Origin of the sequence: Actinoallomurus sp. NBC_01490 (assembly GCF_036227085.1) — a bacterium.
In the GTDB taxonomy this organism is placed as follows: domain Bacteria; phylum Actinomycetota; class Actinomycetes; order Streptosporangiales; family Streptosporangiaceae; genus Actinoallomurus; species Actinoallomurus oryzae.
Genome location: NZ_CP109433.1, coordinates 5,731,534 through 5,962,219 on the forward strand (window position 1 = coordinate 5,731,534; position 230,686 = coordinate 5,962,219).

A 230,686-nucleotide genomic window follows, 5' to 3' on the forward strand; every position below is an offset into this window, starting at 1 on the left:
AGCGGGAGCCGTCGGGCGAGGTCCACACGGCCCCGTCGCCGTTGGTGCCGCCGACGGCGACCCGCAGGTTTGGCGAGGTCGCGACGGACGTCACGGTCTGGTCCGGCCGTACCACGCCCGGGATCGCCGCCACGTCGACCGGAAGCTCCTGGCCCAGCGTGTCGCGTACGGCGAGGACGGCGTCGGTGTCCTGCCCGGCGTTCTCGCGGGCGGCGACGATCGTCGCGCCGGCGGTCACCGCCACGCCCTCGATCGTGCGGCCGGAGGAGACCGGCACGTCACCGCCGTTCTGCCAGGTGCCACCGTCGGGGCTGCGGGCGATCAGGACCTTCTTGTCCCCGCCGATCACGGCGGCCAGGCCCCGGTCGGAGGACGCGAGCCGCTGCAGGCCGCCGTACCCGGGCAGGTGGATCTCGCCGGCCTTCCGCCAGCTGCTCCCGTCCGCCGACGTGAGCACGACACCGTACTGCTCGGACTTGCTGTGGGCGTTCCGTCCCGCGATGAACCCCGCGGGCGTGGCCGCGACGGCGATGCCCGGGCCCGCGGTGCCCTTCGGATGCGGTATGTCGACGGAGGCCCACGTGCGGCCGCCGTCGGACGAGCGCCACACGCCGTCCTTGACGATCTGGCCCTTGCCGTTGGTGGCCCAGCCGTACGCGAGGACGACGTTGCCGTGCGCGGCGACGTCGATCAGCGAGAGCGGACCGCCCGGCAGCGACATCTTCAGCTGGTCGTTGCCCAGCCGCTCCCACTGCCGGCCGTCGGAGGAGAGCCACACGACCGGGACCGCGTCGCTGTAGTCGCCCTTCTGTGACGTGTCGCCGACGGCGACGAAGCCGCTCGCGGTGCGGGCGACCCGGGCGATCTTGTCCCGGCCGAAGACCGCGCCGGTCGAGTCGGGCTGGCGGATCCAGGTCTGGCCGTCGCGGCTCGTCCAGACCGCGGTCCCGGCGTGCGAGCCGCCGAGGGCGACCCACGCGCCGGCCGAACCGGCGATCACCCGCGGCGTGTCGCCGTACCCGGGCTCGGCGCCGTCGGGCGTACGGACGTCGGCGAGGCGGAAGGACCGCCCGCCGTCGCTGGAGACCAGGAACTCTCCGCGGTAGTCGGCGGTCTCGGTCTCGCCGCCGACGGCGACGACGATGGAGCCGGCCGACGCCACGCCGAGCAGTTCCTGGTCGTGGCCGTCGGCCTTGGCGGCGGGGTCCGGCGCGAACGTCGCCCCGGCGAGCTGCGCCGCGGGCCCGGTCGTCGTGTGGTGCAGCGGCCCGCGTCCGGTCAGGAACACCACGCCGCCGGCGATGAGCGCGACGACGACGAGGCCGGCCACCGTGAACAGGATCGGCTTCAGGCGGACGGTCCGGCGGCCGCGCTGCGGCGTGTCCCGGCGCCACGGCTCGTCGTACATCGTCGGCGGGGCGCCCGGCTGCCACTGCTGCGTCGGGTCGTAGGCCGGACCGCCGTGCCCGCCGGCGGGCATCCGGGAGCCGGGCGGGCGCGGCGTCGAGCGGCTGGTCGCCGACGGAGGCAGGTCGAAGATCGTGGCGGGTGGTTCCTGAGTCGGTGGGAGGCCCCGGTCCGGTGCCGGGGGAGGCTCGTACGCGGGCGCCCGGTCGCCGGGAGCGGTCTCCGGGACCGGGACGTCGTTCACCGTGTGCTGGGTCGGCGGAGGTTCGTGGGCCGGGTCCCAGCGGGGCTGCGGCGGGATCCGCCACGGGTCGGCGTCGCCGGCGAACGCCGTCTCGCCCGTGGCCTCCTCGCCCTGCCCGCCTCCGGCGGGCGGCGGCACGGGCGGCGCGGCCCACGGCGGGAGAGCGGCGGGCGGCGAGGCGTTGCCGCGGCCCCAGCCGGCGGGCGGCGGAGGAGGAGGGAACGCCCAGGGATCCTCCGGCGGCGGGTCCGCGTTCGGATCGTCGTCAGGCTCGTGGCCGGTCACGCTCACCCTCCCCGCTCCTCGCCGTGAATGGCGACCCCCTCGACCTTCGTTAATAAAAAGTCGTGGCGGCATCTTATCGGGACAAACAGGTCAAGTGTGTTCTCTGATGGCGGGTGTGACCTATCCGCCGTTTTTCTTCCGGGCGAAACGGTTCCGCGGCCATTCCAGGGCCTCGGTGAATCGGTTCGGTCCGCAGCCGAGGCCGTCGGCCCGGCCGGTCCCGCGGCCCCGCCCCGGACCATGTTCGCGATGGAGTATGGCGCCGAGCACTCAGCCTCCACGTGCTGCGGCGTGAGCGGATCTCCGCGAACTTCGCCCGGGTGACGCTCGGGCGCGGCGACATCGACCGCTTCGTACCGATGGGTTACGACCAGTGGTTCCGGCTGTTCCTGCCGGTGGCCGGCGGGTCGCTCACCGGAGCGCCCAAGAAGCTCGACACACTCTCCTGTCTGCGTTTCCTGACCGTTTCGAAGAACGTCCGTCCCGTGCTGCGCGACTACAGCGTGCGCGCCCATCGGCCGGACGGGCCCGAGGGACCGGAACTCGACGTCGACGTCGTCCTGCACGCCATCGTCGAGATCCCGGACGACGCCGACCGCCAGGAACGCACCGGCCCACCCGGCGTGAAGGTGGCCTGGTTCCCGCGCGCCGGCACCGGCCTGGCGCGCGGCACTGACCGCCCATCGGCGCACGCCGGCCTCGCGACACTAGGACGTTTCACCGGGGCGTACGAGGCCGGCCTCGTAGGCGAACACCACGACCTGGACCCGGTCGCGGAGAGCGAGCTTGGCCAGGATCCGGCCCACGTGCATCTTGACGGTCGCCTCCGCGACCACGAGCCGTTCGGCGATCTCGGCGTTGGAACGGCCGCGGGCCACCTCCATCAGTACCTCGCGTTCCCGCTCGGTCAGGTGGCGCAGCCGGTCGCGGGGCGCGGAGGGCGGGGCGTCCGGGCCGGGCAGGTGGGCGGCGAACCTGTCGATCAGGCGGCGCGTCACGCTCGGCGCCACGACCGCGTCACCCGCGGCGACCGCGCGGATGCCGCCGAGCAGGTCGGCCGGCGGCACGTCCTTGAGCAGGAACCCGCTGGCTCCGTTGCGCAGCGCGGCGTACACGTACTCGTCCAGGTCGAAGGTGGTCAGGACGAGGACGCGTGCGGGCGATCCGGAAGCGACGATCCGGCGGGTGGCCTCGACGCCGTCCATCACGGGCATCCGGACGTCCATCACGATGACGTCGGGCTCCAGCGCCCGGGTCATGGTGACGGCCTGGGCCCCGTCACCGGCCTCACCGGCCACCTCGATGTCCGGCTGGAGTTCCAGGACGGTGCGGAACGCGAGCCGTAGCAGTGGCTGGTCGTCCACCAGAAGCAGCCGGGTCTTCACGCGGCATCACCGAACCGCAGGGAGGCGCGCACCCGCCAGCCGGCGTCCGGCAGCGGGCCGGCCTCCACGTTGCCGCCGTAGGAGGCGGCCCGCTCGGCCATTCCGGCCAGCCCGTGCCCGTCGGCCTGCCGCCGTGCCCGGCCCGGACGGCGCGGACCGTCGTCGGTGACCTCCAGGTCGGCGCCGGCGGACGTGTAGCGCAGCCGGACGTGTGCGCCGGCTCCCGGGCCACCGTGCTTGATGGTGTTGGTCAGCGCCTCCTGCACGATCCGGTAGACCGCGAGGCCCGCGCCCGGTCCCCACTTGCCGGGTTCGCCCTCGCGCGTGAGGACCACCGGCAGGCCCGCGGCGCGCACCTGGTCCAGCAGCTGGTCGATGTCGTCGAAACCGGGCTGCGGGACGAGCGTCGGCCCGGACGGCTCGGGCACCGGGACGGAGGGCGCCGCCTCCGGTCCCTCCCGCATCAGGCCGAGCAGGTGACGCATCTCGCCCAGCGCCTCCCGCCCGGTCGCCGCGACCTTCTCCATCTTGTCCGCCGCGCCCCGCGGCGCCGTCATGGTGGTGAGCGCCGCGGCGTCCGCGAGCGCCACGATGACGGCCAGGTTGTGGGCGACGATATCGTGCATCTCCCGCGCGATGCGGGTGCGCTCGGCGGCGGCGGCGAGCCGGGCCTGCTGGTCACGTTCGCGTTCGAGGCGGCGGGCGCGTTCCTCCAGCGCCGCCAGGTACGCCCGGTGTGTGCGGAGGTTCATCCCGAGCAGCACGGCGGTGGCGGCGACGGCGTTGGCCTGGATCACGGTGGCTCCCGACTGGTGGCCCAGCAGCCAGGTGACCGCGAGGTCGATCTCCACGGCGGCCAGGACCGGCCACAGGGCGCGCCGAGGGCGGTACCGCGCGACCGCGTACAGGACGGCCGGCAGCGCGAGCACCGAGCCGGGCAGGTCGACCGTGGCGTTGGCCACGACCCAGGTGAGGAAGACGGTCCAGTAGACCACCAGCGGTGCGCGGCGGCGCCAGACCAGCGGGAGGAATATCAGGACGAAGATCGGCCAGCCGGCGACGCCGGGGGCGCGTGCGGCCGTCGCCGGCACCCCCATCAGGGCCAACAGCAGCGCCAGGCCGGCGTCGGCTCCCCACGGGTGGCGCCGGACGACCGAGCGGACGGACTCCATGGCGACCACGGTAGGTTCAGGCGTCCCGGCGGAGGAGTACGGCGGCGGCACCCGCGAGCACCACGACGACCCACAGTGCCAGCACCACGGCACCGGCGCCCGGGGACAACGTCTTGAACGGGTTGCCGTCGTCCAGCGCGTACATGGCCTGGCTCGACGTGGTGGGCAGGTAGGGGAGCACGGCGTCCCGCGCCGCACGGGGCAGGGCGACCGGCATCAGCGCCGGCAGGACCAGGAGGGCCGCCACCAGCGTGGTGATCGCGGCGGCGGTGTGCCGCAGCACCGCTCCGATGCCCAGGCCGAGCAGGCCCACCGCCACCGGGGCCGCCGCCGCTCCGAGGGCGGCGCGCAGCACGCCGGGGTCGCCGAGCGACGCGCCGTCGGCGCCGAGGAACGCCTGGCTGACGAACAGCGCGGCCAGGCAGGCCACCAGCATGACCGGAGCCGTGACCATGATCAGGACCGCCGCCTTGGCCAGCAGGACGGGCAGCCGCCGGGGCACGGCGGCGAGCGTTGACCGGATCAGGCCCGAGCCGTATTCGCCGGTCATCTGCAGAACACCGAAGACCCCGATGACGAGTACGAACAGGTCGATGCCGAGGAACGCGCCGCCGGCCGCGTCGGCCGTGCTCAGCGATGTCCCGTGCGCGACGGTGTCGCGGTGCTGGGACCAGCCGGTCGCCGCGGCGAGGCCGACGACCAGCATCACCGTGGCACCCAGGACGATCCAGGTGGAACGCAGCGCACGCAACTTCGTCCACTCGGCGTGGATGACGCGGGGCAGAGTGACCTTCACGACCCGTTCCTCTCCTCTTCGCGGTACTCCACCGCGTCGCGGGTGAGCTCCATGTACGCCTGCTCCAGCGAGGCGCGTTGCGGGACGAGCTCGTGTACGGCGAGCCCCTGAGCGAGGGCGAGGTCACCGATCGTCTCGGCGGCCAGCCCGCTGACCCGCAGCAGCCCCGGCTCCGGCGCCGTGACGCTCGCCCGATGGCGGATGAGCAGATCGCGCAGCTCGGTGGCGCGCGGGGACCGCACCAGGACGTTGCCGACCCCGAGCCGGGCGATCAGCTCATCGACCGTGGTGTCGGCGAGCAGCCGGCCGCGGCCGATGACCACCAGGTGTTCGGCCGTGACCGCCATCTCGCTCATCAGGTGGCTGGAGACCAGCACGGTCCGCCCGTCGGCGGCCAGGCTCTTGAGCAGGGTGCGGATCCACAGCACGCCGTCCGGGTCGAGCCCGTTGACCGGCTCGTCCAGCACGATCACGGCGGGATCCCCGAGGAGCGCGGCCGCGATCCCGAGCCGCTGGCTCATGCCCAGCGAGAAGCCGCCCGCCCGCCGGCGGCCCACCTCCTCCAGGCCCACCAGGGCGAGCACCTCATCCACCCGTGACGGTGCCATGCCGTGGGTCTGCGCCAGCGCCAGCAGGTGAACGCGCGCGGTACGTCCCCGGTGTATCGACTTCGCGTCCAGCAGCGCGCCCACCTCCCGCAGCGGGGCGGCATGGTCACGGTAGGGCCGGCCGCCCACCGTCACGCTTCCGCGGGTCGGGCGGTCCAGCCCGACGATCATGCGCATGGTGGTGGACTTACCGGCGCCGTTCGGCCCGAGAAAGCCGGTGACCTGCCCCGGCCGTACGGTGAACGACAGCTCGTCAACGGCGATCTTGCCGCCATAACGCTTGGTCAGCGCCTGTGCCTCGATCATGAGATCGACGCTAGGCGCGCGCGGGTCGCCCGACGACCGCCTGAAGTCGGTGAACGGGCGGTCGTCGCGTACGCCTCAGGTCGGGCCCGGGTCCGGCCCGATGATGAACCCGCGGCGCGGCCGGCTCCGCGCCGGGGCCTCCCGGACGTGGGCGGCGAGGAGCGGCCGGTACCGCATGCCCAGCCCCTCGTAGAGGCGTACGGCGGTCCGGTTCCACTCGTCCACCATCAGGGCCGCCGTGCCGTGCCGGGCCACGGCCTCGGCGGTGACGAACGCGCAGACCGTACGGCCGAGCCCCAGGCCACGGGCGTCGGGGTGCACCGCGACCCCGGCGATCAGACCGACGGACGGCGCGGGCCAGACGATGGCGGCCAGCGCCACGAGCCGTCCCGCGTCGTCCCGGACTCCCGCCCAGCGTTCGTCCTCACCGATCCCCGGGCGGGCGTCGGAGTCCGGGAAGGCCGCGTCGAGGAGCGCGGTGGCCTCGGGCAGTTCCCGCGCGCCGAGCCACCGGGCGGCGCCGGTCGCGGCGGGCGCCTCGGTGGTCTCCATCCAGCCGAACCCCTTGGTCGCGGCCAGCGCGGGCACCCCGGCGACGAGCGCGCGGATGAGGCCGGGGTCCCCGAGCGGCCGGTAGCTCGGCCCGACCTCGGCCAGGACGCCTTCGACCAGGGGGACGGCGGCGCCGGCCGGCCCGTGGACCGCGATCCGGTCCCGGCGGGAGATGGCGTGACCGGCGACGGCGACCGCGTCCCCGTCGTCACTGGCCCAGGCGCGTCCGCGCCCGTCGAGGCCCTGGGCCGCCCAGAGACACAGCGTGTCACCCGCGCACAGCGCCGCCAGTTCGTCATTGTCGTGAATCGCCCGCATCGGACGGCAGTCTGCCAGGACGCCCCGCCGTCTCGAGCGGGGGGTCAGGCGGCCTCGGAGGAGATGAGGCGGATGACGTCGTCGCGCAGGGCGGCGAGCTCGACGCCGGAGTCCACGAGCACCCGCGCGGCCAGGCCCTCGCCCTCGCGGATGAGGCCGAGCAGCAGGTGGCCCGTGCCGATGTGGTTGTGGCCGAGCCGCAGGGATTCGCGCAGCGAGAGCTCGAGAACCTTCTTGGCCCGCCTGCCGAACGGGATGTGGCCCTGCCTGGGCGGCTTGTGGCTGCGCACGTCGAGCGCGCCCGGGCCGAAGGCCGCCTCGGTGGCCCGGCGCACCTCGTCCAGGTCGATCCCCAGCGTCGCCAGGGCGTCCGGGTCCAGGTCGTCGCCTCCGACGACGCCGGCGATCCGCCGGCGGAGCTCGGCCGGGTCGGCTCCCCGGTCGCGCAGCGCCTGGGCGCCCGGTCCGGCGCCGGCCTCCAGCATCCCCAGCAGAAGGTGCTCGGTGTCGATGAGGGGGGCACGCAGCCGGCGGGCCTCCTCCTGGGCCCGCACCACGACCGCGCGGGCCTCCTTGGTGAACCTCTCGAACATCCCTACCGCTCCTTACCGAGAATCCGCCGGCCGCCGCCGTGTTTCTTGTGCACCGCCTGCCGGCTGACACCGAGGCAGACCGCGATCTCCTGCCAGGACCATCCCTGGTCGCGCGCGTTGCCGACCTGCAGCGCCTCGAGCCGCTCGGCGAGCTCGCGCAACGCGCGGACCGCCCGCAGCCCGACCGCCGGGTCACGGCTGCTCGCCTCCTGGGCGAGCTGTACTCCATCGCTCATGACGTCAACATAGGTTGACAGCCGCGCATCTGTCAACCGAAGTTGACACTCCGATCGTGAATGAGACCCGTCTCATCGGAGCGCGATCTTTTCCGGCGCACGGCGCTTGGCCATACTCGATCACGGGCCCACGTCGGACCCCGGTGACGACGAAGGATGAGGGATGACGGTTCTCACCAGCGCGCTCGACCCGGCCGGTGACGCGTACGCGGAGCGGCGGGCGGCGATGCTGGCCAAGGTCGCCGAGCTCGAGGCCGAGCACGCCAAGGCCGTGGCCGGGGGCGGGCCGAAGTACGTCGACCGGCACCGCGCCCGCGGCAAGCTCCTCGCCCGCGAGCGCATCGAGCTCCTGATCGACCCCGACTCGCCCTTCCTGGAGCTGTCTCCGCTCGCCGCCTGGGGGAGTGACTTCAAGGTGGGCGCGAGCCTGGTCAGCGGCATCGGCGTGGTCGAGGGCGTCGAGTGCGTGATCGTCGCGAGCGACCCGACCGTACGCGGCGGGTCCAGCAACCCCTGGACCGTGGCCAAGACGTTCCGCGCCGCCGACATCGCGCTGGAGAACCGCCTCCCGCTGATCAACCTGGTCGAGTCCGGCGGCGCCGACCTGCCCACGCAGAAGGAGATCTTCATCCCCGGCGGCCGGATCTTCCGCGACCTCACCCGGCTGTCCGCCGCCGGGATCCCGACGATCGCCCTGGTCTTCGGCAACTCGACCGCCGGTGGGGCGTACCTGCCCGGGATGAGCGACCACGTGGTCATGGTCAAGGACCGCGCCAAGGTCTTCCTCGGCGGCCCGCCGCTGGTGAAGATGGCCACCGGCGAGGAGTCCGGCGACGAGGAGCTCGGCGGCGCCGAGATGCACGCCCGCACGAGCGGCCTGGCCGACCACATGGCGGCCGACGAGTACGACGCGCTGCGGATCGGCCGCCGGATCGTGGCCCGGCTCAACTGGCGCAAGCGCGGCCGCGCGCCGCTGCCCGTACGACCACCGCGGTACGACGAGGAGGAGCTGCTCGGCATCGTCCCGGAGGACCTGAAGATCCCCTTCGACCCGCGGGAGGTGATCGCCCGGATCGCCGACGATTCGGACTTCGACGAGTTCAAGCCCCTGTACGGCACCAGCCTCGTCACCGGCTGGGCGGCCTTGCACGGCTATCCGATCGGCGTGCTCGCCAACGCGCGCGGCGTGCTGTTCGGGCCGGAGTCGCAGAAGGCCGCGCAGTTCATCCAGCTCGCGAACCAGACCGGCACCCCGCTGCTGTTCCTGCAGAACACCACCGGCTACATGGTCGGCCGCGAGTACGAGCAGAGCGGCATCATCAAGCACGGCGCCACGATGATCAACGCGGTGTCCAACAGCCGGGTGCCGCACCTGACCGTCGTCATGGGCGCCTCGTACGGCGCGGGCAACTACGGCATGTGCGGCCGGGCGTACGCCCCGCGCTTCCTGTTCACCTGGCCGAGCGCGAAGTCGGCGGTCATGGGCCCGGCACAGCTCGCCGGCGTGCTGTCCATCGTCGGCCGCCAGGCCGCGCAGGCGCGCGGCCAGGCCTTCGACGAGGAGGCCGACGCTCAGATGCGCGCGATGGTCGAGGCGCAGATCGAGTCGGAGTCGCTGCCGTTCTTCCTGTCCGGGCGGCTGTACGACGACGGCGTGATCGACCCGCGCGACACCCGTACCGTCCTCGGGATGTGCCTTTCCGCGATCAACAGCGCCGCCGAGCCTGCCGCGCAGGCGGGCGGCTTCGGCGTCTTCAGGATTTGAGCGAATGATCTCCAGACTGCTCGTGGCCAACCGGGGCGAGATCGCCCGCCGGATCTTCCGCACCTGCCGTGACCTCGGCATCGAGACCGTCGCGGTGTTCTCCGACCCGGACGCCGCACTGCCGCACGCGACCGAGGCCGACCGCGCCGTGCGCCTGCCCGGCGCGTCGCCGGCCGAGACGTACCTGGACCAGAAGGCGATCCTCGACGCGGCCCGCGCCGCCGGCGCGGACGCCGTCCACCCGGGGTACGGCTTCCTGTCCGAGAACGCGGCGTTCGCCGAGTCGGTCCTCGCCGCCGGCCTGAGCTGGGTCGGCCCGCCGCCGAAGGCGATCGCGGCGATGGGCCTCAAGACCGAGGCCAAGCGGCTGATGCGCGACGCGGGCGTGCCCGTGCTGCCCGACCTCGACCCGGAGCGGATCACCGGCTTCCCGGTGCTCGTCAAGGCGTCGGCGGGCGGCGGCGGACGCGGCATGCGGATCGTACGTGAGGCCGCGGAGATGGCCGGGGCGCTGGAGTCGGCGCGCCGCGAGGCGGAGTCGGCGTTCGGCGACCCCGCGGTCTTCTGCGAGCCGCTGCTGACCGGCGCCCGCCACATCGAGGTCCAGGTGCTCGCCGACTCCCACGGCACGGTCTGGACGCTGGGGGAGCGGGAGTGCTCGATCCAGCGCCGCCACCAGAAGGTGATCGAGGAGGCGCCCTCACCCGCGGTCGACACCGGGCTGCGGCAGGGCCTGTGCGAGGCCGCCGCCGCGGCCGCCCGCGCCATCGGCTACGAGGGCGCCGGCACCGTGGAGTTCATGCTGGCCCCGGACGGCGGTTTCTTCTTCCTGGAGGTCAACACGCGCCTGCAGGTCGAGCATCCGGTCACCGAGTGCGTGTACGGCGTCGACCTGGTGGCCCTGCAGATCGAGGTGGCCGAGGGCGCCGCGCTGAAGGACCCGCCGCGCCCCTCCGGCCACGCGATCGAGGCCCGGCTCTACGCCGAGGACCCCGCGGAGGGGTACCGGCCGCACAGCGGCGCGCTGCACACCTTCGCCGTCCCCGGTGTGGACGCGGAGTTCCGCGTGCCCGGCTCGTACGGGCTGCGGCTGGACGCCGGCGTGGTGTCCGGCAGCGTGATCTCCACCCACTACGACCCGATGCTCGCCAAGGTGATCGCGTACGCGCCCACCCGCGGGGCGGCCGCCCGCCGCCTGGCCACGGCCCTGGCCGGGACGCGCGTCCACGGCCCGGTGACCAACCGCGACCAGCTCGTCGCCACGCTCCGGCACGAGGCGTTCCTCGCCGGCGCCACCGACACCGGCTTCCTCGACCGGCACGACACCACGGGCCGCCGCGCCGACGCCGGCGCCGTACGGCTGTCCGCGCTGGCCGCCGCGCTCGCCCAGGCCGCCGCCAACCGCGCGGAGGCCACCGTGCTGGACGGCCTGCCGAGCGGCTGGCGCAACGTGCCCTCGCAGCCGCAGCGCGTCGCCTTCGACGACTCCGGGACCGTCCACGAGGTCGCCTACCGCCTCACGCGTACGGGCCTGGTCGCCGAGGGACACGAGGACGTCTCGCTCGTCTCGGCCTCGCCGGACGCGGTCGTGCTGACGGCCGGCGGCGTACGCCTGCGGTTCACGGTCGCCCGGCACGGGCACGGGGTGTACGTCGACTCGGTGCTCGGCGCGGTGACGTTCACGCGGGTCGAGCGTCTGCCCGACCCCGCCGAGCAGGTGGCGCCCGGCACCCTGCTCGCGCCGATGCCCGGCTCGGTGATCCGGGTCGCGGTGAGCGAGGGCGACACGGTCGAGCGCGGCCGGCCGATGCTGTGGCTGGAGGCGATGAAGATGGAACACCAGATCCTCGCCCCGGCGAGCGGCGTGGTGACCGCGCTGCACGCCGAGGTGGGAGCCCAGGTCGAGACCGGCACGGTCCTCGCCGTCGTCACGGAGGAGTAGCCATGGATCCCCTCGTCCGGTACGCCGAGGACGGCGGCACGGCGACCGTCACCCTCGACTCCCCGCGCAACCGCAACGCGCTGTCGCGGCGGCTGGTCGCCGAGCTGCGTGAGGCGCTGACGACCGCGCTCGGCGACGACGGTGTCCGCGTCATCGTGCTGACCGGCACCGGCACGGTGTTCTGCGCGGGCGCCGACCTGAAGGAGCAGTCGGCCGGAGAGCCGCCGCCGGACGTGCCCGGCCTCGTCGGGCTCATCTGGGACAGCCCCAAGCCGGTCGTGGCCCGCCTCAACGGCCCGGCGCGGGCGGGCGGGCTCGGCCTGGTGACCGCCTGCGACCTCGCCGTCGCCCCGGACACCGCGACGTTCGCCTTCACCGAGGTGCGCCTGGGCGTCGTGCCCGCCATGATCGCGGTGACCTGCCTGCGGCGCATGGACCCGCGTGCGGCGGCCGAGTACTTCCTCACCGGAGAGGTCTTCGACGCGCGCCGCGCCCAGGAGATCGGCCTGATCAACCGGGCCGTCCCGGCCGACGAGCTGGACGCCGCGGTGGCCCACTACACCGGCATGCTGCTGCGCGGCGCCCCGGAGGCCCTGGCCATCGCCAAGCGGCTGCCGCGCGAGGTTCCGGCCCTGACGGTCGAGGAGGGCTTCGCCCGGATGGCGGAGCTGTCCGCCGAGCGCTTCGGCTCCGAGGAGGCCAAAGAGGGCATCGCCGCCTTCCTGGAGAAGCGCGATCCCCGGTGGCTGCCCTGACCTGCTGCTACGGTGCGCGTTGTGACCTGTACCGTCCCGCCGGTCGCGGCCGAGCCGCGGCCCCGCGCTGATCGTCGACCACGCCCCGGCGCCCGGTGGACGGCGTGACGCTGACCCCGGAGGCGCCGGAGGCGCCGGTGCTGAGCCGGCGGCTGCTCACCGCCGAGATCTGGGTGGTCTTCGCCCTCTCGCTCGGGGCCAGCGGCGTCAGCGCGCTGCTGCAGCTCATCGCCTCCCTCACGGCGCCGAAGCCGCTGGGCCGGCAGAAGGCGCTGCTGGTCGGCTCCCTCGCGCCCGGCCGTCCCTGGATCGACCTCGCCTTCCAGCTGTTCAACATCGCCATCGCGGTGGCGCCCGTGGCCCTCGTGGCGTACCTGCTGGTGCGCTCGGGGGAGTCCCTCGCCACCCTCGGCGTCGACCGGACCCGGCCCGTGCGGGACACGGTGCGTGGTGCCGTGCTGGCCGCGGTGATCGGCGGAGGCGGGCTGGCGCTGTACCTGATCGCCTACCACTCGGGCGCGAACCTCACCGTCGTGCCCGCCCAGCTCCCGCCGGTGTGGTGGCGCATCCCCGTGCTGCTGCTGGCCGCCGCGCAGAACGGCGTGCTGGAGGAGGTGCTCGTCGCCGGTTACCTGCTGCACCGGCTCTCCCAGCTCGGCTGGCGGCCGGGCCGCGCCCTGACGGTCAGCGCGCTGCTGCGCGGCTCGTACCACCTCTACCAGGGCTTCGGCGGCTTCGCCGGCAACGTCGTCATGGGTGTGATCTTCGGCCGGCTCTACCAGCGCTGGGGCCGCGCCACGCCGCTGATCGTCGCGCACACGCTCATCGACGGTGTGACGTTCGTCGGCTACACCCTCCTGCACGGACACGTGTCGTGGCTGCCGTGACCGCCGGCGCCGGCGGGGAGGATGGCGACATCTGCTGAAAAGGGCACTCGGCGAACCGGTAGCGTCTGACGCATGAGACTCGGTGTCCTCGATGTGGGCTCCAACACCGTGCATCTGCTGGTCGTGGACGCACACCAGGGCGCGGCGCCGCTGCCGGCCTTCTCGCACAAGAACGAGATCCGGCTCGCCGCGCACCTGGAGGACGGCGACCGGCTGTCCGAGGTGGGCGCCCACCGGCTGCGCGCGTTCATCGACGACGCACTCCGCGTCGCCGAGGACAAGGGCGTCGAGGAGGTCGTCGCCTTCGCGACCTCGGCGATCCGTGAGGCGGTCAACGGCGAGGAGGTCCTCGGCGACATCCGCGACCACAGCGGCATCGACATCCCGGTGCTGTCCGGGGAGGACGAGGCGCGCCTGACGTTCCTGGCCGCGCGGCGCTGGTTCGGCTGGTCGTCGGGGCGGCTGCTCGTCCTGGACATCGGCGGCGGATCGCTGGAGATCGCCTCCGGCGCCGACGAGGAGCCCGACGCGGCCGTGTCCCTGCCGCTGGGCGCCGGCCGCCTGACCCGCGACTGGCTCACCGCCGATCCGCCGTCGCCCGAGGAGGTGCGCCGGCTTCGCAAGCACGTCCGTACGACGATCGCCCGCGAGGTCGGCGGGGTGATGCGGTACGGCGCGCCGGACCACGCCGTGGCGACCTCCAAGACGTTCCGGCAGCTCTCCCGCATCGCCGGCGCGGCCCCCGCCAACCAGGGACCGCTCGTCCGCCGCGCGCTGTCCCACAAGCAGGTCACCGAATGGGCCGAACGGCTGCCGTCGATGACCGCCGCCGAACGCGCGGAGCTCCCGGGAGTCTCGCCGGGGCGCGCGCCGCAGCTCCCGGCCGGCGCGATCGTGGCGGACGCCGCGATGGATCTCCTCGACGTCGCCGAGGCCGCCGTGTGCCCGTGGGCGCTGCGCGAAGGCGTGATCCTCCGCCGCCTGGACCAGCTGCGTCGGGACCGCGCTTAGAAACCCGGAGAACGAGGAGGCCATCGGCCTGCACGGTGGCCTTCGTCATGGTTCGTCATGGCCGCCGGTTCCGGCGTGATCAGGCGCTTTACCGGGAAAAACCGTGCCGCGTAAAGGACCGCCGCACAAGGGCGGTCAGTGTGATCGGTCAGGATGAGGGATCGGGCGCCGGAGCGGGGCCCGGGCGGCGGGCCCCGTCGGACGGCCGGTCAGTGGTGGCGGACGACGTGGTGGTGGACCACGTGGTGATGCACGACGACGTGGTGGTGGACCACGTGGTGGTGGGAGTGGCCGCAGGCCGAGAGTCCCAGGAGCGCCGGCACGAGCGCCATGCCCGCCACGGCCGCCGTACGAAGCCGCTTGACCTTCACGTTGCCCCTCCGATTTTCAGGCATTTTTCAGCGTCTATCCAGAAAGTCTGGATGAGCGTACAAGATCAGAGACGCAACGCGCGGACGCGCGGTTCCATCCGGGGAACCGCGCGTCCGGGTTCTGTGCGCAGGGCGGGCCTGAGGCGGCCTCGTCGAAGATCCTGTGCGGTCGGAGACTCCTTCAGGTGAGGGGGAGGGCGGGGACGGCGTGCTTACAGGTCCATGCAGGACAGGGCGCGCTGGAAGGCGGCCTTCTGGCCGTCGGGCCGGCCGGCCGCACCCAGCAGCTCGGCCAGGCCGAACCACGCACGGGCGGCCGGACGATGCGCGTCCAGCTTCTCCAGGTACTCCCCGGCCTGTGAGAGGGCCATCACGGCCTCCTCGTGCCGCCCCATGCGCTCGTACGCATCACCCAGCGCGATGTAGGCGTTCGCGGTCGTGATGCCGCCGGGGCTCTCCAGCAGGTCCAGCGCGCGGCGTGCCAGCTCCGCCGCCTCCACCGGGCGGCCGAGCAGGAGTTCCGCGCGCGCCTGGACGGTGTAGTTCAGGCTCAGGTCGACCGTGCTGGCGGAGCTGGCGTCGAGTTCGCGCGCGGCCTTGAGGAGCACGTCCTTGGCCTCTTCCGCGCGCTCGGGGTGGGCGTCGAGCAGGAAGATGGCATAGGCGTTGCGGATCCGGCTGAGGTTGCGCGGGTCGTCCTCCTCGCCGAGCAGCGCCATGGCCCGTTCGGCGAGCCTGAGCGCGTGGTCGTACTCCCCGCGGGACTCGGCGACGAAGCCCGCGTTCCAGTACGCCGCCATGAGCGCCTTCGGGCTCCCGATGGCCTCGGCGCGGTCGATGAGGCTCTGCGCGAACTGGTTGGCGTACGCCAGGTCTCCGCGGAGGATGTACGCGGCCAGAACGGTGGCGCCGAGCATGACCATGGAGTCGGACCACTGGCCGGTCGTGTCGGACAGGCTCCGCAACGCCGCCTCGCCGACGTCGATGGCGATGGCGAAGTCCCCACGCTCCCGGTGGCAGCGGCTCAGGGCGATGTGCAGCTCGGCCCACCGGTCGCCGTCGGAGTGCGGCGAGGTCAGCTCGGCGGTCCGGTTGAGCTCGACGATCGCCTCGTCCAGGTCGCCGGTCGCCTCCAGCGCGAGGGCGTGCCCCCAGCGTGCCTCGTGCGCGAGAGCGGGCAGGTCGGCGAGGGCCGGGTGGGTGAGAACCTCGGCGAAGCGCACACGGGCCTCTTCGGTGGCGCCGTTCTCCAGGGCGATCTTGGCGTACCGCAGCGTTTCCTGCAGCCCGTTCATCGCCTCCTCGGTGACCCCCGTCGTCAGATAGGCCGCGGAGCAGTCGAGCTTGCGGGCGAGGAGAGCCACCATGCTGGGCGCGGGTGTCCGCTTACCGCTTTCAATGAGTGACACATAGCTGTCGGAGAGTTCCGGCCACGCGAGCTGCGCCTGCGACATGTTCCTTCGCAGCCGCAGGTTACGGATCCGTTCGCCCAGCGATTCTTGACTTGGCATCCCGTTCGCCTCTACAAGAAAGTGACAGAACAACACGAAAGGATAGAAAAGAATGTCACACCTGCGTAAGGGGCTCGCCCTGATCCTGCTCGCGCTCGTCGGCTGGCTCGTCGCCTTCGGCGCCGTCGGGGCCGTCTCCGCGTCCGCCTCCACCGACACCTCCGCGACGACCAAGAGCAGCTCCTCGCTGTGCTGCTGACCTGCTGATCAGCGCAAAGGCCGGCAGACATGGAGCAGCGGTCGGTGCGATGTGGCGCCCGTTCGGAGCAGGTCCATCGGCGACCCGCGAGAGCCGAACCCTGTGTCCCGGACAGCTTCGGAACAGGCCGACGGTGGCCTAGAGTGGCCGGGCCGGCCGTCTCCCGTTGCGATGCCCGACCGCATGTGCGTGTCTGCCGGCCGATCCGGCCCGCCCTATCCCGGCCGCGGGGCGGCCGGACACGGCGCCGTGCCCGCGCGGTGCGGAATGAGCCGGAGGGCCGGGCTGTTCTCGCATGTGCGGCACGCGCCGCGTGCCGCACCGATACGAGCCGAGGAGCTGACGAGATGGCCACGACCACACTGACCGCCGCGAACTTCGACAAGACGGCGGCCGGCGAGGGCATCGTGCTGGTCGATTTCTGGGCGAGCTGGTGCGGCCCGTGCCGGATGTTCGCACCCGTCTACGAGCGGGCCGCCGACAAGCACGAGGACATCGTCTTCGGCAAGGTCGACACCGAGGCCGAGCAGGAGCTGGCCGCGCGGTTCGACATCACCTCGATCCCCACGATCATGGCGATCCGTGACGGTGTCATCGTCTTCGCCCAGCCCGGCGCGCTGCCCGAGCCGGCCCTGGAGAACCTGATCGAGCAGGTGCGCGACCTCGACATGGACGAGGTGCGCAGCCGCATCGCCAAGTCCTGACGGCCAGGCCCTTACGCCAGCATCGGGATCAGGCAGACCGCGAACACCCCGTAGAAGGCCGCCGCCCAGGTGAGCGTACGGCCGGTGAAGCGGCCCGAGTTCAGCGCGACCAGCAAGAACAGCATCGCGACGATCGTGACGACCCCGGACAGCAACAGCGGGCCGTCGAAGCGCCAGGACGTGAACAGGATGCCCAGGCCCGAGGGGACGGTCGCCTGGATCATCATGGCGCCGCTGATGTTCGCCAGGGCGAGGTGGGTCTTGCCCTGGCGGACCCAGATGATGGCGTTCATGATCTCGGGCAGCTCGGTGGCGATCGGGGACAGCAGCAGCGCGGTCACCGCCGCGGGCAGGCCGATCATCGGGCCGATCGCCTCCAGCGAGTGCACGAACAGCTGCGAGGCCACGAAGATGACGACCAGGGTGACGACGGCCTGGGTGACGACCGCCCAGGTGGCCGGGGTCGTGCGGCGCGGCTGCAGGCGCAGCGGCTCGACGTCGACCGCGTCGTCCTCGCCGGCCGGGTCGGCGCGCAGCTCACGCCAGAAGTAGACGCCGTACGCGGCGAAGAAGAGCAGCCCGAGCACGGGCTTGTACGCGAAGGCGACCAGCCCGAGCGCCACCTTCACCACGAAGATGGCCAGGAACCATTGCTGGTCGCGGGCCAGCTTCCGCGTGTCGCCGACGTCCCCACCACCGGCGTGCTCGCCCGGGGCGCGGTCCGGCGCTCCGGACGTCACCTTGCGGCGGCGCGTCAGCAGCATGAAGCCGGTCACGCCGTACGCCGCCGTGGCGAGGGCCAGCGGACCGCCCATGGCCGCCCCGACCCCGATGTCCTTCTGTGCGGATCCGGAGCCGAAGACGACCGCCACGAACGTGACGACGCTCTCGGGCAGGGCGGTGCCGAAGGCGGCCAGCACCGTGCCGACCGCGAGCGGTCCGATCTTCAGGCGCAGTCCGAGCCACTCGACCGCGTTGACGAACCACTCACAGGAAAGGTAGATCGCGACGGCACACGCCAGCAGGATCACCACGTGCAGCATGAACTTCCCATCGATCATGTTGCCGTGAGACGAAAAAGAGACCTCGGCCCACGGCGACAGACGTCACCTATTGGCCGAAGGTCTCGTCCACCCCTGAGGGGCCCGGGCACCGGGAGCGAGCGCTCCAGTATGTCGATGGCCGGCGAGCGGGACTACTCCCCTTCGCGGCACCCAGCTTACCGTCTGCCACCGGTGGCCCGCACGTGCGCCCGTACGGGGCCGGCGACGGAAGGCTTTTATGGCGGGCGCGCGCCGACCGGATCGGTTACCCTGGGGAACATGCCAGGCGCGCATGTGACGACGACGCCGGGGACGCCCCGGCGCATCGGCCGCGCGCACTGACCTGACGCGACGACGAGGCCCCGGGAGCGATCCCGGGGCCTCGTCGCGTCCCGTGGTCGCTCTCGCCGACACGAGGAAGTTGACCATGGAGCATGAGGCGTCCCGCGACGGCGCACAGTCGGTAGCATTCGATGTCGATATCCCTGACCATCGAGGAGATTCCGTGTCTGAACTGCGCATCACCCTCGGCGGAGACGAGCGTGTGGTGGCGGCAGGCACCACTGCGGGCGAGGCGCTCGAGGCCGACGGCCGCACCGTCATCGCGGCCCGCGTGGGCGGGCAGGCCCGCGACCTGGCGTACGTCCTCGCCGACGGCGACGTCGTCGAGCCCATCGAGATCGGCTCCGACGAGGGCCTGGCGATCGTCCGCCACTCGGCGGCGCACGTCATGGCCCAGGCCGTGCAGGAGCTGTTCCCCAAGGCCCGGCTGGGCATCGGCCCGCCGGTGGAGAACGGCTTCTACTACGACTTCGACGTCGAGCAGCCGTTCCAGCCCGAAGACATCAAGCGCATCGAGAAGCGCATGCGTGAGATCGTCAAGCAGGGGCAGTCCTTCTCCCGCCGGGTCGTCACCGACGCCGGCGCTCGCGAGGAGCTCGCCGACGAGCCGTACAAGCTCGAGCTGATCGGCCTCAAGGGCGCCGCCGGAGACGAGGAGAGCGTCGAGGTCGGCGGGGGAGAGCTGACCATCTACGACAACCTGGACGCCAAGACCGGCGAGCCGCGCTGGAAGGACCTGTGCCGCGGCCCCCACGTGCCCAGCACCCGCGTGATCCCGGCGTTCAAGCTGATGCGCACCGGGGGCGCGTACTGGCGCGGCAGCGAGAAGAACGCCCAGCTCCAGCGGATCTACGGCACCGCGTGGGACTCCCGCGAGCGGCAGGACGCCTACCTGAGGCTGCTGGAGGAGGCCGAGAAGCGCGACCACCGCAGGCTCGGCGCCGAGCTCGACCTGTTCTCCTTCCCGTCGGAGATCGGCAGCGGCCTTCCGGTCTTCCACCCCAAGGGCGGCATCGTCCGCAAGGCGCTGGAGGACTACTCGCGCAAGCGGCACGAGGAGTCGGGATACTCCTTCGTCTCCACCCCGCACATCACCAAGAGCGGGCTGTTCGAGACCTCCGGGCACCTGCCCTGGTACGGCGAGGACATGTTCCCGCCCTTCGAGATGGACGAGGCCGAATACCGCCTCAAGCCGATGAACTGCCCGATGCACAACCTGGTCTTCAAGGCGCGCGGGCGGTCGTACCGGGAGCTTCCGCTGCGCCTGTTCGAGCTGGGCACCGTCTACCGGTTCGAGAAGTCCGGCGTGGCCCACGGCCTCACCCGCGTGCGCGGCTTCACCATGGACGACTCGCACATCTACTGCACCCTCGAGCAGCGGAGCGACGAGCTCAAGAGCCTGCTGAGCTTCGTGCTCGACCTGCTCCGCGAGTACGGGCTCAGCGAGTTCTACCTGGAGCTGTCGACCAGGGGTGACTCCGACAAGTTCATCGGCTCGGACGAGGACTGGGAGGAGGCCACCGGCGCCCTGCGCGACGCCGCCGAGGAGTCCGGCCTGGAGCTGGTCGACGACCCGGGCGGCGCGGCCTTCTACGGCCCGAAGATCTCCGTGCAGGCCAAGGACGCGATCGGCCGCACCTGGCAGCTGTCCACCATCCAGGTCGACTTCAACCAGCCGAAGCGCTTCGGGCTGGAGTACCAGGCCGCCGACGGCACCCGGAAGACCCCGGTGATGATCCACCGGGCGCTGTTCGGCTCGATCGAGCGGTTCTTCGGCATCCTGCTGGAGCACTACGCGGGCGCGCTGCCGCCCTGGCTGTCGCCGGTGCAGGTGGTGGGCATCCCGATCTCCGACGACCATGTGGCGCACCTGGAGCAGGTCGCCGCCCGCCTGCGCGAGCGCGGCATCCGGGTGGAGGTCGACACCTCCTCCGACCGGATGCAGAAGAAGATCCGCAACGCGCAGAAGCAGAAGATCCCGTACATGCTGCTCGCGGGCGACGACGACGTGGCCAAGGGCGCGGTGTCGTTCCGCTACCGCAGCGGCGAGCAGAACAACGGCGTCCCCGTCGCCGACGCGATCGAGGAGATCGTCAAGGCCGTCGAGGAGCGCGTGCAGATCTGAGACCGGTGAGCCTCTGGCCGCCGCGTGCGGCCAGAGGCCCGGCCACGGTCATGGGCCCTCCTTCGTCGAGGGCGTGACCACAGGGGCGTGCTCCCGGCTTCGCTCGGTCAGAGCGGAAGCAGAAAGTGGGGGTTGTCGAGGTAGAACAGGGCCAGGCCCGTGGCCACGCAGAGCGCCGAGATCAGCCAGAACCGCACCACGATGGTGGTCTCGGCCCAGCCGGAGAGCTCGAAGTGGTGCTGCAGTGGCGCCATCTTGAAAACGCGCCTGCCCGTCAGCTTGAAGGAGCCGACCTGGGTGATCACTGACAGCGTGATGATCACCGGCAGCCCCGCGAGGATGGCCAGGAGTATCTCGGTCTGTGTGCTCAGGGCGAGGCCGACGATGACGCCGCCGAGCGCGAGAGACCCGGTGTCCCCCATGAAGATCATGGCCGGTGGGGCGTTCCACCACAGGAAGCCGATCAGCGCGCCGAGCGCGGCGGCGGCGACCACGGCGAGGTCGAGAGGGTCGCGGACCGTGTAGCAGCCAAATCGGAGCGCGAGGGTGCAGCTGCCGCGGAGCTGCCTGTCGCTGATCAGGATGTACGCGCCGAGGATCATCCCGACCGCGCCGGCGGCGAGACCGTCCAGGCCGTCGGTGAGGTTCACCGCGTTGGACGTGCCGGCGATCATGGCGAGTGCCCAGAGGACGAAGAACCAGGGCCCGATGGAGGGTCCGAAGTCGCGCAGGAACGACAGGTGGGTGGTGGTGGGGGTGATGTCGTAGCGGTTGGGGAACCGCAGCGACGACAGCGCGAAGATCACGCCGACGATGAGGATGCCGATCATCTTCGCTCCGCTGCGCAGGCCCAGGCTGCGCTGCTTGAAGACCTTGATGTAGTCGTCCACGAAGCCGACCAGGCCGAGGCCCGCCATCAGGAACAGAACGAGCATCCCGGACGCGGTCGGGCGGGTCAGCGTGGCCAGGTGCGCGATCGCGTACCCGGCCAGCGCGGCGACGATCAATACGGTGCCGCCCATGGTGGGCGTGCCGCGTTTGCCGAGGTGGGCCTTTGGACCCTCTTCGCGGATCATCTGACCGTAACCGAGTCTGCGCACGATCCGGATCCACAAGGGCGTGGCCAGCAACCCGATGACCAGTGAGAGCGCAGAGGCCACAAGGATGGTTCTCACGCGTCGGTACCCCTCTCTCACCGCGGCTCGAATCGTCGACCGCGGCCCCGAACATTGATCGACGAATCGTCCCATCCGTACGGGCGCCGCCGCACATTCCGCCGCAAAAGTCATCTCCTTGCCGGGCCGTTCCGCTCTGGCCGGGTCACCCGGAAGGGGCGGGGCGGCCGGGGCGGTCCTATGCTTCTGGCATGACCGAGCCCAAGCCTGAGGAGCAGTTCGGCGTCGGGGATCCCGACCAGTTCCAGCGTCTGTGGACTCCCCACCGGATGGCGTACATCAAGGGGGAGAGCAAGCCGACCGGTTTGGGCCCGGACGACGGCTGCCCGTTCTGTGAGATCCCCAGAATGGACGACGCGGAGGGGCTGATCGTCCGGCGCGGCGAGTACGCCTACGCGGTGCTCAACCTGTACCCGTACAACTCCGGCCACCTGCTCGTGTGCCCGTTCCGCCACGTGAGCGACTACACCGAGCTGGACGACGCCGAGACCGCCGAGCTGGCCCTGCTCACCAAGCGGTCCCTGACCGCGCTGCGCAAGGCGAGCGGCGCCCACGGCTTCAACGTCGGCATGAACCTCGGCACCGTCGCGGGCGCCGGCATCGCCGCCCATCTCCACCAGCACGTCGTCCCCCGCTGGGGCGGCGACACCAACTTCATGCCGGTCATCGGCCAGACCCGCGTGCTGCCGCAGCTGCTCCGCGACACTCGCCAGATCATCGCGGACGCCTGGCCGCTGGACTGAACGAGGAGGCCGGTCATCCCCCCGATCCTGCTGTACGACGGCGACTGCGGCTTCTGCACGGCCTCCGCACGGTTCATCGAGCGGCACATTCCGACGAGGGCGCGGCTGAGCCCGTACCAGTCGGCGGACCTGGCGGCGCTCGGCACGACCGCCGAACGCGCGAGCGGCGAGGTGCTCTGGGCGGAGCGGGGCCGCGTACGCGGCGGCGCGCAGGCGATCGCCTGCCTCCTCATCGACGCGGGTGGCCTGTGGCGGCCACTCGGCCTGCTGATCCGGGTGCCGCCGTTCCGCTGGATCGCCGCGGGCGTCTATCACCTCGTCACGGTCAACCGCTTCCGCCTGCCCGGCGGCACCCCCGCGTGCAAGCTGCCGCCGTCCGAACGCCCCGGCGCCGGCGATCCGGCCGGCTGAACGATCCCGGCGTCAGGCCGTGGCCGGGGTGTTCCGCGGCGCCGAGCAGGCCGGCCATGGGTGACGAACGCGAACCGTTCTGAAGGCTGAGCATGAGCCGTGGGCGCTCAGCCGGACGTACCGAACGGCACCGGGTGCTCCAATTTTCGTCGGACATCTTGTTAACAATCTCGTTCATCATCTAGTTTGCTCGCCATGCGGGCGACGTACTCGTCTCCGCGTCCAGGAATCCGACCGTCCAGGAGTCCCTCGCGTGATCATCGACGTCCACGGCCACTACACCACCGCCCCGGCAGCGCTCGGCCGGTGGCGCGACGCTCAGACCGCGGCGCTGGTCGACCCGGCCCAGGCGCCGGACCCGGCCGGGCCTCGTATCGGCGACGACGAGATCCGCGAGTCGATCGAGACCAACCAGCTGCGCCAGATGGACGAGCGCGGCATCGACCTGACCGTCTTCTCGCCCCGGGCCTCCTTCATGGCCCACCACATCGGCGACTTCGAGACGTCGTCGGCCTGGGCGCGCGTCTGCAACGACCTGTGCCACCGCGTCGCCGCGCTCTTCCCCGAACGCTTCGCCCCCGGGGCGATGCTGCCGCAGTCACCCGGTGTGGACCCGGCCACCGTCATCCCCGAGCTGGAGCGGGCCGTGAACGATCTCGGTGCGGTCGCCGTCAACGTCAACCCCGATCCCTCGGGCGGCCACTGGACCGCCCCGCCGCTGACCGACCGGTCCTGGTACCCGGTCTGGGAGAAGCTCGTCGAGCTGGACGTTCCCGCCATGGTGCACGTCTCCACCAGTTGCAACCCGGCCTTCCACACCACCGGCTCGCACTACCTCAACGCCGACACCACCGCCTTCATGCAGCTGCTGCAGGGGAATCTGTTCGCGGACTTCCCGGATCTGCGCCTGGTCATCCCGCACGGCGGCGGCGGGGTGCCGTACCACTGGGGCCGCTTCCGCGGGCTGGCGCAGGCGCTGGGCAAGCCCGAGCCGGAGGAGGCGCTGCTGGGCAACGTCCTCTTCGACACCTGCGTGTACCACCAGCCCGGCATCGACCTCCTGCTGGAGGTGATTCCGCACGAGGCCGTCCTGTTCGCCTCCGAGATGATCGGCGCGGTCCGCGGCGTCGACCCGCGCACCGGGCACCACTTCGACGACACCCGCCGTTACGTCGAGAACGCCGGTCTGCCCGATGAGGCCCTCCGGGCCGTCGAGGAGCGCAACGCCCGGCGGGTCTACCCGCGGCTCGACGCCCTCCTCACCGCCCAGGGCCGCTGAACCGGCGCGAGCCACCGACCGCGACCGACGCCACCCGCTACCCGCCTGGAGCCGCTCATGACCGCCACCCCGGTGCCCGGGAACCTGACCACCCTCAAGCGGATGGTCGCCGACACACCCACCCGCCCTCCGCTCGGCGACATCGCTCACATCGGCCACGCTCAGCTGTTCACCCCGTGCCCCGAGGACACCGTCGCCTTCTTCACCGGCTTCCTCGGCCTGACCGTCAACGGCCGGGACGGTGACCACACCTACCTGCGCACCTGGGACGACTACGAGCACCACAGCATCGTCGTCACCCGCCGCGACGAGCCGGGCATCGGCCGTACCGCGTTGCGCGCCTCGTCCTCCGAAGCGCTGGAGCGCCGGATCCAGGCCGTCCGGGACGCGGGCCTGGCGGGGGAGTGGGTCGAGGACGAGCCCGGTGTCGGCCCACTGTGGGTCACCACCGACCCGGACGGCCACGAGCTCGCGCTCTACCACGAGACGACCTGGTACGAGGCGCCCGCCGAGCTGGCCCCCGGACTGAAGAACCAGCCGCAGGCGAAGCCCGGCCACGGCGTCGGCGTACGCCGGCTGGACCACATCAACTACCTGGCCGCGGACGTGGCGGAGTCCACCGGCTTCGTCATCGACACCCTCGGCGCCCGGCCCACCGAGCAGATCCGGCTGGACGGCGGCAGGATCGCCGCCCGCTGGCAGACCTTCACGCAGAAGTCCTACGACCTGGTCTACACCGAGGACTGGACCGGCTCCCGGGGACGCCTGCACCACCTCGCGTTCGCCACCGACACCCGCGAGGACATCCTGCGCGCCGCCGACCTCGCCCTCGACACCGGCGTGTTCATCGAGACCGGGCCGCACAAGCACGCCATCCAGCAGACCTTCTTCCTCTACGTCTACGAACCCGGCGGCAACCGCATCGAGCTGTGCAACCCGCTGACCCGGCTGGTGCTCGCGCCCGAATGGCCGCTGATCACCTGGACCGAGACGGAACGGAAGAAGGGCCAGGCCTGGGGGCTCCAGACCATCGAGTCCTTCCACACCCACGGAACGCCGCCCGTCGGCTAGTCGTACCGCCCCCGGAGCCGGCGATGTCCTCGTTCGCCGGCCTGATGCTCGTCTACGGCGTCGGGCAGTGGCTGCCGAAGATCATGGGTGACCTCGGGTACGAGACCGGCGACTCGCTGCTGTTCTCCGCCGTCCTCAACGTCGGAGGCTTCGTCGGCATGTTCGTCGCCGGCCGCCTGTCCGATGCCGTCGGCCCGCGCCGCATCGTCATCGTCTGGTTCGCGCTGACGGCCGTGTTCGTCCACCTGCTGGGCGCCGGCCTCTCGGTCGATCTGCTGTACGTGGTGGCGTTCTTCGCCGGGCTGCTGCTCTTCAGCGGGCAGACCATGGTGTACGCCACGGTGGGCACCCACCACACGGAGGCCGACCGGGCCACCGCGCTGGGCTGGGTCGCGGGCATGGGCCGCTTCGGCGCGGTCTTCGGACCCTGGCTCGGCGGTGCGCTGCGGTCCGCGGGCCACGCCCGCCTCGGCGGATCAGGCCGTGGCGGTCTCGGTCTCGGAGGCGGCGAGCAGGTCGGGCACGGTGACGAACTCGAATCCCCTCGCCCGCAGGCCGCGGATCATCGCGGGCAGGCCGCGGATGGCGACCAGCCGGTCGCGGTGGCCCGTGTCGTGCGCGAGGAGGATCGTGCCGGGCTCGGTGTTGTCGACGATGTAGTCGACGAGCCGTCCGGGCGGATGCCCCAGATACGCCTCCCGCATCTTCAGCGACCACAGCACCACGTGGTAGCCGAGCGAACCCGCGGCGCTCAGCGTCGTGCCGCCGATGTTGCCCATCGGGGGCCGCAGCAGGCGCGGCTCCTTGCCGGTGACCTCGGCGATCGTGGTGTGCGCCCGGTGCATCGCCCGGTACGCCTGCGGGTGGGTCATGCGGGTCAGGTCCTTGTGCGCCCAGGTGTGGTTGCCGACCGCGTGCCGGTCCATCCGGCCGTGGATCAACCGCGCGTTGTCGTGCACGCGGGCCCCGACGAGGAAGAACGTCGCGGGGATGCGCTCCTCGTCGAGGATGTCGTGCACCATGGGCGTCCAGTTCGGCATCGGCCCGTCGTCGAACGTCAGGGCCACCAGCCGCTGCGAGGTGTCGACCGCCCAGGAGACGTCGACGTGCGCGGGGGAGGGGCGCCAGGGGCCGTCGGTCGGCACGCCGATCGCCGAGACGGGCGTGCCGGGCATCGCGTCGGCGTCGTCCAGTAACCCGCCGGCCGCGAGCCCGCCCAGCGTCCCGGCCGCGCCCGCCGCCAGCCCCGCCATCGTCCCGGCCCTGCCCACCGCCCGCAGGATCGAGCGCCGCGATCTCCCGGCCTCCGCCGCCCCCGCATCGCCCATACCGGTGATGGTCGCAAACGGCTGGTTAACGCCGCGTCATCCGCGAGGACGAACCCGACCGCGCCCTGAGGAGGAGACGCGCCGGCCCCCGCACCCGTGCGGGGGCCGGCGACGGCGCCTCAGGAGTCGGCGATCATCTTGTCGGCGAGCTGCGACGGCAGTGGTTCGTACCGGAGGAACGTGCGGCTGAACGTGCCCGTGCCGTGCGACATCGACCGCAGGTCGATCGCGTACCGCGTGATCTCCAGCTGCGGCACCTCGGCCTTGATGAGGGAACGGCCGCCCGCGACCGTCTCGCTGCCCAGCACGCGCCCGCGCCGGGACGACAGGTCCGACATCACCGCGCCGACGTAGTCGTCGGCCACGAGGACCGCGACCTCGTCCACCGGTTCGAGCAGCAGGACCTTGGCCTTGCCGGCGGCGTCCTTGAGGGCGAGCTGGCCCGCCGTCTGGAAGGCCATGTCGGAGGAGTCCACCGAGTGCGCCTTGCCGTCGTACAGCGTGACCTTGATGTCGACCATCGGGTACCCGGCCAGGACGCCGCGGTCCATCTGGATGCGCACGCCCTTCTCGACGGACGGGATGAACTGCCGCGGCACGACGCCGCCGACGATCTTGTCGGCGAACTCAAAGCCCGCGCCCGACGGCAGCGGCTCCACCTCGATGTGGCAGATGGCGTACTGCCCGTGCCCGCCGCTCTGCTTGACGTGCCGGCCGAGGCCCTGGGCCGCGCCGCCGAACGTCTCGCGCAGCGGCACCCGCAGCGGCACCGTCTCGACCTCGACGCCGTAGCGGCTGCTCAGCCGGTCCAGCAGCACGTCGGCGTGGGCCTCGCCCATGTTCCACAGCACCAGCTGGCGGGTCTCGGAGTTGTTCTCCAGCCGCAGCGTCGGGTCCTCGGCCACGAGACGCCCCAGCGCCTGGGACAGCTTGTCCTCATCGGCCTTTGACTTGGCCTGGATCGCCGTCGGCAGCAGCGGGTCCGGCATCGACCACGGCGCCATCAGCAGCGGCCGCTCCTTGGCCGAGATCGTGTCGCCCGTCTCGGCGTGGGTGAGCTTGGCCACCGCGCAGATGTCGCCGGCCACACAGGAGGAGACCGTGCGCTGCAGCTTGCCGAGCGGCGAGGTCAGCGCGCCGACGCGTTCGTCGATGTCGTGGTCCTCATGCCCGCGGTCGGCCATGCCGTGCCCGGAGACGTGGACCGTCGCGTCAGGGGTGAGCGTGCCGCTGAACACGCGGACGAGCGAGATCCGCCCGACGTACGGGTCGGAGGCCGTCTTGACCACCTCGGCCACGAGCGGCCCGTCGGCGTCGCAGGTCAGGACGCCGGCCGGTGAGCCCTCGGTCGTGGTCACCTCCGGGATGCCGTGCTCCAGCGGCGAGGGGAACGCCTGGGTGATCACCTCCAGCAGCTCCATCATGCCGATCACCGGGCCGGGATGGTCGCCGTGCGGCACGGAGGTGGTGAGGACGGGGTAGAAGCTGCCGCGGGCGACCGCCTTCTCCAGGTCCTCCACGAGCGCCTTGACGTCGATCTCCTCACCGGACAGGTAGCGGTCCATGAGGGTCTCGTCCTCGCTCTCCTGGATGATGCCCTCGATGAGGGCGCCGCGCTGCTCCGACAGGCGGTCCAGGAACTCCGGGTCGGGCTCGCGCTCGGTGCGGCTGCCGGAGGAGTAGTCGATGCACTTCTGTGACAGCAGCGCGATCAGGCCGGCCTCGCACGGGAAGTAACACGGCAGGACGCCGTCGCCGAAGGCGTCCTGGCACTCGGTCAGCACCTCGTCGAAGTCGCCCCGCTGCTGGTCGATCTTGGTGATGACCACGGCGCGCGGCATGCCGACCGCCGCGCACTCCTCCCACAGGTTGCGCGTGACCCCGTCGATGCCGTCGACCGCCGAGACCACGAACAGCGCGGCGTCCGCGGCGCGCAGCCCGGCGCGCAGGTCGCCGACGAAGTCGGCGTAACCGGGGGTGTCCAGCAGGTTGACCTTGACGCCCGCGTGCTCGAACGACGCCAGCGAGAGATTCACCGAGCGCTGCTGGCGCATCTCCACTTCGTCGTAGTCACTGACCGTCGAGCCGTCCTCGACGCGACCGGGCCGCTGGATCGTACCGGTCGCAGCGAGCAGCGCCTCGACGAGAGTCGTCTTCCCCGCCCCGGAATGGCCGACCAACGCGATATTGCGTATCTTCTCGGGTTGGTCGACCGATGGTGCCCTGCCGGCGGCTCCTTGGGGACCAGCTTTATCCGCCACGCGCCCACCTCCATTGGGAGACCTGGGTGTGACGGGCGCCACACCCGTGGTCACCACCCTTACGGTCTTGGCCGCATATCACAAGGGGGTGACCGGCAAACGCTCGAGTCCTCCTCTGTTCAGCCCTTCCCACCTGGGCCGACGTCACGCACTACGATTGGGCCGCCGGGGGAGTTCGGGCACCATCGGGCGGGATCCGCCGGTTGCGCGCGCAGTCACGGGCGCGAACACCGCAACCGCATCACGATGACAAGGACGGGAATGCTCAACCAAATACGGCCGGCGCTCTCAAGGGTCACCTCGCCGGTCGGACACGCGCTGGCCCGCACCGGCGTGACACCCAACACGGTCACCATCATCGGCACCCTCGGTGTCGTCGTCGGCGCGCTGGCCTTCTACCCCTTCGGACAGTTCTTCTGGGGGACGGTCGTCATTACGATCTTCGTCTTCTTCGACCTGTTCGACGGGGCGGTCGCGCGGGTGACCGGGAAGACGAGCCGTTTCGGCGCCTTCCTCGACTCCAACATGGACCGCGTCTCGGACGCGGCGATCTTCACGGGGCTGATCCTGCGGTACGCCGGACGCGACCACAACGACATGCTCCTCGTCTGCCTGGCGCTGTTCTGCCTGGTCTCGGGGGTGCTCGTGTCGTACGCGCGCGCCCGCGCCGAGGGCATGGGCCTGAACGCCACGATCGGCATCGCCGAGCGCGGCGAGCGGCTGATCGTCAGCCTGGTCGCCATCGGCCTGACCGGCCTCGGCGTCCCGTACGTCCTGGCGATCGGCCTGTGGCTGCTCTCCATCGCCAGCGTGATCACGGTCGCCCAGCGCTACATCGCCGTACGGCGCCAGGTGGAGGCGGGGGAGCTCACGTGAGGGTCGCATGAGGGACGAGGTGGCCGACGCCGCCTACGGACTGGGCTGGGCAGCGGTCCGCCACATGCCGGAGCCGGTCGCGCGTGAGATCTTCATGCTCATCGCCGACCGCGCCTGGCAGCGCCAAGGCCGCGGCGTCCGCCAGCTCGAGAAGAACCTCCGGCGGGTCGTCGGCGGCGAGCCGTCGGAGGACGAGCTGCGCGAGCTGAGCCGCCGGGGCATGCGCTCGTACTTCCGCTACTGGCTGGAGTCCTTCCGCCTGCCGTCGATGAGCCGCGAGCGCATCCTCTCCGGCATGCGCATCACCGGCGTCGAGCAGATCCACAAGAACCTCGACGCCGGGCGCGGTGTGGTCGTCGCGCTGCCGCACATGGGCAACTGGGACCACGCCGGCGCGTGGATCGCCCTGTCGGGCACGCCGTTCACCACGGTCATGGAGCGCCTCAAGCCCGAGTCCCTGTACGACCGGTTCGTCGCCTACCGGGCGGGCCTCGGCATGGAGGTGCTGCCCGCCACGGGCGGCGCGGACGACGTGTTCGCCACTCTGGCCCGGCGGCTGGACGACGGCGGGCTGGTCTGCCTGGTCGCCGACCGCGACCTGACCAGGAGCGGCATCGAGGTCGGCTTCTTCGGCCGCACGGCCAGCTTTCCGGCCGGCCCGGCCGCCCTGGCCGTGCGCACCGGCGCCGCGCTCCTCCCGGTCACCCTGTGGTACGAAGGTGACGACTGGGGGGTTCGGGTCCACGACGAGATCGCCGTGCCCGGCGGCGATGACGATGTCGCGGTGATGACGCAGTCCGTCGCCGACACCTTCCAGCAGGGCATCGCCGCCCATCCGGAAGACTGGCACATGCTCCAGCGCGTCTGGGTAGAGGACCTTTGACCCCCGAGGGATGAGAGAGGCGAGCGACCGGTGAGGATCGGCATCGTCTGCCCGTACACCTGGGACGTCCCCGGCGGCGTCCAGTCGCACGTGCGCGATCTCACCGAGGCGCTGTTCGCCTCCGGGCACGAGGTCTCGGTGATCGCGCCGGCCGACGACACCGAGGTCTCCTCGGGCGCGGCTCCGCTGCCGCCGTACGTCGTGTCCGCCGGGCGTGCGGTGCCGGTGCCCTTCAACGGGTCGATCGCGCGGCTGTCGTTCGGCTTCCTGTCCGCGAGCCGGGTGCGCCGCTGGATCCGCGACGGGCGGTTCGACGTCCTTCACGTGCATGAGCCGGCCTCGCCGTCGCTGGGCCTGCTGGCCTGCTGGGCCGCCGACGGGCCGATCGTCGCGACCTTCCACGCGTCGTTCGAGCGTTCGCGCGCCCTGTCGGCGGCCGGCCCGATCCTGCAGAGCGCGCTGGAGAAGATCACCGCGCGCATCGCGGTGTCGGAGAAGGCGCGCAAGACGCTCGTCGAACACCTCGGCGGAGACGCCGTGCTCATCCCCAACGGCGTGACGACCGAACGGTACGCCATGGCGGAGCCGCTGCACGGCTGGCCCGGCGACGACGGGGCCCTCGGCTTCCTCGGCCGCATGGACGAGCACCGCAAGGGCCTGCCCGTGCTGCTGCGGGCCTTCGAGACGCTCGCCCGCGAGCGCCCCGGGCTGCGGCTGCTGGTCGCCGGTCCCGGCGACGCCGCCGAGGTACACGCCCGGGTCTCCCCGGAGCTGCGCGACCGCGTCGTCATCCTCGGCCTGGTCAGCGAGGCCGACAAGATCCGCATGCTGCACTCGGTCGACGTCTTCGTCGCGCCCAACACCGGAGGTGAGAGCTTCGGCATCGTGCTCGCCGAGGCGATGTCGGCCGGCGCGCCGATCCTGGCCAGCGACATCCCGGCGTTCAGCCGCGTGCTGCTCGGCGGGCGCGCCGGCGCGCTGTTCCCGGTCGGCGACGCGGCGGCGCTGGCCGCCACCGCCGCCGAGCTCCTGGACGACGCCCCGCGGCGCAAGCAGCTGTCCGACGAGGCCAAGGCGGCCGTGCGGGCGTACGACTGGTCGACGGTCGCCCGGGACGTCGTCCGCGTCTATGAGACCGTCGTCGGCGACGGCGTCGTCGGAACCTCCTCGGCCTGACCATGCTCGAGACCTTCCTCCACATCGCCCTGATCGCCGCGGTCCTCCTGCTGATCGGGGTGTACGTCTCGTGGCGGGCGACCCGCCTCGACCGGCTGCACGTGCGACTGGAGACCGCCCGCGCCGGACTGGACGCCGCGCTCGTACGGCGCGCGGCCGTCGCGCTGGAGCTGGCCGCCTCCCGCCAGCTCGACCCGGCCACGAGCCTGCTGCTCGCCGCCGCCGCGCACGAGGCCCGCATCGCCGACGCCGACAACCGGGAGTTCGCCGAGAGCGACCTGTCGCGGGCCCTGCGCGCCGTCGTCGGGCAGCCGGACTTCCGCCCCACTCTCGCGGCCCGCGAGGACGGCTCGGCGCTGCTCGACGACCTCGACGCCGCGGTGCGCAAGGTCACCTACGCGCGCAGCTTCTACAACAACGCCGTCACCGCCACCCGGACGGCGCGCCGGAAGCTGCTGCCCCGCGTCCTTCCGCTGCACGGCCGGGCACCGCTACCGGACTTCTTCGAGATCGACGACGCCCCTCCGGAGAGCTGAATCCGTCACTCGCGGGACCCCTGTGACCTGCGGGACGAATGGTCATACCGGCCCTGCCAAGAAGGGCTCGGGCGGTGCGTTCTTCGGCTAGCCTCGCGACCTCAGGACGTCTGATTTGTCCGGAGGTGCAGGTAGTGCGCTGTTTCCGTGCGACGTCGGCCGTGGCCGCCGTGCTCGTCCCCACGGCCCTCGTGGCCTGTTCGAAGAGTCCGGTCACGGCCGTCGCGTCGCCTCCGTCGCTGGCCTCGGCCGACCCGTCTCCGTCGTCCACGCCGGCGCCCGCCCGCGCCCACCCGTTCACCGGCGCGCCGGCCGGCGCGGACGGCCCGGTGCTCGCCGTCAAGATCGACAACACGAAGTCCGCCAAGCCGCAGCTCGGCCTGCGGTCGGCCGACATCGTCTACGTCGAGCAGGTCGAGGGCGGCCTCAGCCGGATCATGGCGGTCTTCTCCTCCAAGCTGCCGTCCCGCATCGGCCCCGTCCGCAGCGCCCGCATCTCCGACCTGCACCTGCTGCCGCAGTTCGGCCGTCCCGCGTTCGCCTACTCCGGGGTGCAGGGCAAGATGAAGCCCTACGTCGCCAAGGCGCCGCTCATCGACGTCTCCCAGGACCGCTCGAACACCGGCTACACCCGCACCGGGCCGCACGCCGCCCCGTACAACCTCTACGGCACCCCGCGGCAGTTGCTCGCCCGCGCGCCGGGCGCCTCCCGGGCCGGTGACATCGGCTTCCGGTTCGGCCCGGCCCCGGACGGCGGCAAGACGGTTTCGAGCTTCACCGCCCGCTACCCGGCCGCGGCGCTGAAGTTCACCTGGTCACCGGGCGAGAAGCGGTGGCTGGTCACCCAGGACGGCCACCCGGACCGCGCCGGCGAGGGCGGGCGCCAAGGCGGCGCGACGATCGTGGTCCAGCGGGCCCACACGACCCGCTCGCAGTTCCACGACTTCCTCGGCAACTACACGCCGCTCGTCCAGACCGTGGGCACCGGCAAGGCGACCGTGCTGCGCGACGGCAAGGCCTACGACGCGCGCTGGTCGCGGCCGTCGGAGAAGGACGGGACGACCTTCACCACCGCCTCCGGCGCGCCCATGACGTTCGCCACCGGCCAGGTCTGGGTGGTGCTCGTGAACGATGGGAAACCGACGACTCCCTGAGCCATACATGATGTCGGATGACGGCGTGATTTTTGACGACATGGCAGGGCGGTCCCGCCGGCCACCTGCCCCTACCATGGATACGACAGCTTGATCGACTCATTCGAAGAGGTAGCCGTGTCCACCGCCACTCCCGACGCCGCCCCCGACCAGACCAACGCCGTTCCCGAGACCGGCACCGCCCGCGTCAAGCGGGGCATGGCGGAGATGCTCAAGGGTGGCGTGATCATGGACGTCGTCACACCCGAGCAGGCGAAGATCGCCGAGGACGCCGGTGCCGTCGCCGTGATGGCCCTCGAGCGCGTGCCCGCCGACATCCGCGCCGAAGGCGGCGTCTCGCGCATGAGCGACCCCGACATGATCGAGGGCATCATCAACGCCGTCTCGATCCCGGTCATGGCCAAGGCGCGCATCGGCCACTTCGTCGAGGCGCAGGTCCTGCAGGCCCTCGGCGTCGACTACATCGACGAGTCCGAGGTGCTGACCCCGGCCGACTACGACAACCACATCGACAAGTGGGCCTTCACCGTGCCCTTCGTGTGCGGCGCCACCAACCTCGGCGAGGCGCTCCGCCGCATCACCGAGGGAGCGGCGATGATCCGCTCCAAGGGCGAGGCCGGCACCGGCGACGTCTCCAACGCCACCACCCACATGCGCCAGCTCCGCCAGCAGATCCGGCGGCTCGGCTCGCTGCCCGAAGACGAGCTGTTCGTCGCCGCCAAGGAGCTCCAGGCCCCGTACGAGCTCGTCAAGGAGGTCGCGCGGGCCGGCAAGCTGCCGGTGGTGCTGTTCACCGCGGGCGGCATCGCGACGCCCGCCGACGCCGCCATGATGATGCAGCTCGGCGCCGAGGGCGTGTTCGTCGGCTCCGGCATCTTCAAGTCCGGCGACCCGGCCAAGCGGGCCGAGGCGATCGTGAAGGCCACCACCTTCTATGACGACCCCGACGTGATCGCCAAGGTCTCGCGCGGGCTCGGCGAGGCGATGGTCGGCATCAACGTCTCCACCCTGGCCGAGGGCGACCGGCTCGCGGTGCGTGGCTGGTAACGGCCGCGTACCGTCCGGAACCCGAGCCCCGAGGGCAAACGAAGTGCGTTCTCCCCTCCACAGCGCGGGAAAGGCGGGTTACCCTGGGCCGCGACTTGATGCCGCCGGCAGGGTCCGCCGAGCGCGGGAGGGGACGACGCCCATGGGTTGGTCGGTCGCGTTGGCGTGTTCGCGTGTGGACGGAGTTTCCCAGGCCTTCGGGCCGGGGCTCGTCCCCGATCCCGATCGCGCCGTGGCGCTGGCCCGGCGGCTCTATCCGGAGCACACGGTCACCGAGACCGGTGACACCGTGCTCGACTTCGCGCTCTGGCCCTACGAGGACGAGCTGTTCGTCGGCGCGTACGGCGACGCGCTGGTCGTGTGCGACAGGCGGCTGTTCTGCGTCGACGACCGGGCGCGCCACCTCGCCGACGAGATCGCCCGCGCGCTGCCGGGCGGCTCGTGCGGCGTGCTGGTCCTGCACAGCGTCGTGTCCGGCTGCTGGTTCCGGTGGTACTCCGGTGACCGGGCGCGCCGTGACGTCTACGTCACCGCCGAAGACGGCGTCGTGGTCGACATCGGCGCCCGGCTGCCCGCCGAGGCCCCGTTCTGGAAGGCCATCGACGACGGCGCGTCCGACGTGCCCCTGCCGTTCGACTACGAGGAGTACGGCATGGCGCTCGCGCGCGAGCACCTGTTCGGCCGCGCCATCGCCGAGCGCGGCGACGACGGGTTTCTCCCGCTCGAGCTCCCGCTGCGCCGGTTCAAGCTCGCCTGAATCGCCCGCCGTCCCCGTGCCCCGGCACCCGGCGCGAGGGGCCGCGGGAAGGCGCTGACACGAGGCCCGGGAAGCCGTCGCGCGCCGCGGGCGTTGTCACTGGCACTAAGCTCATTGGTACAACTCGACGCGAAGGGCTGGTTCGTGGCTGCTGTCCCGACGGTCGGCGTGCTCGCACTGCAGGGTGACGTCCGCGAGCATCGCCGTGTCCTGGAGTCCTGCGGCGCCGCCACCGCGGTCGTCCGCCGTCCGGAGGAGCTGGAGCGTGTCCAGGCGCTCGTGATCCCCGGCGGCGAGTCCACCACGATGTGGCGGCTCGCCCGGACGTTCGACCTGCTCGAGCCCTTGCGTAAGCGTGTCGAGCAGGGCATGCCCGCCTACGGCTCCTGCGCCGGCATGATCATGCTGGCCGACCGCATCGTCGACGGCGCGGCCGGGCAGGAGACCATCGGTGGCATCGACATGCTCGTCCGCCGCAACGCCTTCGGCCGCCAGGTCGACTCCTTCGAGAGCGACGTCGAGATGGGCGGCCTCGACCGGCCCTTTCACGCGGTCTTCATCCGCGCGCCGTGGGTGGAGTCGATCGGCGAGGGCGCCGAGGCGCTCGGCCGTGCCGCGACCGGCGATTCCGCCGGTAGGATCGTCGCCGTCCGGCAGGGGCACCTCCTGGCGACCTCGTTCCATCCCGAGCTGACCGGCGATCCCCGGATCCACGCCTACTTCCTCGAGATGGTGAAGGAAGCCTCGTGACCTCCGGCCTCCCTCGGGGGTGGGGAGCCGCGTCCGGGGGATCCCGCCGCGCACGGCGTCCAGGCAGTGTTCTGTGACGTTCTGAGACTTTCGGAGATTGGAGGAAGGGGCTCACCTCTTCGGCGGCTCGCCGGGGTGGCCCCGCGAAACGCATGAGTGGCCACTCCAAATGGGCGACGACGAAGCACAAGAAGGCGGTGGTCGACGCCAAACGGGGCAAGCTGTTCGCCAAGCTCATCAAGAACATCGAGGTGGCGGCCCGCACCGGTGGCGGCGACCCGGACGGCAACCCCACGCTGTACGACGCCATCCAGAAGGCGCGCAAGAACTCCGTGCCCCTCGACAACATCGAGCGGGCGCGTAAGCGCGGCGCCGGCGAGGAGGCCGGCGGCGCCGAGTGGCAGACGATCATGTACGAGGGGTACGCGCCCGGCGGCGTCGCGGTGCTCATCGAGTGCCTGACCGACAACCGCAACCGCGCCGCCTCCGACGTCCGCACCGCGCTGACCCGCAACGGCGGTACGCTCGCCGACCCCAACTCGGTGTCGTACCTGTTCACCCGCAAGGGCGTCATCCTCGTGCCCAAGGACGGCACCACCGAGGACGACGTGATGATGGCGGTCCTGGACGCCGGCGCCGAGGAGGTCAACGATCTCGGTGAGTCGTTCGAGGTGATCAGCGAGGCCGGCGACCTCGTGACGGTGCGCAAGGCCCTGCAGGACGCCGGCCTCGACTACGAGTCCGCCGAGGCCAACTTCCTGCCCAGCGTCAGCGTGCCCCTCGACGAGGACAACGCCAAGAAGGTCTTCCGTCTGATCGAGGCGCTTGAGGACAGCGACGACGTGCAGAACGTCTTCGCCAACTTCGACGTCTCCGACGAGATCATGGAGAAGATCGAGGCCTGACGGCCGTTCCGGAACGCCCCCTGCCACGCGGCAGGGGGCGTTTCACGGATGCCTCCCGGCTCCGTTCGCGGCGGGGTGCCGTCCGGGCGCCGCGCGGCCGGCGGCGGGCCGGCGAAAACCCCTTGAGGCCGCGCGCGGGCCATGCCGTAGCGTCATGGCCCGTGGAGACGCACACGCTCGAACCCGGTGACCTCGACGCCGTTCACGATCTGTGGGACCGCGCCTTCGGCCCGTCGCCCGGCCGCGACGACGCGTGGGCCCTGCGGGCCATGGGGGAGGACCGCTTCCTCGGGGTGCGCGACGGTGGCCGTCTCATCGCCGTCGGGCACTACCACCCGTTCGAGCAGTGGTGGCACGGCCGCGCGGTGCCGATGGGCGGCGTCGGCGGTGTCTGCGTCGCGCCGGAGGACCGCGGCCGAGGCGTCGGCCGGCGGCTCGCCGCCGGGCTGCTGGAGCTGATGGACGGCCGTCCGCTGTCGGCTCTCTACCCGGCCACCGCGCCCGTCTACCGATCCGTCGGCTACGAGCACGCCGGCGCGCAGTACCGCCTCACCCTGCCGCCCGCGCCGCTGCGCACCCTCGCGGCCGGGCCGGTCGAGGTACGCCGGGCCGGACCCGCCGACGTGGGCGAGGTCACCGCGCTGCTGCGCCGCCTGCACGCCGGGGCACGCCACCACGGCCCGATCGACCCCGGCGAGGACCAGGTCCGCCGTTTCCTCCAGGACGAGCGCCTCTACTCCTACCTCGCCGCCGACGGCTTCCTGGCGTACGGCTGGGACGAAGGCCGCGAGCACCTCGCCGTGCGCCGCTGTGTCGCCGGGTCCGCCACGACCGCACGCGCGCTCTGGGCGGTGGTCGGCTCCGGTTCCTCCATCGCCCGTACGGTGCGGGCCAACGTGGCTCCCGACGACCCGATGCTGTGGCTGCTGCACGACCGCTCCGAGGACGAGTTGCGCCGCGTCGGCTGGATGCTGCGCGTCCTCGACGCGCCCGCGGCGATCGCCGCGCGCGGCTTTCCCGTCGCGGTGTCGGTGGACGTGCCGCTCCTCGTCGAGGACGAGCTGCGGCCCGCCAACGCCGGCGGCTGGCGGTTGACGGTGCGTGAGGGGCGAGGGCGCCTGGAGCGCGCGGCGGAGCGGCGCGACGCGACCCGGCTGCCCGCGCGTGGCCTCGCCGCGCTGTACGCGGGCGTGCCGATGGCGACGCTGCGCGGCGCGGGCATCGTCACCGGAAACGCCGGGGCCGACCCGCTCCTCGACGCGGCGTTCGCCGGGACGCCGTTCATGCTCGACTATTTCTGAACGCGACACGCCGCGTGCGAGCCGGGCGGCGGAGCACACCGGCCGAGTAGCCTCACTGCGAACACGTGTTCGGGGCGGAGAGGAGTCCATGTGCGGGTGCTGGGCGTCGATCCCGGTCTGACCAGGTGCGGAGTCGGTGTCGTCGACGGCGCCCCCGGCAAGCCGCTGCGGCTGGTCAGCGTCGGCGTGATCCGTACGAGCCCGGACGACGAGATCGGCACGCGCCTCGTCGAGCTGGAGCGCGGCATCGAGGAGCTGATCGAGGAGACCCGTCCCGACGCGGTCGCCGTCGAGCGGGTGTTCAGCCAGCACAACGTCTCCACCGTGATGGGCACCGCGCAGGCCGGGGCGATCGCCATCGCCTGCGGCGCCCGGCGCGGGCTGCCGGTCGCCCTGCACACCCCGAGTGAGGCCAAGGCGGCGGTGACCGGAAACGGCCGCGCCGACAAGCTCCAGGTCACCACTATGGTGACCAGACTGCTCCGGCTGGACACGCCGCCCAAGCCGGCCGACGCCGCCGACGCGCTCGCGCTGGCGATCTGCCACGTCTGGCGCGGCGGCGCGCAGGCCCGGCTCCAGGCGGCGCGGACCCGGGCGACCGGGCGGCACACGACATGAGGCACGGAAGGACGCGGTAGTGATCGCATTCGTCAACGGCAGGGTCGCCGCGGCGGGGCCCGACGGCGCCGTGGTGGAGGTCGGCGGGGTCGGGCTCGCGGTCCAGTGCACGCCCGCCACGCTGGCCGGCCTGCGCGTGGGCGATCGGGCGCACGTGCCCACCTCGCTCGTCGTGCGCGAGGACTCCCTCACCCTCTACGGCTTCGCCGACGACGACGAGAAGACCGTGTTCGAGCTCCTGCAGACCGCGAGCGGCGTGGGGCCGCGGCTCGCGCTCGCGATGCTCGCCGTCCACCAGCCGAACGCCCTGCGCCGCGCCGTCGCCACCGAGGACGTGAACGCGCTGACCAAGGTTCCCGGCATCGGCCGTAAGGGCGCCCAGCGCATCGTGCTCGAACTCAAGGACCGGCTCGGCGTGCCGCTGGACGACGGTGGCGGCACACCCGCGCCGAGCTTCGCCGCGGCGGCCTGGCGCGCGCAGGTGCACGCCGGCCTCACCAACCTCGGCTGGACCGCCCGTGACGCCGACACCGCCGTGGACGCGGTCGCCGCCGAGGTCGACGGCCAGGACACCTCCGACATCGCCGCCCTGCTGAAGCTGGCGATGAAGAAACTGAGCCGATGAGCGAGGAGGAGCGCTTCGTCTCGCCGGTCGCCGACGGCGAGGAGAAGGTCATCGAGGCGGCCCTGCGGCCCAAGCACCTCGACGAGTTCATCGGGCAGGCGCGTGTACGCGAGCAGCTCTCGCTCGTGCTGCACAGCGCGCTCCGCCGCGGCCGGCCGCCGGACCACGTGCTGATGTCCGGGCCGCCCGGCCTGGGCAAGACCACCCTCGCGATGATCATCGCCGCCGAGCTGGGCATGCCTCTGCGCATCTCCTCCGGGCCGGCGATCGAGCGGGCCGGCGACCTCGCGGCGGTGCTGTCCACGCTGTCCGAGGGCGAGGTGCTGTTCCTGGATGAGATCCACCGGATGGCACGGCCCGCCGAGGAGATGCTCTACGTCGCGATGGAGGACTTCCGGGTCGACGTGGTCGTCGGCAAGGGACCGGGCGCGACCGCCATCCCGCTCGACCTCGCTCCGTTCACGCTCGTCGGCGCGACCACGAGGGCCGGCCTGCTGCCGGCGCCGCTGCGCGACCGGTTCGGCTTCGTCGCGCACATGGACTTCTACGAGCCGGCCGACCTCCAGCGGATCATCGACCGCTCGGCCCGGCTGCTCGACGTGCGGATGGACGACGCGGGTGCCGCCGAGATCGCCCGGCGCTCGCGCGGCACGCCGCGCATCGCCAACCGGCTGCTGCGCCGGGTCCGTGACTTCGCCGAGGTCCGCGCCGACGGCGTGATCACCGAGCAGGTCGCCCGCGACGCGCTTTTGCTGTACGAGGTCGACGCCGAGGGGCTGGACCGGCTCGACCGTTCGGTGCTCGACGCGCTGTTGCGCAAGTTCGGCGGCGGGCCGGTGGGGTTGTCGACACTGGCGGTCGCGGTGGGGGAAGAGCCGGAAACGGTGGAAGTGGTCGCCGAACCATTTCTGGTGCGCAAGGGACTCATCGCCCGCACACCACGTGGCCGGATCGCGACTCCTTCGGCCTGGCGGCACCTGGGTATCACGCCGCCACCCACGGTTGAAGGTACCCTTTTCGAAGTGACGGAGGAGTGACGAGGAACTTCCCACCACGCCCAGTCGTCAGCTCGTTGCCGGGGTTTCGTCAAGTCCTTTACACTCCGGAGCTTGTCGCCGCCTTCAGGTGACACGCCTTTCGCACGCGAATCGTCGGCGGCGGGCTGAACACCCATATCGGAAGGATGCCCCCGTGCAGGGCAACACTGAACTCATAGCGCTCACCCAACTCGCTGCTGCCCAGAAGAGCAACCCCCTGGTCACGCTTCTGCCGATCATCCTCATCGGCGTCGTGTTCTATTTCCTGCTCTTCCGCCCGCAGCGCAAGCGACAGCAACAGCAACAGCAGATGCAGCGCCAGATACAGCCGGGCCAGCGCATCATGACGACCGCGGGCATGCTCGCCGACGTCGTCGCCATCGAGGATGATCACGTTGTGCTCGAGATCGCTCCCGGGGTCGAGGTCCGCTACGTGAAGCAGGCCGTCGCCCAGGTCGTCTCCGACGATGACGACGAGGACATCGAGGACGAGACCGAGGACGACGTCGAGGAGACCGACGAGTCCGCGGAGGCCGAGGAAGGCACCGAAGAGGAAGAGGCGCCCGAGGCCGGCGAGACCGTCCAGGACGAGGTCGAGGCCAAGACCGAGACTCTTCCCAGCGCGACCGGGAAGAAGACGGGGGACGCGTCGCTGAACGACGGCGAAGACAAGTCTGGCAAGAGGCCCTCGGCCTGACCAGAGCCTGACCGCAGACAAAGGACGAAAGACGACCGTGGCTCCGCCAAACAGAAACGTTTCGAGACCAGGGCGCGTGCTCCTCGCGCTGTTCGTGATCGCCGCTGCCCTGGTGGGCCTGATGTTCTGGCAGGGCCAAAAGACGCCCAAGCTGGCTCTCGACCTGGCCGGTGGCACCACCGTGACGCTCACGGCGGAGCCCTCGCGACCAGGCGCGAAGATCGGCGACTCCGAGATGTCCCAGGCGATCAACATCATGCGCGAGCGCGTGAACGGCCTGGGCGTCTCCGAGGCCGAGGTGACCAAGCAGGGCAACAACGTCATCATCGTCCAGGTCCCCGGTCAGGGACAGGAGCGGGTCGTCAAGCTCATCGGCACCACCGCGAAGCTGGAGTTCCGCCAGGTGATGGTGGCCGAGCCGGTCGGCGTCCCGCAGCCGACGTCCACGCCCAGCCCGACGCCCACGGGCAAGACGTCCGGCTCGCCCAAGCCGTCGTCCAAGGCGTCCGGCTCACCGTCGGCGAGCGCCAAGGCGTCCACGAGTCCCTCGCCGAAGGGCCGGGCGCTCGCCCAGGCCCTGACCGGCACGCCGAAGCCGTCGGGCACGCCGTCGGGCAAGGCCACCGGCAAGGCCACGCCCAAGCCGAGCGCCTCGCAGTCGCTCACCCCCGAGCAGCTCCAGCAGTTGCAGCAGCTTCAGCAACAGCAGCAGGCGGGGGGCGAGGACTTCACGGGCGTAGACCCGGCGGTCAAGGCGCAGTTCAGCAAGCTCACCTGTACGGGCAATGACATCGGCCAGGGCCAGACCCTGAACCCGGGCAAGCAGGCCGCGGTGTGCGCCCGGCCCGACCCCAAGACGCACAAGAGCGACTACAAGTTCATCCTGGCGCCGGCGCAGATCTCCGGTGAGCAGGTCACCAAGGCGCAGGCGCTGCCGCCGGACCCGCAGAACGGCCGGGTCCAGTGGACCGTCAGCCTCGACCTCAACGGCGCCGCCACCAAGACGTTCGCCGACTTCACGTCCAAGGCCGCGGCGCTGGGCGAGAGCAACACGCGCAACCACTTCGCGATCGTGCTCGACGGCACCGTCTACTCCTGGCCGAGCGTCAAGGAGGCCATCACCTCCGGCAACGCTTCGATCGAGGGCCAGTTCACCCAGCAGGACGCCACCGACCTGGCCAACGTGCTCAAGTACGGCGCCCTGCCGCTGAAGTTCGTCCCGAGCTCGATCGAGTCCGTGTCGGCCACGCTGGGCAAGGACCAGCTGAGCGCCGGCCTGATCGCGGGCGCGATCGGCCTCGGCCTCGTCGTGCTCTACTGCCTGCTCTACTACCGGGGCCTGGGCTTCGTCGCGATCTCCAGCCTGATCATCGCGGGCGTCCTGACCTACGAGTCGGTGGTGCTGCTCGGCAAGTTCATCGACTTCCGGATGTCGCTCGCCGGCATCGCGGGCGCGATCGTGGCGATCGGCATCACGGCCGACTCGTTCGTGGTCTTCTTCGAACGATTGCGCGACGAGGTCCGGGAGGGACGCAGCCTGCGCACGGCGGTTGAGCGCGGATGGCACCGCGCCCGGCGTACGATCATCGTGGCGGACGCGGTGTCGTTCATCGCCGCGCTGCTGCTGTACTGGTTCGCCATCGGCGGGGTCAAGGGCTTCGCGTTCACGCTGGGCCTGACCACCCTCATCGACGTGGTGGTGGTGTTCTTCTTCACCAAGCCGCTCGTCACGATGCTGGCCCGCACGAAGTTCTTCGGGCGTGGCCACCGGTGGTCCGGACTCGATCCGTCCACACTGGGAGTCAGCAAGCGGACCAAGGTCCGCCCGGCCAGCGCCAAGGAGGCCTGATGTCACGCCTGGGCAACATCGGCGGCCGGCTCCACCGAGGGGAGATCTCCCTCAACTTCGTGGGGCGGCAGAAGCTCTGGTACTCCATCTCCGGCCTCATCCTGGTCATCAGCGTCGTCTCGCTGCTGACCCTCGGCCTGAATTTCGGTGTCGAGTTCAAGGGCGGCACCGTCTTCCAGTTCCCGAGCAAGCCGGGCACCACGACGTCGGACGCGCGGTCGGCGGTCGAGGACTCCGGGGTCGTCAAGGAGGACCCCATCGTCCAGAAGACCGGCACCGGCTGGCGCGTGCAGACCGAGAGCCTCACCTCCGCCCAGGTGACGAAGGTGCAGGAGACGGTCCAGCACAAGTTCGGGCTGGCCAAGCCCGACGACGTCAGTCCGCAGTCGGTCGGCGCGAGCTGGGGTAAGGACGTCTCCCAGAAGGCCCTGCAGGGCCTGATCATCTTCCTAATCGTGATCATCATCTATCTGTCCATCGCCTTCGAGTGGCGCATGGCGGTCGCGGCGTTGATCGCGCTCGCGCACGACATCCTGATCACGATCGGCGTCTACTCGCTCGTGCAGTTCGAGGTGACGCCGTCGTCGGTGGTCGGCCTGCTGACCATCCTCGGTTACTCGCTCTACGACACCGTCGTGGTCTTCGACAAGGTCCGCGAGAACACCCGCCCGCTGCTCACGACCAGGAGCATGACCTACAGCCAGGCGGCCAACCTCGGTCTGAACCAGACCCTGGTCCGGTCGATCAACACCTCGGTGATCGCGTTGCTGCCCGTGTCCGGCCTGCTGTTCATCGGCGCCGGCGTGATGGGCGCGGGCACGCTCAAGGACCTGGCGCTCGTGCTGTTCGTCGGCATGCTGGCCGGTGCGTACTCCTCGATCTGCATCGCGACGCCGATCCTGGCCGACCTGCAGGAGCGTCAGCAAAAGTACCGGGAGCTCGCCCAGAAGGTGCGCAGCAAGGCCGGCAGCGCCAAGCGGAAGTCCCGCGCGGCGAACGCCGAGAGCGCGGCCAAGGCCGCCGACGACGGGCCGGAGAGCGAGCCGCAGGACACGGTCCCGGGCGAGGAGACGACCGACGCGACCACCCCGGTCGGCGCCGGCATCCGGCTCGTCCAGCAGGGGCCGCGGCAGCAGCCGCGCCGTACCGGCTCCAAGGGACACCCGAGCGGCAAGAAGAAGCGCTGACCCGCCGTACCGATCACGACATTCGGCGGGCGGTATCTCCCACTGTCGGAGGTACCGCCCGCCGAAGCGTGTACGGTGTCCGATGCGTCCGTCAGAGCCCGCACGGACGAAGCCGCGCGGGCTCTCCCAGAACTCCACGCGCCGGGTTCGGCAAGTGCTGCCCAAGGAGGATCGTGACCAGGCGACCCGTCGACCTGACGCAGATGATCACTGATCGCATCAGGGACGTCCCCGACTATCCCAAGCCGGGGGTGATGTTCAAGGACATCACCCCGCTGCTCGCCGACCACACCGCCTTCGCGGCCGTCGTCGACGCCATCGTCGCTCACTACGGCCGGGGCACGATCGACAAGGTGGCCGGCATCGAGGCGCGCGGCTTCATCGTCGCCGCGCCCGTGGCGTACCACTTCGGCGCCGGTTTCGTCCCGATCCGCAAGCAGGGCAAGCTGCCGTCCGCCACGTACGCCGAGAACTACGACCTGGAGTACGGCAGCGAGACGATCGAGGTGCACAAGGACGCCTTCGCGCCGGGGGAGCAGGTCCTGATCGTCGACGACGTCCTGGCGACGGGCGGCACGGCCAAGGCCACCGCCGCGCTCATCGGCCGCACCGGCGCGGAGGTCGCCGGGATCTCGGTCCTGATGGAGCTCGGCTTTCTGGGCGGCCGCGACCGGCTGTCCGACCTCGACGTGCACTCCCTGGTGACCGTCTGAGGCGGCGCTGCCAGGGCGTCAGACCGACGCCGGCGCGATCGGCGGCCCAGCGCGAACATCGAGGCGGTGACAGGGGTTCCGGTCGGTGTGAGGGTACCCCTGAGCCGTGGACGCGGCGCGGTACGGATGGGCGCTTCGGTGCTCGTGAGGACCCAGGTACCGTTGGCGTGGGAGCAGGGTCGGCGGTGATCCGGACATCCACCGCTCACCGGTGTTCGGTCCGGAATGGTGGATCGGCACCGACTGGAATTCAGCTGCCGCTAAACTGGTGTTCCGACGCAGGCATGGGGAGGCTGGGTGCGCGGTGAGGTGGTGTCTACCGACGCGGCGTCCGATGCCGCGCTGACACCACACATCAACCCCCACACGTTGCCGGCACCCGACAGCACGGCCGCTTCAGCCCCGGAGGAGGGCGATCGGACCCCCTCGAGGACTCCCTCGAGTCCGGCCGCGCCATCGGCCGCCCGGGTGCGCCGGCGGTTGGCCCGGCTCGGCGCTCAGCGTGGACCCACCATGAATCCTGTACTCGAACCTCTGATCAAGACGCTCCGGAACACACATCCCAAGGCGGACGTGCGTCTCGTCGAGCGCGCCTACGACGTCGCGGCGCACCATCACCGCGACCAGAAACGCAAGAGCGGCGACCCGTACATCACGCACCCGCTCGCCGTGGCCACGATCCTGGCCGAGCTCGGCATGAACACCGAGACGCTGTGCGCCGCCCTCCTGCACGACACGGTCGAGGACACCACCTACACCCTCGACCAGCTCCGCACCGACTTCGGCGACGTGATCGCCGTCCTGGTCGACGGGGTGACCAAGCTCGACAAGGTCAAGTACGGCGAGGCCGCCGAGGCCGAGACGGTCCGCAAGATGGTCGTCGCGATGTCGCGCGACATCCGGGTCCTCGTGATCAAGCTGGCCGACCGCCTGCACAACATGCGCACCCTGCGCTACCTGCCGCGGCACAAGCAGGAGCGCAAGGCCCGCGAGACGCTGGAGATCTTCGCGCCGCTCGCGCACCGGCTCGGCATGAACACCCTCAAGTGGGAGCTGGAGGACCTCGCCTTCCAGACGCTCTACCCCAAGCGGTTCGACGAGATCGCCCGCCTGGTGTCAGAGCGGGCCCCGCGCCGCGACGTCTACCTCCAGGACGTCATCCAGCACGTCTCCCGCGACCTGCGCGAGGCCAAGCTCAAGGCGACCGTCAAGGGCCGCCCGAAGCACTACTACTCGATCTATCAGAAGATGATCGCCCGCGAGCTGAGCTTCGAGGACATCTACGACCTCGTCGGCATCCGGGTGCTCGTCGACACGGTCCGCGACTGCTACGCCGCCCTCGGCACGATCCACGCGCGATGGAACCCCGTTCCCGGCCGGTTCAAGGACTACATCGCGATGCCGAAGTTCAACATGTACCAGTCGCTGCACACCACGGTGATCGGCCCGGAGGGCAAGCCGGTCGAGCTGCAGATCCGCACGCGGGCCATGCACAACCGCGCCGAGTACGGCATCGCGGCGCACTGGAAGTACAAGGAGGAGACCGTCGGTGACGGCGGCGCCTCCACCGGCAAGGCGGGCGACATGGCCTGGCTGCGCCAGCTCCTCGACTGGCAGAAGGAGACCACCGACCCGGCGGAGTTCCTGGAGTCGCTGCGCTTCGACCTGTCGGTCTCGGAGGTCTTCGTCTTCACGCCCAAGGGCCAGGTGCTCGCGCTGCCCCAGGGCGCGACGCCGGTCGACTTCGCGTACGCGATCCACACCGAGGTCGGCCACCGCACGATCGGCGCCCGCGTCAACGGCCGCCTCGTCCCGCTGGAGTCGACCCTCGACAACGGCGACACGGTGGAGATCTTCACCTCCAAGTCGCCGGACGCCGGGCCGAGCCGCGACTGGCTCAACTTCGTCAAGAGCGCCCGCGCCCGCAACAAGATCAAGCACTGGTTCTCCAAGGAGCGCCGAGAGAGCGCCATCGAGCAGGGCAAAGAGTCCCTGGCCCGCGCGATGCGCAAGCAGAACCTCCCGCTCCAGCGCATGCTGTCCGGCGAGGCGCTGCTGACCCTCGCGCACGACATGCACTACGCCGACGTGTCCGCGCTGTACGCGGCCATCGGAGAGAGCCACGTCTCGGCCCAGAACATCGTCCGCAAGCTCGTCGACGTCCTCGGCGGCGACACCGCGGAAGACCTGGCCGAGACCGCGATTCCGACCCGCAAGCGCCGGTCCCGCCCGGCGGGCGACCCGGGCGTGGTCGTGGCCGGCGACCCGGACGTGTGGGTGCGCCTGTCGCGGTGCTGCACGCCGGTGCCCGGCGATGAGATCGTCGGCTTCGTCACGCGGGGCAACGGCGTCTCGGTACACCGCGTCGACTGCGTCAACGTGGCGAACCTCCAGACCCAGCCCGACCGCATGGTCGACGTGAAGTGGTCGCCGGGGGAGGACTCGGTCTTCCTGGTGGCCATCCAGGTCGAGGCGCTCGACCGGCCGCGACTGCTGTCCGACGTCACGCGCGTGCTGTCGGACCAGCACGTCAACATCCTGTCCGCGTCCGTGGCGACCAACCGCGACCGGGTGGCGGTGAGCCGGTTCAGCTTCGAGATGGGCGACCCGAAGCACCTCGGGCACGTGCTCAGGGCGGTCCGCTCGGTGGACGGCGTCTACGACGTCTACCGCGTCACCAGCTGACCGGCACTCTCGCCGATCGTTCGAGGAGCCTGCGGAAAGCGCGAGGCGGACCCGGCCCGAAGGCTCCGGATCCGCCCCGTCGACGACTCGTGGGTCAGGACAGCTCGGACAGGGTGTGCTCGGCCTCGGCGAGCCAGGCGCGGCGGGCGGTCAGGGCCTCCTCGGCGTCCTTGACGTCCTTGTCACGGCCGGCGCTCCGTGCCTTCTCCAGGCGCGTCTCCAGCTGCTCGATGGAGGACCGCAGCTGCGCGACCGTCGCCTCGGCGCGGGCCCGCGCCTCCGGGTTGGTGCGCCGCCACTCCGACTCCTCGGCGGTGCGGACCGCCTCCTCGATCTTGCGGAGCCGTCCCTCGAGCCGCTCGCGCGAGTCGCGGGGAACCATGCCGATGGTCTCCCAGCGCTCCTGAATCGAGCGCAGGGCCTGCCGGGTGGCGCGAACGTCGCGTACGGGCAGCAGCCGCTCCGCCTCGGTGAGGAGCTTCTCCTTGGCCTCGGCGTGCTCACGGAACTCCGCGTCGCGCTCGGCGAACACCGCGGACCGGGCGGAGAAGAAGGTGTCCTGGGCGCCCTTGAACCGCGCCCACAGCTCCTCTTCGGCGTCGCGGGAGGCGCGGCCGGCCATCTTCCACTGGCGCATCAGCTCGCGGTACGCCGCGGCGGTGGGCCCCCAGTCGGTGGAGCCGACCATGGCCTCGGCGTCGAGGACCAGCCGTTCCTTCTCCGCGCGGGCGTGCTCGCGCTCCACCTCGAGGTTGGAGAAGTAGGCCTTGCGACGCTTGGTGAAGGCGTTGCGCGCCGAGGACAACCGCTTCCACAGCGCCGTCTCCGTGGGGCGGTCGACGCGCTCGGCGGCCTTCCACTCCTCCACGAGCTGGCGCAGGCGCTCACCGCCGTTCTTCCAGTGCGTCTCCTCGGCCGCGATCCGCTCCGCCTCGGCGACGATGCGCTCCTTGATCTCGCGGGCCTGCACGCGCGCCTGGTCCCGGGCGACCTTGATCTGCTCACGGCGCTCTCCGACCAGTGCGGACAGCGCGTCGAGCCGCCGGCTCAGGCCGTCGAGGTCGCCGACCGCGTGGGCCTCGGCCACGGCCTCGCGGAGCCGGGCGATGGTGTGCTCGGCCTGGGAGGCCGCCAGGTCGGTGGTCCGGATCCGCTGCTCGAGCAGGTCGACCTCGGTGACGAGGGCGTCGTACTTGCGGCGGAAGTAGGCCAGGGCCTCCTCGGGCGCTCCCGCCTGCCACGAACCGACGGTGCGTTCCCCGGCCGCCGTGCGGACGTAGACGGTGCCGTTCTCGTCGACCCGACCCCAGGGGTCAGTGGTCATCGCGGGCCTCCCCGGTGTGAGGCGTGGCCATCGCGGGCCGCCTCGTGGCCGGCACGACGTCCCCGCGCGTACGGCGAGGGATACCCAAGGATTCGGTGGCGCTGCACACCGCTGCCTCCTGTGTCAGAGCCCGGGGCGTCCCCTCACGCACCGGGCCCACCATGATGACGTCCATGGGAGAAGCGCTCCCGCTGGCCACCCTAGCCAATCGCATTGCTACATCTTCGCGACGGTGAGGTCTTTTATTTCGATTTTCTTCTTTGGGGCGGTGTTCCCGCTCTGGTCGGCCGGCTCGGCGCCCGCCTTCGCGACGGAGTCGACGACGTCCATTCCCTTGGTGATCTCACCGAAGACGGTGTAGTCGGCGGGCAGCGGCGAATCGCCGTAGACGATGAAGAACTGGCTTCCGTTGCTGTTCGGAGCGCTGCTGTGCGCCATCGCGATGACGCCGCGCTTGTAGGTCGCCTGCCCGGACTTGCCGGCCTTCGGGACGTTCTCATTGCCGAAGCCGTACGCGGGACCGCCCGTTCCGGTGCCGGTCGGGTCACCGCATTGCAACACCTTGATACCCTCGGTGACAAGGCGATGACATTTAGTGTTGTTGAAGAATTTCTTGCTCGCCAGATACTTGAACGAGTTGACGGTGCACGCGGCCTTGCTGCCGTCGAGCTTGGCGGTGATCGTGCCGAGGCTCGTGTCGATCGTCATCTTGTACGTGCCCTTGACCGGCTTCACCGGGGGCTTGCCGACGTCCTTGGCGCTCGTCGCCGCCTCGGCGGGCAGGGGCTGGTAGGCGCACTCCCCGGGCTTGACCGAAACGCTCGGCGCCGCGGTGGGCGTGGAGGCGGCGGAGGTCTTGTCCTTCTTCGCCGGGCCGTTCATCGCGAACGCGATGGCCCCACTGCCCCCGGCGACCACCACGACGGCGACCACCGTGCCGATGATCTTCATCCGCCGGGCCCTGGCCTGCCGGATCGCCCGGCGCTGCTGCTGGCGCTCGTAACGCAGCCGGGCCAGCTCCCTCTTGCGGTCTTTACCCGCCACCGGTGTCGCACCTCATCGATTCGCGTCGTGAACTGGGAAACGTGTTGCGCATCGTAGCGGTCCCGGCCGGTATTTTCGGCCCCGCACCGCAGAGGCGCCCAAACCGGCCGAACATCGGACGTGCTCCGCCCCTCTCACGCTATGTCGTTCGCGATGGCGCGCGTACCGCCGGTACGCTCGATCTCGCCGGTAGCAGTCAGAGAGGATGACCGTGCTCATCGCCACCTTCCCCGCGGGGTCCTTCGCGACGAACTGTTATGTCGTGGCGCCCGAGGCCGGGGAGGAGTGCGTGATCATCGATCCCGGTCAGGACGCCGAGGCGATGGTGTACGACGTGTTGCGCGAGCACCGGCTCAAGCCGGTCGCGGTGGCGCTCACGCACGGCCACATCGACCACGTGTGGTCCGTCGCCCCGGTCTGCGGCGCCCGTGACGTGCCCGCCTACATCCACCCGGACGACCGTGACATGTTGTCCGACCCGGCGAAGGGCTTTCCGCCGCAGGTCGCCGGTCAGCTCCTCGGCGGCCTGACGTTCAGCGAGCCGGACGACGTGCGCGAGCTCGGCGACGGCAACACCCTGACACTCGCGGGCCTGGACTTCGTCGTCGACCACGCGCCCGGCCATACACCGGGCTCGGTGACGTTCCGGCTCGCCGCCGAGCCCGTGATGTTCTCCGGCGACCTGCTGTTCGCCGGCTCCATCGGACGTACGGACCTGCCGGGCGGCGACTACGCCACGATCATGGACAGTCTGGCGCGGGTATGCCTGCCGCTGCCGGACGAGACCGCCGTGCTGCCCGGGCACGGCGCTCAGACCACCATCGGCCGCGAGCGGGCCACCAACCCGTTCCTCAAGGAGATCGCTCCGCTCGACGGCCCGCACAGGGGACTCTAAGCAGACAGATGAGCTCGAACTTCCAGGCCCCCAAGGGGGTCAATGAGTACGTTCCGCCGCGCTCGGCGATCTACCTCGCCGCGCGTGACGCGTTCGCCGCGGTGGCGACGCGCGCCGGCTACTCCTACCTGGAGCTGCCGGTGTTCGAGGACACGTCGCTGTTCTCACGCGGCGTGGGGGAGTCGACCGACGTCGTCTCCAAGGAGATGTACACCTTCGAGGACCGCGGTGGGCGCTCGCTCACCCTGCGTCCGGAGTTCACCGTGGGTGTGCTGCGGTCGGTGCTCCAGCACAACCTGCACCGGGGGGAGCTGCCGGTCAAGGTCTGGGCCACCGGGCCGGCGTTCCGCTACGAGCGCGCCCAGGCCGGGCGTTACCGGCAGTTCTACCAGGTCGACCTGGAGGCGATCGGCTCGGAGGACCCGGCCGTCGACGTCGAGACGATCGCGCTCGCCTGGGACTGGTACCGCGAGCTGGGCCTCACCCGGCACACCCTGCACCTCAACTCCCTCGGCTGCCGCGAGTGCCGTCCGGTGTACCGCGCGGCCCTGCAGGAGTTCCTGCGCGGGCTCGACCTCGACGAGGCCACCCGCGCCCGCATCGATCTCAACCCGCTGCGGGTGCTGGACGACAAGCGTCCCGAGGTGCGGGCCCAGGTGGAGGCCGCGCCGGTGGTCACCGACTACCTGTGCGGCGCCTGCAAGGCCCACCACGACAAGGTCCGCGAGCTGCTCGCCGACCTGGACATCCCGTGGGTCGACGACGCGCGCCTCGTCCGCGGCCTCGACTACTACACGCGCACCACGTACGAGTTCGACCACCCGCTGCTCGGCGCCCAGTCCGGCATCGGCGGCGGCGGTCGTTACGACGGGCTGTCGGAGGACATCGGCGGGCCGCCGCTGCCGGGCATCGGGTTCGGCCTGGGCCTCGACCGTACGGTGCTGGCGATGGAGGCCGAGGAGACCGCGGCGGCGTCCGCCGCGGGCGTCACCGTCTACGGCGTGCCGCTCGGCGAGGAGGCGCAGCGCAGGATCTTCGGCCTCGTCGCCGCCCTGCGCCGGGCCGGGATCGCCGCGGACATGTCCTACGACGGCAAGAAGCTCAAGGGCGCCATGCGGGGCGCCGACCGGTCCGGGGCGGCGTACGCCGTGATCCTCGGCGAGCGAGATATCGCCGCCGGGTCCGCTCAGGTGAAGGACCTGGCCAGCGGCGACCAGGTCGCCGTGCCGCTCGACGAGATCGTCACGACGTTGAAAGAGAGGCTTTCCCAGTCATGATTCGCTCGCACGAGGCGGGGTCGCTCCGCCGTGAGCACGCCGGACAGCAGGTGGTGCTCGCCGGCTGGGTCGCGCGCCGCCGCGACCACGGAGGCGTCACGTTCATCGACCTGCGCGACGCGTCCGGCGTCGCGCAGGTCGTCTTCCGCGAGGAGGACACCGCCCACGACCTGCGCGCGGAGTTCTGCGTCAAGATCACCGGCGAGGTCCGCGTACGGCCCGCCGGCAACGAGAACCCCGAGCTCCCGACCGGCGACGTCGAGGTCGTCGCGTCCGACATCGAGGTGCTGAGCGAGGCGGCGCCGCTGCCCTTCCCGATCGAGGCGGACGTCAACGTCAACGAGGAGGTGCGGCTCAAGCACCGCTACCTCGACATCCGCCGCGACACGCTCGCCCGGGCGCTGCGCGTCCGGTCCCAGGGCTCCTTCATCGTCCACGACGTCCTGCGCGAGCACGGGTTCGTCAACGTCGAGACGCCGACCTTCACCAGCTCCACCCCGGAGGGCGCGCGCGACTTCCTGGTCCCCGTACGGCTCAAGCCGGGTCACTGGTACGCCCTGCCCCAGTCGCCGCAGCTGTACAAGCAGCTGCTCATGGTGGCGGGGATGGAGCGCTACTACCAGCTCGCCCGCTGCTACCGCGACGAGGACTTCCGCGCCGACCGGCAGCCGGAGTTCACCCAGATCGACATTGAGATGTCCTTCGTCGAGCAGGAGGACGTCCTCAAGGTCGCCGAGGACCTCGTCGGGCGCCTGTGGAGCGAGGTCGCGGGCTATGAGATCCCGCGGCCGATCCCGCGCATCACCTACGCCGACGCGATGAGCCGCTACGGCTCGGACAAGCCGGACCTGCGGTTCGGCAACGAGCTGGTCGACATGACGGCGTACTTCAAGGACACGCCGTTCCGGGTCTTCCAGGCCCCGTACGTCGGCGCGGTCGTCATGCCGGGCGGCGCGTCCCAGACCCGCAAGGAGCTGGACGGCTGGCAGGACTGGGCGAAGGCGCGCGGCGCGAAGGGCCTGGCGTACGTCCTCGTCCAGGAGGACGGCACGCTCGGCGGCCCGGTCGCCAAGAACCTGTCGGAGACCGAGCGCGAGGGCCTGGTGGCCGAGGTCGGCGCCTCGCCCGGCGACGCGGTGTTCTTCGGCGCCGGCAAGCCGCACGCCACGCAGGAGCTCCTCGGTGCCGCCCGCCTGGAGATCGGCCGCCGCTGCGGGCTGATCGACGAGTCCGCGTGGGCGTTCACCTGGGTGGTCGACGCCCCGATGTTCGAGGAGACCGACGAGGGCGGCTGGACGGCCGTGCACCACCCCTTCACCTCGCCGAAGCCGGAGTGGGCCGACTCGTTCCACGACAAGCCCGGTGAGGCGCTCGCCAGTGCGTACGACATCGTCTGCAACGGCAACGAGATCGGCGGCGGCTCGATCCGTATCCACCGCGGCGAGATGCAGCAGCGGGTGTTCGAGACCCTCGGCCTGGAGCGCGAGGAGGCCGAGACGAAGTTCGGCTACCTGCTGGAGGCGTTCAAGTACGGTCCGCCGCCGCACGGCGGGATCGCCTTCGGCTGGGACCGCGTCGTCATGCTGCTCGCGGGCCGCGACACGATCCGCGACGTGATCGCCTTCCCGAAGGCGGCCTCGGGCTATGACCCGCTCACCGGCGCGCCGACGCCGATCACGCCGGAGCAGCGCAAGGAGGCGGGCGTGGACGCCCGGCCGGAGGCACCGGCGAACCCGCCGAACGAGCCCGGCCACATCGTCCGGCCCTCCGAGGAGCGCTACTGAGCGACCGCCGGGGAGCCCTCGTCCCGTGAGGGGCGAGGGCTTCGGGCAGTCTTCGACGGCCCGCCGAGGTCCCGCCGTGATGGCTCCGAGGCCGCCCCACGAGGCCCGGGCCGTACGTGGGGCGCAGGCCGTACGTGCGGCCGGGGCGGCCCCCATGAGCCTGCCCCGGGTTCCGAGCCGAGCGGGGCTCAGGCCGGGCGCTTCATGAGCCCGGTGGTCAGCGCCCGGTCGACGGTGAAGCCCAGGCGGTCGTACATCCGCAGGCCGACCGCGTTGTCGGCGTAGACGCCGAGCGTCACCACGTCGCACCCCGCGGCGAACATCCGGCGCATCGCCCATGCCGTGATCGACGGGCCCAGCCCGCGGCCGCGCGCCTCGGGGTGGACCGCGATCGCCGACACGTGGCCGACGCCGTCGGCGGCGGTCGTGTCGGCCAGGCACGCCAGCAGCCGTCCGTCCCGCCGGACGCCGGCCCAGCGGCGCACCTTCGGGTCGCCCGGCCACGCCGACGTGCCGGGGCTGACCAGCGTCAGCAGCTCGGTGACGGCGTCCTCGTCGTCGCACCAGCCGACCGCCGCCTCGGCCGGCTGCGGCGGGGGAGTGCCGTAGGCGGCGCGGAAGTTCCAGTCGCTCGGCCGGCTCAGCGGGAGCGGCGTGCCGCGCGGCACGATCACCCGGATGCCCTCGGGCAGCTCGCCGTGCACCGCGGCGACCAGCTCCGCCGTCTCGTCCGGCGGGCCCAGCGCGACCAGAGAGCGGATGCGACCCTCCACGTCGTAGCCGGTGAAGGCGACGGCGCGGCCGCCGGCGCCACGCCAGGCGGGCCCGCGGCCGGCGCCGCGCGTGCCGCGGATGAGGGGATCGTGGCCGGTGAGGTCGAGGAGCTCTGGAATCGAACAGGGGGACCAGGAGGGCATGGCCCTCAGCGTAAGGAGTGTCCCGCTCTTACGCTCCGGCACACCGGGCCTGCCGCCAGGCCGTCCGGCGCGTGCCCGCGATGTCCCCGCGGGCGGATAGTGTCGGCACCGTGGCGCGCAGGGACGATGAGCAGGCCGACAGCCTTTTCGACACACAGGCGGAGGAGGCCGAGCAGGCCAACGCGCCGCTCGCGGTCCGCATGCGGCCACGCGGCCTCGATGAGGTGGTCGGTCAGGAGCACCTGCTCGGGCCGGGCACGCCACTGCGCCAGCTGGTCGAGCGCGACGTCGCCATGTCGCTGGTCCTGTGGGGCCCGCCGGGCACCGGGAAGACGACGCTCGCCTATGTCGTCAGCCAGGCCACCGAGCGGCGGTTCGTGGAGGTCTCCGCGGTCTCCGACGGCGTCAAGCAGGTCCGGGCCGCCATCGACCAGGCCAAGCGCGAGCTCGGCATGCGCGGACGGCAGACCGTGCTGTTCGTCGACGAGGTCCACCGGTTCAACAAGGCCCAGCAGGACGCCCTGCTCCCCGCCGTGGAGAACCGCTGGGTCTCCTTCATCGGCGCCACCACCGAAAATCCCTTCTTCTCGGTGATCAGCCCGTTGCTGTCGCGTTCGCTGCTGCTGACGCTGGAACCGCTGGGCGACGACCAGCTCCGCGAGGTGATCCGCCGCGCCCTGGCCGACGCACGTGGCCTGGCCGGTGCCACGAGCATCACCGAGCCCGCCGAGGACCACCTCGTACGCCTGGCGGGCGGCGACGCACGCCGGGCGCTGACCTACCTCGAGGCCGCCTCCTACGTCGCGGGCCACGAGCCGATCGACGTCGACGTCCTGGAGAAGGCCGTCGACCGGGCCGCGGTCCGCTACGACCGCGAGGGCGACCAGCACTACGACGTCATCAGCGCGTTCATCAAGAGCATCCGCGGATCCGACGTCGACGCCGCCCTGCACTACCTGGCCCGCATGATCGAGGCGGGGGAGGACCCCCGGTTCATCGCGCGGCGCCTCATCGTGCACGCCAGCGAGGACATCGGCATGGCCGACCCGACCGCGCTGCAGACCGCGACCGCCGCCGCGCACGCGGTGGAGTTCGTCGGCCTGCCCGAGGCCCGCATCAACCTCGCGCAGGCCGTCATCCACCTGTCGCTGGCGCCCAAGTCCAACGCCGTCATCCGCGCGATCAACGAGGCGAGCGCGGACGTCCGGCGCGGTTTGGTCGGCCCGGTCCCGGCCCACCTGCGCGACGCGCACTACAAGGGCGCGAGCAAGATCGACCACGGCAAGGGCTACCAGTACGCCCACGACTTCCCCGGTGGCGTGGTCGAACAGCGCTACGCCCCGGACGCCGTCGCGGGCCGCGACTACTACCACCCGACCAAGCACGGCATGGAGTCCCGCTTCTCCGAGGTCGTCGAACGCCTCCGCGCCGTCCTGCGCGGCGGACGCCAGGGCTGACCCCGACGACGGTTCGCGCGCCGCCTCCCGGACGGGACGCGGCTACGCTACGGACGGTGGGATCGACACGGGAGTGGGCGGCCGCCGGCATCGCCCGGATCGAACGCGACGTGGCCGCGACGCCCCTGCGGAGCCTGCCGACGCCTCCGGAGTGGGGCGTCGGCCTGTCGCTGAAGGACGAGTCCGCGCAGCCGACCGGCAGCGTCAAGCACCGGCTGCTGGCGGCGGCGTACGTCCAGGCGCTGGCGGCCGGGCAGATCACCGAGGGCACCACCGTGGTCGTGGCCACCGCCGGGCCCGCCGCCGTGGCCGGCGCGCACTTCGCCCGCACGCTCGGCCTGGACTTCGTCGCGGTCGTGCCGCGCCGCACGCGCGAGGACCGGATCGCCGCGATCGAGGCCGCGGGCGGGCGCGTCCACCCGCACGATCCGCCGGCCGCGATCTACGACGAGGCGCGGCGGCTGGCCGCCGGCACCGGAGGCTTCCACCTCGATCACTTCGCGGTCGCCGCACAGGTGATCGACTGGCGCGACGGCAACATCGCCGCCGAGATCTTCGCCGATCTCGGGAGCCCGCCGCGATGGATCGTGACCGGCGCGGGCACCGGCGCGACGTCCGCGACGATCGGCCGGTTCCTGCGCCATCACGGCCACGAGACGATGCTCGCGGTCGCCGACCCGGAGAACTCCGCGTACTTCCCCGGATGGGCGAGCGGCGCGACGGACTACGCGACCGGCATGCCCTCACGGGTCGAGGGCATCGGCCGCCCGCGCATGGAGCCCGGCTTCCTGCCGTCCGCGGTGGACCTCGTGATCCCCGTGCCGGACGCCGCGAGCGCCGGCGCGCTGGCCTGGCTGCGCGAACACACCGGGATCGCCGCCGGCGCCTCGACCGGCACCTGCCTGTGGGCCGCCTGGCGGCTGATCGCCGAGATGCGCGCCGAGGGCCGCCGCGGCGAGGTCGTGGTGATCCAGGGGGACGCCGGACGGCCACCCGGCCTCGACGGCTCCGCCTACACCGCCGCCATCGAGCGGTTCCTCGCCATCGGCGAACTCGACGTTCCGGCCTGACGGACCGCCCGGACGCGCATATCGTGCCGCGGTGCCCTGGGGGCGGCGGCCGCTCCTGACCTCGGCTCGGGCATGATCGGAGCGCGACGCGCCGCTCCGGGCGCGGGCCGGTGAGAGGCCGCGCCTCCGCCGCCGGAACGGCGCTTCCGGGCACCCTGCGGGCGGACACGTCGGTTCGCGTGGCCTCCGCCGAGGTGAGGGGGACGGTATGGTCTGTCCGACCAGGTTCTCCGACGACAGAAGGAGAGGGAGCCGATGCTGAGTGGCGGACAGGTGGCCGGCCTGATCGTGGCCGTTTTCTGGGCGATTCTCGTTGCCTTCCTCGCCTTCGTCCTGCTGAGACTGGCCAGGCTGCTGAAGGAGGCGACCAAGATGGTCGCCGACATCGGCGAGCAGGCCGGGCCGCTGCTGGACGACATGACCAGCACGGTCACACGGGCAGGTGAGCAGCTGGACCGGGTCGACCTGATAACCAAGAGCGTCGGCAGCGTCACGCAGAACGCCGCGGCGGTCACGACCACGGTCACCTCGGTGGTCGGCGGTCCGCTCGTGAAAGCGGCCGCCTTCTCCTATGGTGTCCGTAAGGCCATCGGTGCGCGCAACCAGGACGGCAAGCGGTGATCCGCCGGCTGTTCTGGCTCGTCCTGGGCGGCAGCCTGGGCGCCTGGGCCGCATTCCGGCTCAAGCGTCTCATGCGTGCCCTGACACCCCAGGCGCTCGTTCACCAGGCCTCCGGAGTCGGCCAGACCGTACGCGACTTCACCGACGACGTTCGCACCGCCATGCACGCACGCGAGGACGAGTTGCGTGACGCGCTCGGACTCGACGCGCCAACCGAAACAGACAAGGACCACCACTGAGATGGAGTCGGCAGAGATCGCCCGCCGTTTCCTCCGCTTCTTCGAAGAGCGCGGGCACGAAGTGGTGCCCTCGGCCAGCCTGATCGCCGAGGACCCCACACTGCTGCTGGTCAACGCGGGCATGGTGCCCTTCAAGCCCTACTTCCTGGGGCAGCGTAAACCGCCCTACCAGCGGGCCACGAGCGTGCAGAAGTGCATCCGCACACCCGACATCGACGAGGTCGGCAAGACCACGCGGCATGCGACGTTCTTCCAGATGCTCGGCAACTTCTCCTTCGGGGACTACTTCAAGGAGCTGGCGATTCCCTACGCCTGGGAGTTGCTGACCTCCTCCGAGGCCGACGGAGGCTTCGGCTTCCCGGAGGACCGGCTCTGGGCGACCGTCTACCAGGACGACGACGAGGCCTTCCGCATCTGGCGGGACAAGGTGGGCCTGCCCGAGGAGCGGATCCAGCGGCGCGGCCTCGCGGACAACTACTGGAACATGGGCGTGCCGGGCCCCGGCGGACCCTGTTCGGAGATCTACTACGACCGCGGTCCGGAGTACGGCAAGGAGGGCGGCCCGGTCGCGGACGAGGACCGCTACCTCGAGGTCTGGAACCTCGTCTTCATGCAGTACCAGCTCAGCACGGTGCGCAGCAAGGTCGACTTCGACGTGCAGGGCCCGCTGCCGGCCAAGAACATCGACACCGGCATGGGCCTGGAGCGCATGGCGGCGATCCTCCAGGGCGTCGACAACATCTACGAGGTCGACACCATGTGGCGGATCCTCGACCTGGCCGCCGACCTGACCAAGACCAAGTACGGCCGCGACGCCCGCAACGACGTCTCGCTGCGGGTGGTCGCCGACCACATGCGCAGCGGCACGATGATGGTCGGTGACGGCGTCGTGCCCTCCAACGAGGGCCGGGGTTACGTCCTGCGCCGTATCCTGCGCCGCAGCATTCGCAACCTCCGGCTGCTCGGCGCCGGTGATGAGCGTTACCTGCACGAGCTCACCGACGCGGCGATCGAGGGGATGGGCGAGACCTTCCCGAGCCTGCGGGCCGACGCGGCGCACATCCACACGGTCATCGACGCCGAGGAACAGTCCTTCCTCGCCACCCTCCGCACCGGTACGGCGATCTTCGACGCCTCCGTCGAGGAGACCAAACGCCGCAAGGGCACGGTCGTGTCCGGGGCTCAGGCGTTCACGCTCCACGACACCTACGGCTTCCCCATCGACCTGACCCTGGAGATGGCGGCCGAGCAGGGCCTGTCCGTCGACGAGACGGAGTTCCGCCGGCTGATGGACGAGCAGCGGCAGCGCGCCAAGGCCGACGCCGCGGCCAAGAAGACCGGCAACCTCGACGTGTCGGTCCTCGGCGAGATGCTCGAACGCGCCGGCACGGTCACCTTCACCGGCTACGACGCGGTCGAGGCGGAGGCCCGCGTGGTCGGGCTGCTCGTGGGCGGCGCGAACGTCCCGTCGGCGGGGGAGGGCACCGAGGTCGAGGTCGTGCTCGACCGCACCCCGTTCTACGCCGAGGGCGGCGGCCAGCTCGCCGACCAGGGCACCATCAAGCTGTCCAGTGGCGCCGAGATCGAGGTCCTCGACGTCCAGACGCCGCTGACCGGCCTCGTCGTGCACCGTGGCCGGGTGCGCCGTGGCGAGGCCCAGGCCGGTGACACCGCGTTCGCCCAGATCGACGTGGAGCGGCGCCGGGCGATCTCCCGCTCGCACACCGCGACCCACATGGTGCACCGCGGCTTCCGCAACGCCCTCGGCGAGTCGGCCGCCCAGGCCGGCTCGGAGAACGCCCCGGGCCGGTTCCGGTTCGACTTCACCGCCGCCGGGGCCGTTCCGCCGAGCGTCCTGCGCGACGTCGAGGCCGAGGTCAACGCCACCCTCATCGACGACCTGGGCGTGCACGCCTCGGTGCACCCCATCGACGAGGCGCGCAAGATGGGCGCGCTGGCCCTCTTCGGAGAGAAGTACGGCTCCGAGGTCCGGGTCGTGGAGATCGGTGACTACTCCCGCGAGCTGTGCGGCGGCACCCACGTCGCCCGCTCGGGCCAGCTGGGCCTGATCAAGGTCCTGGGCGAGCAGTCGATCGGCGCGGGCGTGCGCCGCGTCGAGGCGCTCGTCGGCATCGACGCGTTCAAGTTCCTGGCGCGCGAGAACGTCCTGGTCGCCCAGCTCGCCGAGCAGCTCAAGACCCGCCGCGAAGACCTGCCCGAGCGCGTCTCCGGGCTCGTCACGCGGCTCCGCGAGGCCGAGAAGGAGCTGGAGCGGATCCGCTCCCGCCAGGTCCTGGAGATCGCCGGTGAGCTCGCCGGGGGCGCCCAGGACGTCGGTGGCGTCGCCTTCGTCTCCCACCGGGCTCCCGGCGGCGTCGGCGCGGACGACCTGCGCCGGCTCGCCGTGGACGTGCGTGGCCGCCTCACCGGCCGGCCGAGCGTCGTGATCGTGGCCGGTGTGCCCAAGGACCGGCCGGTCGTGGTCGTGGCGGTCAGCGACGAGGGCCGCGCCCGCGGCCTGCGCGCCGGAGCCCTGGTCGGCGTCGCCGCCAAGGCCCTCGGCGGCGGAGGCGGCGGCAAGGACGACCTCGCCCAGGGCGGAGGAGTCAACCCCGAGGCGATCGGGGAGGCTCTGGCCGCCGTCCGCCGAGCTGTGGGGAGCCAGTGAGCGAGCGGAGCGAGCGAACCGGTAAGCACGTGCGCCTGGTCCTTCGTCCGACGGAGGAGGACTCGTGACTGAGCGGAGCGAGCGAACCGGTAAGCGCGTGCGCCTGGTCCTTCGTCCGACGGAGGAGGACTCGTGACTGAGCGGAGTGGTATGCGCGTGCGCCTGGTCGCGCCTCCGGCGAGGGAGGGCTCGTGAGGAAGCGGAGCGGCCGGCACCGGGGCCGGTTCGCCGGGGCGACGGAGGAGGCCCCGTGAACGACCCGGGGCAGGAGCAGCGCGTGAGACGCGGTGTCCGCCTCGGAGTCGACGCGGGGAGCGTCCGCATCGGCGTCGCCCGGAGCGATCCGGGCGGTATCCTCGCCTCCCCCCTGGAGACCGTACGCAACGGCAAGGGCGACATCGACCGCATCGTCGCCCTCGCCGCCGAGAACGAGGCCGTCGAGGTGATCGTCGGCCTGCCGACCTCGCTGTCGGGCCGTGAGGGCCCGGCCGCGGGGGAGGCGCGGCGGTTCGCCGCCCGCATCGCCCGGCGCCTGCCTGCGGGGTCCGTACGCCTGTTCGACGAGCGGCTCACGACGGTCACCGCCGAGAGCGGCCTGCGCGAGCGCGGCGTGCACGGGCAGGCGCGCCGTAAGGTCGTCGACCAGGCCGCCGCTGCCGTGATCTTGCAGGCCGCACTTGACGCCGAACGCTTGACGGGCCGTCCACCTGGGGAGATTGTCCGGGGGGACACATGAGTGATGCGGATCTTGACTTTCTCCGGCAGCTCGCCGAACGTCAGCGCTCGGCCCGCACCGAGTCGGCCGGACGCCGTGGCGGCCATCGCGGCCGTCGCGGCCGCCGCCGTAAGAAGAGCCGCCGGGGCCGCAGGCTCGCGCCCATCGTGGCGATCCTCTTCCTCGTCGCGGTCGTGGGCGGCGGCGGATACGTCGGCTTCACGGCACTGAGCGGCTTCCTCAACCCGCCGGACTACAAGGGCGGGGGCACCGGCTCGGTCACCGTCCAGATCCAGGACGGCGACTCCGTGCGGCAGATGGGCGGCCGCCTGGAGCAGGCCGACGTCGTCAAGTCCAGCAGCGCCTTCTACAAGATCGCCAAGGACGACCCCAAGGCCACCAGCATCCAGCCGGGCTATTACCAGCTGAAGCTCCACATGTCCGCCCGGGCGGCCCTCGCGCTGCTGCTCAGCCCCGCGTCACGAACCGGACGGGTCACGTTCCCCGAGGGCAAGCGCGCCTCCGAGGTGCTGGCCACCCTGGCCAAGCGCACCCGCATCCCGCTCAAGAACTTCCAGCGCGCCGCCCAGAACACCAAGGCGCTCGGCCTCCCGTCGTACGCCCACGGGCAGATCGAGGGTTACCTCTACCCCTTCACGTACGACCCGCCGCCGAAGGCCACCGCGACTCAGGTGCTGCGCGCGATGGTCGACCAGTTCAAGAAGGCCGCCGACGACATCGACCTGGAGAGCGAGGCCAAGCGGGTCCACATGTCGCCGCACGACGTCGTGGTGGCCGCGAGCCTGGTGCAGGCCGAGAGCGGCACGACCGAGGACATGCCGAAGGTCGCCCGGGTGATCGAGAACCGCCTCCACAGCTCGGAGCCGTGGATGCACAAGCTCCAGCTCGACAGCACGGTCATGTACGGCCTGGGCAAGTACGGCATCGTCGCCAGCGGCAACGACCTGAAGTCGACCAGCCCGTACAACACTTACGCCCGTCCCGGCCTGCCGCCCGGTGCGATCTGCAACCCCGGCGAGGAGGCCATGCGGGCCGTGCTCAAACCCGCGAAGGGCCCGTGGAAGTACTTCGTGACGACCGACCCGAGCCATCACATCACCAAGTTCACCGACAGCTACTCCGAGTTCCAGCGGTTCCGCCAGGAACTCCAGCAGAATCTGAGGCACGGATGACCCGGGCCGCCGTTCTCGGCGCGCCGATCGCGCACTCGCTGTCGCCGGCGCTCCACCGGGCCGCCTATGCCGCGCTCGGCCTCGGCTGGACCTACGAGGCGATCGAGTGCCGCGAGGGCGACCTGCCCGAGGTGCTCGGCCGGCCGTGGGCGGGCCTGTCGCTGACCATGCCGCTGAAACGCGCCGTGCTGCCGCTCCTGGACGAGGTCTCCGACCTCGCCCGCGCGGTCGGCGGCGCGAACACCGTCGTGTTCGAGGCGGGCCGGCGGCGTGGCTTCAACACGGACGTGTACGGCATCGTGACCGCGCTGGCCGAGGCCGGCGTGCCCGCGCCGGGCTCGGCGGTGGTGCTCGGTGCCGGAGCGACCGCGTGCTCGGCCCTCGCGGCCCTGCGCGAGCTGGGCGTGCACAAGGCGATGCTGGTGGCCCGCGATCCCGGCCGGGCGGCCGAGGCGGTGGCCGCCGCGTCCCGGCTCGGCGTGGGCGTGACCGTACGCACCTTCGCCGAGCCGCTGCCCGACACCGACCTGGTGATCTCCACTCTGCCCGCCGGCGCCGCCGACCCGTACGCCGAGACGATCGCCCGGGCCACCGGAGCGCTGTTCGACGTCGTCTACGCGCCGTGGCCGACTCAGGCGGCCCAGGCCGTGCGCGAGGCGGGGGGCGTGATCGCCGACGGCTTCACCATGCTCCTGCACCAGGCGGTACGCCAGGTGGAGCTGATGACCGCGGCCACGGACGTGCCGGTCGAGGCGATGCGCGCCGCGGGCCTGGCCGAGATCGCCCGCCGCTCCGGCGCCTAGCGGATGCTCGCCGACGTCGTCCCCTTCCTGCGCTGCCCCGTCTGCGGCGACGGCCTGACGCTCGACCGGAGGGCCCTGCGCTGCCCGGCCGGGCACGCCTTCGACCTCGCCCGGCAGGGGTACGCCGGGCTGCTGACCGGCAACGTCCGTACGGGCACCGCCGACACCGCGGCCATGGTCGCCGCCCGCGCGGAGTTCCTCGACGGCGGCCACTACGCGCCGCTCGCCGAGCTGGTCGCCGAGCGGGCCGCGGAGCGGGCCCCGGCCGGCGGTTGCGTCCTCGACGCCGGGGCGGGCACCGGCCACTACCTGCGGGCGGTGCTCGACCGGCTGCCGGGACGGCCGGGCGTCGCGCTGGACCTGTCCAAGCACGCGCTGCGGCGCGCCGCACGCGCCCACCCGCGCATCGGCGCCCTGACCTGGGACGTCTGGCGTCCGTTGCCGGTTCGCACCGGTACGGTGGGGGTGCTGCTGGACGTCTTCGCCCCGCGCAACGCCGCGGAGTTCCACCGGGTGCTCCGGCCGGACGGCGTGCTCATCGTCGTCACCCCGGCCGCGCGCCACCTGCGGGAGCTGATCGGCCCGCTCGAACTGCTCACCGTCGACCCGCGCAAGGCCGAGCGGGTCGCGGACACCCTCGGCGGGCGGTTCCGCGCGGCCGGCACGTGGCCGCTGGAGCTTCCGCTGCGGCTGACGCGGTCCGAGACCGCCGCGCTCGTGGCGATGGGCCCCAGCGCCTGGCACGCCGACACCGACGCCCTGCGGAAGCGCGTCGAGGCGCTCGCCGAGCCGGTGCCGGTGACCGCGGCGTTCGAGGTGCGCGTTTTCGACGTGGAGCCCGAAAGCTGATATCTTTAAGCGTTGACTGGCCTGGCGCGAAGGCGCCGGGCGCGCAAGCGGAGGTCACTCCCACCTGATCGGCCGCGCTCCTCGCGGAGCGGAAGGTCGATGGGTCCCGGTCAGGCGCACCTTGTCGTGCGCCCGCCTCGTCGGCTTCGGCCGCCGGGGTGTCCGGTAGTGGCCCCGCGATGCGAGTCATGCGGGGCTTTTCGCATGAAGGGCCCGGGGTATGGCCGGTCAGAGACAGCGAAGTACCCCAAGGAGGTCCCATCAGCGCCGAACCGCGTATCAACGAGCGCATTCGCGTGCCCGAGGTCCGGCTCGTCGGTCCGAACGGCGAACAGGTCGGCATCGTTCCCATCGCCAAGGCTCTCGACCTTGCCCGGGAGTCCGATCTCGACCTGGTGGAGGTCGCCCCGACCGCGCGACCGCCCGTGGCCAAGCTCATGGACTACGGAAAGTTCAAGTACGAGTCCGCGATGAAGGCCCGCGATGCGCGACGTAACCAGGCGCACACCGTCATCAAGGAGATCAAACTCCGGCCGAAGATCGATCCGCACGACTACGGCACCAAGAAGGGCCACGTCGAGCGGTTCCTCAAGGCAGGTGACAAGGTCAAGGTCACGATCATGTTCCGTGGCCGCGAGCAGTCCCGCCCGGAGCTCGGGTTCCGGCTTCTGCAGCGGCTGGCGGAGGACGTCGAAGAACTCGGCTTCGTCGAGTCCAGGCCCAAGCAGGACGGCCGCAACATGATCATGGTGCTCGGGCCGCACAGGAAGAAGAGCGAGGCAAAGGCCGAGCAGCGCGCCGCGACCGGCAGTCGCGCGCGTCGGCAGGTGGAGGACGAGGCCCCGGCCTGACCCGGGGCAGTCCCACCGCGACCCTGCTCACGTAGCGGGGTCGTCTCGCGATGAAGCACGCACATCGCGCCTTGTCCGGCGCCCGGTGTCCCACGATGGGACGCCGCGCGCCTGTGCCGGGGCGCTCGGACTAGGGAGACGTCGGCGACCATGCCGAAGATGAAGACGCACAGTGGTGCCAAGAAACGATTCAAGGTCACCGGCACCGGCAAGGTCATGCGCCGCCGCGCCAACCGCAACCACCTGCTCGAGCACAAGCCGACCAAGCGCACGCGCCGGCTGGACGGGCCCGTGGTGCTCTCCAAGAACGACGAAACGAAGATCAAGAAGCTGCTCGGCAAGTAGCCCGGCACCGAAATGATCGCCGGGCTCCCGGTGCCCGCACGGCACCGGTGGTCCCGTAAGTCCTACGACCGGCCGGCTGCCCACGAGGCACCGGCCCCCACGAGGGAGTTCGAAACGTGGCACGCGTGAAGCGGGCGGTCAACGCCGCCAAGAAGCGCCGGGTCGTCCTGGAGCGGGCGAGTGGCTACCGTGGCCAGCGGTCCAGGCTGTACCGCAAGGCCAAGGAGCAGCAGCTCCACTCGATGACGTACGCCTTCCGTGACCGGAAGGACCGCAAGGGCCAGTTCCGCCGGCTCTGGATCCAGCGGATCAACGCGGCGGCCCGCGCCAACGGGATGACCTACAACCGATTCATCCAGGGCCTGCGCGAGGCCGGCGTCGAGGTCGACCGCCGGATGCTCGCCGAGCTCGCGGTCAACGACGCCCCCGCGTTCGCGGTGCTCGTCGAGACCGCCAAGAAGGCGCTGCCCGCGGGCACCGCCGCGGCCTGATCCGCATCAGGACATCCGCGCAGATGGCGGGCCGGGAGCTGAGTTCCACCCGATCACCGAGGGTGAAGGCGGCTCGCCGGCTCGCCAAACGCGCGTTCCGGCGCCGTGAGCACCGATTCCTCGCGGAGGGCCCGCAGGCCGTCCGCGAGGCCCTGGCGCTGAACGGCGTTCTGGCCGAGCTGTTCGCCACCGCCGAGGCCGAGAACCGCCACCAGGACCTGGTCGCCCAGGCGGAGAAGGCCGGGGTGCCGATCTTCCGGGTGAGCGGTGAGGTCATGGCCGAGCTGGCCCAGACCGTCACCCCGCAGGGCCTGCTGGCGGTCTGTGAGTTCGTCGACGTCCCGCTGGACAAGGCGCTGTCACCGGCGCCGCGCCTGGTGACGGTGCTGGCGCACGTCCGCGACCCGGGCAACGCGGGCACGGTCCTGCGGACCGCGGACGCGGCGGGGTCCGACTCGGTGATCTTCACCGACGCGTCGGTGGACCCCTACAACGGCAAGTGCGTCCGCGCCTCGGCCGGGAGCCTGTTCCACCTGCCGGTCGTGACGGGTCCGCGGTTCGACGCCCTCATCCCGGCGCTGAAGGACGCGGGCCTGACCGTGGTCGCCGCCGACGGGGCGGGGGAGTCCTCGCTGGACACCGCCCTGGACACGGGCACGCTCGACGGGCCCACCGCCTGGGTGTTCGGCAATGAGGCGTGGGGACTGCCCGAGGAGATCCTGAACGCCGTCGACGAGGTGGTCCGGGTCCCCATCTACGGCGGCGCTGAGAGCCTCAACCTGGCCACCGCCGCCGCGGTCTGCCTCTACACCTCGGCGCGCGCCCAGCGGGCTTCCCGGACCCCCTGAGGCGGCGCAGGGCCGCCTCGGGCGTCGCGGATGCCCGCTCAGCGCAGGGCGAGGGCGAGGGCCACGCCCAGGCCGAACGTCACGATCACTCCGCGCAGGATCTCCGGCGACAGCCGCCGCGCCACGCGTGCGCCCGCGAACCCGCCGGCGAGACTGGCCGCCGCCATGACCGCCACGGCGTACCACCGCACCGGGCCGAACAGCGCGAACGCCGCGAACGCCACCGTGTTGATCACCAGCGACAACACCGCGCGCACGGCGTTGACCCGTTGTAGACGGTCGTGGACGAACACGCTGAGGATCCCCAGCAGCATGACCCCCAGGCCGGCGCCGAAGTAGGCGCCGTAGATCCCCCCGAACAGCAGGCCGGCGTGCAGCAGCGTCCGGTGGTGCTGCCGGGTCAGCCGCTCCGAGGCGTGAAGCCGCCTCTTCAGCCACGGCTGGACGGCCAGCAGCAGGCTCGCCATCGCGATCAGCACCGGCGTCAGCGAGTGGAAGACCCCCTCGGGGGTGACCAGCAGCAGCAGACAGCCCGCCACCGCCCCGACCACGCTCGTCAGGCTGAACGCGATCGCCCGCCCCCGCTGCCCGGACAACTCCTCCCGATAGCCCAGCGCGCCCCCGATGTACCCCGGCCACAGCGCCACCGTGTTGGTCACGTTCGCCGACACGGCCGGGTACCCCACCGCGAGGAGGGCGGGGAACGAGATCAGGGACCCGCCCCCGGCGACGGCGTTGACGACTCCCGCCGCCACGCCGGCCGCGGCCAGCAGTCCGGTCTCCGCCAGATCCATGCGTTACCGTCCGACCGCGTAACCCTGGGCGCCCCGCGGGTTGGCCGCCGCGCGCAGGAAACCGGGCTCGCCGGTGTCGCGGGTCACCGCGCTGAGCCGGCCGAGCGTCCACGGTCCCTGGACGTCGACGTCGTGGCCGCGCCGCCGCAGCTCCGCGACGACCTCCGGGTCGAGCCGCTCCTCCACGACCAGGCCGCCCGGCCGCGCGCCGCGTGGATAGAACGAGCTGGGGAAGTGCACCGAGTGGAACATCGGCGCGTCGATCGCCTCCTGGAGATTCAGGCCGCCGTGCACGACGGACAGGAAGAAGTTCAGGCTCCACTGGTCCTGCTGGTCGCCGCCCGGGGTCCCGAACGCCATCCACGGCGAGCCGTCGCGCAGCGCGAGCGACGGCGACAGGGTCGTACGGGGCCGGCTGCCGGGCCGCAGCGACGCGGGCAGGTCCGGCTCCAGCCAGAACATCTGCGCGCGGGTGCCCAGGCAGAAGCCCAGCTCGGGGATGACCGGTGAGCTCTGCAGCCAGCCTCCGCTCGGCGTCGCCGACACCAGGTTGCCGTAGCGGTCGGCGACGTCGAGGTGACAGGTGTCGCCGTCCACGCGCCCGTCGCCGCGTACGGTCGGCTCGCCCACGCCCTCGCCGATCGGGGCGTCCGGGCCGGGGGCCGTGACGGAGAGCACGGGCTCGCGTCCGTCCGGGGCACCGGGCCGCAGCGCGAAGCTCGCCTCCGCGCCGACCAGGCGGCGCCGCTCGTCGTTGTAGCCGGGGAGCAGCAGCGACTCCATCGGCACCTTGGTGTACGCCGGATCGCCGTACCAGGCCTCGCGGTCGGCGAAGGCGAGCTTGGCGACCTCGGTCACGGTGTGGACGTAGTCCGCCGACAGGTGGCCCGCCGCGTCCAGGTCGAAGCCCGACAGCAGGGCGAGCTGCTGGAGGAAGACCGGCCCCTGTCCCCACGGGCCCGTCTTGAGCACGCGGTAGCCGTGGTAGTCGTACCCGAGCGGTTCTTCGGCGGTGGCCCGCCAGCCGGCCAGGTCGTCGCCGGTCAGCAGGCCGCCGTGCCGGCGTCCGGAGGTGTCGCGCCAGGCCGTCTCGGCGCAGAACCGCGCGATCGCCTCGGCGACGAAGCCGCGGTACCAGGCGTCGCGCGCGGCGGCGATACGCGTCTCGCGGGTGCCCGACGCGGCGCGCGACGCCGCCGCGATGCGGCGGTAGGTCGCCGCCAGCGCCGGATTGCGCAGCCGCGACCCGGGCGCCGGCACCCGTCCGTCCGGCATCCAGACCTCGGCGGAGGTCGGCCAGTCCTCGGTGAACGTCCGCTCGACGGCGCCGATCGTGGTCGAGATCCGCTCGAGCGCCGGGAAGCCGTTCTCGGCATAGGCGATGGCCGGTTCCAGCACGTCCTCCACCGCCCAGGTGCCCCAGCGCTCCAGCATCAACAGCCAGGCGCCGAACGCCCCGGGCACGGTCGCGGCCAGCAGCCCGGTGCCGGGCACCAGGTCCAGGCCGAGACCGGTGTAGTGCTCGATGGTGGCCGCGGCGGGAGCGGTGCCCTGACCGCAGACCGCGGTCGCCCGCTCGTCGGACGCGCTCCACACCAGGATCGGCAGGTCGCCGCCCGGCCCGTTGAGGTGCGGCTCGACGACCTGGAGCACGAAGCCCGCGGTGACCGCCGCGTCGAAGGCGTTACCGCCGCGTTCGAGCACGCTCATGCCGGCGGCGGAGGCGAGCCAGTGGGTGCTCGCCACCATGCCGAAGTCGCCGGTCAGCTCGGGGCGGGTTGTGAACACGCTAATTCCTTCCAGTGAGGTCGGGCACCGCGGAGGGTGTCACGAGGTGGCAGGCGACGGGCCGGTCCGCCTCCCGTACGCCGGTCAGCCGCGGTTCGTCCGTACGGCAAGTGTCGACGGCGACGGGGCATCGGGTGTGGAACCGGCAGCCCGTCGGCGGGTCGAGGGGACTGGGCACCTCGCCGACGAGCACCACCCGTCTGCGCTCGCGCTGCCGCACCGGGTCGGGCTCGGGCGCGGCGGACAGCAGTGCCTGGGTGTAGGGGTGCTGCGGCTCGGCGAAGATCTTCTCCGTCGGTCCGGTCTCCACGATCCGCCCGAGGTACATGACCGCGATCCGGTCGGCGAGGAACTCCACCACCGACAGGTCGTGGGTGATGAACAGGCACGAGAAGCCCATGTCGCGCTGCAGGTCGGCGATCAGGTTGAGCACCGAGGCCTGCACCGACACGTCCAGTGCGGACACCGGCTCGTCGGCGACGACGAGTTTGGGCTCCAGGACCAGCGCGCGGGCGAGCCCGACCCGCTGGCGCTGCCCGCCGGACAGCTCGTGCGGGCGGCGGGTGCGCATGTCCGCGCTCAGGCCGACGCGTTCGAGCATCGCGCGGACGCGGGTCTCGGCGTCGGCGCCGCGGGCCACGCCGTGCCTGCGCAGCGGCTCCGCCACGATCTGCCCGACGGTGAACCGGGGGTTGAGCGAGGAGTAGGGATCCTGGAACACCATGTGCACGTCGCGCCGGAGCGGCCGCAGCGCCCGCCGCGACAGATGGGTGACGTCCCGCCCGCCGAGAGACACCGAACCGGCGGTGGGTTCGGTCAGCCGCAGCACGCACCGGCCGATCGTGGACTTGCCGCTGCCCGACTCGCCGACGAGGCCCAGCACCTCACCCGGCCCGACCGACAGCGACACCCCGTCGACCGCGCGTACGGACCGGCCGCCCCGCCGGACGGGGTAGTGCTTCACCAGATCCTTCACTTCGAGTACGGGCGCGTTCACGCGTCACCTCCCGCGGCCGTGGACAGGGGATGGAAGCACGCGGCCCGGTGCTCCGCGCCGAACGCCTCGAGCGCGGGCCGCGTCGCCGCGCAGTCGTCGCGGGCACGGGGACAGCGCGGGTGGAACGCGCACTCGTCCGGGTCCTCGAACGGCGGGGGCACCAGACCCGGGATCTCGGCGAGCCGCCGCCGGCCGTCCTCGCCGGTGACCGCCGCCGAGGGCAGCGCGCCCATGAGCCCCGCCGTGTACGGATGGCGCGGCCGGGCGTACAGCTCGGTCACCGGCGCCTCCTCCACGGCCCTCCCGGCGTACATGACGACGGCCCGGTCGGCGACGTCGGCCACGACGCCCAGGTCGTGGGTGATGAGGATGATCGCGGTGCCGAGCCGGTCGCGCAGGTCGCGGAAGACGTCGAGCACGCCGGCCTGGATGGTCACGTCGAGGGCGGTCGTGGGCTCGTCGGCGATCAGCACCCGGGGCGAGCACGCCACCGCGATGGCGATCATCACCCGCTGCCGCATGCCGCCGGAGAGCTGGTGGGGGTACTCCTTGACCCGGCGGTCGGGCGCCGGTATCCCGACCAGCTCGAGCAGTTCCACCGCGCGCGAGCGCGCCGCCGTACGGGACATCCCCTCGTGCCTGCGCAGCACCTCGGCGATCTGGAACCCGACGGTGAACGAGGGGTTCAGCGAGGTCATCGGCTCCTGGAACACCATGGAGACGTCCTTGCCGCGGATCGCGCGCAGAGCGCTCTCGGGCAGGTCGGTGAGCTCCCGCCCGTCGAGCCGGATCGAGCCGGACAGCCGGGTGGTCTCCGGCGGCAGCAGCCGCGGGATCGACATCGCGGTGACCGACTTGCCGCACCCGGACTCCCCGCACAGCGCGAGGATCTCGCCGCGTTCGAGCCGCAGCGAGACGTCGCGTACGGCCTGGACCCGGCCCTCCTCGGTGTCGAACTCGACACGAAGGCCGGTGATCTCCAGAAGGCTGTGTTCGCTCATCGCACGCTCCGGGGGTCCAGGGCGTCGCGCAGGCCGTCGCCGAGCAGGTTGAACCCGAGCGTGGACAGCGCGATCATGACGCCGGGCCAGATCGCCAGCCAGGGCGCCTGGTCGAGGAACTGCTGGGCGGCGGTGAGCAGCACGCCCCACGACGGCGTCGGCGGCTGTACGCCGAGGCCGAGGAAGGACAGCGTCGCCTCGCCGATGATCGCCGTCGGGATGCCGACCGTGGCCTGCACGATCAGCGTGCTGGTCGCGCCGGGCAGGACGTACCGGAACATGATCCGGCCATCGCCCGCGCCGTCGGCCACCGCCGCCGCCACGTAGTCCAGCTCGCGCAGGGCGAGCACCTCGCCGCGCGTCACGCGGATGATCCCCGGGAGCTGGGAGACGCCGAGCGCGATGACGACGTTGCGCAGCGACGGCCCGAGGATCGCCGCCATGCCCACCGCGAAGATCAGGAACGGGAACGCGAGCACGACGTCGACCAGGCGCATCACGACCGGGTCGACGAAGCGGCGGTAGTAGCCGGCCACGAGCCCGACGGGGACGCCGACCACCATCGCGAGCAGCACGGACAGCACTCCGGCCTCCAGCGAGACCCGAGCGCCGTACGCGATGCGGGCGAGCATGTCCCGGCCGAGGTCGTCGGTGCCCAGCAGATGCCCGCCCGAGGGCGGGGCCAGCGGCGCGCTGTAGTCCTGTGCCGCCGGGTCGGCGGTGACGAACGGCCCGATGACCGCCAGCGCCAGGAACCCGGCGACGAGGATCAACCCGGCCATCGCGGCGGGCCGGCGCCGGAACCGCCGCCAGACCTGCCGTGCGCGCCCGGGCGGCGCGCCGGCGAGGGCCGGCAGGGGAGCGGACAGCGTCTGGTCAGCCATCGGCCACCCCCGTCAGCCGCACCCGCGGGTTCAGCACGCCGTACGCGAGGTCGACCAGCAGGTTGACGGCGATGTAGCCCGCCACCGTGACCAGCACCACCGCCTGGATGACCGGGTAGTTGCGCGTCACCACGGCGTCGACGGTCAGCTTGCCGAAGCCGGGGATGACGAAGATCTGCTCGGTCACCACCGCGCCGCTGATCAGGGCGCCGAGCTGGAGACCGAGCACGGTCACCACCGTCGTCAGGCTGTTGCGCAGCGCGTGCACGCCCACGACCGAGCGTTCCGGCAGCCCCTTGGCGCGCGCGGTGCGGACGTAGTCGGCCGACAGCGACTCGAGCATCGCCGACCGGGTCTGCCGCATCAGCACCGCCGCGAAGCCGGTGCCGAGCACCAGTGCGGGCAGCAGCATGCGCTCCAGGTTGCCGCCCGGGTCGCCGGTGAAGGGCACGTAGCCGGAGGCGGGCAGCCAGTGCAGCCGCACGGAGAACAGCAGGATGCCGAGCATGCCCAGCCAGAAGTGCGGCACCGACAGCCCGACCAGCCCGAAGCCGGTCGCCACGTGGTCGGCGAACCGGCCGCGGCGGGTCGCCGCCACGACGCCGGCGGTCACGCCGATCCCGATCGCGACGATCATCGCCAGCACGGACAGCTCGATCGTGACCGGCAGCCGCTGGGTGAGGATGTGGGCGACCGGCAGCCGGTCCTGGGTGGAACGGCCGAAGTCGCCGGTGAGTGCCTTGCCGGCCCACTGCGCGTACTGCACGGGCAGCGGCCGGTCGAGGCCGTAGTCGTGCCGGATCGCGGCGATGGCCTCCGGCGAGGCCTCCTGCCCGGCGAGCACACGTGCCGGGTCCCCGGGCAGCGCCCGCACGCCCAGGAAGACCAGGACGCTGCCCAGGAACAGCACGATCACGGCGGCGCCGAGCCGTCGCAGGATGAACAGGGCCATGGCTACTTCGCGACGAACCCGGCGGTGCCGAGCCGCGGCAGGCCGTCGGCGTAGTAGCGGATGCCGGCGACGTCCTTGCGCGTGCCCAGGTAGAAGAGCTGGTGGTACAGGTAGATCATTCCGCGCAGCTGGGCCTGCCGCTGGATCGCCTGGGCGTACAGCCGGGTGCGCTGGGCGGCGTCCCGGGTGGCCGCGGCCTGCTGGATCGGGTCGTCGATGCCCGGGTCCGACAGGCCCGCGTAGTTGTTCTGCCCGCCGGTGGTGATCTGGCCGGTCAGGTCACCGTCGGGATCGATGCGCCCGGACCAGCCGACCTGCATGGCGTCGAACTTGCCGGCCGCGCCCTGCTCCAGCCCGGTCGCGAAGTCGATCGGCTGGACGGAGACGTTGAAGCCGGCCTCCTTGGTCATCTGCTGGATGACCTGGCCGAGCCGCTCGTTGGTGGCGTCGTTGGGCACCTGGAGCTTGACCGGGATCGGCGGCTTGAACCCCGACTTGGCGATGAGCTGCTTGGCCTGCGCGACGTCCCGGTTGGAACAGGTCAGGCTCTTGTCGCGGAAGGAGCTGTTCAGCGGCAGCGGGCTGCAGTCGGGCTGGTTGAGCCCGTTGTAGACCGTCTTGTTGATCGCGGCGCGGTCCAGGGACAGCTCGAAGGCCTGGCGCAGCTCCGGGCTCTTGCCCAGCGGCGTGTCGATCGGACCGGGCTTCTCCGTGGAGCCGTGGGCGTTGCCGACGTTGATCTGGACGCCGTAGTAGCCCAGGCCGCCACCGGAGACGACCCGCAGGTTCGGGTCGGCCTGCACGCCCGCGACGGTGGTGTTGGCGAGCTCCTCGGCGGCCTGCACGTCGCCGGACTTGAGGTTGGCGGCCCGGACGTTCGGATCCACGATGATCTTGTACACGATGCGGTCGAGCTTGACCTTGGCGGCGTCGTAGTAGTCCGGGGCCCGGTCGACGACGATCTGGCTGCCCGAGGTACGGCTGGCGAACTTGAACGGGCCGACGCAGACGGGGTGCGCGCCGAAGTCGTCGCCCTCGGAGTCGAGGGCCTTGGGCGACATGATCATCCCGGCCCGGTCGGCGAGCTGGGCGGTCAGCGGGGAGTACGGGCGCGACAGCGTGAGCCGTACGGTGCCGGAATCCACGACGTCGACCTTCTTGACCGCGGCGAGGTCGGCGGTGCGGGCCGACTTCTTCCAGGTGCGGTCGCGGTCGAGCGACTTCTTCACGGCCGCCGCGTCGAAGGCGGTGCCGTCGTTGAACTTCACGCCGCTGCGGAGCTTGATGGTCACCGTCTTCCCGTCTCCCGAGACGTCGGGGAGAGCGGACGCGAGCTGCGGGACGATCTGGGCGTTCGCGTCGATGTCATACAGCTTCTCGCAGATCGAGGTGAACACCTCGCGACCCAGCAGGGTTACCGAGGTGCTCGGGTCCAGGGCGTCCGGGTCCGCCGACAGCGCCATCGTGAGGGTGCCGCCGTTCTTGACCGCGCGGTTGTCCGCGGTGGCGGCGGAGACGGACGGCTTGGCGGTGCCGCCACCGCCGGAACACGCGGCGGTGAGGGCGAGTGGCAGCGCCGCGAGCGCGGCGACGAGCCGACGTGGGAGGTGCATGGACGGTCGCTCCTTCTCCGATGGGGGGTCGGGTCGGGACGGGGCAGGAGACGTCAGGTTGTGGGGACTCGAGACCGATTTCGGACAGGACCAGGCCCGCATTGAGGCCTGGTCACCGGGCATGACCGTATACAAAATCCTGTTTCCGGTGGGTTTCGTCCGCGAAAAAACAGGCGATTCGTTACCAAGTCGGGGCGAAGCCCTCGGAGCCGCCCTGCGTGTCGACGTGCCGCCCGCGCCTCACCGGGGGCTCCTCGCGCACGTCATCAGGTGCACGGCGCGGGGTCTGCCGTGCCGGACGGCGTGGATCGGCCAGCGTGGATCGGCCAGCGTGGATCGGCCAGCGTGGATCGGACGGCGTGGATCGGCCAGCGTGGATCGGATGGCGTGGATCGGATGGCGTGGATCGGACGGCGTGGATCGGACGGCGCGCGCCGGGGCGCCGACGCCGGGGTCAGTCCTCGGCCAGGGCCGCCAGGTAGGAGCGCCGTGCCGCCTCGACGTGGGCGATCGCCCGGGCCTCGGCCGCACGCTCGTCGCCCGCGGCGATGGCCTCATAGAGGCTGAGGTGCTCGGTCCAGGAGTGCGGTGCGCGGTGCCTGGCGGTCTGCTGGAACAGCCACTGGGCGCGCCGGAGCATCGGGCCCACCACCAGGCTCAGGTACGTGTTGCCGGCCAGATCGGCCACGGCGGCGTGGAAGGCGGTGTTGAGATCGGCGACGTCTCCGAGCCGGCCCTCGTCCACGGCCAGGCGGGCGGAGTCCAGGACGGCGCGGAGCCGGTCGGCGGTCTCGGGCGTCACCTTGCGGGCCGACAGGCGCGCGCTCAGACCCTCCAGGGCCACGCGCACGTCGAAGAGCTCCTCGGCCTCGTCGGGGGACAGTCGCGCGACCGCGGCGCCTCGCCGCGGCGTCACCTCGACGAACCCTTCCGCGGCGAGCACCCGGATCGACTCGCGCACCGGGTTGCGGGAGACGCCGAGGCGTTCGGCCAGCCGGTCCTCGACCAGGCGCTCGCCGGGCATGAACTCGCCCTGCAGGATCAGGCGGCGCAGCTCCGCCGTGACCACGTCGCGGAGTGGGCGGTGGTTCGAGCCCAGGGTGTTGTCGGCCATCGGCGACCAACCCTAAGTCACGGGGAACGCCGCGCTCCGGCCGGGACCGTGCCCGCAGGTCCCCAGGGTCGCGCCGGGCGACCGGCCGGGGCGCGTCACCGGTCCGGCCCGCCGGCCGCCCCGTCGAAGGGGACCGCCGGAATATCATCTACTCCATAAACTCGCTGTAAAGGCCTCGATTCGCGCATTTCGGTAAAACGGGACATGATCGGTGGTGAGCTCCATCGTAGGGAGGAGACTGAACCAACCTACGGTGGGATACGTGCGTCCTAAGAGTTGCCTATGGTGTCTATGGGTCATTCGATGAACGGGGCGAAACCGTGAACACGAACGTGAGTGGCATTCCGACGCCGCGCCGTCGCAGGTCGGCGGCACGCGAGGGGGCCACCGCAGGCGCACGCGCCGCACGCGGGGCCGTGCGACGCTGTCCGGGAGGGACGCGGCGGGACCTGACCGCCCGGGTCGTGCGCCGCGACGGCGCGTCGGCCGTGGTGGAGATCGTCGGCGAGATCGACGTGCACACCTCGGGAAGGCTGCGCGCCATCCTGGTCGCCCTGGCCGACGAGGGCCGCACCCACATCGTGGCCGACTTCACCGGCGTGCGCTTCTGCGACGCCGCGGGTCTCGGCGCCCTCGTGGGCGTCAACAACCGCCTCGGGCGCGACGGCGGCTCGCTCCGCCTGACCGGCGTACGCCCGGCGCAGCGCCGCATTCTGCAGATCACCCGGCTCGACCAGCTCTTCCGTCCCCGCGACGACGCCGGCGACACCCTCACGACCTGAGCCGCCGCGGGCGCCCGGCGCACCTGCCCGCGTGACGACTGCGCGCGAAATCGGACTCGGCCGCCGTTTTCCGGCGGCCGACGTGCATTTCACGCCTGTTTCGTGCCCGCTCGCGGACGAACGCGCGGCCGGGACGATGTGCGTTCGGGCGCGGCGCGCGATACCGTCCGCGGTCAAGACCGAAGACCGCGAACGGTATCCACACACGCTGGAGACCCGGCATTAACGCGCTTACGTGGCGGTGTTTCCTCGTGCGCATTAGAGTCATGCCGTTCGCGCCATCATGGACACTGGGAGGTTGAGGCGGCCGTGGGCGGATCGGGCCCCCACCCGAGCGATCCCGCCGCCGGACTCTGCCCGGACACGCTGCCCGACGGGCTGCTCGTGGCCGACGCCGAGCGCCGCGTGGTCGTGTTCAACCGCGCGGCCGAACGCCTGACCGGCATCGCGCGGGCGGACGCGCTCGGCCGCGACTTCGCCGAGGTCCTGCCGCTGTTCGACGCCGAGGGCCGCGACTGGTGGCGCTGCCTCGACCCGTACGGCGGCCTGGCCACCCGCACCCGGCATCCCGAGCGCCCGCTGCACCTCGCCGACGGCCTCGAACTGCTCGTCACGGCCTCCTACACCCGTGCCGAGGACGGCGGCGTCACCACGTTCACCGTGGCCCTCCGCGACGCGGTCCAGCGCGCCCGCCAGGAGCGCAACCGCGCCGACCTGGTCTCGACGGTCGCGCACGAGCTGCGCTCGCCGCTGACCAGCGTCAAGGGCTTCACCGCCACGCTGCTCGCCAAGTGGCACCGCTTCAACGACGACCAGAAGCGCGTGATGCTCGAGACGGTCAACGCCGACGCCGACCGGGTGACCCGGCTGATCACCGAGCTGCTCGACGTGTCCCGCATCGAGGCCGGCCGGCTGGAGATGCGCCGCCAGGTCGTCGACGTGGTCGAAGAGGTGCACAAGGTGGTCAAGGGGCGCGTGGTGGCAGGGGAGCCCGCCTCGCGCTTCAAGGTCGAGGTGCTGGGCGAGCTGCCCGAAATGTGGCTCGATCCCGACAAGATCGACCAGATCCTCGGCAACCTCGTGGAGAACGCCCTCCGGCACGGGGCTGGTACTGTCACCATTGTGGTGGAGCCGGACTCACGCAAGCAGGGAGCCGTCGTGTCCGTGCGCGACGAGGGCGAGGGCATCCCGCCCGAAGCCGTGCCCCGCGTCTTCCGGCAGTTCTGGCGCGGCCACGGCCAGCCGCGCGGCGGCACCGGCCTCGGCCTCTACATCGTGAAGGGCCTCGTCGAGGCGCACGGTGGAGGCATCACCGTACGACGTGCGCCCGGCGGTGGCGCCGAGTTCCGATTTAGCCTGCCCGCCGGGGCTCCAGACTTCGCCTGAGAGCGCCCGCGCGGGCTTCCTGACGCTCCCCCCGAGCCGCCACGAGCGGCCGGGGTGTGCCGGTTTTCCCAGATGACTCGACCAGATGACTATCGCCGTTGGCTGGAGTTGCTCGAACCGATGTCCGCACCCAACAAGTCCTATGACCCGGTCGAGGTCACCGCGCTGCATCCGGATGAGGTGGCCCGCGTGCGCGCGGACGCGCTCGCCGCGATCGACGCCGCCTCGAGCCTGGAAGAACTGAAGCAGGTACGCCTGGCCCACGCCGGCGACCGCTCGCCGCTCGCCCTCGCCAACCGGGAGATCGGCGCCCTGCCGCCGCACGCCAAGGCCGAGGCCGGCAAGCGCGTCGGCGGCGCCCGCCGTGACGTCTCCGAGGCGCTCAAGCGCCGCCAGGCCGAGCTGGAGGACGAACGCGACCAGCGGGTCCTCGTCGAGGAGGCCGTCGACGTCACCCTGCCCTGGGACCGCGCCCCGCGAGGCGCCCGGCACCCGCTGACCACGATCGCCGAGCGGATGACCGACGTCTTCGTCTCCATGGGGTTCGAGATCGTCGAGGGGCCCGAGGTCGAGGCGGAGTGGTTCAACTTCGACGCGCTGAACTTCCCGCCCGCGCACCCGGCGCGGGAGATGCAGGACACCTTCTTCGTCGAGTCGGAGGAGTCCGGTCTGGTCCTGCGGACCCACACGTCGCCGATGCAGATCCGTGCGCTGCTCGACCGCGAGCTGCCGGTGTACGTCGTCTGCGCGGGCAAGACGTTCCGCACCGACGAGCTCGACGCGACGCACAGCCCGGTCTTCCACCAGATGGAGGGCCTCGTCGTCGACGAGGGCATCACGATGGCCGACCTGCGCGGCGCCATCGGCGCGTTCGTCACCGGCATGTTCGGCGAGGGCCTGCGGACCCGGTTCCGTCCCTATTACTTCCCCTTCACCGAGCCGTCGGCCGAGGTCGACATGGAGTGCTTCGTCTGCCGCGGCGCGTCGGCCGAGCCGGGCGGCGAGCCCTGCCGCACCTGCCGGTCCGAGGGCTGGATCGAGCTGGGCGGCTGCGGCATGGTCAACCCGCGCGTGCTGGTCGCCTGCGGGGTCGACCCGGAGCGCTACAGCGGCTGGGCGTTCGGGCTGGGCGTGGAGCGCACGCTGATGTTCCGGCACGGCGTGGAGGACATGCACGACATGGTCGAGGGTGACGTCCGCTTCACCCGCGCCTTCGGAATGGAGATCTGATGCGCGTCCCGATTTCGTGGCTGCGGGAGTACGTCGAGCTGCCGGCGGAGGCCACCGCCCGCGACGTCGCGCGGAAGCTGATCGCGGCCGGCCTCGAGGTGGAGACCATCGACGAGCTCGGCGCCGACCTCACGGGCCCGATCGTCGTCGGCCGGGTGCTGGCGATCGAGGAGCTGACGGGCTTCAAGAAGCCGATCCGCTACTGCCAGGTGGACATCGGCAACCCCGAACCGCAGAACATCGTCTGCGGCGCGACCAACTTCGCCGAGGGCGACCTGGTCGTCGTCATCCTGCCCGGCGGCGTGCTGCCCGGCGGGTTCGAGATCGGCGCGCGCAAGACGTACGGGCGGATGTCGGAGGGCATGATCTGCTCCGAGCGCGAGCTCGGCCTGGGCGACGGGCACGAGGGCATCCTCGTGCTGCCTCCGGCGTACGGCGCCGAGCCCGGCCAGGACGCCGTCGAGCTGCTGCAGATGCGTGACGACGTGCTCGACATCGCCATCACGCCGGACCGCGGCTACACCGCCTCGATCCGCGGGGTCGCCCGCGAGACGGCGACGGCGTTCTCCGTGCCGTTCCGCGACCCGGCGGCCGACGTGCCGCCGGAGCAGGCCGAGGGTTCCTACCCGGCGTCCGTCGCGGACCCGGAGGCGTGCTCGCGGTACGTCCTGCGCGAGGTGCAGGGCCTGGACCCGGCGGCGCCGAGCCCGATCTGGATGGTGCGGCGCCTGCAGAAGTGCGGAGTGCGCTCGATCTCGCTGGCCGTCGACATCACCAACTACCTGATGCTCGAGCTGGGCCAGCCGCTGCACGCCTGGGACCGCGGCAAGCTCCAGGGCCCGATCGTCGTACGCCGGGCGGCGAGCGGCGAGCGGATGGAGACCCTCGACCACGTCGTACGCGACCTGGACCCCGAGGACATCCTCATCACCGACGAGTCCGGCCCGGTCAACATCGCGGGCGTCATGGGCGGCCTGACCACCGAGGTGGACGAGAAGTCCACCGACATCGTCATCGAGGCGGCGCACTTCTCCGCGGAGTCGATCGCCCGTACGGCGCGGCGGCACAAGCTGCACAGCGACTCCTCCTACCGCTTCGAGCGCGGTGTCGACCACGAGCTTCAGCGCCAGGCGGCGGACGCGGCCGTGCGCCTGCTCGCCGAGCTCGGCGGCGCACGGATCCTGCCGGGGGAGACGAACCTGCGGGCCCCCGTCGCGCCGGTGACGATCACGATCCGCGCCGACCACCCCGACAAGGTCGCCGGCATGGAGTACGGGCGTGACACGGTGATCCGCCGCCTGCGCGAGGTGGGCTGCGCGGTCTCCGGCGACGACGTGCTGACGGTCACGCCGCCGTCGTGGCGGCCCGACCTGCGCGACCCGAACGACCTCGCCGAAGAGGTCATCCGGCTCGAGGGGTATGAGAACATTCCGGCCCGCGCGCCGCGCTCGGTGGCCGGACGCGGTCTCACACCCGGTCAGCGTCTGCGGCGGCGCGCGGGCCGCGCCCTGGCCGCGGCCGGCTACGCCGAGGTGCTCGCCTACCCGTTCGTCTCCGAGGGCGACTGGGACTCCCTGCAGCTGCCGGCCGACGACGCACGGCGGCGAGCGCTGCGGCTGGCCAACCCGCTGACCGGCGACGAGCCGCTGCTGCGCACGACCCTGCTGCCGGGGCTGTTCCGCGCGCTGGCCCGCAACATCGGGCGTGGCTTCGGCGACGTGGCCCTGTTCGAGATCGGCCAGGTGTACCGGCCGAAGTTCACGCCCTCGGGCGAGGCCGTGCCACCGCCGCCCCGGCTCCCGGTCGACCGCGGGCCGACGGCGGAGGAGCTCGCCGCGATCGAGGCCGCCCTGCCCGACCAGCCCGTACGCATCGGCGCGGTCCTGGCGGGCGACCACGACCTGCCCGGCTGGTGGGGCGCCGGCCGGGCGGCGAACTGGGCGGACGCCATCGAGGCCGCCCGGATCGTCGCCCGCGAGGCCGGTGTCGAACTCCAGGTCGCGGCGGACCGCCACGCGCCGTGGCACCCCGGCCGCTGCGCGGTCCTGCGCGCCGGCGACGTCGTGATCGGCCACGCCGGTGAGCTGCACCCGCGGGTCATCAAGGCCTTCGACCTGCCGGCCCGTACGTGCGCGGTGGAACTCGACCTGACCCGGCTCGAGCCGTGGGCGGCCAGGGTGGTGCCCGGCCCGGCGATCACGACGTACCCGGTGGCCACACAGGACGTCGCGCTCATCGTGCCGACGGACGTGCCCGCCGCCGACGTCGAGGCCGCGCTCCGCGCCGGGGTCGACCGGCACGGCGCGGGAGACCTGCTGGAGTCCGTCCGGCTGTTCGACCTGTACACCGGTGAGCAGGCGGGCGAGGGCAACAAGTCGCTGGCGTACACTCTGCGCTTCCGTGCCGCCGACCGCACGCTGACGGTGGAAGAGACGACCGGCGCCCGTGACGCGGCGGTGGCCGAGGCCGCCGACCGGGTCGGGGCGGTCCTGCGCGGCGGCTGAGAAACGTTCCGGCCGTGGCCTCGCGGATCGGCGCGAGGCCACGGCCGGTGGTAGGTACCCCGGCGGTCCGAGGCCGGGGGGTGAGGAAGCGGATGACCGAACGCGTGCTGGTCGGCCGCTACCGGCTGGTGGGTCCTCTCGGCCGTGGCGGCATGGGCGTTGTGTGGTGGGCGCGCGACGAGACGCTGCGCCGCGAGGTCGCGGTCAAGGAGGTCCTCCTTCCCGGCGGCCTGCCCGAGGCCGAGCGCGCCGACCTGTACCGCCGGGCGATCCGCGAGGCACGCGCGTCGGCGCTGCTCGACCATCCCGGCATCGTCACCGTGCACGACGTGGTCGTCGAGGACGATCGCCCGTGGATCGTCATGGAGTTGGTGGCCGGCCGCTCGCTCGCTCACGCGGCCCCGCTGCCGCCGCCGGCGGTCGCCGCGATCGGGCTGCGGGTGCTGGAGGCGCTCGGCGCGGCGCACGCGCGCGGGTTCCTGCACCGCGACGTGAAGCCGACCAACATCCTGCTCGCCGACGACGGCCGGGTGGTCCTCACCGACTTCGGCATCGCGAGCCTGGAGGGCGACCCGGCGCTCACGCGCACGGGCGACTTCGTCGGCTCACCCGGGTTCGTCGCCCCCGAACGCCTGCGCGAGCGGCCGGTCGGGCCCGCCTCGGACCTGTGGTCGCTGGGCGCGTCGCTGTACTCCGCCGTGGAGGGCCGCCCGCCGTTCGCGCGGGCCACGCCGGCGGCGGCCCTCGGCGCGGTCCTCACCGACGAGGCCCCGCCACCCGTACGCGCGGGCCCGCTCGCACCGGTGATCGCGCGCCTGCTGGACAAGAACCCGGACACCCGGATCTCCGCCGACGAGACGGCCCGCGCGCTGGGGCGGGTGGCCGCGGGCCTGCCGTCCGGGCTGCCCGCGCCGCCGCACGGGGCGCCGGCCCACCGGCTGCGGGCCGTGGTGCCGCTGGCCGCGGCGGCGGCCGTCCTGCTCGTCGCGACGCTCGCGACCGTCGCCTTCCGCGCCCGGGGAGCGGACCACCCGCACGCCCGTTCCTCCGCGTCCCCGGCGGCCGCCGCCCCGGCGAGCCCGTCCACCGCCGGCCGTTACGTCCGGCCGTTCGACTTCTGTGCCCTGCTGACCCCGGACCAGGTCACCCGGCTGGTCCCGCACGCGTCGAAGGTGCCCGACGCCCACTCGTGCGCCTGGACCGCGGCGGCGCGGCACCAGGCCGTCTCCGTGTCGGCGGAGTCCGTCTACGACCCGAGCACCGAGACGGCGGCCGAGGACCCGTGGACCGCCACCCCCGGCGCGGCCCGGGCCTCCTACGACCAGCAGTACGCCGTCGACAGCAGGCCGCGTTCCGGCATCGCGTGGGGCTGGGACGAGATCGGCGTACGGCGTAGCGGCGCGCGGCAGAGCGCGGCACGTCGCGTCTCAGGGGTCGGCGAGGCCGCCTACCTGACCGAGACCTCCCAGAAGGGGACCGTGGAACGGGCCGACGTGACGTTCCGTGACAGCAACCTCTACCTGTCCGTCTGGTTCGTCGCCGCGGACGGCTCCGGCGACGCCGCCCGGATCCGTGCCGGCGCCCTCGACGCCGCCCGGTGGGTCTCCCAGGCTCTGCGGCGGATGCCGTGACACGGGTGCTGGCCGGCCGCTACCGGCTGTCGGAGCAGCTGGGCCGTGGTGGCATGGGCGCGGTCTGGCGCGGCGACGACGAGTTGCTGGGGCGTACGGTCGCGGTCAAGGAGCTCTCGCTGCCCCAGGGGATCACCGCCGAACGCCGCGCCGTCCTGTGCGAACGCGCGATCCGCGAGGCCCGGGTGTCGTCCCGGCTGAGACACGCCTCGATCATCCGGGTGCACGACGTGATCGCCGAGGACGACCGGCCGTGGATCATCATGGAACTGCTGGCCGGCCGCACCCTCGACGAGGTCGGGCCGCTGCCCCCGCAGCGGGTGGCCGAGATCGGGCTGGCCGTGCTGGACGCCCTCGGCGTGGCCCACGCGGAGGGCGTGCTCCACCGCGACGTCAAGCCGGGCAACGTCTTCCTGTGCGACGACGGCCGCGTGGTCCTCACCGACTTCGGCATCGCCACGCTCGCCGGCGAGGTGTCGCTGACGGCCTCCGGCGGCCTGGTCGGGTCGCCGGGCTACATGGCGCCCGAGCGCCTTCGCGACGACACCGCCGGGCCGCCCTCGGACCTGTGGTCGCTCGGCGCCACGCTCTACACCGCCGCGGAGGGCCGGCCGCCGTTCGACCGCCGGACCGTGGCGGGCGCGCTGAGCGCCGTGCTGACCGAGGACCCCCTGCCGCCGCACGGGGCCGGTCCGCTGGGCCCGCTCCTCACGGCCATGCTCGCCAAGGACCCGGCACACCGGCCGCCGCCGGACGCGATACGGGGGTTCCTGCTCCGTGTGGCCGGGGGAGAGGCGCCCGCGCTCTGGCCGGGCGCCGACACGGCCGGCCGGGCGATGGCGGTGGTCCCGACGGCCCCGGTCCGCCCCGGCGCGTGGTACCGGCGGCGCGGCCCGGCGCTGGCGATCCTCGCGTCGGCACTGGCCTGCGGGATCGCCGTACCGGCCGGGATCGCGCTCGCCGGAAAGGACGACGCCGCGAAGTCTCCGCCCGTACGCCCGCCGGCGGATCCGCAGCGCGGGCGGTTCGCGACCATGCCCCGGCCCTGCGCGCTGCTCACCTCCGCGGAGGCGTCCCGCCTCGGCGCCGGCCGGACGCCCACCGCCGAGACGCAGGGCTGCCGCTGGGGCACCGGGCTCACCGAGGGCTCGATCGAGATGTGGCTCCAGCACTTCACCCCCCGCGACGCGCTGACCGCGCCGGGCCTGGCCGAGGCGTACTACGCGGACAAGAGACGGCAGTCCCAGATCTCCGCGCACGCCGCCGACAAGATCAACAGCACCCGGTCCGGGGTGACCGACGTCCCCGGCGTCGCCGACGCGGCGTTCGCCTTCGACGAGACCGACGGCATCGACTCCGGGCGCTCGTCCACGGTCTGGCTGCGGTCGAGCAACGTGGTCGTCAAGGTCGTCTACACGGACCCCACCGGCGCGACCGGCGCCGCGCGGCTCCGCCAGGACGCCGTCGCCGCCGCGCGTACCGTGGGCGCGCGTCTCGCCCGGCTCTGACATCACGCGGCGTGGTCCGGGGCCCGGCCGGGATGGCCGCCTCCGGCCGGTGGACCGTGCGTCCGCTGGTCACCGGCTCGGAGGCCGTTCCGATCGGTCACGTTCCGCGAAGATCAGTCTTGCATGATGATGCATCTCAATGCATACTTTCACCATTGCCTCGAGAGCGGAGACGAGACGTATGGGTGCGCGTGTGGCGGTCGCCGGAGCGAGCGGATACGCGGGTGGCGAGCTGCTGCGCGTCCTCGCCGGCCATCCCGGGTTCGCGATCGGCACGCTGACCGCCGGGTCCAGCGCGGGCACCCGGCTCGGGGCGCACCACCCGCACCTGCATCCGCTCGCCGACCGGGTGCTGGAGGAGACGACCGCCGAGACCCTCGCCGGGCACGACGTCGTCTTCCTCGCCCTGCCGCACGGCCAGTCCGGGGCGATCGCCGCGACGCTCGGCGACGACGTGCTCGTGGTCGACTGCGGCGCCGACTTCCGGCTCGACGACGCGGGCGAGTGGGAGCGCTTCTACGGCACGCCGCACGCCGGCACCTGGCCCTACGGCCTGCCCGAGCTGCCCGGCGCCCGCGAGCGGCTCCGCTCCACACGGCGCATCGCGGTGCCCGGCTGCTATCCGACCGTGTCCCTGCTCGCGCTGTTCCCGGCGTACGCCGCGGGCGTCGCCGAGCCCGACGTCGTCATCGTCGCGGCGTCCGGCACGTCCGGCGCGGGCCGCTCGGTCAAGCCGCACCTGCTCGGCAGCGAGGTCATGGGCGCGATGAGCGCCTACGCCGTGGGCGGCGTCCACCGGCACACCCCCGAGATCGCGCAGCAGCTGTCCGCCGTGGCCGAGGCCCCGGTGACGGTGTCCTTCACGCCGACCCTCGCGCCGATGAGCCGCGGCATCCTCGCCACCTGCACGGCCAAGGCCGCGCCGGGGCTCACCGCGACCGCGCTGCGCGAGGCGTACGACCGGGCCTACGCCGACGAGCCCTTCGTCCGCCTGCTGCCCGAGGGCGAGTGGCCCTCCACCTCCATGACGCTCGGCGCCAACGTCGCCGCGGTGCAGGTCACCCTCGACGAGCGGGCGGGACGGATCGTCGCGGTGGCCGCCATCGACAACCTGACCAAGGGCACCGCCGGCGGTGCCGTCCAGAGCACCAACCTCGCCCTCGGCCTGCCCGAGGATCTCGGCCTCACCACGATCGGAGTCGCACCATGAGCGACGCGCGCGAGGCATCGATGAGAGCGACTCAAGTGAGGCCGGGCCTCATGGGCGGAGAAGCGAGACCCGTGTGTGTCGCCCGTGAGGCATCGGTGAGTTCCGCCGCAGCGAGGACCGGCCTCGCGGGCGGAGAAGCGAACAAGGAGAACCCGTGAGCGTCACCGCCCCACTCGGCTTCCGTGCCGCCGGCGTCGCCGCCGGCCTCAAGGACGGCGGCCAGCGCGACCTCGCGCTGGTCGTCAACGACGGCCCGTCCCGCGCGGCGGCCGGAGTGTTCACCCGCAACCGCGTCAAGGCCGCGCCGGTGCTGTGGTCCGAGCAGGTCGTGCGCGGCGGGCGGGTGCACGCGGTCGTGCTCAACTCCGGTGGCGCCAACGCCTGCACCGGGAGCGACGGCTTCCAGGACACCCACCAGACCGCGGAGAAGGCCGCCGACGTCCTCGGCGACTCCGCCGCCGAGATCGCGGTCTGCTCCACCGGCCTGATCGGCGAGCGGCTCCCGATGGACCGGCTGCTGCCGGGCGTGGCGGCGGCGGCCGCGGAGCTGTCCCGCGACGGCGGGCTCGGCGCGGCCGACGCGATCCGCACCACCGACACCGTCGCCAAGATCTCCTTCCGGCGGGCCGCCGGCGGCTACACGGTCGGCGGCATGGCCAAGGGCGCGGGCATGCTCGCCCCGGCGCTCGCCACGATGCTCTGCGTCATCACCACCGACGCCGAGGCCGACCCCGAGACCCTCGACCGCGTCCTGCGGCACGCAACCGGGCTGACCTTCGACCGGCTCGACACCGACGGCTGCATGTCCACCAACGACACGGTCCTCCTGCTCGCCAGCGGCGCCACCGGTGTCCGCGCCGACGAGGCCGAGCTGACCGCGACGGTCACCGACGTGTGCGCCGACCTGGCCCGCCAGCTCCTGATCGACGCCGAGGGCGCCACGAAGGCGATCGCGATCGAGGTCGTCGGCGCCGCCAGCGACCACGACGCCGTCGTGGCCGGCCGCGCGGTCGCCCGCAGCAACCTGCTCAAGTGCGCGATCCACGGCGAGGACCCCAACTGGGGCCGCGTGCTGTCCGCGGTCGGCACGACCGAGGCGGTCTTCGAGCCCGACCGGCTCAACGTCGCGATCAACGGCGTCTGGGTGTGCCGCAACGGATCGTTCGGCGACGACCGCTCCAAGGTCGACATGCGGCCGCGCGACGTCACGATCACCGTCGACCTCAGCGCCGGCACCCACAGCGCGACGATCCACACGACCGACCTGACCGCCGACTACGTCCACGAGAACTCGGCGTACTCCTCATGACCTCCCTCCCCCCGACCCGCGACGCCACCGAGGCGCTGCGCAAGGCGACGACGCTCATCGAGGCGCTGCCGTGGCTGCAGGAGTTCCACGGCAAGACCGTCGTGATCAAGTACGGCGGCCACGCCATGACCGACGAGGCGCTGCGGCCGGCCTTCGCCCAGGACGTCGCCTTCCTGCGCTACGCCGGGCTGCGCCCCGTTGTCGTGCACGGCGGCGGCCCGCAGATCAACGCCCAGCTCGATCGACTCGGCATCGAGTCCAGCTTCAAGGCGGGGTTGCGCGTCACCACCCCGGAGACCATGGACGTCGTCCGCATGGTGCTGGTCGGCCAGGTCAGCCGCGAGGTCGTCGGCATGCTCAACCAGCACGGCGCGTTCGGCGTCGGCATGTCGGGCGAGGACGCTCGGCTGTTCACCGCCGAGCGCAAGCCCGCGATCGTCGACGGCGAACCGGTCGACATCGGCCAGGTCGGCGAGATCGTCGAGGTCGACGCCGGCGCCGTGCGCAGCCTCCTCGACGACGGCCGCATCCCCGTCATCTCCAGCATCGCGCGGGGCGACGACGGCGTGGTCTACAACGTCAACGCCGACACCGCGGCCGGTGCGCTGGCGGTGGCCCTGCAGGCGACCAAGCTCATCGTGCTCACCGACGTCGACGGCCTGTACGCCGACTGGCCGCCCACCGGCGACCCGGGCGACGTGATCGCCCGGCTGACCGCCGCGGAGCTGGAGAAGATGCTGCCCGACCTGTCCGCGGGCATGGTGCCCAAGATGGAGGCGTGCCTGCGCGCCGTACGCGGCGGCGTGCCCCAGGCGCACGTCCTCGACGGCCGCATCGCGCACTCGCTGCTACTGGAGATCTTCACCGACGAAGGGATCGGGACGATGGTGGTGCCGGCATGAGCGAACGAAGTGAGCGAATCGGTGAACACAGCGTGCCTGGTCTCTCCGCCGACGAAGGAGGGCACATGAACGATCTGCGCAGCCGCTTCGAGGCGGCGATGATGCCCAACTACGGGGTGCCGCCGCTCGCGCTCGCCCGCGGCGAGGGCTGCCGTGTCTGGGATCCGGAGGGCAACGCCTATCTCGACCTCATCGGCGGCATCGCCGTATCCGCGCTCGGGCACGCGCATCCGGCGCTGGTCGCGGCCGTCTCGGCGCAGGCCGGCACGCTCGCGCACACCTCGAACCTCTTCGTGCACGAGCCCGGTGTCCGCCTCGCCGAACGCCTCGTCGGGCTGCTCGGCGGCGACGGGCGGGTGTTCTTCACCAACTCCGGCGCCGAGGCCAACGAGGCCGCCTACAAGCTGGTCCGCCGGCACGCAGGTCCGAACCGCACGTACGTCGTCGCCGCGGACGGCGGGTTCCACGGCCGTACGATGGGCGCGCTCGCGCTGACCGGCAAGGCGTCGATCCGCGAGCCGTTCGGGCCGTTCGGCGCCGACGTCCGCTTCGTGACCTACGGCTCCGTCGACGCGCTGCGCGAGGCCGTGACCGGCGAGTGCGCCGCGGTGTTCCTCGAGCCCACCCAGGGCGAGGGCGGCGTCGTCCCGGCCCCGGAGGGCTACCTCGCCGCCGCGCGGCAGATCTGCGACGAGACCGGCGCGGCCCTGGTCGTCGACGAGATCCAGAGCGGCATCGGCCGCACCGGCGTCTGGTTCCAGCATCAGCGCGAGGGCATCCGGCCCGATGTGATCACCCTCGCCAAGGGCCTGGGCGGCGGGCTGCCGATCGGCGCCTGCGTCGCCTTCGGCGACTACGCCACCGCGTTCGGCAAGGGCGACCACGGGTCCACGTTCGGCGGCAACCCGATCGCCTGCGCCGCCGCGCTCGCCGTCCTCGACACGATCGAGAAGGAAGGCCTGCTCGATCACGTCACCGCCGTGGGCGAGCAGCTCGCCGACGGGATCGCGGCGGCCGGCCACCCGCTCCTGGCCCGGGTCCGCGGTGCCGGTCTGTGGCGCGCCCTCGTGCTGTCCGAGCCGAAGTCGGCCGACGTCGAGGCGGCCGCCCGCGATGCCGGCTTCCTCGTCAACGCGGTCAAGCCCGACGTCATCCGCGTCGCGCCGCCTCTGATCATCACATCCGGCGAAGTCGCCTCCTTCACGGCGGCGTTGCCGGATATCTTGAGGAAGACATGACCGAGTGGAACGAGCGAATCGGTGACCGCGGCACCTCGGCCGCGGAGCCCCGACGCCCGGGCGGACGCGGAGCCCGGGGAGTGTTTTCGCAGGGAGCGGCGGAGGACACATGACCACGCCCCTGACCAAGACCGCGCGTCAGTCACGCATCGTCGAACTCCTGGGCCGCAACGCCGTGCACTCCCAGAGCGAGCTGGCCAAGCTGCTCGCCGATGAGGGAGTCGACGTGACGCAGGCGACCCTGTCCCGCGACCTCGTGGACATCGGCGTGGTCAAGCTGCGCGCCGCGGACGGTTCGCTGATCTACACCGTGCCCGGAGAGGGCGGCGAGCGCATCCGCCGGGCCCGGTCGCGCGGAGCCGAGACGTTCACCGGCCGGCTCGCCCGGCTCGCGCAGGAGCTCCTCGTGTCCGCGGAGGCCTCCGCGAACCTCGTGATCGTGCGCACGCCTCCGGGCGCCGCGCAGCTGCTCGCCTCGGCCATCGATCACGCCGACTGGTCGTCCGTGCTCGGCACGGTCGCCGGAGATGACACGATCCTGGTCATCTCCCGCGACCCGTCGGGCGGCGCCGCACTCGCGTCCTCGCTGCTGGCGCTGACCGAACGCCGCGCCGAGCCGCCGCGCGAGACCGGCCCCGGCCGGCGGCCCCACCCGCCCTGGGAGCCGGCGGACGACCTGCCGCACGTGCCGGCAGGCCGCGGCGCCGGCACGCACCCGGCTCCGGAGAACGCGGAACGATGAGCCTAGGGCCAGGTCAAAAGCCCTTTTAGTGGTGAGCGGCGCGACCGCGAAGCGTGACCGTCAGGTCGGCTGAACGCGCCCGGCCGTGATATTGCAGTGATAGCGGAGAACACTCCATGTCGTCGTCGATTCGTGAGAGAAGAACCAGCGTGACGGATGAGCAACACCGCAGGACGCCGACCAGGCTGTGGGGCGGACGGTTCGAGGGCGGGCCGTCGGAGGCCCTCGCCCGGCTGTCGGTGAGCGTGCAGTTCGACTGGCGCCTCGCGCCGTACGACCTGCTCGGTTCCCGAGCCCACGCGCGGGTGCTGCACCGTGCGGGCCTGCTCACCGACGACGAGCTGTCCCGCATGCTGGGTGCGCTCGACGACCTGGAGGCGGCCTGCCGCTCCGGAGAGTTCCGGCCCGCCGTGGCCGACGAGGACGTGCACACCGCTCTCGAGCGCGGCCTGCTCGAGCGGCTGGGCACCCTCGGCGGAAAGCTGCGCGCCGGCCGCAGTCGCAACGACCAGGTCGCCACCGACCTGCGGCTCTACCTGCGCGACCACGTACGCCAGATCGTGTCCCGGCTCGTCGAGCTGGAGACCGCGCTCATCGCGCAGGCCGAGCAGAACATGGGCGTGGCCGCGCCCGGCATGACGCACCTGCAGCACGCGCAGCCGGTGCTGTTCTCCCACCAGCTGCTGGCCCACGTCCAGGGGTTCGCCCGCGACGTCGACCGGCTGCGCGACTGGGACAAGCGCGCCGCCGTCAGCCCGCTCGGCTCCGGCGCGCTCGCCGGGTCCTCGCTGCCCCTCGACCCCGAGACGGTCGCCGACGAGCTGGGCTTCGACGCGGCGGCGCCCAACTCCATGGACGCGGTCAGCGACCGCGACTTCGCCGTGGAGTTCCTGGCCGCCGCCGCGCTGATCGGCGTGCACCTGTCGCGGCTGGGCGAAGAGGTGGTGCTGTGGGCGTCGCAGGAGTTCCGGTGGATCGAGATGGACGACACCTACGCCACCGGCTCCTCGATCATGCCGCAGAAGAAGAACCCCGACGTCGCGGAGCTCGCGCGCGGCAAGTCCGGCCGTCTCATCGGCCACCTCACCGCCCTGCTCACGACGCTCAAGGGCCTGCCGCTGACCTACAACCGTGACCTGCAGGAGGACAAGGAGGGCGTCTTCGACGCCGTCGAGACGCTGCTGCTGGTCCTGCCGGCCGTGTCCGGGCTCATCGCCACGATGCGCGTCAACACCGCGCGCCTGGAGTCGCTGGCGCCCCAGGGGTTCGCCCTCGCCACCGACCTGGCCGAGCTGCTGGTCCGCAAGGGCGTGCCGTTCCGCGACGCGCACGAGGTCGTCGGTCACCTCGTGGTCTGGTGCCAGGTCAACGACAAGGACTTCGGCGACCTCACCGACGAGGAGCTGGCCAAGGTGTCACCGCACCTGACCCCCGACGTACGCGACGTGTTCTCGGTGCAGGGGGCGCTCGCCGCCCGCAAGGCGTACGGCGGCACCTCACCCGAGCGGGTCGCCCAGCAGCTGACGGCGCTGCGGTCGCTCGCCGACTCCCACGCGTCGTGGGCGGCCGACGAGTCCTGATGGCCGCCGTGCTGCCGCGTTCGTTCTTCGATCGCCTGGCCGAGGAGGTCGCGCCGGACCTCCTCGGCTGCGTGCTCACCCGTACCACGGCCGAAGGCGTCGTCTCGGTCCGGCTGACCGAGGTCGAGGCGTACGCCGGCCCGCGCGATCCGGCCTCGCACGCCTACCGGGGGCCGACGAAACGCAACGAGGTGATGTTCGGGCCGCCCGGTCACGCGTACGTCTACTTCACCTACGGCATGCACTTCTGCGTCAACCTCGTCTGCCTGGGCGAGGGTACGGCGGCGGCCGTGCTGCTGCGGGCCGGTGAGATCGTCGAGGGGCGTGAGCTGGCCGCCGCCCGCCGCCCTCGCTCATCGGCGCGTGACCTCGCCCGCGGACCGGCCCGGCTGTGCGAGGCCCTGGCCATCGACCGCGAGCTGTCCGGCACCGACGTCTGCGATCCGGCGAGCCCGCTGCGCGTGTCGGCCGGATCACCCGCGTCGTCCTTCCGCACGGGCCCGCGCACGGGGGTCAGCAGCGCCAAGGACGTGCCGTGGAGGTTCTGGATCGACGGCGACCCGAGCGTGTCCCCGTACCGTCTCCACACGCCACGGCGTCGTACGGTGATAGATCAGGGCTGAAAACCATTATTTTTGTCGTCGGCAGTACCGGCATGCTTGTTGCCGGACGTTCGATGAGACGAGGGAGAACGTGACCGACATCCTGGATGACCTCGCGTGGCGCGGCCTGATCGCGCAGTCCACTGACCTGGACGAACTGCGAGCCATGCTCGCCGCGGGGCCGGTCACGCTCTATTGCGGGTTCGACCCGACCGCGCCGTCGCTGCACGTCGGCAACCTGGTCCAGCTCCTGACCCTGCGGCGTTTCCAGCTCGCCGGGCACCGCACGATCGGCCTGGTCGGCGGCGCGACGGGCCTGATCGGCGATCCGTCGGGCAAGAGCGCCGAGCGGACGCTGAACTCCGAGGATGTCGTGGCGGGCTGGCTCGAGCGGATTCGCGAACAGGTCTCGCGGTTCCTGTCGCTCAGCGACGACAAGGGCATGATCGTCAGCAACCTCGACTGGACCGGATCGATGTCGGCCATCGAGTTCCTGCGCGACGTCGGCAAGCACTTCCCGGTGAACCGCATGCTGGCCCGTGACATGGTCCGGAACCGCCTGGAGACCACGGGGCTGAGCTACACCGAGTTCAGCTACATGCTGCTGCAGTCGCTGGACTACCTGGAGCTGTACCGCCGCTACGACTGCCGGCTCCAGACCGGCGGCAGCGACCAGTGGGGCAACCTCGCCTCCGGCGTCGACCTCATCCGCCGGGCGGAGGGCGCCACGGCCCACGCACTGACGACACCGCTGGTGACCCGCGCGGACGGCACGAAGTTCGGAAAGACGGCGGGCGGGGAGACGTACTGGCTGGATCCGTCGCTGACGACGCCGTACGCCTTCTACCAGTTCTGGCTCAACGCCGACGATCGCGACGTCGTACGGTTCCTGAAGTTCTTCAGCTTCCGCGGCCGGGAGGAGATCGAGGAGCTGGAGAAGGCGACCGGCGAACGCCCCGCCGCCCGCCTGGCCCAGCGCGCCCTGGCGGAGGAGCTCACGACACTCGTTCACGGTGAGGACGAGACGGCGAAGGTGATCGCCGCGTCGCGGGCGCTGTTCGGGCAGGGGGAGCTGGGGGAGCTGGACGAACGGACGCTGGAGAGCGCTCTGGCGTCGGTTCCGTCGGCCGAGGTGTCGGCTCCGCTGCCGTCGGTGGTGGACCTGCTGGCGGAGACGAAGCTGGTGGGCAGCAAATCGGAGGCCCGCCGCACGATCGCCCAGGGCGGCGCGTACGTCAACAACGTCAAGGTGACCGACGAGGCGGCCGTCCCGTCGACGTCGGACCTGCTTCACGGCCGCTTCCTGGTCCTGCGCCGCGGCAAGCGCAACGTGGGCGGCGTGACGGTCTCATAGCGGGTCTGAGAGACCGCCCGGGCGCTCGCCCGCCGCGAGCTACCGGCAGTACGGCAGGAGGGACCGCCGGGAACGCTCGCCTGCCGCGAGCAGGGGCACGGCGCTGCCGTACGGTTCGCCACGCCCGGCCTGGGGCCGGGCGCGGCCGCGGCGCCGTCCGCTTCGTGCACGCGGCCGCGTAGCGATGATCTACAACGTAAAGGCGGCGTCCCTGTGCGGGCGCCGCCGCGCTACGTAAGTGTTCCCGGCGATCGTGGCCGTGGGTCCTGTGACTGGAGTGGATCGATGCGTCCAGCGATCCGAACTTGATGATCACGGTCCGGTCACGGACCGGGGTGCGCCGGCCGTGGAGCAGCACGAAACCGCCCCTGAGCTGGGGCGTTGCAGCAAGTTACCGCAATTTGACGGGTCGGAGCCGGGCACGTAACGTTCTTCGTGCCGTGAGGGAGCGGGACGCCGGAAGGCGCCTCGGCCTCAGGGAGGAGACTCTCAAAGAGCTTCTTGGTCCGGACCACGGTTGGGGCGAGGTAGACTTGGGGAGTTGCCCCGACGAACGGGATGCAGGACGCCTATCGGTGGCCGGCCCGGGTGGGGTTCCTTCGACGTAGTGATCGTCTTGGCGGATGGTTGTCTGCTGGGGTGGTTGTGTGTTGTGGGGCTATTCTCGGTTGGGTTTGTTGATCTTTTGGGATTTTGGTCCTGAGGGTTGACAGGCGGGCCGAGGGTGGTAAGTTAGTAGGGTTGCCCCAGAGGGGGTCCGGTTCGGATCTTCGATGGTGTGTGTCCGTTTCTTGAGAACTCAACAGTGTGTTAAAAGCCAGTGCCTTTTGGTCCTCGACCGGGCTGGGGTGGCTTGCCCGTTGTGGGTGGGTTGTTCTGGTTTGGTTTTGGATTCCTTTGGCAAGATGATGATTCTTGCTGGGATTGTTTTCTCTTGGGTTTGGCGGCCATCGTTTCGGTGGTTGTCGTTTGGACCTTAACGGAGAGTTTGATCCTGGCTCAGGACGAACGCTGGCGGCGTGCTTAACACATGCAAGTCGAGCGGAAAGGCCCTTCGGGGTACTCGAGCGGCGAACGGGTGAGTAACACGTGAGTAACCTGCCCTTGGCTCTGGGATAAGCCCGGGAAACTGGGTCTAATACCGGATATGACTCCTCATCGCATGATGTGGGGGTGGAAAGTTTTTCGGCTGGGGATGGGCTCGCGGTCTATCAGCTTGTTGGTGGGGTGATGGCCTACCAAGGCGACGACGGGTAGCCGGCCTGAGAGGGTGACCGGCCACACTGGGACTGAGACACGGCCCAGACTCCTACGGGAGGCAGCAGTGGGGAATATTGCGCAATGGGCGGAAGCCTGACGCAGCGACGCCGCGTGGGGGATGAAGGCCTTCGGGTTGTAAACCTCTTTCACCACCGACGAAGCTAACGTGACGGTAGGTGGGGAAGAAGCGCCGGCTAACTACGTGCCAGCAGCCGCGGTAATACGTAGGGCGCAAGCGTTGTCCGGAATTATTGGGCGTAAAGAGCTCGTAGGTGGTCTGTCGCGTCTGCCGTGAAAACCCGAGGCTTAACCTCGTGGCTTGCGGTGGATACGGGCAGACTAGAGGTAGGTAGGGGAGAATGGAATTCCCGGTGTAGCGGTGAAATGCGCAGATATCGGGAGGAACACCGGTGGCGAAGGCGGTTCTCTGGGCCTTACCTGACGCTGAGGAGCGAAAGCGTGGGGAGCGAACAGGATTAGATACCCTGGTAGTCCACGCCGTAAACGTTGGGCGCTAGGTGTGGGGTCTTTCCACGGATTCCGTGCCGTAGCTAACGCATTAAGCGCCCCGCCTGGGGAGTACGGCCGCAAGGCTAAAACTCAAAGGAATTGACGGGGGCCCGCACAAGCGGCGGAGCATGTTGCTTAATTCGACGCAACGCGAAGAACCTTACCAAGGTTTGACATCACCGGAAAACTCGCAGAGATGCGGGGTCCTTTTGGGCCGGTGACAGGTGGTGCATGGCTGTCGTCAGCTCGTGTCGTGAGATGTTGGGTTAAGTCCCGCAACGAGCGCAACCCTCGTTCCATGTTGCCAGCACGTAGTGGTGGGGACTCATGGGAGACTGCCGGGGTCAACTCGGAGGAAGGTGGGGATGACGTCAAGTCATCATGCCCCTTATGTCTTGGGCTGCAAACATGCTACAATGGCCGGTACAAAGGGCTGCGAAACCGTGAGGTGGAGCGAATCCCGGAAAGCCGGTCTCAGTTCGGATTGGGGTCTGCAACTCGACCCCATGAAGTCGGAGTCGCTAGTAATCGCAGATCAGCAACGCTGCGGTGAATACGTTCCCGGGCCTTGTACACACCGCCCGTCACGTCACGAAAGTCGGCAACACCCGAAGCCGGTGGCCTAACCCTTGTGGGAGGAGCCGTCGAAGGTGGGGCCGGCGATTGGGACGAAGTCGTAACAAGGTAGCCGTACCGGAAGGTGCGGCTGGATCACCTCCTTTCTAAGGAGCATCACTGGCCACACACTCAGGCGCTTGGTCTGGGGTGTTGGTCCATGACCCATTGCCACGAGCGAATGTCTTGTGGGTGGGTTTGCTCATAGGTGGAGCACTGGCTATTCGCATCGGTTGTCGTGCCGGTCTGGTTAGTACCGCCCAGGTTTCTGGGAGTGGGAACGCGGGATGTCGGGATGGTGGCTGGTGTGGGCACACTGTTGGGTCCTGAGGAAACGGGCACGGAGCTCCTGTGGGGGCTTCTTAGCTTGTCTCTTCGGGCCGCTTTGGATCTCGCTTGCCTGGTTGGTGGGTGGGGTTGGGGCGGGCGGGCTGGCCGTGCCGCGCATACCGCGCCAGGTTTCTGGTGGTCGTGGTGGTGGTTGTTGGTTGGTTTCCCGTTCGTGTTTTGAGAACTGCATAGTGGACGCGAGCATCTTGTTTTTGTGTTGTGTTCAAGTTTTTTAGGGCACACGGTGGATGCCTTGGCATCAGGAGCCGATGAAGGACGTGGGAGCCTGCGATATGCCCCGGGGAGTTGGCAACCGAGCGTTGATCCGGGGGTTTCCGAATGGGGAAACCTAGCACCTGTTATGGGGTGTTGCCGCCATCTGAATGTATAGGGTGGTTGGTGGTAACGCGGGGAAGTGAAACATCTCAGTACCCGTAGGAAGAGAAAACAATAGTGATTCCCTGAGTAGTGGTGAGCGAAAGGGGATGAGGCTAAACCATGCGCGTGTGATAGCCGGCGGGTGTTGCGTGTGTGGGGTTGTGGGAGCATTCTTGTCTGGTCCGCCGACTGGGCGTGGAGTGAGAAAACGATGAGGTAGCCGAATGATCTGGAATGGTCGACCGTAGTCGGTGATAGTCCGGTAGGTGAAACCTTGTTGTCTCCATTGGGTGTTTCCCGAGTAGCACGGGGCTCGTGGAATCTCGTGTGAATCTGCCAGGACCACCTGGTAAGCCTAAATACTTCCTGGTGACCGATAGCGGACTAGTACCGTGAGGGAAAGGTGAAAAGTGCCCCGGTGAGGGGTCGTGAAAGAGTACCTGAAACCGTGTGCTTACAAGCCGTCAGAGCCTTGCATCGACTTGTTCGGTGTTGGGGTGATGGCGTGCCTTTTGAAGAATGAGCCTGCGAGTTATGGTGTGTGGCGAGGTTAACCCGTGTGGGGGAGCCGTAGCGAAAGCGAGTCTGAATAGGGCGTCCAGAGTCGCATGCTGTAGACCCGAAGCGGAGTGATCTACCCATGGGCAGGTTGAAGCGCGGGTAAGACCGTGTGGAGGACCGAACCCACCAGGGTTGAAAACCTGGGGGATGACCTGTGGGTAGGGGTGAAAGGCCAATCAAACTCCGTGATAGCTGGTTCTCCCCGAAATGCATTTAGGTGCAGCGTCACGTGTTTCTTGCCGGAGGTAGAGCTACTGGATGGCCTAGGGGGCCGACAAGCTTACTGAAGTCAGCCAAACTCCGAATGCCGGTAAGTGAGAGCGTGGCAGTGAGACTGCGGGCGATAAGGTTCGTAGTCGAGAGGGAAACAGCCCAGATCATCGGCTAAGGCCCCTAAGCGTGTGCTAAGTGGTAAAGGATGTGGAGTTGCCGTGACAACCAGGAGGTTGGCTTAGAAGCAGCCATCCTTGAAAGAGTGCGTAATAGCTCACTGGTCAAGTGATTCCGCGCCGACAATGTAGCGGGGCTCAAGCACATCGCCGAAGCCGTGGCATCCCAACATGTCCCTAGTCAGTGCCCTTGTGGTGCTGGTTCAGGGGTTGGGGTGGGTAGGGGAGCGTCGTGTGGGCGGTGAAGCGGCGGCGTGAGCCAGTCGTGGAGGCCACACGAGTGAGAATGCAGGCATGAGTAGCGAATGAGGGGTGAGAAACCCCTCCGCCGGATGACCAAGGGTTCCTGGGGCAGGCTAATCCGCCCAGGGTAAGTCGGGACCTAAGGCGAGGCCGAGAGGCGTAGTCGATGGACAACGGGTTGATATTCCCGTACCCGCTGACACGCGCCCATGCTGAACCCGCGGATACTAACCGTGCGGACTCTGCTTGGTTCCTTCGGGGATCTTGTCGGGGCGAGTGTGGGACCTGATGTGGTAGTAGGCAAGTGATGGGGTGACGCAGGAGGGTAGCTCAGCCCAGGCGGTGGTTGTCCTGGGGTAAGCATGTAGCCCGTACCATAGGTAAATCCGTGGTGCATGTGGGTGAGATGTGATGCCGAGCCGATTTAGGTGAAGTGAGTGATCCCATGCTGTCGAGAAAAGCCTCTAGCGATGTGTGTCGGCGGCCCGTACCCTAAACCGACTCAGGTGGTCAGGTAGAGAATACCGAGGCGTTCGGGTGAACTGTGGTTAAGGAACTCGGCAAATTGCCCCCGTAACTTTGGGAGAAGGGGGGCCCCTGCTGGTGACCGGACTGGCTCTGTGGAGCTGGTGGGGGTCGCAGATACCAGGGGGAAGCGACTGTTTACTAAAAACACAGGTCCGTGCGAAGTCGTAAGACGCTGTATACGGACTGACGCCTGCCCGGTGCCGGAACGTTAAGAGGACTGGTTAGCCCTTTCGGGGGTGAAGCTGAGAATCTAAGCGCCGGTAAACGGCGGTGGTAACTATAACCATCCTAAGGTAGCGAAATTCCTTGTCGGGTAAGTTCCGACCTGCACGAATGGCGTAACGACTTCCCCACTGTCTCAACCACAGGCCCGGTGAAATTGCAGTACGAGTAAAGATGCTCGTTACGCGCAGCAGGACGGAAAGACCCCGGGACCTTCACTATAGCTTGGCATTGGCGTTTGGAGCGTCTTGTGTAGGATAGGTGGGAGACTGTGAAGCGGTGACGCCAGTTACCGTGGAGTCGTTGGTGAAATACCACTCTGGTCGTTTTGAGCGTCTAACCCGCACCCGTGGATCCGGGTGGGGGACAGTGCCTGGTGGGTAGTTTAACTGGGGCGGTTGCCTCCTAAAGAGTAACGGAGGCGCCCAAAGGTTCCCTCAGCCTGGTTGGCAATCAGGTGTTGAGTGCAAGGGCACAAGGGGGCTTGACTGTGAGACAGACATGTCGAGCAGGTGCGAAAGCAGGGCCTAGTGATCCGGCACCACCGTGTGGATGGGGTGTCGCTCAACGGCTAAAAGGTACCCCGGGGATAACAGGCTGATCTTGCCCAAGAGTCCATATCGACGGCAAGGTTTGGCACCTCGATGTCGGCTCGTCGCATCCTGGGGCTGGAGTAGGTCCCAAGGGTTGGGCTGTTCGCCCATTAAAGCGGCACGCGAGCTGGGTTTAGAACGTCGCGAGACAGTTCGGTCCCTATCCGCTGTGCGCGTAGGAGACTTGTGAGGGTCTGTCCCTAGTACGAGAGGACCGGGACGGACGAACCTCTGGTGTGCCAGTTGTACCGCCAGGTGCATGGCTGGTTGGCTACGTTCGGTCGGGATAACCGCTGAAAGCATCTAAGCGGGAAGCCTTCCTCGAGATGAGGTCTCCCAACCTTTCATGGTTGTAAGGCCCCCAGCTAGACGACTGGGTTGATAGGCCGGAGATGGAAGCATCGTAAGGTGTGGAGTTGACCGGTACTAATAGGCCGAGTGGCTTGAACACACTTATTTTGTTCGCGTTCACTGTGCGGTTCCCGGGACACGACCGGGAACCATTTTCCGCTGGTTTTGTTCTGTTAAGCGTTTCGGTGGTCATAGCGGTGGGGAAACACCCGGTCCCATTCCGAACCCGGAAGTTAAGCCCTCCAGCGCCGATGGTACTGCACCGGGGACGGTGTGGGAGAGTAGGACACCGCCGGACATCAACTTAAAACGAAAAGGGCCGCCTGATCAGGCGGCCCTTTTTGCGTTGTCACGGCACAATGGAGACCCCTGAGGTGCTCCGGCTGAACGGTCTGGTGTAATGAGCGCGCAAAACGACAGGCGTGACGGCGACGAGGACGCTCGGCGCCCGCGTCCCAACAAGGACCGCCGACCCGGCGGCGCGGGCGCGGCCCGTGGCCGCCAGAACGGCGGACGTGACGCGGCCGGCGGTCGTCAGGCCGGCGGGCCGCGACGCGACGGCTCCGCAGGCCGTCCCGCGTCCGGTAAGGCGGGCGGAAAAGGCAAGGGCCGTGATTTCGTCAAGCCTCGCGACAAGGAACGCGACGACGGCCGCGCTGCGTCACGTCGCCCCCGGCCGTTCCGCAACGACTCCGAGACCTCGTACCGCGACCGGCCCCGGCGGCGCGACGACGCGGGCTCCGGCTCGTACGGTAAACGCGACGACTCCCGCCGTACGCCACGGCCCGGCGGGCGCGGCTCCGAGGGCAGGGACCAGGAGCGCCGTAACCCGGCAGCGCGTCGCCGCGACGACAAGGAGCGCCGCGAGGGCGGCTTCCAGCGCCGCGAGAAGACGAGAGACGCGAGCGGTGGAGCGCCTCGGCGCGAGGGCGCTTCCAACGACCGGCGCGGACAGGCGTCCGGGCGTCGTGAGGGCGCCCGTACGGGCGGTGGCGCATCCGGGCACGCGACCACCGACCGGCCGGGTGGCCGGCGTCGCGAGGGTGGGCGTCCCGGCGACCGAGGCCGGCGCCGCCCGGCCGACCGCCGCGGAGCCGCTGAGGGAGGCCGGAAGCCCTTCGAACGCCGGCCGGAGAACGAGACCCGGCCCAAGAGGGACCCGGGCCCGCCCGTACCCGACGACGTGACGGGTGACGAGCTGGACCGTACGGCCAAGTCCGAGCTGAGAACGCTCCCCAAGGACCTGGCGACGTCCGTAGCCCGGCACCTCGTGATGGCCGGTCGGCTGCTCGACGAGGATGCCGAACAGGCGTACCAGCACACCCTGGCGGCCCGGCGGAAGGCCGCCCGTGTCGGCGTCGTACGGGAGGCCTGCGGGCTCGCCGCGTACCACGCCGGTCTGTGGTCCGTGGCACTGTCCGAACTGCGCACCGCGCGGCGGCTGACCGGGCAGGAGGCGTACCTGTCCGTGATGGCCGACGCCGAGCGGGGCCTGGGCCGGCCCGAGCGCGCGCTCGATCTCGCGCGCTCGGACGAGGCGAAGCGGCTGGCTCCGGCGGAGGCCATCGAGATGCGGATCGTCGAGTCCGGCGCCCGCCGGGACCTCGGGCAGTACGACGCCGCGGTGCTGGCGCTGCAGATCCCCGAGCTGAAGGACGAGCGCCTCCGCCCCTGGTCGGCACGGCTGTTCTACGCGTACGCGGACGCCCTGGCCGATGCGGGGCGCGAGGACGAGGCGGCCGACTGGTTCGCGCGGTCGGCCGCGGCCGACCGCGACGGTGAGACGGACGCCGCGGAACGGTACGCGGAGATCGAGGGACTGGAGATCATCGACGACGATTCGGACGACGCCTGACGCGGCCACCGCACGCCCGCGGAGGTCGTGCGGCGGTCAGCTCCGGGCGGAGTCCTTCTCCAGGGTGTGCATGATCCCGGCGACGTTGTTGCGGGTCGCGGAGATGACCTCGACCTTCTCGGCCACGGCGGGGTCGGCGTCCGGGGCGAGGGCCTTGTAACGCTCGTCGGTGCGCTCGCGGACCATGGCCACCGCGTGGTCGAGGTCGAGGCGCTGGTCGTACGCCTCGGTCACCATCTCGACCCAGAGCCGTAGCTCTTCGGCCGAGCGCTGGAGAGTCTCGTCCGCGAGCTCCACCGGCCCGTAGTGGCTGAACAGAAGACGCGTCGGCTGGAGCGCGCGGAACCGGTCGAGCGACGCCAGCGCGCTGTCGAGATCGAAGTCCGGCGGTGGCGTGGCCGGGCGAAGGTCCGCGGTCTCGGGAATGTAGACGCCCGCCGCGTCGCCGACGTACAGGTCGCCGGTGAGGGAGTCGAGCAGCCCCACGTGGTGTCGCGCGTGCCCGGGGGAGTGGTGGCTCTCCAGGCGACGGCCGCCGCCGAGGTCGACGACCCCGGTGTCCTCGACCGCGCGGATTCGTACGGCGTCGGTGGGCTTCAGGTCGCCGAACAGGGAGTCGAGGGCCGAACCCCAGACCATGCGCGCGCTGGCCATCAGCCGGCTGGGATCGGCGAGGTGCCGGGCGCCCTTCTCATGGACGACGATCTCCGCGTTGGGGAACATCTGGGCGATGTCCCCGACTCCGCCCGCGTGGTCGAGATGGATGTGGGTGACGACGACGGTCGCCAGATCACCGGGGCCGATCCCCGCCGCCGACAGCGTGTCACGCACGACCTCGGCCGAGTTCCCGGCCCCGGTCTCGACGAGACACGGCCGCTCCGAACGGATGAGATAACCGGCTGTTATGCCGGTATATCCAGCCATTCGCGTGTCGATTTCGAAGACGTCGTTGCCCAGGTCGGTGAGGTTCTCCATATCCGTCTCCGATGGTCGTCCACAGATGTGCGGGGGGCCTTATGCGGTCGGCTGCGAGCCTCCATCGTAGATACAGGGCCGTGGTAGGGAGACGGCGGCCGATCACGAGAGGAGCCGACGGTGGAGCACGTCAACGAGATCGTCCTGGTCGGAAGGCTTTCGGGAGAGCCGGAGTGGCGGACGTTACCGGGCGATGACCAAGTGGCCGTCTGGCGCCTGATCGTCGAACACCGCGACGCGAGGTCGCCGCAGGACGCCATCGACACCATCCGCTGCGTGACCTATGACGCGAAGCTCCAGACCACCGTCCGCACGTGGACCCACGGCGACGTTATCGAAGTACGGGGAGCGCTACGGCACCGCTTCTGGAGGAGCCCGACCGGCCCTCGAGGCCTGTACGAGGTCGAGGCCGCCGGCGCCGCCCTCCTTTTCCGCCCGCCCCGGAAGGAGAAGGCCGTGTCGTAAGCGAAGCGTCGTGACGTGAGTGCGGCACGGTGGGAGGCGCCGTGCCGCGTGCGGCACCGTGCCGTGGCGGGCAGGGGAGCCGTGCTGCGCGACGCCGCGTTGGGCAGGGGAGCAGCGGCAGGCCACCCAGCCGGACACCGGCAGCAAAGGCACCCGTACAGGCGTCTACCGCTCCCTGGGCCCGGACGCTTGTGCGGGTGGTGTCCGTACGGGAGCGTTCGTACGGGTGGCGCTTGTTCAGGTGATCCGCTGCCGAGCCCGGTGCGCGGGCGTTATCGCCGGTCGGTGTCGAAGGTTCGCAGTACCAGGCCGGTACGGGGCTTCGGGCCGAACGACGTCGACTTGCGCGGCACCTTCTCGCCACCGGCCGCCACCGCCAGTACGTCCGCCACCTCCAGCGGGTTGAGGATCACCGCGGTGCCGTTCGTGCGGCGGGCCTTCCGCAGAGCGCTCGCCGCGTCGTGGTGGACGATGCGGACGTTCGACTCGTCGTCGGTGATGTGCCACAGCTCGGGGATCAGCAACCGGTGGAGCACGGCCGTGTCCAGGCCACGCCAGCAGGGAGAGGTCCCGTCCGGCATCGATCTTGTGACCTGTGCCTGGTCCGGGTCGGTGAGCAGGAAGAGGTCCTCCTCTTCCCCACCGATGAGGAACGCCGTGCCGTCCTGCGCGGCGAGGCGGTCGAGCGCCGTCGACAGGTCCGGCCCGACCTGTTCCGTGCGGAAGGCGGCCTTCGCCAGTCGTACGGCGTCGGACACGGCCAGGTTCGGGATCACCCGGTGGATCGCGCCGAGACGAGGAGGGTAGGCGCTCGAGTCGACGAGCAGCGCCAGACCGTAGTCCCACGGTCCCGGTCCCTCATGCGCCTCCCTCAGCGCCTGATACGTCGCATACCGGTGATGACCGTCGGCGATCAGCGCCTGGCGTTCCCGCAGATCGGCGGCGATCGACGCGTGGACGGCGGGGTCGGTGATCGCCCACAGCCGGTGCCGTACGTCGTCGCCGGTGCTCGTCTCCAGCAGCGGAGGAGACGAGGCCACCTCGTCGACCAGGCGGCTGGTGACCGAGGCGCCCTCTCCGTCGTACAGCAGGAAGATCGGTTCCAGGTTCGCCCGCGTGGCGCTCATCAGGGCCAGCCGGTCGCGGATCGGTCCCGGGTAGACGTCCTCGTGCGGCAGGATCACCCGCGATCCCGGGTCGTGCACTCCCAGGGCCCCGATCAGACCACGCTGCAGGACGCCCTCTCCGGCCTCCTCGTAGGCGTACAGCGCCGGTTCCGTGTCGACCGTCAGCACCCCGGTGGCGAGCCACGCCCGCAGCGTCTCAGCGGCGTCGCCGTAGTCCTGCTGGGGGAGGATCAATCGGACGATGTTGTGCGGTTCGTCGGCCATGAACCGTTTCAGGGCCTCTTCGTCGATGAGGTCGTACGGCGGCGAGGTCACCGCGGCCAGCGAGCTCACCTTGGAGGAGGCGTAGCGTACGGCGCGGAACGGTTCGAGGCTGAGGCCGGGCTGAGTGGTCACGTCGGGCATGGTAGATACCGCGGTCTTGTTAGGGCTCAAATAGAGTCGGCGAACGGAGGCCACAAATGGTTCAAGGTTCGGGCCACGGCCAGGATTCCCCCGGTACGCCGGGAGGCGAGGTCTATGACTGGTATCAGCGCGGATTGAACCTTCTCGAAAGCGGCAGCCCAGCGGCGGCCATCCAGGTGCTCGAGCACGCGGCGGCGGCCGAGCCGTCGTCCCGGAGCGTCCGCGAGGCGCTCGCCCGCGCCCAGTACGGCGCGAAGCGGTACGCCGAAGCCGCGGAGAACTTCCGCATGATCGTCGAGGCGGACCCGGCGGAGGACTACGCCCTGTTCGGCCTCGGCCTGGCGCTCACCCGCACCGGCCGGCTCGCCGAGGCGGTCGAGCACCTTGCCCTGGCCTGCGCGATGTGCCCGGACAACAAGCACTACGCCACCGCCCTGCGCCACGCCCGCGCCCGCAAGGGATGACCGGGGACGACGGTGCCCATCCGCCCCGCCGGGCCCCATCGGCCACGCGGGTCCCCCGACGGCTGAGGCCGGCCCGCCGGGCGGCGGTCAGCGGAAGAACCTCACACGCACGGAGCCGCCCAGGCGCCCCGTCCACGGCGGTCCGTGCGCGGCGGCGTACGGCGATCCGGAAAGATGACCGGTATGCGCGATCGGGCCGGGGCCTCCAGGGCCTCCCGGACGGGTGGATCGGCACTCTCCGGGGAACGTCGCGCGGGGAACGTACAGGAAGGGTGACCATGCGGGGGATCGATCGGCCGCCGGCCGAGGCGTACGACGTCGGCGTGCTCGACCTCGACGGTGTCGTCTACATCGGCCACGACCCCGTGCCGGGGGCGGCGGGGGCGCTCGAGAAGGCGCGGGCGAGCGGCATGCGGCTCGCGTTCGCGACGAACAACGCCTCGCGGACGCCCAGCGCCACGGCCGCGCTGCTCGGCGACGTCGGCGTGCCCGCGGCGGCGGAGGACGTCGTGACCTCCGCGCAGGCCGCCGCGCGGCTCCTGGCCGAACGGCTGCCCGCGGGGTCGAAGGTCCTGGTCGTCGGCGGCATGGGGCTGCGCCAGGCGCTGCGGGAGGCCGGGCTGCGGCCGGTGTCCATGGCGGCCGAGAAGCCGGCGGCGGTCGCCCAGGGATACTCGCCCGGGCTCAGCTACGACCGGCTGGCCGAGGGCGCTCAGGCGGTGGCCGCCGGAGCGATCTTCGTGGCGTCCAACGGCGACACGACCATCCCCGGCAAGGGCGGGCGGTACCGGCCCGGGAACGGCGCCCTCGTGCAGGTGATCCGGACCGCCACCGGCGTCGACCCGATCGTCACCGGCAAGCCCGAACGGCCGCTGCACCGCGAGACCATCCTGCGCACCGGCGCCGAGCGGCCTCTGATCGTCGGTGACCGGCTCGACACCGACATCGAGGGCGCGCACAACGGCGGCGCCGACAGCCTCCTGGTGCTCACCGGGGTCACCGATCCCCGGACGCTCCTGGCCGCCCCGCCCCGGCACCGGCCCACGTACGTCTCCGCGGACCTGAACGGTCTCCTCGTCCCGCACAACGGCGTACGGCGCGAGGGGCCGGCGTACGTGTGCGGCGGCTGGACCGTCTCCGGCGACCTGGAGATGTCAGGGGACGGGGACCCGATGGACGGGCTGCGCGCCCTGTGCGCCGCGGTCTGGGACTCCGGTGACCTCGAACGCGGCGAACGGGCGCTCGACCGCCTGTTCTAAAGGATCTTGCGCAGGCGCAGCAGGTCGCCGAGGCTGGCTTCGATCTTGAGCCGGCCGCTGGCCCACGCCTTGCCGACGCCGAGTTCGTCGGAGGCGAGCGCCACCAGGTCGTCGCTGCTGACCGTGAGCCTGACCTGAGCGCCGTTCGGGCTCTCGGCGACCTCGAAGTCGTCCATCCCGCCGGCGTGGATGCGGGTGAGGAACACGAGATTCAGATCGGGCACATGGCAGCTGACGGTGCGTTCGACGACGTGCTTGGCGAGCTCATCGGGATCTACATCCGTGAGCCGGGTGGCGATGCGTTCGAGCGCCGCACGCGCTTCCTCCAGCGTGGCCATTGTCAGGTCCGTTCCCCCAGTAGTCGTCCTCGACACCGTTGTCACCCACGGACGGTAGCGTTCTTCCTGAGCCGGGGTCGACCGGCTTGCCGCGAACGCGGCGCTGATTGGGGGACCGATAACGTGAACGGCACCGAGGGCGAGACCACCGGGGACGAGCGGGTCGACGCCGCGATGGCCCGCCTCGGCGAGCTCGAGGCGACGCCTCCGGCCGAGCACCCGGCGATCTTCCAGGACGTCCACCGCCGCCTCCAGGACGCCCTGACGGGCATCGACGGCGAGCCGTCGTGAGTCTCGGCCGGGCCCGTACGGGCGACGCGCGGCTCCGGGGCGATTCGGAGGCCATCGCCGGACGGCCGCGACGGCGGCGCGCGGCGCTCTCCCACCCGGCGAAGGAGGGCTCATGACGGCACGGCGGCGTCTGGACAGCGAGCTGGTCCGGCGGGGCCTGGCGCGTTCGCGCGAACAGGCGGTCGAGTTCGTCACCGCCGGACGGGTCACGGTCGGCGGGCACACCGCGACCAAGGCCGCCACCCAGGTCGAGACCTCCGCGCCCATCGTCGTCCGGACCACCGACACCGGTCCGGAGTACGTCTCGCGCGGCGGCCACAAGCTGGCCGGCGCCCTCGCCGCCTTCGACGAGGTCGATCCCCGGGGCCGCCGCTGCCTCGACGCCGGCGCGTCCACGGGCGGCTTCACCGACGTCCTGCTGCGCGCCGGAGCCGCGCACGTCGTCGCGGTCGACGTGGGCTACGGCCAGATCGCCTGGTCGCTGCGCACCGACGAGCGGGTGACGGTCGTCGAGCGCCTCAACATCAGGGAGCTCACGCCGGAGCACGTGGGCGAGCCGCCCACGCTCGTCGTGGCCGACCTGTCGTTCATCTCGCTGCGCCTCGTGCTGGAGCCGATCCGGCGTTGCACGGCGCCCGACACCGACTACGTGATGATGGTCAAACCCCAGTTCGAGGTGGGCAAGGAGCGCGTGGGCGCCGGAGGAGTCGTCCGCGACCCGGCGCTGCGCGCCGAGGCCGTACGCGACGTGGCGCGCCACGCGGAGACCCTGGGGCTGGGCGCCCGGGGCGTGACGGCCAGCCCGTTGCCCGGGCCGTCGGGCAACGTCGAGTACTTCCTGTGGCTGCGGGCCGGCGCGCCGCCGCTCGACGACGCCGCCCTGGACAGAGCCGTGGCGGAGGGACCCGCATGACGATCCGCGCATGCCCCGGGGCGCCGCTCACCGCGGCTCGCGACGCCGCCCGGGCCGCCGACGCCGTCCGGTCCGCCGCGGCGCCTCCGATGACAGACGAACGATCCGTACGCGACCGGTGGCACGGCGCGGCCGGCCCGATCCTCGTGCAGGAGCGGGCGCTCGCCGGTGCCGCGGTGGACGTGGCCGAGGAAACCCCATGACAGACAAGCGATCCGTCCTCCTCGTGGCGCACACCGGGCGGCCCGGCGCGGTCCGGAGCGCTCAGCTCGTGCTCGACCGGCTGAGCGAGGCCGGCATCTCCGCGCGCGTGCTCGACAGCGAGGCCGAAGACCTGCACTGCGCGGGCGTCGACGTCACGCCGGTGTGCGGCGCGGCGGCCGAGGGCGCGGAGATGGTGATCGTGCTCGGTGGCGACGGCACGCTGCTGCGCGCCGCCGAGCTCGCCCGGCCCAGCGGCACGCCGGTGCTCGGCGTCAACCTCGGCCATGTGGGCTTCCTGGCCGAGGCGGAGCGCGCCGACCTGGCGGCCACGGTCGACAAGGTGGCCTCGCGGGCGTACGACGTCGAAGAACGCATGACCGTCGACGTCATCGTCCGCGAGAACGGCGACGTCACCCAGTCGGGCTGGGCACTGAACGAAGCGAGCGTCGAGAAGGCCTCGCGTCAGCGCATGCTCGAGGTCATCGCCGAGATCGACGGCCGGCCCCTGTCCCGCTGGGGCTGTGACGGTGTGGTGTGCGCCACACCGACCGGGTCGACGGCGTACGCCTTCTCGGCGGGCGGCCCGGTCGTGTGGCCCGAGGTGGAGGCGCTGCTCGTCGTCCCGATCAGCGCGCATGCCCTGTTCGCCCGGCCGATGGTGGTCTCCCCGCGGTCCGTGGTGGCGCTGGAGCTGCTCCCGGACACCTCCGGCGGCGTGCTGTGGTGCGACGGCCGCCGCCAGATCGAGGTGCCCCCCGGCGCGCGGATCGAGGTACGCCGGGGCGCGATGCCGGTGCGGCTCGCACGCCTGCACCAGACACCGTTCACCGACCGTCTCGTCACCAAGTTCGGCCTTCCCGTGGCCGGCTGGCGCGGCCGCGTCCGCGACTGACAGCGACGATCTTGCGCGATCTTGACTCGTGGCAGGAGCATGGCATGTCGTGTGCGCCCGTAATCTGAGCCGAACAAATGTTCGCCTCAACCGGCGATCCGACGGCAATACGTCGCTATGACGGGGTAGCCTCGGGACGCCGGTTGTGCAGTGCGACGGGAGGGGTTCGACAGGTGCGGCCCATGGTCGAGGAAGTACGGATCCAGAACCTCGGGGTGATCGAGGAGGCCGTTCTCGAGCTGTCCCCCGGCTTCAACGTGGTGACCGGTGAGACCGGTGCCGGTAAGACGATGGTGGTGACCAGCCTCGGGCTGCTGTTCGGCGGGCGCGCCGACCCGCAGCGCGTACGCCCCGGCGCCGACCGGGCCACCGTCGAGGGGCGCATCGTCGTCGAGGAGGGCGGCAAGGTCGCCGCGCGCGTCGACGAGGCCGGTGGCGAGCTCGACGACGGCGCGCTGATCGTCACCCGGTCGATCTCGTCGGAGGGGCGCTCGCGCGCCCACCTGGGGGGCCGTCAGGTCCCCGTCGCGATGCTCATCAACGTGGCCGACGACCTGGTCGCCGTGCACGGCCAGTCCGACCAGCAGCGGCTGCTGCAGGCGGGCCGCCAGCGGGCCGCCCTCGACCGGTTCGCCGGAGACAAGGTCGCCAAGCCGCTGCGCGGCTACATCGCCGCCTACCGCAGGCACCGTGAGGTCACGCAGCGGCTCGAGGAGCTGACCACGCAGGCCCGCGAGCGGGCCCAGGAGGCCGACATGCTCCGGTTCGGCCTAGAGGAGATCGAGAAGGTCGACCCCAAGCCGGGGGAGGACGAGCAGCTCGCGGCCGAGGAGGAGCGTCTCGCGCACGCCGACGCGCTGCGCACGGCCGCGACCGGCGCGCACGAGGCCCTGCAGGGCGATCCGACCGCCACCACCGGAGCCGCCGACGCGATCAGCCTCCTCAGCGGGGCCCGGCAGGCGCTGGAGGCGGTACGGGCCCACGACGAGGCGCTGGCCGGCCAGGCCGACCGGCTCTCCGAGGCCGTCTACCTGGTCTCCGACGTCGCGGCCGAGCTCGCCGGCTACGCCGAGTCGGTCGAGGCCGACCCGGCGCTGCTGGCGAGCGTCCAGGAGCGCCGGGCCGCCCTGACGAGCCTCACCCGCAAGTACGGCGAGGACGTCGCCGCCGTGCTCGCGTGGGCCGAGCGCTCCGTCGCGCGGCTGTCCGAGCTCGACTCCGACGACGACCGCATCGAGGAGCTCCGCGCCGAACAGGACGACCTGACCGGCCGGCTGACCGAGCTGTCCGCCGAGCTGACCGAGGCCCGCATGGAGGCGGCCGAGCGACTCTCGGAGGCGGTGACCGCGGAGCTGACCGCGCTCGCCATGCCCCATGCGCAGGTGGTCGTCGCGGTGACGCCGCAGGAGGAGTTCGGGCCGCACGGCGTCGACGAGGTCGAGCTGCGGCTCGCCGCCCACCCGGGCGCGCCGCCGCTGCCGCTGCACAAGGGCGCCTCCGGCGGTGAGCTCTCCCGGGTCATGCTGGCCATCGAGGTCGTGTTCGCGGGCGCCGACCCCGTGCCGACGTTCGTCTTCGACGAGGTGGACGCCGGCGTCGGCGGCAAGGCCGCCGTGGAGATCGGGCGGCGGCTCGCACGGCTGGCCAAGTCGGCGCAGGTGATCGTGGTGACCCACCTTCCGCAGGTGGCGGCCTTCGCCGACCAGCATCTGGTGGTGGAGAAGTCCAACGACGGGCGTGTCGTCCGCAGCGGCGTGACCGCCCTCGACGACGCCGGCCGCGTACGCGAGCTGTCCCGCATGCTCGCGGGCCTGGAGGACTCCGAGCTGGGTCGTGCGCACGCGGAGGAGCTTCTGGCCATCGCCGCCGCCGAGCGGTGAGCGCGAGGCGCCGTCCGGGGTCACGTATGCTCACAGAGCCTGGACGACCTCCGGCCCGGCCATGCCCCGCTCCCCGGGGGGCCGGGCTCAGAGCATCGAGCCGGACGTCGAGCGACGCGCACGGTAAAGAACGAACACGCCTTTACGATCGTCGTTACAAGTGTCACCGTCCGCGCTCTGGCAGGATGGCATCACGATGAATGACGTCTCCCCGAGGATCAAACCGACCGCGCGCCTGCACGTGCCGCGGTTCCGCGGGCTGCGCCGTGAACGCGGAGACGCCGAGTCGGCCACGACCGGCGTGGCGCGCCTCGACGGCAAGACCAAGAAGCTGACCAAGCGTCTCGAGCCCGGTGACATCGCCATCATCGACCACGTCGATCTCGACCGCGTCAGCGCCGAGGCGCTCGCGGCCTGCGATGTGGCGGCAGTGATCAATGTGGCGCGCAGCATCTCGGGCCGCTATCCGAACCTCGGTCCCCAGATCCTCGTCGAGGCCGGCATCCCGCTGATCGACGACGTCGGCCCCGACGTGTTCAGCAAGGTCCGTGAGGGCGACCGCGTACGCGTCGACGGCGGCGCGCTGATCGCCGGCGACCAGGTCGTGGCCAAGGGCATCCGGCAGACCGAGGAGACGGTCGAGGCGGCGATGACCGAGGCGAAGGCGGAGCTTCCCGCCCAGCTCGAGGCGTTCGCCGCCAACACGATGGAGTTCCTCAAGCGCGAGCGTGACCTGCTGCTCGACGGCGTCGGCGTGCCGGACGTCGAGACCGACCTCGACGGCCGGCACGTGCTGATCGTCGTGCGCGGTTACCACTACCGCGAGGACATCGCGACCCTGCGGCCGTACATCCGCGAATACCGGCCGGTGCTGATCGGCGTCGACGGAGGAGCCGACGCGCTGATCGAGGCCGGCTACCGTCCCGACATGATCGTCGGTGACATGGACTCCGTGTCCGACGAGGCGCTGACCTGCGGCGCGGAGCTGATCGTGCACGCCTACCGCGACGGTCGTGCGCCCGGTCTCAAACGGGTGCACGACCTCGACCGGCAGGCCGTCGTCTTCCCCGCGGCGGGCACCAGCGAGGACATCGCCATGCTGCTCGCCGACGACCGGGGCGCCACGCTCATCGTGGCCGTGGGAACCCACGCGACGCTCGTGGAGTTCCTCGACAAGGGGCGTGCGGGCATGTCCAGCACGTTCCTGACCCGCCTGCGGGTGGGGAGCAAGCTCGTCGACGCCAAGGGAGTGAGCCGGCTGTACCGCAGCCGTATCAAGGGATCCTCGCTCCTGTTGCTGGTGGCGGCGACGCTCGTCGCCATGATCGTGGCGATCATCTCCTCGCCCGCCGGTGACGCGTTCGCGCCCGTCGTCGCCGACGCATGGCATCAGTTCGTCTACTGGCTGACCGGATTGTTCACGTGATCGATTTCCGATACCACATCGTCTCCATCGTCGCGATCTTCCTGGCGCTGGCGCTCGGCCTCGTGGTCGGCGCCTCGGCGCTGCGCGGGCCGCTCGTCGACCAGCTGAAGGACCGGTTGGGGCAGTTCGAGAAGGACAACCAGAGCCTGCGGACGCTCAATCGCACCACCGACCAGGTGAACGGCTACGACGACCAGGTCATGGACAACGTCGCGCCGCAGATCGTCGCCGGGCGGCTCAAGGGCGAGAGCGTCGTCTTCATCGAGGCGCCGGGCGCCGACGACCAGGCGCGGGCCAAGACCGCCGACCTGATCGGCAAGGCGGGCGCGCGGATCAGCGGTTACGTCACGCTCCAGGAGAAGTACCTCGACGCCAACCAGCTGACCACGCTCACCGAGCTGACCGACCAGCTCAAGCCGGCCACCGTCGACTTCCCGGCGGACGCCTCGCCGTACGACCGCGTCGCCCTCGAGCTGGCCTCGGTGCTCGCCACCCGGCAGGCCTCCAGCACCGGCCAGGAGGACCCCGCCGCCGGGCAGGTCCTGTCGGGATTCAAGACGGCGGGTTTCCTGAATTACAGCGGGCAGCCCGCCACCCGTGCCACACTCGCCATCGTGATCGCGCCCATCGCGGCGAGCAAGGACAAGGACGCCGACACCGAGAACAAGGCCCTCGTGGCCCTCCCGCTGGCCCTGTCCAAGTACGCCAACGGCACGGTGGCGGCGGGCAACAGCGACGCCGCGTCCGACGGCGGCATGATCAAGGCGATCCGCGACGAGAGCAAGGCGCAGGACCACGTCTCGACGGTCGACACCGGCGACGTCTCTGCCGGCCGTCTGACGACGGTGTTCGCGCTCGACCTCGCCCGGCAGGGCAAGTTCGGCGACTATGGCATCGGTTCGGGCGTGGACGGCCCGATGCCGACCCCCGTACCCACGGTGCCCGAGAAGAAGTGAGGCCAGGATGCGTAAGGCAGTGGCCGCGACCGTGCTCGGTGCGGCGGCCGCGCGGGTGGCGTACACCCTGCTGACCCGGCGCCCGCCGCGCGAGGAGAAACTCTGGCTGCGCACCAACCACCGCGGCGAGCCCGTAACACTGCTGGAGGGCCCGGCGTTCGTCGCCGGGGCGGTGACGGCGGTGGCCGTCGCCCCCGGAGTCCCGGCCCGCATGCGCGTGGCCGCGGTGTTCGCCGGCACGGCCGCGGGCGCCCTCGGCGCGTACGACGACCTCGCCGGCTCCGGCGACTCGCGCGGCTTCAAGGGGCACCTGGCCGCGCTGGCGCACGGTGAGGTGACGACCGGCGCGGTGAAGATCCTCGGCATCGGCGCCGCCGGTCTGGCCGCCGCCGCCCTCGCGGGCACCGGCCGCCGCCCGAGCACGCGCGCCGACCTGCTGATCAACGGTGCGCTCGTCGCGGGCGGCGCCAACCTGCTCAACCTGTTCGACCTGCGGCCCGGCCGCGCGATCAAGGTCGGCGCGCTCGCCGCGCTGCCCGGCACGCTGAGCGGTTCAGCCGTCACCGCCGCTCCGTTCGGTGCCGCCCTCGCGCTGCTGCCCGAGGACCTCGGCGAGCGCGCCATGCTCGGCGACGCCGGAGCCAACGCGCTCGGCGCCCTGCTGGGCCTGTCCGCCGCCCATCTGCCCCGCCCCGTACGCCTCGGCATCCTCACCGGCGTGGTGGCGTTGAACGCCGCCAGCGAGTTCGTCAGCTTCACCAAGGTGATCCAGGCGACGCCGGCACTGCGGCGGATCGACGAGTTCGGCCGCCGTCCCGTCGTGCCGGAGGCACGTCCGACGGGTACGGAGTGACGGCTTCGGAGGTGACGGAGGAGTCCACGGCCGGCCGCGCCGCCCAGGGGCTCGCCGGGGCCGCCGTTCTCATCGGCGTCATCACCATCCTCGCCCGTATCGCCGGGTTCGGGCGGATCGTCGTGTTCTCCCAGACGGTGAAGACGTCGTGCCTCGGCCAGGCGTACTACACCGCCAACCAGGTCCCCAACATCGTCTTCGAGATCGTCGCGGGCGGTGCGCTGGCCGGCCTGGTCGTCCCCGTCCTGGCCGGCCCGGCCGAACGCGGCGACCGCGAGCATGTGAGCCGCACCACGTCCGCGTTGCTCACCTGGATGGCGGTCGCGCTGGTCCCGCTGTCCGCCCTCGGGGTGGTGCTCGCGCACCCGATCATGGGCGCGCTCGTCCGCGGCAACCTGGACCAGTGCTCCCGCGCGGGCGTCGTGACCGTCGGCACCCACATGCTCGCCGTCTTCGCGCCGCAGATCATGCTGTACGGCTTCACCGTCGTGCTGTACGGCGTGCTCCAGGCCCACCGCCGTTTCGTCGCGCCCGCCCTGGCGCCGCTCGTGTCGAGCCTCGTCGTCATGGGCGCCTACCTCGCGTACGTGCCGCTCGGCCGCGGCCACCAGCAGGACCTCTCGACGCTGCCGCGCACCGCCGAGCTGATGCTCTCGCTCGGCACGACCGCCGGGGTCGTGGTCCTGGTCGTCACCGCCGGAGTGGCCGCCGTACGCCTGCGGCTGCGGATCCGGCCCACACTGCGGTTCCCGGCGGGCACGGCGGTCCGGGTGCGCCGGCTGGCCATCGCCGGCCTGGCCACGGTCGCCGCCCAGCAGCTGTCCGCGGTCGCCGTCGTGGTGCTGAGCGGGCACGGCACCGTCGGCGCGCTGGCCGACTACCAGTACGCCTGGGCCCTGTTCCTGCTGCCGTGGGCGGTGCTGGCGGTGCCGGTGGCCACGAGTGCCTTCCCGATGCTGTCGGCGCGCGTCAGCGCGGGTGAGACGGAGGAGTTCGACCGGATCACCGCGTCGACCACCCGGGCGATCGTGCTCGTCTCCTGCGCCGGGGCCGCCGGCCTGGCCGCGGTCGCGGTGCCGGTCGCGACCTTCCTCGACCACGACGCGGTACCCACCGTGCTCGCGCGCGCGGTCCTGCTGTTCGCGCCCGGCCTGCTCGGCTACGGCTTCGTCGCGCACCTGGGCCGGGTGCTGTTCGCCTGCCACCGGGGCCGCGACTCGGCCGGCGCGACGGTCGCCGGCTGGCTGGTCGTGATCGTCGCCGATCTCGCGCTGGTGTTCACGCTGCCGCGCGGCTGGACGGTGGCCGGGCTGGCGCTCGGCAACACCGCCGGAATGACCGTGGCCGGCGCCCTGCTGCTCGCCGCGCTCGTCCGGGTCCGCGGGCGAGGAGTGCTCGCCGGCCTCGGACGGGCGACGGCCGCGGGCGCGGCGGGAGCGGTCGCGGGCGGCGGCGCCGGCTACGCGGTGGCGGCGGCGATCGACGCGAGCGGACAGCTCACGAGCATCGGCGCGGCCGTCGCCGCGGGGCTCACGGCCTGCGCGGTGTTCGCGCTGGTCACCTACACGTTGGACGGCCGGGACCTCAAGGCCGTGATCAGGCGGAGGATGCGTTGAGCGGTTTGAAGGTCGCCATCGTGCTGGCGACGAGCGCCGGGGGAGTGGGCGGCCACGTGCGCTCGGTGGTGGAGGGTCTCACCGCCCGCGGGGCCCGCGTGGTCGTGCTCGGCCCGTCGTCGACCGAAGAGCTGTTCGGCTTCACCGCGGCCGGTGCCCGGTTCGTCGCGGTCCAGATCGCCGATCGGCCGCATCCGGCCGCCGACGCGCGCGCCGTCGCCCGGATCCGCCGCCTGACCCGTGGCGCGGACGTCGTGCACGCCCACGGCCTGCGCGCCGGCGGGCTCACCGCCCTCGCTCTCACCCGCGCGGTCCCCGCGGCGCTCCGGACGACGACGCCGCCGCTGATCGTGACGCTCCACAACGCCGTCATCGCCGGGGGCGTGATCGGCGCCGCTTATGCCACGCTCGAACGCATCGTGGCCCGTGGCGCCGCCGAGATCCTGGCCGTCTCACCGGACCTGGAGGAGCGGATGCGCTCCCTCGGCGCGGAGGCGGTCGGCCGGGCGCTGGTGCCCGCCCCGCCGCGCCGGCGCTCGGAGGACACCGCGGCGCAGGCCAAGCTCCGCGCCGAGCTCGGCGCCGTCGAGCGTCCGCTGATCGCGGTCGTGGCGCGGCTCGCCGAGCAGAAGGGCCTGCCCACGCTGCTCGACGCCTCCGCCGGGTGGGCCCGGCGCACGCCGGCGCCCCTCGTGGCGGTCGCCGGAGACGGGCCGCTGGAGGCGCCGCTGCGGGCGCGAATCGAGGCCGAGACCCTGCCCGTACGGCTGCTCGGCCGCCGCTCCGACGTGCCCGAGCTGCTCGCCGCCGCCGACGTCGCCGTCGTGTCCAGCGTCTGGGAGGGACAGCCGCTCATCGTCCAGGAGGTGCTGCGTGCCGGACGGCCCCTGGTCGCCACCCGGGTCGGCGGCATCCCCGGCATGGTCGGCGACGCGGCGGTCCTGGTCCCGTCCGGTGACGAGGCCGCGTTGGAGGCGGCGGTAACTCGAATTTTGGACAATCCGGAATTCGCCGAACGGCTCGCGTCGTCAGCGTCCCGCCAGGCACTCCGGCTGCCCACCGAAGAGGACGCGCTCGATCAGCTCACCCAGGTCTACGCCCGCGCGACCGGTACGACTTCCTAACGCGGCCCACTGTTCGGGACAGGTTCGGTCTTGGATATAGTCAAGGTGCAGGAGGGGAGTATCCCTTTCGCGGCAGTGTCGTCACCACGGCTGGAGTCGCATGCGGCCCGGTACTGTCGGTTCGCGCCCATGAGCGCGGACGGGAGAGACCTCCGGGGCTTTTGTCTGCCGCCGGAGGATGCTGTCTCGTGAATGTCACGCTTTTGGGCTGGTCGCTCACTCTGGCCGGCATCCTCGCCGTCATCCTGGTCGATTTGTGGATCGTCGACCGTGGGCAGCCGAGGGAGTTCACCCTCCGGCAGGCCGGCGCGTGGGTGACGTTCTACGTCGTGCTCGCCGTGGCGTTCGGCGTCTGCCTGCTGTTCGTGGCCGGCGGACAGTACACCGCGCAGTTCTACGCGGGATATCTCACCGAGTACAGCCTGAGCATCGACAACCTGTTCATCTTCTACGTCATCATGGCGCGGTTCGCCGTGCCGCGCGTCAACCAGCACAAGGTGCTGCTCGTCGGCATCCTGATCGCGCTGTTCATGCGGGGCGCGTTCATCCTCGTCGGCGGTGCCGCGCTCGCCCGCTTCGAGTGGCTGTTCTATGTGTTCGGGCTGTTCCTCATCTGGACCGCGCTGGGCCTGCTGCGCGACAGCGGCGATGAGGAGTTCAAGGAGAACATCCTGCTGCGCTGGGTGCAACGCGTCATCCCGGCCACCGGGGAGTACCACCGCGACCGGCTGACCGTGCGCGTCCAGGGGCGACGGCTCGTCACCCCCATGCTCATCGTCATGGTCGCGATCGGCTCGACCGACCTGCTCTTCGCGCTCGACTCCATCCCGGCCATCTTCGGCCTGACCAAGCAGTCCTACCTGGTGTTCACCGCGAACGCCTTCGCCCTGATGGGCCTGCGCCAGCTCTACTTCCTGCTGGGCGGCCTGCTCGACCGGCTCATCTACCTGAGCAAGGGCCTGTCGTTCATCCTCGCCTTCATCGGCGTCAAGCTCATCCTCGAGGCCCTGCACGCGACCGGGTTCGAGCAGGTGCCGCAGGTGCCGATCTGGCTCTCGCTGGTCGTGATCGGCGTGGCGATGCTCATCACCACGGTGGTGAGCCTGCTCAAGGCGCGCCACGACGCGGCGCGCGAGGCCGGCGAGCCGGTGCCTACCGGCGTCGGGGACGCAGGGCGAACGCCACGTTGATGGCGACCAGCGCCGCCCACACGACGACGAGGCCGGACAGCCCGGCATAGGACGCGGCGATGGCCGAGGTCGGGATCGAGACGCCGAGCGTGACGCACAGGACCGTGAGGGCCACCGCGCGTTCGGCCTTCTCGTTCGCGGCGGCGGTCGCGTCGCGCAGCGCGGCGGACTGCTCGATCCGCGCCGCGATCGCGTCGGCGAACGCCGCGTCGTAGTCGGGCCCCAGCTCGCGCCGCGCGGCGAGCGAGGCCGCCAGGTCGTCGCGCGGCAGCTCGGATGTGCTCATGCCCCCCTTTGTACGCCTCGACCGGGGCGCTCGCCTCCGCCGTGGGGGTGATCTGTCGCTGACACCTGAGGAGGACGTCCGACGACGCCACGTGAACCTTGTACGGTGAGCCGCAGAAGTCGTCGGTTCGGAGGTGGGAATGCGCACGCTCGCGCCCGCGGTGACGAGGGCCGCCGCGGCCGGGACGGCGCTCGCCGCCGTCGGCGTGCTGGTGTTCACCGCCGTCGTCGACGCCCAGAGCGGGAGCCGGCCGCCCCGGCCGGTGGCCACGCACCCGGTCACGCCCGTCCCCGTCTCGACGCTGCCGGGCAGCGTCGCCTCGCCCGGCGCCCCACCCACGGTCTCGGCCCGGCAGGCCAAGGTCTGGCTCCGCGGCCTGGCCGGCACCTGGACGCGCAACGTCAAGAACACCTACTTCCGCTTCCACGCCGACGGCAGCGGCGAGTGGGTCGCCTTCGGGCAGAAGTTGTGGAGCGGCAAGGCCACCCCGCGCGACGCGAAGACCTTCGACCTGACCGACATCGACGGGCACGGCGGCTCGTACTGGCAGGTGCGCCTGCTGTCCCGGCGCCGGCTGCTGTTCGTCGGCACGAACCAGATGTTCGCCAGGTCCTAGACCGCGGCGTTCCCGGCCGCGGCCAGGAGAGCGCGGGCCTGCTCGCGGGCGTGGCCGAAGGGGTCGGGGAAGACGTTCAGGCCGTGGGCGACGAGCGCTCCCTCGTTCAGCAGCGTGAGTGTCCGGCCGAGACGGTCGGCCCCGTCCGGAGCGATGTCCCGGGCGAGGCGGGTGAACAGCGCGAGCATCCACTTCTTCTGCCCGATGATGAGCGGATATGCGGGATGGGACGCGTCACTGATCTCGGCGTGCGCGTTGACCATGCTGCACCCCTTGGCGCCGTTCGCCCGCGACCACGCGCCTGAGGCGTCGAAGACCGCGAGGACCCGCGCCGCCGGCTCCGGCGGCGCGGCGTCGAGACGCCGGGTGAGGAAGGCCCGCCAGCGTTCGTCGCGATCCGCCAGGTACTCCACGACGATCTGCTCCTTGGAGCCGAACCGGTCGTACAGGGTCTTCTTCGTCACCCCGGCCTCGGCGGCGATGAGGTCGACGCCGACGGCATGGATGCCGCGCTCGTAGAACAGCCTCGCAGCGGCCTCCCGGACGCGCAGGGCGGCGGGCGTCATCGTGATCCGCCGAAGCTCCGTGGTGCCCATGCCCCGAGAGTATACCGATCTGTATAGTGGCGCGGGTATACCGATCTGTATAGCGAAGGGCGGGACGTGGGCTTTCTCCTCTCGGCGGCCTTCGTGATCTGCTGGAGTTCCGGGTTCATCGGAGCCCGGCTCGGCGCCGGCAGCGCGTCCGCCGTCACCATCCTGATGTGGCGGTTCCTGCCGCTGGCCGTGGTTCTGATCGGCATCGCCCTCGTCCGGACGTGGTGGCGGGGCCTCGTGGTCCGGGACGTCGTCCGGCAGGTCCTGATCGGCGTCCTGTCGCAGAGCGGCTATCTGCTCACCGTCTATTACGCGATCCAACTCGGCGTCTCCAGCGGCACCACCGCCCTGATCGACGGCGTCCAGCCCCTCGTCGCCGGGGCGCTCGCCGGACCGCTCCTGCGTCAGTACGTCTCGCGCCGGCAATGGCTCGGCCTGTGCCTGGGGCTGGGCGGCGTCATCGTCGTCACCCGGGCCGACGCCGCGGCTGCCGCAGGTGTGACCTGGTGGGCCTATCTCATCCCGTTCCTCGGCATGCTCTCGCTGGTGGCGGCGACGTTCCTCGACAGCCGCTCCCACGCGCGGGTCGAGCCCGTGGTGGCGATGACCGCGCACTGCGTCACCAGCGCCGTCATCTTCACGGCGCTCGCCATGAGCGCCGGAGCGGCGAAGCCGCCGGCCGAACTCCCGTTCTGGGTCGCGATCACGTGGCTCGTGGTCCTGTCCACATTCGGTGGCTACGGGCTGTACTGGGTCATCCTGCGGCGGTCAGGGGTCACCAAGGTGAACACGCTGATGTTCCTCATGGCTCCCGTGACGGCGGTCTGGGGCGCTCTCATGTTCGGTGAACCGTTCGGCTCACAGACCGCCCTCGGCCTGGTCGTCGGTCTCGCGGCGGTCGTCATCGTCCGGTCGGAGTCCGGGGAGCCGGAGAACGGCCCTAGCCCAGGATCGCCCACCCGTACCCGGGCACCTGCGCGGGATCGTCCGGCTCCTTCTCCTCGGCGGAGTCCAGGACGCGCAGGCCGTCGAGCGGAAGCGGGAAGCGGTACGGGTCCGCGCCGGTGTTCAGCAGGACGGTGATGCCCGGCCCGCCCTCGGCGGGACGGCTGCGCAACGCGGCCGCCTCGTTGGTGAGGTGCTCGACGCTCGTACGCGCCCGTACCAGCCAGGGATGGCGCCGGCGCAGGCCGATGAGCCGCTGGTGCAGCCGGTAGACCGGCCGGCCCCAGGGGGCGAGCCCGGCCGGCGAGCCGGGGAAGGCCGGGCGCACGGCGTCGTCGCCGCCCGGCCGGTCCTCCTTCAGACCACGGAACGCCTGCTCGTCGCCGTAGTAGACGGCCGGCACGCCGGCGACGGTGAACAGCACGACGAGCGCGTGCTCCAGGTGGCGGGGCTCCTCCAGACGGGTCGCGATCCGCGTCACGTCGTGGTTGCCGACGAACGTGGAGGGCGTGAACGCCTCGGTGAACCGGTCGTGGCGGTCGAGCGCCCAGGCCAGCTCGAACAGGTTCCGGTCGTTCAGCGAGCTCCAGATCGCCTTCCACAGCTCGTACTGGGTGACCGAGTCCAGCCCGGAGCCGGCGACGTAGGCCGCGTAGTCGCCGTGGATCATCTCGCCGGTGAACCACGCGTCCGGGTGCGCCGCCCGGACCTGCGGGAGGACCGCCCGCCAGAACTCCGGCGGTACGGCGTAGGCCGCGTCGAGACGCCAGCCGTCCGCGCCGCGGTCGAGCCAGTGCCGCATGACCTTCGCGACGTACTCGGCGACGGCCGGTTCGCCGTGGTCGAGGGCGACGAGCGAACGGTGGCCCTCGAAGCAGTCGTAGTCGTCCCCGCGCGGGCGGAACCAGCGGGCGTCCGGTGAGTCCGGGCCGTCCCGCAGCGCTGCGGCGAACCGCGGGAATCCGCGGCCGACGTGGTTGAACACGCCGTCGAGCAGGATGCGCACCCCGCGGCGGCGGGCGGCCGTGACGAGGCGGTCGAAGTCGGCGTCGTCCCCGAGCCGCGGGTCCAGACGCAGGTGGTCGACGGTGTCATAGCCGTGAGTCTCCGAAGCGAAGACCGGGCCCAGCGCCACGCCGTTGCAGCCCAGCTCGACGGCGTAGTCCAGCCAGGGCTCCAGCCGGCCCAGGCGGTGTCCGGGCCCGGCCTCCAGCGCGCCGGTGAAGCCGAGCGGGTAGACGTGCCACCAGATCGTGTGGTCGATCCACGAGGTCATCGAGGTCCTTTTGAGGGAGACTCAGTAGTACTGTTGAGGGTAGCTCAGTAAGGGGGGACCCCGTGCGCAAGGACCGGCGTCCCCGGCGGCGTCTCGATGTCGAGACCCGGCGCGCCGACATCCTGCGCTCCGCGGCGAGCGCGTTCGCCGCGGAGCCGTACGACAAGGTCTCCGTCGCCCGGGTGGCGGCCGCCGCCGACGCCTCCGAGGCGCTCGTCCACCGCTACTTCGGCAGCAAGAGCGGCCTCTACCGCGACGTCGTGCGCGCCGCGATCGAGGAGTTGCTGCGGCGGCAGCGCGTCGCCGACGACCCCGCGGCGGCGCCGTACGACCGGCTGGCCGCGGCCGTGCGGGTCTACCTCGACTTCGTTGGCGAGGCGCCGGCCGGCTGGGCCGCGCCCCTGAGGTCGCCGGCCGGCGACGTGCCCGAGGCGGCCGAGCTGCGCAGGCGGAACCGCGACCGATACCTGGCGCTGCTGCGCGACCTGCTCGCGCTGCCGGCCGACCCGGCGCTCGACCACGCGCTCCACGGTTATCTGGGCTTCCTCGACGCCGCCTGCCTCAGCTGGGTCGAGCGCGGCTGCCGGCAGGCCGAACGCGAACCCCTCGTCGCCCAGGTGGTCGGTGCGCTACGGGGCGCGCTCGGTCAGTCGTAGGGGGACTCCGCGAGCGCCTCCAGGGCGCCCAGCGCCTCCACGAGCGCCTCGCGCTGTTCGGACGTCAGCGTGGCGATCTGCCGGACGAGGAAGGCCGAGCGTTCGCCGCGCAGCTGTTCGAGCTGTCGGCGGCCCTGCGCCGTGATCGCCAGCAGGGTGGCGCGCCGGTCCTCGCTGTCGGGCATGCGGCGCAGCAGCCCCTGCTGTTCGAGCGAGCCGACCAGCCGGCTCTGCGTCGGCGCGGTGACACCCTCGTGCGCGGCCAGGTCGCCGAGACGCACGGGGCCGAGCGCCTCGACGCTCGCCAGCGTGGACGCCTGGCTCGAGGAGAGGACCTGCGGGCCGTGCTGGCGCACCCGGCGGTTGAGCCGGCCGAGGGTCATCCGCAGCCGCGCCGCGAGCTCGACATTCGTCAGGTCTTCCGCATCGGGTGCCTGGTCGGTCACGCCCGTCATCATTCCTTACCCGCCGCCTCACGATCACGCGTCCCGGGCGTACTGAGCATGCCCATTCCCCCATCTTGGTGCATGGACACCTGGCTCGCAGCAGCACGGCCCGGCGATCCGCGGAAGGAGCGTTCCGAACGGCCGGACGGCGCCGTCCGGCCGGCTCTCACCAGCCGCGCTCGCGCCATTCGGCGAGGTGCGGGCGCTCCCGCCCGAGGGTCGTGTCCTTGCCGTGCCCGGGGTAGATCCACGTCTCGTCCGGCAGCACGCCGAACACGCGCTCCTCCAGGTCTTCCATGAGCCGGTGGAAGAGCTTCGCGTCGCCCCAGGTGTTGCCCGGGCCGCCGGGGAACAGGCTGTCGCCGGTGAACAGGTGGGGCGTCTCGCCGTCGTAGCGCAGCGCGATCGAGCCGGGCGTGTGCCCGCGCAGGTGGATGACCGACAGCGTGGCCTGCCCCACCCGTACGGTGCCGCCGTGTTCGACCGGCTCGGTGACCGGCAGCGGCAGGGCCTCCGCGTCGTCGGGGTGGGCGACCAGCCGCGCGTGGGTCGCGTCGATCACGGCGGTCAGGGCGTTCCAGTGGTCCTGGTGGCGGTGCGTGGTGACGACGCGGGAGAGCGGCCCGTCGCCGATGATCTCGAACAACCGGTCGGGCTCGGCCGCGGCGTCGATGAGGACCTGTTCGCCCGTCGCCGTGCAGCGCAGCAGATAGGCATTGTTCTCGTACGGTCCGACGGCCAGCTTGGTGATCGTCAAGGCGGGGAGCTCTCGTACGTCGGGGGCGCCACCGACCTCGACGTCGCCTGTGTAGGTCACGCTGTCCTCCGATCGGGCGCGGCTTTCCGGGACCTTCCATCCTGTCACGGCGAGGCTCGCCGAGACCTGCATCGCCCGGACGTCCGCGGTTACGCTGCCCGTATGCGAGACGATCTGCCCATCTGCCGCACCTGCGGGGCGCAGTACGGCGCGCCGCGCGCCGACTGCCCGATCTGCGAGGACGAACGTCAGTACGTCGGCTGGGACGGCCAGCGGTGGACGACCCTCGCCGAACTGCGCGAGGCCGGGCACCGGGGGAGGATCGAGGAGGAGGGGCCGGGGATCGTCGGTGTCGGCGCCGCGCCGCCGACCGCGATCGGCCAGCGTGCCCTGCTGGTCCGCACGCCGTGGGGCAACGTCCTGTGGGACATGATCACCTACATCGACGACGACATGGTCGCCCGGGTGCGCGAGCTGGGCGGTATCTCGGCCATCGCGATCAGCCATCCCCACTTCTACGGCTCGATGATCGAGTGGGCGCACGCCTTCGACGCGCCGGTCTACATCCACGAGGCCGACCGCGAGTGGGTGGCCCGGCCCGACGACTCGGTCGTCTTCTGGTCGGGGGAGTCCCGCTCGCTCGGCGACGGGCTCACGCTGATCAACGCCGGGGTGCACTTCACGGGCGGCCAGGTGCTGCACTGGCGCGACGGCGAGGAGGGGCGCGGCGCGCTGCTGTCCGGCGACATCCTCACCGTCGTCCAGGATCGGCGCTACGTCAGCTTCATGTACAGCTACCCCAACCACATTCCCGAGCGCCCCCGCGTCATCCGGCGCGCGCTGCGGCTGCTGGAGCCCTACCCCTTCGAGCGGGTGTACGGCGCGTGGTGGCGGCGGATCGTCCACGCCGACGGCGTCGAGGCCGTACGCCGGTCGGCGGAGCGCTACCTGGAGCACGCGCTCGACGACGGCCCCGAGTAGGTGTGTTCCGGTGGTGACCTTCATTCGAACAGGTGTACGGTTCAGCTGCGACGAGCGGGGTGGATGAGGTCGTCTGGAAGAAACCGTCGCACCCACTCGTTAGCCTGAAGCTGACCTGTCTCGACCAGGCTCTCAAGGGGATTGCGAATACGCCGTGGCCGACCGCCTCATCGTGCGCGGAGCACGTGAACACAATTTGAAGGACGTCTCGCTGGATCTGCCGCGCGACGCGCTGATCGTCTTCACCGGGCTGTCCGGATCCGGCAAGTCGAGCCTCGCGTTCGACACGATCTTCGCCGAGGGCCAGCGACGTTATGTCGAGTCTCTGTCGGCGTACGCGCGGCAGTTCCTCGGTCAGATGGACAAACCGGACGTCGACTTCATCGAGGGCCTGTCGCCGGCGGTGTCGATCGACCAGAAGTCCACCTCGAAGAACCCCCGGTCCACCGTGGGCACCATCACCGAGGTCTACGACTACCTGCGCCTGCTGTGGGCCCGCATCGGGCACCCGCACTGCCCCGCCTGCGGCCGCACGATCACCAAGCAGACGCCGCAGCAGATCGTCGACCGGCTGATGGAGTTCGAGGAGGGCACGCGCTTCCAGGTGCTCGCGCCGGTCGTGCGCGGGCGCAAGGGCGAGTACGCCGAGCTGTTCCGCGACATGCAGACCAAGGGCTTCTCCCGTGCCCGGGTCGACGGCGCGACCGTACGCCTGGACGAGGCGCCGAAGCTCAAGAAGTACGAGAAGCACGACATCGAGGTGATCGTCGACCGGCTGAGCGTCAAGGAGAGCTCGCGGCGGCGGCTGGCCGACTCGGTGGAGACCGCGCTCGGGCTGACCGGCGGCACGGTCATCCTCGACTTCGTCGACCTGCCGGAAGACGACGAGCGCCGCGAGCGGATGTACTCCGAGCACCTCTACTGCCCCTACGACGACCTGTCCTTCGACGAGCTCGAGCCCCGGTCCTTCTCCTTCAACTCCCCGTACGGCGCCTGCCCCGACTGCACCGGCCTGGGCACCCGCATGGAGGTCGACCCCGAGCTGATCGTGCCCGACGTGGAGAAGACCCTCGGCGAGGGCGCGATCTCCCCGTGGTCCGGCGGGCACGTGAGCGACTACTTCCTCCGGCTGCTCACCGCGCTGGGCGAGGCGATGGGCTTCGACCTGGACACTCCGTGGGAGCGCCTCCCGGCCTCCGCGCGCAAGGCCATCCTCAAGGGCCACGACACGCAGGTCCACGTGAGCTACCGCAACCGCTACGGCCGGCGGCGCTCCTACTACACGACCTACGAGGGGGTGATCCCCTACGTCCAGCGCCGTCACTCCGAGGCCGAGAGCGACTCCAGCCGCGAGCGGTTCGAGGGCTACATGCGGGAGATCCCGTGCCCGTCGTGCGAGGGCCGCCGCCTCAAGCCGGTCGTGCTGAGCGTCACGGTCAACGACCGGTCCATCGCCGACGTGGCCGCGATGCCGATCGGCGAGTGCGCCAAGTTCCTGCTGGCGATGGAGCTCAGCGACCGCGAGAAGCACATCGCCGAGCGGGTCCTCAAAGAGATCAACGCCCGGCTGGGCTTCCTGCTCGACGTCGGCCTCGACTACCTCACCCTCGACCGCGCGTCGGCCACGCTCGCCGGCGGCGAGGCGCAGCGCATCCGGCTCGCCACCCAGATCGGCTCGGGCCTCGTCGGCGTGCTGTACGTCCTCGACGAGCCCTCCATCGGGCTGCACCAGCGCGACAACCACCGCCTGCTGGAGACCTTGATCCGGCTGCGCGACATCGGCAACACGCTCATCGTCGTGGAGCACGACGAGGACACCATCAAGGCCGCCGACTGGGTCGTCGACATCGGACCGGGCGCGGGCGAGCACGGCGGCCAGGTCGTCGTGTCCGGCACGGTCGAGGAGCTGCTCTCCTCCGAGAGCTCGATGACCGGCGCCTACCTGTCCGGCCGCAACGAGATCCCGGTGCCGGCCACCCGGCGCAAGCGGCAGCGGGGTCGCGAGCTGGTCGTCAAGGGCGCGCGCGAGCACAACCTGCGCGGCGTCGACGTGGCGTTCCCGCTCGGCGTGTTCACCGCGGTCACCGGCGTGTCGGGGTCCGGCAAGTCGACGCTGGTCAACGACATCCTCTACCTCTCGCTCGCCAAGCAGCTGCACGGCGCCCGCACCGTCCCGGGCCGGCACAAGCGCATCAACGGGCTCGACCAGGTCGACAAGGTGGTCCACGTCGACCAGTCGCCGATCGGCCGCACCCCGCGCTCGAACCCGGCCACCTACACCGGCGTGTTCGACCACGTGCGCAAGCTGTTCGCCGCGACCGCCGAGGCGAAGGTCCGCGGCTACCAGCCGGGCCGGTTCTCCTTCAACGTCAAGGGCGGCCGGTGCGAGGCCTGCTCCGGCGACGGCACCATCAAGATCGAGATGCAGTTCCTGCCCGACGTCTACGTGCCGTGCGAGGTGTGCCACGGGGCGCGCTACAACCGCGAGACCCTCGACGTGCACTACAAGGGCAAGACCATCGCCGAGGTGCTCGACATGCCGATCGAGGAGGGCCTGGAGTTCTTCGAGGCGATCCCGGCGATCCGGCGCCACCTGCAGACGCTCAACGACGTCGGCCTCGGTTACGTCCGGCTCGGCCAGCCCGCCCCGACCCTGTCCGGCGGTGAGGCGCAGCGCGTGAAACTCGCATCCGAGCTCCAGCGACGCTCGACCGGGCGTACCATCTACGTGCTCGACGAGCCGACGACCGGCCTGCACTTCGAGGACATCCGCAAGCTCCTCGGCGTGCTCGGCCGTCTCGTCGACGGGGGCAACACGGTCATCGTGATCGAGCACAACCTCGACGTCATCAAGACCGCCGACTGGATCATCGACATGGGTCCGGAGGGCGGGTCTCGGGGTGGCACCGTGGTCGCCACGGGGACACCCGAGGACGTCGCGAAGGTGGAGGAGAGCCACACCGGCCAGTTCCTCGCCAAGATCCTCGGCTGACCGAGTCGTCGCCTGGTGCTCCTGGTGCTGTTGGTGTGAAAGGGAAACTTTCGCACTGCCGTTGAACCGAACCGGCGATTCCTCCGTGCAAAGGGGGAACGTTCCCGAAGCCAAGGAGGAGTCTCATGCCGTTCGATCCGTCCACGCCCGGACCGGAGTCCACCCGCCGGGGGATGCTGGTGGGAGTCGGTCTCGTCGGCCTCGCCGGCACACTGACCGCCTGCGGAGGCTCGAAGGACGACTCGTCGGCCGACGCCTCCCAGGGCAGCGGGAGCCAGAGCGGCGGGGGCCAGAGCGGTGGCAGCCTGGGCAAGACCTCCGACATCCCGGTCGGCGGCGGCAAGATCTTCAAGGACGAGAAGGTCGTGGTGACCCAGCCCAAGCAGGGCGAGTTCAAGGCCTTCAGCGCCATCTGCACCCACCGCGGCTGCCCCGTGGGCTCCGTCTCGGACGGGAAGATCCACTGCCCGTGCCACGGCAGCGCCTTCAACGTGACCGACGGCTCGGTCGCCAACGGCCCCGCCGACAAGCCGCTCCCGTCCAAGAACGTCACCGTCCAGAACGGCGAGCTGAAGCTCGGCTGATCCTTCCGGGGCGTCGCGGTCACGGGTCCGGCCCCGCGACCGCGACGCCCGACCCGACCTGACCTGTCTGTGGCCTGGCCGAGGCTTTTGTCGGTGGCGACCGGCATGCTCGGGACATGACCGATCTTCCTGAGGCCGCCTACGCGAGGGCGTGGAGCGCGGACACCCGGGTCGCGCCGCTGGCGAGCGCGTCGACGGTGCCACGGATGCCGAGATGACGACGATCGCGACGAGGACGCGGGCCGTCCGTACGGACCGGCACCGCGCCGACCGAGCCGTCCGTACGGACCGGCACGGGAGCGGCCGACGCGGCCTCCGCCGTCCCCGCGCGGCACTAGGCTGACGACGTGGCAGATCCGGCGACGTACCGGCCCGCGCCTGGGACCATCCCCGAATCGCCCGGGGTGTACCGGTTCCGTGACCCGGGCGGCAGGGTCATCTACGTGGGCAAGGCGAAGAACCTGCGTGCCCGGCTCAACTCCTACTTCGCGGACTTCGCCGGCCTGCACCCGCGCACCCAGACGATGCTGCAGACCGCGGCCGGGGTCGAGTGGACCGTGGTGGGCACCGAGGTCGAGGCCCTGCAGCTGGAGTACTCCTGGATCAAGGAGTTCGACCCCCGCTTCAACGTCAAGTACCGCGACGACAAGTCCTACCCCTACCTCGCGGTGACGATGAACGAGGACGTCCCGCGGGTGCAGGTGATGCGCGGCGCGAAGAAGAAGGGCGTCCGCTACTTCGGCCCGTACTCCCACGCGTGGGCGATCCGGGAGACCGTCGACCTGCTGCTGCGGGTCTTCCCGGTCCGCACGTGCTCGGCCGGGGTGTTCCGGCGGCAGCGGCAGATGGGCCGGCCCTGCCTGCTCGGCGACATCGGCAAGTGCTCGGCCCCCTGCGTCGGCCGCGTCACCGAGGAGGCGCACCGGGAGATCGCCGAGGACTTCTGCGACTTCATGGCCGGCGACACCGCGCGGTTCATCAAGGCGTTGGAAAAGGACATGCGCGCCGCGGCGGGGGAGCAGGAGTACGAGCGCGCGGCGCGCCTGCGCGACGACATCCGTGCCCTGCAGCGCGCCCTGGAAAAGCAGTCGGTGGTCCTCGGCGACAACACCGACTGCGACGTCATCGCGCTGGCCGACGACCAGCTCGAGGCCGCCGTCCAGGTGTTCTACGTCCGGGGCGGGCGCATCCGCGGTCAGCGCGGCTGGGTCGTCGACAAGGTCGAGGACATCTCCACCGGCGACCTGGTCGAGCAGTTCGTCCTCCAGATGTACGGCGACGTGGCCGGCGACGCGGTGCCGCGCGAGATCCTCGTGCCGGCGCTGCCGCCCGAGCCGGACGCCGTGGTCGAGCTCCTCGCCGAGCACCGCGGCGGCCGGGTCGACCTGCGGGTGCCGCGGCGGGGCGACAAGAAGACGCTCCTGGAGACCGTCGAGCGCAACGCCAAAGAGGCGTTCAAGCAGCACAAGACGCGCCGGGCCGCCGACCTGACCAGCCGCAGCAAGGGGCTCCAGGAGATCCAGGACGCCCTCGAGCTCGACCAGGCGCCGCTGCGCATCGAGTGTTTCGACGTGTCCAACCTCCAGGGCACCCACGTGGTCGCCTCGATGGTGGTGTTCGAGGACGGCCTGCCTCGCAAGAGCGAATACCGGCGGTTCTCCATCAAGACGGTCGAGGGCCAGGACGACGTCCGCTCCATCAACGAGGTGATCACCCGCCGGTTCCGGCGCTACCTGGAGGAGACCGAACGCACCGGCGAGCTCGACGTCCTCGGCGAACGCGAGGAGGGCGGGCCGATCGACCCGGAGACCGGAAAGCCCCGCAAGTTCGCCTACCCGCCCAACCTCGTCGTCGTCGACGGCGGGGCGCCGCAGGTGGCCGCCGCCCAGCGGGCGCTGGACGAGCTCGGCATCGACGACGTCAGCCTGTGCGGCATCGCCAAGCGCCTGGAGGAGATCTGGCTGCCCGGCGAGGAGGACCCGGTCATCCTGCCGCGCAACAGCGAGGGCATGTACCTCCTGCAGCGGGCCCGCGACGAGGCCCACGACTTCGCCATCCGGTTCCACCGCACCAAGCGTTCGAAGGGCATGATCGTAAGCGAGCTCGACGCCGTGCCGGGTCTGGGGCCGAGCCGGCGCACCGCCCTGATCAAGCACTTCGGGTCGGTGAAGATGCTCAAGGAGGCCGGACCCGAGCAGATCGCCGAGGTTCCGGGCATCGGACGCCGCACCGCTGAGAGCATTGTGGCGGCACTGCACGCGCAGGACGGGGGAACAGGCACATGAGACACAGCACGGCGCCGTCGGGCGGTGGGGCGTGAACACCGCGGCGGCCAACATCGGCGGCACCCCGCAGGTGCCCGACATCGTGATCGTCACCGGCATGTCCGGCGCCGGCCGCAGCACGGCGGCCAAGTCCCTGGAGGACCTCGACTGGTTCGTCGTCGACAACCTGCCGCCCGGCCTGCTCGCCACCATGGCCGACCTCGCCGAGCGCGGCCAGGGCGCGGTGCCCCGCATCGCGGTCGTCGTCGACGTGCGCAGCCGGGCCTTCACCACCGACCTGCAGTCGGCGTTCGACGAGCTGGAGGCGCGCGGCGCGCACCCCCGGGTGGTGTTCCTGGAGGCCTCCGACGAGGTGCTGGTCCGCCGGTTCGAGAGCGTGCGCCGCCCGCACCCGCTCCAGGCCGACGGGCGCATCGTCGACGGCATCGCCCGCGAGCGCGAGCTCCTGCGCGAGGTGCGCGCCGAGGCCGACCTGGTCATCGACACCAGCGCGCTCAACGTCCACGAGCTGCGCGGCAAGATCGTGAGCTTCTTCGGCGGCGAGGGCAACGAGTCGAGCCTGCGCGCCACCGTGGTGTCCTTCGGCTACAAGTACGGCCTGCCGGTCGACGCCGACCTCGTGGTCGACTGCCGGTTCCTGCCCAACCCGCACTGGGTCCCCGAGCTGCGCCCCCACACCGGGCGCGACGCCCCCGTCCGCGACTACGTCCTGTCCCAGCCGGGCGCCAAGGAGTTCCTCGACGCCTACACCGAGGTGCTGCGCCTCCTGGTGCGGGGATACGAACGCGAGGGCAAGCACTATGTGACGCTCGCGGTCGGCTGCACCGGCGGCAAGCACCGCAGCGTCGCGATGGCCGAACAGCTCGGCGGCCGGCTCCGCGACGAGGGCCTGGACCTCCAGGTCGTCCACCGGGATCTCGGACGGGAATGACACGACGTGGACTCCCCCAAGGTCGTCGCCCTCGGCGGCGGGCACGGGCTGTTCGCCTCCCTGTCCGCGCTGCGACGCGTGACCGACCACCTGACGGCCGTCGTCACGGTCGCCGACGACGGGGGGTCGAGCGGGCGCCTGCGCCGCGAGCTCGGCGTCCTGCCGCCGGGCGACCTGCGCATGGCGCTCGCCGCGCTGTGCGGCGACGACGACTGGGGGAGCACCTGGAGCGAGGTCGTCCAGCATCGCTTTCTCAGCCAGGGCGAGCTGCACGGGCACGCGGTCGGCAACCTGCTGATCGTCGCCCTGTGGGAGCTGCTCGACGACCCGGTCGCCGGCCTCGACTGGATGGGCCGGCTACTGCGCGCCGAAGGCCGGGTGCTGCCGATGGCCTCGGTGCCGCTCGACATCGTCGCCGAGGTCCGGGGGGCCGACCCGGCGGCGCCGGAGGAGATCTCACGCGTTCGCGGCCAGGTGGCCTGCGCCAAGACGCCCGGCAAGGTGCTGAGCGTCTCGCTCGTGCCCGAAGACCCGCCGGCCTGCCCGGAGGCCCTGCGCGCGGTCGAGGAGGCCGACTGGGTGATCTTCGGGCCGGGCTCGTGGTTCACCAGCGTGCTGCCGCACCTGAAGGTGCCCGAGCTGGCCGACGCGCTGCACCGCACCCGCGCGAAACGGCTGGTCGCGCTCAACCTAGCGCCGCAGCCGGGGGAGACCGACGACTTCTCGCCCCAGACGCACCTGGAGGTCCTGCGCGCTCACGCGCCCGAGCTGAAGATCGATGTGGTGCTCGCCGACCGGAATCTCGTCGATGAGCCCGATGTTCTGGAAAAGGCCGTCCGTACCCTCGGAGGCAGGCTGGCCCTCGCCGACGTCGCCGCGGAAGATGGATCTCCACGGCATGATCCGGCACGGTTGGCCCAAGCGTTCGCACAGATCTTCGTCAGCGGCCACGTGACGCGGCGAGATTCGGCGAGACTGCCCTGACGGAGTTCTACAGGGGGAGGATCACATCAATGGCGATGACCGGCGTGGTGAAGGACGAGCTGAGCAGGCTGTCCGTCATGAAGCCGTGCTGCCGCAAGTCCGAGGTGTCGACGCTGCTGCGCTTCGCCGGTGGACTGCACATTGTGAGCGGCCGGATCGTGATAGAGGCCGAGCTCGACACCGGAGCCGCGGCGCGACGTCTGCGCAAGGACCTCGCCGAGGTCTTCGGTCACACCTCCGACGTCGTGGTGCTCGCCCCGAGCGGGCTGCGCAAGGGCAACCGCTACGTCGTACGGGTCTTCCGCGACGGTGAGTCGCTGGCCCGCCAGACCGGGCTGATCGACAACAACGGCCGTCCGGTGCGCGGCCTGCCGCGGCACGTGGTGGCGGGCGCCGCCTGCGACGCCGAGTCCGCGTGGCGGGGGGCGTTCCTGGCCCACGGGTCGCTGACCGAGCCGGGCCGCTCGATGTCGCTGGAGGTGACCTGCCCCGGCCCGGAGGCCGCGCTGGCGCTCGTCGGTTCGGCCCGGAGGCTGCGGATCCACGCGAAGGCCCGCGAGGTCCGCGGCGTCGACCGCGTGGTCGTCCGCGACGGCGACGCGATCTCGGCGCTGCTGACCCGGCTGGGCGCCCACGACTCGGTGCTCGCGTGGGAGGAGCGCCGCATGCGCCGCGAGGTGCGCGCGACGGCCAACCGCCTGGCCAACTTCGACGACGCGAACCTCCGCCGCTCGGCCCGTGCCGCGGTCGCCGCCGGCGCCCGGGTCGCCCGCGCGCTGGAGATCCTCGCCGACGACGCGCCCGAGCACCTCGTGGCGGCGGGCCGGCTGCGCCTGGAGCACAAGCAGGCCTCGCTGGAGGAGCTCGGCCAGCTCGCCGACCCGCCGCTGACCAAGGACGCCATCGCGGGCCGGATCCGGCGGCTGCTGGCCATGGCCGACAAGCGCGCCATGGACCAGGGCATCGCCGGCACCGAGGCCAACGTCACCGCCGACATGCTCGCCCCCTGATCGCGGCGAAGGCGAGGAGGGCCCGGCACGCCAGGCGTGCCGGGCCCTCCTCACCTTCCGGAGCTCTCAGAGACCGTTCGGGGAAACCCTCGTCCCAGGCGGCAGGGCAGGGGGTCCACACGGGCTCTCGGAGGCTGCCCGGAGTCCTCGCCGGTCGCGAGCGGCGCCTTGGACGCCGCGCGGCGGGGCATGTGTTCCGGGCGGACTCTCAGCGCGGCGGGTACTGCTGTCCCTGGCCGGGCTGTCCTCCGTACTGCTGCCCGCCGTAGGGCTGCTGCCCCGGCCCGTACGGCTGCGGGTTCTGGCCGTAGGGCTGCTGCGGGCCCGGGTACGCCGGGCCGGCCGGCTGCTGCGGCGCGTACGGCTGCTGGGAAGCCGCCGCGTACGGCGCGGGCGCGGACGCCATCGCCCGGGCGGCCTGGATGCGCCGGAACGTCATGCTGAACGCCGCGACGGCGCCGATCGCCCAGAACAGGTACGTCTTGCCGTCAAGCGAGTCGAAGTACACCTTCGGGTGGTGCACCTCGACGCTGAGCACCTCGGAGAAGCCGTGGTGAGTCTCGTGAGCCACGTACGCGGGGATCGCGAGGAACTCCCCGAGCGCGCAGCCGATGATCGTGAACAGGGCCGCCACCAGGGCGATGCCCGTGCTCGACGGCCGGGCCGCGAACATGGTCAGGCCGACGAGGGCTCCCACCCCGATCGCCACCAGGCTGAACTCGTGCGCGGTGACCACGGTGATGACCGCCCAGAGGGCGGCACCGAGGATCATCGCGAGGAAACCCAGGACGATGGCTTTGCCGTTGCCCCCACTCGGGCGCGCGGACGATTCGTGCATGACACCTACCTTGCCGTTCTGTGGGCGCAGGCAGGCATTCACCTGGTGAATCAGCGCCCCACCCTTGATACGTGCTGGGTTTGATGGACGCATGATGCGGATGGTTCCCGGCAATTTGGTCTAGACCACGACTGGACCAACATGGTCTAGACCAATTAGGCTGCCTCTGGTTCGCCGCCCGCCATGGATGTTGGCTCCCGGCCGGGCGGCGGACCGATCGCCCCGGCGCCGCGGTGACGAGTTCCCCGCCCGGGTTCGATAAGGTCGGTTCTGAAAAACATCAAGTCACTGCCCCGGTAGACGACGCCGGGGGACGAAGGAGATTGGTGCCGTGACCATCCGGGTTGGCGTGAACGGCTTCGGTCGTATCGGCCGTAACTTCTGGCGCGCTCTCAACGCGGCCGGCGGCGATGTCGAGGTCGTGGCGGTCAACGACCTCACCGACAACGCCACGCTCGCTCACCTGCTCAAGTACGACAGCATCCTCGGCCGGCTGCCGGAGGACGTGAAGGCGGGCGCCGACGAGATCACCGTGGGCGGCCACACCATCAAGGCCTTCGCGGAGCGCGACCCGGCCAAGCTGCCGTGGGGCGACCTCGGCGTGGACATCGTCGTCGAGTCGACCGGCCTGTTCACCGACGCCACCAAGGCCAAGGTGCACGCCGACAACGGCGCGAAGAAGGTCATCATCTCCGCGCCGGCCAAGAACGAGGACGTCACGATCGTCCTGGGCGTGAACGACGACGCGTACGACCCCGCCCAGCACACGATCATCTCGAACGCCTCCTGCACCACCAACTGCCTGGGCCCGATGGCCAAGGTGATCAACGACACGTTCGGCATCGAGCGTGGCCTGATGACCACGATCCACGCCTACACCCAGGACCAGAACCTCCAGGACGGCCCGCACAAGGACCTGCGCCGCGCCCGCGCCGCCGCGCTCAACGTCGTGCCGACCAGCACCGGCGCCGCCAAGGCGATCGGCCTGGTGCTGCCCGAGCTCAAGGGCAAGCTCGACGGCTACGCCCTGCGCGTCCCGGTCCCGACCGGCTCGGCCACCGACCTGACCGCCACGCTGTCGCGCGAGACCACGGTCGAGGAGGTCAACAACGCGCTCCGCGCCGCCGCCGAGGGCCCGCTGCGCGGCATCCTCACCTACACCGAGGACCCGATCGTCTCCAGCGACATCGTCACCGACCCGGCGTCCTGCATCTTCGACGCGGGCCTGACCAAGGTCATCGGCGACCAGATCAAGGTCGTCGGCTGGTACGACAACGAGTGGGGCTACTCCAACCGCCTCGTCGACCTCGTCAAGCTCGTGGGTGCGAGGCTCTGACCCCGATGCGAACGATCGATGAGCTCGGTGACGTGCGTGGCAAGCGGGTCCTGGTCCGCTCGGACCTGAACGTCCCGCTCGCCGACGGCGTGATCGGCGACGACGGGCGCATCCGCGCCAGCGTGCCCACCATCAACGAGCTCGCGGAGAAGGGCGCACGCGTCATCGTGTGCGCCCACCTCGGCCGCCCCGCAGTGTCATTTGGGCGCGCCTCCGGCACGACGAAGCCTCAGCCGGAGTTCTCGCTGAAGCCGGTGGCGGCCCGCCTGGGCGAGCTGCTCGGCCGCGAGGTCCGCTTCGCCGACGACACGGTGGGTGAGTCCGCCAAGGCGACGGCCGAGGCGCTGGCCGACGGCGAGGTCGCCCTCCTGGAGAACCTCCGCTTCAACGCGGGGGAGACCAGCAAGGACGACGCCGAGCGCGGCGCGTTCGCCGACGCCCTGGCCGGTCTCGCCGAGCTGTACGTCGGCGACGGCTTCGGCGCGGTGCACCGCAAGCACGCCAGCGTCTACGACGTGCCGCAGCGGCTCCCGCACGCGGCCGGCGGGCTGGTCGCCGCCGAGGTCGAGGTGCTCAAGCAGCTCACCGAGGACCCCAAGCGCCCGTACGCGGTGGTCCTCGGCGGCGCGAAGGTCTCCGACAAGCTCGGCGTGATCGCCAACCTGCTCGGCAAGGTCGACCGCCTCCTCGTCGGCGGCGGCATGGCCTACACCTTCCTCAAGGCCCAGGGCCACGAGGTCGGCAACTCCCTCCTGCAGGAGGACCAGCTCGACCAGGTCAGCGGCTTCCTCAAGGAGGCCGAGCAGCGTGGTGTCGAGCTCGTGCTGCCGGTCGACGTGCTGGCCGCGACCGAGTTCGCCGCCGACGCGCCGCACGAGGCCGTCGACGCGACCGCGATCCCGGCCGACCGCGAGGGCCTCGACATCGGCCCCCGCACGCGCGAGCTGTTCGCGAGCAAGCTCGCCGACGCGGCGACGGTGTTCTGGAACGGCCCGATGGGCGTGTTCGAGTTCGACGCCTTCTCCGGCGGCACCCGGGCGGTGGCCGAGGCGCTGATCGCCGCGGGCGCGTTCACCGTCGTCGGCGGCGGCGACTCGGCGGCGGCCGTACGCAAGCTGGGTCTGCCCGAAGACGGGTTCTCGCACATCTCGACCGGCGGCGGCGCGAGCCTCGAGTACCTCGAAGGCAAGACGCTGCCCGGCCTGGCCGCTCTGGAGGACTGACGTGGCGCCGAAGAGTGCCGCCGGCGAGGGGGGCCGCAAGCCCCTCATCGCCGGCAACTGGAAGATGAACCTCAACCACCTCGAGGCGATCGCGCACGTCCAGAAGCTGGCGTTCGGCCTCAAGGAGGCCGACTACGAGGCGGCCGACGTCGCGGTGCTCCCGCCGTTCACCGACATCCGCAGCGTGCAGACGCTGGTGGACGCCGACCGGCTGGTGCTCAAGTACGGCGCCCAGGACATCTCGGCGCACGAGAAGGGCGCCTACACCGGCGAGGTGTCGGGCGCGATGCTCGCCAAGCTCGGCTGCACCTACGTGCTCGCCGGTCACTCCGAGCGCCGTGAGTACCACCGCGAGGACGACGCGCTCGTCAACGCGAAGGTGAAGGCGGCGTTCAAGCACGAGCTGACGCCGATCCTGTGCGTCGGGGAGGGCCTGGAGATCCGCCAGGCCAATGAGCACCTGTCGCACACGCTCGGCCAGCTCGACGGCGCGTTGGAGAAGGTGCCCGCGGACCAGGCCCGGCAGATCGTCGTCGCCTACGAGCCGGTCTGGGCCATCGGTACCGGCGAGGTCGCCACTCCCGACGACGCGCAGGAGGTGTGCGGCGCGATCCGTACACGCCTCGCCGAGTTGTACAGTGGAGATCTCGCCGATCAGGTGCGTATCCTCTACGGCGGTTCCGTCAAGGGTGACAACATCGCCGGCATCATGGCGCAGTCCGACATCGACGGAGCACTCGTCGGAGGCGCGAGCCTCGATGCCGGAGAGTTCATCAAGATCTGCCGGTTCCGTGAGCGGCTCGCCTGATCTTCGTCACCGGACTGGGCGTTTCTGCTGAGACGGGCGGGGGTAGTGACGTACCCTCGGAACGGATGACCTGAATACGCGACTATTCCCCGCGCCCGGCGGGGTTAATCACGAAAGCGCTGAACTGCTGTGATCATCGGAACTTCCATCGTCCTCATCATCACGAGCGCGCTGATGGTGTTGCTCGTCCTCCTCCACAAGGGCAAGGGCGGTGGCCTGTCGGATCTGTTCGGTGGCGGTATCAGCTCATCGCTGGGCGGGTCGTCCGTGGTCGAGCGCAACCTCGACCGGCTCACGATCGGCACGGGCATCATCTGGTTCCTGTCGATCATCGCCCTGGGCCTGCTGTTCGCACACGGCCACCACGGCTGATCCGCGGCACAGGCATACCGGCCAGGCAGTAGTTGACGGCCGTCGCGTCCTCGTCGCGACGGCAGGAATAACGAGGAGTACTCCGTGGGTAGTGGCAACGCCATTCGGGGCAGCCGCGTCGGTGCCGGCCCGATGGGAGAGGCCGAGCGCGGTGAAGCGGCACCCCGGGTGTGGGTGACGTTCTACTGCGCGAACCGGCACGAATCCCGGCCGAGCTTCGCGACCGACGTCGCCGTACCGGACCAGTGGGACTGCCCCCGCTGCGGTTTCCCCGCCGGCAAGGACCCCCAGAACCCCCCTGCGCCCCCGCGCAACGAGCCGTACAAGACGCACCTCGCCTACGTGAAGGAACGGCGCAGCGACGCCGACGGTGAGGCCATCCTCGAGGAGGCCCTCACCAAGCTCCGCAACGAGCGGGCCGCCATCCAGGCCGCCATGGAGCGCGCCCGCAACTAGGCATGGCCGCGACGGCCCGGTGCACGCCTCCTGCGTCCACCGGGCCGTCGCCGTTAACGGCTGTCCCCGCCAGGCGCCGCGCCGGCCTCTAGTGTGGGGGCGTGAGCCGGTGGACCTGTCCGGAGTGCGACCGCGAGTTCGGGCGTGCCGGGCAGCCGCACGTGTGCGTGCCCGGCTGCACGGTCGATGAGTGCTTCGCCCCGTGGCCCGAGAGCTACCGGGAGATCTACGACCGGCTGGTCGATCACCTTGCCACGCTGGGACCCGTCCACGCCGACGCGGTCGGGGTCGGGGTCTTCCTCAAGAGCGACCGCAAGCTCGCCGAGGTGCGCCCCAAGGCCCGGTCGCTCAACCTCTGGCTGTTCCTGCCGCGCCCGGTCGAGCACCCGCGGATCGCGCGCCGCCTGCCCGTCTCCGGCGACCGTACGATGCACGTCCTGAAGTTGCTGGACCCCGCCGACGTCGACGATCAGGTCTGTGCCTGGCTCGGCGAGTCCTTCGACGCCGCCACCGACTGATCCACGGGCGGCTACCATGGGTGGCCTCGCGACTGGCGCGTCGAGGTGGAGTTCACCACCGGGGAGCGAAGCAGTCCGGCACCGCGCGCCTGGGTGTCTGGAGCCGCAAGGAGGCTTCATGCACCAGCCACGTCTGTCCCATCTCACCGACGCCGATCCCGCCGTCGCCGAGCTCATCGAGGCCGAGGCCACGCGCCAGCACGACAAGATCCGGCTGATCGCGTCGGAGAACTACGTCTCGCCCGCCGTGCTGGAGGCCACCGGCTCGGTCCTGACCAACAAGTACTCCGAGGGCTACCCGGGCAAGCGCTACTACGAGGGCCAGCAGGTCATCGACCCGGTCGAGGAGCTGGCCCAGGAGCGCGCCCGTGCGCTGTTCGGCGTCCCGCACGCCAACGTCCAGCCGTACTCCGGCTCGCCCGCCAACCTCGCGGTGCACCTGGCGTTCATGGAGCCCGGCGACACCTTCCTGTCGCTGGAGCTCGCCCACGGCGGTCACCTGACCCACGGGTCGCCGGTGTCGATCTCCGGCAAGTGGCTGCGTCCCGTGCACTACGGGGTCGGCCGCACCACCGGGCGGGTCGACATGGACGAGGTACGCGACCTCGCGCGCAAGGAACGCCCGAAGGTCATCTTCTGCGGCGGCACGGCGATCCCGCGCACGATCGACTTCCCCGCGTTCGCCGAGATCGCCCGGGAGACCGGAGCCGTTCTCGTCGCCGACATCGCGCACATCGCGGGACTGGTCGCCGGGGGAGCGCACCCGTCGCCGGCCGGCCACGCCGACGTGATCACCACGACGACCCACAAGACCCTGCGCGGCCCGCGCGGCGCGATGATCATGACGACCGAGGAGCACGCCACCGCGATCGACAAGGCGATCTTCCCCGGGCTGCAGGGCGGCCCGCACAACCACACGACCGCGGCGATCGCCGTGGCGCTGGGCGAGGCCGCCCGGCCGGAGTTCCGCACCTACGCCCAGCAGGTCGTCGCGAACGCCAAGGCCCTCGCGGCCGCGCTGACGGCCCGCGGCTTCGACCTCGTCTCCGGCGGCACCGACAACCACCTGATCCTCATCGACCTGACCGCCAAGAACATCGCCGGCAAGCCGGCGGCCAAGGCGCTCGACCTCGCCGGCATCGAGCTCAACTTCAACACGGTGCCCTTCGACCCGCGCAAGCCGTGGAGCCCGTCGGGCATCCGCCTCGGCACGGCGGCGATCACCACCCGTGGCCTCACCGAGGAGCACATGGCCTCCGTCGCCGAGTGGATCGACCGCGCGGTCACGGCGGCGGAGGACGGACCCGCGCTCGAGAAGATCGCGGGCGAGGTCCAGGACCTGCTGAACGGATTCCCGATGCCGGGATGGGCGCCCGCCCGCTGACACGGCGACGCCGGCGCGGGCGGGAACGGCAGGTCCTCCCCGCCCGCGCCCATCGTTCTCACATGCCCCAAGACCAGGTAAAACCGCGCGCGGTCTCCGTGTCACCGTTTCTCAACCCGCCGTTTCAGGGCGTCATTCATGGCATGGAACTGCGGCAGTGTGTCGGAGTCGAGCTTGCCGCCGATGAAGGGGACGGCCACGCCGGTGAAGTTTTCGCTCTGGGTGAGGCGTACGAGGCGGGGGCCGAGCGGGCGCAGTGTGAACCGGTGCTCGCCATCGGCGATGCCGCGGAACCCGACCATGCCGAGCCGGCGCAGTTCGCGGTCGCGGTCCATGGTCAGCACGCGGGGGGCGAAGACCGAGTCACCGGTGCGGTCGTGCAGGATGCTGCGCAGTCGCGCCCCCTTCCGCAGGCGGCCGTCCCCGGAGGTCACCGTCGCGGACGTGATGAACGGGTTCCATTCGGGATAGGCGGGCAGGTCCGTCAGCACGCTCCAGACCTGATCGGGCGCCGCCTCGATGTCCACGGACGCCGTGAGCGTGACCGTGTGGACGTTGGCCCACACCGCGTACCCGGCAAGGAGCGCGGTCGGCGCGGCGAGCGTGACGAGTGCCCGGCGCCGGCGGGGCCGGCCCTCGCGGGTGGCGTGCTTCCGACCGCGTCCCGTCAGGTGGACGCGGCGAAGTGTCCCGGGCTCCTCGCTGCGCGTGGTGATGGTCATGCCTGGCCTTCTTTCGTGGGGGTCGTCATGGATGGTCGAGGTCACGGGGCCGCGCCGCCGAGGGCGGAGGCGACGAGACGATCGACGTATTCGGCATCCATGGGCTGGCCGGTGACCGGCAGCCGGTAGTAGAGGGCACCTGCGAGCTGGTCGAAGATCACGACGGGATCGGCCTCGGGCTTCAACTCGCCGCTGCCCCGTGCCCGTTCGAGCAGGCGCAGGACGAGAGCGTTGCGGCGGGCGAACATCGCCTGGACCGCTGCGCCGATGTCGGCGTGACGGGCCGCCGCGGCGGCGATCTCCGCGACGAGCCCGGCCGAGGCGGCGCCGGACCCGGCGGGCCGCCCGGCCGCACGTGCGCGGTGGAGACCGTTCACGATCTCGTTGAGGTAGCGGGTGAGATCCGCGCGTACGTCACCGGTGTACTCCACCGGTACCTCGTCCTGCAGCCGTGTCACCAGCGCGACGATCAGGTGGTCCTTGGTCGGCCACCTGCGGTACAGCGTGGTCTTCGCGACGCCGGCGAGCGGCCGGGTTCCCGTCAGGGGCGAAGGGAGAACCGCCGCGGCGGGTTAGGAGGCCGGGCCGGGGTCCCACGAGGGCGGCGCCTCGCCGTCGGGGACGCCGACGCGGAACACGCGCAGCTGCAAGGCGAGTGCGGAGTAGTAGCCGACGAGCGTGACGAGCTCCACCACGGCGGCCCGGCCCAGCGACGCCGTCGCCTCGGCGAACATCGGTGCGGACAGGTCGCCGTCGGCGGCGAGCGCGCGGGCCGTCTCGTGGACGATCCGCTCCCGCGCGTCGGCCAGGACCGGGTCCGCGCCGGTCCGCAGGGCGGTCAGCTCGTCCTCGGTCAGTCCCGCCCGGCGGCCGATGCGCTCGTGTGCGTACCACTCGTAGTCCGACCGGAGCCGTGCCGCGACGACGAGCGTCGCGATCTCCCGTTCGCGCTTGGTGAAGCTCGTACGGAACCGCAGCGCGGCGCCCAGCTCCTGGAGCGGGTCGCCGACGGCCGGGCTGTAGAGCATGGCGTTGAACGGGCCGAGCAGCCGCCCCTCCTCGTCGAGGAACGAGAATACGTTCGCCGGCCGGGGGCCGCCGACGATCGCCTGGTAGACGTCGCGCTGCTCGTCGCTCAGATCGTCCGGATGCAGGGAGGGAAGGCGCGGCTCGTCGATCACGGACAGCACCGTATCGTGGCGCGGCACGGCCGATCCGCGTACGGCGCGGCGACGGGGGAGGCGGAGGCCGGACTATCGTCGAGGACGGAACCTTCCGGCCGGATGAGAGGGATGGTCACCATGACAGTGCCGTCGTTTCCGCCCGAGTTCCCCTGGGAGCCGTCGCGACCGGAGCCCCGGCGCGATCCCCTCGACCTGCCCCAGCGGGGTCCGCAGAGCGGGCCGAGCGCCGCCGACCTGCTGTTCGACCGGCGCATCGTGCTGGCGAACGGCCGGATCGACGGCGACCTCGCGACCGACCTGTCCGCGCGGTTGATCATGCTCGACGGCAGTGGCGACGGGCCGATCGCCCTGCACCTGCGCGCCCCGGACGCCGACCTCGAGGCCGCGTTCGCGGTGGCCGACACGATGGGCGTCCTGTCCTGCCCGGTGAACGTCGTGGTGATCGGCCAGGCGGGCGGGCCCGCCCTGCTGATCCTGGCCGCCGGACGCAGCCGCGAGATGACGCCGCACGCGACCCTTCTGCTGACCGAGCCGGGCACCGAGACCGGCGGCGCGGCCTCCGACGTCGCGATCCACGAGAAGGAGTACCGGCGGAAGGTCGACGCGTACTACATCCGGCTCGCCGAGGTCACCGGCCGTGAGGTGGACGAGATCCGCGACGACGCGCGGGAGGGCCGCATGTTCACCGCCGAGCAGGCGCGGGAGTACGGACTCATCCAGGCGATCGCCGGCCATCGCCCGTGATCACGGCCGAAGTGGCACGACGAGGTCACGACTTCAGCAGGGCGCAGTCGCCGCACAGGCCACCGCCGGGGACGCGGTAGTACAGGCAGCAGCTCCGCCGCCGGAAGCCCCGCGGCCCGAGGTCGCCCGTGCCGCGCAGCGGCGGTGTCTCCAGCAGTTCCCGTACGAGCCCGGTGCCCGGTGCCGAACTCCCCGGACGCGCGCCGGTCAGCACGGTGAGCGCTCCCGCCAGCGCCGACGCGGCGTTGCCCCACAGCAGGCCCTCCGCGACCGGGGTCACGGCGCGGAGCGCGGCCACCAGCGGGCCCAGGTGGCGGTCGATCACGACCCGGTGCACGGCGGAGGCGTCCGCGGTGAGCCCGGCCACCTCGGGCGCCGCCAGCAGCACCGGGCCCGGCGAGGCCGCGCGCCAGTACGTGCCGGCCGGGTCCAGGTCGGGGACCACGCCGTGCTCCACCGCCGTCGCCAGCACCGGCGACCACAGCCGCCCCGCGATCCCCTGGAACAGCAGCGAGGCCGCCACGCGCTCCTCGCCGGTGCCCAGCCGCGCGCGTGCGGCGGCGATCTGGTCCGGCAGGGCGCGCCCCGCCAGCTCGGTGAACGGCCGCCAGAGCGGATGCCCGGCGACGCCGGGGTCGGTGTCGAGGGCGAAGAACGGACCGATCCGCGAGACGTCGGCGAGCGCCGCCGTGAGTCCTGGCCGGTGCTTCATCACCGCCCGAGCCTGCCGGTTACGGCCCGGCCGGTCAATTCTGGGACGATTGAGGCGTGATCTACGACCATCCCCAGGCGTACGAGCTGGCGTGTTCCTTCCGTGACGTCGGTGCCGAGGTGGACGCCCTGCTCGCGTGGGCGGGTCCGGTGCGTACGGTGCTGGAGCTGGCCGCGGGCCCGGCCGAGCACGCGCGGGAGTTCGCCCGCCGGGGCGTCACGGCCACCGCCCTGGACCTGAGCCCGGCGATGTGCGCGTACGCGCGCTCGCGGGGAGAGGGCCTGCCGCTGGAGGTGGTGGAGGCCGACATGACCGGGTTCCGGCTCGGCCGCCGGTTCGACCTGGTCGTCACCATGCTCGACTCGACCGCGCACCTCATGACGCTGGACGCCTTCGTGGCGTACCTGTCCCACGTCCGCGAGCACCTGGCCGACGACGGGCTGGCGGTCATCGAGATGAGCCACCCGGCCGACCGGCTCAGTGAGACCCCGCGCGTGTCCAACGCCTGGACGGTCGGCAAGGACGGCGTGAGCGCGCACATTCGCTGGGGCGAGCCCGGCGACGAGCTGGATCCGATCACCCAGGTCGTCAATGACCGGGTGACCATCGCGATCGACGGCGGTGAGGTGATCCAGGGCGTCGTGCCCTACCGCTTCTGGACCGCGACCGAGCTCCAGGCCGCCATCCGCCTCGCGGGCGGCCTCACCGTCGCGGCCCAGTACGGCGACTTCGACGCCGGGGTGTCGCTGGACTCCCCGGACGCCTGGCGCATGATCACGCTCCTGCGCCGCTAGGGTCGGTCGCGAAAGTGCCCTGTGGGAGCCGTGGACCGACCACGATCCGCCGGATGGACGGCTGCGTTACCGTGCGCACAACCGGTCCAATGCCGACCGGCTCTCGTCGTCCGCGGCGCGGAAGATCACCATGCGCTGATCCGGATCTTGAAGCGGCGCAAGCACTTCGAACCGTACCGCGATCTCACCGACGTCAGGATGCCGCATCACCTTGTGCCCGCGGCCGTTGACCTTGATGTCCCGCTCGGCCCACAGCCGCGCGAATTCCCCGTCACGAGTGATGAATTCGGCGATGAGGTCGGTCAACGCGCGATCCTCCGGATGTGCGGCCCACGCGGTGCGCAGGTGGGCGATCCCCTCCCGCACGACGCGTTCCCGGTCGACGTAGAAATCGCGTATCTCCGGATGCATCAGGCACAGCCACATCGCATTGCGCCGCGACGGAGGCAGGCTGTCGAAATCCAGTAGCAGCCTCGTCATCTCGTGGTTCCAGGCCAGGATGTCGTAGCGGTGGTTCATCAGCATGGCGGGCAGCGGCGACAGGTCGGCGACCAGCCGGGCCAGCGCCGGCGCTGCGGTGGTGGCGGGCTCGTCGGCGTTGCGGGGGCGCTGCTGGGCCAGGTTGAAGAGGTAGGCGCGTTCGACGGGGGCCAGGCGCAGCGCCCGGGCCAGCGCCTCGACGACGTCCGCTGAGGGCCGCAGCCCGCGCCCCTGTTCGAGCCGCACGATGTAGTCGGTGCTGACCCCGGCCAGTTCGGCGACCTCTTCGCGGCGCAGTCCCGGGGTCCGCCGGGCCTGCCGACGTGATGGCAGACCGAGCTCGCGCGGGTCGAGCCGTTCGCGCCGGGTCCGCAGAAACGCGGCCAGCTCCTGTGTTGTGTCCACGACGTGGGTCATCACGCGTCTCAACAGCCGGGGTAGGACTGGTGTTCCCAGGAATTTCCTTCCCTTACCCCCGGCTCGTGGCGGTCACAGTCTTGTTCTCGACAACGGATCACGGGCACAGGAGGACACGATGTCGCTCACCCTCGACACCTACCGGCTGCTGGGCCGCTCCGGGCTGCGAGTCTCGCCGCTGGCGCTGGGCGCGGCGACCTTCGGCACCGATTGGGGCTGGGGCGCCGGGCAGGACGAGGCACGCAAGCTGTTCGACGCCTACGTCGAGCGAGGCGGAAACTTCATCGACACCGCCAACACCTACACGAATGGCAGCTCCGAGCGCCTGCTGGGCGAATTCGCCCGCCGCGAGCGCGAGAGCCTGGTACTGGCCACGAAATACACGACGCTGCGCCGGCCCGGCGACCCGAACTCCGGGGGCGGCCACCGCAAGAGCCTGTTCGCCTCGGTGGAAGCGAGTCTGCGACAGCTCAATACGGACTACATCGATCTGCTCTATCTGCACGTCTGGGATTTCACGACACCGGTCGAGGAGATCCTGCGCGGCATGGACGATCTGGTCCGGCAGGGCAAGCTCCTGTACGTGGCGATCTGCAACGCCCCGGCCTGGCAGGTGTCGCGCATGCAGGCGATCGCCGACCTGCGCGGCTGGTCGCCGCTGGTCGCCCTGCAGATCGAGTACAACCTGATCGAGCGCACCGGGGAACGTGACCTGATCCCCATGGCACGCGAGATGGGGCTGGGCGTGGTCCCGTACTCACCGTTGGCCGGCGGGGTGCTCACCGGCAAGTACAGCCGCGATGACCTGGCCGCGACGAACGTCGTGTCCGGCGACAGCAACCGCAAGAGCTTCAACCTCGCGCTGGGCACGGTCACCGAACGCAATCTGGCCATCGCCGATGTCGTGAAGGAGGTCGCCACGGAGCTGGACCGCACACCCGCCCAGGTCGGGCTGGCCTGGACCCTGCGGAACCCGGGCGTGACGGCACCGATCATCGGCGCCCGCACCCCCGCGCAGCTGGAGGAGAATCTGGGTGCCCTGGAGGTCGACTTCACCGCCGCGCAACTGGCCCGCCTCGACGAGGCCAGCGCGATCGAACTCGGCTTCCCGCACGACATGCTCGCCAGTGACCACATCCGCAATGTGACCGCGGGTGAACTGAAGATCGAAACTCGCCACTGATCCCGATCGAGCGCCCGAGGCGGCAACCGCCCCAAGCGCCGACCGTGCCGGTCGCAGTCCCTCAACGAATGGCTGTGACCAGCACGTTCACAACGGACCCTAGCGCAGCTTCCCGGCGGCGGCCCGGTCGAACACGAACAGCGTCCGGGCGCGGCCTCGGGCGCCGGCGGCCGGCACGTGCGCCGGGTCGGCGTCGGAGAGGGCCAGCCGCGCGGCATCGGCCTTCGACTCGCCTGCGGCGAGGATCCACACCTCCTGGGCGGTGCGGAGTGCCGGGAGAGACAGGCTCAGGCGGGTGGGCGGTGGCTTCGGCGCCCCGTGAACGGCCACGACCGCGCGGCTCTCCCGCAGCGCGGGCAGGTCCGGGAACAGCGACGCCACATGCGCGTCGGGGCCCAGGCCGAGCATGAGGACGTCGAAGGACGGCACCTCGCCGTGCCCCGCCGCCTTGCGCAGCTCCTCGGCGTACCGCTCGGCGGCCTCCTCTGGGCTGAGCCCCGAGTCGGAGGCGGGCATCGGGTGCACGCGGCGCTCGTCCACGTCGACGTGATCGAGCAGGGCCGCGCGCGCCCCGGTCTCGTTCCGCTCCTCGTGCCCCGAGGGCAGGTATCGCTCGTCGCCCCACCAGATGTCCAGGTTGCGCCAGTCGACGGCGTCGCGGGCCGGAGCGGCGGCCACCGCGGCCAGGACGGCGGTGCCCACGCCGCCTCCGGTGAGGACGATGTGGGCACCGCCGCCCGCGGACTGCACGTCCACGAGCCGCGTCACCAGCCGCGCGGCGGCGGCCTTGGCGAGCAGGTCCTGGTCCCGATGGACGATGACGGACGGCACGGTCACGACTTCTTCGCCTTCGGCTTCGCGGCGCTCTTGGCGGCGGGGGCCGCCGGAGCGGGCTGCGCGGACGCCGCCTCCAGACCCTTGGCGAACCGCTGGACCGCCTCGTGGTAGACCTCGTCGGGGTCGAGACGCCGCAGTTCCTCGGCGAGCAGCTCGGAGGTCGAGCGCCGGTGCAGCGCGACCTGACGGTCGGGCTGGTCGGACCGCGAGAGCGTCGCGACCCGGCCGTCGGGGCGGGTGATCGCGATCTCGCCGTCCTTGGTGGAGAGGCGCACCGCCGTGATGCCCGGCCCACGCGACTCGGAGATCTCCGCCGAGATGCCGAGGCGCACCGACAGCCAGCCGCCGAGCAGCGCCGCGCTCGGGCTGCCGGAGTCGGCCTCGATGCGGGCCCCCGTGACGTCATCGTGCGGCTGGTCGAGGGCCGCGGCGAGCAGTGAACGCCACGGCGTGACGCGTGCCCACGCGAAGTCGGTGTCGCCGGGCAGGTAGCCGCCGGCCAGTCGCTTGAGCGTGCCGAGCGGGTCGGTGCCGCGCGTCGAGTCGGTCACGCGGCGCTGGGCGAGCGCGCCGAGTGCCTCGTCGCCCGGCTTGACCGGCGCCTCGCCCGGCCACCAGGTGACCACGGGCGTGTCGGGCACCAGCAGCGGCAGCACGACCGAGTCGGCGTGCTCGGCGAGCTGGCCGTACATCCGCAGCAGCACGGTCTCGCCCGGACCGCTCTCACCGACGCGGACCTCGGCGTCGACGCGGGACTCGGCCTCCCGGCCGCGGGCGATCACCCCGATGATGCGGCAGGGATGCTCACGCGCCACCTCCGTCGCGGCGCGGATCGCGTCGTACTGGGCCGCCTCGTCGGTCACGACGATCAACGTCAGCACCTTGCCGGTGGCCGGGCCGCCCATCCGGTGGCGGGTCGCGGTCAGCGCGTCCTGGATCTTGCGAGTGCTGGTGTTCGCCAGATCGATGATCATCCTTAGAGTCGCCTCCACGCTCGGCCGTCGCGGGCCATCATCTCGTCCGCCGCCTTGGGCCCCCAGCTACCCGAGGGGTAGGACTCCGGAGCGCCGTGCTTGTCCCAGTACTCCTCGACCGGGTCGAGGATCCGCCACGACAGCTCGACCTCCTCCTGGCGGGGGAACAGCGGCGGATCGCCGATCAGCACGTCCAGCAGCAGCCGTTCGTACGCCTCGGGGGAGGACTCGGTGAAGGACTCGCCGTAGTCGAAGTCCATGTTGACGTCGCGGACCTCCATCGAGGTGCCCGGCACCTTCGAGCCGAACCGCAGCGTCACGCCCTCGTCCGGCTGGACCCTGATGACCAGGGCGTTCTGTCCCAGCTCCTCGGTGTCGGTCTGCGCGAACGGCAGGTGCGGCGCGCGCTGGAACATCAGCGCCACCTCGGTGGCGCGCCGGGCCAGGCGCTTGCCGGTGCGCAGGTAAAACGGCACGCCCGCCCAGCGGCGCGTGTCGATGTCGAGACGCATCGCGGCGTACGTGTCGGTGCGCGAGCCCGGAGAGATGCCCTCCTCCTCGCGGAAGCCGGGCACCTTCACGCCGCCCTGCCAGCCCGCGGCGTACTGGCCGCGTACCGAGTAGGCGTCCAGGTCGGCCGGCAGGCGCACCGCGGACAGGATCTTGGCCTTCTCCGCGCGTACGGACTCGGCCTCGAAGGAGACCGGCTCCTCCATCGCGGTCAGCGCGAGGAGCTGGAGCAGGTGGTTCTGGATCACGTCGCGGGCGGCGCCGATGCCGTCGAAGTAGCCGGCCCGGCCGCCGATGCCGATGTCCTCGGCCATTGTGATCTGCACGTGGTCGACGTAGGAGCGGTTCCAGATCGGCTCGTAGAGCGTGTTGGCGAAGCGCAGCGCCAGGATGTTCTGGACCGTCTCCTTGCCGAGGTAGTGGTCGATGCGGAAGATCGACTCCTCGGGGAAGACCTCGTGCAGGATCTCGTTGAGCTCACGCGCGCTGGCCAGGTCGTGGCCGAACGGCTTCTCGATGACGACACGCCGCCAGGAGCCCTCCGACGGCTTGGACAGCCCGCTGCGCTGGAGCTGCTTGACGACGTCCTGGAAGAACTTCGGCGGGATCGACAGGTAGAAGGCGTAGTTGCCGCCCGTGCCCCGCTTGGCGTCCAGCTCCTTGACCGCCGTCGCCAGCTGTTCGAACGCCGCGTCGTCGTCGAAGGTGCCCGGCACGAAGTGGATGCCCTCGCTGAGCTGGTTCCAGACCTCCTCGCGGAAGGGCGTCCGCGCGTGTTCCTTGACCGCGTCGTGCGCGAGCTGGCGGAAGTCCTGGTGCTCCCAGTCGCGGCGGGCGAAACCGACCACGGCGAAACCCGGCGGCAGCAGGCCGCGGTTGGCCAGGTCGTAGATCGCCGGCAGCAGCTTCTTGCGCGCCAGGTCCCCGGTGACCCCGAACAGCACGAGCACACATGGCCCGGCCACGCGCGGCAGACGCTTGTCGCGGGGATCGCGGAGCGGGTTGAGGATGTTCTCGATCCGCGTCATCTGCCATCTCCGTCCTGCGTTGCTGTTCCGGTGGGCCGACTGATGCCCGACATCCCCGTCCTCCCTGGGCAGTGACGCGCCCGGCGGACCAGGCGCTCTGGCCGCGGGCCTCGCCGCGCGGCGATCGTGTGTCTCCGGTCATCGGCGAGCCGACGACCACTATCCCGAACCATCACGTCGTGCGCGATCTTCCCCCGTCGGCGGAATGTACGCCGCCGTGGGCGCCGGCCCTCCGCATTGTTCCATTCTCCGGCACACGCCATATCACCCGACATGGCATGTCCTCTCCGATCGTTGCAGTTGATGGGGGTCTGTGGGGCCGAACGTGGCGTAAACACCGGGAAAACTGGATCATGTCGCATGAGCCCGCAGCGCTCGCTTCAACCGTTGAGCGCGGCCTCCAGTCTCGCCAGCCCGGCCGCCCGGTCCCGCAGGTGCAGGCGCACGACCGTGTGTTCTCGTGACCGCAGCGCCCGCAGATCGGCGAAGGCCTGAGCGAGCTGCAGCGTGCCGAGGGAGTACGGCCGGCCCGGTACGTCGACGTCGGTGGTGACCGCCCCGGTGATCTGCAGGAACAGGCCCGTACGCGGCCCGTCCTTGTACGCCTGGCCGGTCGAGTGCAGCAGCCGCGGTGCCAGGCCGAACGCCACCTGGGCGTCGCGGTCGTGGGCGGCCCGGTGGGCGAACGGCGGTCGTAGCCCGGCCGTGTCGTCCGCCGTGTCGAGATAGGCCATCACCGCGATGTAACCGCCGGACGGGGCGGCGTGGGTGAACGCGTCGAGCACGTCGCGCAGGTCCTTGGCGCCCTCCAGCATGTCGCCGGTGGCGTGCACCTCCACCTCGCCGTCCACCAGGACCGGCTCACACCCGATCACGACCGGGGGCGTGCCGTCCTCCGCGCCGCGCAGCAGGCCCGCCAGGGCCTCCTCGGACTCGTGGACCGCCGGCCGGTCGAACGGGCTGACGCCGATCACCCGGCAGGCCACCGCGGCGGCGTACTCCCACAGCAGGAACAGCGCACCCAGCGGCCCGGACACGGCCAGGTCGGCGCCCTCGGCGGGCTCGCCGAGCACCAGCCGCCGCACGCCACGGGTGGCGGCGAAGCCCGGCGCGGCCGGGCCCTCCACGACGACCGGCACGACGCCCCTGCCGTTCTTGCCGGTCGACTCGGCGACCAGTTGCTCGACCCAGCGGTCCAGGCCCGCCGGGCCCGAGCCGTCATCGGCGATGAGCAGCCGGTCCCGCCCGTTCGCCGTCGCGGTCCCCAGCGTCGCGCCCAGCACCAGGCCGGGATTGTCGTAGGCGAGCAGCAGCGAGGGGATGAGGGCCTCGGCCTCCTCCAGCAGCCGGCGTACGTCGGCCCCGCACAGCGCCGCCGGCACCAGGCCGTAGGCGCTCAGCGCGCCGAAGCAGCCGTCCACCTCCGGGTCGGCGGCGACGAACGTGTGGCCGGAGGTCTCCAGGGGTGAGCCCGGCGGCCCCACGGCCACGATGCGTCCGGCCGGGTCGACGCCCGCGTCGCGGAACGCGCGTTCGAATACGCGCCGGACCCCGTCGGTCTCGACCGTCTCCGCGCCGGACAGGACCAGCAGCGTACGGTCGAGCGGACCCCGGGTCGCGCGCCGGATCTGGTGCGGGTCGACCGTGTCGAGCAGGGTCAGGCTGCGGCCCTGGGCGCGGGCGATCACCTCGGCGGCCAGGCAGGCGCCGCCCGTGCCGGCGAGGACGACGTGATCCAGGCCGGCGAAGCGCTCGGTGAGCTCGTCGAGGCGGGGGAGCAGCCGGCGCGAGCGATCGGGCGCGTGCACCCAGCCGAGCCGTCCGGCCGCCTTCTCCGTGGCCTCGGGCCCCCACAGGCTGGCGTTGCCGCCCATGAGGGCGGCCGGAACGCCGTCGGCGGCCAGCCGCCCGAGGACGCCGTCGGTCTCCCCGACCGCGTCGCCCCGGACGGTCACCGACACGCCGCCACCGGTCACGCGCAGCGTCACGAGGCCTCCTTCGCCGGCCCCGTGACGAAGACGCCGTGCCGGATGGTTCTCTCGCTCACAGTGCCTCCCGGTTCACCCCGTACCCGGGCTGGTACTGCCCGTTCCCGGCCAGACTTACCCTGCCTTGGCCTCCAGTTCACCCTTGACCGTGTCGAGGAGCTCCTTCCAGGAGGCCGCGAACTTCTCCACGCCCTCCTCCTCGAGGACGCGGACGACGTCGTCGTAGTCGACCCCGGCCTCCTTGAGCGCGGCCAGGTGCTGCCGGGCCTCGTCGTACCGGCCCTGGATCGTGTTGCCGGAGATCCGGCCGTGGTCGGCGGTCGCGTCCAGTGTCGCCTCCGGCATCGTGTTGACCTCCTGCGGCGCCACGAGCTCGTCGACGTACATGGTGTCGGGGTAGTCGGGGTTCTTCACGCCGGTCGAGGCCCACAGAGGACGCTGCGGGCGTGCGCCCGCGTCCTTGAGCGCCGTCCAGCGGTCGGTGCCGAACTTCTCCTCGAACAGCGCGTACGCCAGGCGGGCGTTGGCGATGCCGGCCTTGCCCTTCAGCTCGGTCTCGCCGAGCTTGTCCAGGCGCTTGTCGATCTCGGTGTCGACGCGGCTGACGAAGAACGACGCCACGGACTCGATCTTGGACAGGTCGTGGCCGTTCGCCCGAGCCTTCTCCAGCCCCGCGAAGAAGGCGTCGATGACCTGGCCGTACCGCTCCAGCGAGAAGATCAGCGTGACGTTCACGCTGATGCCCTGCGCCAGCGTGTCGGTGATCGCCGGCAGCCCGGCGAGCGTCGCGGGGATCTTGATGAAGGTGTTCGGCCGGTCGACCAGCCACCACAGCGCCTTGGCCTCGGCGACGGTCTTCTCGGTCTCGTTCGCGAGGCGCGGGTCGACCTCGATGGACACGCGCCCGTCGACGCCGTCGCTGCGGTCGTAGACCGGCCGCAGGACGTCGGCCGCCCACCGGATGTCGTACGTCGTGATGGCCCGGACGGCCTCCTCGACACCGACACCGCGGACCGCCAGCTCACGGACCTGCTCGTCATAGGCCGAGCCCTTGCTGAGCGCCTTGGCGAAGATCGTCGGGTTGGACGTCACGCCGACGACGTACTTCTCCTTGATCAGCTGGGCGAGATTGCCGCTCTGCAGACGCTCGCGGCTGATGTCGTCGAGCCAGATGGACACGCCCTCGTCGGAGAGCGCCTTCAGAATGTCACTCATCTCTCTCCTCAGTTCCCGGTCGTCGAACCCTGGCCGGCCGCGTTCACCTTCGTGAGGCTGGCGCGCGCCGCGGCCACGACCCGGTCGGCCGTGAAGCCGAACTGCTGGAACAACGTCTTGTAGTCGGCCGACGCGCCGAAGTGCTCCAAGCTCACGCTCTCGCCGGCGTCGCCGACGTAGGTGCGCCACCCGAGGGCCACGCCGGCCTCCACGGACACGCGCGCGCGCACCGCGGGAGGCAGCACCTGCTGCTTGTAGGCCTCGTCCTGCGCCTCGAACCACTCCACCGACGGCATGGAGACGACCCGCGTCGGCGTGCCCTCGCCCTCGAGGACCTCACGGGCCTCCACCGCGATCTGCACCTCGCTGCCGGTGGCGATCAAGATGACGTCCGGCTGCCCGTTCGAGGCGTCGGCCAGGACGTACGCGCCCTTGGCGGCGCCCTCGGCCGAGCCGAACCGCGAGCGGTCGAACGTCGGAACCTTCTGCCGCGTGAGCGCCAGGCCCGCGGGGCGGTGCGGGTTCTCGAGGATGGTCCGCCAGGCGACGGCCGTCTCGTTGGCGTCCGCCGGCCGGACGATGTCGAGGCCGGGGATCGCGCGCAGGGCCCACAGGTGCTCGACCGGCTGGTGGGTCGGGCCGTCCTCGCCGAGGCCGATCGAGTCGTGCGTCCACACGTAGGTGACGGGCAGCTTCATCAGCGCGGCCAGCCGCACGGACGGGCGCATGTAGTCGCTGAAGACCAGGAACGTGCCGCCGTACGGGCGGGTGCCGTTGTGCAGGGCGATGCCGTTCATGATCGCGCCCATGCCGTGCTCACGGATGCCGAAGTGCAGCGTGCGGCCGTAGCGGTTTCCGGGGTAGTCCTTGGTCTGGTACTCCTCCGGGATGAAGGACGGCTCGCCCTTCATCGTCGTGTTGTTGCTGCCCGCCAGGTCGGCCGAGCCGCCCCACAGCTCCGGCAGCACCGGGCCGATCGCGGCGAGGATCTCGCCGGAGGCGGCACGGGTCGCGACGGCCTTGTCCGCCTCGAACTCCGGCAGCTTGGCGGTCCAGCCGTCCGGCAGCCGGCGGACGCTGATGCGGTCGTACTCCGACGCGCGCTCGGGATTGCCCGCACGCCAGGCCTCATAGGCCTTGTTCCACTCGGCGTGCGCCTCGCGGCCGCGCTGGACCACCTCGCGGGCGTGCTCAAGGGCGTCCTCGGGCACGTCGAAGGTCTTGTCCGGGTTCTGGCCGAGCACCCGCTTGGTCGCGGCGACCTCCTCGGCGCCGAGGGCGGCGCCGTGGGCCTTGCCGGTGTTCTGCAGGTTGGGCGCGGGCCAGCCGATGATGGTGCGCAGCGAGATCAGCGACGGGCGGCCGAGCTCGGCCTTGGCGGCCTGCAGCGCGCGGTAGAGGGCCTCGGGGTCCTCCCGGTAGCCGTCCTCGGAGGTCCAGTCGACCTTCTGGACGTGCCAGCCGTACGCCTCGTAGCGCGCGGCGACGTCCTCGGACTTGGCGATCTGCGTGTCGTCCTCGATCGAGATCTGGTTGTCGTCGTAGATGACGATGAGGTTGCCGAGCTTCTGGTGACCGGCCAGGGAGCTGACCTCGTGGCTGATGCCCTCTTCGATGTCGCCGTCGGAGGCGATCGAGTAGATGTAGTGGTCGAACGGGCTGTCGCCGAACGACGGCTCCGGGTCGAACAGGCCGCGCTCGCGACGCGCCGCCATCGCCATGCCCACGGCGTTGCCCAGGCCCTGGCCCAGCGGGCCCGTCGTGGTCTCGACGCCGATGGTGTGGCCGTGCTCCGGGTGACCCGGGGTCAGGCTGCCCCACTTGCGCAGACCCTTGAGATCATCGAGGGTGAGCCCGTAGCCGGACAGGTACAGCTGGATGTAGAGCGTCAGGCTGCTGTGCCCCGCGGACAGCACGAACCGGTCGCGGCCGGCCCAGTCCGGGTCGGTCGGGTCGTGGCGCATCACCCGCTGGAACAGCAGGTAGGCGGCCGGCGCCAGGCTCATCGCGGTCCCGGGGTGGCCGGAGCCGGCCTCCTCGACGGCGTCCATGGCGAGCGCGCGGACCGTGTCCACGGCCCGACGGTCCAGCTCGGTCCAGGTGAAGGTGTTGTCGGAATCCGTACTCACGAGACGCTCCAGGCTCCTCTCGGCTACATGCAATGCCCCCGTGGCCCGCCCCCCGCGGGCGGAAAAGCGCGCCTCGATCCGGGGAGCACCTTGATCAGGCCACTCCTCGGGCCCTCGGCGAGCCTATCGCCCGCAGGACTTTTGCCGGGCGCGGGAGCCTATGTGTCGTTTAACGTCGTGTCGCGTACGGCACTTCCCTGGATCCCGGCCGCGAATCATCGGCGTACGCGTGTCCGCCCACCCCGATGACGGGGTGGGCCACCCCCGGGACTACAGTGATGTCGCGGCCGTGGCCGGTTGAGTGATAAGGCCCGGGTACCCAGCAAAGCGGCGGTAAAGATTCGAGGATTCGTCATAGTGCCCCTTCATGTCGAGAACACGCCCGTGGACGTCCCGTGACGGTGGTCATCAACCGTCCCGTGCGGACGCCCGCGCCCGTGGGTCCCGGCCGCCGCCCGCTCGGCGCGCTCGTCCGCGCCTACGTGGCGCTCACGAAACCGCGGATCATCGAACTCCTGCTGATCACGACGCTGCCGGTCATGTTCCTCGCGGCCGGCGGTCTGCCGCCGCTGTGGCCGGTGATCGCCACGCTGGCGGGCGGCATGCTGTCGGCGGGCAGCGCCAACGCGCTCAACTGCTACATCGACCGCGACATCGACGCCAAGATGCGCCGCACGCGCCGCAGGCCGCTGCCCATGGTGCAGGTCACACCGCGCGAGACGCTGGTGTTCGGCGTCGCGCTGGCCGTCGCCTCGACGCTGTTCCTCGGGCTGGCCCTCAACTGGCTGGCCGCCGGCATGTCGGTGTTCGCGATCTGCTTCTACGTCTTCGTCTACTCGCTGCTGCTCAAGCGCCGCACCACCCAGAACGTCGTGTGGGGCGGCATCGCCGGCTGCATGCCGGTCATGATCGGCTGGTCGGCGCTGACCGGGCGCCTCGCGTGGACGCCGCTCGTGCTGTTCCTCGTGGTGTTCTTCTGGACGCCGCCGCACACGTGGACGCTCGCGATGCGCTACCGCGACGACTACGCCGCCGCGAACGTCCCGATGCTGCCGGTGGTGGCCACCGAGCGCCGTGTGGCCATCGAGGTCATCGTCTACACCTGGGTCACCGTGGCATGCTCGCTGGCGCTGTGGCCGGTGGCGCACACGACGATCTTCTACCCGGTCGTGGCCGTCGTGCTCGGCGCGGTGTCGCTCCTGGAGGCCTACCGTCTCCTCGGGCGGGTCCGCCGGGGCATCACCGGCGCGGTGCTCAAGCCGATGCGTTACTTTCACCTGTCCAACGCCTACTTGGCGCTGCTGTTCCTGGCCGTCGCGATCGACCCGTTGCTCCACTGAGGATTAATGTCGCGGCATGGCGCGCGTTGATCCCAAGGCGGTCCTCGAAGGCCGCATGCCCGGACGGGCACCGGTCGGCCTGATCGTCGGACTCATCGTCTCGACGCTCTGCGCGCTCGTCGTGCTGGGCCTGGACGCCCTCAACGGCGCGCCGTTCGTCATCGGGCTCGTCCTGGCGATCCTGCCGGTGCCGCTCCTGGTGGCGCTCGTCCTCATGCTCGACCGGCTGGAGCCCGAGCCCTGGCGCGCGCTGCTGTTCGCGTTCATGTGGGGCGCGGGCGTGGCGGTGCTGGGCGCGCTGATCCTCAACACCGCGGGCTACGAGCTGCTGACCAAGCCGGTCTTCGGCGAGCGCGGTGAGCTGGTCACCGCCTCGATCGGCGCGCCGCTGGTGGAAGAGTCACTCAAGGGCGCGGTGCTGTTCGGGTTCCTGTGGTTCCGCCGGAACGAGCTCGACGGCCTGACCGACGGCATCATCTACGCGGCCATGGTCGCCCTCGGCTTCGCGATGATGGAGAACATCGGCTACTACATGCGGGCGATCAACCAGCACAACATCGAGGCCGTCTTCATCATGCGCGGCGTGATCTCGCCGTTCGGGCACCCGCTGTTCACCTCGATGACCGGGCTCGGCGTGGCGTACGCGGCGCTGCACCGCGGCGCCGCGCGGGTCGCCGCACCCGTCGCCGGGCTGTGCGGGGCGATGCTGCTGCACGGCGCCTGGAACTTCTCCACCGCCTTCGGCCTCAAGGGCCTCACCGTCGCGTACGGCATCGACTTCTGCATCATCCTGGGCCTGATCGTCATCGTGGTCCGCGAGCGGCGGCAGACCGTACGGCTGATCCGCCTGCACCTGCCGATGTACGCCGGCACGGGCCTCGTGACGCCGCAGGACGTCCAGATGCTCGGCAGCATCGCGCTCCGGCGCAGGGCCCGGCAGTGGGCCCGCATGGCCGGCGGCACCGCGGCGGCGCGCGCCATGGGCGACTACCAGCTCGCCGCGACCGAGCTCGCGCTGCTACACCAGCGCGCCGAGCGCGGGGTGGCCGAGCCCGCCTGGTTCTACCGGCGGCGGCTCGACCTGATGAACCTCATGCACGTGGCACGGCAGGCCTTCCAGGTGCGCCGGACGCGTCCGCTGATGCCGCCGTGGGCCGGGCCGGACCAGTCGGGCTTCCTGCGGCCGGGCCCGTCCTTCGGCCCGCCGCCGCCCGGCCCGTTCCGCCCCCAGGGACCGTACGGCCCGCAGGGCCCGTACGGCCCCGCCTGACGCGCGCCGTCACGTCAGCAGCAGTGTCTTGCCGATCGCCTCGCGCGACTCGATCAGCGCGTGCGCCTCGGCCGCCTGGCCGAGCGGGAGGGTCTGGCCGATGAGGGGCGTGATTCGGCCCGCGTCGGCCGCGGCCAGCGCGAGGCCGGCCAGGCGCTCCTCGTCTCCGGCGGCCATCCGCAGGTCGAACAGGGAGGTCGCGTGGATGCCGCGCCGGCCGGCGTCGTCGGGGTCGGCTCGGGTGAAGTCGCCGCTGGGACCGCCGTAACCGATGAATCGCCCGCCCCGGGCGGTCAGCTCCAGCGAGGCGCGGCCGATCCGCCCGCCGACGCCGTCGAGAACGACGTCCGGGCCGCGGCCTCCGTGAGCGTACGGACCTGCTCGTGCCAGTCGTCCCGCTCGTAGTCGATGACGGCGTCGGCGCCGGCGTCCCGGGCGCGCGTCAGCTTGCGCGAGCCGCGTGCCGCCCCGACGACCCGCGCTCCGGCGGCGTGCGCCAGCTGCACCAGGAGGTTGCCCAGACCCCCTCCGGCCGGAGTGACCAGCACCCACTGGCCCGGCCGTACCCCGGCCGCCTCGAACACGAGCATCGCCGTCATTCCGTCGTTGACGAGAGCCGCGGCATCGGGCAGTGGCACGCCCGCCGGCACGGGGACCAGAGCGCCGGCCGGTATGACCGCACGCTCGGCGTAGCCGCCCGAGTGAGTGTCGTGCTGGGCGCGCCGGGCCACGGTCCCGGTCTCGGCTCCCCGCTCTCCGGCTCCCGTCCGGGCGACGACGCGGCGGCCGAGCAGGCCCCGGTCCACCCCGGGCCCGGCCGCCACGACCGTACCGGCCACGCCGCCGCCGGGGACGTACGGAGGGGTGACGATCGGGAAGGGAAACGCGCCCCGCCGGATCACCGTGTCGAGATGAAGAGTGTCGGCGACGATGACCTCGACCAGCACCTGGCCCGGCCCCGGGGCCAGGTCGGGCGCTTCGACGGTGACCAGCACGTCCGGCCCGCCGAAGCGGGCCGCCTGCACGCACAACATGGAGGATCTCCAGGGGGTTCGAAGGGTCCATGACCCAGCAGCGGCTCGGGCTGCGGCTCGGCATCGACCGCACGACCATCGTCACCGTCGTCGACGGCCTGCAGGACGCCGGTCTGATCGAACGGAACCGTGACCCGGCCGACCGGCGCGCCTACCTCATCGTGGTCACCGAGTCCGGGACGGCCGCGCAGCGGCGCGGCCGGCGTCTGGTGCGCCAGGCCGAACGCGAGCTGCTCGGCGCGCTCACCGACGAGGAACACGGCACCGTCACCGGTCTGCTGGCGCGCGCGGTGCCGGAGCGGACGCCGCCGGACGCGCCACGCTGACGCGGCATTCCGCGGCCGGCCGCCGTGCTCACCGGGCCGTGCGGCCCAGATGTACGCCACGGCCTCGCGTGGCCGGTACCGGCTCTTGACCTGGAGGGTCAGGGACGTTGACAATCCGGGCCGACAACGTTGTCATCGCCCATGACTGCGGTGGTCCCCGCCGGCGCAGCTCTTCGTTCTCCACCCCCAGGGGAGCAGCAAGTGCTCAGACGTACCCGCATCCGCCTGGCAGGGGTTCTCTGCCTGGCGCTCTCCGCCCTGGCCCTGCCGGCGCTGCCGGCGTACGCGGCCCCACCCGACCCCGCCTCCTACGTCAATCCGTTCGTGGGCACCCAGGACGGCGGCCCCGACTTCGGCCACGGTGGCGGCGCGGGGATGGACTTCCCCGGTGCGGTCGTGCCGTTCGGCATGATGCAGTGGAGCCCCGACACCGTCCGCACCTCCGGCGGCGGCTACAAGTACGAGGACGACCGGCTCCGCGGCTTCAGCATGACCCACATCTCCGGGCCGGGCTGTACGGGAGCCCAGGACTTCCCGGTGATCCCGTTCTCCGGACCGATCAAGAACTCGCCCGCCACGCACGGCTCGGACTACGTCCAGACCTTTCAGCACGCGAACGAGCAGGCCTCGCCGGGGTCGTACGCGATGACGACCGACACCGGGATCAGGACCGAGCTGACCGCGACGCAGCGCGCGGGCGTGGCCCGGTTCACCTTTCCCACCGACAAGGTCGGCACGCTGCTGCTCAACGTGACCGGGTCGATCAACGGGGTGGATGACGCCGAGGCCACGATCAAGGGCAACACCGTGTCGGGCTGGGCCAAGACCGGCGGCTTCTGCAACGCGGACACCCGTTACTACGTCTACTTCACCGCCACCTTCGACCAGCCCTTCACCGCCTACGGCACGTGGAAGGACGACTCGGTCGAGCCGGGACGGGCGGACGTGCGCGGACGCTCTCCGGCGAAGGTGCCGCAGCAGACCCAGAAGATCGTCGGCCGCATCCACAACGGCCCCGAGGGCAGGCCGCTGCCGCAGGCCACGAAGAGGCTCGCCGCGCAGGACGTCAACGTCAAGGGCCCCGGGTCCGGCGTCTACCTGCAGTTCGACACGAGTAAGAACAGACCGGTGCAGATGCGGACCGGCCTGTCGTACGTCAGCGTCGACGGCGCCGCGAAGAACCTCAGGGCCGAGGTCGGGAACAAGGGCTTCGACACCATCAAGGCCGCCGCGCACCGGGCATGGGACAAGCGCCTCGGCCAGATCCAGGTCGAGGGCGGCGCGGCCGACCCGCTGAAGGTCTTCTACACCGCGCTCTACCACGCGATGCTCCAGCCGTACGTCTTCGACGACGTCGACGGCGGCTACACCGGGTTCGACCACCGGATCCACCGGGTCGGGAAGGGCCACCACCAGTACGCGACCTTCTCCGGCTGGGACATCTACCGCAGCGAGGCGCAGCTCATCGCCCTCCTCGCGCCGGACGTCGGCTCCGACATCGCCCAGTCCATGTACAACGACGCGCACTCGGTCGGCGACGTCTGGGACCGCTGGTCGCACCAGAACACCATCACCGGTGTCATGAACGGCGACCCGTACCACTCGATCGTCGCGACCATGTACGCCTTCGGGGCGCGCGACTTCGACGCGAACGGTGCGCTGGCCGCCATGGTGAAGGGCGCGAACCGGGTCGGGGAGGACAAGGCCACCGGCTACACCGAACGGCCCGGGAACGCCGACTACCTCAAGCTCGGCTACGTGCCGGGCGACCCGGCGACCACGCTGGAGTACGGCCTCGCCGACTTCGGCATCGCCCAGCTCGCCCAGCGGCTCGGCGACAAGGGCACCTACCAGGCGTTCATGAAGCGCTCGCACGCCTGGGAGACGATCTACAACCCGATGAACGACTGGATCCAGCCCCGCTTCGCCGACGGCTCGTTCCTGTCGCCGTTCGACCCGGCCGACCCCGGCTGGTACGTCGAGGGCAACGGCTCCCAGTACCACTGGATGACCTACTCCGACGTCGCCGGCCTGTTCGGCGCGATGGGCGGGCGCGACCAGGCGGCCAAGCGGCTCGACACCTTCTTCACCGAGCTGAACGCCGGGTCGCAGAAGCCGTACGCCTACCTCGGCAACGAGCCGTCGCTCCAGACGCCGTGGCTGTACGCCTGGGCCGGGCAGCCGTACAAGACCCAGGACGTCGTCGCGCGGGCCCGCACGTCGCTGTTCAAGTCCGGCCCGAACGGCCTGGTCGGCAACGACGACCTCGGCACGATGTCGGCCTGGCGGGTCTTCGCCGGCCTCGGCCTGTACCCGGCCATCCCGGGCCGCGCCGAGCTCGTGCTGAACAGCCCGGAGTTCCCCAGGATCACCGTCCACCGCTCCAGCGGCCAGAAGATCACCATCAACGCGCCGGGCGCCTCGGACGCGAACCACTACGTCCAGTCGCTCAAGGTCGGCGGAAAGACGACCTCACGGGCCTGGCTGCCGGAGTCGTTCGTCGCCTCCGGCGGACGCCTCGACTTCGCCATGGGCGCGCAGCCGAACACCACCTTCGGCAGCGATCCGAAGGACGCCCCGCCGTCCTTCGGCACCGGCGCGAAGCCGTTCCTGTCCGCGGTCTCGCCGGGAATGACCTCGCTGGAGCCCGGGGGCTCGGCCGAGGCGACGCTGCGCGTGCAGGCGGTCGGCAAGGGCGACACCGTGACCTGGGCGGCCAAGCCGCCCGCGGGGATCACCGTGACACCCGCCTCGGGCACCCTCACGGTCGGCGACGCCGGGCGCGCGGACCAGAAGGTGACCGTCTCGGTGGCGGCCGGCACGAAACTCGACTACTACTCGGTGCCGTTCGAGCTGACCGCCTCGGGCCGGTCGGTCGGGGCGAGCGGCATGACGATCAACGTCGCCCGGCGCGGCACGATCGAGTGGTACCAGAACAACGCCGGCATCTCCGACGACGGCGAGTCCGGGCAGGCCAACTTCGACGGAGGCGGCTGGAGCTACTCCGCGCAGGCGCTCGCGGCGCAGGGGCTGAAGGCCGGAGAGCCGGTCACGTGGAACGGCCTCACCTTCACCTGGCCGGGCCGTAAGCCCGGTCAGCTCGACAACGTCCAGGCGAGCGGCCAGGTCGTCGACCTGCCGAGCGCCCCGGCGGGGGCGTCGAAGCTGGCCTTCCTCGGCGCGGCCGGCAACGGTGACGCGTCATCCACCGTCACGATCACCTATACGGACGGGTCGACGGCCTCGGCCGCGCTGGAGTTCAGCGACTGGGCGCTCGGCGCCGACGCCTACCCACCGAGGTTCGGCAACGAGATCGTCGCCAAGACGCCGTACCGCAACAGCTCCGACGGAGGGAACCAGGACATCAACATCTACGTGTTCGGCGCGACGCCGATCGCGCTGGACCCGGGCAAACAGGTCAAGAGCGTCACGCTGAACACGCCGAAGTCGGGCTCGGGCTCGCTGCACGTGTTCGCCTGGGCGTTCGCGTGACCGTCCGGGCCTGACCGAACCCGACTGACATGGTGCGGGGTGCCCCGTCTGTGGTTCTTCACGAGACGGGACACCCCTGCTCTTGGGGACCCCCGGGCACCCGCGTCCCGGGCGGTCTCTCGGGGTGGGCGCTCAGGCGACGATGCGCAGCGGGTTCTCCAGCAGCTCGGCGAGCTGGCCGAGGAACGCCGCACCGGTGGCGCCGTCGCAGGCCCGGTGGTCGACCGACAGCGTGATGGTCATCCGGTCGCGCGGGACCACCTCGCCGTCGCGGAACACGACGTCCTTGCGGGTCGCGCCCACCGCGAGGATCGCCGCCTCCGGCGGGTTGATCACGGCGGTGAAGGCGTCCACGCCGAACATGCCCAGGTTGCTCACCGTGAACGTGCCGCCCGACATCTCCTGCGGCGTCAGCTTCAGCTCCCGGGCGCGCCCGGCCAGCTCGCGCGTCTCCGCGCCGATCGCCGACACGCTCTTGCGGTCGGCGTCGCGGATCACCGGCACGACCAGGCCCTCGTCCAGGGCCACCGCCACGCCCACGTGCACCCGCTTGTGCACGAGCAGGTGCTCCTCGGTGAAGGAGACGTTCAGCACCGGGTTGGCGCGCAGCGCCGTCGCACACGCCTTGACGATCAGGTCGTTGACGCTGACCTTGGCCGGGGCGAGCGCGGCGTTGAGCGTCTTGCGGAACGCCAGGAGCTCCTCCACGTCGACGACGCGCGTCAGGTAGAAGTGCGGCGCGGTCCGCATGCTCTCGGCGAGCCGGCGCGCGGTGACCTTGCGGATCCGGCTCAGCGGCACCCGCTCGACGTCCTCGTCATCGGCGGGCGCCTGGACCGGCTGCGGGGCCGCCGCCGGCGCGGCGGGCTGCGGCGTGGCCTGCGGGGCGGGGGCCGCGGCGGGCGGCGCGGACCGGACGGCGGAGTCGAGCGCGGCCGCCTCGACGTCGGCGCGGACGATGCGCCCGCCGGGGCCGGACCCGGTCACCGTGCTGAGGTCGATGCCGTTCTCCCGCGCGATCCGGCGGGCCAGCGGCGAGGACGGCGGACGGGACCGTCCGTTCGGTCCGGCCGGTGCCTCGGCGGCCGGGGCGGGTGTGGCGCTCGCCGCAGGCGCTTCGGCGGGTGCGGCCGCGGGGGCTTCGGCGGGTGCCGCGGCGGGGGCTCCGGCCGGGGCGGCAGCCGGGGCCGCGCCGTCGGTGACCAGCACCGCGATCGGCGTGCCGATGGTCGCGGTGGCGCCCTCGGGCACGAGGATCTCGCCGAGGACACCGTCCTCGTACGCCTCGTACTCCATCAGGGCCTTGTCGGTCTCGATGTCGACGAGCGAGTCACCGACAGAGACCTTGTCGCCGGGCTTCTTGTGCCACGAGCTGACGACGCCTTCCTCCATGGTGTCGGACAGGCGGGGCATGAGGATCTCGGACATGGTCTTCCTAACGGCGGCCGGTGGCGGCGAGCGTGTCGCGTACGGCGGTGACGAGGGACTCGGCCGATGGCAGCGCGGCGAGTTCCAGGGGCTTGGAGTAGGGGAGCGGGACCTCGGCCATCGCCACCCGGCGGACGGGCGCGTCGAGCCAGTCGAAGGCGCCCTCCTGGATCGTGGCGGCGATCTCGGCGCCGATCCCGTACGTGAGCCAGTCGTCCTCGGCGATCACGGCGCAGCCCGTACGGCGGACCGAGGCGACGACCGTCTCGCGGTCCAGGGGGCGCAGGCTGCGCAGGTCCACGACCTCGGCGGAGACCCCGTCGGCGGCGAGCTTCTCGGCGACCTCGGCGGCGACGTGCGCCATGCGCGAGTAGGCGATGATCGTGACGTCGGTGCCCTCGCGGGTGACGGCGGCCCGGCCGATCTCCGCGGGCGTGACGTCGTCGGGCACCTCGCCCTTGGTGTTGTAGAGCGCGAGGTTCTCCAGGAACAGCACCGGGTCGTCGTCGCGGATCGCGGCCTTGAGCATCGCCGAGGCCTCGGCCGGCGTGCTGGGAGCCAGAACTTTAAGGCCCGGGATGAAGGAGTAGAACAGCTCGACGTTCTGCGAGTGGGTGGCGCCGAGCTGCTGCCCGCCGCCCCCGGGCGTGCGGATCACCATCGGCACGCTGCACTGACCGCCGAACATGCCGTAGATCTTGGCCGCGTGGTTGACGATCTGGTCGAGGGCGAGCAGCGAGAAGTTGATCGTCATGATCTCGACGACCGGCCGCAGGCCGAGCATCGCCGCGCCGATCGCGGCGCCGACGAAGCCCTCCTCGGCGATCGGGGTGTCGCGTACTCGCCGGGGCCCGAACTCCTTCAGCAGCCCCTCGGTGATCTTGTACGAGCCCTCGAAGACGCCGATCTCCTCGCCCATGAGGAAGACGTCCTCATCGCGCAGCATCTCGGCACGGAGCGTGTCCCGCAGGGCCTGGCGGTAGGTGACGGTGGCCATCGGGGCTCCTTCAGAAGACCGGGTCGGCGGGCAGGCGGCGGGACTCGCCCGGCACCGGCGTCGCGTACGTGTAGTCGAACAGGGTGGACACGTCGGGGTGCGGGCTGTCGTCGGCGAACGCCGCCGCGTCGTCGACCTCGGCCTTGACCTCGGCGTCGAGCTTCTCGCGCGCCTCGGCGTCCAGGACGTCGCTCTCCTCCAGCTCCAGCGCGAAGCGCGCGAGCGGGTCGGCGGCCTTGAGCTGTTCCTTCTCCTCGGCGGTGCGGTACCGCGCGGGGTCGACGACCGAGTGGCCCCGCAGCCGCGGGCTCGTCGTCTCCAGCAGGAACGGCTTCTTCTCCGCGCGCGCCCGCTCGATGGCGGCGTGCGCCGCCTCGCGTACCGCGATCACGTCGGTGCCGTCCACGCGCGCGCCCTCGATGCGATACGCGGCGGCGCGCCGGTACAGCTCGGGCTCGGCGGAGGAGTGGTCGACCGTGGTGCCCATGCCGAGGCCGTTGTTGATGACGACGTAGACGATCGGCAGGTCCCACAGCGCGGCCATGTTCAGCGACTCGTGGAAGGCGCCGATGTTGGTGGTGCCGTCGCCCATCTGGCACATGACGACCTCGTCGCCGCCCCGATAGGAGATGGCCAGCGCGGCGCCGGTGGCGAGGGGAAGCTGGCCGCCGACGATGCCGTACCCGCCGAGCAGCCGCGCGCCGGTGTCGAACAGGTGCATCGACCCGCCCCAGCCCTTGGAGACGCCGGTGCTGCGCCCGTACAGCTCGGCCATGACGCGGCGGGCCTCGATGCCGCGGGCGAGGGCGTAACCGTGCTCACGGTAGTTCGTGAACAGGTAGTCGCTCGGCTCGAGCGCGGCCATGAGGCCGGTGATCGTGGGCTCCTCGCCGAGGTTGAGGTGGCAGTACCCGCCGATCTTGGCCTCGGTGTACGCCCGCGCCGCGCGTTCCTCGAAGCGGCGGATCAGCAGCATCTGCCGGTAGTAGGCGACGAGGGTCTCGGGCCGTGGTTTGGACCTTCGCGTCCGGCGGGAACGCGCCGGGCTCCTCGTGTCGGTGTCAGCCATCGAGGTCTTCCCTTCGTACGCAGGCGGCGCGCCCTGGGGTGACCACGACGTGCGCCAATAGATCAGCACCGATCAATGATCGATCATAGTTCAGTCGCCGGTGCCCTCCGAACGGCGGTCATCTACGATTGACGAGCGTGAACGCTCTCAACGCACCGGCCCTGGTCCGCACCGGCCTCGGAGACCAGATCCGGCAGGTCCTCATCGACCGCATCACGTCGGGGGAACTCCAGCCCGGCGAGCGTATCGTCGAGCGTCGCATCGCCGCCGAACTGGGGGTCAGTCAGGCGCCGGTCCGCGAGGCGCTGCGGCAGCTGGAGGCGCTGCGGCTGGTCGAGACGATGCCCAACCGCGGCGCGCGCGTCCGGGAGTTCACCGAGGTCGACTTCGCGGAGTTCTTCCCGGTGCGCGCGGGTCTGGAGGAGACCGCGGCCGAGCTCGCCGCCCCGCATCTGGCCGGCCGGGTGAAGGCCCTGGAGGAGCACATCGAACGCCTGGCCACGGCGGAGGGCCCGGACGTGATGCGGCACAGCATCGCCTTCCACCGCGAGATCGTCGACGCCGCCGGCAACCGCCTGCTGCGCGAGGTCTGGGAGTCGCTCGGCATCGAGATCTGGACCACGCTGTCGGTCCGCCGGCACGACACCGAGCTGTGCGGAAAGACCGCCGAGCACATCGAGATCGCCGACGCCTTCCGCCGCGCCGACCCCCGTGTCGGCCGCATGCTGCACGACCACGTCATGAAGTACGCGCCCTGAGCCGAACGATCCTAGGATCGTGGTCATGGGGCGCCCCAACGACGAGGTCGCCGAGCTCTTCCAGGAGTTCGCGGACCTGCTCTCGATCACCGGTGAGGCGGCGTACAAGGTGCGCGCCTACGAGAAGGCGGCCCGGTCCATCGCCGGCTACGCCGAGGACGTGTCGACGCTCGACCTCAAGGGGCTGCGGCAGATCCCCAACGTCGGCGAGGCCATCGCCAAGAAGATCCTCGACTACCGCGAGACCGGCACGATCCGCCAGCTCGAGGCCGTCCGGGCCAAGATCCCGGCCGGGGTGCGCGCCCTGACCGCCATCCCCACGCTCGGGCCCAAGAAGGCGCTCGTCCTGTACGAGGACCTCGGCATCTCCTCCGTCGACGAGCTCGCCGAGGCGATCCCGGCGGGGCGGCTGGAGGGGCTCAAGGGGTTCGGCGCCAAGACCGAGGAGAACATCCTCCACGGCATCGAGCTGATGAGACGCGCCGGCGACCGCGTACTGATCGACGTGGCGATGGAGGTCGCCGAGGAGATCGTCGCCGCGCTGTCGCCGCTCGCGGAGCGCTGTGAGTACGCCGGGTCGCTGCGCCGGTCGCGGGAGACGATCGGCGACGTCGACATCCTCGCCACGGCCGCCGACTCCGCACCGCTCATGGAGGCGTTCGCCCGCCTCCCGCTCGTCGCCGAGGTGATCGCGCACGGCGACACGAAGACCTCGATCCGTACGGTCAAGGGCCTCCAGGTCGACCTGCGGGTCGTCCCGCCGGAGTCCTGGGGCGCGGCCCTGCAGTACTTCACCGGCTCCAAGGCGCACAACGTCCGCACGCGTGAGATCGCCGTACGCGCCGGGCTGAAGCTCTCGGAGTACGGCCTGTTCGAGGTGGAGAGCGGCGACCTCGTCGTGTCCGCCACCGAGGAGGAGGTCTACGAGCGCCTCGGGCTGCCGTGGGTGCCGCCGACCCTCCGGGAGGACGGCGGCGAGATCGAGGCGGCCCTCAGGGGCGAGCTGCCGCGCCTGGTCCGGCTCACCGACCTGCGCGGCGACCTGCACAGCCACACCGACCTGACCGACGGCATCGCCCCGCTGGAGGACATGGTCGCCGCCGCGGCGGCCCAGGGGTGGGAGTACTTCGCCATCACCGACCACGCGCCGAACCTGTTCATGCAGCGCATGACCGACGAGAAGATGCTCGCCCAGCGGGAGGCCGTGCACGCGCTGGGCGAGCGCTACCCGGACCTGACGCTGCTGCACGGCACCGAGCTGAACATCGACGCCGACGGCGACGTCGACTGGCCGCAGGAGTTCCTGTCCGGCTTCGACGTCTGCGTGGCCTCGGTGCACTCGCTGTTCACCCAGGACCGCGAGACGATGACCCGCCGGATCGTCCGCGCCGTCGAGAACCCCTGCGTGCACGTGCTCGGGCACCCCACCGCCCGCCTGATCGGCCGCCGCGAGCCCGTCGACTGCGACTGGGACGCGGTGTTCGAGGCCTGCGCCCGCCACCGTACGGTCGTGGAGATCGACGCGTTCCCCGACCGGCTCGACCTGCCCGCCGACCTGATCCGCCGCGCCCTGCGGTACGGGGTGAAGTTCTCCATCGACAGCGACGCCCACGCGACCGGGCACTTCGCCAACCTGCGCTACGGCGTCGGCACGGCGCAGCGCGGCTGGCTGACTCCGGACGACGTCGTCAACACCTGGCCGCTGGACCGGCTCCGCGACTACCTCGGCACCGGCTGAGCCGGGCTCGTGAAGGCCCGCATGAAGTCCGGGCATTCCACGAGCCTTTCGTGGTCGCAGGTGGCGGCGTGCCGGAGGCCGTCACGCATCCGCGTCAGCCGGGCGATGTCGTCCTCCAGCTCCCGCGCCTTGACGGCCATCCGGGCGCGCAGCCCGGTGTCACCCGGGGTGGCCACGAGGAAGCGGGCGATCTCCGCGACGGCGAAACCGGCGCTGCGGGCGCAGGAGATCAGCGCGAGGCGGTCGAGCACGTCCGGCCGGTACGTGCGCCGCAGACCGTTGCGGCCCGCCGGCGCGATCAAGCCCTTCTTCTCATAGAACCGCAGCGCCGACGGCGCCAGGCCGGAACGCTCGGCCACCTCGGCGATGTCCAGCAGCCCCTCGGCCATCCCGCCTCCTTGACTTGAATCGCGCTTCAAGTCGCAGACTACCCGCCATGAAGATCCATCACCTCAACTGCGGCTCGGTCAGGACGATCGAGGCCACCTACGACGGCCCGCCGCCCGCGCACGCCGTCAACCACTGCCTGCTGGCCGAGACCGACGCCGACGGCCTCGTCCTGGTCGAGACCGGCCTCGGCCTCGCCGACGTACGCGACCCGGACGCGACCCTCGGCGCCGACTGGGTCACCATGGCCGAGCCCGTGCTGGACGAGGAGGAGACCGCCGTGCGTCAGATCGCCCGGCTGGGCCACTCACCCGGCGACGTGCGCCACGTCATCGTGACCCACCTCGACGTGGACCACTGCGGCGGCCTGCCGGACTTTCCCGACGCCCGCGTGCACGTGCTCGCCGCCGAGCTCGAGGCGGCGCTCGGCCAGGCGCCCGGCTTCCGCTATCGGCCGGCCCACTGGGCGCACGGCCCGGACTGGGTCACCTACACGCCCGAGCCGGGTGAGGAGTGGTTCGGGTTCACCTCGGTCCGGCCGGAGGGACTGCCGCCGGAGTTCCGGCTGGTGCCGCTCGGCGGCCACACCGCCGGCCACACCGGCGTCGCCGTCCACGACGGCGACCGCTGGCTGCTGCACTGTGGTGACGCGTACTACTACCACCGGGAGCTGGCCGCCGACCCGCACCCTCATCCCGTGCTGGACTTCGTGCAGACCACCTCGGAGGTCCACCACGACCTGCGGCTCGGCACCCAGGCGCGGCTACGCGAACTCGTCCGCGACCACGGCGATGAGGTATCGGTGTTCAGCGCCCACGACCCGTGGGAGCTGGATCGCCACCGGGGCTGACGGCGAGCCGGGGCTCCGGTCCGCTCCGGCGTACGGCGCGCGGCGCGGTCGCCGGCATCGGGCCGCGCTCGCGCAGCGCGAAGGCCGCCCGGAAGGTCGCGATCCACACCAGCGCCGACCCCAGCACGTGCGCGACGACGAGCGGGGCGGGGACGCCGGTGAAGTACTGGACATAGCCGATCACGCCCTGGGCCAGCTCGACGGCCAGCAGCTCCAGCGCGCACCGCTGGGCGCGGCGCGGGGCGTTCGTCAGGCGCAGCCCGAGCAGCAGCGCGAACGTCAGGCCGACCGTGGCCCAGACGATGTCGGCGTGCAGTTGCGCGACCTGCTCGATCCGGAACCCGAAGCGGGGCGCCTTCGCGTCGCCGGCGTGCGGCCCGGTGCCGGTCACGACGGTGCCCGCGACGAGCAGCACGAAGACCACGCCGATCAGCGCGCGGGCGAGCCAGACCAGCTCTCCGCGCACGAGCCGCCGGGCGGGCGCGTCGCCTTCGCTCGCGCGGATCCACAGCGCGGTCGCCGCGGCCAGGAGGGCGGGGGAGAGGAGGAAGTGCGCGGCGACCGCGGCCGGGTGCAGGTCGGTGAGCACGACGATGCCGCCGACCACGGCCTGGGCGACGACGCTCAACGGCTGGATCACGGCGAGCCGCACGAGGTCGCGCCGCCGGGGCGACAGGCGCACCGCGGCGATGAAGACCGCCACGCCGACGGCCAGCACCAGGAAGGTCAGCAGCCGGTTGCCGAACTCGATCGCCATGTTGACGGCGGCGTGCTCGGCCGAGTGAGTGGGCACGAGACTGTCGCCGGTGCACTTGGGCCAGGTGGGACACCCGAGCCCGGACCCGCTGACGCGCACGGCCGCGCCGGTGGACATGATGAGGGCGTTACCGGCCACCCCGGCGAGGGCGAGCCACCGCATCGAGGCGGACGTGGGGCGCCACACGGCATGGACGAGCCGCGTCACGGGATTGTCGGATCGCACGTCCCTCATCGTATGAGTGCCCCGCGGTGACCCGGATCCGGGTCACCCGCACGGCCGTCTCAGCCGGTCGGCAGCGCCGGATCGAACACGACACCGCGTGTCGAGGCGGTGGATGTCAGGCTTCGGGGGCTTCGGGCGGGGACTGCTGGAAGCGGGTGGCGCCGACGCAGGCGGTGATCACCAGGCCGATGGCCAGCCACTCGCGCCAGTACAGCATCTCGCCCAGGAACACGAGTCCCACGACGGCCGCGACGGCCGGTTCGATGCTCATCAGGATGCCGAACAGGCGTGCCGAGATGCGCCGCAGCGCCTCCAGCTCCAGGGTGTAGGGGATGACCGACGACAGCAGGCCGACGCCGGCGGCGACGAGGAGGAGCTCGGGGTCCAGCAGCTTGGCGCCGGCAGTGCCGACGCCGACCGGCAGCATGACGACCGCGCCGACGATGCTCGCCACGGCCAGGCCGGACGAGCCGGAGAACCGCCGCCCCGTCGCGCCGCTCAGCAGGATGTAGCAGGCCCAGCCGGCCGCCGCCAGCAGTGCGAACGCGACCCCGGTGAGCGTCACGTCGCCGTCGCCGCGGGCCAGCAGGGTCACGCCGCCCAGGGCCAGCAGCGCCCACAGCAGGTCGAGCCGCCGCCGCGAGGCGAGGATGGACACCGACAGGGGGCCGAGGAACTCCACGGTCACCGCGATGCCCAGCGGCAGCCGTGCCAGGGCCTGGTAGAAGCAGGCGTTCATGCCGGCCAGCGTCAGGCCGAACAGCACGGCCACGCCGATGTCGCGCCAGGAGTGCAGGCGCCGCAGGCCGCGCAGGGACGACCGGTACGCCACGCCGAGGACGACCGCCGAGGTCAGCAGGCGCATCATCACGACGGCGTCGGGGGAGGACCGGGCGAACAGGTTCTTGGCCAGGCCCGCGCCCACCTGGACCGAGACGATGCCGAGCAGGATCAGCGCGGGCGGCGGCACCGAGCCGAGCGAGGGCCGCAGGGCCCCCGTCCGCGTGCGGAACCAGCCCGCCCGGCCGTACGAGCCTTGGGCGTCAGCGAGCGCCATCGGTCACTCCCAGCGAAAGAAGCGCGCCGCCAGGGCGAGGCCGAGCACGGCCCATACGAGCAGGACGACGAGGTCTCGTACGGGCAGGCCGGCGCCGTGCTGCAGCACCTGCCGCAGGCCGTCGGCGAGCGCGGAGATCGGTAGCAGTTCGAGGATCGACCGTAGCCCGCCGGAGAACTTTGTCAACGGAAATACCACGCCGCCGAGGACGAGCAGCAGCAGGTAGACGAGGTTCGCGGCGGCCAGAGTGGCCTCGGCGCGGAGGGTGCCCGCCATCAGGAGGCCGAAGCCGCTGAACGCCGCGGTGCCGGCCAGCACGAGCAGGACCGCGACGAGCGGGTCTCCGTGCGGGCTCCAGCCGAGGGCGAGCGCGACCGCGCCGACGATCACGGTCTGCAGCAGCTCGACGAGCAGCACGGTCAGCGACTTGGCCGCGATCAGGCCGGACCGGGGGAGCGGCGTCGCCCCGAGGCGCTTCAGCACGCCGTAGCGGCGCTCGAACCCGGTGCCGATCGCCTGACCGGTGAACGCGGTCGACAGCACGGCCAGGGCCAGGATGCCGGGGGCGAGGAAGTCCACGCGCCGGCCCGGGCCGACGTCGAGGAGCGGCGCGGAGGCGAACAGCACCAGCAGCGCGACCGGAATGATCAAGGTGAGGAGGAGCTGCTCGCCGTTGCGCAGGAGGTTGCGCAGCTCGTAGGCGGTCTGGCCGCCGATCATGCGCGGCAGCGGCGCCGCCCCCGGCGACGGCGTGAAAGTGGATGTCACGAACGCAGTTCCCGTCCGGTGAGTTCGAGGAAGACGTCTTCGAGAGTGCGGCGTTCGATGCGGAGGTCCTCGGTCATGACGCCGTGCGAGGCGCACCAGGCGGTCACCGAGGCGAGAAGCTCGGGCACGAGGTCGCCCTCGATGACGTAGTGGCCGGCCGGCGACTCCTTGGCCATGGTCGCCGGCGGGAGCGCGGACAGCAGCTCGTCCAGGCCCAGCCCGGGCCGGGCGCGGAAGCGGAGCTGGCGTTCGGCCCCGGTCAGCTCCGGCGGGCTGCCGTCGGCGATCACCACGCCCCGATCGATGATCACGACCTGGTCGGCGAGGCGCTCGGCCTCGTCCATGTGGTGCGTGGTCAGGATCACCGCGACGCCCGCGGCCTTCAGCTCCTCGACCAGCTCCCAGGTGGCGAGCCGGGCCTGCGGGTCCAGGCCGGCGGTGGGCTCGTCGAGGAAGACCAGCTCCGGCCGGCCGACGACGGCCGCAGCCAGGGCGAGGCGCTGCTGCTGCCCGCCGGACATGCGCCGGTACGGCGTGCGGGCGGCGCCGGCCAGCCCGAGGCGTTCGAGCAGCAGGGCGGGGTCGACGGGGTCGGCGTAGAAGCCGGCGACCAGGCGGAGGTACTCTCCGGCACGGGCGCCGGTCGGCACGCCGCCGGACTGCAGCATGACGCCGACACGGGCGCGCAGTGCCTGGTCACGCGGGTCGAGGCCGAGGACTCGCACGGTGCCGCCGTCGGCGCGGCGGTAGCCCTCGCAGATCTCCACGGTGGTCGTCTTGCCCGCGCCGTTGGGGCCGAGCAAGGCGGTGACCTCGGCGCGCCGGGCGGTGAACGACAGCCCGTCGGCGGCGATGTTCGTGCCGTAGCGCTTGACCAGGCCGTTCACATCGACGGCGAGGGGTGTCATGGCACCGAGTGTAGGTGCGGCGCCTCGTCGCCGAGCGGTGACCCCCGAAGTGAGCTTTGAATATTGATTCAGAAGCCCGCATAGCGATACAGTTCCTCGTGTATTCCTCGGGAGGTCAGATGCTGCGTGGGCGAAGCTACGTCAAAGAACTGGACGTCACGCCGGAAGAGTTCCGCTTCCTGCTGACGTTGTCGGCGGAGCTGAAGGCGGCCAAGCGCGAGGGCGCCGAGCAACGGCGCCTGACGGGCCGCAACATCGCGCTGCTGTTCGAGAAGTCCTCCACCCGCACGCGCTCCGCGTTCGAGGTCGCCGCCCACGACCAGGGCGCCCACACCACGTACCTCGACCCGGCGGGCTCCCACCTGGGCCACAAGGAGTCGGTCCGCGACACGGCGCGCGTGCTGGGCCGGATGTTCGACGGCATCCAGTACCGCGGGAGCCGCCAGGCCGACGTCGAGACCCTCGCCGCGCACGCGGGCGTGCCCGTCTGGAACGGCCTGACCGACGAGTGGCACCCGACCCAGAGCCTGTGCGACGTCTTCACGATGACCGAGCACAGTGACAAGCCCCTGGGCGAGATCTCCTACGCCTACCTCGGCGACGCGCGCAACAACATGGGCAACTCCCTGCTCGTCGCGGGTGCGCTGCTCGGCATGGACGTGCGCATCGTCGCGCCGCCCGGACTGCTGCCGCCCGAGCCGGTGCAGGCCGCCGCCCGCGAACTCGCCGCCCGCAGCGGCGCCCGTCTCACCCTCACCGGCGACGTCGGCGAGGGTGTGCGCGGCGTGGACTTCGTGCACACCGACGTCTGGGTCTCGATGGGAGAGCCGCGCGACGCCTGGGGCGAGCGCATCGCGCTGCTGCGGCCGTACCGCGTCGACGAGGCCGTCCTGGAGGCGACGGGGAATCCCTCGGTGCGGTTCATGCACTGCCTGCCCGCCTTCCACGACCGCGAGACGGCCGTGGGCGAGGAGATCTACCAGGAGTTCGGCCTGGACGCCCTCGAGGTGACCGACGAAGTGTTCGAGTCCAAGGCCTCGATCGTCTTCGACCAGGCCGAGAACCGCCTGCACACGATCAAGGCGATCCTCGTGGCCACGCTGGGCGGCTGACCGCCGGCGCCGGGCCCGCCCGTCGCGGTGGGTGCGGCGACGTTTCGGGCCTCATCGAAAGGTTCCGGGACCAGGCTGGAGTCATGTCCAGTGACCTGACCGACGTCAACGTCCGCGCACCGGCGCCGTCCCGGCTGGCGCTGCCCGCCATCTGCCTCGGCTACTTCATGGTCATCCTCGACGCGACGGCGGTGAACCTCTCGCTGCCCGCGCTCGGACGGGACCTCGGGGGCGGCGTCGGGGCGCTGCAGTGGGTGGTCGACGGCTACACGCTCACCTTCGCGGCGCTCCTGCTGACGGCGGGTTCGCTCGGCGACCGGTACGGCGCCCGGCGTGTGTTCTGCGGTGGTCTGGCGCTGTTCCTCGTCGCCTCGGCCGCATGCGGGCTCGCTCCGGGAGCGGCGACCCTGGTCGTCGCCCGCCTGGTGCAGGGGGCCGCCGCAGCCGTTCTCGTGCCGTGCTCGCTGGCGCTGGTGCGCGCCGCTTATGAGGATCCCGGGGCGCGGGCGCGCGCCGTGGGCGTCTGGGGCGGTGTGGCCGGAGTCGCGGCCGCCTCCGGACCGGTGATCGGCGGCGTGCTCACCCAGGTCGTGAGCTGGCGGCTCGTCTTCTTCGTCAACGTGCCGATCGGCCTGGCCGCCCTGCTGCTGACCCGGCGGCACGTGCCCGCGGCGGACGGCCACGGCCGTCCCGGGTTCGACCTGCCCGCCCAGGCGACCGTGATCGCCGCCCTCGGGGTACTGACCTTCGCGCTCATCGAGGCCCGGACCGAGGGCTGGACCTCCCCGTTCATCCTCGGCGGCTTCGTGGCGGCAGCCCTGCTCATCGCGGTCTTCATCGTCGTCGAGCGCCGCGCGGCCGCCCCGATGCTGCCGCTGGGAATGTTCCGCGATCGCGCCTTCGCCGGAGGCTCGGCGATCGGGCTGCTGATCAACCTCGGCTTCTACGGACAGCTCTTCGTCATCAGCCTGTACTTCCAGAACAGCCGCCACATGAGCCCGGTCACCGCCGGTCTGGCCCTGCTGCCCGAGGGACTGCTGGTGTCGCTGGCGTCGCTGCTGTCCGGGCGTGTGACGAGCCGCACGGGCGCGCGGCCGACGATGCTGGCGGGGCTGTGCGCGGGCGCCGCCGGGCTCTTCGGGCTCATGATCGCCGACCCGCACGTCTCCTACCTCGTCCTCGTGGTCCCGCTCATGGCGGCGGGCTTCGGCATGGCCTTCACCATGCCCGCCGCCACGACGACCGTGGTCGAGGCGGCGCCGGCGGACCGGGCCGGAGTGGCGTCGGGGGCGATCAACACCGGGCGGCAGGTCGGCAGTACGATCGGCGTCGCCCTCATCGGCACCCTCGCCGGTTCGGCCGGGCTCGCAACCGCGATGGCCGTCGCGGGCGCGGCCTTCCTCGTCGGCGCCGCCGTCACCGTCGTCGTCATCCCCGGCCGGGGCGTCCACGCGGCGAAGCCGCAGGTGGAGTAAGGCTCACCTTAGTGAGGTAGGTAACCCCGTTCCGTTTGTGCGGCGGGAAGGAATTAGGCCACACTGATGTTGTGAAAAACGTGACCGACATGAGGAGCAGTGTCCCGGCGTCCGCCGGCGTGCCCGCGTTCGGTCCGAGCCACGCCGAGCGCACCACACGCGCGCGGGTGGCACGCCTGATTCTTGAACACGGTCCCATCAGCGCCTCGGCGCTCGGACAGCGGCTCGGGCTCACGCCCGCGGCCGTACGCCGCCACCTCGACCACCTTCTCGCCGAGGAGATGATCGAGGTGCGCCGGAGCCGCCCGCACGCCTCACGCGGGCGCGGGCGCCCGGCGAAGCTGTTCGTCATCACCGACGCCGGCCGCAGCGCGTTCGAGCACGCTTATGACGACCTCGCCACGAGCGCTCTGCGGTTCCTCGCCGAGCGGCTCGGTGACGAGGCCGTCGCCGAGTTCTCCCGTCGCCAGCTCGGCGATCTCGAGGCGCGTTACGGTGCGGCGATCCGCGCGGTGCCCCCGCAGCAGCGGGTGCGCGCGCTGGCCGAGGCGCTGTCCGCGGACGGCTATGCCGCCGCGGCGGGCAACGCGCCGGCCGGGGGGCAGCAGCTGTGCCAGCACCACTGCCCGGTCGCGCACGTCGCGGCCAGCTTTCCGCAGCTCTGCGAGGCCGAGACCGCCGCGTTCGCGCGGCTGCTCGGCGTTCCGGTGCAGCGGCTGGCGACCATCGCCCACGGCGACGGGGTTTGCACGACTCACGTGACCGCACGTGAGCTGACAGAGAAGAACGACGACAAGCAGGAGTCCGGAGGCGCCTCCGTATGACTACGGCAGCCCATCCCGAGCTCGAGGGGCTCGGAAGGTACAAGTTCGGCTGGGCCGACTCGGACGTGGCCGGTGCGTCGGCCCGTCGCGGGTTGAACGAGGAGGTCGTCCGCGACATCTCGGCGAAGAAGGACGAGCCGGAGTGGATGCTCGACCTTCGCCTGAAGGGCCTGCGCCTGTTCGGTAAGAAGCCGATGCCGACGTGGGGCGCCGACCTCTCCGCGATCGACTTCGACAACATCAAGTACTTCGTCCGGTCGACGGAGAAGCAGGCCGCGTCGTGGGACGAGCTCCCCGCCGACATCAAGAACACCTACGACAAGCTCGGTATCCCCGAGGCCGAGAAGCAGCGCCTGATCGCCGGCGTGGCGGCCCAGTACGAATCCGAGGTCGTCTACCACCAGATCCGCGAGGACCTGGAGAAGCAGGGTGTCATCTTCCTCGACACCGACACCGGCCTGCGCGAGCACCCGGAGATCTTCCAGGAGTACTTCGGCTCGGTGATCCCGGTCGGCGACAACAAGTTCGCCGCGCTCAACTCCGCGGTCTGGTCGGGCGGCTCGTTCATCTACGTGCCGCCGGGCGTGCACGTCGAGATCCCGCTGCAGGCCTACTTCCGGATCAACACCGAGAACATGGGCCAGTTCGAGCGCACGCTGATCATCGTCGACGAGGGGGCGTACGTCCACTACGTCGAGGGGTGCACCGCGCCGATCTACAAGTCCGACTCGCTGCACTCCGCGGTCGTGGAGATCGTCGTGAAGAAGGACGCCCGTTGCCGTTACACGACCATCCAGAACTGGTCGAACAACGTCTACAACCTCGTGACCAAGCGCGCCGTCTGCTACGAGGGCGGCACGATGGAATGGGTCGACGGCAACATCGGCTCCAAGGTCACGATGAAGTACCCGGCCGTCTACCTCATGGGCGAGCACGCCAAGGGCGAGACGCTGTCCATCGCCTTCGCCGGTGAGGGCCAGCACCAGGACGCCGGCGCCAAGATGGTGCACAACGCGCCGAACACCTCCTCGACCATCATCTCCAAGTCGGTGGCGCGCGGTGGCGGTCGTACGAGCTACCGCGGCCTGGTCCAGGTGCAGGAGGGCGCCGAGCACTCCAAGTCGACGGTCAAGTGCGACGCGCTGCTGGTCGACCAGATCAGCCGCTCCGACACCTACCCCTACGTCGACGTCCGCGAGGACGACGTCGAGATGGGTCACGAGGCGACCGTCTCCAAGGTCTCCGAAGACCAGCTGTTCTACCTCATGAGCCGCGGGCTCACCGAGGACGAGGCCATGGCGATGATCGTGCGCGGCTTCGTCGAACCGATCGCGCGTGAGCTGCCGATGGAGTACGCCCTGGAGCTCAACCGCCTCATCGAGCTGCAGATGGAAGGGGCCGTGGGTTAATGGGCGTGCAGACCAGGCCTCTGTCGACGCTGCACGAGCGCACGTCGTACGAGGTGGCCGACTTCCCGGTGCCGACCGGGCGCGAGGAGGAGTGGCGGTTCACCCCGCTGCGCCGCCTGCGCGACCTGCACAAGGGCGCCGAGGCCGACGGCAAGGTCGTCGTCGACGTGGACGCCGCGCCCGAGGTCAAGGTCGAGACCGTCGGCCGTACGGACGAGCGGGTCGGCAAGGCCTACGTCCCGGCCGACCGGGTGAGCGCCCAGGCGTACGCCTCCTTCGCCCAGGCGACCGTGATCACGGTGCCGAAGGAGGTCGTCGCCACCAGCCCGACGGTCGTGACGCTGCGCGGTGAGGGCGGCGTGGCCTACGGCCACACGACCGTCGTCCTCGAGCCGTTCGCGCAGGCCACGGTCGTGCTCGACCACATCGGCACGGCCACCTACGCCGACAACGTCGAGTTCGTGGTGGGCGACGGCGCCTCGCTGGCGGTCTTCAGCCTGCAGAACTGGGCCGACGACGCCGTGCACCTGTCCCACCAGCACGCGCGGCTCGGCCGCGACGCGAAGTTCACGAGCTTCACGGTCAGCCTCGGCGGCGACGTGGTCCGCATCGCCCCGTCCGTGGCCTACGACGCCCCGGGCGGCGACGCGGAGCTGTACGGCCTCTACTTCGTGGACAAGGACCAGCACATCGAGCACCGGCTGCTGGTCGACCACACCATGCCGAACTGCCGCAGCCGCGTCGACTACCGCGGCGCGCTGCAGGACGAGGGCGCCCACACCGTCTGGATCGGCGACGTCATCATCCGGGCCGAGGCCGAGGGCACCGACACGTACGAGCTCAACCGCAACCTCGTGCTGACCGACGGCACGCGGGTCGACTCGGTGCCGAACCTGGAGATCCTCACCGGCGAGGTCGCCGGCGCCGGGCACGCCTCGGCGTCCGGACGGCTCGACGACCAGCACCTGTTCTACCTCCAGGCGCGCGGCATCCCGCACGACGTGGCCCGGCGCATGGTCGTCCGCGGCTTCCTGGGTCAGCTCGTCGACAAGATCGACGTGCCGGACATCCAGGAGCAGGTGCGTACGGCCATCGACAAGGAGCTCGATCGACGAGCGAGCGGAGTGGCCGGTGCCGCGGAGCAAGCCGGCCGCGGAGCGAGTGAGGAGACGAGAGCGACCGGCGAACAGGAGCTCGATCGACGAGCGAGCGGAGTGGCCGGTGCCGCGGAGCAAGCCGGCCGCGGAGCGAGTGAGGAGACGAGAGCGACCGGCGAACAGGAGCTGGATCGATGAGCTTCGTGCGCGCGTGCGCGCTCGCCGACGTGCCCGAGGAGGGGGCGCTGGCGGTGGAGATCGACGACACGCCGGTGGCGGTCGTGCGCATCGGCGCGGAGGTCTTCGCGCTGCGCGACGTCTGCTCCCACGCCGAGGTCGCGCTCAGCGAGGGCGAGGTGTACGACCACACCATCGAGTGCTGGCTGCACGGGTCGTGCTTCGACCTGCGCAGTGGCAAGCCCACCAATCCGCCGGCCACTCAGCCGGTTCCCACGTACCGAGTGAAGATCGAGGGCGACGACGTGTACGTCTCGCTCAAGGAGTCCTGAGATATATGGCCACGCTTGAGATTCGCGACCTGCACGTCGCCGTCGAGGACAAGGAGATCCTGCGGGGCGTCGACCTGACCGTACGGGCCGGGGAGACCCACGCGATCATGGGGCCGAACGGCTCCGGCAAGTCCACCCTCGCCTACGCCATCGCGGGTCACCCCAAGTACGACGTCACCGGCGGCGAGGTCCTCCTCGACGGCGAGAGCGTGCTGGACATGACCGTCGACGAGCGCGCCCGCGCCGGGCTGTTCCTCGCCATGCAGTACCCCGTCGAGGTGCCCGGCGTGTCGGTGTCGAACTTCCTGCGCACCGCGGTCACCGCCGTGCGCGGCGAGGCGCCGAAGCTGCGCGACTTCTCCAAGGAGATGCGCGGCGCGATGGCGGAGCTGCAGATCGACCCGGCGTTCGCCCAGCGCAACCTCAACGAGGGCTTCTCCGGCGGTGAGAAGAAGCGTCACGAGATCCTCCAGCTGGAGATGCTGAAGCCCAAGGTCGCGGTCCTGGACGAGACCGACTCCGGCCTCGACATCGACGCGCTCAAGGTCGTCTCCGAGGGCGTCAACCGCTTCCGCGAGGGCGGCGAGACCGGCGTCCTGCTGATCACGCACTACACGCGGATCCTGCGTTACGTGAAGCCCGACTTCGTGCACGTCTTCGCGGCCGGGCGCGTGGTCGAGGAGGGCGGCCCGGAGCTGGCCGAGCTCCTGGAGAGCGAAGGCTACGAGAAGTTCACGAAGGCGGGCGCGTCAGCGTGACGGATATCGACGTGGGGCGGGTCCGCAAGGACTTCCCGATCCTGACGCGCAGTGTCCGGGACGGACGTCCGCTCGTCTACCTCGACAGCGCCAACACCTCGCAGAAGCCGCTGCAGGTCATCGACGCGATCGAGGAGTACTACTCCCGGCACAACGCCAACATCCACCGGGCGACGCACCAGCTCGGGGAGGAGGCGACCGAGGCGTACGAGGGCGCGCGGCTGAAGGTCGCCGGCTTCATCGGCGTGGCGGACGAGTCCGAGGTGGTGTTCACCAAGAACATCTCCGAGGGCATCAACCTCGTCGCGTACGCCCTGGGCAACGCGGCGACCTCCGGCCCCGAGGCCGAGCGGTTCCGCGTCGGCCCCGGCGACGAGATCGTCATCACCGAGATGGAGCACCACTCCAACATCGTGCCGTGGCAGCTGCTCGCGCAGCGCACCGGCGCGACGCTCCGCTGGTTCGGCGTGACCGACGACGGCCGTCTCGACCTGTCCGACGTCGACGAGCTGATCAACGAGCGCACCAAGATCGTCGCGGTCGCGCACCAGTCGAACGTCCTCGGCACCGTCAACCCGGTCCGCGAGATCGCCGCCAAGGCCCACGCCGTCGGCGCGCTCGTGCTGGTCGACGGGGCGCAGGCGGTGCCGCAGATGCCGGTGAACGTCGCGGAGCTCGGCGCCGACTTCTACGGCTTCACCGCGCACAAGCTGTGCGGCCCGACCGGCATCGGCGTGCTGTGGGGGCGCCGGGAGCTGCTGGAGACCCTCCCGCCGTTCCTCGGCGGCGGCGAGATGATCGAGACCGTCGCGATGGAACGTTCGACGTACGCGCCGCCGCCGCACAAGTTCGAGGCCGGCACGATGCCGATCGCCGAGGCCGCCGGGCTGTCCGCCGCGATCGACTATCTGCGCGGGATCGGGCTCGAGGAGATCCACGCGTACGAGCACGAGCTGCTGGCGTACGCCCTGGAGCGGCTCCGCGAGGTCGAGGGGCTGCGGCTGCTCGGCCCGGCCGAGGCCGTGGACCGCGGCGGCGCCCTGTCATTCACCCTCGACGGCCTCGACGGCCGGGAGATCCACCCGCACGACGTGAGCCAGGTGCTCGACGCCCACGGCGTGGCCGTGCGGGCCGGTCACCACTGCGCGCGTCCGCTGCACCGCAGGTTCGGCCTGACCGCCAGCACCCGGGCGTCGCTGTACTTCTACAACACGCGCGCCGAGGTCGATGCCTTGGTCGACGGACTCCGGCAGACGCAGAAATTCTTCAGCGCCGCCTGACGTTGATCTGTTCGGCCGTAGGAAGGAAGAGGAATGCAGCTCGAGTCGATGTACCAGGAGATCATCCTGGATCACTACCGGAACCCGCACCACAAGGGGCTGCGGGATCCCTATGACGCCGAGGTGCATCACGTCAATCCGACCTGCGGTGATGAGGTGACGCTGCGCGTCCGCCTCGACGGCGACGACGTCGCCGACGTCTCCTACGACGCGATGGGCTGTTCGATCAGCCAGGCCAGTGCGTCGGTGATGGCCGACCTGATCATCGGCAGGCCGGTCAAGGAGGCGATGAACACCGGTGACGAGTTCCTGAAGCTCATGCAGTCCAAGGGGCAGGTCGACCCCGATGAGGACGTCCTGGAGGACGCCGTCGCCTTCTCCGGGGTGTCGAAGTACCCCGCCCGTATCAAGTGCGCCCTGCTCGCCTGGATGGCGTGGAAGGACGCGACCGCGAAAGCCATGGAGGCCCAGGCGTGATCCGGTGCGCCCGGTCGATCATCCGACGAAGGAGGACCCATGTCCGAGACGAAGATCGCTGAGGACGAGGTCCTCGAGGCCATGCGAGACGTGGTCGACCCCGAGCTCGGCATCAATGTCGTCGACCTGGGGCTGGTGTACGGCGTCGACATCGGCGACGACAACGTCGTCACCCTCGACATGACCCTCACCAGCGCGGCCTGCCCGCTGACCGATGTGATCGAGGACCAGACGAACAGCGCCCTGGAGGGCATGGCCGAGAAGGTCAGCATCAACTGGGTGTGGCTGCCGCCGTGGGGCCCGGACAAGATCACCGAGGACGGCCGCGAGCAGCTGCGCGCCCTCGGCTTCAACGTCTGACGTGCCGGCCCAGGGGGGCGACCCCCTGGAACCCCCCTTCGGTTCTAGGAGTCGTCGCAACGCCCTGTCTGAGGGGATGCGATGGGCTTCGAGATTCGTGCAGATCGCACACAGCGTGGGCCTAAGGCCTTGGTGCGTGAGCGGGAGGAATACTTCCGGCTTATGGATCAGGGCCTGAGTAGCAAGGAGGCTTGCCGGATCGTGGGCATCAACCCGCGGACCGGTAAGCGTTGGCGTAACGGGGTGAAGGCCACCGCCCATAACAAGGCCCGCCCGCCGATCAGCAGACCGTCCGCGCAGGCCGGTTGCTCGCGTTACCTGCGTGAGGAAGAGCGTGTGCACATCGCTGACCGGCTGGGTGAGGGAGTCTCGCTTCGCCTGATCGCGGCCGAGCTGGGCCGAAGCCCGTCCACCATCAGCCGTGAGGTGCGCCGGAACCGGCACCTGGCCAGCGGGCAGTACCGGCCGCACGCAGCCCAGGCCCGCGCGGATGCGCGCCGGCCCCGTCCCCGCCCGGGCAGACTCGCCACCAACGATGAACTGCGTGGTGTCGTCCAGGAACCGCGACGAGGCCTCGGCCTCCAGCACCTTCCGCGCCGGAGGCCGAGGCCTCTTCACCCGGCCTTCCGGCCGCCCGTTCCGCCACTCACGCCCCGTCCGCGGGTTCACACCCACCACACGACACGCCTGGCTGTTACTCAACCCCTGCGCCACCAGAGCAAGGTAGTGCGCCCGCTCCCGCGACAACTTCCTGCGCCCCTGCGGGGACCGGTCACCCCGGACCTCGAAGCCCACCGCAACTCCTCACCTGAGGTGTTGCGACGACCTCTTGAACCCAAGCTTGCCCGGAGGGGGGTTCTTTCTTTCCCGGCTCTTCGGCGTTACATCGTCCCTGGTGGTTGCGGAGGGTAGGCAGAATGGCTCAGTTGGCGACGGCTGGGGGGACGTTCTGGTTGAGTCGAAAGAGATTATCGGGATCCCAGGCCCGCTTGATTTCGGCCAACCGGTGGTAATTGTCGCCGTAGGCTCTGCGGACCCCCTCGGGCCCCTCGTCGGCGAGGTGGTTGACCTCCACGCCGGTCGCCCATGACCGTGTCGCCGCCCATAGCTGGTCAGCCCAGTCGATGTGCGTCTGCGGGTTTTCGTCGTCCGCCGACCAAGCTGCCCCGATTTCCAGGCAGTAGGACGCTTTCCGGTGTCGGAAGGCGGTAGCGTCGGCGGCGACTCCGGCCACGGCCCCACCCATCGGCAGCAGAATCACGGCGTTCTCCGGCGAGCTCAGCCTGCCGCCGAAATCAATCACGGTTTCGATCAGTTCCTCGGTTATCGGACCGCCCAGATGAGAGCGCATGTGATAGGGCGTGGATTGCCCCTGTGCGTCGAATATGTGCTGGAGGATCTCGAAGGAAGTCGGTTCGACCAGGTCGGCGAACGGCTCGCCGAGACCACGCATAGGCGCGAGCTCTCGCTCCCCATCAGAGAGGGCCCCGACGTAACACATCGCCAGCGCGAGCACAGGCTTTCCGTGCAGTTCCTGGGGAACGAACGGCGCCGGCGGAGCGGTGAGGATCGCCGGCGCCACATTGACCTCATCGGGAGCGCTCTGGCCGTACTGGGCGAGGAGGCGGAGCACCTCGGCGGCGCCGTCCAACCGGTGCATGACCAGCCCGCCGAGCAGCCGGTCGACCGGGTGCAGGCGCAAGGTGAACTCGAGGACGACCCCGAGATTGCCGCCGCCCCCGCGCAGGCCCCAGTACAGGTCCTGATTCTCGTCGGCACTCGCCCGGACGATCTTCCCCGAAGCGGAGAGGACGTCGGCGGAGACGAGGTTGTCGCAGGCAAGCCCGAAGACCCGCGAGAACCACCCGTTGCCCCCTCCAAGCGTCAGCCCGGCGACGCCCACATCCGCCACGTGCCCACCGACTGGCGCGAGGCCGTACTGCGCGGTCGCCGCGGTGAGATCACCCCACCGAACACCAGGGCCGACCTTGGCCGTCCGCTGCTCCACGCCGACGACGATCTGCTTCATCGGGGTCAGGTCCAGGACCAGCCCGCCCTCGGTCGTCGAGAAGCCGGGGAAGCTGTGCCCGCCGCCGCGGACGGCGACTTCGAGGCCGGTGTCCCGTGCGACCGCCAATGCCGAGACGGCATCATCCCGGGTTCGGCAGCGTGCGATGGCAGCGGGTTTGCGGTCGATCAGTTGATTCCAAACGCGGCGGGCCGATTCGTAGCCGGCGGCCTCGGGCAGGATCACCTCGCCGTCGAAGCCTTCAGCCAACGCGCGGAGCGCGTTCTCAGTATTCACGTCCCCTCCAATACTCGAGCACACAGGGGTCGGGCCATCGTGCACGTAACGTGGACCCAGGGCATCCCGCAGCTGGCGTACTGAGCGGTACGCATACTGGAGGATGTCCTTGACCGGTGCTGACTCTCGACCCGAACGTGCGGGCGATGAAGGGGGATGCCGAGACATCAACCCGTGGAGGCGTGGGGCCGAGCCCTTCACATCGGGGGTTCCAGGGGGTCGCCCCCCTGCGCAAGCGGAGACCGGCGGGCGCAGGGGGCTGCCACCCGCCGGTCCCTTTCGTCTCCCGGTGGACCGCTTGGGTGGCCGCCCGGGTCCTCCAGGAAACGTTCAGTGGGCCGCCGCGACCGTGGCGCGGAGGCGTTCCGCCCCGGTGTAGACGTTCATGGTCGTGCCGCGTAGGAAGCCGATCAACGTCAGGCCGGTCTCCGCGGCCAGCTCGACCGCCAGCGACGACGGCGCGGACACCGCCGCCATCGCCGGGATCCCGGCCATCACCGCCTTCTGCGCGAGCTCGAACGACGCACGGCCGGACACGAGCAGCGTCGCCCCCCGCAGCGGCAGCAGGCCACGTCGCAGCGCCCACCCGACCAGCTTGTCCACCGCGTTGTGGCGGCCGACGTCCTCGCGTACGCACAGCAGCTCGCCGCTCGCGTCGAACAGGCCCGCGGCGTGCAGGCCGCCGGTGCGCTCGAAGACCCGCTGCGCCGCCCGCAGCCGGTCCGGCAGCGCGGCCACCGCCGCCGGGTCGAGCCGGAGCGGATCCTCCCGTACGCTCCAGCGCGCCACCGTCCGCACGGCGTCGAGGCTCGCCTTCCCGCACAGGCCGCAGGAGGAGGTGGTGTAGAAGTTGCGCTCCAGCGTGAGATCGGGGAGCACCACCCCGTCCGCCAGCCGTACGTCGACGATGTTGTAGGTGTTGCCGCCGTCGTCGGTCGCCCCGGCGCAGTAGGCGATCGTCCGGATCTCCTCCGCCCGCCCCACCACGCCCTCGCCGACGAGGAACCCCGCCGCCAGCTCGAAGTCGTCGCCCGGGGTGCGCATCGTGATCGTGAGCGGCCGCCCACCGAGCCGGATCTCCAATGGCTCCTCCGCCACGAGCGTGTCCGTACGGCCCGCCGGGACGCCGTCGGACACGCGCGTCATCCGACGGCGGACCGTGCGCCTACCCACGGTTCTGGACGTGCTGGAAGCCGAAGCGGCCCTTGACGCACAGGTTGCCGTGCGTGACCGGGTTGTCGTGCGGCGAGGTGACCTTCACGATCTCGTTGTCCTGGACGTGCAGGGTCAGGTTGCAGCCCACACCGCAGTAGCTGCAGATCGTCGTCGTCTCGGTCTGCCGCGACTCGTCCCACGTGCCCGCCGCGCGCATGTCGTACTCGCTCTTGAACGACAGCGCGCCGGTCGGGCAGACCTCGACGCAGTTCCCGCAGTACACACAGGCCGAGTCGGGCAGCGGCGCGGCGTGCTCGGTGGAGATCCGCGCGTCGAAGCCGCGGCCCGCGACGCCGATGGCGAAGGTGTTCTGCCACTGCTCGCCGCACGCGTCGACGCACTTGTAGCACAGGATGCACTTGCCGTAGTCGCGTACGTAGAGGTCGTTGTCGACCTTGGCCGGCTGGGCGACGGTGGCCGCGGCGGCCCCGCCGGGCGGTTCGTGCACGCCCGGCTGACGGGTGTCCCGGTCGGCGGACGGCTCACCGGGCGGCCCGAACCGCGCCGGCCGCGCGCCGTACTCCGCGCTCCACTCCGCCGCGCCGGGCGTCGTGGACAGGTCGGTCGAGGAGCCCAGGAGTTCGAGCACCAGCCGCCGGCTGTGCCGGACCCGCTCGCTGTCGGTCGTGATCTCCATGCCCGGCTCGACGCGGCGCGAGCAGGCCGGCACGAGCGTCCGGGAGCCCTTCACCTCCACCATGCAGACCCGGCAGGCGTTCTTCGGCGTCAGCGTGTCGCCATAGCACAGGGTCGGCGTGCCGGGGCAGGCGGCGAGGATGGTCGATCCCTCGGGCAGCCGCACCGGCTCACCGTCCACGGTGACGTCGATCAGCCGCCGCGGCGGTGCGAGCGGAACGATGGTCATGAGACCTCCTTCGTCGGAGAGCGTGACCACAGGGGCGTGTTATCGATTCCCTCGCTTCGCTCGGTCATGAGACCCAGCCCTTCTCGCCATCGGCGAAGACACCGAGGCGGTCGATCGCGGACTCGACGGCGTTCCAGGCGGTCTGGCCGAGGCCGCAGATGGAGGCGTCGCGCATGGCCCGGCCGACGTCGCGCAGCAGCGTCACGTCGGCCGGGCCGGAGCCCCGCGCCAGGCGGTGCAGTGCCTCCTCCTGCCGCACGGTTCCCACCCGGCAGGGGACGCACTGGCCGCAGGACTCGTCGCGGAAGAACGCCGCGATCCGCAACAGCACCCCGGTCAGGTCCACGCTGTCGTCGAGGGCCAGCACGACGCCGGAGCCGAGGCCGGCGCCGGCCGCCCGCGTGCCCTCGAACGTGAGGGGGACGTCCAGCTCGTCGGGGCGCACGAACGAGCCCGCGGCGCCGCCGAGCAGCACCGCCCGCAGCTTCCGGCCCTCGGGGACGCCGCCGGCCAGGGCCAGCAGCTCGCGCAGCGTGGCGCCGAAGGGCAGCTCGTAGATCCCGGGGCGGCGGACCGTGCCGGACAGGCAGAACAGTTTGGTCCCGGTCGATCCGCCCGTGCCCACGGCGGCGTACGCGGCGGCGCCGCCGGTGAGAATGGGCAGCACGTTGACGAGCGTCTCCACGTTGTTGACCACGGTCGGCTTGCCGAACAACCCCTTCTCGACCGGGAACGGCGGCTTGCTGCGGGGCTCGCCGCGGTAGCCCTCGATCGAGTTGAAGATCGCCGTCTCCTCGCCGCAGATGTACGCCCCGCCGCCGCGCCGGATCTCCACGTCGAAGTCGAACCCGGACCCGAGGATGTCCGTGCCCAGCAGGTTCCGCTCCCGGGCGCGTTCGACGGCGTTCGTGAGGAGCCGCAGCGCGCGCGGGTACTCGCCGCGCAGGTAGAGGTAGCCGCGGCGGCAGCCCGTGGCGTACGCCGCCACGGTCATGGCCTCGATCACCGAGAACGGGTCGCCCTCCATGATGACCCGGTCCTTGAACGTGCCGGGTTCGCTCTCGTCGGCGTTGCAGACCAGGTAGTGCGGATGGTCGGGCTGGCGCGCGGTCGCGTCCCACTTGCGCCCGGTCGGGAACGCCGCGCCGCCGCGGCCGACCAGACCGGCGTCGAGCACTTCGCGGATGACCGCGGCCGGGCCGAGCGCGAACGCCCTGCGCAGCGCGAGGTACCCGCCGGCCGCCCGGTAGTCGTCGAGGCCGGCCGGGTCCACGACGCCGACCCGGCGCAGCAGGACCAGGCCGTCCTGGCCCGCCTGGGGCACCGCCGCGCGGGCGGGCGGCTCGTCCTCGGCCCGGTCCGGGGAGGCGGCCGCCCGGACCACCGCCTCCGCCGTGGCGGGCCCGACCACGGCGGTCCGCGGCTGCTCACCCGCCTCCAGCACCAGCGCCGCCGGTGCTCGCTCGCACAGCCCCAGGCACGGGCTGTGGTGCCAGACGGCGTCGCCGTCGCCGGCGGGCCGTCCGTGCGGGCCGAGCGAGGCGTCCAGCGACCGGCACAGGGCGTCGGAGCCGGCGGCCCGGCAGGCCAGGTCGGTGCACACGTGGACGACGCGCCGCGGCCGCGGCTCGACGGACAGCAGCGCGTAGAACGTCGCCACCCCGTACGCCTCGGCGGGCGCGACGGTCAGCCGCCGGCAGATGTAGTCCAGCGCGCCCTCGCTGATCCAGCCCACCCGGTCGTTGACCGCGTGCAGCGCCGGCAGCAGCAGGTCTCGCCGCTCTCGTGCCTCGTGACCGCCCCGGGCGACCCGGATGTCGTCCCGGTCGCCGCCGTCCCAGGCGGAGGACGGCGGGCCGAGCAGCGCGTCGACCGCCTCGCGTTCCGCCTCGGTCGGTGCCACGTCCCTGAAGCGCAGGTCCATGTTCAGCTCCCCGCGACCTTCTCGACCCGTACGGCGGTCGCCTTGTACTCGGCGGTGCCGGCGATCGGATCGGTCGCCTCGATGGTCAGGCTGTTGGTGTTCACCTCGTCGGGGAAGTGCATGGTCATGAAGACCAGGCCCGGCCGCAGCGCCGGGTCCACGAGGACCGGGGCGGTGACCGTGCCGCGCCGCGAGGAGATCCGCACCTGCTCGCCCGGAGTGACCCCGAGCCGTTCGGCGTCCTCGGGGGACAGCTCGAGGTTCTCCCCGCGGCGCAGTGGCGAGGAGAACCCTCCGGACTGGACGCCCGTGTTGTAGGAGTCGAGCCGGCGGCCGGTGGTGAGCCGCAGCGGGAACTCCTCGTCGAGCCGGTCCACCGGCGGTGAGTGGCGCAGCACCGCGAACGGCGCGGGACGCCCGCGAGCCTCCGGGTCGGGCTCCCACAGCCGGGAGTGCAGGAACGAGGGTTCCAGCCGGTCCTCGGAGTAACAGGGCCACTGGATGCCGTGCCGTTCCTCCAGCCGCGCGTAGGTCATGCCCGCGTGGATGGGGGACAGCGACCGTACCTCGTCCCAGATGTCCTCGGCGCGTTCGTAGTGCCAGTCGTGCCCGAGCCGGCGCGCCAGCGCGCACATGATGTCGATGTCGTCGCGGGCCTCGCCGGGCGGGTCGAGTGCCTTGCGGACGCGCTGGACGCGGCGCTCGCTGTTGGTCATGGTGCCGTCGGACTCGCACCACGCGGCGCCGGCGGGGAGGACGACGTCGGCCATCCGGGCGGTCCTGGTGAGGAAGATGTCCTGGACCACCAGGTGGTCGAGCAGGCCGAGCCGCTTGACGGTGTGCTCGGCGTCCGCCTCGGACTGAGTGGGGTTCTCCCCGATGATGTAGGCGGTCGTCAGCGTGCCCGCGCCCATCGCGGCGAACATGTCGGTGAGGTTGAGCCCGTAACGGGGCTGGATCTCGCGCCCCCACGCCTGGGCGAACCGCGTGCGCACCGCGGGGTCGAGGATGTCCTGGAACCCGACCATGCGGTCGGGGATGGCGCCCATGTCGCCGCCGCCCTGGACGTTGTTCTGGCCGCGTAGCGGGTTGAGGCCGGAGCCGTAGCGGCCGACGTGGCCGGTGAGGAGCGCCAGGTTGATCAGGGCGCGGACGTTGTCGGTGGCGTTGTGGTGTTCGGTGATGCCGAGCGTCCAGCACAGCTGGGCCCGCTCGGCGCGTGCGTACGCGTGGGCCAGTTCGCGGATGGCCGCTGCGGGCACGCCGGTCTCGCGTTCGGCGGCCTCCAGGGTCCACGGCTCGACCGACGCGGCGAACTCCGCGAACCCGCTGGTGCCGCGCTCGATGAACGTGGGGTTGTGCAGCCCGGCGTGGATGATCTCGCGGGCGATCGCGTTCGCCAACGGGATGTCGGTGCCGACGTTCAGGCCGAGCCAGCGGTCCGCCCACCGGGCCGTGCTCGTGCGCCGCGGGTCGACCGCGAACACGCGCGCGCCCCGGCGGATCGCCTTGAGCACGCGCTGGAAGAAGATCGGGTGCGCCTCGCGTGCGCTGGACCCCCACAGCACGATGAGGTCGGTGTCCTCGATCTCCTGGTAGGAGGACGTCCCGCCGCCGCTTCCGAAGGCGGCGGCCAGGCCGGCCACGCTGGGGGCATGGCAGGTGCGGTTGCAGGAGTCGACGTTGTTCGTGCCGATCACCACGCGGGTGAACTTCTGCGCGACGTAGTTCATCTCGTTGGTCGCGCGCGAGCAGGAGAACATCCCGAACGCGTCGGGGCCGTGGGTCTCGACGTTGCGGCGGAAACCCTCGGCCGCGCGGTCCAGGGCCTCGTCCCAGGACGCGGGCCGGAGTTCGCCGGCGTCCCGGACGAGCGGCCGGGTCAGACGGACGTACGGCGTGCGGGGGGTCTTTTTCGCCATGCCGGGTCCCACTCTCGAAACCGAAGACTGTATACGATCTACCGTATGCCAGCGTGCTCGTCCGGGCAATGGTCAGTCGCGGATCACCCGTCCCCTCCGGCGGGCCCGTCACCGGGCAGCCGTTCGACGCGGATCGCCGTCGCCTTGTACTCGGCGGTGCCGGCGATCGGGTCGGTCGCCTCGATGGTCAGGCTGTTGGTGTCCACCTGGTCGGGGAAATGCGGGATCATGAACGCCAGCCCCGGCCGCAGGGCCGGGTCGACGGCCACCGGCGCGGTCACCGAGGCGCGCCGCGAGCTGACCCACACCCGTTCGCCGGGCACGAGGCCGAGCCGTTCGGCGTCCTCGGGGGACAGCTCGATCGCCGCCTCGCGGCGTGCCGGCAACGCGATCGCGCCGGACTGGACGCCGGTGTTGTAGGAGTCGAGCCGGCGGCCGGTGGTGAGCCGCAGCGGGAAGTCCTCGTCGAGGACGTCCACGGGCAGCCGGTGCCGGGGGACCGCGAACGGCGCGGGGGCGCCGCGCCGGTCCGGGTCGGTCTCCCAGAGCCGCCCGTGCAGGTACGGCGGCTCCAACCGGTCCTCGCCGAAGCACGGCCACTGGATGCCCTGCAGCTCCTCCAGCCGCCGGTAGCTCATCCCGGCGAAGATGGGGGACAGCGACCGCACCTCGTCCCAGATCTCCTCCGCGGACGGTGCGCCCCAGTCGCGGCCGAGGCGCCGGGCCAGGTCGGACATGATCGCGATGTCGTCGCGGGCGCCGCCGGGCGGGTCCAGGGCCTTGCGGACCCGCTGCACGCGCCGCTCGCTGTTGGTCACCGTGCCCTCGCTCTCGCACCAGGCCGCGCTCGCGGGGAGCACGACATCGGCCAGCCCGGCGGTCCTGGTCAGGAAGATGTCCTGGACCACGAGATGATCCAGGTCGCTGAGCCGCTTGACCGTGTGCGCCGAGTCCGCCTCGGACTGCGCCGGGTTCTCGCCCACGCAGTACGCGGTGGTCAGCTCACGCCGGTCCATCGCCTCCAGCATCTGGGTCAGGTGCATGCCGTAGCGCGGCGGGATCTCCCGGCCGTACGCGGCGCCGAACCGTGCCCGCACCGCGGGGTCGAGGATGTCCTGGAACCCCGGCAGGCGGTTGGGGATGGCGCCCATGTCGCCGCCGCCCTGGACGTTGTTCTGGCCGCGTAGCGGGTTGAGGCCGGAGCCGTAGCGGCCGACGTGGCCGGTGAGGAGCGCCAGGTTGATCAGGGCGCGGACGTTGTCGGTGGCGTTGTGGTGTTCGGTGATGCCGAGCGTCCAGCACAGCTGGGCCCGGTCCGCGCGTGCGTACGCGTGGGCCAGTTCGCGGATGGCCGCTGCGGGCACGCCGGTCTCGCGTTCGGCGGCCTCCAGGGTCCACGGCTCGACGGCGGCGGCCAGTTCGGCGAAGCCGGTCGTGGCCCGGCCGACGAACGCCTCGTTGACCAGCCCGGCGTGGATGATCTCGCGGGCGACCGCGTTCGCCAGCGGAATGTCGGTGCCGACGTTCAGGCCGAGCCAGCCGTCGGCCCACTCGGCCGAGCTTGTACGGCGCGGATCGACGACGAACAGGCGTGCTCCGTTGTGCACTCCCTTCAGCAGGTGGTGAAAGAAGATGGGGTGTGTCTCCCGGGCGTTGGAGCCCCACAGGATGATGAGGTCGGTCTCCTCGATCTCCCGGTACGACGAGGTGCCACCCCCGGCACCGAACACGGCCGCCAGACCGGCGACGCTGGGAGCGTGTCAAGTGCGGTTGCAGGAGTCGATGTTGTTGGTGCCGATGACCTGCCGCACGAACTTTTGCGCCATGTAGTTCATCTCGTTGGTCGCGCGCGAGCAGGAGAACATCCCGAACGCGTCCGGGCCGTGGGCCTCGACGTTCCGGCGGAAGCCCTCGGCCGCGCGGTCGAGCGCCTCCTCCCACGTGGCGGTGCGCAGCTCGCCGCGGTCGCGGACCAGGGGCTCGGTGAGACGGGTGTAACGCATGGCGTCCTCCTCGGGTGTCAGGCGGGAACCGCGCTTCGGGCAGCGGCGGTGATCTTCTCGTTGGTCAGGCCCGCGACGGCGTTGATCGCCCGCAGGGTGGGGACGCGCGTCCCGGTGAGGTCGGCGAGCTCGACCACGGCCGCCAGGATCACGTCCAGCTCCAGGGGCTTGCCCTTCTCCAGATCCTGGAGGGTGGAGGTCTTGTGGTGGCCGGTCCGCTCCGCGCCCGCCAGGCGACGGCCGATGGAGATCTCCGGACGGCAGCCGAGCCGCTCGGCGACGTCGAGCGTCTCGCGCATCATGGTGATCACCAGGTCGCGCGTGTCGCGGTGGCGGCACATCTCGAGCATCGTCGCCCGGCTCAGCGCGCTGATCGGGTTGAAGGCGATGTTGCCCATCAGCTTGATCCAGATGTCCTTGCGCAGGTCCGGCTCGACCGGGCACTTGAGGCCGCCGGCGATCAGCGCCTCGCTGAACGCCCGGCAGCGGCCCGAGACCGTACCGTCGGGCTCGCCGATGGAGAACCGGGTGCCCTCCAGGTGCCGGATCACGCCGGGCGCCGCGATCTCGGTCGCGGCGTAGACGACGCAGCCGATGGCGCGCTCGGGCGGGATGGTGGCGGTCACGGCCCCGCCGGGGTCGACCGTCTCGATGCGGTACCCCTCGTACGGGCCCGGCAGCCGGTGGAAGTACCACCACGGGATGCCGTTCTGCGCCGCGATGACGGCGGTGTGCTCCGTGGTGAGCGGGGCCAGGATCGGCCCGCAGCTCGCGTAGGCGTTGGCCTTGAGGCCGAGGAAGACGTGGTCGACCGGACCGATCTCGCGGGGGTCGTCGGTGGCCGGTGGCCGGGCGGTGAAGTCTCCGCGCGGGCTGAGCACACGTACGCCCTCTCGCCGGATCGCCTCCAGGTGGGCGCCGCGGGCGACCAGGTGGACCTCCACCCCGGCGCGGTGCAGGGCTGCTCCGACATAGGCGCCGATCGCACCGGCGCCGACGACAGCGACTCTCACGGGAACTCCGTTCTCGTGGGCTACTGCATTCTGTCTACAGTATGCCTCTATAGTGGTCAAGGATGAGTTTGTCTGTCCAGGGAGGCGAGAAGGTGCCTGGTGGCCCTCACGGTCTTCGCCGACAGGACTCGGGTGAGGGCGGGTTCGACTCCCGCTCCCCGTCCCATCGGCCTCCGGCACGTGCCGCGACGGCGGCCATGCCCTGGCGCCTCGCGCGGGCGATGGCCGCCGCCGCGACGCCTCTCGACGTGATGGACCTGCCGGTCGGCGAGGCCGGCGGGGCCGTCCTCGCCGGCCCGGTGCGCGCACGCGCCGACCTGCCGGCCTTCGACGCCGCGGCGATGGACGGGTACGCCGTGGCGGGCCCGGGCCCCTGGCGGCCGGCCGGCCGGGTGCTGGCCGGCCGGACCGCCCCGGGCGAGGTCGGCGCCGGCGAGGCGGTGGAGATCGGGACGGGCGCTCCGGTCCCGTACGGCACGGAGGCGGTCGTGCCGTACGAGGCGGTGACGTGTGCGGACGGCCGGCTCCGCGGCCCCTTCGAGCCCGGCCGCCACATCCGGCGCCAAGGTGAGGACTGCCGGGCGGACACCAAGGTGGTCCCCGCCGGATCGGTCGTCACCCCGATCGTCCAGGGGCTGGCGGCGAGCGTGGGGCAGGACCTGCTCCGCGTCCGCCGCCGGCCCCGCGTGGCCGTCCTGGTGACCGGGGACGAGCTCACCTCCTCCGGGCTTCCCGGCGCGGGCCGGGTGCGGGACGCGCTGGGCCCGATGCTGCCCGGCCTGATCGACTGGGTCGGGGGACGGGCCGCTCCGCCCGTCCGCGTCGCCGACCGGGAGGCGGCGCTCGCCGACGCCATCGCCGGCGCCGCCGAGGCGGACGTCGTCGTGGTGTGCGGCTCGTCCTCCAAGGGCGCCGCCGATCACCTGCGCGCCGTGCTGCGCGCGGCGGACGCGGAGTTCCTCGTCGAGAGCGTCGCGTGCCGGCCCGGCCATCCGCAGCTGCTCGCCCGGCTCGCCGACGGCCGGCCGGTCGTCGGCCTGCCCGGCAACCCCTACGCCGCACTCGTCGCGGGGCTGACGCTGCTCACGCCGTTGCTCGGGGCGCTGACCGGACGGCTCGCCGCGAACGGGGGCTGGGTCCGGCTCGACCCGCGTGTGACCGCGCACCCGGTGGACACGCGCGTCCTGGCGGTGCGCCGGGACGGGGCGCGGGTCGTGCCGGTCGGCCGGGACCGGCCCGGCCTGCTGTGGGGCGCCGCGCTGGCCGACGCGCTGGCCGTCGTTCCTCCCGGGTGGCGGGGAGAGGAAGTGGAACTGCTCGCCCTGCCGCCCCGATAGCGGTTCGCCGGAATTCATCCGTTGATTCCAGCGTCTTTCACCGCCACCAAGCGACTTATCTGTTATGTGTGCATTTCTGTGGCATTTCGCCGCGATAGACGGTGCCGGCCGGCGGCAGGGCAAGAAATGGTGTGAGTACCGCCACGTCACCGGCAGTCCCGGTATGCGGTATGTAGGCAGTAGACTGTACACAGAAGCCCTTAGATCTCGAGGAGTCGGCATGTCGTTCTTCACCGGTAACGCGGAGAGCGTCGACATGCCTCGGCTGACGCGTCCCGCCCCACTCCGCCAAGGGGTCTACGAGGCTCTGCTCGAGCTGATCGTGACGCGTGCGCTCAAGCCGGGGCAGCACCTGGTCGAGAGCGACCTGGCGACGCGTCTCGGCATCTCCCGGCAGCCGGTGCGCGAGGCGCTCCAGCGGCTCAGCACGGAGGGGTGGGTCGACCTGCGGCCGGCCCAGGGGGCCTTCGTACACACGCCGACCGAAGAGGAGGCCGACCAGCTTCTGGCCGTGCGCTCGCTGCTGGAGGCGGAGTCGGCGCGGCTGGCCGCGGCCAACGTCACCCCCGAGGCGATCGCGCGGCTGCGGGAGATCTGCGAGGGCGGCGTGGCGGCGCTCGAGGCCGACGAGGTGGACGCCGTCGTCGCCGCGAACGCCACGCTGCACGCCGCCATCGTCGAGCTCTCGGGGAACAAGGTCCTGGCCGAGCTGGCGGCCCAGGTGGACCGGCGCGTGCGCTGGTATTACACGCCCGTCGCCCGGCAGCGGGGGCCGGAGTCCTGGACGGAGCACGCGGCACTGATCGACGCGCTCGCCGCGCACGATGGCGAGCGGGCGGCGCAGATCATGCGCGAGCACACCGAGCACACGCGCCGGTCGTATCACCAGCGCCCCGACAAGGAGGTCACATGATCTCCCGGCTGATCGGATAGGGGTTGGGCACGATCTTGGCCGCCCTCGGCCGGCCGGGCTGGCGAAGCGTCAGCGCGATGAGGGCCGACACGAGGCCCATCACCCCGGCGAGGGTGTAGGCGCCGGTGTAGTCCCAGGCGTCGATGACGACGGCGCCGAGACCACCACCGAACAGGCCGCTGACCAGCTTCGCGCTGTAGACCATCCCGTAGTTGGTGGCGTTGTGGTTCTCCCCGAAGTAGTCGGGCACCAGAGCCGCGAACATCGGGTAGAACGCGCCGCCGCCGAAGCCGGAGATGAACGCGAAGACCAGGAACAACACCTCGTTGTGCGCGTCGCCGGCCCACAGGGTGCCGAACTGCGCCAGTGACTCGATGATGAGCACGACGATGAGCGCCTGCTTACGGCCGATGAGGTCGGAGAACCAGCCGACCACCGCGCGCCCGACGCCGTTCACCACGGCCAGGATCCCGGCCGACAGCGAGGCCATCAGCGGCCCGAAGCCGAGGTCCTTGGCGAAGGGCACCTCGAAGGAGATGCCGAAGATGGAGACGCCGGAGATGAACGCCAGGCAGATCCACATCAGCGGGATCATGCCCGTGCGCATCGCCTCCATCGGGGTGAACTGGCGCACCGCCGGAGGGTTCTTCTCGAGGCTGACACGCGCGCCGGAGTCCTTGGCCTTCGCGGGCTTCAGCGGGTCGACGTGCTCGGGCCACCAGTTCTTCGGGGGGTCCTTGAAGAAATACCCGCAGACCCCGATCGCGACGAGCACGAAGACCCCGATCAGGTCGAGAACCTCGTGGTAGTCGCCGGTGTCGAAGGCGTAGTTGAAGATGACGATGAACGGCAGGGAGCCGTAGGCGAACCCGCCGTTGACGAATCCGGTCCGCGCACCGCGCTTTTCCGGATACCACTTGCCGACCATGTTGATGCAGGTCGCGTACACGAATCCGGCGCCGAGGCCGCCCAGCACACCGAAGCCGATGATGGCCCCGAAGACGCTGTGCAGGTGGGAGATGGCGAGGAAGCCCACCAGCGCCAGCACGGCGCCCAGCGTCATCGCCCGGCGCGCCGGCAGGATGCCCTTCTCCCGCAGCCGGCCGGCGGGGAAGGCGACGCCCGCCTGGAAGAACACCCAGACGCTCAGGATCCAGAACGTGTTGCTGCTGGTCCAGCCGTGTGCGGTGGACAGGGTGTCCTCGGCCGAGCCGTAGGCGTACTCGAAGACGCTGATGGCCATCATCGCCGCCCACGGCAGTATCACCATGAGTACGCGCGAATGGCCCAGGATGTCGCGGTCCGTCTCGCCGATACGGTAAACACGTCCGCGTTGGTCGGTGATCTCGGTGAATTTCGGATTGGCAGTAGCGGTCATCTCGACCCCTCGTCGCGATGTGCTGGCGATTGCCCCCTGTCCCCGATCTGGCGTTCGTGCGCTCGGCCACCAAGCTCTTGTTAGGTACGCTGCATGGGCGTTCTCCTCCTGTGAGCGGGACGCTGAAGCCGGTGGCCGTACAGACGACGGCATGCGGCCGTACGGCCACCGGTGGACGGTCAGCGGGGCAGCAGGCCCGCGGCGCGTGCCCAGCGATACTTGGCGCCGAGCACCGCGACCGGCTTCTCCGTCGTGTAGGGGTAGGCGGGGACGCCGTGGTCGAACAGATACTCACTGGCCTGCTCGACCTCGGTGTCGCCGGCGAGCGAGGCGACCACGGGCTTGTCGATGCCCTGGGCGCGCGCGTCCGCGACGACGCGGGCGATGAGCTCGGCGAACACCATCGGCGGGGTCACGATCGTGTGCCAGTAGCCGAGGATCAGGGCGTGGATGCGCGGGTCCGTCAGGCCCAGCCGTACCGTCGCCTCGTACGTGGACGGCGGCTCGCCCCCGGTGATGTCGATGGGGTTGCCGGCGGCGCCGAACGGCGGGATGAACCTGCGGAACGCCTCGTCCAGGTCCGGGGGGATGTCCATCAGTGACAACCCGGCGTCGACGCACGCGTCGGACAGCAGCACCCCGGAACCGCCCGCGCCGGTGATGATGACGACGTTCTCGCCCTTCGGGGTCGGCAGCGTCGGCAGCGCGTGGGCGTACTCCAGCATGTCGTTCAGCCCCGGCGCGCGGATCACTCCGGCCTGGCGGAGGATGTCGTCATAGACCTTGTCGTCGCCGGCGAGCGCGCCGGTGTGGGAGCTCGCGGCGCGGGCGCCGAGGCTGGTCCGGCCGGCCTTGAGCACGATGATCGGTTTCTTGGGCGTCACCTCGCGGGCCGCGGCGACGAACGCCCGTCCGTCCTTCAGGTCCTCCAGGTGCATCGCGACGCATCGGGTGTTGTCGTCCTGGCCGAAGAACGTCAGCAGGTCGTCCTCGTCCAGGTCGGACTTGTTCCCCAGGCCCACGATGGCCGACACGCCCATCTTCGAGCTGCGGCTGAAGCCGAGGATGGCCATGCCGATGCCGCCGCTCTGCGACGACAGCGCCACACCGCCCTTGACGTCGTACGGCGTGCAGAACGTCGCGCAGAGGTCCTCCGGCGTGTAGTAGTAGCCGTAGATGTTGGGGCCGAGCAGCCGTACGCCGCGCCGGCGGGCGATCTCGACCACCTGCTCCTGCAGCTCGTGGTTGCCGGTCTCGGCGAACCCCGACGGGATCAGTACCGCCGCGGGTACCTTCTTCGCGCCCACCTCCTCCAGCGCGGTCGGCACGAACTTCGCCGGGATGGTGAACACCGCGACGTCGACCTCGCCCGGCACGTCCGCGATGCTGCGGTAGGCCTTGCGGCCGCAGATCTCGTCGGCCTTGGGGTTGATCGGATGGATCTCGCCCGCGTAGCCGCCGTCGATCAGGTTCCGCATCACCGAGTTGCCGATCTTGCCCGCCTCGTTGGAGGCGCCGATCACCGCCACCGAACGCGGCTTCATCAGGCGGTTCATCACCGCGAGGATCTCCTCGGCGGTGTACCGCGGCACCTCCTGCGGCGCGTCCTCGGCCAGCAGGACGCGTACGTCGGCCGCCACCGCGCCGTCGGCGGTGGCGAACACCGGGTTGAGGTCCAGCTCGGCGATCTCGGGGAAGTCGGCGACGAGGTCGGAGACCCGCTGGATCATGCCGGCCAGCGCCTCACGGTCGATCGGCTCGGCGCCACGCGCGCCGCGCAGCACGTCGGCGGCGGCGATGTCGTCGAGCATCGAGGCCGCCTCCTCGCCGGTGGCCGGGGCCAGCCGGAAGGTGACGTCCTTCAGCACCTCGACCAGGACGCCGCCGAGCCCGAACGCGATGACCTTGCCGAAGGTCGGGTCGGTCGTCGCGCCGATGATGACCTCCTGGCCGGCGGGCACCATCCGCTGCACCTGCACGCCGAGGATCCGCGCGTCCGGGTCGTGCGCGCGTGCCGCCGCGACGATCCGCTCGTAGCCGAGCCTGACCTCGTGCGGGGACTCCAGGCCGACGAGCACGCCTCCGGCCTCGGTCTTGTGCAGGATGTCCGGCGAAACGATCTTGAGGACGACGGGCAGCCCCATGTCCACGGCACGCGAGATCGCCTCGTCCGCCGAGGTGGCCAGGTCCTCCGCCGGAGTGGCGATGCCGTACGCGTCGCACAGCAGCTTGCCCTCCAGCGCGGTCAGCGCGGTGCGTCCCTCGGCACGCACCGCGTCGAGCACGGCGCGTACCTCCGCGCGGTCGTATCCCACCTCAGATCACTCCATTCGCCTTGAGGGAGACGAGCTCGTCCTCCGGCAGCCCGAGCACCTGCCCGTAGATCTCGTCGTTGTGCTCACCGAGGAGCGGCGACCGTTCGACCTCGACGGGGGAGTCCGACAGCTTCAGCGGGCAGCCGACCGTCTTGAAGGGACCGCGGACGGGGTGGTCGACCGTGACGATCATCTCGTTGCCGACCAGGCTCTCGTCCTCGATCAGCTCGGCGGTCGACAGGATCGGGCCGCAGGGGACGTTCTCGGCGTTGAGCTTGGCCAGCACCTCCCACTTGCCGTGCTGGCAGCTCCACTCCTCGATGAGCTGGAAGACCTTGGCCAGCTTGTTCAGCCGGGCCTCCGGGGTGCTCCACTCGGGATCGTCGGCCAGCTCAGGCCGGCCCATCAGCCGGGCGATCGGCGCCCAGCCCTGCGGCTGGATGATCACGTAGACGTAGTCGTTCGGGCCGCCCGGCGCGCACCTGACCGCCCATCCCGGCTGCCCGCCGCCCGACGCGTTGCCCGAGCGGGGCACCTCGTCGCCGAAGTCCTCGTTGGGGTACTCCGTGAGCGGGCCGGCGGCCAGCCGCTGCTGGTCGCGCAGCTTGACCCGGCACAGGTTCAGCACCGAGTGCTGCATCGCGACCGCGACCCGCTGGCCGCGGCCGGTCGTGTTGCGCTGGTAGAGCGCGGCGAGTATCGCGGCGACCAGGTGGATGCCGGTGCCGGAGTCGCCGATCTGGGCGCCGGTCGCGGTCGGCGGCCCGTCCTCGAAACCGGTCGTGCTCATCGACCCGCCCATCGCCTGGGCCACGACCTCATACGCCTTGAAGTTGGTGTACGGGCCCTCTCCGAAGCCCTTGATCGAGGCGAAGATGAGCCTCGGGTTCAGCTCGCGCAGTTTCTCCCAGCCGAATCCCAGGCGTTCGACCGTGCCGGGCCCGAAATTCTCCACGAGCACGTCGGAGCGTTTCACCAGATCGGCAAAAAGCTCTTTGGCCCGGTCGTTCTTGAGGTTGAGCGTGATGCTCTTCTTGTTGGCGTTGAGCATCGTGAAATAAAGGCTGTCGGCGTCTGGAACGTCCCGGAGCTGGCGCCGTGTGATGTCGCCGCTCGGCGCCTCGAGTTTGATGACGTCGGCGCCGAGCCACGCGAGAATCTGAGTGCAGGACGGTCCGGACTGAACGTGCGTCATGTCCAGGACCTTGACGCCGTCTAGTGCCTTTCCCATGGCGCTTTCCTTTTCACTTGTACATCGTCTGGTTCATGGTTCCGGGCGCGTAAACGTCGGTGTCGATCCACACGTTGATGAGCGAGGGCTTGCCGGACTCGCGGGCGCGTTCCAGCGCGGGCCGGATCTGGTCGGGCTCGCGGACCTCCTCGCCGTGGCCGCCGAGCATCCTGGCGAACTCGCTGTAGGGCACGTCGCCGAGCGTGTTGCCGACCCGTTCGCGGTCCTTGCCGTACTTGGCGCCCTGGCCGTAACGGATCTGGTTCATCGAGGAGTTGTTGCCGACGATCCCGACGAACGGCAGGTCGAAGCGGACGAGAGTCTCGAAGTCCCAGCCGGTGAGGCTGAACGCGCCGTCGCCGAACAGGGCGACGACCTCCTTGTCCGGCCGCGCCTGCTTGGCGGCCATCACGAACGGGATGCCGACGCCGAGGGTGCCGAGCGGACCGGGGTCCATCCAGTGCCCGGGCGACTTGGGCTGCACGACCTGGCCGGAGAAGGTGACGATGTCGCCGCCGTCGCCGATGTAGATCGAGTCCTCGGTGAGGAACTCGTTGATCTCGTGCACGAGCCGGTACGGGTGGATCGGTGACGCGTCGGAGTGCTGGAGCGGCAGCCGCTTCTCATAGGCCTTGGTCTCCTCGGCGCGTAGCTCCTCCAGCCACGCCTTCCGTCCCGCGGCGCCGTTGTCGGAGCGCCCGGAGGCCGCCTGCGTCACGGCGGACAGGATGAGGCCCGGGTCGCCGACGATGCCGAGGTCGACGTCGCGGTTCTTGCCGACGGTGCGGTAGTCCAGGTCGATCTGGACCACGGTGGCCTCGGGGGACAGGCGCCGCCCGTACCCCATGCGGAAGTCGAACGGCGTGCCGACGATGACGATGACGTCGGCGTTGTTGAACGCGTAGCGCCGGGAGAGCTGGTAGTGGTGCGGGTCGCCGGGCGGCAGGGTGCCGCGGCCGGCGCCGTTCATGTAGGCGGGCACGTTGAGCGTGCGCACCAGCTCGGTCGCCGCGTCCGTCGCTCGGGTGGTCCAGATCTGGTTGCCCAGCAGGATGCACGGCTTCTCGGCGTTCACCAGCAGGTCGGCGAGGCGCTCGATGGCCGCGGGGTCGCCCTGCCGGCGCGTCGAGGCGCGGTACCCGCCGGGCCGGGGTACCCGCGCTCGGTCGCGGGGGACCTTGGCGTCGAGCACGTCGCGGGGGATCTCGAGGAACGACGGGCCCGGCGCGCCGTTGTAGCACTCGCGGAAGGCCATCGAGACCAGGTCCGCGACGCGTTCGGTGTGCGGGACGGTGGCGGCGAACTTGGTGATCGGCGCCATCATGTCGACGTGCGGCAGGTCCTGCAGCGAGCCCATCTTGTGCTGGCTCAGCGCGCCCTGGCCGCCGATCAGCAGCATCGGGCTCTCGGCGCGCAGCGCGTTCGCCACGCCGGTGACGGCGTCGGTGGTCCCGGGGCCCGCCGTGACGACGGCGCAGCCGGTCGTGCCGGTGATGCGCGCGTGGCCGTCCGCGGCGTGCGCGGCGACCTGCTCGTGGCGGACGTCGATGACTTTGATGCCCTCGTCGACGCAGCCGTCGTAGATGTCGATGATGTGGCCGCCGCACAGGGTGTAGATCACGTCGACGCCCTCCGCCTTGAGGGCCTTGGCGACGAGATGCCCACCTGAGATGAGTTCCGTGGCTTGGGGTTCCGGCTCGGGGGACGTGGCCATGTCCTGTGTCAACTCCTCATGATCGGGGCTCGTGTCCGGGCGTAACGCCAGGTCAAAGCCGTTTCAGTACCGCGCTGACGAGGATTGCATACAGTCGACGAATACTGTATGAAGACTGTGACACCCAATGCGTGGAATGTCCAGAGCGAGATTCGGCAACGCGGCCGAGAGGCCGGACGGGGGTGCGGCCGACCGCGGACGGGCGGGAGGAACGCGAGTGGATCTGTTCGAACATCAGGCGAAGGAGCTCTTCGCGGAGTACGGCGTCCCGGTCCCTGCCGGCAAGATCGCTACGACGCCGGAGGAGGCTCGGGCGATCGCTGAGGAGTTCGCCGCCGCCGGCACTGCGCGCGTCGTTGTGAAGGCGCAGGTGAAGACCGGCGGCCGTGGTAAGGCCGGAGGTGTGAAGCTGGCCGATTCGCCCGCTGACGCCGAGGAGAAGGCGCGGCAGATTCTTGGCATGGACATCAAGGGCCACACGGTCCACAAGGTGTTGGTCGAAGAGGCGAGCGCCATCGCCCAGGAGTTCTACTTCTCGTTCCTGCTCGATCGTGCGAACCGGACGTTCTTGTCGATCTGTTCGGTCGAGGGTGGGATGGAGATCGAGGAGGTCGCCGCGACCAAGCCCGAGGCGGTCGCGCAGATCCCGATCAACGCGCTGGCCGGTGTCGACCGGGTCAAGGCCCGGGAGATCGCGGCCGCCGGGCGGCTGCCGGCCGAGGCGCTGGAGGGGGCCGCGGAGCTCATCGAGCGGTTGTGGGCGGCGTTCGTGGATGAGGACGCCACGCTGGTCGAGGTGAACCCGCTGATCCTCACCGCCGATGGTCGGGTCAAGGCGCTGGATGGCAAGGTCACCCTGGATGGGAACGCGGCGTTCCGTCAGCCCGAGCATGAGGCGCTGGAGGACAAGGCGTCGACCGATCCGCTGGAGGCCAAGGCCAAGGCCAAGGACCTGAACTACGTCAAGCTGGACGGCAGCGTCGGGATCATCGGTAACGGCGCGGGTCTGGTGATGTCGACCCTGGATGTGGTCGCCTACGCCGGTGAACGGTACGGCGGGCAGAAGCCGGCGAACTTCCTGGACATCGGTGGTGGTGCCTCGGCGGAGGTGATGGCCAACGGTATGGAGATCGTGCTGGGTGACCCGAGCGTGAAGAGCGTGTTCATCAACGTGTTCGGCGGCATCACTTCTGGGGATGCGGTCGCGAACGGGATCGTGCAGGCGGTCAAGCTGCTGGGTGATCGGGGCGAGACGGTGGATCGTCCGATCGTGGTGCGGCTGGACGGCAACAACGCCGAGGAGGGCCGCCGGATTCTCAATGAGGCCGCCATCTCGGTCATCGAGCAGGTCGAGACGATGGATGAGGCGGCGCGGCGCGCCGCTGAGCTGGCTTCGGCGGGGGTGTGAGATGGCGGTCTGGCTGACCGAGGACAGCAGGGTCATCGTGCAGGGGATGACCGGTTCGGAAGGGTCGAAGCACACCGCGCGGATGCTGCGGGCGGGTACGAACGTCGTGGGTGGGGTCAACGCCCGTAAGGCGGGGCAGACGGTCGCGTACGAGGGCCGGGAGTTGCCGGTGTTCGGGTCGGTCGCTGAGGCGATGGCCGCCACGGGGGCTGATGTGTCGGTGGCGTTCGTGCCGCCGAAGTTCTCCAAGGACGCGGTGATCGAGGCGATCGATGCGGAGATCGGGCTGTGCATCGTGATCACCGAGGGGATCCCGGTGCATGATTCGACGGCGGCGTGGGCGCATGCGGTGGCCAAGGGCAACAAGACCCGGATCATCGGCCCGAACTGCCCGGGGGTGGCCTCGCCGGGGAAGTCGAACGCGGGGATCATCCCGGCCGACATCACCACGCCGGGGCGGATCGGGCTGGTGAGCAAGTCGGGGACTTTGACGTATCAGATGATGTACGAGCTGCGGGACATCGGTTTTTCGACCTGTATCGGGATCGGTGGTGACCCGGTGATCGGCACCACCCACATCGATGCGCTGGAGGCGTTCCAGGCCGACCCGGAGACCGATGCGATCGTGATGATCGGGGAGATCGGCGGGGACGCCGAGGAGCGCGCGGCGGCTTACATCGAGGCGAACGTGACCAAGCCGGTGGTCGGGTATGTCGCCGGGTTCACCGCGCCGGAGGGCAAGACCATGGGTCATGCCGGTGCGATCGTGTCGGGTTCGTCCGGTACCGCCGAGGCCAAGAAGGAAGCGTTGGAGAAGGTCGGTGTCCGGGTCGGCAAGACCCCCAGCGAAACCGCCCGCCTCATGCGCGAGTGCCTCGCCTCGGCCGGCGCGACCGGCTGACCACCGCCGGACCCCACGAGCCGGTCACCGCGGAGTCCGCCGCGGCGGAGGAGATCCGCCGCTTTCGCCGGGCGTCCGTGGCGACCGCGAGCCTCGCGAGGAGCGACATGCGTTTCGACGTCAACCTGTCCATCCTGTTCACCGAACTACCGCTGCTCGAACGGCCGGCGGCGGCACGGGCCGCCGGGTTCGGCGCGGTCGAGCTGTGGTGGCCGTTCCCCGGCCCCGAACCCGCCGACCGCGAGGTCGACGCCCTGCTCCGCGCCCTCGGCGACGCGGGCGTCCACCTCGCCGGGCTGAACTTCGACGCCGGCGACATGGCCGCCGGTGAACGCGGCCTGCTGTCCCGCCCGGACGGCTCCGCCCGGTTCCGCGCGAACATCGACGTGGCCGTCGGAATCGCCGAGGCGACCGGCTGCCGGGTGCTCAATGCCCTGTACGGCAACCGGGTCCCCGGCCTGGACCCGCACGCGCAGGACGACCTGGCCGCCACCAACCTCGGCCTGGCGGCGGAGGCGGCCCGGCGATGCGACGCCACCGTCGTCGTCGAGGCGCTGAACTCATCTGAGAACCCCGGCTATCCGCTGACCTCCACGGACGCCGCGCTGTCGGTGATCGACCGCGTCCGCGAGCAGGCGGGCACCGGGAACGTCGCGTTCCTGGCCGACCTCTACCACCTCGCCCGGATGGGCGAGGACCCGATCGCCGTCATCGAACGCCACGCCGCCTACTTCGGGCACGTCCAGATCGCCGACGTGCCGGGACGCGGCCGGCCCGGCACGGGGGACCTGCCGTTCGGCGACGTGTTCGCCGCGCTCGGCGCGTCCGGCTACGCGGGCTTCGTCGGGCTGGAGTACCGGCCCGCCGGGCCGAGCGCGGACAGCTTCGGATGGCTCCCCACCAAGGAGAACGCGTGAAGAACATCGGTTTCATCGGCCTCGGCGTCATGGGCGGCCCGATGGCGGCCAACCTGGCGCGGGCCGGTCACTCCGTCGTCGGCCACGACCTGGGCGCCGAGCGCGTCGAGCGGCTGGTGGCGGCGGGCGGACGCGGCGCGGCCGACCTGGCCGACGCCGTGGCCGGCGCGGACGTCGTCATCACCATGCTCCCCGACTCGCCGGACGTCGAGGCCGTCGCGCTCGGCCCGGACGGCGTCCTGCGGCAGGCCCGGCGGGGCACGCTCTACATCGACATGAGCACGGTACGGCCGGAGACGGCCCGCCGCCTCGCGCGGGCGGGCGCCGCCGCCGGCGTACGGGTGCTGGACGCGCCGGTCAGCGGCGGCGAGCCGGGAGCCGTCGAGGGACGGCTGTCCATCATGGTGGGCGGAGAGAAGGCGGACTTCGCCGCCGCGGCGCCCCTGTTCGAGGTGCTCGGCACCACCGTCGCCCACGTCGGGCCCGCGGGCGCGGGCCAGACCGTCAAGGCAGCCAACCAGCTCGTGGTCGGCGGGGTGTACGCGCTGGTCGCCGAGGCGCTCGTGCTGCTGGAGGCCTCCGGCGTCGACGGCCGGACCGGCCTGGACGTACTCGCCGGCGGGCTGGCGGGCGGCCGCGTCCTCGACCTCAAACGCGCGTCGATGGTGAACCGGGAGTTCACCCCCGGTTTCCGCATCGACCTGCACCACAAGGACATGGGTATCGCCCTCGCGGCCGCCCGCGAGGCGGACGTGGCCCTGCCGATGACCGGGCTGGTCGCCCAGCTCATCGCCGCCGCCCGCTCCCAGGGCCACGGCTCACTCGACCACTCGGCCCTGCTCAAGGTGGTCGAGAACATCTCCGGGAAGGACCGGGCGTGAACAGAATCCCCTGCATGGAGGCGGCCGTCCGCGTCCTGGAGTCCGAGGGCGTCGACACGGTCTTCGGCATCCCGGGAGCGGCGATCCTGCCGTTCTACGCGGCCCTGCGCACCAGCCGGATCCGGCACGTCACCGTGCGGCACGAGGAGGGCGGCACACACGCCGCCGACGGGTGGGCCCGCGTCACCGGCAACGTGGGCGTCTGCGCGGGCACGTCCGGCCCGGCGGGCACCAACATGATCACCGGCCTGTACACCGCGCTCGCCGACTCGGTGCCGATCGTCTGCGTCACCGGCCAGGCGCCGCGGGCCAAGCTGCACCAGGAGGCGTTCCAGGCGGTGGACATCGTCGAGGTCGCGCGGCCGGTGTGCAAGTGGGCGGTACAGCTCAAGGAGCCGGCCCAGGCGCCGTGGGTGTTCCGGGAGGCGTTCCGCGTGGCGCGCTCGGGCCGCCCGGGGCCCGTCCTGATCGACCTGCCCCTCGACGTCCAGCGCGGTGAATGCCGGTACGACCCGGCCCTCGACGGTCCGCTGCCGGTCGAGGCCCCCGCGCCACGGCCCGAGCCGGTGCGCGCGGCGGTGGAGATGCTCCTGGGCGCCGAGCGGCCGCTCATCCTCGCCGGCGGCGGCGTCATCGTCGCCGGCGCGGACGCCGAGCTGCGGGCGCTGGCCGAGTACCTCCAGATCCCGGTGCAGGTCACGCTGATGGGCAAGGGCGCCTTTCCCGAGGACCATCCGCTGTTCGCCGGGATGGCCGGCATCCAGACCCAGACCCGGTGGGGCAACGCGGCGTTCCTGGAGTCGGACACGGTGCTGGCGGTCGGAGCGCGGTTCGGCGACCGGCACACCGGCGACCTGGAGACGTACCGGCGCGGCCGTCGGTTCATCCACGTCGACATCGAGCCGACGCAGATCGGCAAGGTGTTCGAGCCGGACCTCGGCGTCGTCGCGCACGCCCGGCCCGCGCTCGCGGCGCTGCTGGACCACGCGCGCGCGGCGGGTCCCGCCCGGCGGCCGGGGGAGTGGGCGGGCCGGGTCGCCGAGCTGCGCGCCGTCCTGCCCCGGCGCGACGACTTCGACGACGTCCCGATCAAGCCGCCGCGCGTCTTCCGGGAGATCAACGACTTCTTCGGCCCGGACACCACGTTCGTCACCGCGATCGGGCTGTACCAGATCTGGTCGGGTCAGTTCCAGCGCACGTACCTGCCGCGCCGCTACCTCGTGTGCGGGCAGGCCGGGCCGCTCGGCTGGGAGGTGCCGGCGGCGATGGGCGTCAAGTGCGCCCACCCGGACCGTACGGTCGTGGCCGTCGCGGGCGACTACTCCTTCCAGTTCCTGATGGAGGAGATCGCGGTCGCGGCGCAGTACCGGATCCCGTTCGTCGTCGTCATGATCAACAACGAGTATCTCGGGCTGATCCGCCAGGCGGAGCTCCCGTACGACATGAACTACGCCGTCGACCTCCACTACGGCGAGGGCGGCGTCGACCACGTCAAGCTCATGGACGCCTTCGGCTGCCCGGCACGGCGGGTCGAGCGCCCGGACGACATCCGCGGGGCGCTGGCGTGGGCGACCGAGGAGAGCGAACGCGCCCGCCTGCCGGTGCTCGTCGAGGTCATGGTCGAACGCGAGGCGAACGCGGCGATGGGCGCGTCGCTGGACGCGATCACGGAGTACGAGCCCGTCCCCGAACCGGCGTTTTTTGTCGGCCAGTGATCGCATACAGTATGCGGAGGACAGGATGACGCTGAGCATCAAGCCGGGTACGCGGTGGGCCGACGCGTACGGGCGCTGCCAGGCTGCCGCTCCCGAGGCGTTCGACGACGACCGGGTTCGTAACCACTGGGGCGGCCGGTGGCGCCGTGACGGCGAGCCGGGGCCCGCCACGTCGCCGGTGGACGGCACGCCCATCGCCGGGCCGCCGCTGCTGCCGGCAGCGGGCGCCACGGCCGCCGTACGGGCCGCGCTCGACCGGCACCGGGAGTGGCGGCACACGCCGCTCGCGGAGCGCCGGGCCCGTGTCGGCGCGACCCTCGACGCACTGGCCGCGCACCGCGACCTGCTCGCGCTGCTCCTGGTGTGGGAGATCGGCAAGCCGTGGCGGCTCGCCACCGCCGACGTCGACCGCGCCATCGACGGCGTCCGCTGGTACGTCGGGGAGATCGACCGGATGATCGCCGGCCGCCGCCCGATCGAGGGGCCGGTCAGCAACATCGCGAGCTGGAACTACCCGATGAGCGTGCTCATGCACGCCATGCTCGTCCAGGTGCTGTCGGGCAACGCGGCGATCGCCAAGACGCCCACCGACGGCGGCCTCGCCTGCCTCACCCTCGCGTGCGCCCTGGCGGCGGCGGAGGGACTGCCGCTCACCCTCGTCAGCGGAGCCGGCCGTGAGCTGTCGGCGGCCCTGGTCCGCGCGCCGGAGATCGGCTGCGTCTCCTTCGTCGGCGGTCGCGACACCGGCGCGCACGTGGCCGCGGCCGTCGCCGACCTCGGCAAGCGTCACGTCCTCGAACAGGAGGGGCTCAACTGCTGGGGCGTGTGGGAGTACTCCGACTGGCCGCGGCTGGCCGGGCAGATCCGTAAGACGTTCGACTACGCCAAGCAGCGCTGCACGGCGTACCCGCGGTTCGTGGTGCAGCGCTCCCTGTTCGACCGGTTCCTCGCGGCGTACCTGCCGGCCGTCGGCCAGGTGCGCTTCGGCCATCCGCTGGCCGTGGAGGATCCGGGCGACCCGCTGCCCGAGCTGGACTTCGGGCCGCTCATCAACGACGCCAAGGCCAAGGAGCTGGCCGGCCAGGTCGACGAGGCGATCGCGCGCGGCGGGGTGCCGCTCCACCGCGGTTCGGTGGCGGACGGCCGGTTCCTGCCGGGCCAGGACACCTCGGCCTACTTCGCGCCGGTGACGATCCTGGGACCGCCGTCCTCCTCGCCGCTGCACCACGCCGAGCCGTTCGGCCCGGTCGACACGATCGTGCTGGTCGACACCGAGGCGGAGCTGCTGGCCGCGATGAACGCCTCCAACGGCGCGCTCGTCGCGAGCCTCTCCTGCGACGACGAGGCGACGGCGCGGCGCATCGCCGCCGAGGTCCGCGCCTTCAAGGTCGGCATCGGCGAGCCGCGCTCGCGCGGCGACCGCGACGAGCTGTTCGGCGGGCTGGGCGCCTCGTGGCACGGGGCGTTCGTGGGCGGCGAGCTGCTCGTCCGCGCGGTCACCGAGGGCGCCGCGGACGAGCGCCTGCCCGGCAACTTCCTCACCTACACGCTCCAGCCCGGATAGGCGGGGACGACGGGTGGTCCGGCCACGGCCGGACCACCGTCTCCGGGACGCGTCCCGGCGTCGCGGGCGGCAGGACGGCGGGGCGCTGAGACGCGTGCTAGGCGAGACCGGAGCGGCGTCGCCACCAGTCGGGGCGGCGGGAGCCGGCGAGCCACTGGTCGGTGTCGCGCAGCACCGTGGTGAGCGCGTCCAGCGTGGCCGCCGGGGTGCCGGAGCGCCACCGGGTCTCCACGATCGTGTGCCGGTCGTGGGGGCTGTCGCAGCGGCAGGCGACCGTCAGCGATGCCTCGATACGGCAGTGGCCGGGGAAGTAGTCGGCGTTCTCCATCCGGACCGCGATCTCCAGCCAGTCGTCGCCGGTCTCCTCGTACGTGTGGGAGTCGTAGATGCTGTGTGCGGGCGGGTGCCACATCCACTGGCCCGGACGCGGTCCGCCGCCCGGACCCGGATCGGGCCGGGGCGCGGGGTGCCGCGTGTGCCACTGGCCGACGAGGGTGAGGAAGCGCGCGCGGATCTCCGGATCGTCCCACGCGGCGCCGAAGATCTCCCGGAGCGGCAGCGCCCGCGGCCATATCCACACCGCAAGGGAGTGTTCCTCGGGTGGGTTCCGCACCGTGTCATCATCCCGCGCGACGCGCTCGGTGCGCATCGCTGCGAATGCAACGAAATCACGACATTCCCGGCCGTTTGCGGCCGTCGGCGTCGGACGGCGTCCGGAGGCCTCGCGGTGCGGCAGGGTGCCGGACGGTCCGTCAGGCGGACGCCGGACCGGCCGGAGGCGAGTCGGCGGGGATGGTCACGCGTACGGACGTCCCACCGCCGACCGGGCTGTCGATCGTGAACTCGCCGCCCAGCGCCTCGGCGCGGTCGCGCAGGTGGGCGAGGGCCGAGCCCGGATACGGGTGGGCTCCGCCGACGCCGTCGTCGTCGATCCGCAGCCGTACCTCGTCCTCCAGTTCGAGCCGGACCCGCACGACGGAGGCGTGCGCGTGCAGCACCGCGTTGGTGAGCGCCTCCGCCACCACGTAGTACACGGTCATCGCGCTGTTCCACGACGGTGGCTGCCGGCCGTGCGCCTCCAGATCCACGGGGAGGGGCGTGCGCCGGGCGAGCGCGCGCAACGACGGCTCCAGGCCCCGCCTGAGCAGGAACGCCGGATGCAACTGCCGCGCGACGTCCTGCAGGCCCTCGATGACCTCCCTCAGCTCGCGCGCCGCGGTGGACACCTGCCCCCTCAGCTCCTCCATTCCCGCCGGCACGGTCCTCTCGACGGCGCTCAACTCCAGGCCGACGGCGACCAGCCGCTGCTGGGTGCTCTCGTGCAGGTGGCGTTCGATCCGGCGGCGGGCCGCGTCGGCGGCCTCGATCAGACGTACCCGGGAGGCGGCCAGCTCCGCGCGGTGCGCGGCGTTCTCCAGCCCGACGCCGACCAGCGCGGCGAACTGCCGCATGGTCTGCTCCGCCCGCGCCGTCCGGCGCAGGGGCGAGCGGAAGAGCACGGCGGCCATGCCCCAGAGCCGCTCGCCGGTCAGGATTGGGCAGCCGGCGAACCGGCGGATCTCGTTCGCCGCCAGCCAGTCGCCGAGGGCGCCGGCCGCCGCCCGGTCACCGTGCAGGCGCGCCGGGCGACCGGTCCGCCGGACCGCGGCGGTGACGTGGTCGTCCTCCACCGGCCAGTGCCCCTCCGCCGGCGGCATGACCGGGGGCGCGCCGGGCACGCTCCAGTGCCCGGTCACCCGCACCGTGCCGTCGGGTTCGTACCGGCAGATCATCGTGTGTTCGGCACGCAGGACCCGCCCCATCTGACGGGCGGTCTCGGCGGCGATCTCCTCCGGCGAGGCCTTTCCGGCCGCGAGCGCGGCGAGCCGCCGCAGCCCCTCGCGCTCGCCGGAGGTCCGGCGAAGCCGGCCCAGGTCCAGCCATTCGAGGCCCACGCGCGTGCCGGGTCCGCGGCGTCGCCTGACGAGGCCGGAGGCCAGGAAGGCGAGCAGGAGGCAGCCCGAGACGCCGGCGGCGGCCGCGGTCATGCGGCGTACGGCCGGTACGGCGTCCCGCTCCCGCGCCCGGACCAGCCGCTGCTGGACGTCGGCGAAGTGGTCGAACTTCCGCCGGATCGTCTCGATGCGCCGCCGTCCCTCCGCGTGCGTGACCAGGGCCCGGGCGCCGTGGCGGTCACGCCGCGCCATGGTCATGAGGGGTTCCGCGTGCTCGCGGAGGTAGGCCGTCGCGGCACGGACGATCTCCCGCGCCCGCCGGTCCTGCTCCGAGCCGTTCTCGGCGGCGAGCCGCTGCAGCGCCGCGGCCTGCCGGGGGAGGGCGGTGCGGGCGGCCTGCCACGGGCGCAGCGAGCGCGTGTTCCCGGTGGCGAGGTACCTCAGCTGGCTCTGCTCCAGATCGGCCATCAGCCGTTCGAGCCGGTTCGCCGCGAGGAGCACCGCCGCCGAGTCGCGGTTCGCCGGCCCGGCGCCCACGACGAAGCCGGCCAGGCCGCCGAGCGTGATCGCCAGGAGCAGCACGGTGAGGCACGCGCGGCCGGACGGCGCGCCTCGCGTGCGTCCCGCGATTCGCATCCGGCGCTCCCCCGCACTCACTTCCCCTCTGCCGGCGGAGCGGCGGACGGGTGCGCGAGCCGGCGTACGACGCCGGGTGAATACCCCCGTCCGGGTGCGATTACGGCAACGCGCGGGCCAGCGCCGGGTCAGAGACGTCCGGGGCCCCGCTCCACCACTCCGCGAGCAGGGGCCCCGGACGGTCCCTCAGGGACGGGTGCCCGCGGCGGCGAGGCCCGGCGGGGCGGCGGCGATCGCCTCGTGGATCGCGTCGGCGAGCGCGAGGGCCGCCTCCTCGGTCAGCTCCACCGCGACCCGAGCGGACGGTCCCCGCGCCGGGTCGGCGAAGTCGATGTTGACCGAGTGGTCCTGCTGCAGGTGGACGGGGTGGTCGACGTAGACGGCGGCCTCTTTGAGACTGATCCAGCCCATCTTGGCCTTACCACTGCCGCTGATCTTGATCTTGTGGGTCTGGTAGGTGCACATGGGTTCCGCCTCAGAGGTAGCGGCCGAAGAAGTCGAAGATCTTGCCCCAGCCGTCCACGGCGGCCTCGACCCGGTACGACGGGCGGTCGACGGCGAAGAACGCGTGCCCGGCGTTCTCGTAGGTGTGGAACTCGTGCTCCTTGCCGAGCCGGTCCAGCTCCTCGGACAGCTTCGCGGTCTCCGCGGGGGAGGGGAACTTGTCCTCGGCGCCGAACAGGCCGAGCAGCGGGCAGGACAGCCGCGGCGCCAGGCCCAGGATCGGCTTCATGGTCGGAGGCATGCCGGCCGGCGGGTCGCCCACGACGAACGCGCCGTAGCAGTCCACCGCGGCGTCGATCTGGAGCGAGCACGCGGACAGGAAGGTCTGCCGGCCGCCGGAGCAGTGGCCGATGACCCCGATCTTGCCGTTCGCGCCCTCCAGGGAGTTGAGGTACCGCGCGGCGCCGTCGACGTCGCCGACGAGCCGCTCGTCCGGCACGCCGCCGGCCGCGCGCACGGTCGCCGCGGCGTCGTCCGGGTCCGCCCCCGGCGCCTCACGTGAGTACAGGTTCGGGCACAGCGCGGCGTAGCCGTGCGCGGCGAACCTGCGCACCATCTCCTTGGTCGCCGCGTCGTAGCCGGGCATGTGGTGGATGACGACGACACCACCCCGTGGCTCGTCGCCCAGCGGCCGGGCGAGGTACGCCTCGATCTCGTCGTCGTCGTGCCCCTTGATGGTGACGGTCTCGGCCCTGAGCGCGTCGCTCATGCTTTCTCCTCAATGTGGACATATCGGGTGCCGCGCAGGGCGGAACCCAGCGCGGCGATGGCCGCCATGACGGCGGCGGCGGTGAACACGAGCACCAGGCCGTGGTGGAACGGCCCGGAGACCAGTTCGGGAAAGAACGTCTTACCGGTGAGCGTCGCCCGGTCGCCGGCCGGGAGCGTGTCCAGCAGGCCGTTCGACCCGAGCAGGTGCCCGATCGGGTTGTTGCCCAGGAACGCAGCGAACAGCGTACTGACCGGCGGCAGTGTGGCCACGCGTGTGGCGTCGGCCGCGGGCACCGACTGGGCCTGCAGCCCGGCCGACAGCGTGTGCGGCAGCGAGCTCGCCAGGCCCGCGATCATCAGGGAGAAGAACACCCCGATCGACAGCGCGGTCCCGGAGTTCTGGAACGTCGACCGCATTCCGGAGGCCACGCCGCGCTGGCCGGGCGGAACACTGCTCATGATGGCCGAGGTGTTCGGCGCCGAGAACATGCCCTGCCCCACGCCGCTGGCGAACAGCAGGGCCGCGAACGCCCAGTACGGGAAGTCGACCGGCAGGGACAGCAGCCCGACGAAGGCCGCGCAGACCACCGCGAGGCCGCCGGTGGAGAACAGCCGGGCGCCGAACCGGTCCGACAGGTAGCCCGAGACCGGGCCCGCCACGAGGAAGCCGGCGGTCAGCGGAAGCATGTAGATGCCCGCCCACAGCGGCGTGCGCTCGTAGTCGTAGCCGTGCAGCGGCAGCCAGATCCCCTGCAGCCAGATGATCAGCATGAACTGCATGCCGCCCCGCGCGACCGCGGTGAGCAGCGCCGCGAGGTTGCCGGCCGCGAACGCCCGGATCCGGAACAGCCCCAGGCGCAGCATCGGCTCGGCGACGCGCGTCTCCACGGCGCAGAACGCCGCCAGGAGGAGCACGCCGCCGCCCATCCCGCCGAGCACCCAGGGGTTGGTCCAGCCGGTGGCGTGACCGCGGTACGGCTGGATCCCGTACGTGATCGAGGCGAGCAGGACCAGCGCGCCGCTCACGAAGGTGAGGTTGCCGAGCCAGTCGATGCGTGCCGCGCTCGGCGAGCCGACCTCGCGCAGGCTGTGGTAGGACCAGATGGTGCCGAAGACGCCGATCGGCACGCTGACCCAGAACACCGCGCGCCAGTCGAGCTCGGCGAGCAACCCGCCGGCCAGCAGGCCGAGGAACTGCCCGGCCAGCGCGGTGATCTGGTTGATGCCGAGCGCCATGCCGCGCTGTTCGAGCGGGAACGCGTCGGTGAGGATGGCCGCGGAGTTGGCCGTCAGCATCGCCCCGCCGATGCCCTGGACGACGCGCCACCCGATCAGCCACAGCGCCCCCGACCCGCCGTGGAAGGGGTCGACCGACAGCGCCAGCGAGGCCACCGCGAAGACCATGAAGCCGAGGTTGTAGAGCCGGACGCGGCCGAACATGTCGCCGAGCCGCCCGAGCGCCACCACGAGCACGGCCGCGACGAGCAGGTACCCGAGGATCATCCACAGCAGGTAGCCGATGTTGGAGGGCGAGAGCGGGTCCAGCCCGATGCCCCGGAAGATCGCCGGCATCGAGATGATCACGATGGAGCCGTCCACCGAGGCCATGAGCACGCCGAGCGTGGTGTTGGACAGGGCCGTCCACTTGTACCGGTCGCCGTGCGTCACAGGCTGTCCGCCAGGCGTTCGAGCAGCGGGATGACCTCGATCAGGCGGTGTCGCTCCTCGGGGCTGAACCCGTCCGTGAGCGCCCGGCTCAGGCGGCGCACGCTCGCCGAACGCCGGTCGAGCAGGATCTGACGGCCCTCTTCGGTGATCGACATCGACACGCGGCGCCCGTCGTCCGGGTCGGGCATCCGCGCCACGAGGCCGCGCTGTTCGAGCGCCGCCAGCGTGGTCCCCATCGCCTGCGGCCGCACGCGCTCGCCGCCGGCCAGCGCGCCGGGCGTCGCGGGGCCGTCCCGGTCGAGCCGCGACAGCGCCGACACCTCCGACAGCGTCAGCTCACCGGGCTCGTGCGCCTGCCGCAGCCGCCGTACGATCCGGCCGAGCGCCACACGGAGATCGGAGGCCGTGCGCTCCTCGCCTGCCTCATCCACCACAATTCGTAAACTAAGACTTATAAAGCTAGATGTACAAATCCGCGAGGCTGCGGATGAGGTCGCCGACCCGGGCGATGCCCAGGCAGCGGCCGACCTCGTCCACGACCACCAGGTCGTCGTACACCCGCGAGGCGTCGTCGCCGGCGGCGCGCAGCGCGGCGATCGCCGGTACGGTGCGCGGCACCGGCCGGGGCGGATCGGCCAGGCGCGCGGCGGGCTTGTGCGCGTGCAGGGCATGGCCGTACGCCCCGGCGAGCTTGAGCAGGAACCGCGTCCGGTCGATCGTGTACCGCGGCCGCTGCGCCGGATCCACCAGGACCACGCTGGTCGTCGTGGGCTCGGCGTCGAAGGCGGAGAAGACCTCGTCCGCGGTCACGGCGTCGGACATGACGGCGGCGGGCAGCATGAACTCCGTCACCCGCGGGCCGAGCCGGTCGGTCTCGCGCGGTCCCGGCCGCACCGCGACGGGCATGCCCGGCCGCCAGTCCGGTGCGGCGAGCAGCGGCCCCTGGGCCAGCCGGACCCCGAGCCCGCGCAGCCTGACGAGCTGTTCGTCGTCGACGACGCCGGGGGCGAGCACGTGACCGCCCGTGCGCCGGCCCAGCGAGACCAGGGCGTCGACCAGGGCCGCGCGCCAGGGGTCCGCCGGCGCGCGCCGGGTCAGTTCCGGGTCGAGCGTGAGTACGGACGGCGCGACCTCGGCGACGAAACGCGCCGGCAGGTCGGCCGCGTGCTCGATGGCGATCAGATAACCCGTGGCCCGCAGCCGGCCGAGCCGCGCGACGGCCTCCTGCGGGGGCATGCCGCCGAACAGGCCGCTCACCGAGATGACCACGCCGCCCGGCCGGCGCCCGACGCTCATGAACGTCCGGTGCAGGCGGTCCATGCCGCGGTCGTCGGCGAGTGTGGCGGCGCGCAGGGCCACGTGGAGCGGCAGGAGGGTCTCGCGCCGAGCCGTGGCGCGGGCCGCGAGGATCGCCCGGTCGACGTCGGACTCGCCGTCGGTGATCCGGCCGGCCGGCGCGCTCACCGCGACGACGGCGCCGGTCTCCAGGTCGAGGACGGGATGGAGGGCGACGTGTGGCGGCGGCGCGGCCCCGCCGCCGTCGTCGCGTCGCGCGAAAGAGCCCTGCGGGCCGCCCGGATAGGAGGCGTACTCGGTCACGGGCCCTCCCACGCCGGCCCCGCGGTCACGATGCCGTGCCTTCTGTCTCCCTCGCTTCGCCCGGTCACGTGGTGATTCTGCGTGACTTTATGGGTGATTTGTCGGTGTTTGCGGACTGTTCACCGATAATTCGGGTGCCCGCCGCCGATGCCCCGATCACTTGCCGGAGGCCGGGAGCCGGTGACCGTGAGACCGGCAGGACGTCAGTACCAGCTGATGCTGAGGATGGCGATGAGATAGGTGATGCAGGCGATGGCCGCCAGGCCCGCCAGCACCCAGATCTCCGCGCCGCGCAGCGCCTGCACGATGAGCGCCGCCACGATCACCGCCACCAGCACGTCGCAGGTCGCCGCCGCGGCACGCGTGTGGCCGCCGCTCCGGCCGCCGGCCGCGCCGAACGTGTCGTGCGATCCGCTGGACGACTCGCCGCCCCTCGCCCCGAGGAGCAGGGCGTACGCCAGCAGGACGGCGGCGGCCACCAGCCCGGTCTCGGTCTGCCCGCGCAGCGCCACGGTTGCCCCGACCGCCACACCCGCGGCCACGGCGAGGAACGGCGCGATCCAGCGGTGCGCGCGCCGTCGTTCGGGAGCGATCCACATGCCCTGAGTCCTCCCACCGGGCCGGGAAAGCCAAACCGGCCGGACGGCCAACCGTGATCATCATTTGGGTTCCGTCAAGGGCAAAGGGGAAGACCCGGGACCTCAGCGCCGCGGGACGGCGGGAGGGCTCCCCGGCCGGTTCTCGCCCGTGGTCCCGTCCGTGCCAGGAGACGCCGCCGCGGCTCCGCGCCGTGCGCGCGCCGCGCGCCGGGCTGAGACCAGGGCCGCCGCGGCCCCGGCGACGATGACGAGAAGGACGCCGGCGATGAACCACAGGTACGCGGGGACGCCGAGGAACGTGACGAGACCGCCGTCGACGTTCTCCACCTCCCGGTACGGGGTGTCGGCCGTGTAGCCGAGCCGGAGGTCGTCGGTGAAGTCGGCCGGCGGGACGCCGTGCCGTACCACCTCGGTCAGGAACGCGCCGTCACCGACCATCGAGCGCAGTCCCGGTGAGGCGACCATCGAGGGCGTGACCCGGCCCGCGTACGTCGTGAGCATGCTGAGCCCCGAGATCGAGACGCGGTGCGGCGCGAGGACGTACAGGTGCACCGACTGCGGTGACGCGGCCAGCCGGGACAGCCGGATCGGATAGACCGGGGCGTCGGCGGCGAAGGTCACGCGCAGCGGGTCCAGCGCGCCGGTGAGGCGGCCCTGCCGCGGTGCGAGCTTGATCGCGGTATAGGTCCAGTGCCGCGCGACGTACGGCTTCAGCGCCTCGGCCAGGCGCCCGGGGAGCCGGTAGCCGTGCGCGGTCAGCCACGAGGCCAGCGCGCCCGAGTCGCCGGCGGACAGCGTGGTCACCTCGAACGGGCCGAGCCGCTGCCGGCCGAGCACCCCGACCCCGTCACCCGTTCTCGGCGCCTCGGCGCCGACCGTCCTGTCGCCGCCGAGGCGCGGCAGCCACCGCCGGTGCCGTACGACGGCCGGCTCGGTCAGCCGGTCGAGCTGGTCGAACCAGTCGCTCTCACCGAGCGTCACCCGGGCCCGCGCGGGCGTCGGCATCAGCCACGCGGCGTCCCGTGCCTGCGAACGCACCGACAGCCGCATGACGATCTCCTCCTGCCCGCCGTCGTAGCGGACGATGGACGTCTCGTCCGCCACGTCGACCCCGGATCGCGTGGAGGTGATGAGCGCGCCGCAGCCGCACGCCCACGACGGGCGCATGAGCGCGAGACCGGCGGTGGCGACGGCCAGCACGAGGGCGAGACGAGCGAGATGCCTGATGCGCATGGCCATGAGACGCCGGTGCGCGCCCCGCCGTTGCGTGGCACGGATCACGGTTCGGACTCGGCCCGCCCGCCTCCCGCCTGCGGGCACCGGTCACTCCGCGGGTCAGGGACGCCCCCGGGGCAGCACCGCGACCGGGCACGGCGCCGCGCGCACCATCTTGAACGCGATCTCGCCCAGGAACACCCGGTGCACCGGGGCGTCCTCGCTGCTGGCGCAGACCAGCAGGTCGCCGTCGCTCCAGTCGAGGTCCGCGACGGCCGCCGCCACGTCGTCGCCCGTGCCGACGGCGGCCTGGACCTCGCCGGGGTCCAGCCCGGGACTCTCGGCGGCCGTCCTGATCGCCAGCGCCAGGTCGTCGCGCAGCGGGTTCTCATCGACGCCGTCGAGGGCGAGCGTGACCAGGCGCAGCGGCACGCCCAGCCGCGCCGCGGCGGACGCCGCCGCCGCGACGGCCTCCTCGCACTGCGGCCGGCGGACATACGCCACGGTGATCCGTTCCGGCGCGCCGGACGGCGTGTGCCCCTCGGGTGTGAGCAGCACCGTCTGGGTCGCGGCGTGCAGCAGGTGGTCGGCGGTCCCGCCCAGGTTGATCCGCCCGTGCGCGCCGCCCGGCGGCGAGCCGATCACGATCAGGCCGGCGCCGGTCCGGCTCGCCAGCACCGACAGCCCCCGGCTGGCGCTGCGGCTCTCGTGCGTCACGAGGTCGGCCGGGAACTCCCCGAGCAGGGCGGCGGCGTGATCGAGCGCCGTCAGCGCCTCGACCGCCGAGGCGGCGCGCTCCGGCGAGTGCACCGCGGCCACCGTGAGCCGCGCACCGGTCACCTCCGCGATGCTCCGCGCGAGCGCCAGAGCCTCACGGCCACCCGCGTCATCGACGTACCCCGCCAGCACGTGCTCCCGGATCACGACTCGAACATTCCCCCGTAAGCCGGGATGACGCAGGCCGCGGTCGCCTCGTACGGCCGATGCGCGCCGCGCGGCCCGGCCGGTGTTCGTGACCGGTCGCCGTCTCCCGTAGACTGACGCCATGCTTGCGAGCTGATCAGGCGCTCCCAGGGCGCGGCCGGGCCGCACAGGGCCACGGGCGGCGCCCTTTTCGACGTCCGCAGTCGCCCAGCCCGCCCCCCAGGAGCGTTCTCACCGTGATCACTGCCCAAGGCATCGAACTGCGAGCCGGCGCCCGTCTGCTGCTCGAAGGCGCCTCGTTCCGCGTCAATCCCGGCGACCGGGTCGGCCTCGTGGGCCGCAACGGCGCCGGCAAGACCACCCTCACGCGCGTGCTCGCCGGTGAGGGGCTGCCCGCGTCGGGCCAGGTGACCCGTTCGGGCACGGTCGGCTACCTGCCGCAGGACCCGCGCACCGGCGACCTCGACGTCCTCGCCCGCGAGCGCATCCTGTCCGCCCGTGGCCTGGACGAGGTGATCAGGCAGATGCGGGAGGCCGAGGAGCGCATGGCGACCGCCGAGGGCGCCGAGCGCGACAAGGCCGTCCGCCGCTACGGCCGGCTGGAGGAGCGGCTGCACGTCCTCGGCGGCTACGCCGCCGACGCCGAGGCCGCCTCGATCGCCTCCAGCCTCAACCTGCCCGACCGGGTGCTCGGCCAGCCGCTGCGCACCCTGTCCGGCGGCCAGCGGCGCCGCGTCGAGCTGGCCCGCATCCTGTTCTCCGGCGCCGACACGCTGCTCCTCGACGAGCCGACGAACCACCTCGACGCCGACTCCATCAGCTGGCTGCGCGACTTCCTCAAGAGCCACCAGGGCGGCCTCATCGTGATCAGCCACGACGTCGGCCTGCTCGACGTGGTCGTCAACAAGGTCTTCCACCTCGACGCGAACCGCAACGTGATCGACATCTACAACGTGGGCTGGAAGAAGTACCTCGCCCAGCGGGAGACCGACGAGCGGCGCCGCAGGCGCGAGCGCGCCAACGCCGAGCGCCAGGCAAGCACCCTGCAGTCCCAGGCCGACAAGATGCGCGCCAAGGCCACGAAGGCCAAGGCCGCCCAGCAGATGGAGCGGCGGGCGCAGCGCCTGCTCGCGGGCGTCGAGGAGGAGCGCAGGGCCGACAAAGTCGCCAGGATTCGCTTCCCCGCACCCGCTCCGTGCGGCAAAACGCCGCTCATGGCGCGAGCTTTGTCGAAATCGTACGGTTCGTTGGAAGTCTTCACGGATGTCGACCTGGCCGTTGATCGAGGCAGCCGCGTGGTGGTCCTCGGCCTGAACGGAGCGGGCAAAACGACGCTTCTGCGCCTGCTCGCCGGCGTCGAGAAGGCCGACACCGGCGAGCGGATCGACGGGCACGGCCTGCGGCTCGGCTACTACGCCCAGGAGCACGAGACGCTCGACCTCGGCCGTACGGTCCTGGAGAACATGCGCTCGGCAGCACCCGACCTGCCGGAGGTCGAGGTCCGCAAGATCCTGGGCTCGTTCCTGTTCGCCGGGGACGACGTCGACAAGCCCGCGCGCGTGCTGTCCGGCGGGGAGAAGACGCGCCTCGCCCTCGCGACGCTCGTGGTCTCCAGCGCCAACGTCCTGCTCCTCGACGAGCCCACCAACAACCTCGATCCGGCGAGCCGGGAGGAGATCCTCGGGGCCCTCCGCTCGTACGCCGGCGCCATCGTTCTCGTGACTCATGATGAGGGTGCGGTGGAGGCGCTCCAACCGGAAAGAGTGATCTTGCTTCCGGATGGTGTGGAAGATATTTGGAGTGACGAATTTTCCGATCTCGTGGCACTTGCCTGACCTGCGACGCAACCTGTACGCAAGGAAGCAGATCTTTTCTGGCGTAGTGGGTAGCCGATCGCGCGTGAATGTCTGATCATGGCGGGGGATAACGCAGCGGTCACCACATCACTACGGGAGGTACTCGTGGCCGAGACCCTAAAGAAGGGCACCCGCGTGACCGGTGCCGAGAGAGACAAGTTGGCAGAGCAGCTGAAGAAACGCTACGACTCCGGTGAGAGCATCCGCGCCCTGGCCGCCGCGACCGGCCGGTCGTACGGCTTCATTCACCGGATCCTCACCGAGTCGGGCGTGAACCTGCGCGGTCGGGGTGGAGCGACCCGCGGAAAGAAGTCCTGAGAAGCCGTCGCACAGCCCTGACGGCTTCACAGCGGTCTCTGACGCCTGCTCCCCTCTGCTCCGTGCGCCGCACCGTCTGACGCTCGTCGTGTCCGACCCGTTAAGGTCGGGCACGACGGCGCGGACCGGTCCGCCCCCGAGGCGGACCACGAAAGGACGGTCATGGCGGACGGCCCTATCACTGATGCCGAATTCCAGCAGGCGGGGCTGCGTCTCGCCGTCGACGGAGCCGTGGCCACGATCACCCTGGCCCGGCCCGAGCGGCGTAACGCGCTGACGTTCAGCACGTGGCGGACGCTGGCCCGGATCGGAGACACGCTGCCGGACGGCGTGCGGGTCGTCGTCGTACGGGGGGAGGGCCCGGCGTTCTCGGCCGGCATCGACCTGCGACTGTTCACCGCGGAGGGCGTCCCGGGGGAGGACGCCCTCGCTCCGCGTGACGAGGAGTTCATCCGCGGGCTGCAGGCCGGTTACCTGTGGCTGCGCCGGCCCGACATCGTCTCCATCGCGGCGGTGCAGGGGCACGCCATCGGGGGCGGCTTCCAGCTCGCCCTGGCCTGCGACCTGCGGGTCGTCGCCGACGACGTCAAGTTCGCGATGAAGGAGCCGGCGCTCGGCATCGTGCCCGACCTGACCGGCACCAAGCCGCTCGTCGACATCGTCGGCGTGCCGCGGGCCCTGGAGCTCTGCCTGACCACGCGCACCGTGTTCGCCGACGAGGCCGCCCGGCTCGGGCTCGCCGAGCTGGTGGTGCCCGTCGCCGACCTCGGCAAGGCGGTGGACGATCTCGTCGCGGCGATCCTGGCCGTACGACCCTCGACGGCCGCGGCGACCAAGCGCCTGCTGCGCGCCGCTCCGGGCAACACGCTGGAGGAGCAGTCCGCGGCCGAGCGCCGTGAGCAGGTCGCCCTCCTGAACGAGCACACCCGCGAGCAGTCTCCCTGATCCTTCCGCCACCGGCGAGCAGTCTTCCTGATCCCTTCCCCTACCTGCGGCGATGTGAGCCGCCGGTGCCATAGTGGCGAGTAGCGGGTGCGGGTCGTCCGCGTGCGAACGGCGTCCGCGAAAGGGGGGGCTCGATGAAAGCGGTGGTTTATCACGGCCCGAAAGACGTCCGGGTGGAGCAGGTGCCCGATCCGGTGATCGAGGCGCCGACGGACGTGCTGCTCAAGGTCACGACGACGAACATCTGCGGCTCCGACCTCCACATGTACGAGGGCCGGACGAGCATCGAACCCGGCCGCGTGCTGGGGCACGAGAACCTCGGCGAGGTGATCGAGGTCGGCGCGGCCGTCGAGCGCGTACGCGTGGGAGACCGGGTGTGCGTGCCCTTCAACGTCAGCTGCGGTTACTGCAAGAACTGCGAGCGTGGGCTGACGGCCTTCTGCCTGACGGCGAATCCGCCCTACGCGGGCGCGGCCTTCGGGTTCGCCGGCATGGGTCCGTACAACGGCGGTCAGGCGGAGTATCTGCGCGTCCCGTACGGCGACTTCATGTGCCTCCGGCTCCCGCGGGAGAGGCCCGAGAAGGAGACCGACTACGTGATGTGCACGGACATCTTCCCGACGGGTTACCACGCGACCGAGCTCGCGGGCCTCCGGCCGGGGGAGTCCGTGGTCGTCTACGGTGCCGGGCCGGTCGGGCTCATGGCGGCCTACTCCGCGATCATCAAGGGCGCCGGCCGCGTGATGGTGGTCGACCTGCATCCGGACCGGCTACGGCTCGCCGAGGAGATCGGAGCGATCCCCATCGACTACAGCGAGGCGTCAGCGGTCGAACAGGTGCTCGACCTGACGGGTGGCGAGGGTGCCGACCGCGGCTGCGAGTGCGTCGGCTTCCAGGCCCACGACATCGCCTGCGTCGAGCGCCCGAACATCACCTTGAACAACCTGATCGCCTCGGTGCGGCCCACCGGCACGATCGCGGTCGTCGGCGTCTTCGTGCGCGAGGACCCGCACGCGCCGGACCGCCTCAGCCGGCGTGGGGAGATCGTCTTCAACTTCGGGGAGCTCTGGTTCAAGGGCCAGGCGGTGGCGACGGGCCAGTGCAACGTCAAGGCCTACAACCGCTACCTGCGCGACCTGATCGCCGAGGGCAAGGCCAGGCCGTCCTTCGTGGTGTCCCACGAACTCCCGCTCGACGAGGCGCCAACGGGCTACCAGCAGTTCGACGTCCGGAAGAGCGGCTGGACCAAGGTCGTCCTGCATCCGTGAATGCGAGTCAGGTATGGACGTCCGTTGTCTGATCGTCGACGACAACGAGCGCTTCCTCCAAGTCGCGATCTGCTCAAGCGTGACGGAATCGCCGTCGTCGGCGTCGCCACCTGCTCGGCCGATGCCTTCCGGCAGGCCGAGCGGCTCCGTCCCGACGTCGCGCTCGTCGACATCATGCTCGGCGACGAACACGGCTTCGACCTCGCGAACGCGCTCGCGCAGGCTCCCCGGCCGCCCCGCGTGATCCTCATCTCCACCTACGTGGAAACGGACTTCGCGGAACTGATCGCGGCCAGCCCGGCGATCGGCTTCCTGTCCAAGACCCGCCTGTCCGGCAGCGCCATCCGCAACCTGCTGACGAACGCCGACACCCCCTGAGCGTCCCCTCCGGACGGCCTAGGTCGCAGGGTCGGTTCCAGATCGGCTGGGGGGCGGATGACGGCGCCCGCTAACGTGACGCAGGCTGGTCGTGTCGACGGGAATCAGCCGTCGGCGCGACGTGTTGTCGACCATGCTTACATGATTACGTCTTAACCTCCGGGAGGAATCACCGTGGGAATGCCGGACAACGGCTGGATGGTGATGATGTCGTTCCGCCGCGACAACTCGGTGGTCAAAGAACGCCTGAAGGCGGGCACGGTGCGCCGCATCGCCGGCTACGCGCGCCCGTACATCCGCGAGCTCACCCTGTTCCTGGTACTGAACGCGGTCGCCGCCGTCATCGTCGTGGCGAACCCGCTGCTGCTCAAGGCGATCATCGACCGCGGCATCGTGCAGCACCGCACCGGTCTGGTCGCCGGGCTCGCGATCGCCGTCGCGGTGCTGGCGCTCGTCGACGCCGTGATCGGCCTGGCGCAGCGGTGGTACTCCGCGCGCATCGGTGAAGGGCTCATCTACGACCTGCGGACCCAGGTCTTCGACCACGTCCAGCGCATGCCGGTGGCGTTCTTCATGCGCGCCCAGACCGGCTCGCTGGTCAGCCGGCTCAACAGCGACGTCATCGGCGCCCAGCGCGCCCTCACCACCACGTTGTCCTCGGTGGTCTCCAACGTGATCAGCCTGATCCTCGTGCTGGTCACGATGTTCGTGCTGTCCTGGCAGGTCACGCTCATCGCCCTGGTCCTGTTGCCGATCTTCATCTTCCCGGCCAAGTGGGTCGGGCGGCGGCTGCAGAAGATCAGCAGGGAGCAGATGCAGCTCGACGCCGAGATGGGCTCGCTGATGACCGAGCGGTTCAACGTCGCGGGCGCGATGCTCGCCAAGCTGTACGGCCGTCCCGAGGAGGAGTCGGCGATGTTCGCCGGGCGGGCGGCGCGGGTGCGTGACATCGGCGTCGTCTCGGGCATGTACGGCCGCGTGTTCTTCACCGCGCTGACGCTCGTGGCCTCGCTGGCCACCGCCATGGTGTACGGCGTCGGCGGCTCGCTGGTGGTGAACGGCGGCTTCCAGCTCGGCACCCTCGTCGCCCTGGCCACGCTGCTGACCCGCATGTACGGCCCGCTCACCGCGCTGTCCAACGTGCACGTCGACGTGATGACCGCCCTGGTCAGCTTCGACCGGGTCTTCGAGGTGCTCGACCTGCCGCCCATGGTGGCCGAGAAGCCGGACGCGACGCCGCTGCCCGGGTCCGTCACCCGACCAACCCACCCCGACCTCCTTCCCGGCAAAGACGCCCCGGCCGTGGAGTTCGACGACGTGACCTTCCGCTACCCGGCGGCCTCGGAGGTCTCGCTGGCCTCGCTGGAGTCGATCGCGCGCACCGACACCGCGCCGAGCCGTGAGGTGCTGCACGGGGTGGACTTCCGTGTCGAGCCGGGCGGTCTGACCGCGCTCGTCGGCCCCTCGGGCGCCGGCAAGACGACCATCACCCAGCTCGTGTCCCGGCTCTACGACGTCACGGACGGCGCGGTCCGCATCGGCGGTCAGGACGTCCGCGACGTCACGCTCGATTCGCTGCGCGACGCCATCGGCGTCGTCACCCAGGACGCGCACCTGTTCCACGACTCGATCCGCGCCAACCTCGTGTACGCACGGCCGGACGCGACCGATGAGGAGCTGGTCGAGGCGCTGCGGGCGGCACAGATCTGGGACCTGGTCGCGGAGATGCCGGACGGCCTGGACACCGTGGTCGGCGACCGGGGCTACCGGCTGTCCGGCGGTGAGAAGCAGCGCCTGGCGATCGCCCGGCTGCTGCTCAAGGCGCCCTCGGTCGTGGTGCTGGACGAGGCGACCGCGCACCTGGACTCCGAGTCCGAGGCGGCGGTGCAGCGGGCGCTCAAGACCGCGCTCGCGGGCCGTACGTCGATCGTCATCGCCCACCGGCTGTCGACGATCCGCGAGGCCGACCAGATCCTGGTGATCGACGACGGCCGGGTGGTCGAGCGGGGCCGCCACGACGAGCTGCTCGACCGCGGCGGGCTGTACGCCGAGCTGTACCACACCCAGTTCGCCCGGCAGGAGCGGACCGGCGACGCCGTCACCGCCGCGGCGCCCCAGGCCTGAGTGACCGCGCCGGAGAAGCGGGAGGAGTGAGGCGTACGGGGCAGGGGTAGACCCAGCGGTGTGAGCACTGCGTACATCGCCCCGGCACGCTGGGTGATGGCCGCCGTCTCGCTGGCGTGCGGTCTGCTCCTCTTCGGAGCGCCGGCCGGCGCGGACCCGGTGTACGCGGGCCGCTCCAAGGTGTTCGGCCTCGTTCGGGCGGGGGCGAGCCCGGACCGCGTGCTGTTCGCGCCGGCCCGCATGGTCCGGCACGGGGGACCCGAGACGGTGCGTCCGGTATCGGTCGGGCACTACGCGCCGTTGACGATCGCACCGGGAGCGGTGATCCGCGCGTCGGCGCCGATCGTCGAGCACGGCGTCACCGACTACGTGCGCGGCGTCCGGCTGACCCCGGCGCAGCTGGGTGACGACCTGCGGCGGTTGAGCCGGCGGCTTCACCCGCTGCCGGACCGCGCCCACATGTTCGAGCTCTGGTTCGACGGCCAGGGCCGGATCGACCGCATGCAGCACTACTTCAGCCCCTGAGCCCCGAACCGGAGCGGGGGCGCGTCGACATCGGGGGACCAGATGAACCGTCCGCTCGTCCTGACGTGCGTCGCCCTGAGCGCGGTCATGCCGCTCACCGGGTGTGGAGGGAGCAAGAAGGCCGCCACGGTCGCGCACAGCGCGAGCCCCAAGGCGCGGCACCATGCGCCGGCCGCGACGCGCGCGCCGTCCGCCTCGGCGACCGTCGCCGGCACCGTACGGGTCGGCGGCTTCTGCAAGGCGACCAACACGGTGGGCCGGACCGCGAACGGCGGCTGGGCCCGCTGCCTCAAGAAGCCCGGCGACAAGCGGGCCCGCTGGTACTCCCAGGCCCCGGCCACCGGGGCGCGCGCCGGTGAGTTCTGCTCGCGGGCCGGGGCGACCGCCACGTCCTCCACGGGCAAGAAGCTGACGTGCACCAAGAAGTCCGGCGAGACCCGGCCGCGCTGGCGAACGAAGTGACCCGGGCGGCGCCGGGCGGACCGATCCGCCCGGCGCCGCCCGGCCGGGTGACGGCGCCCGCCCGGCGCACTTAACGCAGGCGCATCCTCAAGTCCACACTTCTGTCGCACGTCCGGTCCACTCTGGGAGGCGGCAGGCGATTCTCTTCACCGCGGAGTGAGTGCGATGAGCAGTACGAAACGCGGGGTACGGCGGTTCGCCGCGCTCCTCGTCGGTTGCGGCGCGGCCGGCCTGGTGATCGGCTGGAGCTACGAACGGGTGCCGGCCGTCGGCCATTCGCGTCCGCTCGGCCGGTAGCCGAGCCGGCGGAGCTCCGTCCCGGCGATCTTCTCCACCTGGGTGACCTGCTTGGGCGTGAGGTGGTCCTGCCACATGCCGATGTCATCGTCGCCGACGCCGTGCAGTGCGCTCTTGGCGATCCGCTGTCCGAGGTAGTCGGAGATGTCGCCCAGGACCTCGCGGGTGCGGGTGACCAGGTCCTCGTAGCGCACGGTGAACAGCTGCTCGTCGGGCGTCTGGGCGCGCAGCCGGGCGCTGAGCCGGATCGACCCGCGCCAGCGGAGCGCGCACTTGACCGCCACGCCCGCGCGTGGCCAGCGCGCCCGCTCGGTGGCGTCCTCGACGCCGAGGAAGGCGTTGGGGAACACCTCGTCCAGGTTGGCGAAACCGGGACGGAACCAGGCGAGGCAGCGCTCGTCGGAGATCATCCCGGCGACGACGTCACGGCCGTCGCGGATCACCTGGATCAGCTGCGCGTCGGGAAAGGCGTCCAGGATGACGTCGGTGCTGTAGATCAGGTCGGGCGTCGCGTCGGCGAACCGCTGGATGCCGCGGGGGTCGGCGCAGACGCCGTCCGGGCCGAGCCGCCCCAGGTCGCGGCACTGTGCCGGGCACTCACCGCACCCGTCCGTGGTGACCTGCCAGCTCTGCGCGTACGCGTCGCGCATCACCCGGGCGGCGCCCGCCCCCCGCTCGCTTGCGATCGAGGGGCGGCGGGCGAACGCGTAGACCGTGCGCACCACGTTGGGGCGGCCCATCGTCAGGTGGAAGGCCGCGGAGTGCCGGATCGCGCGGGCCACCAGGTCGGTGCCCGAGTGGGGCGCGCCGAGCAGGAAGACCGGACGCCGGACCTTGGTGCCGTTCACCACCAGGATGTGTGGAGACGTGGAGCGTGGGGGCGTCACCAGCGTGTCACCTCGGGCGGGGCCGCTTCGCCGGCGCTCGTCAGCCGACGACCGCGAGCGCGTCGATCTCGACGAGCAGACCCTCGGCCAGCCCGACGAACACCGTCGTACGCGCGGGATAGGGCTCGCGGACGTATTCCTCGTACACCGCGTTCATCGCCGCGAAGTCCTCCCGGCGCGTCAGATAGACCCGCAGCATCACGACGTCGTCGAAGCCGGAGCCGGCCTCCTCCAGCACCGCCCGGACGTTCTCCAGCGCCTGGCGGGTCTGCTCGCCCGCGGTCTCGCCGACGACGAGCCCGGTGGCGGGGTCGACCGGGACCTGGCCGGCGACCTGGAGGATGCCGCCCTTGCGGACGCCCTGGCTGTAGGCCGCGGCGGGCCGGGGGGCCTTCGCGGTGTGAAAAGCGATCTTGTCACTCATGCGAATTACTCATCTCTTGGCGCCGGCCATAGGGCCCGGCACCGTCGGCTCCTAGAGGATGGTACTGACTTCGCCACCTTTCTGGTCACGCCGGGCCGACGCGCGGGCGCGCCGTCCGCGAGCGCCCGCGGCGCACCGCCTCCGTCCTTCCCGCGCCGCCGGCGCGACGGCCGTGACCACGGCGCCGACTCTACCCGGACAGACCTTTGCCAGGCTCTGACCTGCGGATATCGGCGCGGGTACGCGATCACGCCCGCTCCGGCTGGTTGACTGCGGCGATCACAGACGCCGGCGCGGGCCGCCGGCGCCGGGGGCACGTGCGCGGCGGTGAACGCCGCCGTGCGGAGGGGGGCCACGATGCCGCTACGCCTGATCAAGGGTTCCTACCGGATCCTGCACAGCCAGCCCGATGGCGACTCGATCCACTTCTACCCCGACGACGCGGAGGCGTTCGTCAAACTGCGCATGAACGCGCACCTCAGCCCGGCCGGCGGCGTGCAGCTGCGGCTCGACGCCATCGACGCGCTGGAGACGCACTACACGCCGCACGGCCACGGGGGCTTCACCCGGCACCAGCCGCTGCCGCTCGCGCACGCGGCCGCCGACCGGCTGCTGGCCCTGCTGGGTTTCGGCGACGTCAAGC

204 protein-coding genes, 1 tRNA gene, 3 rRNA genes, 8 pseudogenes and 1 riboswitch (2 of these 217 running past the window's edge) are annotated in these 230,686 nt (G+C 71.4%); of the genes and pseudogenes, 136 read left to right on the forward strand and 80 right to left on the reverse strand.

Annotated features, from left to right (window positions below; all coding sequences use genetic code 11):
* Positions 1–1,942 carry the 5' portion of a hypothetical protein gene (locus tag OG417_RS26700; protein ID WP_329261680.1) on the reverse strand. It extends 941 nt beyond the left edge of the window, so only the first 1,942 of its 2,883 coding nucleotides appear in the window; the start codon lies at positions 1,940–1,942; its stop codon lies off the left edge, out of view.
* A gap of 275 nt (positions 1,943–2,217) precedes the next feature.
* Between OG417_RS26700 and OG417_RS26705 the strand changes: the two are divergent.
* Positions 2,218–2,493, forward strand: a pseudogene (locus OG417_RS26705) (siderophore-interacting protein); the annotation flags it as partial.
* Positions 2,494–2,643: 150 nt separating this feature from the next.
* On the opposite strand, the gene OG417_RS26710 reads toward OG417_RS26705, so the two are convergent.
* From OG417_RS26710 to OG417_RS26740, 7 genes are all read right to left on the reverse strand, one after another.
* Positions 2,644–3,321 (reverse strand): response regulator transcription factor, encoded by a 678-nt coding sequence (locus tag OG417_RS26710; RefSeq protein WP_329261683.1) that lies wholly within the window; start codon positions 3,319–3,321, stop codon positions 2,644–2,646.
* On the reverse strand, positions 3,318–4,493 hold the full coding sequence (locus OG417_RS26715) for a sensor histidine kinase (RefSeq protein ID WP_329261685.1): 1,176 nt from the start codon (positions 4,491–4,493) through the stop codon (positions 3,318–3,320). Before OG417_RS26715 ends, OG417_RS26710 begins: the two co-directional genes overlap by 4 nt.
* Before the next feature lie 16 nt (positions 4,494–4,509).
* Complete coding sequence (locus OG417_RS26720) at positions 4,510–5,289, reverse strand: ABC transporter permease (protein ID WP_329261688.1); 780 nt, start codon at positions 5,287–5,289, stop codon at positions 4,510–4,512.
* Complete coding sequence (locus tag OG417_RS26725) at positions 5,286–6,203, reverse strand: ABC transporter ATP-binding protein (RefSeq protein WP_329261690.1); 918 nt, start codon at positions 6,201–6,203, stop codon at positions 5,286–5,288. Before OG417_RS26725 ends, OG417_RS26720 begins: the two co-directional genes overlap by 4 nt.
* Positions 6,204–6,278: 75 nt before the next feature.
* Entirely contained in the window at positions 6,279–7,073 is a 795-nt protein-coding gene (locus OG417_RS26730) for a GNAT family N-acetyltransferase (protein ID WP_329261693.1), read from the reverse strand.
* Positions 7,074–7,117: 44 nt separating this feature from the next.
* Positions 7,118–7,666, reverse strand: a complete 549-nt coding sequence (locus OG417_RS26735) for a Clp protease N-terminal domain-containing protein (protein WP_442875731.1) — start codon at positions 7,664–7,666, stop codon at positions 7,118–7,120.
* Between the two features lie 2 nt (positions 7,667–7,668).
* Positions 7,669–7,902, reverse strand: a complete 234-nt coding sequence (locus OG417_RS26740; protein ID WP_329261696.1) for an RNA polymerase subunit sigma-70 — start codon at positions 7,900–7,902, stop codon at positions 7,669–7,671.
* A 163-nt stretch (positions 7,903–8,065) separates the two neighbouring features.
* Here OG417_RS26740 and OG417_RS26745 point away from each other — a divergent pair, with 163 nt between their 5' ends.
* The 5 genes from OG417_RS26745 to OG417_RS26765 all read left to right on the forward strand — a co-directional run bounded on the left by OG417_RS26745 (position 8,066) and on the right by OG417_RS26765 (position 14,262).
* Entirely contained in the window at positions 8,066–9,667 is a 1,602-nt protein-coding gene (locus OG417_RS26745) for an acyl-CoA carboxylase subunit beta (protein WP_329261699.1), read from the forward strand.
* Between the two features lie 4 nt (positions 9,668–9,671).
* Positions 9,672–11,609, forward strand: a complete 1,938-nt coding sequence (locus tag OG417_RS26750) for an acetyl/propionyl/methylcrotonyl-CoA carboxylase subunit alpha (protein ID WP_329261701.1) — start codon at positions 9,672–9,674, stop codon at positions 11,607–11,609.
* A 2-nt stretch (positions 11,610–11,611) separates the two neighbouring features.
* Entirely contained in the window at positions 11,612–12,364 is a 753-nt protein-coding gene (locus OG417_RS26755; RefSeq protein WP_329261704.1) for an enoyl-CoA hydratase-related protein, read from the forward strand.
* A gap of 104 nt (positions 12,365–12,468) precedes the next feature.
* Positions 12,469–13,251, forward strand: coding sequence for a CPBP family intramembrane glutamic endopeptidase (locus OG417_RS26760; protein ID WP_329261707.1), 783 nt, complete (start codon positions 12,469–12,471; stop codon positions 13,249–13,251).
* A gap of 72 nt (positions 13,252–13,323) precedes the next feature.
* Entirely contained in the window at positions 13,324–14,262 is a 939-nt protein-coding gene (locus OG417_RS26765) for a Ppx/GppA phosphatase family protein (RefSeq protein ID WP_329261710.1), read from the forward strand.
* A 209-nt stretch (positions 14,263–14,471) separates the two neighbouring features.
* On the opposite strand, the gene OG417_RS26770 is transcribed toward OG417_RS26765, so the two are convergent.
* Positions 14,472–14,657: a hypothetical protein gene (locus tag OG417_RS26770; protein ID WP_329261713.1), complete on the reverse strand. Its 186-nt coding sequence runs from the start codon at positions 14,655–14,657 to the stop codon at positions 14,472–14,474.
* Between the two features lie 188 nt (positions 14,658–14,845).
* Positions 14,846–16,144, reverse strand: a complete 1,299-nt coding sequence (locus OG417_RS26775) for a helix-turn-helix domain-containing protein (protein WP_329261716.1) — start codon at positions 16,142–16,144, stop codon at positions 14,846–14,848.
* 52 nt (positions 16,145–16,196) lie between these two features.
* On the opposite strand from OG417_RS26775, the gene OG417_RS26780 reads away from it, so the two are divergent.
* Positions 16,197–16,343 carry a hypothetical protein gene (locus OG417_RS26780; protein ID WP_329261719.1) on the forward strand — a complete coding sequence of 49 codons (147 nt, stop codon included), beginning with the start codon at positions 16,197–16,199 and terminating at the stop codon, positions 16,341–16,343.
* A 347-nt stretch (positions 16,344–16,690) separates the two neighbouring features.
* The gene (gene trxA / locus OG417_RS26785; RefSeq protein WP_329261722.1) at positions 16,691–17,047 is read left to right on the forward strand and encodes a thioredoxin; all 357 of its coding nucleotides are present in this window, start codon (positions 16,691–16,693) and stop codon (positions 17,045–17,047) included.
* 11 nt (positions 17,048–17,058) lie between these two features.
* On the opposite strand, the gene OG417_RS26790 is transcribed toward trxA, so the two are convergent.
* Positions 17,059–18,108, reverse strand: coding sequence for a sodium:calcium antiporter (locus OG417_RS26790; RefSeq protein WP_329261724.1), 1,050 nt, complete (start codon positions 18,106–18,108; stop codon positions 17,059–17,061).
* Between the two features lie 463 nt (positions 18,109–18,571).
* On the opposite strand from OG417_RS26790, the gene thrS reads away from it, so the two are divergent.
* On the forward strand, positions 18,572–20,557 hold the full coding sequence (gene thrS / locus OG417_RS26795) for a threonine--tRNA ligase (RefSeq protein WP_329262582.1): 1,986 nt from the start codon (positions 18,572–18,574) through the stop codon (positions 20,555–20,557).
* A 107-nt stretch (positions 20,558–20,664) separates the two neighbouring features.
* Here the strand turns inward: thrS and mraY are convergent, their stop codons facing one another.
* Positions 20,665–21,732, reverse strand: coding sequence for a phospho-N-acetylmuramoyl-pentapeptide-transferase (gene mraY / locus OG417_RS26800; RefSeq protein WP_329261727.1), 1,068 nt, complete (start codon positions 21,730–21,732; stop codon positions 20,665–20,667).
* 191 nt (positions 21,733–21,923) lie between these two features.
* Here mraY and OG417_RS26805 point away from each other — a divergent pair, with 191 nt between their 5' ends.
* From OG417_RS26805 to OG417_RS54445, 5 genes and pseudogenes are all read left to right on the forward strand, one after another.
* Positions 21,924–22,475: an HIT family protein gene (locus tag OG417_RS26805; protein WP_329261730.1), complete on the forward strand. Its 552-nt coding sequence runs from the start codon at positions 21,924–21,926 to the stop codon at positions 22,473–22,475.
* 30 nt (positions 22,476–22,505) lie between these two features.
* Positions 22,506–22,886 carry a thiol-disulfide oxidoreductase DCC family protein gene (locus OG417_RS26810; protein WP_329262584.1) on the forward strand — a complete coding sequence of 127 codons (381 nt, stop codon included), beginning with the start codon at positions 22,506–22,508 and terminating at the stop codon, positions 22,884–22,886.
* A gap of 253 nt (positions 22,887–23,139) precedes the next feature.
* Entirely contained in the window at positions 23,140–24,165 is a 1,026-nt protein-coding gene (locus OG417_RS26815; RefSeq protein WP_329261733.1) for an amidohydrolase family protein, read from the forward strand.
* Positions 24,166–24,222: 57 nt separating this feature from the next.
* Positions 24,223–25,236 (forward strand): VOC family protein, encoded by a 1,014-nt coding sequence (locus OG417_RS26820; protein WP_329261736.1) that lies wholly within the window; start codon positions 24,223–24,225, stop codon positions 25,234–25,236.
* An 83-nt stretch (positions 25,237–25,319) separates the two neighbouring features.
* Positions 25,320–25,628 (forward strand): annotated as a pseudogene (locus OG417_RS54445) (hypothetical protein); the annotation flags it as partial.
* 84 nt (positions 25,629–25,712) lie between these two features.
* Here the strand turns inward: OG417_RS54445 and OG417_RS26830 are convergent.
* Both OG417_RS26830 and OG417_RS26835 read right to left on the reverse strand, forming a co-directional pair.
* Positions 25,713–26,564 carry a polysaccharide deacetylase family protein gene (locus OG417_RS26830; RefSeq protein ID WP_329261742.1) on the reverse strand — a complete coding sequence of 284 codons (852 nt, stop codon included), beginning with the start codon at positions 26,562–26,564 and terminating at the stop codon, positions 25,713–25,715.
* 119 nt (positions 26,565–26,683) lie between these two features.
* Positions 26,684–28,825, reverse strand: a complete 2,142-nt coding sequence (locus OG417_RS26835) for an elongation factor G-like protein EF-G2 (protein ID WP_329261745.1) — start codon at positions 28,823–28,825, stop codon at positions 26,684–26,686.
* 261 nt (positions 28,826–29,086) lie between these two features.
* Here OG417_RS26835 and pgsA point away from each other — a divergent pair, with 261 nt between their 5' ends.
* The 18 genes from pgsA (at position 29,087) to OG417_RS26925 (ending at position 47,621) form a co-directional block, all read left to right on the forward strand.
* Positions 29,087–29,701 carry a phosphatidylinositol phosphate synthase gene (gene pgsA, locus OG417_RS26840; protein ID WP_329261748.1) on the forward strand — a complete coding sequence of 205 codons (615 nt, stop codon included), beginning with the start codon at positions 29,087–29,089 and terminating at the stop codon, positions 29,699–29,701.
* A 7-nt stretch (positions 29,702–29,708) separates the two neighbouring features.
* Entirely contained in the window at positions 29,709–30,584 is an 876-nt protein-coding gene (locus OG417_RS26845; protein ID WP_329261751.1) for a phosphatidylinositol mannoside acyltransferase, read from the forward strand.
* Positions 30,585–30,614: 30 nt separating this feature from the next.
* Positions 30,615–31,760, forward strand: coding sequence for a glycosyltransferase family 4 protein (locus OG417_RS26850; protein WP_329261754.1), 1,146 nt, complete (start codon positions 30,615–30,617; stop codon positions 31,758–31,760).
* A 2-nt stretch (positions 31,761–31,762) separates the two neighbouring features.
* A complete protein-coding gene (locus OG417_RS26855) occupies positions 31,763–32,296 on the forward strand; it encodes a hypothetical protein (RefSeq protein WP_329261756.1) in 534 nt (177 codons plus the stop codon).
* Positions 32,297–32,430: 134 nt separating this feature from the next.
* Complete coding sequence (locus OG417_RS26860; RefSeq protein ID WP_329261759.1) at positions 32,431–33,450, forward strand: DUF3048 domain-containing protein; 1,020 nt, start codon at positions 32,431–32,433, stop codon at positions 33,448–33,450.
* A gap of 117 nt (positions 33,451–33,567) precedes the next feature.
* A complete protein-coding gene (gene pdxS / locus OG417_RS26865) occupies positions 33,568–34,497 on the forward strand; it encodes a pyridoxal 5'-phosphate synthase lyase subunit PdxS (RefSeq protein WP_329261761.1) in 930 nt (309 codons plus the stop codon).
* A gap of 142 nt (positions 34,498–34,639) precedes the next feature.
* On the forward strand, positions 34,640–35,254 hold the full coding sequence (locus tag OG417_RS26870) for a DUF6928 family protein (protein ID WP_442875732.1): 615 nt from the start codon (positions 34,640–34,642) through the stop codon (positions 35,252–35,254).
* A gap of 144 nt (positions 35,255–35,398) precedes the next feature.
* A complete protein-coding gene (gene pdxT / locus OG417_RS26875) occupies positions 35,399–36,004 on the forward strand; it encodes a pyridoxal 5'-phosphate synthase glutaminase subunit PdxT (RefSeq protein WP_329261767.1) in 606 nt (201 codons plus the stop codon).
* A gap of 152 nt (positions 36,005–36,156) precedes the next feature.
* Positions 36,157–36,909: a YebC/PmpR family DNA-binding transcriptional regulator gene (locus OG417_RS26880; RefSeq protein ID WP_329261770.1), complete on the forward strand. Its 753-nt coding sequence runs from the start codon at positions 36,157–36,159 to the stop codon at positions 36,907–36,909.
* Positions 36,910–37,070: 161 nt separating this feature from the next.
* Positions 37,071–38,210, forward strand: coding sequence for a GNAT family N-acetyltransferase (locus OG417_RS26885; RefSeq protein ID WP_329261772.1), 1,140 nt, complete (start codon positions 37,071–37,073; stop codon positions 38,208–38,210).
* 90 nt (positions 38,211–38,300) lie between these two features.
* Positions 38,301–38,828, forward strand: a complete 528-nt coding sequence (ruvC, locus tag OG417_RS26890; RefSeq protein WP_329261775.1) for a crossover junction endodeoxyribonuclease RuvC — start codon at positions 38,301–38,303, stop codon at positions 38,826–38,828.
* Positions 38,829–38,847: 19 nt separating this feature from the next.
* Positions 38,848–39,453, forward strand: coding sequence for a Holliday junction branch migration protein RuvA (gene ruvA, locus OG417_RS26895; RefSeq protein WP_329261777.1), 606 nt, complete (start codon positions 38,848–38,850; stop codon positions 39,451–39,453).
* Positions 39,450–40,490: a Holliday junction branch migration DNA helicase RuvB gene (gene ruvB, locus OG417_RS26900; protein WP_329261779.1), complete on the forward strand. Its 1,041-nt coding sequence runs from the start codon at positions 39,450–39,452 to the stop codon at positions 40,488–40,490. The genes ruvA and ruvB overlap by 4 nt, the downstream gene beginning before the upstream one ends.
* A gap of 154 nt (positions 40,491–40,644) precedes the next feature.
* Complete coding sequence (gene yajC / locus OG417_RS26905; protein WP_329261783.1) at positions 40,645–41,187, forward strand: preprotein translocase subunit YajC; 543 nt, start codon at positions 40,645–40,647, stop codon at positions 41,185–41,187.
* A 76-nt stretch (positions 41,188–41,263) separates the two neighbouring features.
* Positions 41,264–43,036 (forward strand): protein translocase subunit SecD, encoded by a 1,773-nt coding sequence (secD, locus tag OG417_RS26910; protein ID WP_329261786.1) that lies wholly within the window; start codon positions 41,264–41,266, stop codon positions 43,034–43,036.
* Complete coding sequence (gene secF, locus OG417_RS26915; RefSeq protein WP_329261789.1) at positions 43,036–44,223, forward strand: protein translocase subunit SecF; 1,188 nt, start codon at positions 43,036–43,038, stop codon at positions 44,221–44,223. The genes secD and secF overlap by 1 nt, the downstream gene beginning before the upstream one ends.
* Before the next feature lie 203 nt (positions 44,224–44,426).
* Positions 44,427–44,936, forward strand: a complete 510-nt coding sequence (locus OG417_RS26920) for an adenine phosphoribosyltransferase (RefSeq protein ID WP_329262587.1) — start codon at positions 44,427–44,429, stop codon at positions 44,934–44,936.
* Between the two features lie 513 nt (positions 44,937–45,449).
* Entirely contained in the window at positions 45,450–47,621 is a 2,172-nt protein-coding gene (locus tag OG417_RS26925) for a RelA/SpoT family protein (protein WP_329261791.1), read from the forward strand.
* A gap of 94 nt (positions 47,622–47,715) precedes the next feature.
* Here OG417_RS26925 and OG417_RS26930 read toward each other — a convergent pair whose 3' ends face one another.
* Both OG417_RS26930 and OG417_RS26935 read right to left on the reverse strand, forming a co-directional pair.
* Positions 47,716–48,945: a DUF349 domain-containing protein gene (locus tag OG417_RS26930; RefSeq protein ID WP_329261794.1), complete on the reverse strand. Its 1,230-nt coding sequence runs from the start codon at positions 48,943–48,945 to the stop codon at positions 47,716–47,718.
* A 216-nt stretch (positions 48,946–49,161) separates the two neighbouring features.
* Positions 49,162–49,989, reverse strand: coding sequence for a peptidylprolyl isomerase (locus OG417_RS26935; protein ID WP_329261797.1), 828 nt, complete (start codon positions 49,987–49,989; stop codon positions 49,162–49,164).
* Positions 49,990–50,200: 211 nt separating this feature from the next.
* Between OG417_RS26935 and OG417_RS26940 the strand changes: the two genes are divergently transcribed.
* Genes OG417_RS26940 through aspS form a run of 3 tightly spaced genes read left to right on the forward strand, consistent with a single transcriptional unit; the run spans position 50,201 to position 53,945 of the window.
* A complete protein-coding gene (locus tag OG417_RS26940) occupies positions 50,201–50,884 on the forward strand; it encodes an MBL fold metallo-hydrolase (protein ID WP_329262590.1) in 684 nt (227 codons plus the stop codon).
* Between the two features lie 8 nt (positions 50,885–50,892).
* Positions 50,893–52,161, forward strand: a complete 1,269-nt coding sequence (gene hisS, locus OG417_RS26945) for a histidine--tRNA ligase (RefSeq protein ID WP_329261799.1) — start codon at positions 50,893–50,895, stop codon at positions 52,159–52,161.
* The gene (aspS, locus tag OG417_RS26950) at positions 52,158–53,945 is read left to right on the forward strand and encodes an aspartate--tRNA ligase (protein WP_329261802.1); all 1,788 of its coding nucleotides are present in this window, start codon (positions 52,158–52,160) and stop codon (positions 53,943–53,945) included. The genes hisS and aspS overlap by 4 nt, the downstream gene beginning before the upstream one ends.
* Positions 53,946–54,133: 188 nt before the next feature.
* Here aspS and OG417_RS26955 read toward each other — a convergent pair whose 3' ends face one another.
* Entirely contained in the window at positions 54,134–54,862 is a 729-nt protein-coding gene (locus tag OG417_RS26955) for a GNAT family N-acetyltransferase (protein WP_329261805.1), read from the reverse strand.
* 110 nt (positions 54,863–54,972) lie between these two features.
* Between OG417_RS26955 and OG417_RS26960 the strand changes: the two genes are divergently transcribed.
* The 13 genes from OG417_RS26960 to OG417_RS27020 all read left to right on the forward strand — a co-directional run bounded on the left by OG417_RS26960 (position 54,973) and on the right by OG417_RS27020 (position 67,012).
* Positions 54,973–56,319 (forward strand): replication-associated recombination protein A, encoded by a 1,347-nt coding sequence (locus OG417_RS26960; RefSeq protein WP_329261807.1) that lies wholly within the window; start codon positions 54,973–54,975, stop codon positions 56,317–56,319.
* 56 nt (positions 56,320–56,375) lie between these two features.
* Positions 56,376–57,389, forward strand: coding sequence for a PLP-dependent cysteine synthase family protein (locus OG417_RS26965; RefSeq protein ID WP_329261810.1), 1,014 nt, complete (start codon positions 56,376–56,378; stop codon positions 57,387–57,389).
* Between the two features lie 255 nt (positions 57,390–57,644).
* Positions 57,645–58,010: a DUF948 domain-containing protein gene (locus OG417_RS26970; protein ID WP_329261812.1), complete on the forward strand. Its 366-nt coding sequence runs from the start codon at positions 57,645–57,647 to the stop codon at positions 58,008–58,010.
* Positions 58,007–58,249 (forward strand): DUF6167 family protein, encoded by a 243-nt coding sequence (locus tag OG417_RS26975; RefSeq protein WP_329261815.1) that lies wholly within the window; start codon positions 58,007–58,009, stop codon positions 58,247–58,249. The genes OG417_RS26970 and OG417_RS26975 overlap by 4 nt, the downstream gene beginning before the upstream one ends.
* A 1-nt stretch (position 58,250) precedes the next feature.
* Entirely contained in the window at positions 58,251–60,917 is a 2,667-nt protein-coding gene (alaS, locus tag OG417_RS26980) for an alanine--tRNA ligase (RefSeq protein ID WP_329261817.1), read from the forward strand.
* Between the two features lie 277 nt (positions 60,918–61,194).
* Entirely contained in the window at positions 61,195–61,653 is a 459-nt protein-coding gene (ruvX, locus tag OG417_RS26985; protein ID WP_329262593.1) for a Holliday junction resolvase RuvX, read from the forward strand.
* Positions 61,650–62,825 carry an endolytic transglycosylase MltG gene (gene mltG, locus OG417_RS26990; protein ID WP_329261820.1) on the forward strand — a complete coding sequence of 392 codons (1,176 nt, stop codon included), beginning with the start codon at positions 61,650–61,652 and terminating at the stop codon, positions 62,823–62,825. Before ruvX ends, mltG begins: the two co-directional genes overlap by 4 nt.
* Complete coding sequence (locus OG417_RS26995; protein ID WP_329261823.1) at positions 62,822–63,628, forward strand: shikimate dehydrogenase; 807 nt, start codon at positions 62,822–62,824, stop codon at positions 63,626–63,628. The genes mltG and OG417_RS26995 overlap by 4 nt, the downstream gene beginning before the upstream one ends.
* 3 nt (positions 63,629–63,631) lie before the next feature.
* Complete coding sequence (locus tag OG417_RS27000) at positions 63,632–64,477, forward strand: putative RNA methyltransferase (RefSeq protein ID WP_329261826.1); 846 nt, start codon at positions 63,632–63,634, stop codon at positions 64,475–64,477.
* Between the two features lie 278 nt (positions 64,478–64,755).
* Positions 64,756–65,328: a translation initiation factor IF-3 gene (infC, locus tag OG417_RS27005; RefSeq protein WP_442875764.1), complete on the forward strand. Its 573-nt coding sequence runs from the start codon at positions 64,756–64,758 to the stop codon at positions 65,326–65,328.
* A 150-nt stretch (positions 65,329–65,478) separates the two neighbouring features.
* Positions 65,479–65,673 (forward strand): 50S ribosomal protein L35, encoded by a 195-nt coding sequence (rpmI, locus tag OG417_RS27010; protein WP_329261832.1) that lies wholly within the window; start codon positions 65,479–65,481, stop codon positions 65,671–65,673.
* Positions 65,674–65,789: 116 nt separating this feature from the next.
* A complete protein-coding gene (rplT, locus tag OG417_RS27015; RefSeq protein WP_285618952.1) occupies positions 65,790–66,164 on the forward strand; it encodes a 50S ribosomal protein L20 in 375 nt (124 codons plus the stop codon).
* A 23-nt stretch (positions 66,165–66,187) separates the two neighbouring features.
* Complete coding sequence (locus OG417_RS27020) at positions 66,188–67,012, forward strand: TrmH family RNA methyltransferase (RefSeq protein ID WP_329261836.1); 825 nt, start codon at positions 66,188–66,190, stop codon at positions 67,010–67,012.
* Positions 67,013–67,050: 38 nt separating this feature from the next.
* On the opposite strand, the gene OG417_RS27025 is transcribed toward OG417_RS27020, so the two are convergent.
* The 8 genes from OG417_RS27025 to OG417_RS27060 form a co-directional block, all read right to left on the reverse strand.
* Positions 67,051–67,806, reverse strand: coding sequence for a sulfite exporter TauE/SafE family protein (locus tag OG417_RS27025; protein ID WP_329261839.1), 756 nt, complete (start codon positions 67,804–67,806; stop codon positions 67,051–67,053).
* Positions 67,807–67,809: 3 nt separating this feature from the next.
* Positions 67,810–69,600, reverse strand: coding sequence for a gamma-glutamyltransferase family protein (locus tag OG417_RS27030; protein WP_329262597.1), 1,791 nt, complete (start codon positions 69,598–69,600; stop codon positions 67,810–67,812).
* Positions 69,596–70,591 (reverse strand): ABC transporter ATP-binding protein, encoded by a 996-nt coding sequence (locus OG417_RS27035; protein ID WP_329261842.1) that lies wholly within the window; start codon positions 70,589–70,591, stop codon positions 69,596–69,598. The genes OG417_RS27030 and OG417_RS27035 overlap by 5 nt, the downstream gene beginning before the upstream one ends.
* Positions 70,588–71,592, reverse strand: coding sequence for an ABC transporter ATP-binding protein (locus OG417_RS27040; RefSeq protein WP_329261844.1), 1,005 nt, complete (start codon positions 71,590–71,592; stop codon positions 70,588–70,590). Before OG417_RS27040 ends, OG417_RS27035 begins: the two co-directional genes overlap by 4 nt.
* The gene (locus tag OG417_RS27045; RefSeq protein WP_329261847.1) at positions 71,589–72,476 is read right to left on the reverse strand and encodes an ABC transporter permease; all 888 of its coding nucleotides are present in this window, start codon (positions 72,474–72,476) and stop codon (positions 71,589–71,591) included. The genes OG417_RS27040 and OG417_RS27045 overlap by 4 nt, the downstream gene beginning before the upstream one ends.
* Positions 72,469–73,428, reverse strand: a complete 960-nt coding sequence (locus tag OG417_RS27050) for an ABC transporter permease (RefSeq protein WP_329261849.1) — start codon at positions 73,426–73,428, stop codon at positions 72,469–72,471. The genes OG417_RS27045 and OG417_RS27050 overlap by 8 nt, the downstream gene beginning before the upstream one ends.
* Positions 73,429–73,430: 2 nt before the next feature.
* Positions 73,431–75,041 (reverse strand): ABC transporter substrate-binding protein, encoded by a 1,611-nt coding sequence (locus OG417_RS27055; RefSeq protein ID WP_329261852.1) that lies wholly within the window; start codon positions 75,039–75,041, stop codon positions 73,431–73,433.
* A 454-nt stretch (positions 75,042–75,495) separates the two neighbouring features.
* Positions 75,496–76,155: a GntR family transcriptional regulator gene (locus OG417_RS27060; protein ID WP_329261855.1), complete on the reverse strand. Its 660-nt coding sequence runs from the start codon at positions 76,153–76,155 to the stop codon at positions 75,496–75,498.
* Between the two features lie 320 nt (positions 76,156–76,475).
* Here OG417_RS27060 and OG417_RS27065 point away from each other — a divergent pair, with 320 nt between their 5' ends.
* From OG417_RS27065 to OG417_RS27150, 18 genes and pseudogenes are all read left to right on the forward strand, one after another.
* The gene (locus OG417_RS27065) at positions 76,476–76,937 is read left to right on the forward strand and encodes an STAS domain-containing protein (protein WP_329261857.1); all 462 of its coding nucleotides are present in this window, start codon (positions 76,476–76,478) and stop codon (positions 76,935–76,937) included.
* A gap of 309 nt (positions 76,938–77,246) precedes the next feature.
* A complete protein-coding gene (locus OG417_RS27070) occupies positions 77,247–78,323 on the forward strand; it encodes a sensor histidine kinase (RefSeq protein WP_329261860.1) in 1,077 nt (358 codons plus the stop codon).
* 120 nt (positions 78,324–78,443) lie between these two features.
* Complete coding sequence (gene pheS, locus OG417_RS27075; protein ID WP_329262602.1) at positions 78,444–79,553, forward strand: phenylalanine--tRNA ligase subunit alpha; 1,110 nt, start codon at positions 78,444–78,446, stop codon at positions 79,551–79,553.
* Positions 79,553–82,057 carry a phenylalanine--tRNA ligase subunit beta gene (gene pheT / locus OG417_RS27080; RefSeq protein WP_329261862.1) on the forward strand — a complete coding sequence of 835 codons (2,505 nt, stop codon included), beginning with the start codon at positions 79,553–79,555 and terminating at the stop codon, positions 82,055–82,057. Before pheS ends, pheT begins: the two co-directional genes overlap by 1 nt.
* A gap of 92 nt (positions 82,058–82,149) precedes the next feature.
* Positions 82,150–83,688: a serine/threonine-protein kinase gene (locus OG417_RS27085; protein ID WP_329261865.1), complete on the forward strand. Its 1,539-nt coding sequence runs from the start codon at positions 82,150–82,152 to the stop codon at positions 83,686–83,688.
* Entirely contained in the window at positions 83,685–85,196 is a 1,512-nt protein-coding gene (locus tag OG417_RS27090) for a serine/threonine-protein kinase (RefSeq protein ID WP_329261868.1), read from the forward strand. Before OG417_RS27085 ends, OG417_RS27090 begins: the two co-directional genes overlap by 4 nt.
* Positions 85,197–85,377: 181 nt before the next feature.
* The gene (gene argC / locus OG417_RS27095) at positions 85,378–86,406 is read left to right on the forward strand and encodes an N-acetyl-gamma-glutamyl-phosphate reductase (RefSeq protein WP_329261871.1); all 1,029 of its coding nucleotides are present in this window, start codon (positions 85,378–85,380) and stop codon (positions 86,404–86,406) included.
* A 154-nt stretch (positions 86,407–86,560) separates the two neighbouring features.
* The gene (gene argJ, locus OG417_RS27100) at positions 86,561–87,715 is read left to right on the forward strand and encodes a bifunctional glutamate N-acetyltransferase/amino-acid acetyltransferase ArgJ (RefSeq protein WP_329261874.1); all 1,155 of its coding nucleotides are present in this window, start codon (positions 86,561–86,563) and stop codon (positions 87,713–87,715) included.
* Entirely contained in the window at positions 87,712–88,617 is a 906-nt protein-coding gene (argB, locus tag OG417_RS27105; RefSeq protein WP_329261878.1) for an acetylglutamate kinase, read from the forward strand. The genes argJ and argB overlap by 4 nt, the downstream gene beginning before the upstream one ends.
* 65 nt (positions 88,618–88,682) lie before the next feature.
* Positions 88,683–89,855: an acetylornithine transaminase gene (locus OG417_RS27110; RefSeq protein ID WP_329261880.1), complete on the forward strand. Its 1,173-nt coding sequence runs from the start codon at positions 88,683–88,685 to the stop codon at positions 89,853–89,855.
* A 109-nt stretch (positions 89,856–89,964) separates the two neighbouring features.
* Positions 89,965–90,465: pseudogene (locus OG417_RS27115) on the forward strand (arginine repressor); the annotation flags it as partial.
* Positions 90,466–90,746: 281 nt separating this feature from the next.
* Positions 90,747–92,177: an argininosuccinate lyase gene (gene argH / locus OG417_RS27120; protein ID WP_329261883.1), complete on the forward strand. Its 1,431-nt coding sequence runs from the start codon at positions 90,747–90,749 to the stop codon at positions 92,175–92,177.
* Positions 92,177–92,800, forward strand: a complete 624-nt coding sequence (locus OG417_RS27125; RefSeq protein WP_329261885.1) for a DNA-3-methyladenine glycosylase — start codon at positions 92,177–92,179, stop codon at positions 92,798–92,800. The genes argH and OG417_RS27125 overlap by 1 nt, the downstream gene beginning before the upstream one ends.
* Before the next feature lie 70 nt (positions 92,801–92,870).
* A complete protein-coding gene (gene tyrS / locus OG417_RS27130; protein ID WP_329261887.1) occupies positions 92,871–94,133 on the forward strand; it encodes a tyrosine--tRNA ligase in 1,263 nt (420 codons plus the stop codon).
* 976 nt (positions 94,134–95,109) lie between these two features.
* Positions 95,110–96,625: ribosomal RNA gene (locus tag OG417_RS27135) — 16S ribosomal RNA — on the forward strand.
* A gap of 444 nt (positions 96,626–97,069) precedes the next feature.
* Positions 97,070–100,213, forward strand: a 23S ribosomal RNA gene (locus tag OG417_RS27140).
* Positions 100,214–100,294: 81 nt separating this feature from the next.
* Positions 100,295–100,411 (forward strand): 5S ribosomal RNA (rrf, locus tag OG417_RS27145).
* Together the 16S, 23S and 5S rRNA genes form the textbook arrangement of a ribosomal RNA operon.
* Positions 100,412–100,513: 102 nt before the next feature.
* Positions 100,514–101,968, forward strand: coding sequence for a hypothetical protein (locus tag OG417_RS27150; RefSeq protein ID WP_329261889.1), 1,455 nt, complete (start codon positions 100,514–100,516; stop codon positions 101,966–101,968).
* Positions 101,969–102,004: 36 nt separating this feature from the next.
* Here the strand turns inward: OG417_RS27150 and OG417_RS27155 are convergent, their stop codons facing one another.
* On the reverse strand, positions 102,005–102,943 hold the full coding sequence (locus OG417_RS27155; RefSeq protein WP_329261891.1) for an MBL fold metallo-hydrolase: 939 nt from the start codon (positions 102,941–102,943) through the stop codon (positions 102,005–102,007).
* Positions 102,944–103,063: 120 nt separating this feature from the next.
* Here OG417_RS27155 and OG417_RS27160 point away from each other — a divergent pair, with 120 nt between their 5' ends.
* A complete protein-coding gene (locus OG417_RS27160; protein WP_329261893.1) occupies positions 103,064–103,408 on the forward strand; it encodes a single-stranded DNA-binding protein in 345 nt (114 codons plus the stop codon).
* Between the two features lie 272 nt (positions 103,409–103,680).
* Here OG417_RS27160 and OG417_RS27165 read toward each other — a convergent pair whose 3' ends face one another.
* Positions 103,681–104,940, reverse strand: a complete 1,260-nt coding sequence (locus OG417_RS27165) for a DUF1015 family protein (protein ID WP_442875733.1) — start codon at positions 104,938–104,940, stop codon at positions 103,681–103,683.
* A 56-nt stretch (positions 104,941–104,996) separates the two neighbouring features.
* Between OG417_RS27165 and OG417_RS27170 the strand changes: the two genes are divergently transcribed.
* Both OG417_RS27170 and OG417_RS27175 read left to right on the forward strand, forming a co-directional pair.
* Positions 104,997–105,404, forward strand: a complete 408-nt coding sequence (locus tag OG417_RS27170; RefSeq protein ID WP_329261897.1) for a tetratricopeptide repeat protein — start codon at positions 104,997–104,999, stop codon at positions 105,402–105,404.
* Positions 105,405–105,682: 278 nt separating this feature from the next.
* Positions 105,683–106,663 (forward strand): HAD-IIA family hydrolase, encoded by a 981-nt coding sequence (locus OG417_RS27175; protein ID WP_329261900.1) that lies wholly within the window; start codon positions 105,683–105,685, stop codon positions 106,661–106,663.
* Here OG417_RS27175 and OG417_RS27180 read toward each other — a convergent pair.
* Entirely contained in the window at positions 106,660–107,001 is a 342-nt protein-coding gene (locus tag OG417_RS27180; protein ID WP_329261905.1) for an SCP2 sterol-binding domain-containing protein, read from the reverse strand. The two genes, OG417_RS27175 and OG417_RS27180, sit on opposite strands and share 4 nt — an antisense overlap.
* A gap of 123 nt (positions 107,002–107,124) precedes the next feature.
* Here OG417_RS27180 and OG417_RS27185 point away from each other — a divergent pair, with 123 nt between their 5' ends.
* From OG417_RS27185 to OG417_RS27235, 11 genes are all read left to right on the forward strand, one after another.
* Entirely contained in the window at positions 107,125–107,292 is a 168-nt protein-coding gene (locus tag OG417_RS27185; RefSeq protein ID WP_329261907.1) for a hypothetical protein, read from the forward strand.
* A 112-nt stretch (positions 107,293–107,404) separates the two neighbouring features.
* Positions 107,405–108,205 (forward strand): TlyA family RNA methyltransferase, encoded by an 801-nt coding sequence (locus OG417_RS27190; RefSeq protein WP_329261909.1) that lies wholly within the window; start codon positions 107,405–107,407, stop codon positions 108,203–108,205.
* Positions 108,202–108,408: a hypothetical protein gene (locus OG417_RS27195; protein ID WP_329261911.1), complete on the forward strand. Its 207-nt coding sequence runs from the start codon at positions 108,202–108,204 to the stop codon at positions 108,406–108,408. The genes OG417_RS27190 and OG417_RS27195 overlap by 4 nt, the downstream gene beginning before the upstream one ends.
* The gene (locus OG417_RS27200) at positions 108,405–109,301 is read left to right on the forward strand and encodes an NAD kinase (RefSeq protein ID WP_329261914.1); all 897 of its coding nucleotides are present in this window, start codon (positions 108,405–108,407) and stop codon (positions 109,299–109,301) included. Before OG417_RS27195 ends, OG417_RS27200 begins: the two co-directional genes overlap by 4 nt.
* Positions 109,302–109,483: 182 nt before the next feature.
* Positions 109,484–111,181, forward strand: a complete 1,698-nt coding sequence (recN, locus tag OG417_RS27205) for a DNA repair protein RecN (RefSeq protein WP_329261916.1) — start codon at positions 109,484–109,486, stop codon at positions 111,179–111,181.
* Between the two features lie 196 nt (positions 111,182–111,377).
* A complete protein-coding gene (gene steA / locus OG417_RS27210; protein ID WP_329261919.1) occupies positions 111,378–112,607 on the forward strand; it encodes a putative cytokinetic ring protein SteA in 1,230 nt (409 codons plus the stop codon).
* Positions 112,604–113,563 (forward strand): copper transporter, encoded by a 960-nt coding sequence (locus OG417_RS27215; protein ID WP_329261922.1) that lies wholly within the window; start codon positions 112,604–112,606, stop codon positions 113,561–113,563. The genes steA and OG417_RS27215 overlap by 4 nt, the downstream gene beginning before the upstream one ends.
* A 7-nt stretch (positions 113,564–113,570) precedes the next feature.
* Positions 113,571–114,416 (forward strand): hypothetical protein, encoded by an 846-nt coding sequence (locus OG417_RS27220; RefSeq protein WP_329261923.1) that lies wholly within the window; start codon positions 113,571–113,573, stop codon positions 114,414–114,416.
* Positions 114,417–114,427: 11 nt separating this feature from the next.
* Positions 114,428–116,032, forward strand: a complete 1,605-nt coding sequence (gene murJ / locus OG417_RS27225) for a murein biosynthesis integral membrane protein MurJ (RefSeq protein WP_329261926.1) — start codon at positions 114,428–114,430, stop codon at positions 116,030–116,032.
* Between the two features lie 5 nt (positions 116,033–116,037).
* On the forward strand, positions 116,038–117,156 hold the full coding sequence (locus OG417_RS27230) for a glycosyltransferase (RefSeq protein WP_329262609.1): 1,119 nt from the start codon (positions 116,038–116,040) through the stop codon (positions 117,154–117,156).
* Positions 117,157–117,344: 188 nt separating this feature from the next.
* On the forward strand, positions 117,345–118,346 hold the full coding sequence (locus OG417_RS27235) for a TerC/Alx family metal homeostasis membrane protein (protein ID WP_329261929.1): 1,002 nt from the start codon (positions 117,345–117,347) through the stop codon (positions 118,344–118,346).
* Here the strand turns inward: OG417_RS27235 and OG417_RS27240 are convergent.
* The gene (locus OG417_RS27240; protein WP_329261931.1) at positions 118,309–118,632 is read right to left on the reverse strand and encodes a hypothetical protein; all 324 of its coding nucleotides are present in this window, start codon (positions 118,630–118,632) and stop codon (positions 118,309–118,311) included. The two genes, OG417_RS27235 and OG417_RS27240, sit on opposite strands and share 38 nt — an antisense overlap.
* A gap of 139 nt (positions 118,633–118,771) precedes the next feature.
* On the opposite strand from OG417_RS27240, the gene OG417_RS27245 reads away from it, so the two are divergent.
* Positions 118,772–119,248 carry a hypothetical protein gene (locus tag OG417_RS27245; RefSeq protein ID WP_329261933.1) on the forward strand — a complete coding sequence of 159 codons (477 nt, stop codon included), beginning with the start codon at positions 118,772–118,774 and terminating at the stop codon, positions 119,246–119,248.
* On the opposite strand, the gene OG417_RS27250 is transcribed toward OG417_RS27245, so the two are convergent.
* The gene (locus OG417_RS27250) at positions 119,245–119,844 is read right to left on the reverse strand and encodes a TetR/AcrR family transcriptional regulator (protein ID WP_329261936.1); all 600 of its coding nucleotides are present in this window, start codon (positions 119,842–119,844) and stop codon (positions 119,245–119,247) included. The two genes, OG417_RS27245 and OG417_RS27250, sit on opposite strands and share 4 nt — an antisense overlap.
* A 66-nt stretch (positions 119,845–119,910) precedes the next feature.
* Between OG417_RS27250 and OG417_RS27255 the strand changes: the two are divergent.
* A pseudogene (locus OG417_RS27255) lies at positions 119,911–120,741 on the forward strand (DMT family transporter); the annotation flags it as partial.
* Between the two features lie 43 nt (positions 120,742–120,784).
* On the opposite strand, the gene OG417_RS27260 reads toward OG417_RS27255, so the two are convergent.
* Positions 120,785–122,065 carry an alpha-amylase family protein gene (locus tag OG417_RS27260; RefSeq protein WP_329261940.1) on the reverse strand — a complete coding sequence of 427 codons (1,281 nt, stop codon included), beginning with the start codon at positions 122,063–122,065 and terminating at the stop codon, positions 120,785–120,787.
* Between the two features lie 62 nt (positions 122,066–122,127).
* Between OG417_RS27260 and OG417_RS27265 the strand changes: the two genes are divergently transcribed.
* Entirely contained in the window at positions 122,128–122,721 is a 594-nt protein-coding gene (locus OG417_RS27265; RefSeq protein WP_329261943.1) for a TetR/AcrR family transcriptional regulator, read from the forward strand.
* Here OG417_RS27265 and OG417_RS27270 read toward each other — a convergent pair.
* Together OG417_RS27270 and OG417_RS27275 are read right to left on the reverse strand one after the other, a co-directional pair.
* A complete protein-coding gene (locus tag OG417_RS27270; protein WP_329261945.1) occupies positions 122,712–123,167 on the reverse strand; it encodes a MarR family winged helix-turn-helix transcriptional regulator in 456 nt (151 codons plus the stop codon). The two genes, OG417_RS27265 and OG417_RS27270, sit on opposite strands and share 10 nt — an antisense overlap.
* Positions 123,168–123,333: 166 nt before the next feature.
* Positions 123,334–123,984: an MBL fold metallo-hydrolase gene (locus OG417_RS27275; protein WP_329261948.1), complete on the reverse strand. Its 651-nt coding sequence runs from the start codon at positions 123,982–123,984 to the stop codon at positions 123,334–123,336.
* A gap of 102 nt (positions 123,985–124,086) precedes the next feature.
* On the opposite strand from OG417_RS27275, the gene OG417_RS27280 reads away from it, so the two are divergent.
* From OG417_RS27280 to OG417_RS27290, 3 genes are all read left to right on the forward strand, one after another.
* Entirely contained in the window at positions 124,087–124,905 is an 819-nt protein-coding gene (locus OG417_RS27280) for an MBL fold metallo-hydrolase (RefSeq protein WP_329261951.1), read from the forward strand.
* A 154-nt stretch (positions 124,906–125,059) separates the two neighbouring features.
* Positions 125,060–127,897: an excinuclease ABC subunit UvrA gene (gene uvrA / locus OG417_RS27285; RefSeq protein ID WP_329261954.1), complete on the forward strand. Its 2,838-nt coding sequence runs from the start codon at positions 125,060–125,062 to the stop codon at positions 127,895–127,897.
* Positions 127,898–128,022: 125 nt separating this feature from the next.
* On the forward strand, positions 128,023–128,481 hold the full coding sequence (locus tag OG417_RS27290; RefSeq protein WP_329261958.1) for a Rieske (2Fe-2S) protein: 459 nt from the start codon (positions 128,023–128,025) through the stop codon (positions 128,479–128,481).
* A gap of 139 nt (positions 128,482–128,620) precedes the next feature.
* On the opposite strand, the gene OG417_RS27295 is transcribed toward OG417_RS27290, so the two are convergent.
* Positions 128,621–128,776 (reverse strand): hypothetical protein, encoded by a 156-nt coding sequence (locus OG417_RS27295; protein WP_329261961.1) that lies wholly within the window; start codon positions 128,774–128,776, stop codon positions 128,621–128,623.
* A gap of 52 nt (positions 128,777–128,828) precedes the next feature.
* Here OG417_RS27295 and uvrC point away from each other — a divergent pair, with 52 nt between their 5' ends.
* The 4 genes from uvrC to whiA are packed head-to-tail and all read left to right on the forward strand — an operon-like array spanning position 128,829 to position 133,691.
* Positions 128,829–130,766, forward strand: a complete 1,938-nt coding sequence (gene uvrC / locus OG417_RS27300) for an excinuclease ABC subunit UvrC (protein WP_329261964.1) — start codon at positions 128,829–128,831, stop codon at positions 130,764–130,766.
* 31 nt (positions 130,767–130,797) lie between these two features.
* Positions 130,798–131,697 carry an RNase adapter RapZ gene (gene rapZ / locus OG417_RS27305; RefSeq protein ID WP_329261967.1) on the forward strand — a complete coding sequence of 300 codons (900 nt, stop codon included), beginning with the start codon at positions 130,798–130,800 and terminating at the stop codon, positions 131,695–131,697.
* Between the two features lie 6 nt (positions 131,698–131,703).
* Positions 131,704–132,681, forward strand: coding sequence for a gluconeogenesis factor YvcK family protein (locus tag OG417_RS27310; RefSeq protein WP_329261970.1), 978 nt, complete (start codon positions 131,704–131,706; stop codon positions 132,679–132,681).
* Positions 132,682–132,710: 29 nt separating this feature from the next.
* Positions 132,711–133,691 (forward strand): DNA-binding protein WhiA, encoded by a 981-nt coding sequence (gene whiA, locus OG417_RS27315; RefSeq protein ID WP_285584085.1) that lies wholly within the window; start codon positions 132,711–132,713, stop codon positions 133,689–133,691.
* A gap of 208 nt (positions 133,692–133,899) precedes the next feature.
* On the opposite strand, the gene OG417_RS27320 is transcribed toward whiA, so the two are convergent.
* Positions 133,900–134,529: a hypothetical protein gene (locus OG417_RS27320; protein ID WP_329261973.1), complete on the reverse strand. Its 630-nt coding sequence runs from the start codon at positions 134,527–134,529 to the stop codon at positions 133,900–133,902.
* 331 nt (positions 134,530–134,860) lie between these two features.
* On the opposite strand from OG417_RS27320, the gene gap reads away from it, so the two are divergent.
* The 7 genes from gap (at position 134,861) to glyA (ending at position 140,626) form a co-directional block, all read left to right on the forward strand.
* The gene (gene gap, locus OG417_RS27325) at positions 134,861–135,865 is read left to right on the forward strand and encodes a type I glyceraldehyde-3-phosphate dehydrogenase (RefSeq protein ID WP_329261975.1); all 1,005 of its coding nucleotides are present in this window, start codon (positions 134,861–134,863) and stop codon (positions 135,863–135,865) included.
* Positions 135,866–135,870: 5 nt separating this feature from the next.
* Entirely contained in the window at positions 135,871–137,088 is a 1,218-nt protein-coding gene (locus tag OG417_RS27330) for a phosphoglycerate kinase (RefSeq protein WP_329261977.1), read from the forward strand.
* 1 nt (position 137,089) lies between these two features.
* Positions 137,090–137,896 carry a triose-phosphate isomerase gene (gene tpiA / locus OG417_RS27335; protein WP_329261979.1) on the forward strand — a complete coding sequence of 269 codons (807 nt, stop codon included), beginning with the start codon at positions 137,090–137,092 and terminating at the stop codon, positions 137,894–137,896.
* A gap of 129 nt (positions 137,897–138,025) precedes the next feature.
* Positions 138,026–138,268 (forward strand): preprotein translocase subunit SecG, encoded by a 243-nt coding sequence (gene secG / locus OG417_RS27340; protein WP_285584091.1) that lies wholly within the window; start codon positions 138,026–138,028, stop codon positions 138,266–138,268.
* An 84-nt stretch (positions 138,269–138,352) separates the two neighbouring features.
* Positions 138,353–138,724 (forward strand): RNA polymerase-binding protein RbpA, encoded by a 372-nt coding sequence (locus tag OG417_RS27345; RefSeq protein WP_285584093.1) that lies wholly within the window; start codon positions 138,353–138,355, stop codon positions 138,722–138,724.
* Positions 138,725–138,825: 101 nt separating this feature from the next.
* The gene (locus OG417_RS27350) at positions 138,826–139,242 is read left to right on the forward strand and encodes a DUF5655 domain-containing protein (protein WP_329261982.1); all 417 of its coding nucleotides are present in this window, start codon (positions 138,826–138,828) and stop codon (positions 139,240–139,242) included.
* An 18-nt stretch (positions 139,243–139,260) separates the two neighbouring features.
* Positions 139,261–139,344, forward strand: a riboswitch (ZMP/ZTP riboswitch).
* 16 nt (positions 139,345–139,360) lie between these two features.
* Positions 139,361–140,626, forward strand: a complete 1,266-nt coding sequence (gene glyA, locus OG417_RS27355) for a serine hydroxymethyltransferase (RefSeq protein ID WP_329261984.1) — start codon at positions 139,361–139,363, stop codon at positions 140,624–140,626.
* Between the two features lie 101 nt (positions 140,627–140,727).
* Here glyA and OG417_RS27360 read toward each other — a convergent pair whose 3' ends face one another.
* The 3 genes from OG417_RS27360 to OG417_RS27370 form a co-directional block, all read right to left on the reverse strand.
* Complete coding sequence (locus OG417_RS27360; protein WP_329261988.1) at positions 140,728–141,348, reverse strand: SRPBCC domain-containing protein; 621 nt, start codon at positions 141,346–141,348, stop codon at positions 140,728–140,730.
* Between the two features lie 41 nt (positions 141,349–141,389).
* Positions 141,390–141,806: a TetR-like C-terminal domain-containing protein gene (locus tag OG417_RS27365; RefSeq protein WP_329261991.1), complete on the reverse strand. Its 417-nt coding sequence runs from the start codon at positions 141,804–141,806 to the stop codon at positions 141,390–141,392.
* 114 nt (positions 141,807–141,920) lie between these two features.
* Complete coding sequence (locus OG417_RS27370) at positions 141,921–142,556, reverse strand: carboxymuconolactone decarboxylase family protein (protein WP_329261993.1); 636 nt, start codon at positions 142,554–142,556, stop codon at positions 141,921–141,923.
* Between the two features lie 93 nt (positions 142,557–142,649).
* Between OG417_RS27370 and OG417_RS27375 the strand changes: the two genes are divergently transcribed.
* A complete protein-coding gene (locus tag OG417_RS27375) occupies positions 142,650–143,276 on the forward strand; it encodes an ATP-dependent Clp protease proteolytic subunit (protein ID WP_329261996.1) in 627 nt (208 codons plus the stop codon).
* 25 nt (positions 143,277–143,301) lie between these two features.
* On the opposite strand, the gene OG417_RS27380 is transcribed toward OG417_RS27375, so the two are convergent.
* Positions 143,302–143,988, reverse strand: coding sequence for a (2Fe-2S)-binding protein (locus OG417_RS27380; protein WP_329262614.1), 687 nt, complete (start codon positions 143,986–143,988; stop codon positions 143,302–143,304).
* Positions 143,989–144,044: 56 nt separating this feature from the next.
* On the opposite strand from OG417_RS27380, the gene OG417_RS27385 reads away from it, so the two are divergent.
* On the forward strand, positions 144,045–144,782 hold the full coding sequence (locus OG417_RS27385; protein ID WP_329261999.1) for a class I SAM-dependent methyltransferase: 738 nt from the start codon (positions 144,045–144,047) through the stop codon (positions 144,780–144,782).
* 66 nt (positions 144,783–144,848) lie between these two features.
* Here OG417_RS27385 and OG417_RS27390 read toward each other — a convergent pair whose 3' ends face one another.
* Positions 144,849–145,679: a helix-turn-helix transcriptional regulator gene (locus OG417_RS27390; protein ID WP_329262001.1), complete on the reverse strand. Its 831-nt coding sequence runs from the start codon at positions 145,677–145,679 to the stop codon at positions 144,849–144,851.
* Positions 145,680–145,797: 118 nt separating this feature from the next.
* On the opposite strand from OG417_RS27390, the gene OG417_RS27395 reads away from it, so the two are divergent.
* Positions 145,798–146,862: an aldo/keto reductase gene (locus tag OG417_RS27395; protein ID WP_329262004.1), complete on the forward strand. Its 1,065-nt coding sequence runs from the start codon at positions 145,798–145,800 to the stop codon at positions 146,860–146,862.
* A gap of 99 nt (positions 146,863–146,961) precedes the next feature.
* On the opposite strand, the gene pgl is transcribed toward OG417_RS27395, so the two are convergent.
* The 6 genes from pgl to tkt form a co-directional block, all read right to left on the reverse strand.
* Positions 146,962–147,699: a 6-phosphogluconolactonase gene (gene pgl / locus OG417_RS27400; RefSeq protein WP_329262008.1), complete on the reverse strand. Its 738-nt coding sequence runs from the start codon at positions 147,697–147,699 to the stop codon at positions 146,962–146,964.
* Entirely contained in the window at positions 147,696–148,673 is a 978-nt protein-coding gene (locus OG417_RS27405) for a glucose-6-phosphate dehydrogenase assembly protein OpcA (protein WP_329262011.1), read from the reverse strand. The genes pgl and OG417_RS27405 overlap by 4 nt, the downstream gene beginning before the upstream one ends.
* 2 nt (positions 148,674–148,675) lie before the next feature.
* Positions 148,676–150,211, reverse strand: a complete 1,536-nt coding sequence (gene zwf / locus OG417_RS27410; RefSeq protein WP_329262013.1) for a glucose-6-phosphate dehydrogenase — start codon at positions 150,209–150,211, stop codon at positions 148,676–148,678.
* A gap of 380 nt (positions 150,212–150,591) precedes the next feature.
* Complete coding sequence (locus tag OG417_RS27415; RefSeq protein ID WP_329262016.1) at positions 150,592–152,199, reverse strand: glucose-6-phosphate isomerase; 1,608 nt, start codon at positions 152,197–152,199, stop codon at positions 150,592–150,594.
* 114 nt (positions 152,200–152,313) lie between these two features.
* Positions 152,314–153,414, reverse strand: a complete 1,101-nt coding sequence (tal, locus tag OG417_RS27420) for a transaldolase (RefSeq protein ID WP_329262019.1) — start codon at positions 153,412–153,414, stop codon at positions 152,314–152,316.
* Between the two features lie 8 nt (positions 153,415–153,422).
* On the reverse strand, positions 153,423–155,543 hold the full coding sequence (gene tkt, locus OG417_RS27425; RefSeq protein ID WP_329262023.1) for a transketolase: 2,121 nt from the start codon (positions 155,541–155,543) through the stop codon (positions 153,423–153,425).
* 395 nt (positions 155,544–155,938) lie between these two features.
* On the opposite strand from tkt, the gene OG417_RS27430 reads away from it, so the two are divergent.
* Positions 155,939–156,883 carry a heme o synthase gene (locus OG417_RS27430; RefSeq protein WP_425551060.1) on the forward strand — a complete coding sequence of 315 codons (945 nt, stop codon included), beginning with the start codon at positions 155,939–155,941 and terminating at the stop codon, positions 156,881–156,883.
* A gap of 16 nt (positions 156,884–156,899) precedes the next feature.
* On the forward strand, positions 156,900–158,153 hold the full coding sequence (locus OG417_RS27435; RefSeq protein WP_329262025.1) for a PrsW family intramembrane metalloprotease: 1,254 nt from the start codon (positions 156,900–156,902) through the stop codon (positions 158,151–158,153).
* Between the two features lie 9 nt (positions 158,154–158,162).
* On the opposite strand, the gene OG417_RS27440 is transcribed toward OG417_RS27435, so the two are convergent.
* Positions 158,163–158,543, reverse strand: a complete 381-nt coding sequence (locus OG417_RS27440; RefSeq protein ID WP_329262627.1) for a zinc-binding dehydrogenase — start codon at positions 158,541–158,543, stop codon at positions 158,163–158,165.
* On the reverse strand, positions 158,447–159,187 hold the full coding sequence (locus tag OG417_RS27445; RefSeq protein ID WP_329262028.1) for a zinc-binding dehydrogenase: 741 nt from the start codon (positions 159,185–159,187) through the stop codon (positions 158,447–158,449). The genes OG417_RS27440 and OG417_RS27445 overlap by 97 nt, the downstream gene beginning before the upstream one ends.
* Positions 159,188–159,192: 5 nt before the next feature.
* On the opposite strand from OG417_RS27445, the gene OG417_RS27450 reads away from it, so the two are divergent.
* A complete protein-coding gene (locus OG417_RS27450) occupies positions 159,193–159,513 on the forward strand; it encodes a MarR family winged helix-turn-helix transcriptional regulator (protein ID WP_329262633.1) in 321 nt (106 codons plus the stop codon).
* Between the two features lie 201 nt (positions 159,514–159,714).
* Positions 159,715–163,005 carry a GH92 family glycosyl hydrolase gene (locus OG417_RS27455; protein ID WP_329262031.1) on the forward strand — a complete coding sequence of 1,097 codons (3,291 nt, stop codon included), beginning with the start codon at positions 159,715–159,717 and terminating at the stop codon, positions 163,003–163,005.
* Positions 163,006–163,137: 132 nt separating this feature from the next.
* Here OG417_RS27455 and OG417_RS27460 read toward each other — a convergent pair whose 3' ends face one another.
* The 3 genes from OG417_RS27460 to pdhA are packed head-to-tail and all read right to left on the reverse strand — an operon-like array spanning position 163,138 to position 166,499.
* On the reverse strand, positions 163,138–164,433 hold the full coding sequence (locus OG417_RS27460; protein WP_329262034.1) for a dihydrolipoamide acetyltransferase family protein: 1,296 nt from the start codon (positions 164,431–164,433) through the stop codon (positions 163,138–163,140).
* Between the two features lie 7 nt (positions 164,434–164,440).
* A complete protein-coding gene (locus OG417_RS27465) occupies positions 164,441–165,430 on the reverse strand; it encodes an alpha-ketoacid dehydrogenase subunit beta (protein WP_329262035.1) in 990 nt (329 codons plus the stop codon).
* A 10-nt stretch (positions 165,431–165,440) separates the two neighbouring features.
* A complete protein-coding gene (pdhA, locus tag OG417_RS27470) occupies positions 165,441–166,499 on the reverse strand; it encodes a pyruvate dehydrogenase (acetyl-transferring) E1 component subunit alpha (RefSeq protein WP_329262036.1) in 1,059 nt (352 codons plus the stop codon).
* 137 nt (positions 166,500–166,636) lie between these two features.
* Between pdhA and OG417_RS27475 the strand changes: the two genes are divergently transcribed.
* Together OG417_RS27475 and polX are read left to right on the forward strand one after the other, a co-directional pair.
* Positions 166,637–167,257, forward strand: coding sequence for a GntR family transcriptional regulator (locus tag OG417_RS27475; RefSeq protein ID WP_329234196.1), 621 nt, complete (start codon positions 166,637–166,639; stop codon positions 167,255–167,257).
* A gap of 25 nt (positions 167,258–167,282) precedes the next feature.
* Positions 167,283–168,995: a DNA polymerase/3'-5' exonuclease PolX gene (gene polX, locus OG417_RS27480; protein ID WP_329234200.1), complete on the forward strand. Its 1,713-nt coding sequence runs from the start codon at positions 167,283–167,285 to the stop codon at positions 168,993–168,995.
* Here the strand turns inward: polX and OG417_RS27485 are convergent.
* Positions 168,977–169,384 carry a MerR family transcriptional regulator gene (locus OG417_RS27485; RefSeq protein ID WP_329234203.1) on the reverse strand — a complete coding sequence of 136 codons (408 nt, stop codon included), beginning with the start codon at positions 169,382–169,384 and terminating at the stop codon, positions 168,977–168,979. The two genes, polX and OG417_RS27485, sit on opposite strands and share 19 nt — an antisense overlap.
* Positions 169,385–169,431: 47 nt before the next feature.
* Here OG417_RS27485 and OG417_RS27490 point away from each other — a divergent pair, with 47 nt between their 5' ends.
* Positions 169,432–170,232: an MBL fold metallo-hydrolase gene (locus tag OG417_RS27490; protein WP_329234206.1), complete on the forward strand. Its 801-nt coding sequence runs from the start codon at positions 169,432–169,434 to the stop codon at positions 170,230–170,232.
* Here OG417_RS27490 and OG417_RS27495 read toward each other — a convergent pair.
* The 4 genes from OG417_RS27495 to OG417_RS27510 all read right to left on the reverse strand — a co-directional run bounded on the left by OG417_RS27495 (position 170,189) and on the right by OG417_RS27510 (position 173,947).
* Entirely contained in the window at positions 170,189–171,214 is a 1,026-nt protein-coding gene (locus OG417_RS27495; protein WP_442875579.1) for a COX15/CtaA family protein, read from the reverse strand. The genes OG417_RS27490 and OG417_RS27495 overlap by 44 nt on opposite strands.
* Positions 171,215–171,329: 115 nt before the next feature.
* Positions 171,330–172,271, reverse strand: coding sequence for an EamA family transporter (locus OG417_RS27500; protein ID WP_329234212.1), 942 nt, complete (start codon positions 172,269–172,271; stop codon positions 171,330–171,332).
* Between the two features lie 3 nt (positions 172,272–172,274).
* The gene (locus tag OG417_RS27505) at positions 172,275–172,991 is read right to left on the reverse strand and encodes an ABC transporter permease (RefSeq protein WP_329262639.1); all 717 of its coding nucleotides are present in this window, start codon (positions 172,989–172,991) and stop codon (positions 172,275–172,277) included.
* A gap of 44 nt (positions 172,992–173,035) precedes the next feature.
* On the reverse strand, positions 173,036–173,947 hold the full coding sequence (locus tag OG417_RS27510; RefSeq protein ID WP_329234214.1) for an ABC transporter ATP-binding protein: 912 nt from the start codon (positions 173,945–173,947) through the stop codon (positions 173,036–173,038).
* Between the two features lie 119 nt (positions 173,948–174,066).
* Here OG417_RS27510 and argF point away from each other — a divergent pair, with 119 nt between their 5' ends.
* The 11 genes and pseudogenes from argF to OG417_RS27565 form a co-directional block, all read left to right on the forward strand.
* Entirely contained in the window at positions 174,067–175,059 is a 993-nt protein-coding gene (gene argF, locus OG417_RS27515) for an ornithine carbamoyltransferase (protein ID WP_329234219.1), read from the forward strand.
* Between the two features lie 83 nt (positions 175,060–175,142).
* The gene (locus tag OG417_RS27520) at positions 175,143–176,534 is read left to right on the forward strand and encodes an MFS transporter (protein ID WP_329234222.1); all 1,392 of its coding nucleotides are present in this window, start codon (positions 175,143–175,145) and stop codon (positions 176,532–176,534) included.
* Positions 176,535–176,623: 89 nt separating this feature from the next.
* Positions 176,624–177,358 (forward strand): helix-turn-helix transcriptional regulator, encoded by a 735-nt coding sequence (locus OG417_RS27525; RefSeq protein WP_329234224.1) that lies wholly within the window; start codon positions 176,624–176,626, stop codon positions 177,356–177,358.
* Positions 177,355–178,767 carry a Fe-S cluster assembly protein SufB gene (gene sufB / locus OG417_RS27530; protein WP_329234227.1) on the forward strand — a complete coding sequence of 471 codons (1,413 nt, stop codon included), beginning with the start codon at positions 177,355–177,357 and terminating at the stop codon, positions 178,765–178,767. Before OG417_RS27525 ends, sufB begins: the two co-directional genes overlap by 4 nt.
* Positions 178,767–179,879 (forward strand): annotated as a pseudogene (gene sufD, locus OG417_RS27535) (Fe-S cluster assembly protein SufD); the annotation flags it as partial. The gene sufB and the pseudogene sufD, both read left to right, overlap by 1 nt.
* A 179-nt stretch (positions 179,880–180,058) precedes the next feature.
* Entirely contained in the window at positions 180,059–180,373 is a 315-nt protein-coding gene (locus tag OG417_RS27540) for a non-heme iron oxygenase ferredoxin subunit (protein ID WP_329234230.1), read from the forward strand.
* Between the two features lie 5 nt (positions 180,374–180,378).
* Positions 180,379–181,131, forward strand: a complete 753-nt coding sequence (gene sufC / locus OG417_RS27545) for a Fe-S cluster assembly ATPase SufC (protein ID WP_329234232.1) — start codon at positions 180,379–180,381, stop codon at positions 181,129–181,131.
* On the forward strand, positions 181,128–182,411 hold the full coding sequence (locus OG417_RS27550; protein ID WP_442875580.1) for a cysteine desulfurase: 1,284 nt from the start codon (positions 181,128–181,130) through the stop codon (positions 182,409–182,411). The genes sufC and OG417_RS27550 overlap by 4 nt, the downstream gene beginning before the upstream one ends.
* A 33-nt stretch (positions 182,412–182,444) precedes the next feature.
* A complete protein-coding gene (gene sufU / locus OG417_RS27555) occupies positions 182,445–182,888 on the forward strand; it encodes a Fe-S cluster assembly sulfur transfer protein SufU (RefSeq protein ID WP_285584165.1) in 444 nt (147 codons plus the stop codon).
* A gap of 39 nt (positions 182,889–182,927) precedes the next feature.
* Positions 182,928–183,248, forward strand: coding sequence for a metal-sulfur cluster assembly factor (locus OG417_RS27560; protein WP_329234235.1), 321 nt, complete (start codon positions 182,928–182,930; stop codon positions 183,246–183,248).
* An 81-nt stretch (positions 183,249–183,329) separates the two neighbouring features.
* A pseudogene (locus OG417_RS27565) lies at positions 183,330–183,809 on the forward strand (helix-turn-helix domain-containing protein); the annotation flags it as partial.
* A 42-nt stretch (positions 183,810–183,851) separates the two neighbouring features.
* On the opposite strand, the pseudogene OG417_RS27570 reads toward OG417_RS27565, so the two are convergent.
* From OG417_RS27570 to OG417_RS27605, 8 genes and pseudogenes are all read right to left on the reverse strand, one after another.
* Positions 183,852–184,043, reverse strand: a pseudogene (locus OG417_RS27570) (helix-turn-helix domain-containing protein); the annotation flags it as partial.
* A 127-nt stretch (positions 184,044–184,170) separates the two neighbouring features.
* The gene (locus OG417_RS27575; RefSeq protein WP_329234238.1) at positions 184,171–185,553 is read right to left on the reverse strand and encodes an FAD-binding oxidoreductase; all 1,383 of its coding nucleotides are present in this window, start codon (positions 185,551–185,553) and stop codon (positions 184,171–184,173) included.
* A gap of 330 nt (positions 185,554–185,883) precedes the next feature.
* Positions 185,884–186,726, reverse strand: a complete 843-nt coding sequence (gene fdhD, locus OG417_RS27580) for a formate dehydrogenase accessory sulfurtransferase FdhD (protein WP_329234241.1) — start codon at positions 186,724–186,726, stop codon at positions 185,884–185,886.
* A complete protein-coding gene (locus OG417_RS27585; protein ID WP_329234244.1) occupies positions 186,719–187,633 on the reverse strand; it encodes a 2Fe-2S iron-sulfur cluster-binding protein in 915 nt (304 codons plus the stop codon). The genes fdhD and OG417_RS27585 overlap by 8 nt, the downstream gene beginning before the upstream one ends.
* A gap of 64 nt (positions 187,634–187,697) precedes the next feature.
* Positions 187,698–189,557 (reverse strand): NAD(P)H-dependent oxidoreductase subunit E, encoded by a 1,860-nt coding sequence (locus OG417_RS27590; RefSeq protein WP_329234246.1) that lies wholly within the window; start codon positions 189,555–189,557, stop codon positions 187,698–187,700.
* Between the two features lie 2 nt (positions 189,558–189,559).
* Positions 189,560–191,479, reverse strand: coding sequence for a molybdopterin oxidoreductase family protein (locus OG417_RS27595; protein ID WP_329234249.1), 1,920 nt, complete (start codon positions 191,477–191,479; stop codon positions 189,560–189,562).
* 83 nt (positions 191,480–191,562) lie between these two features.
* Positions 191,563–193,482 carry a molybdopterin oxidoreductase family protein gene (locus OG417_RS27600; protein WP_329234252.1) on the reverse strand — a complete coding sequence of 640 codons (1,920 nt, stop codon included), beginning with the start codon at positions 193,480–193,482 and terminating at the stop codon, positions 191,563–191,565.
* 17 nt (positions 193,483–193,499) lie between these two features.
* Positions 193,500–194,570 (reverse strand): annotated as a pseudogene (locus OG417_RS27605) (2-dehydropantoate 2-reductase); the annotation flags it as partial.
* A 5-nt stretch (positions 194,571–194,575) separates the two neighbouring features.
* On the opposite strand from OG417_RS27605, the gene OG417_RS27610 reads away from it, so the two are divergent.
* The 3 genes from OG417_RS27610 (at position 194,576) to OG417_RS27620 (ending at position 196,745) form a co-directional block, all read left to right on the forward strand.
* Positions 194,576–194,661 (forward strand) — tRNA-OTHER (locus OG417_RS27610).
* Between the two features lie 31 nt (positions 194,662–194,692).
* Positions 194,693–195,832, forward strand: a complete 1,140-nt coding sequence (locus OG417_RS27615; protein WP_329234255.1) for a molybdopterin molybdotransferase MoeA — start codon at positions 194,693–194,695, stop codon at positions 195,830–195,832.
* A gap of 220 nt (positions 195,833–196,052) precedes the next feature.
* Positions 196,053–196,745: a GntR family transcriptional regulator gene (locus OG417_RS27620; protein WP_329234258.1), complete on the forward strand. Its 693-nt coding sequence runs from the start codon at positions 196,053–196,055 to the stop codon at positions 196,743–196,745.
* Here OG417_RS27620 and OG417_RS27625 read toward each other — a convergent pair.
* From OG417_RS27625 to OG417_RS27640, 4 genes are all read right to left on the reverse strand, one after another.
* The gene (locus OG417_RS27625) at positions 196,738–198,123 is read right to left on the reverse strand and encodes an OFA family MFS transporter (protein WP_329234261.1); all 1,386 of its coding nucleotides are present in this window, start codon (positions 198,121–198,123) and stop codon (positions 196,738–196,740) included. The genes OG417_RS27620 and OG417_RS27625 overlap by 8 nt on opposite strands.
* Before the next feature lie 179 nt (positions 198,124–198,302).
* Entirely contained in the window at positions 198,303–200,438 is a 2,136-nt protein-coding gene (locus tag OG417_RS27630) for an acetate--CoA ligase family protein (protein WP_329234263.1), read from the reverse strand.
* A 1-nt stretch (position 200,439) separates the two neighbouring features.
* Positions 200,440–201,669 carry a formyl-CoA transferase gene (gene frc / locus OG417_RS27635; protein ID WP_329234267.1) on the reverse strand — a complete coding sequence of 410 codons (1,230 nt, stop codon included), beginning with the start codon at positions 201,667–201,669 and terminating at the stop codon, positions 200,440–200,442.
* A 13-nt stretch (positions 201,670–201,682) separates the two neighbouring features.
* Positions 201,683–203,383 carry a thiamine pyrophosphate-binding protein gene (locus OG417_RS27640; protein ID WP_329234270.1) on the reverse strand — a complete coding sequence of 567 codons (1,701 nt, stop codon included), beginning with the start codon at positions 203,381–203,383 and terminating at the stop codon, positions 201,683–201,685.
* Positions 203,384–203,600: 217 nt separating this feature from the next.
* On the opposite strand from OG417_RS27640, the gene sucC reads away from it, so the two are divergent.
* From sucC to OG417_RS27670, 6 genes are all read left to right on the forward strand, one after another.
* Positions 203,601–204,791: an ADP-forming succinate--CoA ligase subunit beta gene (sucC, locus tag OG417_RS27645; protein ID WP_329234273.1), complete on the forward strand. Its 1,191-nt coding sequence runs from the start codon at positions 203,601–203,603 to the stop codon at positions 204,789–204,791.
* Between the two features lies 1 nt (position 204,792).
* On the forward strand, positions 204,793–205,692 hold the full coding sequence (sucD, locus tag OG417_RS27650; RefSeq protein WP_329234277.1) for a succinate--CoA ligase subunit alpha: 900 nt from the start codon (positions 204,793–204,795) through the stop codon (positions 205,690–205,692).
* A 107-nt stretch (positions 205,693–205,799) separates the two neighbouring features.
* On the forward strand, positions 205,800–206,609 hold the full coding sequence (locus OG417_RS27655) for a hydroxypyruvate isomerase family protein (RefSeq protein WP_329262650.1): 810 nt from the start codon (positions 205,800–205,802) through the stop codon (positions 206,607–206,609).
* Positions 206,606–207,490, forward strand: coding sequence for a 2-hydroxy-3-oxopropionate reductase (locus OG417_RS27660; RefSeq protein WP_442875581.1), 885 nt, complete (start codon positions 206,606–206,608; stop codon positions 207,488–207,490). The genes OG417_RS27655 and OG417_RS27660 overlap by 4 nt, the downstream gene beginning before the upstream one ends.
* A 14-nt stretch (positions 207,491–207,504) precedes the next feature.
* Complete coding sequence (gene gcl / locus OG417_RS27665; RefSeq protein ID WP_442875765.1) at positions 207,505–209,205, forward strand: glyoxylate carboligase; 1,701 nt, start codon at positions 207,505–207,507, stop codon at positions 209,203–209,205.
* Positions 209,206–209,230: 25 nt separating this feature from the next.
* A complete protein-coding gene (locus OG417_RS27670; protein ID WP_329234286.1) occupies positions 209,231–210,769 on the forward strand; it encodes an aldehyde dehydrogenase family protein in 1,539 nt (512 codons plus the stop codon).
* Between the two features lie 97 nt (positions 210,770–210,866).
* Here OG417_RS27670 and OG417_RS27675 read toward each other — a convergent pair whose 3' ends face one another.
* The 10 genes from OG417_RS27675 to OG417_RS27720 all read right to left on the reverse strand — a co-directional run bounded on the left by OG417_RS27675 (position 210,867) and on the right by OG417_RS27720 (position 220,559).
* On the reverse strand, positions 210,867–211,418 hold the full coding sequence (locus OG417_RS27675) for a hypothetical protein (RefSeq protein ID WP_329234291.1): 552 nt from the start codon (positions 211,416–211,418) through the stop codon (positions 210,867–210,869).
* A gap of 103 nt (positions 211,419–211,521) precedes the next feature.
* Positions 211,522–213,339 carry a CHASE3 domain-containing protein gene (locus OG417_RS27680; RefSeq protein ID WP_329234293.1) on the reverse strand — a complete coding sequence of 606 codons (1,818 nt, stop codon included), beginning with the start codon at positions 213,337–213,339 and terminating at the stop codon, positions 211,522–211,524.
* 186 nt (positions 213,340–213,525) lie between these two features.
* Positions 213,526–213,804: a DUF6295 family protein gene (locus OG417_RS27685; RefSeq protein ID WP_329234297.1), complete on the reverse strand. Its 279-nt coding sequence runs from the start codon at positions 213,802–213,804 to the stop codon at positions 213,526–213,528.
* Positions 213,805–213,814: 10 nt separating this feature from the next.
* Positions 213,815–214,552, reverse strand: coding sequence for a dienelactone hydrolase family protein (locus OG417_RS27690; RefSeq protein WP_329234300.1), 738 nt, complete (start codon positions 214,550–214,552; stop codon positions 213,815–213,817).
* The gene (locus OG417_RS27695) at positions 214,549–216,222 is read right to left on the reverse strand and encodes an MFS transporter (RefSeq protein ID WP_329234303.1); all 1,674 of its coding nucleotides are present in this window, start codon (positions 216,220–216,222) and stop codon (positions 214,549–214,551) included. Before OG417_RS27695 ends, OG417_RS27690 begins: the two co-directional genes overlap by 4 nt.
* Positions 216,219–216,656 (reverse strand): MarR family winged helix-turn-helix transcriptional regulator, encoded by a 438-nt coding sequence (locus OG417_RS27700; RefSeq protein WP_329234306.1) that lies wholly within the window; start codon positions 216,654–216,656, stop codon positions 216,219–216,221. Before OG417_RS27700 ends, OG417_RS27695 begins: the two co-directional genes overlap by 4 nt.
* 25 nt (positions 216,657–216,681) lie before the next feature.
* Positions 216,682–217,821 carry an EAL domain-containing protein gene (locus OG417_RS27705; protein WP_329234309.1) on the reverse strand — a complete coding sequence of 380 codons (1,140 nt, stop codon included), beginning with the start codon at positions 217,819–217,821 and terminating at the stop codon, positions 216,682–216,684.
* A gap of 203 nt (positions 217,822–218,024) precedes the next feature.
* Entirely contained in the window at positions 218,025–218,420 is a 396-nt protein-coding gene (locus OG417_RS27710) for an ABC transporter permease (protein WP_329234312.1), read from the reverse strand.
* A 102-nt stretch (positions 218,421–218,522) separates the two neighbouring features.
* Positions 218,523–219,653, reverse strand: a complete 1,131-nt coding sequence (locus OG417_RS27715) for a DUF2330 domain-containing protein (protein WP_329234316.1) — start codon at positions 219,651–219,653, stop codon at positions 218,523–218,525.
* A gap of 102 nt (positions 219,654–219,755) precedes the next feature.
* Complete coding sequence (locus OG417_RS27720; RefSeq protein ID WP_329234320.1) at positions 219,756–220,559, reverse strand: universal stress protein; 804 nt, start codon at positions 220,557–220,559, stop codon at positions 219,756–219,758.
* Positions 220,560–220,795: 236 nt separating this feature from the next.
* On the opposite strand from OG417_RS27720, the gene OG417_RS27725 reads away from it, so the two are divergent.
* From OG417_RS27725 to OG417_RS27760, 8 genes are all read left to right on the forward strand, one after another.
* Positions 220,796–222,394, forward strand: coding sequence for an ABC-F family ATP-binding cassette domain-containing protein (locus tag OG417_RS27725; protein WP_329234323.1), 1,599 nt, complete (start codon positions 220,796–220,798; stop codon positions 222,392–222,394).
* A 126-nt stretch (positions 222,395–222,520) separates the two neighbouring features.
* The gene (locus OG417_RS27730) at positions 222,521–222,733 is read left to right on the forward strand and encodes a helix-turn-helix domain-containing protein (protein ID WP_141961196.1); all 213 of its coding nucleotides are present in this window, start codon (positions 222,521–222,523) and stop codon (positions 222,731–222,733) included.
* Between the two features lie 162 nt (positions 222,734–222,895).
* Positions 222,896–223,678 (forward strand): enoyl-CoA hydratase/isomerase family protein, encoded by a 783-nt coding sequence (locus tag OG417_RS27735; RefSeq protein ID WP_329234325.1) that lies wholly within the window; start codon positions 222,896–222,898, stop codon positions 223,676–223,678.
* Positions 223,679–223,812: 134 nt separating this feature from the next.
* The gene (locus OG417_RS27740; RefSeq protein ID WP_329234328.1) at positions 223,813–224,946 is read left to right on the forward strand and encodes a glutathione-independent formaldehyde dehydrogenase; all 1,134 of its coding nucleotides are present in this window, start codon (positions 223,813–223,815) and stop codon (positions 224,944–224,946) included.
* A 24-nt stretch (positions 224,947–224,970) separates the two neighbouring features.
* Positions 224,971–225,324 carry a response regulator gene (locus OG417_RS27745; RefSeq protein ID WP_329234332.1) on the forward strand — a complete coding sequence of 118 codons (354 nt, stop codon included), beginning with the start codon at positions 224,971–224,973 and terminating at the stop codon, positions 225,322–225,324.
* A gap of 180 nt (positions 225,325–225,504) precedes the next feature.
* Positions 225,505–227,448 (forward strand): ABC transporter ATP-binding protein, encoded by a 1,944-nt coding sequence (locus OG417_RS27750; protein ID WP_329262656.1) that lies wholly within the window; start codon positions 225,505–225,507, stop codon positions 227,446–227,448.
* A gap of 60 nt (positions 227,449–227,508) precedes the next feature.
* Positions 227,509–227,973 (forward strand): hypothetical protein, encoded by a 465-nt coding sequence (locus tag OG417_RS27755; protein ID WP_329234334.1) that lies wholly within the window; start codon positions 227,509–227,511, stop codon positions 227,971–227,973.
* A gap of 42 nt (positions 227,974–228,015) precedes the next feature.
* Entirely contained in the window at positions 228,016–228,435 is a 420-nt protein-coding gene (locus tag OG417_RS27760; protein ID WP_329234337.1) for a hypothetical protein, read from the forward strand.
* 248 nt (positions 228,436–228,683) lie between these two features.
* Here the strand turns inward: OG417_RS27760 and OG417_RS27765 are convergent, their stop codons facing one another.
* Together OG417_RS27765 and OG417_RS27770 are read right to left on the reverse strand one after the other, a co-directional pair.
* Positions 228,684–229,619 (reverse strand): sulfotransferase family protein, encoded by a 936-nt coding sequence (locus OG417_RS27765; protein ID WP_329234339.1) that lies wholly within the window; start codon positions 229,617–229,619, stop codon positions 228,684–228,686.
* 40 nt (positions 229,620–229,659) lie between these two features.
* On the reverse strand, positions 229,660–230,043 hold the full coding sequence (locus tag OG417_RS27770) for a RidA family protein (RefSeq protein ID WP_329234343.1): 384 nt from the start codon (positions 230,041–230,043) through the stop codon (positions 229,660–229,662).
* A gap of 357 nt (positions 230,044–230,400) precedes the next feature.
* Between OG417_RS27770 and OG417_RS27775 the strand changes: the two genes are divergently transcribed.
* Positions 230,401–230,686, forward strand: partial view of a thermonuclease family protein gene (locus tag OG417_RS27775; protein ID WP_329234346.1) — the beginning only. Its footprint extends 578 nt past the window's final position; only the first 286 of its 864 coding nucleotides appear in the window; the start codon lies at positions 230,401–230,403; its stop codon lies beyond the right edge, outside the window.

Coding starts and splice junctions, on each gene's coding strand:
- OG417_RS27505 (WP_329262639.1), bottom strand. CDS start 172,991: ATGATCGGCGGCCAGACCGCCTACGAGCTGCGCAACCTCCTGCGCAAC.
- OG417_RS26790 (WP_329261724.1), bottom strand. CDS start 18,108: ATGATCGATGGGAAGTTCATGCTGCACGTGGTGATCCTGCTGGCGTGT.
- OG417_RS27040 (WP_329261844.1), bottom strand. CDS start 71,592: ATGAGCGAACACAGCCTTCTGGAGATCACCGGCCTTCGTGTCGAGTTC.
- OG417_RS26955 (WP_329261805.1), bottom strand. CDS start 54,862: ATGCCCTCCTGGTCCCCCTGTTCGATTCCAGAGCTCCTCGACCTCACC.
- secF (WP_329261789.1), top strand. CDS start 43,036: ATGTCACGCCTGGGCAACATCGGCGGCCGGCTCCACCGAGGGGAGATC.
- OG417_RS27770 (WP_329234343.1), bottom strand. CDS start 230,043: ATGAGTGACAAGATCGCTTTTCACACCGCGAAGGCCCCCCGGCCCGCC.
- frc (WP_329234267.1), bottom strand. CDS start 201,669: ATGGGAAAGGCACTAGACGGCGTCAAGGTCCTGGACATGACGCACGTT.
- OG417_RS26735 (WP_442875731.1), bottom strand. CDS start 7,666: ATGTTCGAGAGGTTCACCAAGGAGGCCCGCGCGGTCGTGGTGCGGGCC.
- polX (WP_329234200.1), top strand. CDS start 167,283: ATGGGGCGCCCCAACGACGAGGTCGCCGAGCTCTTCCAGGAGTTCGCG.
- OG417_RS26995 (WP_329261823.1), top strand. CDS start 62,822: ATGACCCGGGCCGCCGTTCTCGGCGCGCCGATCGCGCACTCGCTGTCG.
- glyA (WP_329261984.1), top strand. CDS start 139,361: ATGCACCAGCCACGTCTGTCCCATCTCACCGACGCCGATCCCGCCGTC.
- OG417_RS27360 (WP_329261988.1), bottom strand. CDS start 141,348: ATGACCATCACCACGCGCAGCGAGGAGCCCGGGACACTTCGCCGCGTC.
- OG417_RS27690 (WP_329234300.1), bottom strand. CDS start 214,552: ATGAGCGACGCGCTCAGGGCCGAGACCGTCACCATCAAGGGGCACGAC.
- OG417_RS26715 (WP_329261685.1), bottom strand. CDS start 4,493: ATGGAGTCCGTCCGCTCGGTCGTCCGGCGCCACCCGTGGGGAGCCGAC.
- OG417_RS26845 (WP_329261751.1), top strand. CDS start 29,709: ATGAGGGACGAGGTGGCCGACGCCGCCTACGGACTGGGCTGGGCAGCG.
- OG417_RS27485 (WP_329234203.1), bottom strand. CDS start 169,384: ATGGCCGAGGGGCTGCTGGACATCGCCGAGGTGGCCGAGCGTTCCGGC.
- aspS (WP_329261802.1), top strand. CDS start 52,158: ATGATTCGCTCGCACGAGGCGGGGTCGCTCCGCCGTGAGCACGCCGGA.
- OG417_RS27740 (WP_329234328.1), top strand. CDS start 223,813: ATGAAAGCGGTGGTTTATCACGGCCCGAAAGACGTCCGGGTGGAGCAG.
- OG417_RS27320 (WP_329261973.1), bottom strand. CDS start 134,529: ATGCACGAATCGTCCGCGCGCCCGAGTGGGGGCAACGGCAAAGCCATC.
- OG417_RS27680 (WP_329234293.1), bottom strand. CDS start 213,339: ATGCGAATCGCGGGACGCACGCGAGGCGCGCCGTCCGGCCGCGCGTGC.
- OG417_RS26765 (WP_329261710.1), top strand. CDS start 13,324: ATGAGACTCGGTGTCCTCGATGTGGGCTCCAACACCGTGCATCTGCTG.
- OG417_RS27055 (WP_329261852.1), bottom strand. CDS start 75,041: ATGCACCTCCCACGTCGGCTCGTCGCCGCGCTCGCGGCGCTGCCACTC.
- OG417_RS27025 (WP_329261839.1), bottom strand. CDS start 67,806: ATGGATCTGGCGGAGACCGGACTGCTGGCCGCGGCCGGCGTGGCGGCG.
- OG417_RS27560 (WP_329234235.1), top strand. CDS start 182,928: ATGTCCGAGACGAAGATCGCTGAGGACGAGGTCCTCGAGGCCATGCGA.
- OG417_RS27615 (WP_329234255.1), top strand. CDS start 194,693: ATGCCCTGGCGCCTCGCGCGGGCGATGGCCGCCGCCGCGACGCCTCTC.
- OG417_RS27390 (WP_329262001.1), bottom strand. CDS start 145,679: ATGACCCACGTCGTGGACACAACACAGGAGCTGGCCGCGTTTCTGCGG.
- OG417_RS27020 (WP_329261836.1), top strand. CDS start 66,188: ATGGCGGGCCGGGAGCTGAGTTCCACCCGATCACCGAGGGTGAAGGCG.
- rpmI (WP_329261832.1), top strand. CDS start 65,479: ATGCCGAAGATGAAGACGCACAGTGGTGCCAAGAAACGATTCAAGGTC.
- sucD (WP_329234277.1), top strand. CDS start 204,793: ATGGCGGTCTGGCTGACCGAGGACAGCAGGGTCATCGTGCAGGGGATG.
- OG417_RS26805 (WP_329261730.1), top strand. CDS start 21,924: ATGACCGAGCCCAAGCCTGAGGAGCAGTTCGGCGTCGGGGATCCCGAC.
- whiA (WP_285584085.1), top strand. CDS start 132,711: ATGGCGATGACCGGCGTGGTGAAGGACGAGCTGAGCAGGCTGTCCGTC.
- recN (WP_329261916.1), top strand. CDS start 109,484: ATGGTCGAGGAAGTACGGATCCAGAACCTCGGGGTGATCGAGGAGGCC.
- OG417_RS26775 (WP_329261716.1), bottom strand. CDS start 16,144: ATGCCAAGTCAAGAATCGCTGGGCGAACGGATCCGTAACCTGCGGCTG.
- OG417_RS27685 (WP_329234297.1), bottom strand. CDS start 213,804: ATGTGCACCTACCAGACCCACAAGATCAAGATCAGCGGCAGTGGTAAG.
- OG417_RS27190 (WP_329261909.1), top strand. CDS start 107,405: ATGACGGCACGGCGGCGTCTGGACAGCGAGCTGGTCCGGCGGGGCCTG.
- OG417_RS27375 (WP_329261996.1), top strand. CDS start 142,650: ATGACAGTGCCGTCGTTTCCGCCCGAGTTCCCCTGGGAGCCGTCGCGA.
- gcl (WP_442875765.1), top strand. CDS start 207,505: ATGGAGGCGGCCGTCCGCGTCCTGGAGTCCGAGGGCGTCGACACGGTC.
- OG417_RS27490 (WP_329234206.1), top strand. CDS start 169,432: ATGAAGATCCATCACCTCAACTGCGGCTCGGTCAGGACGATCGAGGCC.
- OG417_RS27675 (WP_329234291.1), bottom strand. CDS start 211,418: ATGCGCACCGAGCGCGTCGCGCGGGATGATGACACGGTGCGGAACCCA.
- OG417_RS27710 (WP_329234312.1), bottom strand. CDS start 218,420: ATGTGGATCGCTCCCGAACGACGGCGCGCGCACCGCTGGATCGCGCCG.
- OG417_RS27195 (WP_329261911.1), top strand. CDS start 108,202: ATGACGATCCGCGCATGCCCCGGGGCGCCGCTCACCGCGGCTCGCGAC.
- tal (WP_329262019.1), bottom strand. CDS start 153,414: ATGAGTGACATTCTGAAGGCGCTCTCCGACGAGGGCGTGTCCATCTGG.
- OG417_RS27260 (WP_329261940.1), bottom strand. CDS start 122,065: ATGACCTCGTGGATCGACCACACGATCTGGTGGCACGTCTACCCGCTC.
- OG417_RS27715 (WP_329234316.1), bottom strand. CDS start 219,653: ATGCGCATCAGGCATCTCGCTCGTCTCGCCCTCGTGCTGGCCGTCGCC.
- OG417_RS27170 (WP_329261897.1), top strand. CDS start 104,997: ATGGTTCAAGGTTCGGGCCACGGCCAGGATTCCCCCGGTACGCCGGGA.
- ruvB (WP_329261779.1), top strand. CDS start 39,450: ATGAGCGAGGAGGAGCGCTTCGTCTCGCCGGTCGCCGACGGCGAGGAG.
- OG417_RS27670 (WP_329234286.1), top strand. CDS start 209,231: ATGACGCTGAGCATCAAGCCGGGTACGCGGTGGGCCGACGCGTACGGG.
- OG417_RS27735 (WP_329234325.1), top strand. CDS start 222,896: ATGGCGGACGGCCCTATCACTGATGCCGAATTCCAGCAGGCGGGGCTG.
- OG417_RS27125 (WP_329261885.1), top strand. CDS start 92,177: ATGGCCGCCGTGCTGCCGCGTTCGTTCTTCGATCGCCTGGCCGAGGAG.
- OG417_RS27395 (WP_329262004.1), top strand. CDS start 145,798: ATGTCGCTCACCCTCGACACCTACCGGCTGCTGGGCCGCTCCGGGCTG.
- OG417_RS27330 (WP_329261977.1), top strand. CDS start 135,871: ATGCGAACGATCGATGAGCTCGGTGACGTGCGTGGCAAGCGGGTCCTG.
- OG417_RS27445 (WP_329262028.1), bottom strand. CDS start 159,187: ATGTTGTGCGTGCAGGCGGCCCGCTTCGGCGGGCCGGACGTGCTGGTC.
- OG417_RS27280 (WP_329261951.1), top strand. CDS start 124,087: ATGCGAGACGATCTGCCCATCTGCCGCACCTGCGGGGCGCAGTACGGC.
- OG417_RS27290 (WP_329261958.1), top strand. CDS start 128,023: ATGCCGTTCGATCCGTCCACGCCCGGACCGGAGTCCACCCGCCGGGGG.
- OG417_RS27155 (WP_329261891.1), bottom strand. CDS start 102,943: ATGGAGAACCTCACCGACCTGGGCAACGACGTCTTCGAAATCGACACG.
- OG417_RS27200 (WP_329261914.1), top strand. CDS start 108,405: ATGACAGACAAGCGATCCGTCCTCCTCGTGGCGCACACCGGGCGGCCC.
- OG417_RS27245 (WP_329261933.1), top strand. CDS start 118,772: ATGCGCACGCTCGCGCCCGCGGTGACGAGGGCCGCCGCGGCCGGGACG.
- OG417_RS27220 (WP_329261923.1), top strand. CDS start 113,571: ATGCGTAAGGCAGTGGCCGCGACCGTGCTCGGTGCGGCGGCCGCGCGG.
- OG417_RS27380 (WP_329262614.1), bottom strand. CDS start 143,988: ATGAAGCACCGGCCAGGACTCACGGCGGCGCTCGCCGACGTCTCGCGG.
- OG417_RS26750 (WP_329261701.1), top strand. CDS start 9,672: ATGATCTCCAGACTGCTCGTGGCCAACCGGGGCGAGATCGCCCGCCGG.
- OG417_RS27760 (WP_329234337.1), top strand. CDS start 228,016: ATGAACCGTCCGCTCGTCCTGACGTGCGTCGCCCTGAGCGCGGTCATG.
- OG417_RS27110 (WP_329261880.1), top strand. CDS start 88,683: ATGAACGATCTGCGCAGCCGCTTCGAGGCGGCGATGATGCCCAACTAC.
- OG417_RS26780 (WP_329261719.1), top strand. CDS start 16,197: ATGTCACACCTGCGTAAGGGGCTCGCCCTGATCCTGCTCGCGCTCGTC.
- OG417_RS27150 (WP_329261889.1), top strand. CDS start 100,514: ATGAGCGCGCAAAACGACAGGCGTGACGGCGACGAGGACGCTCGGCGC.
- OG417_RS27045 (WP_329261847.1), bottom strand. CDS start 72,476: ATGGCTGACCAGACGCTGTCCGCTCCCCTGCCGGCCCTCGCCGGCGCG.
- OG417_RS27000 (WP_329261826.1), top strand. CDS start 63,632: ATGCTCGCCGACGTCGTCCCCTTCCTGCGCTGCCCCGTCTGCGGCGAC.
- OG417_RS27625 (WP_329234261.1), bottom strand. CDS start 198,123: ATGACCGCTACTGCCAATCCGAAATTCACCGAGATCACCGACCAACGC.
- OG417_RS26930 (WP_329261794.1), bottom strand. CDS start 48,945: ATGACCACTGACCCCTGGGGTCGGGTCGACGAGAACGGCACCGTCTAC.
- OG417_RS27050 (WP_329261849.1), bottom strand. CDS start 73,428: ATGGCCCTGTTCATCCTGCGACGGCTCGGCGCCGCCGTGATCGTGCTG.
- OG417_RS27750 (WP_329262656.1), top strand. CDS start 225,505: ATGCCGGACAACGGCTGGATGGTGATGATGTCGTTCCGCCGCGACAAC.
- OG417_RS27465 (WP_329262035.1), bottom strand. CDS start 165,430: ATGGCCACCGTCACCTACCGCCAGGCCCTGCGGGACACGCTCCGTGCC.
- OG417_RS27405 (WP_329262011.1), bottom strand. CDS start 148,673: ATGATCATCGATCTGGCGAACACCAGCACTCGCAAGATCCAGGACGCG.
- OG417_RS27060 (WP_329261855.1), bottom strand. CDS start 76,155: ATGGCCGACAACACCCTGGGCTCGAACCACCGCCCACTCCGCGACGTG.
- OG417_RS26925 (WP_329261791.1), top strand. CDS start 45,450: ATGAATCCTGTACTCGAACCTCTGATCAAGACGCTCCGGAACACACAT.
- pdhA (WP_329262036.1), bottom strand. CDS start 166,499: ATGGCTGACACCGACACGAGGAGCCCGGCGCGTTCCCGCCGGACGCGA.
- sufB (WP_329234227.1), top strand. CDS start 177,355: ATGACTACGGCAGCCCATCCCGAGCTCGAGGGGCTCGGAAGGTACAAG.
- pheT (WP_329261862.1), top strand. CDS start 79,553: ATGCGCGTCCCGATTTCGTGGCTGCGGGAGTACGTCGAGCTGCCGGCG.
- argF (WP_329234219.1), top strand. CDS start 174,067: ATGCTGCGTGGGCGAAGCTACGTCAAAGAACTGGACGTCACGCCGGAA.
- OG417_RS27165 (WP_442875733.1), bottom strand. CDS start 104,940: ATGCCCGACGTGACCACTCAGCCCGGCCTCAGCCTCGAACCGTTCCGC.
- OG417_RS26870 (WP_442875732.1), top strand. CDS start 34,640: ATGGGTTGGTCGGTCGCGTTGGCGTGTTCGCGTGTGGACGGAGTTTCC.
- pgsA (WP_329261748.1), top strand. CDS start 29,087: ATGCTCAACCAAATACGGCCGGCGCTCTCAAGGGTCACCTCGCCGGTC.
- OG417_RS26755 (WP_329261704.1), top strand. CDS start 11,612: ATGGATCCCCTCGTCCGGTACGCCGAGGACGGCGGCACGGCGACCGTC.
- sufU (WP_285584165.1), top strand. CDS start 182,445: ATGCAGCTCGAGTCGATGTACCAGGAGATCATCCTGGATCACTACCGG.
- OG417_RS27540 (WP_329234230.1), top strand. CDS start 180,059: ATGAGCTTCGTGCGCGCGTGCGCGCTCGCCGACGTGCCCGAGGAGGGG.
- OG417_RS26820 (WP_329261736.1), top strand. CDS start 24,223: ATGACCGCCACCCCGGTGCCCGGGAACCTGACCACCCTCAAGCGGATG.
- OG417_RS27655 (WP_329262650.1), top strand. CDS start 205,800: ATGCGTTTCGACGTCAACCTGTCCATCCTGTTCACCGAACTACCGCTG.
- sufC (WP_329234232.1), top strand. CDS start 180,379: ATGGCCACGCTTGAGATTCGCGACCTGCACGTCGCCGTCGAGGACAAG.
- pheS (WP_329262602.1), top strand. CDS start 78,444: ATGTCCGCACCCAACAAGTCCTATGACCCGGTCGAGGTCACCGCGCTG.
- OG417_RS26730 (WP_329261693.1), bottom strand. CDS start 7,073: ATGCGGGCGATTCACGACAATGACGAACTGGCGGCGCTGTGCGCGGGT.
- OG417_RS27525 (WP_329234224.1), top strand. CDS start 176,624: ATGAGGAGCAGTGTCCCGGCGTCCGCCGGCGTGCCCGCGTTCGGTCCG.
- OG417_RS27460 (WP_329262034.1), bottom strand. CDS start 164,433: ATGTCCGAGATCCTCATGCCCCGCCTGTCCGACACCATGGAGGAAGGC.
- OG417_RS27250 (WP_329261936.1), bottom strand. CDS start 119,844: ATGGGCACCACGGAGCTTCGGCGGATCACGATGACGCCCGCCGCCCTG.
- OG417_RS27240 (WP_329261931.1), bottom strand. CDS start 118,632: ATGAGCACATCCGAGCTGCCGCGCGACGACCTGGCGGCCTCGCTCGCC.
- OG417_RS26745 (WP_329261699.1), top strand. CDS start 8,066: ATGACGGTTCTCACCAGCGCGCTCGACCCGGCCGGTGACGCGTACGCG.
- OG417_RS26770 (WP_329261713.1), bottom strand. CDS start 14,657: ATGCCTGAAAATCGGAGGGGCAACGTGAAGGTCAAGCGGCTTCGTACG.
- OG417_RS26725 (WP_329261690.1), bottom strand. CDS start 6,203: ATGATCGAGGCACAGGCGCTGACCAAGCGTTATGGCGGCAAGATCGCC.
- OG417_RS26970 (WP_329261812.1), top strand. CDS start 57,645: ATGCTGAGTGGCGGACAGGTGGCCGGCCTGATCGTGGCCGTTTTCTGG.
- OG417_RS26920 (WP_329262587.1), top strand. CDS start 44,427: ATGATCACTGATCGCATCAGGGACGTCCCCGACTATCCCAAGCCGGGG.
- OG417_RS27590 (WP_329234246.1), bottom strand. CDS start 189,557: ATGGACCTGCGCTTCAGGGACGTGGCACCGACCGAGGCGGAACGCGAG.
- OG417_RS27595 (WP_329234249.1), bottom strand. CDS start 191,479: ATGGCGAAAAAGACCCCCCGCACGCCGTACGTCCGTCTGACCCGGCCG.
- OG417_RS27520 (WP_329234222.1), top strand. CDS start 175,143: ATGTCCAGTGACCTGACCGACGTCAACGTCCGCGCACCGGCGCCGTCC.
- OG417_RS26740 (WP_329261696.1), bottom strand. CDS start 7,902: ATGAGCGATGGAGTACAGCTCGCCCAGGAGGCGAGCAGCCGTGACCCG.
- zwf (WP_329262013.1), bottom strand. CDS start 150,211: ATGACGCGGATCGAGAACATCCTCAACCCGCTCCGCGATCCCCGCGAC.
- OG417_RS27435 (WP_329262025.1), top strand. CDS start 156,900: ATGGCGCGCGTTGATCCCAAGGCGGTCCTCGAAGGCCGCATGCCCGGA.
- OG417_RS27500 (WP_329234212.1), bottom strand. CDS start 172,271: ATGGCGCTCGCTGACGCCCAAGGCTCGTACGGCCGGGCGGGCTGGTTC.
- OG417_RS27180 (WP_329261905.1), bottom strand. CDS start 107,001: ATGGCCACGCTGGAGGAAGCGCGTGCGGCGCTCGAACGCATCGCCACC.
- OG417_RS26855 (WP_329261756.1), top strand. CDS start 31,763: ATGCTCGAGACCTTCCTCCACATCGCCCTGATCGCCGCGGTCCTCCTG.
- OG417_RS27085 (WP_329261865.1), top strand. CDS start 82,150: ATGACCGAACGCGTGCTGGTCGGCCGCTACCGGCTGGTGGGTCCTCTC.
- OG417_RS27620 (WP_329234258.1), top strand. CDS start 196,053: ATGTCGTTCTTCACCGGTAACGCGGAGAGCGTCGACATGCCTCGGCTG.
- steA (WP_329261919.1), top strand. CDS start 111,378: ATGAATGACGTCTCCCCGAGGATCAAACCGACCGCGCGCCTGCACGTG.
- OG417_RS26880 (WP_329261770.1), top strand. CDS start 36,157: ATGAGTGGCCACTCCAAATGGGCGACGACGAAGCACAAGAAGGCGGTG.
- OG417_RS27175 (WP_329261900.1), top strand. CDS start 105,683: ATGCGGGGGATCGATCGGCCGCCGGCCGAGGCGTACGACGTCGGCGTG.
- alaS (WP_329261817.1), top strand. CDS start 58,251: ATGGAGTCGGCAGAGATCGCCCGCCGTTTCCTCCGCTTCTTCGAAGAG.
- trxA (WP_329261722.1), top strand. CDS start 16,691: ATGGCCACGACCACACTGACCGCCGCGAACTTCGACAAGACGGCGGCC.
- OG417_RS27510 (WP_329234214.1), bottom strand. CDS start 173,947: ATGACACCCCTCGCCGTCGATGTGAACGGCCTGGTCAAGCGCTACGGC.
- mltG (WP_329261820.1), top strand. CDS start 61,650: ATGAGTGATGCGGATCTTGACTTTCTCCGGCAGCTCGCCGAACGTCAG.
- hisS (WP_329261799.1), top strand. CDS start 50,893: ATGAGCTCGAACTTCCAGGCCCCCAAGGGGGTCAATGAGTACGTTCCG.
- OG417_RS26830 (WP_329261742.1), bottom strand. CDS start 26,564: ATGGGCGATGCGGGGGCGGCGGAGGCCGGGAGATCGCGGCGCTCGATC.
- argB (WP_329261878.1), top strand. CDS start 87,712: ATGACCTCCCTCCCCCCGACCCGCGACGCCACCGAGGCGCTGCGCAAG.
- argC (WP_329261871.1), top strand. CDS start 85,378: ATGGGTGCGCGTGTGGCGGTCGCCGGAGCGAGCGGATACGCGGGTGGC.
- OG417_RS27640 (WP_329234270.1), bottom strand. CDS start 203,383: ATGGCCACGTCCCCCGAGCCGGAACCCCAAGCCACGGAACTCATCTCA.
- OG417_RS27585 (WP_329234244.1), bottom strand. CDS start 187,633: ATGACCATCGTTCCGCTCGCACCGCCGCGGCGGCTGATCGACGTCACC.